Annotated in this window: 214 protein-coding genes, 1 tRNA gene and 2 riboswitches (2 of these 217 only partly in view); of the genes, 121 read left to right on the forward strand and 94 right to left on the reverse strand. The window is 71.1% G+C overall.

Annotated elements, in window-relative coordinates:
- From tmk to ACWENQ_RS08875, 5 genes are all read left to right on the forward strand, one after another.
- A protein-coding gene (tmk, locus tag ACWENQ_RS08855; RefSeq protein WP_452413435.1) for a dTMP kinase crosses the window boundary here: on the forward strand, positions 1-1,182 show its 3' portion. The gene continues 702 nt to the left of window position 1, outside the view; 1,182 of the gene's 1,884 nt are visible here — the last part of the coding sequence; its start codon lies beyond the left edge, outside the window; the stop codon is at positions 1,180-1,182.
- 10 nt (positions 1,183-1,192) lie between these two features.
- Positions 1,193-2,368: a DNA polymerase III subunit delta' gene (locus tag ACWENQ_RS08860; protein ID WP_452413437.1), complete on the forward strand. Its 1,176-nt coding sequence runs from the start codon at positions 1,193-1,195 to the stop codon at positions 2,366-2,368.
- A 114-nt stretch (positions 2,369-2,482) separates the two neighbouring features.
- A complete protein-coding gene (locus ACWENQ_RS08865) occupies positions 2,483-3,307 on the forward strand; it encodes a PSP1 domain-containing protein (RefSeq protein ID WP_354909524.1) in 825 nt (274 codons plus the stop codon).
- Positions 3,308-3,428: 121 nt separating this feature from the next.
- Positions 3,429-4,895, forward strand: a complete 1,467-nt coding sequence (locus ACWENQ_RS08870; protein WP_452413438.1) for an alpha/beta hydrolase — start codon at positions 3,429-3,431, stop codon at positions 4,893-4,895.
- A gap of 57 nt (positions 4,896-4,952) precedes the next feature.
- Positions 4,953-5,029 (forward strand) — tRNA-Thr (locus ACWENQ_RS08875).
- A gap of 411 nt (positions 5,030-5,440) precedes the next feature.
- On the opposite strand, the gene ACWENQ_RS08880 is transcribed toward ACWENQ_RS08875, so the two are convergent.
- From ACWENQ_RS08880 to ACWENQ_RS08890, 3 genes are all read right to left on the reverse strand, one after another.
- Positions 5,441-5,866 carry a hypothetical protein gene (locus ACWENQ_RS08880; protein ID WP_452413440.1) on the reverse strand — a complete coding sequence of 142 codons (426 nt, stop codon included), beginning with the start codon at positions 5,864-5,866 and terminating at the stop codon, positions 5,441-5,443.
- A 447-nt stretch (positions 5,867-6,313) separates the two neighbouring features.
- Positions 6,314-6,913: a dihydrofolate reductase family protein gene (locus tag ACWENQ_RS08885; RefSeq protein ID WP_452413442.1), complete on the reverse strand. Its 600-nt coding sequence runs from the start codon at positions 6,911-6,913 to the stop codon at positions 6,314-6,316.
- Entirely contained in the window at positions 6,910-7,785 is an 876-nt protein-coding gene (locus tag ACWENQ_RS08890; protein ID WP_452413444.1) for a metalloregulator ArsR/SmtB family transcription factor, read from the reverse strand. The genes ACWENQ_RS08885 and ACWENQ_RS08890 overlap by 4 nt, the downstream gene beginning before the upstream one ends.
- 594 nt (positions 7,786-8,379) lie before the next feature.
- Here ACWENQ_RS08890 and ACWENQ_RS08895 point away from each other — a divergent pair.
- From ACWENQ_RS08895 to ACWENQ_RS08915, 5 genes are all read left to right on the forward strand, one after another.
- On the forward strand, positions 8,380-9,831 hold the full coding sequence (locus ACWENQ_RS08895; protein WP_452413446.1) for a hypothetical protein: 1,452 nt from the start codon (positions 8,380-8,382) through the stop codon (positions 9,829-9,831).
- Between the two features lie 315 nt (positions 9,832-10,146).
- Positions 10,147-10,806: a hypothetical protein gene (locus ACWENQ_RS08900; protein ID WP_452413448.1), complete on the forward strand. Its 660-nt coding sequence runs from the start codon at positions 10,147-10,149 to the stop codon at positions 10,804-10,806.
- Positions 10,807-10,957: 151 nt separating this feature from the next.
- Positions 10,958-11,539 carry an SMI1/KNR4 family protein gene (locus tag ACWENQ_RS08905; protein ID WP_452413450.1) on the forward strand — a complete coding sequence of 194 codons (582 nt, stop codon included), beginning with the start codon at positions 10,958-10,960 and terminating at the stop codon, positions 11,537-11,539.
- Between the two features lie 214 nt (positions 11,540-11,753).
- Positions 11,754-12,029, forward strand: coding sequence for a hypothetical protein (locus ACWENQ_RS08910; RefSeq protein ID WP_452413452.1), 276 nt, complete (start codon positions 11,754-11,756; stop codon positions 12,027-12,029).
- 241 nt (positions 12,030-12,270) lie between these two features.
- A complete protein-coding gene (locus ACWENQ_RS08915) occupies positions 12,271-13,257 on the forward strand; it encodes a phosphotransferase (protein WP_452413454.1) in 987 nt (328 codons plus the stop codon).
- A gap of 57 nt (positions 13,258-13,314) precedes the next feature.
- Here ACWENQ_RS08915 and ACWENQ_RS08920 read toward each other — a convergent pair whose 3' ends face one another.
- Positions 13,315-14,160: an NAD(P)-dependent oxidoreductase gene (locus tag ACWENQ_RS08920; RefSeq protein WP_452413456.1), complete on the reverse strand. Its 846-nt coding sequence runs from the start codon at positions 14,158-14,160 to the stop codon at positions 13,315-13,317.
- Between the two features lie 155 nt (positions 14,161-14,315).
- Between ACWENQ_RS08920 and ACWENQ_RS08925 the strand changes: the two genes are divergently transcribed.
- Positions 14,316-15,137, forward strand: coding sequence for a helix-turn-helix transcriptional regulator (locus ACWENQ_RS08925; RefSeq protein WP_452413458.1), 822 nt, complete (start codon positions 14,316-14,318; stop codon positions 15,135-15,137).
- Between the two features lie 18 nt (positions 15,138-15,155).
- On the opposite strand, the gene ACWENQ_RS08930 is transcribed toward ACWENQ_RS08925, so the two are convergent.
- Both ACWENQ_RS08930 and ACWENQ_RS08935 read right to left on the reverse strand, forming a co-directional pair.
- Positions 15,156-15,935: a class I SAM-dependent methyltransferase gene (locus ACWENQ_RS08930; protein ID WP_452413460.1), complete on the reverse strand. Its 780-nt coding sequence runs from the start codon at positions 15,933-15,935 to the stop codon at positions 15,156-15,158.
- A 41-nt stretch (positions 15,936-15,976) separates the two neighbouring features.
- Positions 15,977-16,213 carry a hypothetical protein gene (locus tag ACWENQ_RS08935; RefSeq protein WP_452413462.1) on the reverse strand — a complete coding sequence of 79 codons (237 nt, stop codon included), beginning with the start codon at positions 16,211-16,213 and terminating at the stop codon, positions 15,977-15,979.
- A gap of 437 nt (positions 16,214-16,650) precedes the next feature.
- Between ACWENQ_RS08935 and ACWENQ_RS08940 the strand changes: the two genes are divergently transcribed.
- The 3 genes from ACWENQ_RS08940 to ACWENQ_RS08950 all read left to right on the forward strand — a co-directional run bounded on the left by ACWENQ_RS08940 (position 16,651) and on the right by ACWENQ_RS08950 (position 19,502).
- Complete coding sequence (locus ACWENQ_RS08940; RefSeq protein ID WP_452413464.1) at positions 16,651-17,637, forward strand: NAD(P)/FAD-dependent oxidoreductase; 987 nt, start codon at positions 16,651-16,653, stop codon at positions 17,635-17,637.
- A gap of 504 nt (positions 17,638-18,141) precedes the next feature.
- Positions 18,142-18,990: a lytic polysaccharide monooxygenase gene (locus tag ACWENQ_RS08945; RefSeq protein ID WP_449922055.1), complete on the forward strand. Its 849-nt coding sequence runs from the start codon at positions 18,142-18,144 to the stop codon at positions 18,988-18,990.
- A complete protein-coding gene (locus ACWENQ_RS08950; protein ID WP_449922054.1) occupies positions 18,975-19,502 on the forward strand; it encodes a DUF305 domain-containing protein in 528 nt (175 codons plus the stop codon). The genes ACWENQ_RS08945 and ACWENQ_RS08950 overlap by 16 nt, the downstream gene beginning before the upstream one ends.
- A gap of 24 nt (positions 19,503-19,526) precedes the next feature.
- Here the strand turns inward: ACWENQ_RS08950 and ACWENQ_RS08955 are convergent, their stop codons facing one another.
- Entirely contained in the window at positions 19,527-20,627 is a 1,101-nt protein-coding gene (locus tag ACWENQ_RS08955; RefSeq protein WP_452413466.1) for an alpha/beta hydrolase, read from the reverse strand.
- Positions 20,628-20,665: 38 nt separating this feature from the next.
- Between ACWENQ_RS08955 and ACWENQ_RS08960 the strand changes: the two genes are divergently transcribed.
- From ACWENQ_RS08960 to ACWENQ_RS08985, 6 genes are read left to right on the forward strand one after another with little or no spacing between them, the layout of a single operon-like run.
- On the forward strand, positions 20,666-21,343 hold the full coding sequence (locus ACWENQ_RS08960; RefSeq protein ID WP_452413468.1) for a FadR/GntR family transcriptional regulator: 678 nt from the start codon (positions 20,666-20,668) through the stop codon (positions 21,341-21,343).
- A gap of 15 nt (positions 21,344-21,358) precedes the next feature.
- Positions 21,359-22,588 carry an ABC transporter substrate-binding protein gene (locus ACWENQ_RS08965; protein WP_452413469.1) on the forward strand — a complete coding sequence of 410 codons (1,230 nt, stop codon included), beginning with the start codon at positions 21,359-21,361 and terminating at the stop codon, positions 22,586-22,588.
- The gene (locus ACWENQ_RS08970) at positions 22,585-23,430 is read left to right on the forward strand and encodes a carbohydrate ABC transporter permease (RefSeq protein ID WP_452413470.1); all 846 of its coding nucleotides are present in this window, start codon (positions 22,585-22,587) and stop codon (positions 23,428-23,430) included. The genes ACWENQ_RS08965 and ACWENQ_RS08970 overlap by 4 nt, the downstream gene beginning before the upstream one ends.
- The gene (locus tag ACWENQ_RS08975) at positions 23,427-24,239 is read left to right on the forward strand and encodes a carbohydrate ABC transporter permease (protein ID WP_452413471.1); all 813 of its coding nucleotides are present in this window, start codon (positions 23,427-23,429) and stop codon (positions 24,237-24,239) included. The genes ACWENQ_RS08970 and ACWENQ_RS08975 overlap by 4 nt, the downstream gene beginning before the upstream one ends.
- Positions 24,236-27,229 (forward strand): glycoside hydrolase family 38 N-terminal domain-containing protein, encoded by a 2,994-nt coding sequence (locus ACWENQ_RS08980; RefSeq protein WP_452413473.1) that lies wholly within the window; start codon positions 24,236-24,238, stop codon positions 27,227-27,229. Before ACWENQ_RS08975 ends, ACWENQ_RS08980 begins: the two co-directional genes overlap by 4 nt.
- Complete coding sequence (locus tag ACWENQ_RS08985) at positions 27,226-28,446, forward strand: enolase C-terminal domain-like protein (RefSeq protein WP_354909294.1); 1,221 nt, start codon at positions 27,226-27,228, stop codon at positions 28,444-28,446. The genes ACWENQ_RS08980 and ACWENQ_RS08985 overlap by 4 nt, the downstream gene beginning before the upstream one ends.
- A 45-nt stretch (positions 28,447-28,491) precedes the next feature.
- Here the strand turns inward: ACWENQ_RS08985 and ACWENQ_RS08990 are convergent, their stop codons facing one another.
- Positions 28,492-29,286 (reverse strand): alpha/beta fold hydrolase, encoded by a 795-nt coding sequence (locus tag ACWENQ_RS08990; RefSeq protein ID WP_452413474.1) that lies wholly within the window; start codon positions 29,284-29,286, stop codon positions 28,492-28,494.
- 56 nt (positions 29,287-29,342) lie between these two features.
- Here ACWENQ_RS08990 and ACWENQ_RS08995 point away from each other — a divergent pair, with 56 nt between their 5' ends.
- The gene (locus tag ACWENQ_RS08995) at positions 29,343-29,792 is read left to right on the forward strand and encodes a MarR family winged helix-turn-helix transcriptional regulator (protein ID WP_452413476.1); all 450 of its coding nucleotides are present in this window, start codon (positions 29,343-29,345) and stop codon (positions 29,790-29,792) included.
- A 30-nt stretch (positions 29,793-29,822) separates the two neighbouring features.
- Here ACWENQ_RS08995 and ACWENQ_RS09000 read toward each other — a convergent pair whose 3' ends face one another.
- From ACWENQ_RS09000 to ACWENQ_RS09015, 4 genes are all read right to left on the reverse strand, one after another.
- A complete protein-coding gene (locus ACWENQ_RS09000; protein ID WP_452413477.1) occupies positions 29,823-30,587 on the reverse strand; it encodes an SDR family NAD(P)-dependent oxidoreductase in 765 nt (254 codons plus the stop codon).
- On the reverse strand, positions 30,584-30,961 hold the full coding sequence (locus ACWENQ_RS09005) for a hypothetical protein (RefSeq protein ID WP_452413478.1): 378 nt from the start codon (positions 30,959-30,961) through the stop codon (positions 30,584-30,586). The genes ACWENQ_RS09000 and ACWENQ_RS09005 overlap by 4 nt, the downstream gene beginning before the upstream one ends.
- An 81-nt stretch (positions 30,962-31,042) precedes the next feature.
- The gene (locus tag ACWENQ_RS09010) at positions 31,043-32,146 is read right to left on the reverse strand and encodes a DUF4185 domain-containing protein (protein WP_449922152.1); all 1,104 of its coding nucleotides are present in this window, start codon (positions 32,144-32,146) and stop codon (positions 31,043-31,045) included.
- 141 nt (positions 32,147-32,287) lie between these two features.
- Positions 32,288-33,136, reverse strand: coding sequence for an NADPH-dependent F420 reductase (locus ACWENQ_RS09015; protein ID WP_452413479.1), 849 nt, complete (start codon positions 33,134-33,136; stop codon positions 32,288-32,290).
- On the opposite strand from ACWENQ_RS09015, the gene ACWENQ_RS09020 reads away from it, so the two are divergent.
- The 3 genes from ACWENQ_RS09020 to ACWENQ_RS09030 all read left to right on the forward strand — a co-directional run bounded on the left by ACWENQ_RS09020 (position 33,078) and on the right by ACWENQ_RS09030 (position 34,714).
- A complete protein-coding gene (locus ACWENQ_RS09020) occupies positions 33,078-33,479 on the forward strand; it encodes a winged helix-turn-helix transcriptional regulator (RefSeq protein ID WP_354909310.1) in 402 nt (133 codons plus the stop codon). The two genes, ACWENQ_RS09015 and ACWENQ_RS09020, sit on opposite strands and share 59 nt — an antisense overlap.
- Positions 33,480-34,169: 690 nt before the next feature.
- Positions 34,170-34,382 (forward strand): hypothetical protein, encoded by a 213-nt coding sequence (locus tag ACWENQ_RS09025; RefSeq protein ID WP_452413481.1) that lies wholly within the window; start codon positions 34,170-34,172, stop codon positions 34,380-34,382.
- 38 nt (positions 34,383-34,420) lie between these two features.
- On the forward strand, positions 34,421-34,714 hold the full coding sequence (locus tag ACWENQ_RS09030) for a hypothetical protein (RefSeq protein WP_452413483.1): 294 nt from the start codon (positions 34,421-34,423) through the stop codon (positions 34,712-34,714).
- Positions 34,715-35,104: 390 nt separating this feature from the next.
- Here the strand turns inward: ACWENQ_RS09030 and ACWENQ_RS09035 are convergent, their stop codons facing one another.
- Complete coding sequence (locus ACWENQ_RS09035; protein ID WP_452413484.1) at positions 35,105-35,764, reverse strand: response regulator; 660 nt, start codon at positions 35,762-35,764, stop codon at positions 35,105-35,107.
- Positions 35,667-36,986, reverse strand: a complete 1,320-nt coding sequence (locus ACWENQ_RS09040; RefSeq protein WP_452413485.1) for a sensor histidine kinase — start codon at positions 36,984-36,986, stop codon at positions 35,667-35,669. Before ACWENQ_RS09040 ends, ACWENQ_RS09035 begins: the two co-directional genes overlap by 98 nt.
- Before the next feature lie 158 nt (positions 36,987-37,144).
- On the opposite strand from ACWENQ_RS09040, the gene ACWENQ_RS09045 reads away from it, so the two are divergent.
- Positions 37,145-38,170 (forward strand): hypothetical protein, encoded by a 1,026-nt coding sequence (locus ACWENQ_RS09045; protein ID WP_449922023.1) that lies wholly within the window; start codon positions 37,145-37,147, stop codon positions 38,168-38,170.
- 367 nt (positions 38,171-38,537) lie between these two features.
- Here ACWENQ_RS09045 and ACWENQ_RS09050 read toward each other — a convergent pair whose 3' ends face one another.
- Positions 38,538-38,885 carry a hypothetical protein gene (locus tag ACWENQ_RS09050; RefSeq protein ID WP_452413487.1) on the reverse strand — a complete coding sequence of 116 codons (348 nt, stop codon included), beginning with the start codon at positions 38,883-38,885 and terminating at the stop codon, positions 38,538-38,540.
- 119 nt (positions 38,886-39,004) lie between these two features.
- On the opposite strand from ACWENQ_RS09050, the gene ACWENQ_RS09055 reads away from it, so the two are divergent.
- From ACWENQ_RS09055 to ACWENQ_RS09075, 5 genes are all read left to right on the forward strand, one after another.
- A complete protein-coding gene (locus tag ACWENQ_RS09055; protein ID WP_449922019.1) occupies positions 39,005-40,615 on the forward strand; it encodes an ABC-F family ATP-binding cassette domain-containing protein in 1,611 nt (536 codons plus the stop codon).
- Between the two features lie 74 nt (positions 40,616-40,689).
- Positions 40,690-41,487, forward strand: coding sequence for a hypothetical protein (locus ACWENQ_RS09060; protein WP_449922018.1), 798 nt, complete (start codon positions 40,690-40,692; stop codon positions 41,485-41,487).
- A 401-nt stretch (positions 41,488-41,888) separates the two neighbouring features.
- Positions 41,889-43,664, forward strand: a complete 1,776-nt coding sequence (locus ACWENQ_RS09065; RefSeq protein WP_449922016.1) for a hypothetical protein — start codon at positions 41,889-41,891, stop codon at positions 43,662-43,664.
- A 5-nt stretch (positions 43,665-43,669) separates the two neighbouring features.
- A complete protein-coding gene (locus tag ACWENQ_RS09070; RefSeq protein ID WP_449922015.1) occupies positions 43,670-44,311 on the forward strand; it encodes a hypothetical protein in 642 nt (213 codons plus the stop codon).
- A gap of 87 nt (positions 44,312-44,398) precedes the next feature.
- Complete coding sequence (locus ACWENQ_RS09075) at positions 44,399-45,565, forward strand: NlpC/P60 family protein (protein WP_449922013.1); 1,167 nt, start codon at positions 44,399-44,401, stop codon at positions 45,563-45,565.
- A gap of 338 nt (positions 45,566-45,903) precedes the next feature.
- On the opposite strand, the gene ACWENQ_RS09080 is transcribed toward ACWENQ_RS09075, so the two are convergent.
- The gene (locus ACWENQ_RS09080; protein ID WP_354909332.1) at positions 45,904-46,401 is read right to left on the reverse strand and encodes an inorganic diphosphatase; all 498 of its coding nucleotides are present in this window, start codon (positions 46,399-46,401) and stop codon (positions 45,904-45,906) included.
- A 308-nt stretch (positions 46,402-46,709) separates the two neighbouring features.
- Here ACWENQ_RS09080 and dacB point away from each other — a divergent pair, with 308 nt between their 5' ends.
- The 11 genes from dacB (at position 46,710) to ACWENQ_RS09135 (ending at position 56,365) form a co-directional block, all read left to right on the forward strand.
- Positions 46,710-47,873, forward strand: a complete 1,164-nt coding sequence (gene dacB, locus ACWENQ_RS09085; protein WP_449922011.1) for a D-alanyl-D-alanine carboxypeptidase/D-alanyl-D-alanine endopeptidase — start codon at positions 46,710-46,712, stop codon at positions 47,871-47,873.
- 100 nt (positions 47,874-47,973) lie between these two features.
- Positions 47,974-49,080: a zinc-dependent metalloprotease gene (locus ACWENQ_RS09090; protein ID WP_452413489.1), complete on the forward strand. Its 1,107-nt coding sequence runs from the start codon at positions 47,974-47,976 to the stop codon at positions 49,078-49,080.
- A gap of 132 nt (positions 49,081-49,212) precedes the next feature.
- Positions 49,213-50,211, forward strand: a complete 999-nt coding sequence (gene tilS, locus ACWENQ_RS09095; protein WP_354909340.1) for a tRNA lysidine(34) synthetase TilS — start codon at positions 49,213-49,215, stop codon at positions 50,209-50,211.
- Between the two features lie 10 nt (positions 50,212-50,221).
- Positions 50,222-50,776, forward strand: coding sequence for a hypoxanthine phosphoribosyltransferase (gene hpt, locus ACWENQ_RS09100; protein ID WP_354909343.1), 555 nt, complete (start codon positions 50,222-50,224; stop codon positions 50,774-50,776).
- Positions 50,777-51,008: 232 nt separating this feature from the next.
- Positions 51,009-53,000 carry an ATP-dependent zinc metalloprotease FtsH gene (gene ftsH, locus ACWENQ_RS09105; protein WP_449922007.1) on the forward strand — a complete coding sequence of 664 codons (1,992 nt, stop codon included), beginning with the start codon at positions 51,009-51,011 and terminating at the stop codon, positions 52,998-53,000.
- Positions 52,997-53,575 carry a GTP cyclohydrolase I FolE gene (gene folE, locus ACWENQ_RS09110; RefSeq protein WP_449922005.1) on the forward strand — a complete coding sequence of 193 codons (579 nt, stop codon included), beginning with the start codon at positions 52,997-52,999 and terminating at the stop codon, positions 53,573-53,575. The genes ftsH and folE overlap by 4 nt, the downstream gene beginning before the upstream one ends.
- Before the next feature lie 188 nt (positions 53,576-53,763).
- Positions 53,764-54,606 carry a dihydropteroate synthase gene (folP, locus tag ACWENQ_RS09115; RefSeq protein ID WP_449922003.1) on the forward strand — a complete coding sequence of 281 codons (843 nt, stop codon included), beginning with the start codon at positions 53,764-53,766 and terminating at the stop codon, positions 54,604-54,606.
- Positions 54,603-55,052, forward strand: a complete 450-nt coding sequence (locus ACWENQ_RS09120; RefSeq protein ID WP_452413491.1) for a nuclear transport factor 2 family protein — start codon at positions 54,603-54,605, stop codon at positions 55,050-55,052. Before folP ends, ACWENQ_RS09120 begins: the two co-directional genes overlap by 4 nt.
- A complete protein-coding gene (gene folB, locus ACWENQ_RS09125) occupies positions 55,042-55,407 on the forward strand; it encodes a dihydroneopterin aldolase (RefSeq protein ID WP_354909352.1) in 366 nt (121 codons plus the stop codon). The genes ACWENQ_RS09120 and folB overlap by 11 nt, the downstream gene beginning before the upstream one ends.
- On the forward strand, positions 55,404-55,907 hold the full coding sequence (gene folK / locus ACWENQ_RS09130) for a 2-amino-4-hydroxy-6-hydroxymethyldihydropteridine diphosphokinase (protein ID WP_354909355.1): 504 nt from the start codon (positions 55,404-55,406) through the stop codon (positions 55,905-55,907). Before folB ends, folK begins: the two co-directional genes overlap by 4 nt.
- Positions 55,904-56,365 (forward strand): DUF3180 domain-containing protein, encoded by a 462-nt coding sequence (locus ACWENQ_RS09135; protein WP_452413493.1) that lies wholly within the window; start codon positions 55,904-55,906, stop codon positions 56,363-56,365. Before folK ends, ACWENQ_RS09135 begins: the two co-directional genes overlap by 4 nt.
- A gap of 151 nt (positions 56,366-56,516) precedes the next feature.
- Here ACWENQ_RS09135 and ACWENQ_RS09140 read toward each other — a convergent pair whose 3' ends face one another.
- Together ACWENQ_RS09140 and ACWENQ_RS09145 are read right to left on the reverse strand one after the other, a co-directional pair.
- A complete protein-coding gene (locus ACWENQ_RS09140; RefSeq protein ID WP_452413495.1) occupies positions 56,517-57,599 on the reverse strand; it encodes an acyltransferase family protein in 1,083 nt (360 codons plus the stop codon).
- On the reverse strand, positions 57,596-58,741 hold the full coding sequence (locus tag ACWENQ_RS09145) for an NADH-quinone oxidoreductase subunit D (protein WP_449921997.1): 1,146 nt from the start codon (positions 58,739-58,741) through the stop codon (positions 57,596-57,598). The genes ACWENQ_RS09140 and ACWENQ_RS09145 overlap by 4 nt, the downstream gene beginning before the upstream one ends.
- A 91-nt stretch (positions 58,742-58,832) precedes the next feature.
- Here ACWENQ_RS09145 and ACWENQ_RS09150 point away from each other — a divergent pair, with 91 nt between their 5' ends.
- Positions 58,833-59,345 carry a DoxX family protein gene (locus tag ACWENQ_RS09150; RefSeq protein WP_452413497.1) on the forward strand — a complete coding sequence of 171 codons (513 nt, stop codon included), beginning with the start codon at positions 58,833-58,835 and terminating at the stop codon, positions 59,343-59,345.
- 46 nt (positions 59,346-59,391) lie between these two features.
- Here the strand turns inward: ACWENQ_RS09150 and ACWENQ_RS09155 are convergent, their stop codons facing one another.
- Positions 59,392-60,648, reverse strand: coding sequence for an aminotransferase class V-fold PLP-dependent enzyme (locus ACWENQ_RS09155; RefSeq protein ID WP_452413498.1), 1,257 nt, complete (start codon positions 60,646-60,648; stop codon positions 59,392-59,394).
- 47 nt (positions 60,649-60,695) lie between these two features.
- A riboswitch (SAM riboswitch) is annotated at positions 60,696-60,811 on the reverse strand.
- 115 nt (positions 60,812-60,926) lie between these two features.
- On the opposite strand from ACWENQ_RS09155, the gene ACWENQ_RS09160 reads away from it, so the two are divergent.
- Both ACWENQ_RS09160 and ACWENQ_RS09165 read left to right on the forward strand, forming a co-directional pair.
- Entirely contained in the window at positions 60,927-61,646 is a 720-nt protein-coding gene (locus ACWENQ_RS09160; RefSeq protein WP_452413500.1) for a TerC family protein, read from the forward strand.
- On the forward strand, positions 61,646-62,836 hold the full coding sequence (locus tag ACWENQ_RS09165; protein WP_452413501.1) for a cytochrome P450: 1,191 nt from the start codon (positions 61,646-61,648) through the stop codon (positions 62,834-62,836). Before ACWENQ_RS09160 ends, ACWENQ_RS09165 begins: the two co-directional genes overlap by 1 nt.
- Positions 62,837-62,915: 79 nt before the next feature.
- On the opposite strand, the gene ACWENQ_RS09170 is transcribed toward ACWENQ_RS09165, so the two are convergent.
- From ACWENQ_RS09170 to ACWENQ_RS09180, 3 genes are read right to left on the reverse strand one after another with little or no spacing between them, the layout of a single operon-like run.
- Positions 62,916-64,100 (reverse strand): cation:proton antiporter, encoded by a 1,185-nt coding sequence (locus ACWENQ_RS09170; protein WP_452413502.1) that lies wholly within the window; start codon positions 64,098-64,100, stop codon positions 62,916-62,918.
- A 37-nt stretch (positions 64,101-64,137) separates the two neighbouring features.
- Positions 64,138-64,620 carry a cation:proton antiporter regulatory subunit gene (locus tag ACWENQ_RS09175; protein ID WP_354909374.1) on the reverse strand — a complete coding sequence of 161 codons (483 nt, stop codon included), beginning with the start codon at positions 64,618-64,620 and terminating at the stop codon, positions 64,138-64,140.
- A gap of 4 nt (positions 64,621-64,624) precedes the next feature.
- Positions 64,625-65,587 carry an SAM-dependent methyltransferase gene (locus ACWENQ_RS09180; protein ID WP_449921988.1) on the reverse strand — a complete coding sequence of 321 codons (963 nt, stop codon included), beginning with the start codon at positions 65,585-65,587 and terminating at the stop codon, positions 64,625-64,627.
- 191 nt (positions 65,588-65,778) lie between these two features.
- On the opposite strand from ACWENQ_RS09180, the gene ACWENQ_RS09185 reads away from it, so the two are divergent.
- The 6 genes from ACWENQ_RS09185 to ACWENQ_RS09210 all read left to right on the forward strand — a co-directional run bounded on the left by ACWENQ_RS09185 (position 65,779) and on the right by ACWENQ_RS09210 (position 71,789).
- Positions 65,779-66,009 (forward strand): chaplin, encoded by a 231-nt coding sequence (locus ACWENQ_RS09185; RefSeq protein ID WP_354909378.1) that lies wholly within the window; start codon positions 65,779-65,781, stop codon positions 66,007-66,009.
- Between the two features lie 262 nt (positions 66,010-66,271).
- Entirely contained in the window at positions 66,272-67,162 is an 891-nt protein-coding gene (locus ACWENQ_RS09190) for a Rossmann-like and DUF2520 domain-containing protein (protein ID WP_449922150.1), read from the forward strand.
- Between the two features lie 47 nt (positions 67,163-67,209).
- The gene (gene panC, locus ACWENQ_RS09195) at positions 67,210-68,031 is read left to right on the forward strand and encodes a pantoate--beta-alanine ligase (protein ID WP_449921986.1); all 822 of its coding nucleotides are present in this window, start codon (positions 67,210-67,212) and stop codon (positions 68,029-68,031) included.
- A gap of 9 nt (positions 68,032-68,040) precedes the next feature.
- The gene (panD, locus tag ACWENQ_RS09200; RefSeq protein WP_452413504.1) at positions 68,041-68,451 is read left to right on the forward strand and encodes an aspartate 1-decarboxylase; all 411 of its coding nucleotides are present in this window, start codon (positions 68,041-68,043) and stop codon (positions 68,449-68,451) included.
- A gap of 74 nt (positions 68,452-68,525) precedes the next feature.
- Positions 68,526-71,006, forward strand: a complete 2,481-nt coding sequence (locus tag ACWENQ_RS09205; protein ID WP_449921982.1) for an L-aspartate oxidase — start codon at positions 68,526-68,528, stop codon at positions 71,004-71,006.
- Positions 71,007-71,789 (forward strand): type III pantothenate kinase, encoded by a 783-nt coding sequence (locus tag ACWENQ_RS09210; RefSeq protein WP_354909390.1) that lies wholly within the window; start codon positions 71,007-71,009, stop codon positions 71,787-71,789.
- A 39-nt stretch (positions 71,790-71,828) separates the two neighbouring features.
- Here ACWENQ_RS09210 and ACWENQ_RS09215 read toward each other — a convergent pair whose 3' ends face one another.
- Complete coding sequence (locus ACWENQ_RS09215) at positions 71,829-72,317, reverse strand: hypothetical protein (RefSeq protein WP_452413505.1); 489 nt, start codon at positions 72,315-72,317, stop codon at positions 71,829-71,831.
- A 143-nt stretch (positions 72,318-72,460) separates the two neighbouring features.
- On the opposite strand from ACWENQ_RS09215, the gene lysX reads away from it, so the two are divergent.
- Positions 72,461-73,942, forward strand: a complete 1,482-nt coding sequence (lysX, locus tag ACWENQ_RS09220) for a bifunctional lysylphosphatidylglycerol synthetase/lysine--tRNA ligase LysX (protein WP_452413507.1) — start codon at positions 72,461-72,463, stop codon at positions 73,940-73,942.
- 105 nt (positions 73,943-74,047) lie between these two features.
- Here lysX and ACWENQ_RS09225 read toward each other — a convergent pair whose 3' ends face one another.
- Positions 74,048-74,977 carry an NADP-dependent oxidoreductase gene (locus ACWENQ_RS09225; RefSeq protein WP_452413509.1) on the reverse strand — a complete coding sequence of 310 codons (930 nt, stop codon included), beginning with the start codon at positions 74,975-74,977 and terminating at the stop codon, positions 74,048-74,050.
- Between the two features lie 78 nt (positions 74,978-75,055).
- Here ACWENQ_RS09225 and ACWENQ_RS09230 point away from each other — a divergent pair, with 78 nt between their 5' ends.
- Positions 75,056-75,472 (forward strand): winged helix-turn-helix transcriptional regulator, encoded by a 417-nt coding sequence (locus ACWENQ_RS09230; RefSeq protein ID WP_452413510.1) that lies wholly within the window; start codon positions 75,056-75,058, stop codon positions 75,470-75,472.
- Between the two features lie 225 nt (positions 75,473-75,697).
- Entirely contained in the window at positions 75,698-75,913 is a 216-nt protein-coding gene (locus ACWENQ_RS09235; protein WP_354909400.1) for a LuxR C-terminal-related transcriptional regulator, read from the forward strand.
- Here the strand turns inward: ACWENQ_RS09235 and ACWENQ_RS09240 are convergent.
- Positions 75,910-76,953, reverse strand: a complete 1,044-nt coding sequence (locus ACWENQ_RS09240; RefSeq protein WP_449921974.1) for an NlpC/P60 family protein — start codon at positions 76,951-76,953, stop codon at positions 75,910-75,912. The two genes, ACWENQ_RS09235 and ACWENQ_RS09240, sit on opposite strands and share 4 nt — an antisense overlap.
- Before the next feature lie 5 nt (positions 76,954-76,958).
- Positions 76,959-77,109: riboswitch (cyclic di-AMP (ydaO/yuaA leader) on the reverse strand.
- 276 nt (positions 77,110-77,385) lie between these two features.
- On the opposite strand from ACWENQ_RS09240, the gene ACWENQ_RS09245 reads away from it, so the two are divergent.
- The 6 genes from ACWENQ_RS09245 to ACWENQ_RS09270 all read left to right on the forward strand — a co-directional run bounded on the left by ACWENQ_RS09245 (position 77,386) and on the right by ACWENQ_RS09270 (position 85,397).
- Positions 77,386-77,955 carry an amino-acid N-acetyltransferase gene (locus ACWENQ_RS09245; RefSeq protein ID WP_449921972.1) on the forward strand — a complete coding sequence of 190 codons (570 nt, stop codon included), beginning with the start codon at positions 77,386-77,388 and terminating at the stop codon, positions 77,953-77,955.
- Positions 77,956-78,041: 86 nt separating this feature from the next.
- Positions 78,042-79,466 carry an RDD family protein gene (locus ACWENQ_RS09250; protein ID WP_452413512.1) on the forward strand — a complete coding sequence of 475 codons (1,425 nt, stop codon included), beginning with the start codon at positions 78,042-78,044 and terminating at the stop codon, positions 79,464-79,466.
- 97 nt (positions 79,467-79,563) lie between these two features.
- The gene (locus ACWENQ_RS09255; RefSeq protein WP_452413514.1) at positions 79,564-80,061 is read left to right on the forward strand and encodes an RDD family protein; all 498 of its coding nucleotides are present in this window, start codon (positions 79,564-79,566) and stop codon (positions 80,059-80,061) included.
- Positions 80,062-80,447: 386 nt separating this feature from the next.
- Entirely contained in the window at positions 80,448-80,780 is a 333-nt protein-coding gene (locus ACWENQ_RS09260) for a histone-like nucleoid-structuring protein Lsr2 (RefSeq protein ID WP_354909410.1), read from the forward strand.
- Between the two features lie 300 nt (positions 80,781-81,080).
- The gene (locus ACWENQ_RS09265) at positions 81,081-83,582 is read left to right on the forward strand and encodes an ATP-dependent Clp protease ATP-binding subunit (protein WP_354909412.1); all 2,502 of its coding nucleotides are present in this window, start codon (positions 81,081-81,083) and stop codon (positions 83,580-83,582) included.
- A 921-nt stretch (positions 83,583-84,503) separates the two neighbouring features.
- On the forward strand, positions 84,504-85,397 hold the full coding sequence (locus ACWENQ_RS09270; RefSeq protein WP_449921967.1) for a TIM barrel protein: 894 nt from the start codon (positions 84,504-84,506) through the stop codon (positions 85,395-85,397).
- A 133-nt stretch (positions 85,398-85,530) separates the two neighbouring features.
- On the opposite strand, the gene ACWENQ_RS09275 is transcribed toward ACWENQ_RS09270, so the two are convergent.
- Entirely contained in the window at positions 85,531-86,397 is an 867-nt protein-coding gene (locus ACWENQ_RS09275) for an A/G-specific adenine glycosylase (RefSeq protein WP_452413516.1), read from the reverse strand.
- A 68-nt stretch (positions 86,398-86,465) separates the two neighbouring features.
- Here ACWENQ_RS09275 and ACWENQ_RS09280 point away from each other — a divergent pair, with 68 nt between their 5' ends.
- Entirely contained in the window at positions 86,466-87,149 is a 684-nt protein-coding gene (locus tag ACWENQ_RS09280) for a hypothetical protein (protein ID WP_452413518.1), read from the forward strand.
- A gap of 6 nt (positions 87,150-87,155) precedes the next feature.
- On the opposite strand, the gene disA is transcribed toward ACWENQ_RS09280, so the two are convergent.
- The 5 genes from disA to ACWENQ_RS09305 all read right to left on the reverse strand — a co-directional run bounded on the left by disA (position 87,156) and on the right by ACWENQ_RS09305 (position 91,679).
- Entirely contained in the window at positions 87,156-88,241 is a 1,086-nt protein-coding gene (gene disA, locus ACWENQ_RS09285) for a DNA integrity scanning diadenylate cyclase DisA (protein WP_452413519.1), read from the reverse strand.
- A 424-nt stretch (positions 88,242-88,665) separates the two neighbouring features.
- A complete protein-coding gene (radA, locus tag ACWENQ_RS09290; RefSeq protein ID WP_449921962.1) occupies positions 88,666-90,081 on the reverse strand; it encodes a DNA repair protein RadA in 1,416 nt (471 codons plus the stop codon).
- Positions 90,082-90,218: 137 nt separating this feature from the next.
- Entirely contained in the window at positions 90,219-90,524 is a 306-nt protein-coding gene (gene trxA / locus ACWENQ_RS09295) for a thioredoxin (RefSeq protein ID WP_449921960.1), read from the reverse strand.
- Positions 90,521-90,895, reverse strand: coding sequence for a MerR family transcriptional regulator (locus ACWENQ_RS09300; protein WP_452413520.1), 375 nt, complete (start codon positions 90,893-90,895; stop codon positions 90,521-90,523). The genes trxA and ACWENQ_RS09300 overlap by 4 nt, the downstream gene beginning before the upstream one ends.
- Positions 90,896-90,980: 85 nt before the next feature.
- On the reverse strand, positions 90,981-91,679 hold the full coding sequence (locus tag ACWENQ_RS09305) for a class I SAM-dependent methyltransferase (protein ID WP_452413522.1): 699 nt from the start codon (positions 91,677-91,679) through the stop codon (positions 90,981-90,983).
- 36 nt (positions 91,680-91,715) lie between these two features.
- Here ACWENQ_RS09305 and ACWENQ_RS09310 point away from each other — a divergent pair, with 36 nt between their 5' ends.
- The 7 genes from ACWENQ_RS09310 (at position 91,716) to ACWENQ_RS09340 (ending at position 98,569) form a co-directional block, all read left to right on the forward strand.
- Positions 91,716-92,525, forward strand: coding sequence for a sugar phosphate isomerase/epimerase family protein (locus tag ACWENQ_RS09310; RefSeq protein ID WP_449921955.1), 810 nt, complete (start codon positions 91,716-91,718; stop codon positions 92,523-92,525).
- Positions 92,526-92,550: 25 nt separating this feature from the next.
- Positions 92,551-93,477: a class I SAM-dependent methyltransferase gene (locus tag ACWENQ_RS09315; protein WP_452413524.1), complete on the forward strand. Its 927-nt coding sequence runs from the start codon at positions 92,551-92,553 to the stop codon at positions 93,475-93,477.
- A complete protein-coding gene (locus tag ACWENQ_RS09320) occupies positions 93,474-94,055 on the forward strand; it encodes a TetR/AcrR family transcriptional regulator (protein ID WP_452413525.1) in 582 nt (193 codons plus the stop codon). The genes ACWENQ_RS09315 and ACWENQ_RS09320 overlap by 4 nt, the downstream gene beginning before the upstream one ends.
- Positions 94,056-94,147: 92 nt before the next feature.
- The gene (locus ACWENQ_RS09325) at positions 94,148-96,241 is read left to right on the forward strand and encodes a (Fe-S)-binding protein (RefSeq protein ID WP_452413526.1); all 2,094 of its coding nucleotides are present in this window, start codon (positions 94,148-94,150) and stop codon (positions 96,239-96,241) included.
- A gap of 140 nt (positions 96,242-96,381) precedes the next feature.
- The gene (locus ACWENQ_RS09330) at positions 96,382-97,212 is read left to right on the forward strand and encodes a hypothetical protein (protein ID WP_449921949.1); all 831 of its coding nucleotides are present in this window, start codon (positions 96,382-96,384) and stop codon (positions 97,210-97,212) included.
- Entirely contained in the window at positions 97,209-98,270 is a 1,062-nt protein-coding gene (locus tag ACWENQ_RS09335; protein ID WP_354909444.1) for a glycosyltransferase, read from the forward strand. Before ACWENQ_RS09330 ends, ACWENQ_RS09335 begins: the two co-directional genes overlap by 4 nt.
- A 17-nt stretch (positions 98,271-98,287) precedes the next feature.
- Entirely contained in the window at positions 98,288-98,569 is a 282-nt protein-coding gene (locus ACWENQ_RS09340; RefSeq protein ID WP_183653791.1) for a metal-sensitive transcriptional regulator, read from the forward strand.
- An 86-nt stretch (positions 98,570-98,655) separates the two neighbouring features.
- Here the strand turns inward: ACWENQ_RS09340 and ACWENQ_RS09345 are convergent, their stop codons facing one another.
- Both ACWENQ_RS09345 and ACWENQ_RS09350 read right to left on the reverse strand, forming a co-directional pair.
- Complete coding sequence (locus ACWENQ_RS09345) at positions 98,656-98,817, reverse strand: hypothetical protein (protein ID WP_354909446.1); 162 nt, start codon at positions 98,815-98,817, stop codon at positions 98,656-98,658.
- A gap of 195 nt (positions 98,818-99,012) precedes the next feature.
- Positions 99,013-101,163 carry a hypothetical protein gene (locus tag ACWENQ_RS09350; protein WP_452413528.1) on the reverse strand — a complete coding sequence of 717 codons (2,151 nt, stop codon included), beginning with the start codon at positions 101,161-101,163 and terminating at the stop codon, positions 99,013-99,015.
- Between the two features lie 45 nt (positions 101,164-101,208).
- Here ACWENQ_RS09350 and ACWENQ_RS09355 point away from each other — a divergent pair, with 45 nt between their 5' ends.
- On the forward strand, positions 101,209-102,099 hold the full coding sequence (locus ACWENQ_RS09355; protein WP_449921943.1) for a hypothetical protein: 891 nt from the start codon (positions 101,209-101,211) through the stop codon (positions 102,097-102,099).
- Here ACWENQ_RS09355 and ACWENQ_RS09360 read toward each other — a convergent pair.
- Positions 102,071-102,592, reverse strand: coding sequence for a gamma carbonic anhydrase family protein (locus ACWENQ_RS09360; protein WP_452413530.1), 522 nt, complete (start codon positions 102,590-102,592; stop codon positions 102,071-102,073). The two genes, ACWENQ_RS09355 and ACWENQ_RS09360, sit on opposite strands and share 29 nt — an antisense overlap.
- 211 nt (positions 102,593-102,803) lie before the next feature.
- Between ACWENQ_RS09360 and ACWENQ_RS09365 the strand changes: the two genes are divergently transcribed.
- Positions 102,804-103,820, forward strand: coding sequence for a hypothetical protein (locus tag ACWENQ_RS09365; protein WP_452413531.1), 1,017 nt, complete (start codon positions 102,804-102,806; stop codon positions 103,818-103,820).
- 219 nt (positions 103,821-104,039) lie between these two features.
- On the opposite strand, the gene ACWENQ_RS09370 is transcribed toward ACWENQ_RS09365, so the two are convergent.
- The 4 genes from ACWENQ_RS09370 to ACWENQ_RS09385 all read right to left on the reverse strand — a co-directional run bounded on the left by ACWENQ_RS09370 (position 104,040) and on the right by ACWENQ_RS09385 (position 106,698).
- Positions 104,040-104,255, reverse strand: a complete 216-nt coding sequence (locus ACWENQ_RS09370; RefSeq protein ID WP_452413533.1) for a hypothetical protein — start codon at positions 104,253-104,255, stop codon at positions 104,040-104,042.
- A 117-nt stretch (positions 104,256-104,372) separates the two neighbouring features.
- A complete protein-coding gene (locus tag ACWENQ_RS09375) occupies positions 104,373-105,125 on the reverse strand; it encodes a GntR family transcriptional regulator (RefSeq protein ID WP_354909459.1) in 753 nt (250 codons plus the stop codon).
- Positions 105,126-105,298: 173 nt separating this feature from the next.
- Positions 105,299-105,817 carry a VanZ family protein gene (locus tag ACWENQ_RS09380; protein ID WP_452413535.1) on the reverse strand — a complete coding sequence of 173 codons (519 nt, stop codon included), beginning with the start codon at positions 105,815-105,817 and terminating at the stop codon, positions 105,299-105,301.
- A gap of 122 nt (positions 105,818-105,939) precedes the next feature.
- Complete coding sequence (locus ACWENQ_RS09385) at positions 105,940-106,698, reverse strand: IclR family transcriptional regulator (protein WP_449921939.1); 759 nt, start codon at positions 106,696-106,698, stop codon at positions 105,940-105,942.
- 48 nt (positions 106,699-106,746) lie between these two features.
- On the opposite strand from ACWENQ_RS09385, the gene ACWENQ_RS09390 reads away from it, so the two are divergent.
- The 10 genes from ACWENQ_RS09390 (at position 106,747) to ACWENQ_RS09435 (ending at position 115,413) form a co-directional block, all read left to right on the forward strand.
- Positions 106,747-108,150 carry an aldehyde dehydrogenase family protein gene (locus ACWENQ_RS09390; protein ID WP_452413805.1) on the forward strand — a complete coding sequence of 468 codons (1,404 nt, stop codon included), beginning with the start codon at positions 106,747-106,749 and terminating at the stop codon, positions 108,148-108,150.
- The gene (locus tag ACWENQ_RS09395) at positions 108,147-108,941 is read left to right on the forward strand and encodes a 2-keto-4-pentenoate hydratase (RefSeq protein ID WP_452413536.1); all 795 of its coding nucleotides are present in this window, start codon (positions 108,147-108,149) and stop codon (positions 108,939-108,941) included. The genes ACWENQ_RS09390 and ACWENQ_RS09395 overlap by 4 nt, the downstream gene beginning before the upstream one ends.
- Positions 108,938-109,909: an acetaldehyde dehydrogenase (acetylating) gene (locus ACWENQ_RS09400; RefSeq protein WP_449921934.1), complete on the forward strand. Its 972-nt coding sequence runs from the start codon at positions 108,938-108,940 to the stop codon at positions 109,907-109,909. The genes ACWENQ_RS09395 and ACWENQ_RS09400 overlap by 4 nt, the downstream gene beginning before the upstream one ends.
- Positions 109,906-110,910: a 4-hydroxy-2-oxovalerate aldolase gene (gene dmpG / locus ACWENQ_RS09405; RefSeq protein WP_449921932.1), complete on the forward strand. Its 1,005-nt coding sequence runs from the start codon at positions 109,906-109,908 to the stop codon at positions 110,908-110,910. The genes ACWENQ_RS09400 and dmpG overlap by 4 nt, the downstream gene beginning before the upstream one ends.
- The gene (locus ACWENQ_RS09410; RefSeq protein ID WP_452413538.1) at positions 110,907-111,617 is read left to right on the forward strand and encodes a 2-keto-4-pentenoate hydratase; all 711 of its coding nucleotides are present in this window, start codon (positions 110,907-110,909) and stop codon (positions 111,615-111,617) included. The genes dmpG and ACWENQ_RS09410 overlap by 4 nt, the downstream gene beginning before the upstream one ends.
- Positions 111,617-112,027, forward strand: coding sequence for a RidA family protein (locus tag ACWENQ_RS09415; protein WP_354909478.1), 411 nt, complete (start codon positions 111,617-111,619; stop codon positions 112,025-112,027). The genes ACWENQ_RS09410 and ACWENQ_RS09415 overlap by 1 nt, the downstream gene beginning before the upstream one ends.
- A complete protein-coding gene (locus ACWENQ_RS09420; RefSeq protein WP_452413539.1) occupies positions 112,024-112,536 on the forward strand; it encodes a 3-hydroxyanthranilate 3,4-dioxygenase in 513 nt (170 codons plus the stop codon). Before ACWENQ_RS09415 ends, ACWENQ_RS09420 begins: the two co-directional genes overlap by 4 nt.
- 4 nt (positions 112,537-112,540) lie before the next feature.
- A complete protein-coding gene (locus ACWENQ_RS09425; protein WP_452413541.1) occupies positions 112,541-113,509 on the forward strand; it encodes an amidohydrolase family protein in 969 nt (322 codons plus the stop codon).
- Positions 113,506-114,684 carry a kynureninase gene (locus ACWENQ_RS09430; RefSeq protein WP_449921924.1) on the forward strand — a complete coding sequence of 393 codons (1,179 nt, stop codon included), beginning with the start codon at positions 113,506-113,508 and terminating at the stop codon, positions 114,682-114,684. The genes ACWENQ_RS09425 and ACWENQ_RS09430 overlap by 4 nt, the downstream gene beginning before the upstream one ends.
- 159 nt (positions 114,685-114,843) lie before the next feature.
- Positions 114,844-115,413, forward strand: coding sequence for a LysE family translocator (locus tag ACWENQ_RS09435; RefSeq protein WP_354909486.1), 570 nt, complete (start codon positions 114,844-114,846; stop codon positions 115,411-115,413).
- On the opposite strand, the gene ACWENQ_RS09440 is transcribed toward ACWENQ_RS09435, so the two are convergent.
- Positions 115,375-115,767, reverse strand: coding sequence for an MmcQ/YjbR family DNA-binding protein (locus ACWENQ_RS09440; RefSeq protein ID WP_452413543.1), 393 nt, complete (start codon positions 115,765-115,767; stop codon positions 115,375-115,377). The two genes, ACWENQ_RS09435 and ACWENQ_RS09440, sit on opposite strands and share 39 nt — an antisense overlap.
- A complete protein-coding gene (locus ACWENQ_RS09445; protein WP_452413545.1) occupies positions 115,764-116,813 on the reverse strand; it encodes a DUF2293 domain-containing protein in 1,050 nt (349 codons plus the stop codon). The genes ACWENQ_RS09440 and ACWENQ_RS09445 overlap by 4 nt, the downstream gene beginning before the upstream one ends.
- 153 nt (positions 116,814-116,966) lie before the next feature.
- Between ACWENQ_RS09445 and ACWENQ_RS09450 the strand changes: the two genes are divergently transcribed.
- Positions 116,967-117,785, forward strand: a complete 819-nt coding sequence (locus tag ACWENQ_RS09450; protein ID WP_452413546.1) for an FKBP-type peptidyl-prolyl cis-trans isomerase — start codon at positions 116,967-116,969, stop codon at positions 117,783-117,785.
- Between the two features lie 49 nt (positions 117,786-117,834).
- On the opposite strand, the gene ACWENQ_RS09455 is transcribed toward ACWENQ_RS09450, so the two are convergent.
- Positions 117,835-118,749, reverse strand: coding sequence for a M23 family metallopeptidase (locus ACWENQ_RS09455; RefSeq protein WP_449921916.1), 915 nt, complete (start codon positions 118,747-118,749; stop codon positions 117,835-117,837).
- Between the two features lie 80 nt (positions 118,750-118,829).
- Between ACWENQ_RS09455 and ACWENQ_RS09460 the strand changes: the two genes are divergently transcribed.
- Positions 118,830-121,523: a BTAD domain-containing putative transcriptional regulator gene (locus tag ACWENQ_RS09460; RefSeq protein ID WP_452413548.1), complete on the forward strand. Its 2,694-nt coding sequence runs from the start codon at positions 118,830-118,832 to the stop codon at positions 121,521-121,523.
- On the opposite strand, the gene mads6 is transcribed toward ACWENQ_RS09460, so the two are convergent.
- Positions 121,492-122,814 (reverse strand): methylation-associated defense system protein kinase MAD6, encoded by a 1,323-nt coding sequence (gene mads6, locus ACWENQ_RS09465; protein ID WP_449921913.1) that lies wholly within the window; start codon positions 122,812-122,814, stop codon positions 121,492-121,494. The genes ACWENQ_RS09460 and mads6 overlap by 32 nt on opposite strands.
- A 60-nt stretch (positions 122,815-122,874) precedes the next feature.
- On the opposite strand from mads6, the gene ACWENQ_RS09470 reads away from it, so the two are divergent.
- On the forward strand, positions 122,875-123,465 hold the full coding sequence (locus ACWENQ_RS09470; protein ID WP_452413549.1) for a DJ-1/PfpI family protein: 591 nt from the start codon (positions 122,875-122,877) through the stop codon (positions 123,463-123,465).
- The gene (locus ACWENQ_RS09475) at positions 123,462-123,905 is read left to right on the forward strand and encodes a MarR family winged helix-turn-helix transcriptional regulator (protein ID WP_449921910.1); all 444 of its coding nucleotides are present in this window, start codon (positions 123,462-123,464) and stop codon (positions 123,903-123,905) included. The genes ACWENQ_RS09470 and ACWENQ_RS09475 overlap by 4 nt, the downstream gene beginning before the upstream one ends.
- Here ACWENQ_RS09475 and ACWENQ_RS09480 read toward each other — a convergent pair.
- Complete coding sequence (locus ACWENQ_RS09480) at positions 123,902-125,320, reverse strand: MDR family MFS transporter (RefSeq protein WP_452413550.1); 1,419 nt, start codon at positions 125,318-125,320, stop codon at positions 123,902-123,904. The two genes, ACWENQ_RS09475 and ACWENQ_RS09480, sit on opposite strands and share 4 nt — an antisense overlap.
- 56 nt (positions 125,321-125,376) lie before the next feature.
- Here ACWENQ_RS09480 and ACWENQ_RS09485 point away from each other — a divergent pair, with 56 nt between their 5' ends.
- Both ACWENQ_RS09485 and ACWENQ_RS09490 read left to right on the forward strand, forming a co-directional pair.
- Positions 125,377-125,892, forward strand: coding sequence for a PadR family transcriptional regulator (locus ACWENQ_RS09485; RefSeq protein ID WP_452413551.1), 516 nt, complete (start codon positions 125,377-125,379; stop codon positions 125,890-125,892).
- A gap of 10 nt (positions 125,893-125,902) precedes the next feature.
- A complete protein-coding gene (locus ACWENQ_RS09490; RefSeq protein WP_449921905.1) occupies positions 125,903-126,850 on the forward strand; it encodes an NAD(P)H-dependent flavin oxidoreductase in 948 nt (315 codons plus the stop codon).
- 91 nt (positions 126,851-126,941) lie between these two features.
- Here ACWENQ_RS09490 and ACWENQ_RS09495 read toward each other — a convergent pair whose 3' ends face one another.
- Positions 126,942-127,862: an acyl-CoA desaturase gene (locus ACWENQ_RS09495; protein ID WP_449921903.1), complete on the reverse strand. Its 921-nt coding sequence runs from the start codon at positions 127,860-127,862 to the stop codon at positions 126,942-126,944.
- Between the two features lie 121 nt (positions 127,863-127,983).
- On the opposite strand from ACWENQ_RS09495, the gene ACWENQ_RS09500 reads away from it, so the two are divergent.
- The 4 genes from ACWENQ_RS09500 to ACWENQ_RS09515 all read left to right on the forward strand — a co-directional run bounded on the left by ACWENQ_RS09500 (position 127,984) and on the right by ACWENQ_RS09515 (position 133,404).
- A complete protein-coding gene (locus tag ACWENQ_RS09500; RefSeq protein ID WP_452413552.1) occupies positions 127,984-129,174 on the forward strand; it encodes a cytochrome P450 in 1,191 nt (396 codons plus the stop codon).
- Positions 129,174-130,742 (forward strand): peroxidase family protein, encoded by a 1,569-nt coding sequence (locus ACWENQ_RS09505; RefSeq protein ID WP_452413554.1) that lies wholly within the window; start codon positions 129,174-129,176, stop codon positions 130,740-130,742. The genes ACWENQ_RS09500 and ACWENQ_RS09505 overlap by 1 nt, the downstream gene beginning before the upstream one ends.
- A 296-nt stretch (positions 130,743-131,038) precedes the next feature.
- Positions 131,039-133,126 carry a hypothetical protein gene (locus ACWENQ_RS09510; RefSeq protein WP_452413555.1) on the forward strand — a complete coding sequence of 696 codons (2,088 nt, stop codon included), beginning with the start codon at positions 131,039-131,041 and terminating at the stop codon, positions 133,124-133,126.
- 14 nt (positions 133,127-133,140) lie between these two features.
- Positions 133,141-133,404, forward strand: coding sequence for a hypothetical protein (locus ACWENQ_RS09515; protein ID WP_354915599.1), 264 nt, complete (start codon positions 133,141-133,143; stop codon positions 133,402-133,404).
- A 113-nt stretch (positions 133,405-133,517) separates the two neighbouring features.
- Here the strand turns inward: ACWENQ_RS09515 and ACWENQ_RS09520 are convergent, their stop codons facing one another.
- Positions 133,518-134,054, reverse strand: a complete 537-nt coding sequence (locus ACWENQ_RS09520) for an NUDIX hydrolase family protein (RefSeq protein ID WP_354915602.1) — start codon at positions 134,052-134,054, stop codon at positions 133,518-133,520.
- 145 nt (positions 134,055-134,199) lie between these two features.
- Between ACWENQ_RS09520 and ACWENQ_RS09525 the strand changes: the two genes are divergently transcribed.
- On the forward strand, positions 134,200-135,282 hold the full coding sequence (locus tag ACWENQ_RS09525) for an epoxide hydrolase family protein (RefSeq protein ID WP_452413557.1): 1,083 nt from the start codon (positions 134,200-134,202) through the stop codon (positions 135,280-135,282).
- An 84-nt stretch (positions 135,283-135,366) separates the two neighbouring features.
- Here the strand turns inward: ACWENQ_RS09525 and ACWENQ_RS09530 are convergent, their stop codons facing one another.
- The 3 genes from ACWENQ_RS09530 to ACWENQ_RS09540 are packed head-to-tail and all read right to left on the reverse strand — an operon-like array spanning position 135,367 to position 138,288.
- A complete protein-coding gene (locus ACWENQ_RS09530) occupies positions 135,367-136,170 on the reverse strand; it encodes an NAD(P)H-binding protein (RefSeq protein WP_452413559.1) in 804 nt (267 codons plus the stop codon).
- Positions 136,163-137,398 carry an MFS transporter gene (locus tag ACWENQ_RS09535; RefSeq protein ID WP_452413560.1) on the reverse strand — a complete coding sequence of 412 codons (1,236 nt, stop codon included), beginning with the start codon at positions 137,396-137,398 and terminating at the stop codon, positions 136,163-136,165. Before ACWENQ_RS09535 ends, ACWENQ_RS09530 begins: the two co-directional genes overlap by 8 nt.
- Positions 137,395-138,288 (reverse strand): EamA family transporter, encoded by an 894-nt coding sequence (locus tag ACWENQ_RS09540; protein ID WP_449921892.1) that lies wholly within the window; start codon positions 138,286-138,288, stop codon positions 137,395-137,397. Before ACWENQ_RS09540 ends, ACWENQ_RS09535 begins: the two co-directional genes overlap by 4 nt.
- Positions 138,289-138,387: 99 nt before the next feature.
- On the opposite strand from ACWENQ_RS09540, the gene ACWENQ_RS09545 reads away from it, so the two are divergent.
- Positions 138,388-138,888 carry a MarR family winged helix-turn-helix transcriptional regulator gene (locus ACWENQ_RS09545; RefSeq protein ID WP_354915617.1) on the forward strand — a complete coding sequence of 167 codons (501 nt, stop codon included), beginning with the start codon at positions 138,388-138,390 and terminating at the stop codon, positions 138,886-138,888.
- 1,023 nt (positions 138,889-139,911) lie between these two features.
- Here ACWENQ_RS09545 and ACWENQ_RS09550 read toward each other — a convergent pair.
- Positions 139,912-140,142, reverse strand: coding sequence for a hypothetical protein (locus ACWENQ_RS09550; protein WP_354915620.1), 231 nt, complete (start codon positions 140,140-140,142; stop codon positions 139,912-139,914).
- 1,043 nt (positions 140,143-141,185) lie between these two features.
- On the opposite strand from ACWENQ_RS09550, the gene ACWENQ_RS09555 reads away from it, so the two are divergent.
- Entirely contained in the window at positions 141,186-141,497 is a 312-nt protein-coding gene (locus ACWENQ_RS09555) for a hypothetical protein (protein ID WP_449921888.1), read from the forward strand.
- A gap of 146 nt (positions 141,498-141,643) precedes the next feature.
- Here the strand turns inward: ACWENQ_RS09555 and ACWENQ_RS09560 are convergent, their stop codons facing one another.
- Positions 141,644-142,468 carry a tryptophan 2,3-dioxygenase gene (locus tag ACWENQ_RS09560; RefSeq protein WP_449921887.1) on the reverse strand — a complete coding sequence of 275 codons (825 nt, stop codon included), beginning with the start codon at positions 142,466-142,468 and terminating at the stop codon, positions 141,644-141,646.
- 112 nt (positions 142,469-142,580) lie between these two features.
- On the opposite strand from ACWENQ_RS09560, the gene ACWENQ_RS09565 reads away from it, so the two are divergent.
- The gene (locus tag ACWENQ_RS09565; protein ID WP_354915941.1) at positions 142,581-143,012 is read left to right on the forward strand and encodes an Lrp/AsnC family transcriptional regulator; all 432 of its coding nucleotides are present in this window, start codon (positions 142,581-142,583) and stop codon (positions 143,010-143,012) included.
- A gap of 46 nt (positions 143,013-143,058) precedes the next feature.
- The gene (locus tag ACWENQ_RS09570) at positions 143,059-143,628 is read left to right on the forward strand and encodes an MFS transporter (RefSeq protein ID WP_452413561.1); all 570 of its coding nucleotides are present in this window, start codon (positions 143,059-143,061) and stop codon (positions 143,626-143,628) included.
- Here the strand turns inward: ACWENQ_RS09570 and ACWENQ_RS09575 are convergent.
- The gene (locus tag ACWENQ_RS09575) at positions 143,603-144,655 is read right to left on the reverse strand and encodes an aldo/keto reductase (protein WP_452413563.1); all 1,053 of its coding nucleotides are present in this window, start codon (positions 144,653-144,655) and stop codon (positions 143,603-143,605) included. The two genes, ACWENQ_RS09570 and ACWENQ_RS09575, sit on opposite strands and share 26 nt — an antisense overlap.
- 70 nt (positions 144,656-144,725) lie before the next feature.
- Here ACWENQ_RS09575 and ACWENQ_RS09580 point away from each other — a divergent pair, with 70 nt between their 5' ends.
- Complete coding sequence (locus tag ACWENQ_RS09580) at positions 144,726-145,562, forward strand: LLM class flavin-dependent oxidoreductase (protein ID WP_452413565.1); 837 nt, start codon at positions 144,726-144,728, stop codon at positions 145,560-145,562.
- Here the strand turns inward: ACWENQ_RS09580 and ACWENQ_RS09585 are convergent.
- From ACWENQ_RS09585 to ACWENQ_RS09615, 7 genes are all read right to left on the reverse strand, one after another.
- Positions 145,559-146,125 carry a hypothetical protein gene (locus tag ACWENQ_RS09585; protein ID WP_449921880.1) on the reverse strand — a complete coding sequence of 189 codons (567 nt, stop codon included), beginning with the start codon at positions 146,123-146,125 and terminating at the stop codon, positions 145,559-145,561. The two genes, ACWENQ_RS09580 and ACWENQ_RS09585, sit on opposite strands and share 4 nt — an antisense overlap.
- Positions 146,118-146,645: a hypothetical protein gene (locus tag ACWENQ_RS09590; protein ID WP_452413567.1), complete on the reverse strand. Its 528-nt coding sequence runs from the start codon at positions 146,643-146,645 to the stop codon at positions 146,118-146,120. The genes ACWENQ_RS09585 and ACWENQ_RS09590 overlap by 8 nt, the downstream gene beginning before the upstream one ends.
- A gap of 35 nt (positions 146,646-146,680) precedes the next feature.
- Positions 146,681-157,831 (reverse strand): WXG100-like domain-containing protein, encoded by an 11,151-nt coding sequence (locus ACWENQ_RS09595; protein WP_452413568.1) that lies wholly within the window; start codon positions 157,829-157,831, stop codon positions 146,681-146,683.
- 87 nt (positions 157,832-157,918) lie between these two features.
- Positions 157,919-158,266 carry a hypothetical protein gene (locus ACWENQ_RS09600; RefSeq protein ID WP_449921876.1) on the reverse strand — a complete coding sequence of 116 codons (348 nt, stop codon included), beginning with the start codon at positions 158,264-158,266 and terminating at the stop codon, positions 157,919-157,921.
- Positions 158,263-158,667, reverse strand: a complete 405-nt coding sequence (locus tag ACWENQ_RS09605) for a YbaB/EbfC family nucleoid-associated protein (protein ID WP_449921874.1) — start codon at positions 158,665-158,667, stop codon at positions 158,263-158,265. Before ACWENQ_RS09605 ends, ACWENQ_RS09600 begins: the two co-directional genes overlap by 4 nt.
- Before the next feature lie 115 nt (positions 158,668-158,782).
- Entirely contained in the window at positions 158,783-159,172 is a 390-nt protein-coding gene (locus ACWENQ_RS09610) for a hypothetical protein (RefSeq protein ID WP_452413570.1), read from the reverse strand.
- Positions 159,169-160,053, reverse strand: coding sequence for an SseB family protein (locus tag ACWENQ_RS09615; protein WP_452413807.1), 885 nt, complete (start codon positions 160,051-160,053; stop codon positions 159,169-159,171). The genes ACWENQ_RS09610 and ACWENQ_RS09615 overlap by 4 nt, the downstream gene beginning before the upstream one ends.
- A 93-nt stretch (positions 160,054-160,146) precedes the next feature.
- Between ACWENQ_RS09615 and ACWENQ_RS09620 the strand changes: the two genes are divergently transcribed.
- Both ACWENQ_RS09620 and ACWENQ_RS09625 read left to right on the forward strand, forming a co-directional pair.
- A complete protein-coding gene (locus ACWENQ_RS09620; RefSeq protein ID WP_354915655.1) occupies positions 160,147-160,554 on the forward strand; it encodes a DUF7144 family membrane protein in 408 nt (135 codons plus the stop codon).
- 162 nt (positions 160,555-160,716) lie between these two features.
- Positions 160,717-161,217, forward strand: a complete 501-nt coding sequence (locus tag ACWENQ_RS09625; protein ID WP_354915658.1) for a DUF1269 domain-containing protein — start codon at positions 160,717-160,719, stop codon at positions 161,215-161,217.
- Positions 161,218-161,633: 416 nt separating this feature from the next.
- Here ACWENQ_RS09625 and ACWENQ_RS09630 read toward each other — a convergent pair whose 3' ends face one another.
- Positions 161,634-162,188, reverse strand: a complete 555-nt coding sequence (locus ACWENQ_RS09630; RefSeq protein ID WP_452413572.1) for a CGNR zinc finger domain-containing protein — start codon at positions 162,186-162,188, stop codon at positions 161,634-161,636.
- 87 nt (positions 162,189-162,275) lie between these two features.
- Between ACWENQ_RS09630 and ACWENQ_RS09635 the strand changes: the two genes are divergently transcribed.
- Complete coding sequence (locus ACWENQ_RS09635; protein WP_449921868.1) at positions 162,276-162,749, forward strand: carboxymuconolactone decarboxylase family protein; 474 nt, start codon at positions 162,276-162,278, stop codon at positions 162,747-162,749.
- On the opposite strand, the gene ACWENQ_RS09640 is transcribed toward ACWENQ_RS09635, so the two are convergent.
- The gene (locus ACWENQ_RS09640) at positions 162,701-163,189 is read right to left on the reverse strand and encodes a hypothetical protein (protein ID WP_452413574.1); all 489 of its coding nucleotides are present in this window, start codon (positions 163,187-163,189) and stop codon (positions 162,701-162,703) included. The two genes, ACWENQ_RS09635 and ACWENQ_RS09640, sit on opposite strands and share 49 nt — an antisense overlap.
- Positions 163,190-163,297: 108 nt before the next feature.
- Here ACWENQ_RS09640 and ACWENQ_RS09645 point away from each other — a divergent pair, with 108 nt between their 5' ends.
- The 3 genes from ACWENQ_RS09645 to ACWENQ_RS09655 all read left to right on the forward strand — a co-directional run bounded on the left by ACWENQ_RS09645 (position 163,298) and on the right by ACWENQ_RS09655 (position 166,235).
- A complete protein-coding gene (locus ACWENQ_RS09645) occupies positions 163,298-163,717 on the forward strand; it encodes an HPP family protein (protein ID WP_452413576.1) in 420 nt (139 codons plus the stop codon).
- Between the two features lie 500 nt (positions 163,718-164,217).
- Complete coding sequence (locus tag ACWENQ_RS09650; RefSeq protein ID WP_452413578.1) at positions 164,218-165,528, forward strand: MFS transporter; 1,311 nt, start codon at positions 164,218-164,220, stop codon at positions 165,526-165,528.
- Positions 165,529-165,554: 26 nt separating this feature from the next.
- On the forward strand, positions 165,555-166,235 hold the full coding sequence (locus tag ACWENQ_RS09655; RefSeq protein WP_452413580.1) for a TetR/AcrR family transcriptional regulator: 681 nt from the start codon (positions 165,555-165,557) through the stop codon (positions 166,233-166,235).
- Positions 166,236-166,412: 177 nt separating this feature from the next.
- On the opposite strand, the gene ACWENQ_RS09660 is transcribed toward ACWENQ_RS09655, so the two are convergent.
- Positions 166,413-167,228, reverse strand: coding sequence for a MurR/RpiR family transcriptional regulator (locus ACWENQ_RS09660; RefSeq protein ID WP_452413582.1), 816 nt, complete (start codon positions 167,226-167,228; stop codon positions 166,413-166,415).
- Between the two features lie 65 nt (positions 167,229-167,293).
- On the opposite strand from ACWENQ_RS09660, the gene thrC reads away from it, so the two are divergent.
- A complete protein-coding gene (gene thrC / locus ACWENQ_RS09665; RefSeq protein ID WP_452413584.1) occupies positions 167,294-168,358 on the forward strand; it encodes a threonine synthase in 1,065 nt (354 codons plus the stop codon).
- Here the strand turns inward: thrC and ACWENQ_RS09670 are convergent.
- Positions 168,292-169,320 carry a GlxA family transcriptional regulator gene (locus ACWENQ_RS09670; RefSeq protein ID WP_449921858.1) on the reverse strand — a complete coding sequence of 343 codons (1,029 nt, stop codon included), beginning with the start codon at positions 169,318-169,320 and terminating at the stop codon, positions 168,292-168,294. The two genes, thrC and ACWENQ_RS09670, sit on opposite strands and share 67 nt — an antisense overlap.
- Before the next feature lie 71 nt (positions 169,321-169,391).
- Here ACWENQ_RS09670 and ACWENQ_RS09675 point away from each other — a divergent pair, with 71 nt between their 5' ends.
- Positions 169,392-170,843 (forward strand): pyridoxal phosphate-dependent decarboxylase family protein, encoded by a 1,452-nt coding sequence (locus ACWENQ_RS09675; RefSeq protein ID WP_449921856.1) that lies wholly within the window; start codon positions 169,392-169,394, stop codon positions 170,841-170,843.
- An 8-nt stretch (positions 170,844-170,851) separates the two neighbouring features.
- On the opposite strand, the gene ACWENQ_RS09680 is transcribed toward ACWENQ_RS09675, so the two are convergent.
- Positions 170,852-172,144 (reverse strand): DUF5994 family protein, encoded by a 1,293-nt coding sequence (locus ACWENQ_RS09680; RefSeq protein ID WP_452413585.1) that lies wholly within the window; start codon positions 172,142-172,144, stop codon positions 170,852-170,854.
- 400 nt (positions 172,145-172,544) lie between these two features.
- Here ACWENQ_RS09680 and ACWENQ_RS09685 point away from each other — a divergent pair, with 400 nt between their 5' ends.
- The 8 genes from ACWENQ_RS09685 to ACWENQ_RS09720 all read left to right on the forward strand — a co-directional run bounded on the left by ACWENQ_RS09685 (position 172,545) and on the right by ACWENQ_RS09720 (position 181,956).
- Positions 172,545-172,751, forward strand: coding sequence for a cold-shock protein (locus ACWENQ_RS09685; RefSeq protein ID WP_449921852.1), 207 nt, complete (start codon positions 172,545-172,547; stop codon positions 172,749-172,751).
- Positions 172,752-173,063: 312 nt separating this feature from the next.
- Positions 173,064-173,153, forward strand: coding sequence for a K(+)-transporting ATPase subunit F (kdpF, locus tag ACWENQ_RS09690; protein ID WP_354915691.1), 90 nt, complete (start codon positions 173,064-173,066; stop codon positions 173,151-173,153).
- Positions 173,153-174,799, forward strand: coding sequence for a potassium-transporting ATPase subunit KdpA (gene kdpA / locus ACWENQ_RS09695; protein WP_452413587.1), 1,647 nt, complete (start codon positions 173,153-173,155; stop codon positions 174,797-174,799). Before kdpF ends, kdpA begins: the two co-directional genes overlap by 1 nt.
- Positions 174,799-176,922 (forward strand): potassium-transporting ATPase subunit KdpB, encoded by a 2,124-nt coding sequence (kdpB, locus tag ACWENQ_RS09700; RefSeq protein ID WP_452413589.1) that lies wholly within the window; start codon positions 174,799-174,801, stop codon positions 176,920-176,922. Before kdpA ends, kdpB begins: the two co-directional genes overlap by 1 nt.
- On the forward strand, positions 176,922-177,797 hold the full coding sequence (locus tag ACWENQ_RS09705; RefSeq protein ID WP_452413591.1) for a potassium-transporting ATPase subunit C: 876 nt from the start codon (positions 176,922-176,924) through the stop codon (positions 177,795-177,797). The genes kdpB and ACWENQ_RS09705 overlap by 1 nt, the downstream gene beginning before the upstream one ends.
- Positions 177,798-177,801: 4 nt before the next feature.
- On the forward strand, positions 177,802-180,348 hold the full coding sequence (locus tag ACWENQ_RS09710; RefSeq protein ID WP_452413592.1) for a DUF4118 domain-containing protein: 2,547 nt from the start codon (positions 177,802-177,804) through the stop codon (positions 180,346-180,348).
- Positions 180,345-181,013: a response regulator gene (locus ACWENQ_RS09715; protein ID WP_449921844.1), complete on the forward strand. Its 669-nt coding sequence runs from the start codon at positions 180,345-180,347 to the stop codon at positions 181,011-181,013. Before ACWENQ_RS09710 ends, ACWENQ_RS09715 begins: the two co-directional genes overlap by 4 nt.
- A gap of 511 nt (positions 181,014-181,524) precedes the next feature.
- Positions 181,525-181,956: a hypothetical protein gene (locus ACWENQ_RS09720; RefSeq protein WP_452413594.1), complete on the forward strand. Its 432-nt coding sequence runs from the start codon at positions 181,525-181,527 to the stop codon at positions 181,954-181,956.
- 117 nt (positions 181,957-182,073) lie between these two features.
- Here ACWENQ_RS09720 and ACWENQ_RS09725 read toward each other — a convergent pair whose 3' ends face one another.
- On the reverse strand, positions 182,074-184,023 hold the full coding sequence (locus ACWENQ_RS09725; protein WP_452413596.1) for an amino acid transporter: 1,950 nt from the start codon (positions 184,021-184,023) through the stop codon (positions 182,074-182,076).
- Positions 184,024-184,127: 104 nt separating this feature from the next.
- Here ACWENQ_RS09725 and ACWENQ_RS09730 point away from each other — a divergent pair, with 104 nt between their 5' ends.
- The 3 genes from ACWENQ_RS09730 to ACWENQ_RS09740 all read left to right on the forward strand — a co-directional run bounded on the left by ACWENQ_RS09730 (position 184,128) and on the right by ACWENQ_RS09740 (position 186,147).
- Positions 184,128-185,297 carry an MFS transporter gene (locus ACWENQ_RS09730; RefSeq protein WP_452413598.1) on the forward strand — a complete coding sequence of 390 codons (1,170 nt, stop codon included), beginning with the start codon at positions 184,128-184,130 and terminating at the stop codon, positions 185,295-185,297.
- 11 nt (positions 185,298-185,308) lie between these two features.
- A complete protein-coding gene (locus ACWENQ_RS09735; RefSeq protein WP_452413600.1) occupies positions 185,309-185,704 on the forward strand; it encodes a RidA family protein in 396 nt (131 codons plus the stop codon).
- Between the two features lie 197 nt (positions 185,705-185,901).
- Positions 185,902-186,147 (forward strand): hypothetical protein, encoded by a 246-nt coding sequence (locus tag ACWENQ_RS09740; protein WP_452413602.1) that lies wholly within the window; start codon positions 185,902-185,904, stop codon positions 186,145-186,147.
- Positions 186,148-186,379: 232 nt separating this feature from the next.
- On the opposite strand, the gene ACWENQ_RS09745 is transcribed toward ACWENQ_RS09740, so the two are convergent.
- Positions 186,380-188,350: a glycosyl hydrolase family 18 protein gene (locus ACWENQ_RS09745; RefSeq protein ID WP_452413603.1), complete on the reverse strand. Its 1,971-nt coding sequence runs from the start codon at positions 188,348-188,350 to the stop codon at positions 186,380-186,382.
- Between the two features lie 193 nt (positions 188,351-188,543).
- Between ACWENQ_RS09745 and ACWENQ_RS09750 the strand changes: the two genes are divergently transcribed.
- Both ACWENQ_RS09750 and ACWENQ_RS09755 read left to right on the forward strand, forming a co-directional pair.
- Positions 188,544-189,263 (forward strand): DUF427 domain-containing protein, encoded by a 720-nt coding sequence (locus ACWENQ_RS09750; protein WP_452413605.1) that lies wholly within the window; start codon positions 188,544-188,546, stop codon positions 189,261-189,263.
- Between the two features lie 46 nt (positions 189,264-189,309).
- Positions 189,310-190,710 carry a hypothetical protein gene (locus tag ACWENQ_RS09755; RefSeq protein WP_452413607.1) on the forward strand — a complete coding sequence of 467 codons (1,401 nt, stop codon included), beginning with the start codon at positions 189,310-189,312 and terminating at the stop codon, positions 190,708-190,710.
- A gap of 2 nt (positions 190,711-190,712) precedes the next feature.
- Here ACWENQ_RS09755 and ACWENQ_RS09760 read toward each other — a convergent pair whose 3' ends face one another.
- The 7 genes from ACWENQ_RS09760 to ACWENQ_RS09790 form a co-directional block, all read right to left on the reverse strand.
- Positions 190,713-191,354 (reverse strand): response regulator, encoded by a 642-nt coding sequence (locus ACWENQ_RS09760; protein ID WP_449921828.1) that lies wholly within the window; start codon positions 191,352-191,354, stop codon positions 190,713-190,715.
- Positions 191,347-192,597 (reverse strand): sensor histidine kinase, encoded by a 1,251-nt coding sequence (locus ACWENQ_RS09765; protein WP_449921826.1) that lies wholly within the window; start codon positions 192,595-192,597, stop codon positions 191,347-191,349. The genes ACWENQ_RS09760 and ACWENQ_RS09765 overlap by 8 nt, the downstream gene beginning before the upstream one ends.
- Before the next feature lie 5 nt (positions 192,598-192,602).
- Positions 192,603-193,307, reverse strand: a complete 705-nt coding sequence (locus ACWENQ_RS09770) for an ABC transporter permease (protein ID WP_452413609.1) — start codon at positions 193,305-193,307, stop codon at positions 192,603-192,605.
- A 26-nt stretch (positions 193,308-193,333) separates the two neighbouring features.
- Positions 193,334-194,251 carry an ABC transporter ATP-binding protein gene (locus ACWENQ_RS09775; RefSeq protein ID WP_449921824.1) on the reverse strand — a complete coding sequence of 306 codons (918 nt, stop codon included), beginning with the start codon at positions 194,249-194,251 and terminating at the stop codon, positions 193,334-193,336.
- A 166-nt stretch (positions 194,252-194,417) separates the two neighbouring features.
- Complete coding sequence (locus tag ACWENQ_RS09780; RefSeq protein ID WP_452413611.1) at positions 194,418-197,915, reverse strand: S8 family serine peptidase; 3,498 nt, start codon at positions 197,913-197,915, stop codon at positions 194,418-194,420.
- Positions 197,916-198,034: 119 nt separating this feature from the next.
- Positions 198,035-198,757: a response regulator gene (locus ACWENQ_RS09785; protein ID WP_452413613.1), complete on the reverse strand. Its 723-nt coding sequence runs from the start codon at positions 198,755-198,757 to the stop codon at positions 198,035-198,037.
- Positions 198,754-199,974, reverse strand: a complete 1,221-nt coding sequence (locus ACWENQ_RS09790) for a sensor histidine kinase (RefSeq protein WP_449921819.1) — start codon at positions 199,972-199,974, stop codon at positions 198,754-198,756. The genes ACWENQ_RS09785 and ACWENQ_RS09790 overlap by 4 nt, the downstream gene beginning before the upstream one ends.
- Positions 199,975-200,435: 461 nt before the next feature.
- Here ACWENQ_RS09790 and ACWENQ_RS09795 point away from each other — a divergent pair, with 461 nt between their 5' ends.
- The gene (locus ACWENQ_RS09795; protein ID WP_452413615.1) at positions 200,436-201,596 is read left to right on the forward strand and encodes a serine hydrolase domain-containing protein; all 1,161 of its coding nucleotides are present in this window, start codon (positions 200,436-200,438) and stop codon (positions 201,594-201,596) included.
- A 501-nt stretch (positions 201,597-202,097) separates the two neighbouring features.
- Here the strand turns inward: ACWENQ_RS09795 and ACWENQ_RS09800 are convergent.
- The 8 genes from ACWENQ_RS09800 to ACWENQ_RS09835 all read right to left on the reverse strand — a co-directional run bounded on the left by ACWENQ_RS09800 (position 202,098) and on the right by ACWENQ_RS09835 (position 208,591).
- Positions 202,098-202,520, reverse strand: a complete 423-nt coding sequence (locus ACWENQ_RS09800) for a hypothetical protein (protein WP_449921815.1) — start codon at positions 202,518-202,520, stop codon at positions 202,098-202,100.
- 40 nt (positions 202,521-202,560) lie between these two features.
- The gene (locus tag ACWENQ_RS09805; RefSeq protein ID WP_452413616.1) at positions 202,561-203,085 is read right to left on the reverse strand and encodes a DoxX family protein; all 525 of its coding nucleotides are present in this window, start codon (positions 203,083-203,085) and stop codon (positions 202,561-202,563) included.
- A gap of 52 nt (positions 203,086-203,137) precedes the next feature.
- The gene (locus ACWENQ_RS09810; protein WP_452413618.1) at positions 203,138-204,292 is read right to left on the reverse strand and encodes a nitroreductase family deazaflavin-dependent oxidoreductase; all 1,155 of its coding nucleotides are present in this window, start codon (positions 204,290-204,292) and stop codon (positions 203,138-203,140) included.
- A gap of 95 nt (positions 204,293-204,387) precedes the next feature.
- On the reverse strand, positions 204,388-205,470 hold the full coding sequence (locus tag ACWENQ_RS09815; RefSeq protein ID WP_452413620.1) for a CU044_5270 family protein: 1,083 nt from the start codon (positions 205,468-205,470) through the stop codon (positions 204,388-204,390).
- Positions 205,467-206,039, reverse strand: a complete 573-nt coding sequence (locus tag ACWENQ_RS09820; RefSeq protein WP_452413621.1) for an RNA polymerase sigma factor — start codon at positions 206,037-206,039, stop codon at positions 205,467-205,469. The genes ACWENQ_RS09815 and ACWENQ_RS09820 overlap by 4 nt, the downstream gene beginning before the upstream one ends.
- Positions 206,040-206,160: 121 nt before the next feature.
- Positions 206,161-207,315 (reverse strand): serine hydrolase domain-containing protein, encoded by a 1,155-nt coding sequence (locus tag ACWENQ_RS09825; protein WP_452413623.1) that lies wholly within the window; start codon positions 207,313-207,315, stop codon positions 206,161-206,163.
- A 563-nt stretch (positions 207,316-207,878) separates the two neighbouring features.
- Complete coding sequence (locus ACWENQ_RS09830; protein WP_452413624.1) at positions 207,879-208,358, reverse strand: Clp protease N-terminal domain-containing protein; 480 nt, start codon at positions 208,356-208,358, stop codon at positions 207,879-207,881.
- A 2-nt stretch (positions 208,359-208,360) separates the two neighbouring features.
- Positions 208,361-208,591: a hypothetical protein gene (locus ACWENQ_RS09835; RefSeq protein ID WP_354915768.1), complete on the reverse strand. Its 231-nt coding sequence runs from the start codon at positions 208,589-208,591 to the stop codon at positions 208,361-208,363.
- Between the two features lie 180 nt (positions 208,592-208,771).
- On the opposite strand from ACWENQ_RS09835, the gene ACWENQ_RS09840 reads away from it, so the two are divergent.
- The gene (locus ACWENQ_RS09840) at positions 208,772-209,455 is read left to right on the forward strand and encodes a haloacid dehalogenase type II (RefSeq protein WP_452413625.1); all 684 of its coding nucleotides are present in this window, start codon (positions 208,772-208,774) and stop codon (positions 209,453-209,455) included.
- Here the strand turns inward: ACWENQ_RS09840 and ACWENQ_RS09845 are convergent.
- Complete coding sequence (locus ACWENQ_RS09845; RefSeq protein ID WP_452413627.1) at positions 209,421-210,077, reverse strand: TetR/AcrR family transcriptional regulator; 657 nt, start codon at positions 210,075-210,077, stop codon at positions 209,421-209,423. The genes ACWENQ_RS09840 and ACWENQ_RS09845 overlap by 35 nt on opposite strands.
- Before the next feature lie 71 nt (positions 210,078-210,148).
- Between ACWENQ_RS09845 and ACWENQ_RS09850 the strand changes: the two genes are divergently transcribed.
- The gene (locus ACWENQ_RS09850; protein WP_452413629.1) at positions 210,149-210,583 is read left to right on the forward strand and encodes a hypothetical protein; all 435 of its coding nucleotides are present in this window, start codon (positions 210,149-210,151) and stop codon (positions 210,581-210,583) included.
- Between the two features lie 9 nt (positions 210,584-210,592).
- Here the strand turns inward: ACWENQ_RS09850 and ACWENQ_RS09855 are convergent, their stop codons facing one another.
- Entirely contained in the window at positions 210,593-211,090 is a 498-nt protein-coding gene (locus ACWENQ_RS09855) for a hypothetical protein (protein WP_449921796.1), read from the reverse strand.
- An 89-nt stretch (positions 211,091-211,179) separates the two neighbouring features.
- The gene (locus tag ACWENQ_RS09860; RefSeq protein WP_449921794.1) at positions 211,180-211,665 is read right to left on the reverse strand and encodes a MarR family winged helix-turn-helix transcriptional regulator; all 486 of its coding nucleotides are present in this window, start codon (positions 211,663-211,665) and stop codon (positions 211,180-211,182) included.
- A gap of 91 nt (positions 211,666-211,756) precedes the next feature.
- Here ACWENQ_RS09860 and ACWENQ_RS09865 point away from each other — a divergent pair, with 91 nt between their 5' ends.
- Positions 211,757-212,602, forward strand: a complete 846-nt coding sequence (locus ACWENQ_RS09865; RefSeq protein WP_452413630.1) for a haloalkane dehalogenase — start codon at positions 211,757-211,759, stop codon at positions 212,600-212,602.
- A gap of 54 nt (positions 212,603-212,656) precedes the next feature.
- On the opposite strand, the gene ACWENQ_RS09870 is transcribed toward ACWENQ_RS09865, so the two are convergent.
- The 5 genes from ACWENQ_RS09870 to ACWENQ_RS09890 form a co-directional block, all read right to left on the reverse strand.
- Positions 212,657-213,988, reverse strand: a complete 1,332-nt coding sequence (locus ACWENQ_RS09870; RefSeq protein ID WP_452413631.1) for an MFS transporter — start codon at positions 213,986-213,988, stop codon at positions 212,657-212,659.
- Positions 213,985-215,658 carry an amidohydrolase gene (locus ACWENQ_RS09875; protein WP_452413632.1) on the reverse strand — a complete coding sequence of 558 codons (1,674 nt, stop codon included), beginning with the start codon at positions 215,656-215,658 and terminating at the stop codon, positions 213,985-213,987. Before ACWENQ_RS09875 ends, ACWENQ_RS09870 begins: the two co-directional genes overlap by 4 nt.
- Before the next feature lies 1 nt (position 215,659).
- A complete protein-coding gene (locus ACWENQ_RS09880) occupies positions 215,660-217,348 on the reverse strand; it encodes an urease subunit alpha (RefSeq protein WP_449921787.1) in 1,689 nt (562 codons plus the stop codon).
- The gene (locus tag ACWENQ_RS09885; RefSeq protein ID WP_449921786.1) at positions 217,345-217,923 is read right to left on the reverse strand and encodes an urease subunit beta; all 579 of its coding nucleotides are present in this window, start codon (positions 217,921-217,923) and stop codon (positions 217,345-217,347) included. The genes ACWENQ_RS09880 and ACWENQ_RS09885 overlap by 4 nt, the downstream gene beginning before the upstream one ends.
- A gap of 138 nt (positions 217,924-218,061) precedes the next feature.
- Entirely contained in the window at positions 218,062-219,249 is a 1,188-nt protein-coding gene (locus ACWENQ_RS09890) for a PucR family transcriptional regulator (RefSeq protein ID WP_452413634.1), read from the reverse strand.
- Between the two features lie 178 nt (positions 219,250-219,427).
- Between ACWENQ_RS09890 and ACWENQ_RS09895 the strand changes: the two genes are divergently transcribed.
- Positions 219,428-220,318 (forward strand): LLM class flavin-dependent oxidoreductase, encoded by an 891-nt coding sequence (locus ACWENQ_RS09895; protein ID WP_452413635.1) that lies wholly within the window; start codon positions 219,428-219,430, stop codon positions 220,316-220,318.
- Positions 220,319-220,375: 57 nt separating this feature from the next.
- Here ACWENQ_RS09895 and ACWENQ_RS09900 read toward each other — a convergent pair whose 3' ends face one another.
- The 6 genes from ACWENQ_RS09900 to lxmK all read right to left on the reverse strand — a co-directional run.
- Positions 220,376-221,278: a hypothetical protein gene (locus tag ACWENQ_RS09900; RefSeq protein WP_452413637.1), complete on the reverse strand. Its 903-nt coding sequence runs from the start codon at positions 221,276-221,278 to the stop codon at positions 220,376-220,378.
- A complete protein-coding gene (locus tag ACWENQ_RS09905; RefSeq protein WP_452413638.1) occupies positions 221,275-221,856 on the reverse strand; it encodes a flavoprotein in 582 nt (193 codons plus the stop codon). The genes ACWENQ_RS09900 and ACWENQ_RS09905 overlap by 4 nt, the downstream gene beginning before the upstream one ends.
- Positions 221,849-222,814, reverse strand: a complete 966-nt coding sequence (locus tag ACWENQ_RS09910; RefSeq protein ID WP_452413640.1) for an LLM class flavin-dependent oxidoreductase — start codon at positions 222,812-222,814, stop codon at positions 221,849-221,851. Before ACWENQ_RS09910 ends, ACWENQ_RS09905 begins: the two co-directional genes overlap by 8 nt.
- A gap of 74 nt (positions 222,815-222,888) precedes the next feature.
- On the reverse strand, positions 222,889-223,026 hold the full coding sequence (locus ACWENQ_RS09915) for a hypothetical protein (protein WP_449921775.1): 138 nt from the start codon (positions 223,024-223,026) through the stop codon (positions 222,889-222,891).
- 5 nt (positions 223,027-223,031) lie between these two features.
- Positions 223,032-223,997, reverse strand: coding sequence for a T3SS effector HopA1 family protein (locus tag ACWENQ_RS09920; RefSeq protein WP_452413641.1), 966 nt, complete (start codon positions 223,995-223,997; stop codon positions 223,032-223,034).
- Positions 223,994-224,755, reverse strand: the 3' portion of a protein-coding gene (lxmK, locus tag ACWENQ_RS09925; protein ID WP_452413643.1) for a class V lanthionine synthetase subunit LxmK. It continues 327 nt past the right edge of the window; the window shows 762 of its 1,089 coding nt (coding positions 328-1,089); its start codon lies off the right edge, out of view — the gene reads right to left on this strand; it ends in the stop codon at positions 223,994-223,996. Before lxmK ends, ACWENQ_RS09920 begins: the two co-directional genes overlap by 4 nt.

Consider the following 224,755-nt stretch of genomic DNA (forward strand, 5'->3'; position numbering starts at 1 on the left):
GCGCTCGTCGGTGTCAGCGTGCTGGCCGGCGCGGTGGCCTACGGGGTGGTGGTCGGGGCGCTCGGCGTGGGCGTCGCGATCGGATTGTTCTTCGGTTCTCGGGTTCTGACACAGCTGTCGCGGCTGCGCCTGCTGGGGGTCTCGGTCGTCGCGGTGGGTGCGGCGCTGGGGGTGATCGCGCTCGTCGGTGACCGGTCCGTGGTGGTCATGCTCACGGTGGCGCTCGGCCTGTGCGCGGGCGTCGCCTGGCGGGTCGGCATGGACGTCCTGCGGGGCGCCTTCATGGAGCCGGTCGCCAGGGTGACGCTGCTGCTGGTGGCGGCCGTGGTCGCGCCCGCGGCGGGCCTCACCGGAGGTGCCGTGCTGGCGCTGCTCGCCGTGGGCGGCCTGGTGATGGTCGGCGGCGCCCTGGCGTTGCGGCGGGTGGACGACAGGAAGGGTGTGTCACTCTCGGAGGACCTGCTCGCCGCGCTGCGTGGCGAGCGCTACACACCGGGGGATGTGGAAGAAGTGCCGGGGGTGTTCATCGCCTTCGAGGGCGGAGAGGGTTCGGGCAAGACCACGCAGTCGCGACTGCTGGCGATCTGGCTGCGCGACCAGGGGTACGACGTGGTGCAGACCAGAGAGCCCGGCTCGACCAAGATAGGTATGCGGTTGCGCGCGATCCTGCTGGACGCGGCGGAGAAGGGCCTGTCGCCCAGGGCGGAGGCGCTGCTCTACGCCGCCGACCGCGCCGAACACGTGGAGAAGGTCATCGGTCCCGCGCTGGAGCGAGGCGCGTTGGTGATCACCGACCGTTACGTCGACTCCTCGCTCGCCTACCAGGGGGCGGGCCGGTCGCTCGACCCCGCCGACGTGGCCGACGTCAACGCCTGGGCGACCAAGGGGCTGGTGCCGCGCCTGACGGTGCTGATCGACACCCCGCCGTCGATCGGGCTGACCCGGCTGGGCGGCGCGGCCGACCGCATCGAGTCGGAGCCGCTGGACTTCCACGAGCGGGTGCGCAAGGAGTTCCGCAAGCTCGCCGCGGCGGCGCCCGAACGCTACCTCGTGGTCGACGGCACGCTGCCGCTCGACGAGATCAGCAGGACCGTCCAGGACCGGGTGCGCGACATCCTGCCCGACCCGGTGCCGAGCGAGTCCGAAGACATCACCGGCACGATGCCCGCCATCCGCGACTAACCTTGTCCCGGTGAGTGTCTTCGACGACCTGGTGGGCCAGGAGCAGGCTGCTGCCGTTCTCTCGCGGGCCGCTCTCGCCGCCGCCGAGGTGGTGGGGGGCGGGCGCGGCGCGGGCATGACGCACGCCTGGCTCTTCACCGGGCCGTCCGGGTCCGGCCGCGAAGACGCGGCGCGCGCCTTCGCCGCCGCGCTGCTGTGCCCGTCGGGTGGGTGCGGCCACTGCGAGCAGTGCCATCAGGTGATGATCGGCTCCCACCCCGACCTGGAGGCGGTCAAGCCCGAGGGCCTGTCCTACAGCGTCAAGCAGACCCGCGAGCTCATCCTGCGGGCCGCCGGCGCCCCGACCCAGGGCCGCTGGCGCGTGATCCTCTTCGAGAACGCCGACAGGGTCACCGAGTCGGCGGCCAACGCGCTGCTCAAGGCCATCGAGGAGCCGCCGCCGCGGACGGTGTGGCTGCTGTGCTCGCCCGCCCCCGACGACATGATCATCACGATCAGGTCCAGGTGCAGGGTCGTCGGCCTGGTCACCCCCTCGGGCGAGGCCGTGGCCCACGTGCTGGCCACCCGCGAGAACGTGCCGTGGGAGATGGCCGCCTTCGCCGCGCGGGCCGCGCAGGGCGACCTGTCCCGTGCGCGGGCGCTCGCTCTCGACGATGGGGTACGGCAGCGCCGCGAGGCCGTGCTGGCGATCCCACGCTCGCTCAGCGGGGTCGGCGACTGCATCACGGCCGCCGAGCGCCTGGTGAAGACCGCCGAGGAGGAGGCGGCCGCGGCGACCACCGCGCTCAACGAGAGCGAGACCGCCGAGCTCAGGAAGCTCTACGGTGAGGGGTCCTCGGGCAAGGGCCTCAACAGGGGGCTGGTGCGGGGCGGCGCCGGGGCGCTGAAGGAGCTGGAGGACCGGCAGAAGTCGCGGGCCACCAGGGTGAAACGCGACTCCCTGGACGTGGCGCTGCTCGAGCTCGTGTCGTACTACCGTGACGTGCTGGCCGTACAGCTGGGCGCTCCGGTACAGCTGGCCAACGAGGACCACCGCTTCCACCTCGACGCGCTGGCCAGAGCGTCGACGCCGGAGGAGAGCCTGCGGCGGATCGACGCGATCATGCAGTGCAGGGAACGGCTGGCCGCGAACGTCAACCCGCAGATCGCGGTCGAGGCGATGATGCTGGGGCTGCGCCGCCCCTGACCGCCGACTTCGATGCTTGCCGCGCCCCCTGAGCGGTGCTGCCTCTCGTAGGGTGGGAATGAAGGCCGGTATGGATGTCCGAGGCCGTCAGGAGGCGAGCGCGAGCCCATGGGAATGATCATGGCCGTGAGCTTCACCCGCTACGGGAGGCTCTACTACCTCGATCCGGGTGGGCACAGCCCCAAGGTGGGAGACAAGGTGCTGGTTCCCACCGACGCGGGGCCGGAGGTCGCCGAATGCGTGTGGGCGCCGCAGTACTCCAGCGAGGACATCGACGGCCTGCCGGTGTGCCAGGGTCTGGCGGGCGAGGAGCACCTGACGCGCGACGAGACCAACAAACGGCGGCGCGCGGAGGCCCGCAGCGTCTCCAAGCGGCTCATCAAACGCCACGCGCTGCCGATGAAGGTGGTGGGTGTCGACTACCTCGACAAGGAGAACGTCTACACGGTCTACTTCTCGGCCCCGCATCGGGTCGACTTCCGGGCGCTGGTGCGCGACCTGGCCCGCAATCTCCGGGCCAGGGTCGAGCTGCGGCAGATCGGGCCGCGTGACGAGGCGAGGCTGCAGGGCGGGATCGGCCCCTGCGGGCGCGACCTGTGCTGCGCGACGTTCCTGAAGGACTTCGAGCCCGTGTCGGTGCGGATGGCCAAGGACCAGGACCTGCCGGTCAACCCGCTCCGCATCGCCGGGGCGTGCGGCCGGTTGATGTGCTGCCTGAAGTACGAGCATCCCTTGTACCAGGAGTTCCGGGCGTCCACGCCGCGGGTCGGGGCCGCTGTGGACACCCCCGAGGGGCCGGGGACCGTGGTGGGGCACAACGTGCCGTCCGACTCGGTGGTGGTGCGGCTGAACGACGGCGGGCGGCGGTGCTCGTGCTCGAAGGCCAGCGTGTGCGGTCCGCGCAAGGCGTACGACTCGACGTACGGCGAGGGCGACTGACGGTTGCCGGCGCGGGCTCTGGAGCGGCCGGAGGCGGCGTGGGTTGAGGGCGCGGGCTCGTTCCTGGAGGGCGGCCTCGGGCGGCGTTCGTGCCGGAGTCGGATCGCGGAGGTGACGTGGGGTGGGGCGGCGCGGGTTCGTCATCGGTCTCGGGGTGAGCCTGCTGGTCGCCGCGTGCGGCGCGCCCACCACACCGTCTCCCGACCTCTACCGGCAGAAGCTTGCCTGGAGCGACTGCGGCGACGGGTTCCAGTGCGCCGAGCTCGCCGTACCGCTCGACTACGCCCGCCCGGGCGCCGACCGGCTGTCCATCAGCGTGATCAGGCTGCCCGCCACCGGCGACCGCCTCGGCTCCCTCGTCATCAACCCCGGCGGCCCGGGAGGCTCGGGCATCGAGTACGGCAGAGCCGCCCGGCTGGTCGTCAGCCCCGAGGTGCGGGCCAGGTTCGACGTGGTCGGCTTCGACCCGCGCGGCGTCGGCGAATCGTCGCCGGTCGACTGCCTGAGCGACGAACGGCTGGACGCCTTCCTCGCCCTCGACGCCACCCCCGACACCACCGCCGAGGTGGCCGCGCTCGAGAAGGGCTCCCGGGAGTTCGCCCGCGGTTGCCAGGCCGCCTCGGCCCGCCTGCTCCCGCACCTCGGCACCACGAACGCCGCCCGCGACCTCGACATCCTGCGCGCCGCGCTCGGCGACGACCGGCTGACCTATCTCGGCAAGTCGTACGGGACGTCCTTAGGGGCCCACTACGCCGACCTGTTCCCCCGTCGCGTGCGGGCGCTCGTGCTCGACGGAGGCATCGACCCCGCCCTCACCCGGGTGCGGCTGAACGAAGGGCAGGCCAAGGGCTTCTCCGACGCCTTCAGGGCCTACGCCGAAGACTGCGTCGCCGCTCCCGACTGCCTTCTGCGGAGCCGTACGGTCGACGGTGCCGTCGCCGAGCTCGCGGAGGTGCTTCGCCGTACGGACCGCAGGCCCCTGCGAGGTGGCGGGCGCCAGGTCACCGAGGCGCTGGCCACGCTCGGCGCGCTGACCCCGCTGTATGACCGGCGGTCGTGGCCGCTGCTGTCCGACGCACTCCACGCGGCGGCCAACGGCGACGGCGACCTGCTGCTGCGGAGCGCCGACCGACTCGTCGGACGCGCGGAGGACGGCACGTACACCAACCAGACCGAGGCCAACATGGCCGTCAACTGCGTCGACAGCCCCTACCCCCGCACGACCGCCGGGTTCGCGAAGGCGGCGGAGGAGGCGGAGCGGAAGGTGCCAGGCTTCGGGGCGTTCATCATGTGGAGCTCGCTGCCCTGCGCCTTCTGGCTGGCTCCGCCGACCACGCCGGCCCGGCCGCTGCGGGCGTCGGGCGCGCCGCCGATCCTCGTGGTGGGCACCACCCGCGACCCCGCCACGCCGTACGGCTGGGCCAGGGCGTTGGCCGGGCAGCTCGAGTCCGGCGTGCTCGTGAGCTTCGACGGCGACGGGCACACCGCCTACCTGAACGGGTCGACGTGCGTGGACGGGCTGGTCGACGCCTACCTGCTGACCGGCCGGGCGCCGCGCGAGGACACGAGATGCCCCGCGATCGAGTGAAAAGGAAGGCGCGAGGACTCCGCGGGCTCCTGTAGACTTCATGACGTTGTATGGCACGCCGCCTTAGCTCAGTCGGCCAGAGCACTTCACTCGTAATGAAGGGGTCTCGGGTTCGAATCCCGAAGGCGGCTCCAGCTCAGAAGCCCTCCGCGGGATCGCGGAGGGCTTCTGCGTGTCTAAGTGAGTGACTACGAGTTCCGGTCGGGGACTGAACCCCCTCCGTCTTCGGGGTCGGTCATGGGACATCGTTTCCCTCCATGACGACACGTTCGTTTCGGATACGGCGAGCTAATCCTGACGATGCCGTGATCTTGGCGCAGTTGAATCGCTTCGTGCATGATCGCCATGTCGATGCAAGACCGGATATTTCCATCTGGCCTCGCGGGCATCGTTGCCCTGGCCCCATGTAGGGGCTCTCACGAGCGCCATAGGTCGGAGAGATCATCACCGAACGACATGTGCTCGGTGACGATGCCAAAGACGTACAGCAGCGAGCGCAGGGCATCATCGGCAAAGGTGCGGGGAGTAGAGATGACCTTGCAGACTTACTCTGGTGACACAACGTGGCCTGTAGCAGCCTCGATCCAGACGCTTATCTGCTGGTGAAGATCAGCGTCCTGGGCATAGGCGACTTCGGGTGGTGCAACGTCGTATGCCTCGGCATGGTGCTCATTGAGATACAGCTCCCAGCAAGTCTCACCATCGGCAGCCCCCATCACGTGCGCCAAATCGCTGTCCAATACGAAAGCCAACAGCGCGCGCCCGTTCGTCTGCGCCAAGACAGCTTCATGATCCTCGGCCGCCAGAATCTCGGTCTCAGCGACCGACCATCCCGGGGCAACCACTTCCTCCCATGGATCCGGACCCCAGGTATTACCAGCAGGGAGGATCTTCGCGGCGTCGCTCGGTGCCTGACATGCGAGGTAAGCGGCCCATGTGCCCACAGAAACCCCCAGGTCGAAGGTGTGCATGGAGTAGCGAGCAGGAAGTGCGCGGAGTCGACGCGGGGCTTCCCTTCGAAGCGGGTTGAGGCCGTGACGATCGCCGACTTCGGCTCCCGCGTCTCGGGCTGGGCGATCGCTCATTGAGAGATCCTGGGTAGACAGCCCTCGTAAGGGTTGTCACCTCTCGGCCCGGCGGGTGCATGGCCTGCGATCGGATCGCCGCTTGACGGCTCGCGTGCAGTGGCGTCGGCCCCGCTGGGACGGGGGCGTCGAGATCGGCATCAGGAAATAGCCCTGCATCGAGGGCCGCGGTGATGAGCCTGTGAATCCCCTCAAACCCGTGGCGACGGTCCTATGCCACAGCGGCCCTCAGCAGGGCCGATGACGCTTGCCTCTTCTCGATCATCTGACGCTCGACACCGGGCGCCGCCGAGGAGTAGGAGCTGCCACCAGTGCACTTCAAGCTGTGCCCGTTCAGCGGACTCGGTCGTAGACCATGGCCATCTCGCCCAGCTCGCCGGTCTCCTGGTGGGTGAGCGTCCACTTGGTGGCCGGCAGGCCGTCGTCGAACAGTCGCTGCCCACCTCCGGCGATCTCGGGGAAGATCATGAGGTAGAGCCGGTCGAGCAGGTCCGCCGACAGCAGCGGCTTGATGATGCTCGCGCTGCTGTTGACGAGAATGTCGCCCTCGCCGGTGGCCTTGAGGTCGGCGACGACGTCGGCGGCGGGTGCGTTCACCACGCGGGTGCGGTCCCACGGTGCTTGGGCCAGGGTGGTCGACAAGACCACCTTTTCGGTGTCGACCAGCCATGTGGCGTATCCGCGATCACGCGGGTCGGCGTTGTCGTCGTCGGCGACCGACGGCCAGTAACCCATGAATCCCTCGGCGTTGAGTCGGCCGAGCAGCGCCGTCGTGGCGTTCTCCCAGATGCGGGTCATGTGGTCGCGCGCGACGTCGGTGGTCACATACGGGGCGAACGGCCCGAAGTCGTTGGGCCCGCCGGGGCCGTTGTAACGACCGTCAAGGGTGAGGCTCAGGTTCGCGGTTACCTTGCGGCCAGTCGAGCTGGTCATTTCGGGCTCCTCATGGTGATGTCATTTCCGGCGTCGCCGGTGGTGTCGGTGCTGCTGGAGTCCGCGGCGAGGGTCGCCATGAGCTTGTCGAGGCTCTGGCCGAAGCCGATCTCGATGCCTGCGATGAAGTCCGCGGACTCGACGGTGCTGTCGGTGATGCTGAAGCGGACGTCGAGGTCCGTACCGGTGCCGGTGGGTCGGAGGTCGAGGTCGAGGTGGGCGGTGAAGGCCGGGCTGCCGTCGGGAAGCAGCGGGGAGAGCCGGTAGGCGAGGTGCTCCCCGGGGCGTACGTCCTCGACGACTCCGTGTGCGCGTCCGGCGACCAGGTCGGAGCCGTCGGCGTCGTCGGCGTCGCGGTACTCATGGATGATCCGCCCGCCCGGTCGCGCCTCGAAGACGAGTTCGGAGACGCGCAGGTCGTCCGGTGTCCACCAGTGGGCGAGCAGGGAGGCCTCGGTCAGGTGGCGCCAGACCTCCTGCGGGCGCCCGTCCAGCGGCCGGTGGAAGGTGAACGAGCGGCCGTCGGCCCACCCCGGTTCTTTGGCGGCGAGCCGCTCTGTGTGGAGGCCGAGACCGTAGCGGTCGTATGTCTCGCGCGGGCCGCCGGCCTGGTCCGCGGCGTTGGCCAGTCGGGTGAGCGTAGCCGCCAGCTCCCGTAGGGGCTCGGTTCGGAGCGCGTAGATGCGGCGCTGACCGGAGCGCTGGGAGGTGACGACGCCGACACGCTCCAGAGCCTGCAGGTGCTTGGTCGTCTGCGGCTGGCGTGCCTCTGCGAGCTGGGCGAGGACTCCGACCGGCCGGGGCCGCTCGGCCAGCAGGCTCACGAGCCGCCAGCGGGCTGGGTCGGCCAGAGCGGCGAGGAGTGCGTCCATGCCGAGAAGTATTCTCCATGGAGAATATTCGTGTCAAGGAATATTTCGGGGGTGGGCTCGGAAGCGTAGGTGAAGGGCAGGTCTGCGTCGAAGGCGAGTGCTCTCACGGACCTGCTCAGGGGCGCGCACGATTCGCTGGCGGCCGGCTCGTGGCCCCATCGGCACGCGGATCCACAGCGGGGTCGAGGCCTTCCGCTCGGCGGGCCGCTTTGCGCGCCCCTCTGGGTGTGCTGCACGCGCGGGAGACCGTTTGCAACGCCTCGGGCGCAGTGTCCGCATGCAGCACGTTTGCCCCGGACAGTCTGCAACGAGGCACGGTTTGCTACTTCGCGTGGCGCAGTGACGCATGGTCCGAATGCGTGTCAAGGCGCTGAAGATGTTGCTGACTAGTCCTGTTATGGCGTCCTTGAGTGCTCTTGTCGCGCTCCAATGCCGGCGTTTGGATCTAAGGGTGGTCTTCTGCGGTGCGTCACAAGCGCCGGATTTCGGATGTATCACCCGTATCGCTGCCCGACCTGTCCAGCCCGGTCCTATCTCGGCGCGCCGGTCATCAGGCTGCGCCGTCCTCCCAGAGAAGGAGTCGCGACCTTGACCATGCTGACCTACACCGTGCTCACCGACCCGGCGCCCCTGGCGGCGTCAGAGGCCGGGCGGCAGTCCAAGTCCACGGGGACGGTGTACCTGCTCGTCACGAACACCGGGCAGACGGCGTACTCCAAGATCACGCTGACGGTTCCCGTCGGCACTGGCGCCGGCGACCTCACACTTGCCCAGGACTTCGCCACGATCACGCACAAAGCCGAGTACACCGACATCAAGTCAGGTAGCCCCCGTTCGGTGACCGTCCAGACGCAAGGCTCCGCATTCCAGGTCACCGACAAGGGCGGTAAAGCAATCAACTTCGGCCCCGGTGACTACATGGTGCTGACGCTGGAGAACATCACCGTCGCCCCCACACCCGGGCTGGCCGTGCTGACAGTGACCGAGAACGCCAGCAGAAGCAAGGGCGGGAGCCCGCGCAACAGTTACACGGCGGTGGCGCTGGTGAAGACCGCGCCACAGGAGATACCGGCGCCGCACGGCTTCCTCGCGGACAACGCCGTCGTGGACGCCGGAACAAAGGTCACGCTGAACTGGGAGGGGTCCGACGACTTCACCTACGAGATCCTGTTCCCGGGGGGCCGGAAGCCCGTTCCCAAGGTCAAGCACGCCGGGTCGCATGGCCCGTACTCCTTGGTGCTGGACGCCGCCGACGCCCCGAAGCGCGACACCACCTACACCCTCGTCGCCGAATTCGGCACCCAGCGGCACATCTCCACCACGACCGTTCAGGTACGCAATCCCATCCTGGAAGCCCTCACCGCCGTCAATGGCGTCACCACCCCGTGGGTACAGGGGTCGACCAAGGGCGACGGAACCTTCACCTTCTCCAAGGGCGCGATGCACGTGTGGCGCGAATTCGGCTCCAACGACTCGGGCGCCTTGTACGCCGGCGAGGCCACCGTCAGCGGCGTCGCCACCGAGTATGTGAAGGGTCTTAAGAGCGGCGACGGAGACATCACATTCCTCCCCGGTGGGGTGAAAGTCTGGCGCAGACGCGAATCCAACGACCCGGGCACCCTGTACGCCGGCGAGAGCGTGTTCGACGGCGTCGCCACCGAGTACGTGAAGGGTCTTAAGGACGGTGACGGAGACATCACATTCCTCCCGGGTGGGGTGAAAGTCTGGCGCACGCGCGGCTCCAACGACTCGGGTGCCCTGTACGCCGGCGAGAGCGTGTTCGACGGCGTCGCCACCGAGTACGTGAAGGGTCTTAAGGACGGTGACGGAGACATCACCTTCCCCCAAGGCGGGGTAGCGGTCTGGCGCACACGCGGCTCCAACTACCCGGGCACCCTGTACGCCGACTCCATACGCGCGAAAGATGCCCCCTACGGGCAGGGTGGCGGGTGGATCAACCTCCACGACGAAGGGATAACCGTTTATCTGTCAAAGGACGGGAGTAATGGGCTTGGGAGCGTGACGGCTCGCTCCTACAACCGCTGACTTCACCACCGTTCAAGGAACAATCCCTGCACACGAAATGGGCCCGGAGGATGCTCCGGGCCCGTTTCGTGTGCTGTGCTCGGGGAGCAGTAGGAGAGAAAATGGCAGTGATCGCGGCCCGTGCTGACCAGGCCGGGCTGGACGAGGCCCCGCGCGCACGTTCATCGGTTCGACGCCGGGTGGACCTGACCGCCACCGGCCAGCCTGCTCAATGCTCAGACTGAGGTCTCGGCGGCCGTCCGGGCATTGCTGATCTTGGACGTGCTGTGCCTGTGCACGCCGGGGTGCTGACGGTGGCGATTCCGCCTCTCTGAGATGGCCCGCGAGATCACCGGAGCCCTCGACCCAGCTGACCCCGCCGGTGTCGTGTCAGCGGCCGCGTCAGGACGGCAACAGCCCGGTATCAGAGCGGTCGGCGATGGTGAATGCCATGAACGGTTCAGCGAGTGCGGCCGCAAGGCCGGGCGAGATCTTCTCGGGCGACCCGGCCTGAGCAATCTCGACACCCCCGGCACCAACAGGCCCGCATTCCATCAATTGAATTTCGTAACAGATTTGAAGGAGCACACCACCATGTCCATCACCCTTAACGACCAGGACACGTTCACCCTGCGGACCGCCGCGTGGGGCGCCGTCTCGCTGATGGCCGCCGCTGGTGCCGCCGGCTCGCCTCACAGGATCGCCACCGAAGGCTCCATCGCCCTGACCTCGGCGACCGGCCTGGTCGGGCACGTGCTCACCAAGGCGCCCAAGGGCCTGAACAGCAAGTCCACGGCCGCACTCGCGGACCACGTGCTGCCGGCCCTGACGGCGGCCATGAGCCTGCTCAAGAAGCAGGCTCCGGCGGAGGCCGACAACTTCCGCCGCACCGTCATCGTCGCCATCGAAGCTTCCGCCCGGCCCGGGAAGGGCGAGCCCAGCCCCGCCATGGCCGAGATGGCTCGCAAGATCACCGAGGCTCTCGACGCCGCTTGACGGATGTCGGCCTGCGCGGCTACCGCTCGTCACGGGGTCCTGTCCGGACCCCTGTGACGCGGCGGCGTGGCAGGTCAGGGAAGGCCGGGCCCCCACGATGCCCGGCCGGCTGCCCCCGCCGCGTGTCGGAGCGTCCCCGTATCTTCCGCCCATGAGCACCCCCTCCTATGCATGGCTTGATCTTCTGCGCACCGGTAGCGAGAAGATCCTTGAGTGGAACTATCGCGATCACGCCGAGCAGCGTAAGTACGAGACTCGGGATCCCCAACGGCTGGGCTCGACCGGTGCCAGCGAGGAAGAGATCGCCCGCGCTGAGGAACGTCTGGGGATCACCCTTCCACCCAGCTACCGGCAATATCTCCAGGCCGCCAACGGCTGGGACATCGTCGGCTATGGCGAGGGTCACCTTGCGTCGGCCACGGAAATCGGCTGGCTCCGAGACGTAGATCCAGACATCGCGCTCGGGTGGTCTGACGAGGACCTTCCTCCTGTATCTGACGAGGAGTACTTCACCTACGACGAGGGGCAGGACTGCTGCCTGCACTTTCGGACCGAGTACATCCCGGACACCCTCTGGATCGGCGAGCACGACGAAGGGGCCTTCCTGCTCAACCCACACATCATGACCCCCGATGGTGAGTGGGAAGCCTGGTTCATGGCCTCATGGCTGCCCGGAGCCACGCGCTTCCGATCGTTCTGGGACCTGATGCGGGACCAGTACAGCGGCTATTGACCGCCCCCGCTCCTGGCCGGCGCACCTTCCACATCGTTGTGAGGGAGATGGGCCACCTTAGGCCGTCGCGAATACATCATCGTCAGCGCCTTCACGGCCTCTCCTGCCTTGGCTTTCTCCGCAGCCCAAGGCGACCTTTCGCCGGTTGGCGCGGACCCTGATCGTAATCTGCGGGTAAGCCACCCATGGTCATCATCGTGACATTCTGGGTCCCATGGATGAGCCTTCCACTGCGCCCTTTGAGAAGATTCGCGACCCGGCGGGACGAAAATCAGCCATCCAGGCCCTGGGAGCCATCGCTCCGACCCCGAGAACTCGCAATAACGCCTATGTGGTTCGTGGAATCAGCAGCGCCCTGATCTTCATGGCTGGAGTCGTGGGGTTCCTTTCCGTGCTGAACGGAAACGAGAGCCTCGCACCTCTGGCCATCGTGTTCGCGATCGTGGGGATCGGCGGCCGGATCGAAGCGGCAGTGCGGCTACGGCCATAGGAGTGGCACCGCCTCGCTCCCGGTGCTCAATGGCGCGGGTCCGCTTGCCATTCGGGCATGGGGGCGGGCGCCTGTACCTGGTTGCTGTACAGCAGTCCTTGATCGAGTTGTTGGTGGTCACCGAGGCTGCGATGTCGCCGACCGAGGTGTCCAGGTCATAGCCGGTGGGCGGACGCTCCCGCTTCCTCGTCGACGGCCCCGCGCGGTTACAGTTCTGATCATGGGGCTTGCGGGTGGTCGGGTGTTTCTGGAGCGTGGGGACGTCAGTGACCTGGCGCGGAGCGTCTTCGGGGCGAGCCGTCGGGTGGCCGGCGTGGAGCGGCTCAGAGGGGGCAGCAAGAAGGGCGTCTACCGGCTCCTGTTCGACGACGGGTTCGCCGCGATCCTGTACCTCTGGTCCGACGACGAGAACTACTGGCCTGCCGCGGTGGACGACGAGGGGCCCTTTTCACACGCCTCGGGTCTGCGCCTCTTCTCGGCCGCCCACGGGCTGCTGGAGGAGGTGGGCGTCCGGGTGCCGCGGCTGTACGTCGCCGACGATTCCCAGTCGCGCTTTCCCGCCGATCTCGCTCTCGTCGAGGACGTGCGCGGCGGGACGCTGGAGAGGCGGCTGGACGACGACCCGCAGGGCGGAACGGCGATCCTCGGGAAGCTCGCCCGGTCCTTGGAGCGGATGCGGCAGCGCACGAGCCCGCGCATCGGGAAGATCGCTGAGGTGGCCGACGGTTCGGTCGCGCAGCCGGACTCCTGCGTGGCGGCGGTGCTCGACCGCGCGCTCCGGGATCTGGACGAGGCCGCCGCCCGTGTCGGGAGGATCGCGGAGGCGAGGGCGGAGTGCGTCGCCGTTCTCGAGGAACTGGCCGCCGCCATCGAGCCTCGGTCGAGGCACGGACTGATCCACGGCGAGCTGGGCCCGGACCACGTCCTGATCGACGACCAGGACGAGCCGGTGCTCGTCGACATCGAGGGGACGATGTTCTTCGACGTCGAGTGGGAGCACGTCTTCCTGCGGATCCGGTTCCACGAGCACTACGCGCACCTGCGCGTCGACGGGCTGGACGAGCGCCGGATGGAGCTCTATCGGCTCGCGCAGCACCTGTCGCTGGTCGCCGGCCCGCTGCGGCTGCTGGAGGGCGACTTTCCCGACCGGGACTTCATGGAGGGGCTCGTGAGGCATCACACCGCCGCGACGCTTGCGCTTGTCCCGGCGGAACGGCCCCGCCCCTGACGGCCGGAGCGCGGTCGGTCAGGTTCGGGATGGTGGTGGAGTGCGTCGGTCACCCGTTCAGGATCGTGGCCGGTTGACGACGCTCCAGTCCTCCCCGCCGTGGCCCTCGGTCACGGCCTGGGTGAAGACCGCCAGGGTGGCGTCAAGGAGGGGGTAGTCGGTCGGCCCGGCCAGGCGGGAGGCGTAGTCCAGGTCCTTGCGTGCCCATTCGGCGGAGAAGTTGATCGGCTGGGGCGGGGTGACCAGGTTGTCGTGCGCCATCGTGGTGATGACCCCGCCCGGCCGCTCCAGCAGCGCCGCCCCCACCTGGCCGAGGTCCAGGCCCGCCACCCCGGCGAGCCGCATCGCCTCGCCGAACGCGGCCATGTGGACGGCTTGGAGCGCGTTGAGCACCAGCTTGAAGCGAGTGCCGGCGCCGACGGGGCCGAAGTGCCGGACCTCCCGGGAGACGGCGGTCAGCACCGGGTCGAGTTCGGCCAGCCGTGCCGGATCGCCGCCGACCAGCATGGTGAGGTTGCCGGTCCTGGCACCCGCCGCGCCGCCGGTCAGCGGCATGTCGTAGAAGGTGAGGTTCCGCTCCGCGCAGACGGCCGCGAGCCGGGTGATCCAGTCGACCGACAGGGTGGCCGAGGAGATCAGAATCGTGCTGGGGCGGGCGCCGGCCAGGATGCCTTCGGGGCCCAGCCAGACCGTGCGCGAGGACTCGTCGTTGGCGGTCACTTCGAAGACCACGTCGGCCTGGCGAGCCGCCTCGGCCGGGGTGGGGGCGACCAGCGCGGTGTCCGAGATCGACTGGTGCAGCGGGCTGCGGTTCCACAGGACCACGTCGTGCCCGTGGCGAGCGAGGTTGGCGGCCATGCCCTGGCCCATGATGCCCACTCCGACGATTGCCACAACGGCCATCGTTCTTCTCCTTGGTCAGCGGTTGGTTCGGCGTGCGGAACCAGCGTGCCTGCCTCGGGGCGCGGTGCGGCAGGCCCGCCCAAGGGGTGCCCTGGCAGGGCCCCCTTGGGGTATCGACGGAGCGACATACTGTGGGAATGCCAGCGAAGAGTGATTTGGGAGAGTTTCTCCGGGCTCGGCGGTCCAGGATCCCGCCCCAGGAGGTGGGGCTGCCCGCCACCACCGGGCGCCGCCGTACGCCCGGGTTGCGCCGCGAAGAGGTGGCGATGCTGGCCGGGGTGAGCATCGAGTACTACACCCGCCTGGAGCAGGGCAAGCAGGGCAATCCCAGCCCTCCGGTGCTGGAGGCGATCGCCGGGGTGCTGCGGCTGACTGATGACGAGCGAGGGCACCTGTTCGAGCTGGCCAACGCTCCCGGGGCCAGGCCGACCGCGGTCCGGCCGCCCCAGCAGGTCAGGGCCGAGGTGCGGCGGTTGCTGGAGATCGTCCGTCCTTGCCCGGCTTACGTGGTGAGCCGGGCCAACGACCTGCTGGCCGCCAACGAGGCGGGGATGAGGCTGCTGCCGGGGATCGAGGAGTGGCCGGCCGCGTTGCGGAACACCGCCCGCTACACCTTCCTGCACCCGCAGGGCAAACGTGTCTACGGCAACTGGGACGAGGTGGCCGCGGCCACGGTGGCTCACCTGCGTGCCGTCGCCGGGACCTATCCCAACGCGCCCGACGTGGTCGGCCTGGTGGGAGAACTGGTCGTCAAGAGCCAGGAGTTCGCGGCCCTGTGGGACAGGTACGACGTGCGCAGGCGCACCAACGGCCGCAAGTGCTTCCGGCATCCCGCCGTCGGCCCCATGGCGTTGAGCTACGAGGTGCTGACCGTCGCACGCAGCGAAGGGCATCGGCTGGTGGTCTACCAGGCGGAACCCGGGACGCCCGACCACGACGCGATGCTGCTCCTCGAAATGGCGCAGGTGAGTGGCTGAGCCGGTGGTCGTGTCCGCTCACCGGTGAGGGCGAGGCGCCTGGGCGATCACGACGTACCTCTCGTCGCTGATCGGACGGCCCCACAGCGCCGGGTCGGTGAGGTGCTCGGTGTGGAGGATGCGGGCGTGCGGCTCCAGCGCCGCGATCAGCCGTACGGCGGGGACCCCGCCCAGCCACGGCAGGGGAGGAGATCCCGGGGCGTAGGAACCGCCTGCGTCGGAGCTGCTTCCTACGGAATCGTCGTCTCCGTCGGAACGGTCTCCGTCGGAACCGCCTGCGTGGGAGCCGTCTCCGTCGGCGCCGCTTCCTTCGGAACCGCCTGCGTCGGAACCGCCCCATCGCCCTTCGACGAGGATGAGGCGACCGTCCGGCCTGAGCAGGTCGAGCCAGCGACGGAGCGCCTCCTCAGGGGCGGGGAGGGTCCAGACGAGGTGGCGGACGACGATCGCGTCGAACGCGTGGCGGCCCACTCCGGGCGGGTCGCCGGCATCGCCGACGATCAGCGGTACGGCGAAGCCCGCCTCGGACAGCTTGCGCTCCGCCTGGGCGATCATGCGGGGCGACAGGTCGATCGCAGTGGGGTGGTGTCCGAGCTGGGCGAGGAGCAGGGTCAGCGACCCCGTCCCGCACCCGAGGTCGAGGACGTCGGCTGACGGCCCGGGCAGCCATCCGGCCAGCCGCCGGGCCCAGGCGGCGCGGACATGCGGGTCACGGAGGCCGTGGTCGGGCTCGTCGTCGAAGGTGTCCGCCGAGGAGTCCCAGAAGGCGGCGATGGGGGTGAGACCTGAGGTCGGCATGGCCCGACTCTCGCAGGCGGCACCGACAAACCCGGCGCTCGTCACTCGGTCCGGCCCCACTTCCTCGGGCGCGTCTCCGAATAGCAGCCCGACTCGTACTTCAGGATGAGATACGCCTGCTCGTCATAGGCGTCCCGGATGTCCAGGTAGAACACGTGGCTGCGGCCGTCCGCCGTCGTCACCTCGAGGTGCCCTCCGGAGTATCCCCGCTGCAGGTGGGCGTCGGTGATGTCGTCGAGGTCGAACTCGACACCGCGGATCGAGAACTTCTTTCCCATCGGGACCACTCCGTGTCGGTCGGGTGCGCCTTCACCGAAGCAGCATGGCGTGCCCGCCCCCGCGGATCAACGCCCGCGACGGGGCCTGGAGCGTCCCGGGCCGGCGGGTGGGCGTGAGCACGAGCGGCTGGTGCCCCGGGGTTCGGCGGGTGGGTGGGGCCACGAGCAGATGGTGCCCTGGGCCGATTGGTGGGTGGGGCCACGAGCGGCCGGCGCCCTGGGACGGCGGGTGGGTGGGACCAGGAGCGGCCGTCGTCCCGGGCCGACTGGTCGGTGGGGCCACGAGCGGCCGGTGCCCCGGGTCGGCGGGTGGGTGGGGCCAGGAACGGCCGGTGTCCGGGCGTGGCGTGTGGCGCAGGCGAAGGTGTCCCGGAAACGGCAACAGACTTTGCGGCTTCGGCGCCCGCGGTCGCACTCTGGGTACGGAGGTGATCGCCATGATCCACATGACGAACGAGGCCGAGTACGACGTGATCGTGATCGGCGCCGGCGCGGCAGGGCTGAACGCCGCGCTGGTGCTGTCCAGGGCCCGTCGGCGGGTGGCCGTGGTGGACGCGGGGGAGCCCCGCAACGCCCCGGCCGCGCACATGCAGGGCTTCCTGTCCAGGGACGGCATGTCCCCCGCGGCCCTGCTCGCGGTGGGCAGGGACGAGGTGACCGGGTACGGCGCGCGGTGGGTCGAGGGCCGCGTCGATCAGGTCAATCAGCTCGACCAGGTCGACCAGGTCGACCAGGTCGAGCCGGGCTTCGCCGTCCAGCTGGCCGGCGGGGCGACGCTGACGGCCCGCAGGGTGCTGGTGGCCACCGGGTTGCGCGACGAGCTGCCGGACATCCCCGGGGTGCGCGAGCGGTGGGGCAAGGACCTGCTGCACTGCCCGTACTGCCATGGGTACGAGGTGCGTGACGAGCCGATCGGTGTTCTCGGCACGAACCCGGGCGCGCTGCACCATGCGCTGCTGCTGCGCCAGTGGTCGGGCGATGTCGTGCTCTTCTCGCACACGCTCGAGCTGACCGACGAGGATCGGGTACGGCTGGCCGCCCGCGGGGTGCCCGTCGTCGAGGGCGTGATCAAGCGGTTGGTGGTGGACGGTGACCGGCTGCGCGGGGTCGAGCTGGCCGACGGGCGGGTCGTGCCGAGGAGCGCGGCGTTCGTCTCCCCGCGCATGACGCCGCACGACGCGCTGCTGGCCGGCCTGGGCTGCGAGAAGGACGCGCACGGCTGGCTGGTCACCGACGGCTCGGGCCGTACCAGCGTGCCCGGTGTCTGGGCGGTCGGGAACGTCGCCGACCGGCGGGCGCAGGTGATCACGGCGGCGGGCATGGGCTCGGCGGCGGCCATCGCCATCAACACCGACCTGGTGGAGGAGGAGGTCGACCGGGCCGTCGAGGACCACCGGGCGGCGGAGGCAGCCGTGGCGCGGTAGCTCGCGACACGGAAGGCCAGCACACGCCGTCCCGCCCGCGGGGCCGCCCGCCGTCCCGCTCACGGTTCCGCCCGCAGTCCTGCCCGCAGTCGCGCCCGTGGTCGCGTCCGTGGTCCCGCCTGCCCGTAGTCCCGCTCATGGTCTGCCCGTGGTCCCGCGCGTGGTCGCGTCCGCGATCCCGCCCGCTGTCTGCCCGCCCACGGTCCCGCTCGGAGTCCCGCCCGCCCACGGTCCCATGCGCCCGCAGTCCCGTCCGGCCGGGTCGCGGTCGCGGTCCCGCTCGTGGCGCGGCCGGCGTGGGGTGGGCGCCCTGGGCGAGGGCGCGGGGATCCGTCTGCCCCGTGCCGTTCGCGACGGCGGCGCGGCCCGTCGAACTCTGGAACGCTCGAAGTGACGACGGGACCGCCAGAACGGAAAAGTTGCTGACAGGGGCCCTTGCGCGGGGGGTCGTTCAAAGTTAATCCTTAGGAAGGTTTCCTGTTAGTTAACCCCCCGGGAGCTCCCGTGAACAAGAGAACCGCCGCCTTAGCCGCAGGAACAGCCGCTCTCGTCCTCCTCCCCGCCGGCGCCGCCAACGCACATGGCACGATGTCCAACCCGCCGAGCCGCGTCTACGTCTGTAAGAACGAAGGGCCGGAGGCGCCCAGGTCGGACGCCTGCAAGGCCGCCGTCGCCGCCGGGGGGACCCAGGCGTTCTACGACTGGAACGAGGTCTCCCTCCTCGAAGCGGGCGGACGGCATCGCGAGCTCATCCCCGACGGGAAGCTCTGCAGCGCGGGACGCGAGAAGTACCGGGGCCTCGACCTGCAGCGCGCCGACTGGCCCGCCACGTCGGTGCGACCTGGCAGCTTCACGCTCACCTACCACGCCACCGCACCCCACTCCAACAGCAACTTCGAGTTCTACATCACCCGTGACGGGTGGAACCCGACCATGCCCCTGAAGTGGTCGGACCTCGTGCACATCCGCACGTTCACCAACCAGAACCCCACGACGTTCACGAACTGGACGATCAACCTGCCGCAGCGCAGCGGCCGCCACATCCTCTACTCGATCTGGCAGCGCGTCGTCGGCAGCAACGAGGCCTTCTACACCTGCTCCGACGTCGACTTCGGCGGAGGCGGCGGCACGCCGACCCCGACGCCCACTCCGACCCCCACCCCGACACCGACGCCCACGCCTACGCCCACGCCGACCTCGACAGTGCCCGCGGGGACGTGGCAGGCTGGCAAGGCCTACAAGGGGGGTGACCGCGTGACGTACGCCGGTCTGTCCTACGAGTGCCTGCAGGCCCACACGGCCATCGCCGGATGGGAGCCGCCCAACGTGCCGGCGCTGTGGAAGCGCGTCTGATCGCCGCCCTCGCCGCGGCCCTGCTCCTCGGGGCGGGCTGCGGCGAGCAGCCGCAGGAGCAGGTCAACGCCGACGACGTGATGTTCCTGCAGATGATGATCCCGCACCACAAGCAGGGCATCGAGATCGTACGGCTGGCGGGCGGCAAGGCCACCACCCTCGGGATGAAGACGCTGGCCGCGGCGATCGAGCGCACCCAGGCGGCCGAGGTCACCACGATGACCAGGTGGTTGTCGGCATGGGACCAGCCGCTGACCGCCCCGTCCGACGCCCATGCCGGGCACGGCGGGCTCCCGGAGACCGACCGGGCGCGGATAGCCGCGGTGAAGAACGAGCGGGACCTGATCAACCTGCTGATCGCCCACCAGGACGACGCGATCCAGATGGCGCGGGTCGAGGTCTACAACGGGGCGAACCCGCGGGTGAAGGAGTGGGCCGGGCAGGTGGAGCGGTCGCGGCAGGCGCAGATCGAGCAGATGCTGACCTTCCTCGACCAGGACGCCAGGCCCTGACGAGAGCGCGAGAGCGAGTGCCCCTCAGGGGAGCGGGGTGACGAAGTCGGTCAGGGCCTTCTCGTAGGCGGTGGGGGAGACGTTCCAGGAGCCCGTGTGCCCAGCGCCCGATGTCCTGAAAAGTCGAACAATATCCGGGCGGAGGCGGGCGAACTCCACCGCGGGCCCCACCGGCACCGTCTGGTCGTCGTCGTCCACGAACAGCAGCACCGGCACCGAGAAGTCCGCCGCGTGCGCCACCTGGTCCAGTTCGGCGAACGACAACCCGGTCCGCCACTCGACCACGGACATCCCCACCGAGGCCAGCCACAGCGGCACCCCCCGCTGCCTGGCTCCCAGCTCGATCGGCGACCGCCAGTCCATGACGGGGCTGTCGAGGATGAGCCCCTTGATCGGCGCGTCCGGCAGCATGCGCGCCGCCATCGGCACGATCGCGCCGCCCATCGACCAGCCGTACAGGTAGACGCCGGTGGCGCCGGACGCGCGCGCGTAGGCGATCGCGGCGGCCACCTCCTTCCACTCGGAGGCGCCGAGGTGGTGCTTGCCGTCGGGGCCGGCGGGCGCTCCCTCGTCGTTGCGGTAGGTGATGCTCAGCACCGGCATCCCCAGCCTGTGGAAAACCGGGATGACGCGGGACGCCTCGGCCGGGTTCGCGTTGCGCCCGTGGACGGCGATCACCCACGTCGTGCCGTTTCCCTCGGTCCGCCAGGCGGGGAAGTCGCCCAGCTCGGACCTGATCCGCACCTCCTGGTACGGCACGCTCACCGCCGAGCGCGGGTCCTCGTGGCCCCACATCCACCTGTCCAGGTAGGCCCGGACGCCGGGTCGGAGCGTGCCCCGCCGTACCGTGTCGACCTTGCGGGTGACGGTGCCGGGGCCGCGCGCCACCACGTCGCCGAGGATCGCGTTGCCGGCGGCCCAGGTCAGGCCGAACGAGCCGGGGGCGTCGGTGTCGGCGCCCCCGCGCAGGGTCACCCGGGTGCCGTCGTAGGAGACGACCTCCAGCGGATACGAATCGCCGTGGGACGGGTCGATGACCAGGCCGGAGTAGTACCAGCCGGCACCGGCGACCCCGAGGAGGGCGAGCAGCGCCAGAACGCCCGCTACCCCGGCGACTCTCTTCATGAGGTGAAAATACAGGAGATAAGTGATCTAATCATTAGATGATGGTTGCCCGGCCTTCCCTCTCCGGCGTCCTCACCGAGCAGGTTCTCGGTCTGATCACTGAGAGCGGGCTGCAGCCGGGCGACCGGCTGCCCACCACGCGCGAGCTGGCGCAGCGGTTCGCCGTGACCACGCCCACGCTGCGCGAGGCGCTGCGCCGTCTGGAGGCGACCGGCGCGATCGAGATGCGGCACGGTTCCGGCCTCTATGTCGGCGCGGACATCGAGCGGGTCGTGCTGCCCAACCCCAACATGCGCGCGATGCCGGGCGGGCAACTGCTCGACCTGCTCGACGCGCGCATCCTCATCGAGCCGCCGCTGGCAGGGCTGGCGGCGGGCCGTCCTGGCGCGCAGGAGCTGCGGGAGGTGCTCGGCCAGGCGGCCATGCACCTGCGCGGCGACGACGCCGAGCTGCACGAGGCCAACATGACCTTCCACCGGGTGGCGGCCAGGCTGGCGGGCAACAGCGTGCTCGGCGAGGTCGTCGACTCCCTGCTGCGCGTGCACGCCTCCGAGCAGCGGGAGATCCTGCGGCTGTTCGACGACCGGCGTCGTGACCACGACGAGCACCTGGCGATCCTCGAGGCGATCGAGGCAGGCGACGCCGCGGCCGCGGAGGAGCTCATGCGTTCCCACCTGATTGACGTGAAAACGGTGATCGAGCACAGGCTCATGTAGAACAGGAGGCCGGTCATGATCCGGCGAACCCCCATCCTGATGACCGCTTTCCTCCTCCTGGCCGCGTGCGGGAGCACCCCCGCCCGCCAGGCCAAGACGGAGCTGACCCTCTACAACGACAAGGGCGCGTGGAGTCCCTACTTCACCGAGATGGGCGCCCTGTCCAAGCAGCAGATCGGCCTGGCGATGAAACCGGTCGGCTACACCGACGAGCCGACCTACCAGGCCTTCATCAAGGCCGCGTTCCGCACCGACGCCAAGCCCGACCTGTTCACCTGGCAGACCGGGGGGCTGCTGAAGGAGATCGTCGGGCAGAAGCAGGTGGCCGACACCACCGCCGTCTGGCAGGAAGCGATCAGGAACGGCGACCTGTCGCAGGACCTCGCCACCTACTACACCGTCGACGGCAGGCAGTACTGCGTGCCGCTGAACGTCGCCTACTGGGGGATGTTCTACAACAAGAAGATCTTCGACGCGCACGGCCTGAAACCGCCCACCACCTGGGACGAGCTCATCACGGTGGCCGAGACGCTCAAGAAGGCCGACATCAAGGCCATCTACCACACCTCCGTCCTGTTCTCCTTCGTCTGGTTCGAGCAACTCCTGGCCGGGACCGATCCCGACCTCTACGACCGCCTCTCGACGGGGAAGGCGAAGTACACCGACCCCGGCGTGGTCCAGGTGATGGAGAAGTGGAAGTCGCTCATCGACGCCGGGTACTTCAGCCACCCGGGTGACAAGACCGACCCCGCCGACGCGCTGAAGAACGAGAAGGTGGCGATGGTGTCGTTCGGCACCTGGTTCAACACCAGCATGACCCAGCGCAACCTGGACGCCGGGTTCTTCGTCATCCCGAACGTCAATCCGGCCCTGCCCAAGACCTCGATGATCTTCGAGAGCGGGCCGCTCTGCTCGCTCGCCAAGGCGCCGGATCCCGAGGCGAGCATGAAGTACCTCAAGTGGTGGACCACCGCGCAGGCGCAGGAGAAGTGGGCCACCGCCCGCGGAGACGTCAGCGCAAACCCGAGGGTGACCATCAAGAGCGAGGCGTTGGGGCAGGTCACCAAGGACGCGGGCAGCGGCGGGTACCGCCTGGTCAACCGCTACTTCGAGGCCACGCCGCCGCCGATCCTGGCCGCGGCGCTCGACGGTTTCGGGCTGTTCGTGGCCAAGCCGGAGACCTACCGGCAGGTGCTGGAGGACATCCAGAAGAAGGCCGACGAGTACTGGAGCACGCACCAGTGACAGGGAGGACGGCCCCGCTGCTCGGCAGGTTCCGCGCGGGATACGTCTCCCCGGCGGTCCTGCTGGTGGCGGGCCTGCTGTACGCGCCCTTCGTCTGGACGGCCTACCTGAGCCTCACGCGCTACGACGGGCTGGCCCCGCCGGAGTTCGTGGGGTCGGCGAACTTCGTCAAGCTGTTCGACGATCCCGCGCTGCTCACCGCGACCCGCAACACGCTGATCTGGGTCGTGGGCACGATGGTGCTGCCGGTCGGCCTCGGACTGCTGGTGGCGGTGCTGTCGTACGACATCAGGGGCGGCGCGTGGTTCCGCGTGCCGTTCATGCTGCCCTACGCGCTGAGCGGGGCGGGGCTCGGCCTGGTGTGGAGCCCGATCCTGTCGCACGACGGCATCGCCAACCGGCTGCTCGGCGTCGACACCGCCTTCCTGCAGGACGCGCCGCTGAACACGATCGCCATGCTGCTGGTCTGGACGTGGCAGCAGCTCGGCGTCAACACGCTGCTGTTCGCGGTCGGGCTGCAGTCGATACCCAAGGAGCCGATCGAGGCCGCCCGGCTCGACGGGGCCTCGGGGTGGCGGCTGTTCCGGCACGTCATCTGGCCGCTGCTGGCGCCGCTGACCGCCGTGGTCGTCGGGCTCGCGCTGGTGGCCAGCCTGAAGAGCTTCGACATCGTGTGGGTCATGACACAGGGCGGTCCTGGGCGCAACTCCGAGACGCTCGCCGTCACGATGTACCGCGACACGTTCGTGGCCGGCGAATACGGGTACGGCTCTGCGGTCGCCGTCCTGCTGACGGTGGTCACGGGCCTCGCCTCGTACCTGTATCTGCGGAGGCGCGCATGATCAGGAGGTTCGTCCTCGTCGTGCTGGGGCTGATCTGGCTCGGCCCCACCTACCTGCTGGTCGTCAACGCCGCGCGGCCCTCCGACACCTACGACCCCTCGCGGGCGTGGATCCCCTCGCCCGACGTCGCCCTGATCCAGAACTTCCTCCAGGCGTGGAACCGGGCGGACCTCGGCCAGAGCCTGGCAAGTACCGCCCTCTACAGCGTCGTCTCCCCCGCGCTCGGGGTGCTGATCGGCGCGATGGCGGGGTACACGATCGTCGTGCTGCGGCTGCGCCACGGCTTCCTCTGGTTCATGGTCATCTTCGGCGGCACGATCTTCCCGTCGCAGATGCTGCTCGTCCCGCTCTTCGTCGGCTACAGCGACGCGGGGCTCTACGACACCCGGCTCGGGATGATCATCGTCTACACGGCGATCAGCGTGCCGCTGTCGGCCTTCGTGCTGCGCAACTTCTTCTCCGGCGTGGCCTTCTCGATCTTCGAGGCGGCCAGGATGGACGGCGCGTCCACCCTGCGTGTCTTCTTCCGCGTCTACCTGCCGCTGGCCGCCGGCGCGCTCGCCGCGGTGTTCATCCTCAACTTCACCTTCATCTGGAACGACCTGCTGTTCGGGCTGACGCTGTCGCAGACCGCCGAGGTGCGGCCGGTGATGACCGCGCTGGCAGGCCTGCTGACCGACGTCTACGCGGGCACGCCGGTGCCCGTCGGCCTGGCGGCGGGGCTGGTCGTGTCACTGCCCACGGTGGTGCTGTTCGTGGTCACCCAGCGGATGTTCGCCCGTGGACTCGCCCTAGGAGGTCTGTCATGACGAGCCGGCTGCTGCAGCCGAGCCTTGGTTCCCCCGACTATGACGGCATACGGCAGGCGTTGCGCGAGGACACCTCGACACCGGTGATCTCCGTGCGGGGCCTGGAGGCACGGGTCTCGGTGCTGCCGCTGATCACCCACGACGGCCGCCAGGCGGTCAGGGTGTCGGTGACCGGCCTGGTGCCCGCCCACCTGGAACACGTCCTGGCCGACCCGGACAGCGCGGAGGACCGCACGGGGGACGGGGCGGCGGACGGCGTGGTGGACAGGGCCGAGGGCGCCGACGTGACGCTGCTCGTGCCCGAGGTGACCCGGCCGCGCGACCTCACCCTGGAGCTGCGCGACGGCGAGGGCGTGATCGGCCAGGCGCTGATCACCGTCACGCCGCAGCGCCACTGGGACGTCTTCGTCGTCCACCACTCGCATCTCGACATCGGCTACACCGATCCGCAGGGCACCGTGCTGCGCCACCACCTCGACTATCTGGACGCGGCGCTGCGGCTGACCGAGGAGAGCGCGGACTGGCCCGACGACGCGAGGTTCCGATGGACGGTGGAGTCGTCGATGCCCGCGCTGCGCTGGCTCGCCGCCCGCCCCCGCGACCTGGTCGCGGCCTTCAAGGAGCGGATGCGTGACGGGCTGATCGAGGTGACCGCCCTGCCGTTCCAGCTGCACACCGAGGCGTGCTCGACCGAGGAGCTGTACCGGCAGCTGCGCTTCACCGAGGAGCTGCCCGCCCGCTCGGCGATGCACACCGACGTGCCGGGCGCGGTCGTCGGGCTGATCGACGCGCTGAACTCGGTGGGCGTGCGCTACCTGGCGGCCGCCCACAACTGGGCCGGGCGGTCGGTGCCGTACCTGCACGGCGGCGACAAGCTGACGCGGCCGTTCCGGTGGCGGGCGCCCAGCGGCAACGAGCTGCTGGTCTGGTTCACCGACACGCCGCACGGCATGGCCTACATGGAGGGCAACACGGTCGGCCTCGCCGACTCCTTCGAGCTGGCCGACGACCTGCTGCCGCGCTACCTGTGCGCGCTGGCCGGGCGGGGCTACCCGTACGGCCCCGGCACGTTCGGCTGGCAGGGGCCGGACGCGGAGCGGGAGCCGTACGCGCTGGACGCCCTGCACCTGAGGGTGCAGGGGGCGCACGCGGACAACGCGGGCCCCTCGATCGTGCCCGCCTCGATCGTGCGCGAGTGGAACACCAGATGGGCCTACCCCCACCTGCGCTCGGCCGTCAACAGCGACTTCTTCGCACACGTCGAGGAGCGCTATCACGACCGGCTGGCCGTCCACGAGGGCGACTGGACCGACTGGTGGGCCGACGGGCTGGGTTCGGGCGCGCGCCCGCTCGGCTACGTGCGACGGGCGCAGAGCGCGCTGCGCGCCGCCGAGACGCTGCACACCCTGGCAGGCGCGGACGCGACCGAGCAGGCCGATCTGGCCTACGACAAGGTGGCGCTGTTCAACGAGCACACCTGGGGCGCGGCCAACCCGTGGGAGGACGCCGAGGAGGCGGGCGACTCGGGCGGGCTGCAGTGGACGCGCAAGTCCGCCGGCGCCTACGACGCGCAGGACGACTCCGCCGACCTGCTGCAGGCGGGCATGCGCAGGTTCGGCAGGACCTTCGGCGGCAGGGGCTTCGTCGTCGTGAACCCCGGCACGCAGCGCCGCACGGACGTGGTGCGGGCCTTCCTGCCGCGCGACGTGGTGCCGCTGGACGAGCCGATCGCGCTGGTGGACGAGCGGACCGGCGAGCGGGTCCCGCACCACGAGGAGGTCGTCCACCCCGTCGACTGGCCGACCAGGCCGATCGGCCGGCACGTCAGCGCGGTCGTCGGCGACCTTCCCGGGTACGGCTACGCGTTCCTGTCGATCAGGCCGGGCGAGGCCGTCACGACCAGGGAGACCGGCGAGACGATCGAGAACGAGTTCTACCGCGTCGGCTACGACATCAAGGAAGCGTACATCCGCTCGATCTTCGACAAGCGGGCCGGCAGGGACCTGGTCAACGCCGACGCCGCCGCCGGGTTCGGGCAGTACGTCTACGACCGCTACGCCACCGCCCCCCACTTCAACCACATGTCCGGGCATGTCGGCGCGCACGACAGGACACTGCTCGGCGACCGGGCGATCGGCCGTCACGCCGCCGTCGTCAAGGCCGAGCGCACCGCGATCGGCGAGAAGCTGGTCGTCGAGCTGCAGGCCAAGGGCGTCGACTGGGTGCGCACGACGATCGAGCTCTACGACGGGGTGCCGCGGGTCGATCTGACCTACCGGCTGGCCAAGCAGGGCACTCCGGCTAAGGAGGCGGTCTTCCTGGCCTTCCCGTTCGCCTGCGCCGGACCGCCCGCGGCCTGGGAGCTGACCGGGGGTGTCGGCGGCGGTCCGAGCGTGCCGGGCTCGGCCGCCTACATGCTGCCGATCAGGCACTGGATGGCCTTCGACGACCCGGAGCTGTCGGTGGCGTGGGCGACGCTCGAGGCGCCGCTGGTGCAGCTCGGCACCATCCACATGCCCTACGCGCCCTTCCCCGCCACGCTCGCCGAGGAGCCGGGCACGATCTACTCCTGGGCGCTCAACAACATCTGGGACACGAACTTCCCCACCCAGCAGCAGGGGGAGACGACCTTCCGTTACGCGGTCACCTCCTCCTCGACCATGACGAGCAGGGTGCTCGGCCCGCTGGCCGCCGCCGGGCTCACCGACCCGTTCCTCGGCATCCTCGCCACGGGGACGGCGCGGCCCGGCGCGGAGGGCGTCTTCGCGACCGTGGACCATCCGGAGGTCCACATCACCTCGCTCGGCCGTACCGCCGAGGGGGTCGTCATGCGGCTCCAGTCGCTGGCCGCGACCGAGGTCGAGGCCACCGTGGGGCTGCGCGGCCTGCGCGCGGCCACGGTCGGCGGGACGCCGCTGCAGGTCCACGACGAGCAGGTCAAGGTACGGCTGCCCGCCTGCGGGGTGGCCGCCGTTCGGGGGATGCTGTGAAGATCGTTGACATCAGGGCCACCACGGTGGCCGTCCCGCTCGAAGCGCCGCTGCGGCACAGCAACGGCGCCCACTGGGGCAGGTTCGTCAGGACCATCGTCGAGGTCGAGGCCGACAACGGGCTGATCGGCCTGGGCGAGATGGGCGGCGGGGGAGAGGGCGCCGCCGCCGCCTTCCGCGGCCTGCTCGACTACCTGTCCGGCCACGACCCCTTCCAGCTCGAGGCGCTCCGCTTCAAGATCGCCAACCCGACGGCCTCGCTCTACAACAACCGCACCCAGCTGCTGGCCGCGCTGGAGTTCGCCTGCCTCGACCTGATCGGCCAGCAGCTCGGCGTGCCCGTCCACGACCTGCTCGGCGGGAGGCTCAGGGAGTCGGTGCCGTTCGCCTCCTACCTGTTCTTCCGCTACCAGGGCGACGCGGCGCCCGAGGTGCGCACGCCCGACCAGCTCGTCGAGCACGCCAGGGCGCTGAAGCGGGCGCACGGCTTCACCGTCCACAAGCTCAAGGGCGGGGTGTTCCCGCCCGACTACGAGCTGGAGTGCTACCGGGCGCTGGCCGCCGCCTTCCCCGGCGACCGGCTGCGCTACGACCCGAACGCGGTGCTGTCCATGGCGGAGGGGCTGCGCTTCGGCAGGGCGATCGAGGACCTTGACAACGACTACCTGGAGGACCCGGTCCTCGGGCTGGAAGGGTTGCGGCTGATCCGCGAGCGGGTCTCCGTGCCCCTCGCGACGAACACCGTCGTGGTGAACTTCGAGCAGTTGGCCGCCAACGTGCTGCGGCGGGGCGCCGACGTCGTGCTGCTCGACACCACCTTCTGGGGCGGCGTCAGGCCGTGCGTGAAGGCGGCGGCGGTGTGCGAGACGTTCCAGCTCGGCGTGGCCGTGCACTCCTCGGGCGAGCTGGGCATCCAGCTGGCGACGATGCTGCATCTGGGCGCCGTGCTGCCCAACCTCACCTACGCGGCCGACGCGCACTACCACCACCTCGTCGACGACGTCATCGCCGGAGGGAAGCTGGCCTACCGGGACGGGCGCATCGCCGTACCGGACGGGCCAGGGCTGGGGGTGCGGCTGGACAGGGAACGGCTGGCCCGCTACGCCGAGCTCTATGCCGAGCTGGGCGGCTACCCCTACGACCGCGACCCCGGCAGGCCCGGGTGGTACGCCCAGGTGCCGAACGAGCGCTTCGCCGACCCGGCGGCGGGGCCGTGACCTCAGCGACCTGAGCGACCTGAGCGACCTGAGCGACCTCAGCCCTCAGCCGAGCAGCCGCCTGATCCCGTCCGCGTACGCGCGCGGATGGGTCAGGTTGCCGTTGTGGCCGCCGGGCAGCACCTCCAGCTCGGCGCCCACGAGCGCGGCCAGTTCCTCGGCGCACCGGTAGTCGAACACCCCCCGCGGCGTCGTACGGCCGGCGACGGGGACGATCCGCACGGGTGAGCGGCGCAGCGCCTCGGGGTCGAGCCGGTCCTCCCTGATCGCGGTGAGGTCGTGGCGCAGGAAGTGCGTGAAGTTGGCGACCCGCTGCGGCGTCATGGGGAACGGCGTGAGGTCCGGCTCCTTGTCGTCGCTGTCGGGGTCGATGCCGAGCACCTCGGCCACCAGCTTGACGGCGGGCACGAGCCCCTCGCGCTCGAAGACCTCCTGGACCTCGGCCAGCTCCCGCACGTGACGTTCCATGAGGTCGCCGGGCAGCAGCCACGGCGCGACGGGCTCGTGCGCGATGAGGGTGTGGATCTGCTCGGGATGCCTGGCGGCCAGGTGGAGCCCGAGCGCGGCGCCGAAGCTGCAGCCGAGCATGGCCGCCGGCTGGTCGGTCACCTCCGCGAGGATCCGGTGGACGTCCTCGGCGTGCTCGGCCATGGAGATCGTGACGGCGGGGTCGTCGAGCGCGCTGCGCGAGAGCCCCCTGCGGTCGTAGGTGACGACGGTGAAGTCGCCGACCAGCCGGTCGACCAGGTCCTTGCCCCTGTCGGCGTCGCCCTCGCCGCTCTGCGACAGCAGCAGCACCGGGCCGTCGCCCCTGACCTCGACGTGGATGTGGTTCGTCATGGCTCTCACCATAAAGCATCAAATTTGATGCATCAAGTCTGATGTAGTCTGGGGACATGAACGGAGTGGAGCTGTTCCTGCTGGGCCGTACGCTGATGAAGATCGGCGAGGAGTCCATGCCGACCGAGGGGATCGGTCCGCGGACCACGAGCGTGCGCACGGTGCTGATCGTGGTCAGCGACCTGCGCGCGCACCCCGAGACCACGGTCGGGGAGGTCGCCGCTCGCACCGGGCTGCCGCAGAGCGCGGTGTCGGCCGCCGTCGCCCGGCTGAAGGAGGCGGGCGCCGTCGTCACCGCGCCCGACCCGGCCGACCGCAGGCGTCAGGTGATCACACCCGCGCCGGCCCTGTCGGACAGGGTGACGCAGGTGCGGTCCACGCCGATCGACGGCCCGCTCGCCGCGGCACTCGGCACCACGGACCCCGGCGAGATCGGCGAGGTGATCGCGCTGCTCGAGCAGCTCGCCGGTCGGCTGACGCCCGGCGCGGTGACCAGGCTGCGGTGAGTCGAACCCCGGCGGGCACGGTCGTCGCTGTCAGTCGGGCAGCGCGGCTGGATTGCGGGCGAGCAGGCCGCCGTCGACCCGGTGCTCGGCGCCGGTGATGAACGACGAGCGCGGCCCGGCGAGGAAGGCGACCAGTTCGGCCACCTCCTCCGGCCGCGCCACCCTGCCCAGCGGATGGGCCCGGCCCCACGCCGCGACCTGCTCGTCCTGCGACAGCGGCCCGCGCCACAGGTCGGCCGCCCAGCGCAGCATCGGGGTGTCGACCGAGCCGGGGCACACGACGTTCACCCTGATCCCGTCGGCGGCGTGATCGAGGGCCATCGCCCTGGTCAGGCCGTTCAGCGCGGCCTTGCTCGCGGTGTAGGCGGCCACGTGCGCCTGGGAGGCGAAGGCCTGCACCGACGACATGACGACGATCGACCCGCCGCCCCGCCTGCGCAGCGCCGGAACGGCCGCCTTGCAGGTCAGGAAGACACCCTTGAGGTTGATGTCGAGCACCTCGTCCCAGACCTCGACCGGCGTGTCCTCCACGGTGCCGTACCGCTGCACGCCCGCGCAGGTCGCCACGACGTCCAGCCCGCCGTACCTGGACTCGGCCAGCTCGACCAGCTCGCGCATCCGCTCCCCGTCGCGCACGTCCGCGACGACCCCGGTGACCCGCTCGCCCCCGAACGGCGCCTCCGTCCCGCAGTAGACGACCGCCGCGCCCGCCCCTGCCAGCCGCTCGACGACCGCCTTCCCGATGCCCGCCGACCCGCCCGTGACCAGGGCCACCTTGCCGTCGAACTCACTCACGTCATCACCTCCGCGCGCACCCATGAGGTCCTGGACTCGCCGGGCCCGAGGAGCATCGCGGTCCCGTTGTCCACAGCCGTGGCCAGGCCGTCCGTCGGCATGCCGGAGAACGGCTCCAGCCCCACCACGTACGCCCTGCCCCACCACGGCCAGTCCTTCGTGGCACCGGCCTCCTGCCACAGCCACAGGTACGGCATGGCGCCCGCGTCCCACTCCACCCGCAGGCCGACCCCGGCCAGCACCTCGTACCATCCCGTGTCGAAGCCTGTCAGATAGACGATCTCGCTGGGCGCCCCCTCCGGCGGCGCCACGAACAACTCCGCCGCCCGCCGTCCGAGCGGATCGATCGACGAGGGGTGCGGGATCACCGTCACCCCCTCGGGCACCCTGATCCAGGACGAGCGCGCGCATGCCCTCGACCGTGATCTCCCGCAGCCGGGCGGCCCAGTTGCGCGTCACTCGAACGCCAGGTCCAGGAAGCGAGGGCGGTAGATCGTCACGTCGCGATAGTGATCGGTGTTGACGAAGCTGTTGACGTTGTAGGAGACCACGAGCCCGGGTCCGGCGATCTCCGGGTGCGCGTGGGCGTTGTAGGTGAAGATGTTCCCGCCGGTCTCGGGCGTGGTGTAGACGGTGGTCTTGTTCCCGAACGGCCCGTACGGCGTGCAGCCGGTGTAGGCGACGATCCTGGAGCTCAGCACCTCCGTGGTGTCGTGCGTGATCAGCACGTAGCCGTCGCCGACCCGGCTGACGGAGTACTCGTTGGCCACGCCCTCCATCAGGCGGGCCGAGTCGGCCTGGTTCCTCGACCAGGTGCCGTCCGCCTTCAGGTACTCCCACGTGCCGAGCAGGCTGGCGCCCCTCACCCTGGCCAGGTGCATGTACTTGGGCGAGCCCAGGTCCTCCACGCCGTAGACGTAGGTGTGGCGGCCGTCCCTGTGGACGGCGGACGCCCACGCCACCTTGCGCCCCGACGGCAGGTCGTGCACGCTGATCGGCCGGTCGAGGCGCCCGGGGGCGAAGCGGGCGACCACGTTGCGGTGCCAGCGCCAGTCCCACGGGCCGGTGCCGAACCGCTCGTACTCCTGGTAGGTGACCTCCAGGACGCCGCCGGCGAGCGTGGCGTCGCCGGCCCAGTACCAGTGGTCCTTGTCGCGGGGCGGCATCACGGCCTTGGGGTCCTCGGCGGTGCCTCCGTAGATCGTGGACAGCCGGCCGTCGCGCTCCACCGCGAAGGAGTTGTTGAGGAAGACGGTCGTGCCGCCCTCCTCCCTGACCGGCGGGCGGGAGCCGTCCGGGTTGACCTGGCCGAGGAAGGTGTCGGAGAACACCCACAGCTCCTTGCCGTCGGGAAGCCTGACGGAGTAGGTGCCGTCGGCGCCCGTCCAGTCGTCCAGGCGGCTGTTGTCGTTGCCGTACGCGGTGAACAGGGAGGTCAGCCTGGCGTCGGTGCCAGCGCCGCGGAAGGTGGGCAGGTCGCAGGCGGCGGCCAGGGCGGCCGCGGGGGCGCCGGCGATCGTGGTGAGGACGAGAACGAGAGACAGCAGGAGTCGCCGCATCACGGGCCCCTATCAGATGGGGGATGTCCTCGTAGTTCTAGTCATTAGATGACTTATTGTCTAGTAGTTCTTGCCGTCCTGCTGTACTACTCGCCCTGAGCGCCCCCACGCCGCGGCGTCGACGCCGTCGAACGGCAGGCTCTAGGAGTTCGGCGAGGCCTGTGCCGGTGTCGGGAAGGCGAACCGCGGCTCCGTTCCTGACCACCACGCCCCGATGGCGAACGCCGCCGTCGCCTCGATGTAGACCGCGCGGGCCAGCCCCCCGCAGGGCATGGGCGTGCAGCCCATCGACGTGATCAGTGCGGTGACCTGGTCGAGGCTGCCCGGATCGTCCCCGCAGAACGGCACGGCCAGCGGGGCGCCCTCGAAAGCCGGGCGCGGCAGCGTCCAGATGCTCTCGTGGCACAGGTTGAACGCCTTGACCACGTGGGCCCCCGGCGCGGCCTCCGCCATCCGCCGGGCGACCGACGTCGTGCCGCCTGTCGTCAGCATCAGCCCGCCGTCGGCCGGCGCGACGGGGTTCGTGCAGTCGACGACCGTCCGCCCGCTGAGGGTGCCGGCGAGCCCCTCGACCACCTTCGGCGCCACGTCCGCGGGGACCGCCACGAGGACGAGGTCGCCGTGGGCCGCCCCGTCCGTGAGAGTCCCGTACCCCGCGGCGCCGATACGGGCCGCCGTCGCGGCGGCCGCGGCCCGGTCGCGTCCGCCGACCAGCACGTCGTGCCCCGCGCGGACCCACGCGCCGCCCAGTGTCGTGGCCATCATGCCCGTGCCGAGGATGCCGATACGCATGGTGTGACTCCTGACTCCTGACTCCGGATCGTCGGCGACCCGGCAGTGCCGAGGTGACATCGCAGGTGATGCCGGTCCCCGACGGTAGGTGGCCCGATGCGCACCACGTGGTGTCCGTCGGAGCGGGCAGGATGGGGGCGTGGAGAATCTCCCCGACCTGCCGGAGCTCGCGTACACCTCCGACTGCCGGGCGCGCATGGCGTTCGAGGTGCTCGCGAACCGCTGGGACAGCGTCGTCGTGTACACGCTCGGCCAGAGCGGTCCGATGCGGCCACGTGAACTGGTCGCCCGGATCGGCGGGATCCGCCCCAAGGTCCTCACCGAGGCACTGCGGCGCCTGGAGTACAACGGCCTGGTCGACCGCCGGGCGTACGCGGAGGCGCCACCGCGCGTGGACTACGCGCTGACAGAGGCCGGTGTCGCGCTGCTCGGCCCCATGCGTGCGATGGGCGTGTGGGCCGCACGGTACGGCGACGCCGTCCTGGACGCGCAGGACCGGTTCGAGGAGCGGAACCAGGCGCACCGCCGTACCGGCAGCTAGCCCCCGCCCACCAGGTTGACGCCGAGAGGCTCATCTGCCACGCGGTCGAGGGAGTCGTGAAGACCGAACTGTTGCGCGGTGTGGCCGACGCACGCGCTGAAAATCGGATGCCCGCCTGCGAAACCGCCATGCAGCCTGCGCGAGCCACCGATGGAGGAATCGCCGTGGGTCACGGGGAGTTCGGATGCGTCACGTGCAAGCCATGACCCCTGTCTAGTGTCAGCGACCCCTGCGCTTGTCGGTCTGTTTGGGGTGTCCGGTGCCCGCCCTCGTGATCCGTAGTGTGCGGTTGTCGTCATCGATGGCGTACCAGATGCGGCCACTCGAAGTCGCCTCGTACTGCCACTGCTCCAGGAATTCTCCGCCTACCTTCACCGCGCCCAGCGCGCCTTTGAGAGGGTGCTGGCGGTTGTCCACGTGACACCCGCGCCCGGTCCAGGTTTTCCCGGGCCTGGGAGAGCAGGTGGTTCCACCCTTCAGCGGCACGACGGCTTCTCCGCGGTGTGGCCGGCCGTGCGCGCTGAAAACAGGATGCCCGCCCGCGAAACGCCCATGTAGCCTGCGCGAGGACCTCTGAAAGGGAACCGCCATGGGACACGGTGGGGCACTTCACGTGCGAGCCATGACGCCTATGGTCGCGCTAACGGCGAGGCCCTGCCGTCGATCATGCCTGAATCGTAGACTCCGTATATGAGCGCGATGCGTGACGAGCTCCACTCGCTGGTCGACCAGTTGCCCGAGGACCAGGTGCAGCCGGTGCTGGCACTCGTCCGTGAGAACATCGCAGCGACACGCCGCCGTGAGGGAGCAGCGCTGACCCTGGAACGGATCCGGGAGCGGATGCGTGGAGTAACGGGCGTGGACGAAGAGCTCCATCGCCTTCGGGACGAGTCGCGTGGCTGACGCCTACGTCGTCGATACGGGCGTGTTCCTGAGGTGGTTTGTCGATCAACCTGGCTTCGAGCATGCTCGCGAAATTCAGGGCCTTCCTGCACGATCAGGTCGGGCTGGAGACAGCCGATTTCGCGCGCATCGAAGTCGCGGGAGTCTTGCGGAAGAAGGGGCTTCTCGCCGGTCGCCTGACGGCTGAAGAGCGCATGTATGACGCGATCTTCGCCCAACTGGCGCTCGACAGAGCTATTCCGTTGCTCACAACTGATGCCAAGCTCTGCCACGCGGTCGAGGGAGTCGTGAAGACCGAACTTCTCCGGGGTGTGGCCGGCCGTGCGCGCTGAAAAGAGGATGCCCGCCCGCGAAACGCCCATGTAGCCTGCGCGAGGACCTCTGAAAGGGAATCGCCATGGGACACGTCGAGGTGGGACACCTCACGTGCAACCCGTGACCCCCATGCCGCGCCGCGAGATTGCCGTCTTCTTCTGGCCTGATTACTGGCCCCGCATTCCTTGATACACGTACACGCACGTACTCCCGGACATCGAACGAGCGACCGTCGAGGCGGTCGCCAAGAAGCTGTTCGGGTGATCAGAGAACGCACGAGCGGCCGGATTCCTGGCGAGGTCAGGCCTCTTGGCTGTCAAAATGGCCGTCGTCGCCCTTCTGGGCAAGATCGATGACCGCCGTTTTGGCTGGTAGGGCGCCTGGGACTCGAACCCGGGATCTGTCGATCAAGAAGCGCGGACAAGGCGGTTCTCGTAGGCGAAGATCACGGCCTGGATTCTGTCACGGAGCTTGAGCTTGGCCAGGATGCGGCCCACATGGGTCTTCACTGTGCCCTCGGACAGGAGCAGCCGACCGGCGATCTCGGCGTTGGACCGGCCGAGCGCGATCTGTTGGAGGATCTCGCGTTCCCGTGGGGTCAGCGCGGCCAGTGGGTCAGGACCGTCATCGGGCACCGGGAGGTCGGCGGCGATGTGGTCGATGAGCCGACGGGTGGTGGACGGTGCGATGACCGCGTCGCCACGGTGCACGGTGCGGATCGCGGCCAACAGGTCCTCCGGCGGCGCGTCCTTGACCAGGAAACCGCTGGCTCCGGCCCGCAGCGCGGCGAAGGCGTACTTGTCGAGGTCGAACGTGGTGAGCACGACCACCCGGGGCGTAGGTCCGGGACGAGCGAGCAGGCGGTGGGTCGCCTCAACCCCGCCCATACGTGGCATCCGGACGTCCATCAGGACCACGTCGGCGGTCGTGACGGCCAGTTTCTCCAGCGCTTCGGCGCCGTCGCCGGCCTCACCGGCGACCATCATGTCGGGCTGAGCCTCGACCACCATCACGAAGCCGGCCCGGACCATCACCTGGTCGTCGACGAAGAACACTCTGATCGTCACGTCTGCCCCTTCGCTCCGGTCCGCCGGGGTACGGCAGGCGGGCGGACACGTGGAACCCACCGGCCGTTGCCGGTCCGGCGGTAACCGTACCGCCGAAGGCAAGGAATCGCTCGCGCATGCCGACCAGGCCGAGCCTTGCGCCGTCGCCGGGCCCGCCGGGATCCCCGGGGCCGTCGTCCTGGACCCGCACCGCAAGCTCGGCCGTCTCCCAGCTCAGCACCACCAGGGCCCGGCGGCCGGCGCCCGCGTGCTTGAGCGTGTTCGTCAGCGACTCCTGGACCAGCCGGTAGACCGCCAGTTCGGCGGCGGGGCTGAGCCGCCGCTCGGTGCCGTCCTGCCGGAACGTCACCTCCAGCCCGGCGGCCCTGGTCCCCTCCAGCAGCCGGGGCAGCTCGGCCAGCGTCGGCGCGGAGTCTCCGGACTCGGGCTCCAGCGGCGTGTCGGCGCGCAGCACGCCCAGCAGGCCGCGCATGTCCGCCAGCGCGTGGCGTCCGGCGTCGGCGATCGTGGCGAGGATTTCCGCAGCCCGGCCAGGATCGGCGCCTACCGCATAGGTGCCGCCCTGCGCCTGGCTGATCACCACTGACAGCGAGTGCGAGACCACGTCGTGGATCTCTCTGGCGATCCGGGCTCGCTCGTCGCTTACGGCCCGTCGAGCGCGTTCCTCCCGATCGGCTTCCGCTCTGCGCGCCCGATCCTCCAGCGAGGCCAGGTACGCCCGCTGCGTCCGGCGCCACATGCCGAGGCTCCACGCCACCATGGTGACGGCGAGCAGGAAGAGGAAGACGTACGCCGGGGGCAGGCCGGCCGCCTGGCGCGGGTTGAGCCAGAACCGTGCGCCGACGGCTGCGGATCCGAGCACGGCCGCGGCCGGCCCCCAGCCCAGAGCACGCCGCGATCCGTAGGCGCACACCGAGTAGAGCGACCACGGAAACACCAGCATCGACGGTGGCAGCAGCAGGACCCCGGTGCCGGCCAGCATCGCCGCGCATCCCACCGAGACCGCGCCGAAGGACGCCAACGGCATTGTGCGCCGCAAGCCCATCGCGGTGTGCGCCAGTAGAGCACCCGCGAACGCGAGCGGCGCGGGGCCGGGAGTCGCGGTCAGCACGAGCCAGGTCCAGCCCAGCAGCGGCAGGCCCACCAGCGTGGCCAGGACGGCGTCGGCGAGCGGCGGCCGTGCCCTGGCCTGCGAGAGCAGCCGTCCGATCGCCTGTGACATGGCCCTGAGTCTACGAACGGGCAAGGGCGCGCCGCGTCTGCCCAGGGGCGGAGCCGCGTATGCCTGAGGTCGTATCTTTCCTGGCCGCCGGGCAGACGCGGGAGCGGCGTCCGCGGAGGGAGTGTGGGATCACCGAACGAACATCGGACGGAGACCTCATGAGACAACGATCACCTGTTGCGGGTTATCTCGCCGCCGGCTGGGCGGCGGCGTACGCGGGATTGCGCGCCTACTGGACGATGGGCGGTGAGTGGCTCGCCGTGCGCTGCAGCGCCACCGAGGCCGCCACGGCCACCGCCGCGGATCCGTGCGCCAGCCGGCCGCTGCCCGAGTTGGACGGCCTGGCCGGGTGGGGGAGCGTGCTCGCGCTGGCCGCGATGGCCGTGCTGGCGCTGGCCACGGTGCGGCCCTTCGGGCGGCGGATCCCGCGCACGGGCCTGCTTGCGGCGACCTGGATCGGCGCGCTGGCGCTGCTGTGCTTCGGCGGCCAGATCCTGCTGCTCAACCTGCTGCGGGTGCTCTTGTGGGTCACCGGGTTGCCCGGCTGGGCGGCCGAGCCGTACTGGACGCTGTTCGTCGACCAGCTCATCGTGCTCGCCGGCGTCGGGGCGCTCGCCGTCGCCGCCTGGTCCTACCAGCGTCGCACGCGCCCCGAGTCGGTGGACGTGCGAGCTGTCGGCCGCCGGCTGCGCCGGTTCGGCTGGGCCGCGACGCTGGCGCCGCTGCCCTACGCGACGCTCAAGGCGGTGTGGGCCCTGGGGTACCCGGTGGGCGGCTACCGTGAATCGGGGCTGGTGGGTGCGCACCACTGGTACAGCCCGTTGGCCGATTTCAGCGTCACCATTCCGGTGTTCGGCGCGCTGTGCGCGCTCGCGCTGATCCAGGGCTGGGCCCGGTGGGTGCCCCGCCGGCTGGTGCTGGGCGCCGGCTGGATCGGTGGCGTCGGCCTGCTGTCCATGGGGCTGCCGGCGGCGGTGACCACGATCGGTGAGTTCGTCGGCCTCGCCGAGTTCCCGACCGCGCCCGGCAGCGCGAACCTGTGGGTGATCGGCCTGACCTACGGCGGGTTCCTGTTCTGGGGCACGGCCCTGGTCGGTCTGATCACCTGCTATCAGGCGCTCACCCAGCATCCAGCCCCCGCCCGATTCCTCGGTCCGGCCGTACAGGAAGCAAGCATTCGATGAGGAAGGTTCTGACGTGCGCTTTGTGACCCTTGCGCTCGTCGGTCTGTTCGGGGTGTACGGTGCCTGCCCTCGGTGATCCACAGCGTGCGGTTGTCGTCATCGATGGCATACCAGATGCGGCCACCGGAAGTCGCTTCGTACTGCCACTGCTCCAGAGGCTCTCCGCCTACCTTCACCGCGCCCAGCGCGCCTTTGAGAGGGTGCTGGCGGTTGTCCACGTGACGCGGATCGTCGGTGATCGCAACCCACGCCCGGTCCAGGTTCTCCCGGGCCTGGGAGAGCAGGTGGTTTCACCCTTCAGCGGCACGACGATCGGCGAACCGCACACCCCAGGGGTTGGGGCGGGGGACCTCCTCCTCGCGGCCGGTCATGACGACTCGTCATGTGGCTTGGGGACCTCAGGCCTGTCGCCGGGAAAGGGCCCCTGGAGCTCGCGGGCGAGCTGCGGATCGCTCCACACCACCGCGGTGGACCGCCAAGACGTCAGGGCGCGGCCGAACGGCAGGAGTTCGCCGGTATCCGCTCCGGCGGTCAGATGCCCGAGAAGCTCGCGGACGCAAGCCTGACGTTCGGTCTCGGGCAGCCACGTCACCCAGGGCAATTCCTCGGTGAGTACCTCCTCGGCCAGGCTGCCGTTGCGTCGCTCCACGATGGCCAGGGCGCGAGCAGCGATGCGCAGGCTGGCCGTACTGGCCTCGAATCGCTCGGCCCGCATCAGAACCAGATTCTCCTCATCCCGACGCTCAAGGATCAGATAAGCGGCTAGCCGGTGAGAAATGGGATGCCGGACACGGGGGAGGACGGATAGCCTGCACGGGATCTGAAGGGGGCGCTATGGGACACGTCGAGGTGGGGCACCTCACCTACGTCCTGCCTGACGGGCGGCCGCTGCTCAACGACGTGTCCTTCCGCATCGGCGAGGGCGTCAAGGCCGCGCTCGTCGGGCCGAACGGGGCCGGCAAGACCACGCTGATGCGCCTGGTCGCCGGCGACATCCAGCCGGTCGAGGGCAGCGTGGCCAGCTCGGGCGGGCTGGGCGTCATGCGCCAGTTCATCGGCAGCATCCGCGACGGCAGCACGGCGCACGACCTGCTGCTCAGCGTCGCCCCACCCGCGGTACGGCAGGCGGCGCACCGCCTCGACCAGGCCGAGCTGGCGATGATGGAGCGCGACGACGAGAAGACCCAGATGCGCTACGCCCAGGCGATCACCGACTACACCGACGCGGGCGGCTACGACATCGAGGTGCTCTGGGACACCTGCACGATCGCGGCGCTCGGCGTGCCGTACGACAGGGTGAAGTACCGCGAGACGTCCACGCTGTCGGGCGGGGAGCAGAAGCGCCTGGTCCTGGAGGCGCTGCTGCGCGGGCCCGACCAGACGCTGCTGCTCGACGAGCCGGACAACTACCTCGACGTGCCCGGCAAGATCTGGCTGGAGCAGCAGCTCAACGAGACTCCGAAGACCGTCATGCTGGTCAGTCACGACCGGCGGCTGCTGGCCAACGCCGCCGACCGCATCGTCACGGTCGAGTCGGGCGGCGTCTGGATCCACGGTGGGGGGTTCGGCACCTACGCCGAGGCCCGCAAGGCCAGGAACGAGCGCCTCGACGAGCTGCGCAGGCGGTGGGACGAGGAGCACGCCAAGCTCAAGGCCCTGGTCAACATGCTCAAGAACAAGGCCAGGTACAACGACGGCATGGCGGCCGCCTACCACGCGTCCCAGACGCGGCTGCGCCGGTTCGAGGAGGCGGGGCCGCCGGAGGTGGCGCCGAGCGACCAGAAGATCAGCATGCGGCTGCGCGGCGGCCGTACGGGCAAGCGCGCGGTGATCAGCGAGAGCCTGGAGCTGACGGGCCTGATGAAGCCGTTCGACCTGGAGATCTGGTACGGCGAGCGCGTCGCCGTCCTCGGCTCGAACGGGTCGGGCAAGTCCCACTTCCTGCGCCTGCTGGCCGGGGAGCCGGTCGCGCACACGGGAGTGGCCAGGCTGGGCGCGCGCGTCGTGCCGGGACACTTCGCCCAGACGCACGCCCGCCCCGAGCTCCACGGCCGCACACCGTGCGAGATCGTCATGACCGAGCACGCCAAGCTCAAGAACGAGGCGATGAAGGTCCTGGCCCGTTACGAGCTCGCCGGGCTCATCGCCGACCAGCGCTTCGAGACGCTGTCGGGAGGGCAGCAGGCGCGGCTGCAGATCCTGCTGCTCGAACTGTCGGGCGCGACCCTGCTGCTGCTCGACGAGCCGACCGACAACCTCGACCTGGCAAGCGCCGAGGCGCTGCAGGAGGGGCTGAACGCCTTCGACGGCACGGTGGTCGCGGTCACGCACGACCGCTGGTTCGCCGATGACTTCGACAGGTTTCTGGTGTTCGGGGCGGATGGAAATGTGTACGAATCCGCCGAACCGGTGTGGGACGAAACACGCGTGGCCCGCCAACGCTGAACATTGACTAAAGAGTTGGTACGGCAGGCGCGTGTTCATGCCTGCCGTACCCGGAAACCGGTTATCACGGCAACGTGATTCCGCGTATCCGTACCATCGCCGCCTTCGCCCTCGTCCTCGTGGCGGGTTGTGCCGCGGCGGAGAAGCCACCTGTCCAGATGAAGCCGCTCGTGCTCAAAGAGCAGGCTTCGTCGGTCGCCAAGAGCGCCGACGGGTACGTCGTGAACTGGGCGGGCGTGCTGGTCAACAGCAACCCCTGGCACTTCGGCGAGCACGTCGTCGCCACGATCGTGGGGCGCGACGCCAAGGGCGCCGAGGTGGCCCGCATGGACCAGCCGCTCGACGCTGTCCCGCCGGGGGGCGACCTGCCCTTCACCGGGCAGATGCCGGCTTCAGGAAAGCCGGCGAAGGTGACGATCGAGTACCGCTCGACGCAGTGGCGGCAGGCGGCGCGCGTCCCGTCGTCGCTGCTGCCGTTCCCGATCACCAGGTCGCAGACCGTCAAGCAGAAGAACGGCAGCTACCTGGTCACCGGCGAGGTCGACAACCCCTACGTGCTGCCAGCCGGCAGCCTGGTCGTGACCGCGCTGCTGCGTGACCAGGCGGGCAAGCTGGTGGCCGGCGCCAGCACGTTCGTCGACGACGTGCGGGCGGGGAAGCCCCCGCGGTTCATCCTGACGGTCGAAGGGCTGCCCGCGACGGCGAAGGTGGCCATGACGGACGTGGTGGCCAGGACTTGGGGCTCGACCGGACGTCCTTACGAGGAGCTGGCGCTGGGCGGGGCGCAACCGGTGCACACGGTCAAGCCGACTACCGCGCCGTTCGCGTACGACAAGGGACGGCAGATGCCGCCGGGCGAGAGCAAGCCCTGACGGCATCCTGATCCACGCCCCTGACGACCCGACGAGGGCCCGCGCTTTCCCGCGGGCCCTCTTTGTGCGCTGTCATTCGTGACATTTCCGGACGGGCTTTCTTTGGCGATCCGCTCGTCAATAAGACGATAAATCGGTCAGGGCTACGGGTTTTTCTTGGCGGACCCCAATGAACCGGTAGAACGGCAAGTTACCGATCCATTACCTTCGGTCACGTCGGCGCAGCGGCGGCGAGGCCGCGGCTCGCCTTCTCGGTCCCATCTGGCTGAAGGGAGGCCGGTCAGCGTGCCCGCAGTCCGCGTCAGGTGCTCGGCCGGCCCGCCCGGACATCACCCCTGCCGCAAGAGCGTGGAAAGGAGGGTGGCGCTGCTCCGAGCCATGGGTTCCGCGCCACACAACAGATGAACGACCGCGTCCTGGTCGAGGCTCTCCGCGCCCGCGACCCTGGTGCCCTCGCGGCGCTCTACGACACGCACGCCGAGGGCATCTACCACTACTGCTGGACCCTCCTCAGCAATCCCGACAGCGCCCAGGTCGCCCTGCGCGACACCCTCATCGCCGCCGAGGCCCACATCGGCGCCCTGGCCGAGCCCGACAGGTTGCGCGGCTGGCTCTACGCGCTGGCCAGGCAGGAGTGCCTGCGCCGGCGCACCGGCGGTGGCGGCGACGAGACCGAGGCGATGGTCGCGCTCCCTGCCCTGGCCGATCCCGCCGACGCCGACCTGCGCGTCATGGCGTGGAACGCCGTCCGCAGCCTGACGGCGGCCGACGCCGAGCTGCTCGAGCTGACCACCAGGCACGGCCTGTCCACGTTCGATGTCGCGGCGGTTCTCGGGGTCACGCCGCGCCAGATCGAGATCACCCACGAGGCGGCCGCTGAACGGCTCGGCGACGCGATCACCGCCGAGGTCCTCGCCCGGAAGGGTCCCTACGACTGCCCGCAGCGGGCCGCCATCCTCACCGGCTTCTCCGGCGAGCTGACCGCCGAGATGCGCGGGGAGGTGGTCGCCCACCTGGACAGGTGCGAGACCTGCGCGCCGCACCGGGCAGGGCAGGTGTCGATCGCGAAGGTCTTCGAGCTGATGCCCGCCGCGGCGCTGCCGGAGACGCTCAGGGTCAGGGTGATGAGCTGCTTCGCCGACCCCGAGCTGCTGCCGTACCGGAGGTATGTGGCGCGGCGGTCGGCCGCGCTGGACGCGGCCGGGTTTCCCCACGCGGGAGACGGGAGGGCGCGGCGCTGGTCGCAGGCGCTGGCGGGCGCGTTGGCGGCGGTCGCCGCCCTCGCGGCCATCGGCATGATCTTCACCTACTTCGGCAAGGAGGGTGACGGGATCACGGGCATCGCCTCGGGGGCGTTTCCCGCGACCGGGGAGCCGCCGGGGATCAGGTTGCCCTGGCTGCCGAACCCTCACGACACGCCGATCACGGTGGAGCCCATCCTCAACAGCTCGGCGACCTATCCCGTCGGGGCGCACCGGTCGACGGCGCCGGTGACCGCGACGACGCCGGACCCCGTGCCGGCGCCGCCGCGTGTCCCGTGGGTGCCCCAGCCGACCCGCACCGGCCCGGCACCGACGCCGCCGACGCTGACGCCGGGGGAGCCGCCGGGGACGAACCCGCCCCGTGACCACCACGGCAGTCCGACGAAGACGCCGTGCCCCACGAGGACGCCCACCCCCCGGCCCACCCTTACGGCGACGCCCACCGCCACCTCGCCCCCCACCCCGACCCCCAGCCCGACCCCCACGGCCACGCAGCCGGCGACGTCCCCGCCGCCCACTCCGGAGCCGACGGCCACGCGGCTGCCGACGGAGCCGCCCAAGCCGGATCCCACCCCCACTCCCGCGCCGACCGTCCCGCCGACGAAGGATCCGCAGCAGGGTTCAGGCGGTTCCGGCGGCCGGGGGTCCCCAGGTTCCGGATCCTCAGGTTCCGGGTCCACGGGTTCCGGATCCTCAGGTTCCGGATCCTCAGGTTCCGGGTCCACGGGTTCCGGATCCTCAGGTTCAGGGTCCACGGGTGCCGAAGGGTCGGGTGCCGGAGGGTCGAGGGCCGGGGGCGCGGCGTCCGGGGGCGGCGCGCCTGAGCGGGCAAGCGGCGGGACACCGGCGGTCACGGCCGCCGAGGAGTCCCCACAGGTCCTGACCGAGGCGCCGGCCAGGCAGGAGAACGCGTAAGCCCGGTGGAGCGCTTCACCGTCAAGGGGCACCGGGTCTGCCCGCTCCCCGTTCCTGGGGAACTGGCCGACCTGGTGCCCCGCGTCCATGAGATCGACTGGCCGACCTGGCTCGACCCCGGCCCCCGCATGCTCAGGGACGTGCTCGACCTGTCCCGCCTGCTCACCGCGCGCTCCCTCGCCACGCTCTCGTGGCTGGCCCGCGGCGACCCTCCCGCCGACCTCGACTGGTTGTGGACGAGGTGCAGGCTCGCCGGACCCCGCCAGGAGCGCATGTACGGCGCGGCCGCCGCCGTGCCCGACCCCGTGCTGGCCCTCGTCGTCGCCGACTGGACCTGGGTACTCGGCACCGCCTACGGCGGCAGGGTCACCGCCCCCTACCTGGCGGGCGCCGCCTATCCCCGCGTCGGGCACCAGGCCGCCCACGCCACCATGACCCTTTACCAGACCTTCGAACGCCATCCCGAGGCGCGCCCGGCCATCGCCGCCGCGTGGGCCGCCGCCCGCGTCACCGCCGACTGGTGCAAGGCCGCCGAACTTCACGCTGCGTATGGGAGCGAGACGCCGGTCTTCGCCTACCCGAAGGGGGCGATACCGCCCTCGACGGGACTCCGGCCGTGGATAGAACGCCTACTCCGCCTGCGGTGATTACGTTACGTAAGTTTCATGTGTGCGCTGTGTGACTAATGGGAATCGTGTGCATAGAGTGACGACGCATGCGCAGGGGGGAATCGTATGCATACCGTCAGAACACGCCTGTTCGTCGCCTGTTGCATGGTGGCGACGTTGTGCCCACCGGCCGCCGCCGAGCCCGCGCCATCCGCGGGTGAGGTCGCCAGGGCGCGCGCCACCGTGAAGCAGCGGGCCAAGGCGCTCGGGGTGGCAAGCGTACGGCTGGCCGCGGCCAACACGCGGCTGGACGAGCTGGCCGTCAACGCCGGGCGGATGGTCGAGGCGTACAACGGCCAGATCGTCCGGCTGGACGGGGCGCGGGAGCGGCACTCCATGGCCATGGAGCGGCTGAAAGCGGCCGAGGACAGAGTGGCGGCGACGAAGGCCGCCGTCTCGATGCTGGCCACGCAGTCGTACGCGGGCATGGATCTCAGCAATCCCATGGTCAGCCTGTTCAGCGACGGCGGCGGGCTCGAGGGCTACCTGCACCGGACGAGCACGCTCGAATCCATCGGCCAGGAGCAGACCGAGAAGCTGAAACAGGTGCGCGACACCCAACAGGTGGCGACCGTGCTCCGCGCGCAGGCCGAGGACGCCTACACCGAGCAACAACGGGCCGCCGCGCAGGCCGAAGAGGCCAAGGCGGCGGCCGAGGCGGCGGTCGACACGCAGCAACGCGAGACCGAGGCCATCGAGGCGGAGAAGGTCACGCTGGAGAAACGCGTGGACGCGGCGCGCACCGAGGCCGAACAGCTGGCCAGGCAGCGGGCCACCGCGATGGAACAGGCCCGGCTGGAGCGACAACAGCGGCTGGCGAAGGCCAGCGGGGCCGGATCGGCCGCCAGATGGATGACACCAGGCCAGACGACGGGTGACGTCGTGGCCAACTGGGCGCTGACGCAGCTCGGCAAGCCGTACGTGTGGGCGGCCGCCGGCCCGTCGGGCTTTGACTGCTCCGGGCTCTCCATGCGGGCCTGGGAGAAGGTCGGGGTGCGGCTCGACCACTGGACGGGCACGCAGTGGAACGCGGGCCCGCACGTCCCTCTGAATCAGTTGCAGAGGGGTGACCTGCTGTTCTTCGGCAAGGTCACGAACAATCCCGGAGACATCCACCACGTGGGGATCTTCGTCGGGCGCGGCATGATGGTGCACGCGCCGCAGACGGGAGACGTGGTCCGCATCGCCTCCATGTGGCGCAGGGACCTGGTCGGCGCGACCCGTCCCCGCTAGGCCGCCCGGTTCGGCCGTACGCCGAGGGAATCCTCCAGCGACATCGCTTCCGCGAGACGTGAGCGTCCGGAAGCGCCGAGATCCGGCGGTGCGCACTATCCACCGCACGCCGGAGGACAACGGTCGCCGAGCGAGCGTCCACAAGACGCGAGGTTCCGCAAGGCGCGAGGTGCCACAAGCCGCGAGGTGCCACCAGGCGCGACGTGCCACGAAGCGCGACGTTCCACAGGGCACGAGATTCGACGAGTCGCGGGTCCGCTGAGACGGACACACCCGCGAGACGGGAGGTCCCGTGAGACGTGAGCCACCACGAAACCCCGCGCCCCGCGGGGAAACCGTCAGTGGGCGGTGTAGCCCTGCTCCTTCGCGCGCTGGAACGAGCGCTCGATCTCGGCCTCGGCCTCGACGCGGCCCACCCAGTTGGCGCCCTCGACCGACTTGCCGGGCTCCAGGTCCTTGTACACCTCGAAGAAGTGCTGGATCTCCAGCCGGTCGAACTCCGCCACGTGGTGGATGTCGCGGATGTGCTCCATCCGCGGGTCGGTGGCGGGCACGCACAGGACCTTGTCGTCGCCGCCCTTCTCGTCGGTCATGCGGAACATGCCGACCGCGCGGCAGGTGATGTAGCAGCCGGGGAAGGTCGGCTCCTGCAGCAGCACGAGGGCGTCGAGCGGGTCGCCGTCCTCGCCGAGGGTGTGCTCGATGAAGCCGTAGTCGGCGGGGTACTGCGTGGAGGTGAACAGGAGCCGGTCAAGCCTGATCTTGCCGGTCTCGTGGTCCACTTCGTACTTGTTCCGTTGCCCCTTCGGAATTTCAACGACAACGTCGAACTCCACCGCGGTTCCTCCGCTCGAGCCCCCCGGGCACCCCCGGTTGGGCGTTAATGTCTCGTAGGCGAACTGAGAGAGAGGTCGGCGACGTGGTGCGGCGCGAGCGGTGGGTGGCGTTGACCACACTCGCCATGCTCCAGGCGGTGACGATCGTCGCCGGCGCGTACGCGCTGACGAACGATCTCAGCCTGGGCGCGCTGACGAGGCCTGAACCACTGCCGACCGAGCGTGCTGAGCCTTCGCCCGTCCCTGTGGTCACCGCGGGGCCGGTGCTGGCCTCGGGTGGAGACGGACCTCTCCCCCCTAAGGGTACTTTGACCGCACAGCTCGCCGACGCCCTGGGTGACGAAGCGCTCGGTGACAGGGTGGGCGCCGTCGTCATCGACGCAGGGACGGGGGAGCAGATCTTCGCCGCCGGCGCCGCCACCGGGATCACCCCGGCCTCCACCACCAAGGTGGTGACCTGCGCCGCCGCGCTCGCCTCCCTCGGTCCCGACGCCCGCCTGAAGACCTCCGTCGTCCAGGGCCCGAACCGCAACTCGATCGTGCTGGTCGGCGGCGGCGACCCGACGCTGGCCGGGCCGTCGGCCAAGCCGGGCGCCTATCCCAAGCAGGCGTCGATGGTCCAGCTCGCCTCCCGCACCGCGGCCGCGCTCAAGTCGTCGGGCGTCACCAAGGTCACGCTCTCCTACGACGCCTCCCTCTTCACCGGCAGTGGGTCCGCGCCCGGCTGGAAGCCCAACTACATCCCGGACGGCGAGGCCGCTCCCGTCCACGCGCTGGCGATCGACGAGGGCCGCCAGAACCCGGCCTCCTCGACGCCGCGCGTCGCCGACCCGGCCGCCTACGCGGCCACCGCGTTCGCCAAGACCCTCGGCAAGTACGGCATCAGCGTCGGCGCGTCGATCCGCCCGGCCAAGGCGGCCCGCGGGGCGGCCACGCTCGCCGCGGTGGAGTCCGCGCCCGTCTACGCGCTCGTCGAACGCACGCTCACGAAGAGCGACAACGATCTGGCCGAGGCGCTGGCCAGGCACGTGGCCATCAAGGAGGGCAGGCCCGCCTCCTTCGAGGGCGGCTCCCAGGCGGTGCTGGCGGTGCTCAAGCGGCTGGGCATCGACAAGGGCGTGACGGTCTCCGACGGGTCGGGGCTGTCCATCAGGAACCGGATCAGCGCGGAGGGCCTGGCCCGTGTGCTGGCCGTGGCGGCCAAGGACCCCGCGCTGCGTCCGCTGCTCGCCGGCATGCCGATCGCGGGGTTCACCGGGACGCTCGGCCACCGCTTCACCGGCGGGGACAGCAAGGGGCAGGTCGGCCTGGTCCGCGCCAAGACCGGCACGCTCAACCACGTCAACACGCTGGCCGGGTTCGCCACCACGCGCTCGGGGCGGCTGGTCACCTTCGCCTTCCTGGCCGACAAGGTCCCCTACACCGCCGAGTCGGTCCTCGACCGTCTGGCCGCCATCGTCGCCCGCTCCTGACCGGCCCGGGCACGCGGCAGCCGGGCGGCGGCGCCGGGCCCGCGCAGGAGGGCGGGCCAGTTCTTCGCAGTGGGCGAGCCGACCACGTACGGTGGACGGTATGCAGGTGATCGACTGGGATCTGGCCGTCTCGACCGGAACGCGCCTGGTGCGCCCCGGACCACAGGTGAGCCGTGAGGAGGCCCGCCACGCCGTCACCGAACTGCGCACCCTCTCCCGTGAAGCGGAGGGGCACGTCCGCGAGTTCGCCAAGATAGAGGCGGCCACCCCGCCGCAGCCCGCCACCATCGTCGACCGGCCGGGATGGATCCGGGCGAACGTCGAAGGCTTCCGCGTCGTGCTCGAACCGCTGACCGAGCGGATGGCCAACCGCGACAACCCGCCGCCCGCCATCGTCAGCGCCGTCGGGTCGCGGATCACCGGCGTCGAGGTGGGCGCCGTGCTGGCCTTCCTCGCCTCGCGGGTGCTGGGCCAGTACGAGCTGTTCCTGCCGCCCGACCCGACGGGACGCGAGCCCATCGGCCGCCTCACCCTCGTCGCGCCGAACATCGTCAACGCCGAGCGCGAGATGGGCGTCCACCCGCGCGACTTCCGCCTGTGGGTGTGCCTGCACGAGGAGACGCACCGGGTGCAGTTCACGGGGGTGCCGTGGCTGCGCGAGTACGTCAGGTCGCAGATGACCGACTTCCTGCTCGCCTCCGACCTCGACGTGGCCACCCTGCTCGAACGGCTGCGCGCCGCCGCCGACACCGTGGCGGACGTGGTGCGCGGCACCGGCGACGGCAACCTCATCGACGTGATCCAGACGCCGGAGCAGAAGGAGATCCTCGACCGGATCACCGCGGTGATGACGCTCCTGGAGGGGCATGGCGACTACGTGATGGACGCGGTCGGCCCGAGCGTGGTGCCGTCGGTGGCCGACATCAGGGCGAAGTTCAGCCAGCGCCGCGAGGGGATGTCGCGCCTCGACCGCACGGTGCGCAAGCTGCTGGGCCTCGAGATGAAGATGAAGCAGTACGCCGAGGGCTCGGCCTTCGTCCGGCACGTGGTCGGCAAGGTGGGGATGGACGGGTTCAACCGCGTGTGGACCTCGCCGGAGACGCTGCCGATGTCGGACGAGATCGCCGATCCTGACCGGTGGATCGCGCGCGTCGTCCCGCAGAGCCCGCCCGCCCTCCCGGCCCAGCCGGCCGACCCGGAGGCCTGACCGGCGCGGGCGTCGCGGGGACGATCCCGGCGGTCTGGCCGGACGCGGGAACGATCCCCGAGGTCTGGCCAGGCGCGGGCGTCGCGGGGACCGTCCGGCTGAGCGGGGCCCGAGGGGCGGGAGAATGGCGCCATGGGCCCACATCCGGCCGTCGCCGACGTACGGCGAGCCGTCCGCGAGGCGCTGGCCGACCTCGTCCCCGGCGACCTGGTGCTGGCCGCCTGCAGCGGCGGCGCCGACTCGCTCGCGCTGGCCGCCGCCCTGGCCTTCGTTGCGCCCAGGGCGAACATCCGCGCCGGTCTCCTGACCGTCGACCACCAGCTCCAGGACGGCTCGGCCGACCGGGCGGTGAAGGTCGCCGAGACGGCGAGGGGGTGGGGCCTGGACCCGGTCGAGGTCCTCACCGTCAGCGTCGGTACGGCGGGCGGCCCCGAGGCGGCCGCCCGCGACGCCCGCTACCAGGCGCTCGCCGCGGCGGCCGACCGGCTGGGAGCCGTGACGGTCCTGCTCGCCCACACCCGTGACGACCAGGCGGAGACCGTCCTGCTCGGCCTGGCCAGGGGCAGCGGACCACGGTCGCTGTCGGGGATGGCGGAGCGGGCGGGCCGCTACCGCAGGCCGTTCCTCCGGCTCGGCAGGGACACCACCGAGGCCGCCTGCGCGGCGCTGGGTCTCGACGTGTGGGACGACCCGCACAACACCGACACCCGCTACACCCGGGTGAAGGTGCGCACCAGGGTGCTGCCGGTGCTGGAGGGGGAGCTGGGGCCGGGCGTCGCCCAGGCGCTCGCGCGGACCGCCGATCTGGCGAGGGACGACGCCGACGCCCTCGACGAATGGGCCGCGAGGGCCTTCGACGATTGCGCTCTAAGCGATATCGGGGGGGTTGTGACGCTTGCCGTACCGGGGCTCGACGGTCTTCCGGCCGCCGTGCGGCGGCGCGTGCTGCGGCGCGCGGCGATCGCCGCGGGCTCGCCCTCGGGAGCGCTGTCGGCGGGCCACGTGATGGCCGTGGAACGGCTGATCACGGCATGGCGAGGGCAGGGAAGGGCCGACCTACCCGGGGGAGTTGGTGTGGTTCGGCGGTATGGCACCCTTGTGTTCGCCCCCGCGCAAGAGAACCAAGCGTAAGGACACCCAGGTGGACGCAGCCGACATGGGCAAGGACCTCGAGAGGGTCCTCATCTCCGAAGACGAGCTCCAGGCCAAGATCGGCGAACTGGCGGCTCGGATCGACGCAGACTACTCAGGCAAGGACCTGCTGCTCGTCGGCGTGCTGAAGGGCGCGGTGATGGTGGTCGCCGACCTGGCCAGGGCCCTGCACCTGCCGGTCCAGACCGACTGGATGGCGGTGTCCTCCTACGGCGCCGGCACCAAGTCGTCGGGCGTGGTGCGGATCCTGAAGGACCTCGACACCGACATCACCAACCGCCACGTGCTGATCGTCGAGGACATCATCGACTCCGGCCTCACGCTGAGCTGGCTGCTCGACAACCTGAAGTCGCGCAACCCCGCCTCGCTGGAGATCTGCGCGGCGCTGCGCAAGCCCGACGCGGTCAAGGTGCCGATCGAGGTCAAGTACATCGGCTTCGACATCCCGAACGAGTTCGTCATCGGCTACGGGCTCGACTACGCGGAGCGTTACCGCAACCTCCCCTTCATCGGGACGCTCGCGCCGCACGTCTACAACAGCTGACAGCCGACGAATGGCGGGGAACATCGAGCGGCCTGACGTACGTTGGTAGGGCAAGGCCGGTGGAGCGGGCAGTGACCCTGCGCCTCCCCCGGTGTACCTTCTGACACCGAGGGGGTGACCCCGTGTCGCCCTCGGGTAGTCAGTAGGAGCGGTGTCGGATGCCGCAGCCCCGGATCGTCGGGGTTCAAGGCCTTGGTCAGGAAGGGACGGGCCCGCAGGGGTTCCGCATCGGATGGATCTCAAGCGATTTACACGTGGGCCACTGCTGTGGATCCTGGGCATCGTCGTGCTGCTCCTGCTTGTCACCACGATGTGGAGCGGTGACGGCAACTTCAAGACAGCCGACACGTCCACGGTGCTCAAGCAGATCCGCGACGGCAACGTTTCCAACGCGAAGGTCGTCGACAAGGACCAGCGTATCGAGCTGACGCTCAACACCCCGGTCAAGATCGGCGACGTCTCCACCAACCGCATCCAGTCGAGCTGGGTGGCGGGGCAGGGTGTGCAGCTCGTCGACGAGCTCGAGAAGCAGGACCAGGCCGGCAAGCTCAAGAACGGCTTCAACGTCGAGGTGCCGCAGGAGAACTTCCTGATCGGCCTGCTCGTCAGCTTCCTGCCGATCGTCATCATCGTCCTCATCTTCCTGTTCATCATGAACCAGATGCAGGGCGGCGGCAGCCGGGTGATGAACTTCGGCAAGTCGAAGGCGAAGCTGATCACCAAGGACACCCCCAAGACGACGTTCGCCGATGTCGCCGGCGCGGACGAGGCCATCGAGGAACTGCAGGAGATCAAGGAGTTCCTGCAGGCCCCGGCCAAGTTCCAGGCCATCGGCGCCAAGATTCCCAAGGGCGTGCTGCTGTACGGCCCGCCCGGCACCGGCAAGACCCTGCTCGCCCGCGCGGTCGCGGGTGAGGCGGGCGTGCCGTTCTACTCCATCTCCGGCTCCGACTTCGTCGAGATGTTCGTGGGTGTCGGCGCCAGCCGCGTGCGTGACCTGTTCGAGCAGGCCAAGGCCAACGCGCCGGCGATCATCTTCATCGACGAGATCGACGCCGTCGGCCGCCACCGCGGCGCCGGCCTCGGCGGCGGTCACGACGAGCGCGAGCAGACGCTGAACCAGCTGCTCGTCGAGATGGACGGCTTCGACGTCAAGGGCGGCGTGATCCTCATCGCCGCGACCAACCGGCCCGACATCCTCGACCCGGCGCTGCTGCGTCCCGGCCGGTTCGACCGGCAGGTCACCGTCGACCGTCCCGACCTGGAGGGCCGCAAGGGCATCCTCAAGGTTCACGGCCGCGGCAAGCCGTTCGCGCCCGAGGTCGACCTCGACGTCATCGCCCGCCGTACGCCCGGCTTCACCGGTGCCGACCTGGCCAACGTGATCAACGAGGCGGCGCTGCTCACCGCGCGCGCCGACCAGAAGCTGATCACCATGGACACCCTCGAGGAGTCCATCGACCGCGTCATGGCCGGCCCCGAGCGCAAGACGCGGGTGATGTCGGACAAGGAGAAGAAGATGATCGCCTACCACGAGGGCGGTCACGCGCTCGTGGCGCACGCGTTGCCCAACAGCGACCCCGTGCACAAGATCACGATCCTCTCCCGTGGCCGCGCGCTCGGCTACACCATGACCCTGCCGATGGAGGACAAGTTCCTCGCCACGCGGTCGGAGATGATGGACCAGCTCGCGATGCTGCTCGGCGGTCGCGCGGCGGAGGAGCTCGTCTTCCACGAGCCCACCACCGGCGCCTCCAACGACATCGAGAAGGCCACCGCCGTCGCCCGCCGCATGGTCACCGAGTACGGCATGAGCGAGCAGCTCGGCGCCCGCAAGTTCGGCACCGGCCAGGCCGAGGTCTTCCTGGGCCGCGAGATGGGCCACGAGCGCGACTACTCCGAGAAGATCGCCTCCACGATCGACGAGGAGGTGCGCCGGATGATCGAGACGGCGCACGACCAGGCGTGGGACATCCTCGTGGAGTACCGCGACGTCCTCGACAACCTGGTGCTGGAGCTCATGGAGAAGGAGACCCTCTCCCGCGAGCAGGTGCTCCAGATCTTCTCGCCCGTCGTCGTCAAGGAGCACCGCCCGTCCTACGCGGGCTACGGCAAGCGGCTCCCCTCGGACCGCCCGCCGGTGCTGACGCCGAAGGAGCAGTCCGGAAACGGCGCACTGACCGCGCGCGCCGACAACGCCCTCCCCTCTGGTGAGGGTGCGTGAAGCCGCGCGAGGTCGATCACGCCCGGATCGAGAAGGCCGTCCGGGAGATCCTGTACGCCATCGGCGAGGATCCGGACCGTGACGGCCTGCTCGACACCCCCGCCAGGGTGGCCCGCGCGTACGCCGAACAGTTCTCGGGGCTGCACCAGCGCCCCGAGGACGTGCTGAACAAGGTGTTCGACGTCGACCACGACGAGATGGTGCTGGTGCGCGACATCGAGGTGTACTCCACGTGCGAGCACCACCTCGTCCCCTTCTACGGGCTGGCGCACGTCGGCTACATCCCCAACGACAAGGGGCAGGTCACCGGGCTGTCGAAGCTGGCCCGGCTGGTCGACGTCTTCGCCAGGCGCCCGCAGGTTCAGGAGCGCATGACCTCGCAGATCGCCGACGCGCTCATGCGGGTGCTGGAGCCGCGCGGCGTGATCGTGGTGATGGAGTGCGAGCACCTGTGCATGACCATGCGCGGGGTCCGCAAGCCGGGCGCGAAGACCATGACCTCCGCGGTCAGGGGCGACTTCCGCACCAGCGAGAAGACCCGCGCCGAGGCGATGGCCCTCATCCTGGGTCGCTGACCCTTCCTCCGGTACGGCACGCCCGGACAGGCGCCACCCTTCGCGGTCGGCGCCTGTCCATCCAGGACCCGCGGTCGTCACGGGAGTATGTCACGCCATAGCCGTACACGGGGGTGAGACAGATCGTTATCCACAAAGGGGAGACCCGGCGGGGAGACGACACGAGTGATGCACCTAGGCTTGGTGACATGAAGATGGGGCTGCCAGTCGAGGAGCGCTGCCTCGTCATGGGTGTGGTCAACGTGACGCCCGACTCCTTCTCCGACGGCGGCCAGTGGTTCGACGAGCACGCCGCCGTCCGCCACGGCCTCGAGCTGGTCGAGGAGGGCGCCGACCTGGTCGACGTCGGTGGCGAGTCCACCCGGCCCGGTGCGGCGCGGGTGTCGCAGGAGGAGGAGCTGGCCAGGGTCGTCCCCGTGATCCGCGCTCTGACGGCCGAGGGCGTCACGGTGAGTGTCGACACGATGCGGGCCGAGGTGGCGAGGGCGGCGGTCGAGGCCGGTGCCGCGCTCGTCAACGACGTCAGCGGCGGTCTGGCCGACCCCGACATGCCGCGGGTGGTGGCCGCGACGGGCGTGCCGTACGTGGTGATGCACTGGCGGGGCCACAGCCACGACATGGACAGCAGGGCGGTCTACTCCGACGTGGTCGCCGAGGTGCGCGAGGAACTGGAAAAGCGGGTCGCGCTGGTGCTGGCGGAGGGTGTCTCCGAGAGTCAGATCGTGCTGGATCCCGGGCTGGGGTTCGCGAAGACCGCCGAGCACAACTGGGCGCTGCTGGCCGGCATCGGCGAGCTGGCCGAGCTGGGTTTCCCGCTGCTGATCGGGGCGTCGCGCAAGAGGTTCCTCGGCAGGCTGCTGGCCGATCCCGACGGCACTCCCCGCCCGTTCGAGCGCTCCGACGCCGCCACGACCGCGGTCACGGCGCTGGCCGCGCAGGCGGGCGCCTGGTGCGTACGGGTGCACGACGTGGCACCGAACGCCGACGCCGTCCGCGTGGCGGCCGCCTGGACCCGAGGGAGCGGCCGATGAGCGTCGACATCGCCGCGATCGAGACGGTCAACCAGGCCTTCTACACCGCCATCGAGGACGCCGACCTCGACAAGATGACCGAGATCTGGGCCGAGGACACCGCCGACGGCCAGGTGTCGTGCGTGCATCCAGGCTGGTCGATGCTGTCGGGCCGGCCCGAGGTGCTGCGGTCGTGGGCGCTCATCATGGCCAACACGACCTACATCCAGTTCGTGCTCACCGACGTGCAGACGACCGTGCTCGGCGACGTGGCGATCCTGACCTGCGTGGAGAACATCCTGACGGCGGGCGAGGAGGGCGAGGCCAGCTTCGCCGCCGGCAAGGTGGTGGCCAGCAACGTCTACGTCAGGTCGGGCAGGGGCTGGCGGCTGTGGATGCACCACGGCTCGCCGGTGCTGCAGAGCGACGAGGAGGACGAGGAGGAGGAAGCCGAACGTGACCGCTGACCGGATCACCCTCAGAGGGCTGCGCGCGCGGGGCCGCCACGGGGTGTTGCCCGCCGAACGCGAGCTCGGGCAGGAGTTCGTGATCGACGCCACGCTGTTCCTCGACACCGGGCCCGCCGCCGACACCGACGACGTCACGCGCACCGTCCACTACGGCGAGCTGGCCCAGGCGCTGACGAAGATCGTCGAGGGGGAGCCGGTCAACCTGATCGAGACGCTCGCCGCCCGGCTGGCCGAGCACTGCCTGGCCGACGACACCGTGCAGGCGGCCGAGATCACCGTGCACAAGCCTGCGGCCCCGATCCCGCTGCCCTTCGACGACGTGGCCGTCACGATCCTGCGGAGCCGTGCATGAAAGTGGTCCTCGCCCTGGGAAGCAACCTGGGGAGCCGGTTCCAGACGCTTCAGGGCGCGATCGACTCGCTGTTCGACGCGCCGGGGCTGCGCTTCGTCGCGGTCTCACCGGTCTACGAGACCGATCCCGTCGGCGGCCCCGACGACCAGAAGCCCTACCTCAACGCCGTCGTCATCGCCGAATCCAAGCTCACCCCCGAGACGCTGCTGGACCGGGCGCAGAGCATCGAGAACGCCTTCGGCAGGGTCAGGGCCGAACGCTGGGGCCCGCGCACGCTCGACGTCGACATCATCGCCGCGGGCGACGTGGTCTCCGACGACCCCGAGCTGACGCTGCCGCACCCGCGCGCCCACGAGCGGGCCTTCGTCCTGGTGCCGTGGGTGGAGGCCGACCCCTCGGCGGTGATGCCGGGCCGCGGCCCGGTCGCCGACCTGCTGAAGGGGCTCGACCAGTCAGGCGTGCGGCTGCGCCAGGACCTCAAGCTGCAGGGGCCGGATTGAAGCCCACTCGCCCCGCCGTCCTGGTAGGCGTGCTGGTCGTCGTCACCCTGCTGTCGTGGCTGTTCGTCAGGCAGTTCTACGCCGATCTGCCGCTGGTGCCGTGGACGGCGATCCCGACCGTCCTGCTGCTGGCTGTCGGCGAGTTCTACAGCGGCTGGATGACGCGTGCGCGCATCGCCCGCAAGCCCGACACCAAACCGGTCGAGCCGCTGGCGGTGGCCCGGCTGGCGGCGCTGGGGAAGGCCTCGGCGTACGCGGGCGCGGTCTTCGCGGGCGTCTTCGCCGGGTTCTCGCTGACGACGGTCCAGCTGCTGACCAGGGAGACCCCGCGGGTGGAGTTCTTCGTCGCCACGGGGTCGTTCCTGGCGTTCGTGGTGCTCATCGTCGCGGGCCTCTACCTGGAGAACTCCTGCCGCGTCCCGAAGGATCCGCAGGACGAGCTTCAAAGGCCGAGATAGCGCGCGACGGCGTCCTCGACCTCGGCCATCTCGTCGCGGCCGAAGTAATGGACGGGTGCACCGGGGATGAAGGTGATGTCCACGCTCCGGATCCGGTCGACGAGGAGGCAGGTCATCGTGCCGCAGAGCTCGATCCGCGGACGTTGCGCGCTCACGAGGGGGCCGGGGTGCGGTCCGCTCGGCCGCGGCGGGAGAAGAGGTAGATGACCGGGAGCGTGCACAGCAGCGGGCCGATGATGGCGAACGGCCGCTCCAGCCACCACATGAGGTTGGGCCGCGGATCGGCCGACGGGAAGCCGAACAGCGCCCACCACGCCCCCAGCGCGATGGCCATCCCCGTGGTGTGGAACAGGAACAGCGGCAGCGCGAACCTGTTGATGGTGTCGTTGACCCGCTTCCAGGCGGGCCGCTCCAGCACCCGCTCCATCGTCGGCCGCAGCACCTCGACCAGACCGATCTGGAAGATGAGCAGCGCCACGATGACGAAGGTCGGCGGGGCCATGTTCGACAGCTTGTCGCCCGGCACGCCGACCATGCTGCCGGGGTACAGGCCCGAGTAGACCAGGCCGAACAGGCCGAACAGGCCGGTCCACAGGACGGCGACGTCGTAGCGGCGGGGCAGGGCGACGATCCTGTCGTAGAAGAAGCCCGCCTGGTGGGCCAGGCCCCACACCAGGATCATGTTGAGCCAGCCGACCCACTCGACCTGGTAGCGCAGCCGTACGACGTCGACGACCAGGGCGGCGCCGCCCAGCCAGATGAGGGTGAGCACGTCGTAGCGGCGGTGCAGCCACAGCGCGACGGGCAGCAGCGCGATCAGCATCAGGTAGACGATGAGGAACCACAGCGGGCTGAGCACCAGCAGCACCACCCGCCACATCCACGGCACGTCGAACAGCGCCGTCACGACCGCGCCGACGGCGATCCAGACGCCGGACAGGGTCAGCGCGGGGATGGCCAGGGCCTTGATGCGCCGCCAGACGAAGGCGCCGATGCCCGTTCCGTGCTCGCAGGCCCGGCGCCACGACAGCAGGTGGACGTGGCCGCCGACGTAGAAGAACAGCGGCAGCACCTGGAACAGCCAGGTCAGGATCCACAGCCCCGAGGTGAAGCCGAGCGGGCTGGTGGGTGACGGCCCCTCGGGTGTCCAGACGAGGATGGTGAAGGCCCAGTGCCAGACGACAACGGTGATCAGACTGACCGCGCGGAGCCAGTCGACGTATCTGTCCCTCACTTGTCGATGTCACCCACCACGAAGAACATCGAGCCGAGGATCGCGACCATGTCGGCGACCAGGTGGCCCGGCAGCATCTCGCGCAGCACCTGGATGTTGTTGAAGGAGGCCGAGCGCAGCTTCATCCGCCACGGCGTCTTGTCTCCCTTGGAGACCAGGTAGTAGCCGTTGACGCCGAGCGGGTTCTCCGTCCAGGCGTAGGTGTGGCCCTCCGGCACCTTCAGCACCTTGGGCAGGCGCTGGTTGATCGGTCCGGGCGGCAGCGAGCGCAGCCGCTCGACGCAGGCGTCGGCCAGGTCGAGCGAGACCTTGAGCTGGTCGATGAGGACCTCGAAGCGGGCGTGGCAGTCGCCGGCCGTACGGGTGACGACCTTGACGGGCAGTTCGTCGTAGGCGAGGTACGGCTGGTCGCGCCGCAGGTCGACGTCGACCCCGGAGGCCCTGGCGATGGGGCCGGTCACGCCGTACTGCATGATCGTGTCGCGGTCGAGGACGCCGACGCCCTTGGTGCGGGCCAGGAAGATCTCGTTGCCGAGGATGAGGTTCTCGATGTCGGGCACCTTGGCGCGGGTGGCGGCGACGACCGAGGTGACGCGGTCGAGCCAGCCCGCGGGCAGTTCCTCCTTGAGGCCGCCGACGCGGTTGAACATGTAGTGCATCCGGCCGCCGGAGATCTCCTCCATGACGCCCTGGATGCGCTCACGCTCGGTGAAGGCGTAGAAGATCGGGGTGATCGCGCCGAGTTCGAGCGGATAGGAGCCGAGGAACATCAGGTGCGACAGGACCCTGTTCAGCTCGGCCAGCAGCGTGCGCGCCCACACGGCGCGGACCGGGACCTCCATGCCGAGCATGCGTTCGGCGGCGATCACCACGCCGAGCTCGTTGGCGAAGCCCGACAGCCAGTCGTGCCGGTTGGCCAGCATGATGATCTGCCGGTAGTCGCGGACCTCGAACAGCTTCTCCGCGCCTCTGTGCATGTAGCCGATGATGGGTTCGGCCGTGGCGATGCGCTCGCCGTCGAGGGTGAGGCGGAGCCGGAGAACACCGTGCGTCGAGGGGTGCTGGGGGCCGATGTTGAGGATCATGTCCTCCGTGGCCAGCTCCTTGGCGCCCGCTCCGATCCCGACCACGCGTTCTTCCATACAGTCATGCTGCCACTGGCGGTGGTGGTGATCCAGTCAAGGTATGGTCTGTTCGCGCATTTTGCCAGGTGATATGGGGACAAAAGGGCCCATGAAAGGAGTGGGTTTCGACCTGGCCGCGCTGGTCGCCCGCGTGGCGATCGGCGTGATCTTCATCGCCCACGGATGGCAGAAGTGGCAGGGCGGGCTCGACGCCGTCACGCGGATGTTCGCCCAGCAGGGCGTCCCGCTGCCGACGGCCGCCGCCACCTTCGCCACCGTCGCCGAACTGGTCGGCGGCGCCTGCCTCGTCCTCGGCCTGATGGTGCGCGTGGCGGCGCTCGCCCTGGTCGCCGACATGGCAGGCGCCCTGGTGTTCGTGCACGCCGGCGGGGGCGTCTTCGTGTCGGCGGGCGGATGGGAGCTGGTCGCCGCCCTCAGCTCGGTCTGCCTCCTGCTGGTGGCGCTCGGCGGGGGGCGCGTCGGGATCGACGCCCTGTTCGCCCGCGGCGCTCGGCGCAGAGCCGCGGGTCGCGCCGCCGAGCGCGAGGTCGAGCGCCCCATGGACATCTTCGACGAGCCGGAGAGCGACGACGTGCCACCCGACGCGCCCAACCGCTCCTAGGCGAGCCGGAGAGCGGCGACGTGCCACCCGGCACGCCCAACCGGTTCTAGCGGCGGGACACCAGGTCGTGCAGGGCGGCGACCAGGCGGTCGACGTGTTCCTCGGTCGTGCCGATGCCGATCGAGGCCCGTACGGCCGAGGCGGTGTCGTCCTCGCAACCCCCGTCGGTCGCATCCAGCAGGTGCCGCACGAACGGGTGGGCGCAGAACTTCCCGTCACGCACGCCGATGCCGTACTCGGTGGACAGCGCCTCGGCGACCTCCCTGGCCGTGTAGCCGTCGACGACGAACGACACGATGCCGACCCGCGGGTGGTCCGGCCCCCACAGCGACAGCTCGCGCACACCCTCGACCGCGGCCAGGCCCGCACGCAGCCGGGCGATCAGCCGCTCCTCCTCGCGCACCAGCGGCGTCCAGCCCGTCGCGGTGAGGGCGTCGCACGCCGCGGCCAGCGCGATCGCGCCCAGCACGTTCGGCGTGCCCGCCTCGTGCCTCGGCTCGGCGTCCTCGTGCCACTCGGCGCTCCCCTCGTCGAGGGCGCTCACGGACTTCACCGCGCCGCCCCCCTTGAGGTACGGCTCGGCGTCCGACAGCCAGTCGCGCCGCCCGACCAGCACGCCCGCCCCGAACGGCGCGTAGAGCTTGTGCCCGGAGAAGGCGACGTAGTCGAGGTCGAGCGCGGTCAGGTTGAGCTTGCGGTGGGGGACGAGCTGGGCGGCGTCGACCAGGACGCGGGCGCCGTGCCGGTGGGCGACGTGCGCGAGGGCGGCGATCGGCCACAGCTCGCCCGTCACGTTGGAGGCGGCGGTCACCACCAGCAGCTTGGGGCCGTCGATCGCGGCGAGCGCGTCGTCGGCCTGCCGTACGGCCTCGCCGGGGAAGGCGGGCGGCGCGAGGCGGACGACCCGCTGCCACGGCAGGAGGGAGGCGTGGTGCTCGGTGTCGAAGACCACGACGGTGGTGCCCTCGGGCAGGCACCTGGCCAGCAGGTTGGTGGCGTCGGTGGTGTTGCGGGTGAAGACCACGGCGTCGTCGGTGCGGGCGCCGACGAAGGCGCGCACGGTGTGGCGCGCCTGCTCGTAGCGGGCGGTGGTGAGCTGGGAGGCGTAGCCCGCGCCGCGGTGGACGCTGGAGTAGGCCGGGAGCGCGGCGGTCACCGCCGCGCTGACCGGCTCCAGACACGGCGCGCTGGCGGCGTAGTCCAGGTTGGCGTAGGAGACCAGGCGGCCACCCTTGACGGGCACCTGGAGGTCCTCGCCCAGCACCTTCACCTGAACGGGGTCGACGATCGTCGCGACGGACACGGCACAGCCCTCCTGGGGTCATCGGACCCCTGGCCGTGGCGTGTCGGAGCCCGCGCTTGCCCGCCACACCTCGTGACGGACCAGGTCTTCACCCGGGGCACCCCGCCGCGGACGCGAGGGTTGCCGGCCAGCGAGCCGGGGCTTGGCGCTGGCACTCATGACCTACGCCGGAACTATAACCGACACGGACCCGCATTTCGCAAGCCGCGAACTATTGGGGCGACCGGCTCGTTGGGGATGAGAACAGCGAACCAAGGAGGTATGAGATGTTGGACTGGGTGGCAGACCCACAGATCTGGATCGGGTTCTTCACCCTGGTCGCCCTGGAGATAGTCCTGGGCATCGACAACATCATCTTCATCTCGATCCTGGCCGGGAAGCTGCCGCCCGAGCAGCGCGACAGGGCCAGGGTCCTCGGCCTGGCCGCCGCGCTCGTCTCGCGTCTGCTGCTGCTGCTCGGTCTGTCCTGGGTGGTGCGACTGACCGAGCCGCTCTTCAGCGTGCTGGGGCAGGAGATCTCGGGAAGGGATCTGATCCTCATCCTCGGCGGTCTGTTCCTGCTGGCCAAGAGCGCGCTGGAGATCGGCCACAGCATGGAGCCGCAGGAGCAGGGCGGCAAGGAGCGGAAGGTCACCTCCTTCACCTCGGTCATCCTGCAGATCATGGTGCTCGACATCGTGTTCTCGCTGGACTCGGTCATCACCGCGGTCGGCATGGTGGACGAGCTGGCCGTCATGGTCGCTGCGGTGATCGTCTCGGTGCTGGTGATGCTGTTCGCCTCCGGGCCCATCAGCAGGTTCGTGGACAAGCACCCGAGCATCAAGATGCTGGCGCTGGCGTTCCTGGTGCTGATCGGCGTCGTGCTTCTCGCCGAGGGCTTCGACCAGCACATCCCGAAGGGTTACATCTACTTCGCGATGGCCTTCTCGGTGATCGTCGAGATGCTCAACATCAGGATGCGGAGCAGGCACGCGAAAGCCGAATCTAATATGCAATAGTGCGATTTGATCCTTGGAATCCGGATTTTGTAGCTTCGCCGTACGCGGCCTACGAGGAGCTGCGGCGGGACGCGCCGGTCAGCTTCTTCGAGCCCACGGGACAGTGGCTGATCGCCAGGCACGCGGACGTCAACGCGCTGCTCAGGGATCGCCGCCTCGGCCGGTCCTACCTGCACCTGGCCACCCACGAGGAGTTCGGCCGCGAGCCCGAACCGGAGTTCCAGGAACCGTTCTGGCGGGTGGTCAGGGCGGGCATGCTCGACGTCGAGCCGCCCGTCCACACCCGCCTGCGCCGCCTGGTCTCCAAGGCGTTCACCCCTCGCATGGTGGAGTCGATGCGGCCCAGGGTCCGTGCGATCGTCGACGGTCTGGTCGACGACTTCGTCGAGAAGGGCGGCGGCGACCTGATCGCCGAGGTGGCCGAGCCGCTGCCGGTCACCGTCATCGCCGAGATGCTCGGCGTCCCCGAGGGCGACCGGCACCTGCTGCGTCCCTGGTCGGCCGACATCTGCGGCATGTACGAGCTGAACCCGTCGGCGGAGGCCCAGCACACGGCGGTCAGGGCGGCGGCGGAGTTCTCCGACTACCTCAAGGACCTGGCCCGCGTCCGCACGGCCGACCCGGGCGATGACCTGGTCAGCGCGCTCGCCCAGATCGAGGAGCTGACCGAGGACGAGCTGGTCGGCACCTGCGTGCTGCTGCTCAACGCGGGCCACGAGGCGACCGTGAACGTCACGGGCAACGGCTGGTGGTCGCTGTTCCGCAACCCGGCCGAGCTGGCCCGGCTGCGCGACGACCTCTCGCTGGTGCCCACGGCGATCGAGGAGTTGATGCGCTACGACACCCCGCTGCAGATGTTCGAGCGCTGGGTGCTGGAGGACATCGAGGTCGGCGGCGTGGCCATCCCGAAGGGCGTCGAGGTGGCCCTGCTGTTCGGCTCGGCCAACCGCGACCCGGAGGTCTTCGCCGACCCCGACCGGCTCGACGTCGGCAGGGTGGACAACCCGCACATCTCCTTCGGCGCCGGCATCCACTTCTGCCTGGGCGCGCCGCTGGCCAGGATCGAGCTGGTGGAGTCCTTCGGCGCCCTCCTGAAGAGGGCGCCGAAGATGGAGCTGACGAGCGAGCCCGTCTGGAACCCCGGCTACATCATCCGAGGGCTCCGCTCCGTGGACGTTTCCTGCGGGTGAGCGAGGCGGGACCTCTCATGGCCCCTGACGAATCGTGGCCGCGACGAATCCTGGCCCCACGAATCGTGGCTCCGGCGAATCATGGCCCCGATGAGGGCGGCCGGGTGAGAAGCGGCTCGGCCAGCCTGGCGGCCAGCGGGCCGAAGGCCGCGAGGATCAGCACGTAGGTGGCGGCGAGAGGGCCGAGATCGGGATGGACCCCCGCCGCCACCGCCAGGCCCGCGATGACGATGTTGAACTCGCCGTGCGGCACCAGCGCGATGCCCGCGCGCATCCGGCCCGCCCTGGCGATGCCCGCCCGGCGCGCGGCGTAGGCGCCGGTCAGCAGTTTGGTGACGATGCTGACCGCGGCGAGCAGCAGGGCCAGCAGCGCCACCGGCGGAATCTTGGTGGGGTCGGTCTGCAGGCCGAAGAAGACGAAGAACACGGCGGCGAACAGGTCGCGCAGCGGCATCAGCAGCGCTCTGGCCTCGTGCGCCAGCTCGCCCGACAGGGCGATGCCGACGAGGAAGGCGCCGACGGCCGCCGACACCTGCAGCTGCTGGGCGACGCCGGCCACCAGCAGGGCCAGGCCGAGCACCTTCAGCAGCAGCACCTCGTTGTTGGGGCTGGAGACGAACGCCTCGATGAACCTGCCGTAGCGCAGCGCGATCAACAGGACGACGGAGACCGTGGTCAGCGCGATGCCCAGGGAGATCGTCCCCGTCAGCAGCGAGACGCCTGCCAGCATCGCGGTGAGCAGCGGCAGGTAGACGGCCATCGCCAGGTCCTCGAAGACCAGCAGCGACAGCACGACGGGCGTCTCGCGGTTACCGATCCACCCCAGATCGGACAGCACCTTCGCGGTGATGCCCGAGGAGGTGGCGTAGGTGACGCCCGCCATGGCGACCGCGGCCACGGGCCCCCACCCCAGCAGCAGCGCGGCTATCGCGCCGGGGGCGGCGTTGAGGACCATGTCGACCAGGCCCGCTCTGGCGTTGCCGCGCAGGCTGGAGACCAGCTCGCTCGCGTTGTACTCCAGTCCGAGCGTGAGCAGCAGAAGCACGACGCCGATCTCGGCGCCGATGGCGATGAACTCCTCGCTGGTGGCCAGCGGCAGGATGCCGCCCTGCCCGAAGGCGAGTCCGGCGAGGAGGTAAAGGGGAATGGCGGAGATGCCGGCCCGCAGCGCCAGGGCGCCGAGGACGCCGAGGGCCAGGATGATCCCACCGAGTTCGAGGAAGACTATGCCGGTGTCGTGCACGTCGACGGCGAGTACCTGCATCAGGGCGTTACCGCCGCGGGGGTGAGGGGCAGGCGCATCAGCCGTCCGTGAGGATGTCGGCGGCGGTGGCGGTCGTCTCGGCGTCGCCGACGATGACCACCACGTCTCCGGCGGTGAACCTGAAGTCGGGGGTGGGGCTCGCGAAGACCTGCGCCCCGCGCACCACGGCCACGACGGAGGCGCCGGTGCGGGTGCGGATGCGAGCGTCGCCCAGTGTCCTGCCGTCGTACGGCGAGCCGGCCACGACCGGCACCTGGAGGCTCATCAGGCCCTCGATCTCGCGATGGAGGGCGTTGAGTCGCTGGACGATGCGCGGCGCGCCGAGCAGCTCGGCGAGCGCGTCGGCCTCCTCGTCGTTGAGCTGGATGGCCTCGCACGCCCGGTCGGGGTCCGACCGGTCGTAGATGATCAGGTCGCGCCGCCCCGTCCGGTGTGAGACGACGGCGACGCGGCGGCCCGAATGGGTGCCGAACTCGTGTTTGAGCCCGATGCCTGGAAGCGCGGTCTGTTCGATCTCCACATAGCTAACGTATCTGGCTCAGCCAGCCGAAACCGCCCAAGCCTGCTGGGTCGATCAGCTCGGCCTCCTGGGAGGCGCGGGCCAGCGCCCTCAGGTAGCCCGACGGGTCGGTCCGCGCGAGGTCGAGTGCGGGACGGGTGCCGGTGACTCCCAGAGTGCGCAGAATGTCGCGCTGTGTGGACAAGGTTGTGGATATCGCGCCGGCTTGCCGGCCCGCCTCCGCGCACGCGTCGAGTGCGACATGTGCGGTGATGTCGCAGGTCCCGTCGGGTATGGGCGCCACGACCGAACCGTCCCTGTATCCGGTGAGCGTGCCGCGGGGCGGCCGGTTATCCACAGGGTGTGCATAATCGACGGCGATCGCCTGGCCGCCCGCCAGCCGGGCGATCACGGCCGCCCACGCCGCGCACCGCGACCTGCCGACCTCGGCCCGCTGGCCCACCCGCCGCAGCGGCCACCACTGCTCGAGCCAGGCCAGATCGTCCTCGCCGGGCGGGTCGCCGAGCCGTTCCTCGCCCGTCCCGGTGTGGACCAGCACCAGGCGCGGGCCGGCGGCGGTCTGCTCCACGACGTCGAAGGGGACGTTGTCCAGCCACTCGTTGGCGATCGCCATGCCGGTGATGCCCTGCGGGATCGTGTGGCTCCACCTGATCGCCTCGGGCAGCCCGGCGGGCCGGGAGGACAGGTCGACGGCCGTGACCCTCAGCCTGGCCCGCAGCTCCGGCGGGGCCGCCGCGAGCACGTGCGCCGACAGCGCGCCGTCGCCGGCGCCGATGTCGACGAGATCGAGCGGGTCGGGACGGCCCAGCGCGCCGTCGAGGCGCAGCAGCATCGTCAGCACGGCCCCGGCGAAGACCGGTGAGGCGCCGACCGAGGTGCGGAAGTGCCCGGACGGGCGTTCGCGCAGGTAGAAGCCGCTCTCCCCGTACAGTGCCCGCTCCATCGCCGCTCGCCAGGTGAGCCACATGCCACGGACTATCTCATGACCTTCGACCGACACGCCTGGTGATGTGATGACTACTCCTTGTCGCCGCTTTGCGCTACGGTAACCCGGTGTCATCGAGCGATCACCCGGGCGCTCCCCCCGGTGACCCCGGTTCGATCGCCGATGCGGAGACCGACCGCGGCCCCGTGCCGCGCAATGAGAGGACATCCCCCATGTTCAAGAAGTCTGCCGTCGTCGCGGGTGTGCTGGCCATGATGGCGCTCGGCGCGCCCGCCGCCCACGCCGACAACATCACCAGCGGCAACAACGGCGTGCTGTCCGGCAACCAGATCTTCGCGCCGATCTCCATTCCGGTGAACGTGTGCGGCAACGCCGTGGGCATCTTCGGCTGGGCCGTGGCCGGGTGCAAGGGTGGCGCCTCGGTCGACGTCCACCAGCACTGATAGGCGCGCGCCCGCCGTGCGATGGAGCACGGCGGGCGCGTCTCACACCAGGGGCCGGCCCGTCGGCGGTGGGTCGGCCCTCCTTGTGGGGAGCGGGCGCCGGTCACCGTGCCCGGCGTCCACTCCGGCAGGGGTGTCCACTATGTATGCCCTTGCTGGGTTTTGTCCCCTCCCAACATGCGGCAAAAGAGCCATGACCGTGGCCGGTGACGACCGGCGGTTACCCTGGTCAGCAGTGTCGGATGACAGGGAGCGCGACGTCATGGACGCAGGGGATCGCCCGGGGCGGTTGGCCGTCGGCGTGCTGGGCGCGGGCAAGGTGGGCTCGGTGCTCGGCGCGGCGCTGGCCCAGGCCGGTCACAGGGTCGTGGCGGCGAGCGGCGTCTCCGACGCCTCGCAGCGCTGGGCGGGCGAACGGCTCGGCGTGCGCACGGTCAACCCCGAAGAGGTCGTCAGCAAGGCCGAACTGATCCTGCTCACCGTCCCCGACGACGCGCTGCCCGGCCTGGTCGCCGGACTCGCGGCCACCGGGGCCGACGTTCGCGGCAAGCTGCTCGTCCACACCAGCGGCGCCTACGGCCTGGCCGTCCTCGACCCCGCCCGCCAGGCGGGCGCGCTGCCGCTGGCCCTGCATCCCGTGATGACCTTCACCGGCAGGGACGACGACCTCAACAGGATCACCGGCATCTCCTTCGGCGTCACCTCACCCGAGCCGCTGCGCCCGATCGCCGAGGCGCTGGTCATCGAGATGGGCGGCGAGCCGGTCTGGATCGCCGACAGCGACCGCGCCCTCTACCACGCGGCGCTCGCGGGAGCGGCCAACCACATGGTCACACTGATCGCCGAGTCGCAGGAGCTGCTGGCGAAGATCGGGGTCGAGCACCCGGGCAGGATGCTCGGCCCGCTGCTCGGGGCCGCGCTCGACAACGTGCTCAGGCTGGGCATCACGGGGCTGACGGGGCCGGTGGTGCGCGGCGACGCCGGCACCGTGCGCAAGCACGTCGACGCGCTGATACTGGCGGCGCCCGAAGCGGCCGACGCATACGTGGCACTCGCTAGGCTCACGGCGGACCGGGCGCTCGCCGCCGGGTTGCTGAAGCCCGAGGCGGCCGAGCGGCTGCTCGACGCGCTCGGGGGAAACATGTGGACCTGATCGGGCCGGGACGTTCCGCCTGGACCTGATCAGTCTAGGAGGACACGATGGAACTGATCGTCGCGCACGACCGCGCCGGCCTCGAGAAAGCCCGCTCCTCGGGCCGCGTGGCGCTCGTCCCGACCATGGGCGCCCTGCACGAGGGTCACCGCTCGCTGATGCGCGTGGCCCGTACGCTGGCCGACCAGGTCGTGGTCAGCATCTTCGTCAACCCGCTCCAGTTCGGCCCCGCCGAGGACTTCTCCCGTTACCCCCGCACCTTCGACTCCGACCTCGACATCTGCGCGGCCGAGGGGGTGGACGTGGTCTTCGCCCCCTCGGCCGACGACATGTACCGCCCCGACCGTCAGGTGAGCCTCTCCGCGGGCCGGATGGGCGCGATCGTCGAGGGCGCGGTGCGCCCCGGGCACTTCGACGGCGTGCTCACCGTGGTGCTGAAGCTGTTCAACCTGGTCGGGCCCCAGGTCGCGGTCTTCGGCCAGAAGGACGCCCAGCAGCTCGCGCTCATCAGGCGCATGGTCGCCGACCTCGACCTGCCCGTGGAGGTCGTGGGCGCGCCGACCGTGCGCGAGCCCGACGGGCTGGCCCTCTCCAGCCGTAACCGGTACCTCACGCCCGACGACCGGCAGCGCGCGCTGGCGCTCTCGCGCGCCCTGCACGCGGGGGCCGCGCGGCTCTCGCCCGCCGCCGTCCGCGCCGCCGCCGAGGGGGAGCTGGCCGCGTCCGGACTCGTGGCCGACTACGTTGTCCTCGTCGACCCCGCGACGTTCGCCGAGATTCCCGACGACTTCCGGGGCGAGGCGGTGTTGGCTGTCGCGGCCAAGGTCGGCACCACCCGCCTGATCGACAACGTCCTTATCGCTTTCTGAAGGAGCGTCGTGCTCAGGACCATGTTGACGTCCAAGATCCATCGAGCCACGGTCACGCAGGCCGACCTGCACTACGTGGGGTCGTTGACCATCGACGAGGAGCTGATGGAGGCGGCCGGGTTGTTACCGGGCGAGCAGGTGCACGTGGTCGACATCGACAACGGCGCCCGCCTGGTGACCTACGTCATCACCGGCCCGCGCGGGTCGGGGATCATCGGTATCAACGGCGCCGCGGCCCGGCTGGTCTCACCGGGCGACCTGGTGATCATCATCGCGTACGGCCAGCTCGACGACGCCGAGGCGCGGGCCTTCACTCCCCGGGTGGTCCACGTCGACCGGGACAACAGGATCGTGGAGCTGGGCGCCGACCCCGCGGCCGCGGTCGAGGGCGCCATGCGCGGCGACGAGCTCCACGTCTAAGGGGAGGGGGCGGGGAAGGAGCACGGATCGCGGGGCGTTATCGTCATAGTGACGAAATCCGAGGAGGCTCCCCCATGAGTGCACCCGCGATCCCCATGAAGCTCACCGCCCCCGCCCCCGGCTGGACGGTCGAGGCGGACGTGATCGTGGTGGGTTCGGGCGTCGCCGGGCTGACCGTGGCCCTGCACCACGCCGAGCTCGACCCCACCGCGAAGGTCCTGGTCGTCACCAAGGACGTGCTGTCGTCCGGCTCCACGAGGTGGGCGCAGGGCGGCATCGCGGCCGTCCTCGACCCCGCCGACTCGCCCGGCGAGCACCTCGACGACACGCTGGTCGCCGGGGTCGGCCTGTGCGACGAGCAGGCCGTCAGGACGCTGGTGACGGAGGGGCCGGGAGCGCTGCGCAACCTGATCGCCAGGGGCGCCAGGTTCGACACCGACGAGAACGGCGAGCTCCAGCTCACCCGCGAAGGCGGGCACCACCGCAACCGCATCGTGCACGCGGGCGGCGACGCGACCGGCGCCGAGGTGCAGCGGGCGCTCATCCAGGCGGTCCTCGCCCACCCCGCGATCGAGGTGATCGAGCACGCCCTCGTGCTCGACCTGGTCAAGGACGCGGGGGGCCGGGCGCGCGGCGTCACCCTGCACGTCATGGGCGAGGGCGCGCGCGACGGTGTGGGAGAGGCGCGGGCCAGGGCCGTGGTGCTGGCCACCGGCGGCATGGGCCAGATCTACGCCGCCACCACCAACCCCGTCGTCTCGACGGGCGACGGCGTCGCGCTGGCGCTGCGCGCGGGCGCCGTCGTCAGGGACCTGGAGTTCGTGCAGTTCCACCCGACCGTGCTGTGGCTGGGGGAGGAGTCCACCGGCCAGCAGCCGCTGATCTCCGAGGCGGTACGCGGCGAGGGCGCCTACCTCGTCGACGCCGGCGGCGAGAGGTTCACCGACGAGCTCGCGCCCCGTGACGTGGTGGCCAAGGCGATCACGCGACAGCCGGGCCAGGTCTACCTCGACGGCCGCCACTTCGGGCTCGACAAGTGGAAGACCCGCTTCCCGACCATCTACGGCATCTGCCTCGAGCACGGGATCGATCCCGCCACGGACCTGATCCCCGTCATGCCCGCCGCCCACTACGCCAGCGGCGGCGTCCGGACCGACCTGCGCGGCCGTACCTCGATCGAGGGGCTCTACGCCTGCGGCGAGGTCGCCTGCACGGGCGTGCACGGCGCGAACCGGCTGGCCTCCAACTCGCTGCTGGAAGGACTGGTCTTCGCCGAGCGCATCGCCGAGGACATCCACCGGCTACGGCCCGCCCCCGGCGAACCCGCCGCGGCCACCGCGGAGGAGGGCCTGGTCGACCCACGGGCCCGCACGCGCATCCAGGCCCACATGAGCAGCGGCGCGGGCGTGCTGCGCAGCCGGTCCTCGGTCACGCAGACGGGCGTCGCGCTCAGGGACGCCCGCTGGACCCCCGTGGCGGTCCAGCCCTGCGTGGAGTCGTGGGAGACCACGAACCTGCTCACCGTGGCCTCGGTCCTCGTGGCCGCCGCCTACGCCCGCCTGGAGACCAGGGGCTCGCACTGGCGGGAGGACTTCCCCGACCGCGACGACGAGAACTGGCTGGGACATCTGGACATCACGCTGACTCACGAGGGGCTGACCATGACCTACACGCCGCACGAGACGGCCCCGCGCCTGGCGCGGGAGCTGGAGGCCGCGGGGCTCGACCCGGCGACCGTGGACGAGGTCGTCTCGCGCGCGCTCGCCGAGGACCTGCAGGAGGCCGGCGACGTCACCTCCCTGGCCACGATCCCCGCGGGGCAGCGCGCCACCGCCGACGTGGTCGCACGGGCCGACGGGGTGGTCGCGGGGCTCGCCGTCGCCGAGGCCGTCTTCCGCAGGCTGGGTGCCACCACCGTCGAGCGCAGGGCCAAGGACGGCGAGCGCGTACGGCACGGCGACGTGCTCATGACCGTCGAGGGCGAGACGCGCGCCCTGCTGACGGCCGAGCGCACCGCGCTCAACCTCCTCACCCACCTGTCGGGCATCGCGACGCTCACCGCGCGCTGGGTCGACGCGGTCGAGGGGACCGGAACCCGGGTGCGCGACAGCCGCAAGACGCTGCCGGGCCTGCGGGCGCTGGAGAAGTACGCGGTCAGGGCCGGCGGCGGGGTCAACCACCGCATGTCGCTGTCGGACGCGGCGCTCATCAAGGACAACCACGTGGTGGCCGCCGGCGGAGTCGCCGAGGCTTTCCGCAAGGTGAGAGACCTGTATCCCGAGCTGCCGATCGAGGTGGAGGTGGACCGCATCGACCAGATCGCCCCCGTCCTGGCCGAAGGCGCCGAGGAGATCCTTCTGGACAACTTCACCGTGGCGGAGCTGGCCAGGGCGGTGCGACTCGTCGACGGCCGGGCCAGGCTCGAGGCAAGTGGCGGGCTGACCTTGGAATCGGCCCGTGATGTAGCCGAAACTGGCGTGGACTACGTTGCTGTGGGAGCGCTCACGCACTCGGCACCTGCGCTTGACATAGCCCTGGATCTACGGGGGAACTAGATGCTGCTCGCGATCGACGTCGGCAACACCCACACGGTGCTCGGCCTCTTCGAAGGCGAGGAGGTCATCGAGCACTGGCGGATCGCCACCGATGCCCGCCGTACCGCTGACGAGATCGCGGTCGTCCTGCAGGGGCTGCTCGCCCAGTCGCCCCTGCTCAAGGACGCGGACGTGAGCGGCATCGCGATCTGCTCGACCGTGCCCTCGGTGCTGAACGAGATGCGCGAGATGTGCCGCCGCTACTACGGCGACGTCACCGCCGTCATCGTGGAGCCCGGCATCCGCACCGGAGTGCCGGTCAGGATGGACAACCCCAAGGAGGTCGGCAGCGACCGGATCGTCAACTCGCTGGCCGCCATCGACCAGTACGGCGGGCCCTGCATCATCGTCGACTTCGGCACCGCCACCTCCTTCGACGCGGTGTCGGCCAAGGGAGAGTACGTCGGCGCGGTCACCGCTCCGGGCATCGAGATCTCCGTCGACGCCCTCGCCGCCGCCGGGGCCCAGCTGCACAAGGTGGAGCTGATCAGGCCGCGCTCCGTGATCGCCAAGAACACCGTCGAGGCGCTGCAGTCGGGCATCATCTACGGCTTCGCCGGCCAGGTCGACGGCATCGTCGAGCGGATGGCGGCCGAGCTCGCCGACGACCCCGACGACGTCACGGTCGTGGCGACCGGCGGTCTCGCCTCGCTGGTGGTCAGGGAGGCGCGCTCGATCGACGTGCACGAGCCGTGGCTCACGCTCATCGGGCTCAGGCTCATCTACAACCGCAACGCGACATGACGAAGGGCCCCCGCGGGAGGGGCCCTTCGATCCGGTTTCTCACACCTCTTCGGCGTCGTAGAGGTCCCACCACTTGCCGCACTTGCTGACGCGGTGGGTGGACGGGTCGTACTGGCAGACCTTGACGCGCACCGCGTAGACGTCGTCCTCGTGGAACTGGAAGGACTTGTAGCCCGGGTAGCCGCAGTAGTAGCGCGAGTAGACCTGGTACCAGTCGTACTCGTCGTCGGCCGCCTGGAACTTCACGTACGCGCACTTGCCGCCCTGGTTGTAGGTCCTGTTGTCGAGGTCGTAGAGCCGTCCCTTGACGTGAACGGAGTTGCCGTCCTCGTAGTCGCCCTCGACGCCGATCCAGCCGCTGGCCTTGGCCAGGCCGTACTTGGCGTAGTAGGAGCCCCAGTAGTCGTCGTAGTCGGAGGCGCCGGTGGTGGAGGAGGTGGTCGAGGCGTTGGCGGTGGCGGGGAGCGACAGGGCGAGTGTGCCGGTGGCGGCCACTGCGAGGAAGCCTGTCGCGAGCTTCTTCATCATGATCTCTCCTTGAGCCCCGCGGTTCCGGCTCCCTGCCGGATCCCCCTGGGCTCCTGGGTCATTGGTAACCCCGCCTCCTTGCACTCCCTTTGCAAAGAGCTGACGAACTCTTGCATTGCGCCATATCGGTACCCTTTGGTGTTGTGAGCGACGAACTTCCCGAGCAGATGCGCATCCGGAGGGAGAAGCTCGACCGCCTTCGTGACGAGGGCGTCGATCCTTATCCGGTGACCTTCCCCCGTACGGCGACCAACGCCGAGATCAGGGAGAAGTACCAGGGTCTCGACCCTGACACCGCGACCGGCGACAAAGTCGGCGTCGCGGGGCGCGTCATGCTCAACCGCATCGGCGGGAAGCTCTGCTTCGCCACGCTGCGTGACGGCGGCGGTGACCTGCAGGTCATGATCTCCCTCGACAAGGTGGGAGAGGAGTCGCTGGCGGCGTGGAAGCGCGACGTCGACCTCGGCGACCACGTCGGCATCGAGGGAGAGGTCATCACCTCCCGGCGCGGTGAGCTGTCCATCCTCGCCGACCGCTGGCAGATCACCTCCAAGTGCCTGCGCCCGCTGCCGGAGAAGCACGTCGGCCTCACCGACCCCGAGGCCCGGGTACGGCAGCGCTACGTCGACCTCATCGTCAACGACGAGGCGCGCTCGATGGCCCGCGTCCGCAGCGCCACGGTCCGCGCGGTGCGCGACTTCTGGCACGAGGAGGGCTACCTCGAGGTCGAGACGCCCATGCTGCAGCCGATCCACGGCGGCGCGGCGGCACGGCCGTTCAAGACCCACATCAACGCCTACGACATGGAGCTCTACCTCCGCATCGCGATCGAGCTCTACCTGAAGCGGCTCGTGGTCGGCGGCATCGAGAAGGTCTTCGAGATCAACCGCAACTTCCGCAACGAGGGCGCGGACTCCACGCACAACCCCGAGTTCACGATGCTCGAGGCGTACGGCACCTACCTCGACTACAACGACATGGCCGAGCTCACGCAGCGGATGTACCAGCGGGCGGTCGTGGCCGCGCTGGACACCACCGTGGTCGTGCACGACGGCGTCGAGATCGACCTCGGCCTCGCGCGCTGGCCGAGGGTCAGGCTGTACGACGCGGTCTCAGCGGCGCTGGGCGAGGAGATCACCACCGACACCCCGCTCGAGCAGGTCAGGAAGTACGCCGACGAGCGTCACGTCCACTGGGACGCGAAGTGGGGCCAGGGCAAGCTCGTCCAGGAGCTCTTCGAGGAGCTGGTCGAGCACACGCTGGTCCAGCCGACGTTCGTCATGGACTACCCGCTGGAGACCTCGCCCCTCACCCGGCAGCACCGCGACAACCCGCTGCTCACCGAGAAGTGGGACCTGATCGGGTTCGGCACCGAGCTCGGCACCGCCTACTCCGAGCTGGTCGACCCGATCGAGCAGCGCCGCAGGCTGACCGAGCAGTCGCTGCTGGCGGCCGGCGGCGATCCCGAGGCGATGCAGCTCGACGAGGACTTCCTGCAGGCGCTGGAATACGCGATGCCGCCGACGGGTGGCGTCGGGGTGGGGATCGACCGGATGATCATGGCCTTCACCGGCAAGAACATCCGCGAGACGATCCTGTTCCCGCTGGTGAAGCCCGCCGGTTGACCCGCGTCCACGCCGGTCGTCACCGCCGGGCGGGCTCGCCGGTGACGATCGGGGCGGTCGCATCCTGAGGCGGCCTGGCGGGCCGTACCCGGACGGGTGGCGGTGTCAGAGGGTGAGGACCAGGCGACCGCGCAGGCCGCCCTTGGCGAGGCGGGCGTAAGCGTCGCCGGCCTGCTCCAGGGGGTAGGTCCCGGCGACCCTCGCGGTCAGCCGGCCGAGCCCGGCCAGCCGGGCGATCTCGGCGAGCTGGAACGGCTCCTCGCTGAAGAACACGGTGGCCACGTCCGTCCCCCGCAGCGCGACCGGTGCCACGCCGGCCGTCAGGGTGACGAACGTCCCCCCGTCGCGGAGGGCGTTCAGTCCCGCCAGGCCGGTCACGGCGGCGTCGATCACGGCGTCCACCCCGCCTGGCACCCGCTTCCTGACCGCCTCGCCCAGATCCTCCCCGCGCGGGACGAACCACTCGGCGCCGAACTCCCGGACCAGTTCCTCGTCGTCGCCTCCCGCCGCGGCCACCACCCGCAGGCCGCGGGCCGCCGCCAGTTCCACCGCGAACCCGCCGACGGCGCCCGCGGCCCCCGTGACCAGGACGGTCTGGCCCTGGCTCAGGTTCGCCCGGTCGAGCGACTGCCACGCGGTCAGCGTGTTGAGCGGCAGGGTGGCGGCCTCGACCAAGGACAACCCCGCCGGAGCGGGCGCGACCGCCGCCGCGTCGACCACCACGTGGTCCGCCTGGGCCTTGGTCGGCAGTTCGAGCCGGCTGACCAAGGCGATCACCTCTTGCCCGGGGGCGATGGCGACGCCTTCACCCACCTGGTCGACCACGCCCGCGGCGTCGAAGCCGAGGCCGTAGGAGTCGAGCTCGCGGGCGACGCCGTAGTCGCTGAGCGAACCTGAGGCGACCGCGAGGTCGAACGGGTTCAGGCCGGCGGCGGCGACCTTGATCCGGACCTGGCCCCGGCCCGCCTGGGGAGCCGGGGCCTCGATGAGCTCGGGAGAGCCGGAACCGCCGATGAGCGCACGCATGGTTGTCATACGGACGACCCTAGGGAGAGAAGCTCTCTTCTGGTAAGAAGGCACCTGGAAGTGCGTAAGCCACCCGGAGGAGCTCGCATGGCGACCACGACGGCGGCCGCGCGCCGTGCCGCGGCCAAGCAGGAGTACGACGCGTACGTCGCGCAGTGCCCCTCGAGGAAGCTGCTGGACACCCTCAGCGACAAATGGGTCAGCCTGATACTCACCGCCCTGGCCGGCGGCTCGATGCGATACAGCGATCTGGCCAGGACGGTCGCGGGCGTGAGCCAGAAGATGCTGACGCAGACGCTTCGCGGGCTGGAAAGGGACGGGCTGGTCTTCAGAACGGTGACCGCCTCGGTGCCGGTGCGCGTGGATTATGAGCTCACGCCACTCGGAACGAGTCTGCTCCCGCTCATGGCCGCGATCAAGGAATGGGCGGAGAGTCACATCGAGGATGTCGAGCTTGCCCGCGAACGCTATGACGCCGGGCAGGCCGCTGAAAAAACGGCGTGAAATTCAGGATAAGAGCGCATTGCGGTCGGCCGGTTGTGGCCTGATCTTCGTGCCGTATGCCGCGCGAGTTCTTCATATAGAAACGATCAAGTCAATAGTCGCCGTCAAGCGCTTCGTGGAATCAACCTTGACGACCTTTCGAGTATGCGTTTACCGTCTGCGGGACGAGCAGCGGTGCTCGAGCCGAGACGTCGCCGAGTTGTGCTGTTGGGGGGAGGGCTCCCGATGGATGTGCTCACCGACGACGGAGTCGTGTTGAGCCAGGACGACCTGGATCTGCTCGCGGAGTTGGCCAAGGGCGTCACGGTCGACCGCGTGGGCAGAACGCTGGAGATCAGCGGCCGCACGGTCCGCCGCCGCCTGCGCGTCATCTGCGACAGGATCGGCGTCGCCACGGCCATCGAGGCCGTGGCCTGGGCCGCGCGCCGGCGACTGATCTAGTCGGCGATCCGTACGGCTCCCGCGAACGGCCTGTTGGCGATCGCGGCGACCCGGACGACGTCACCCGTGCGGGGCGCGTGCACCATCATCCCGCCGCCGATGTAGATGCCCACATGGTGCAGGTCGTTGTAGAAGAAGACCAGGTCGCCGGGGCGTAGCTGCTCGCGCGAGATGTGGGTGCCGGCCGTCCACTGGTCGCCGGTGTAGTGCGGCAGGCTGATGCCCACCTGCTGGTAGGCGGCCATGACCAGGCCCGAGCAGTCGAAGGAACTCGGCCCCTCGGCGCCCCACACGTACGGCTTGAGCTGCTGGGTCAGCGCCCAGCGGGCGGCCTGCGCGGCCTTGCCGCTGCCGATGATGGGCAGGTTGACCCTGCTGGCGCGGGTGCCCGGCCGTCCCGCCTCGCCCAGGGCGCGCCGGAACAGGCTGCTCTCGGTCTTGGCGACCATCGAGGTGATCTTGTCGCGCTTGCTGCCGAGGTCGTTGACGAGTTTCTGGACCTCGGCCAGGCGTGTCTTGGCGGTCGACCTCGCCTTCTCGGCGGCGGCGATGGACTCGGCGAGTTCCTTGACCTCCTGGCCCTGCTGCTGGCCGAGGGCGTAGGAGGTGGCGGCGGCGTCGAGGAAGGAGTCGGGGTCGGCCGCCGAGGTGAAGGCCAGGCCGTCGGCGAGGCCGCCGTACATGTAGGTGCTCTCGGCCACGAGCGTGGCTCGGGCGCGCTTGGCGGCCAGATCGGCCTCGCTGGTGGCCAGGACCTTCTTGGCGGTCTCGGCGGACTTCTTGACGCCCTTGAGCTTCTCGCGCTGCCCGTTGTACTGCTCGGTGAGCGTCTCGATGTCGTTGTGCATCTTCTCGACGCGCTCGGCGAGCTCCTTGAGCGTCGGCTTGGGGTCGGCGGCGGCCGGGCTCAGCGGCATGGCGAGGGCGAGGACGGCCATCGCGGCGCTCACGACGGCGAACCGCTTCCTGGGGGAGCCCGGTTCGTGGGGGCGGGCGTGCTTGCCCGCGGACTTCCCCTCGTGAGTGCGCCTGCGCTTCACCAACCAGCTCCTCTCGTAGCCGCCGACCGGGTTAGCTGACGGGTTCGGGCCGGAGCAGCCCTACCGAGCACGGACTCGGACTCACCCCTGTGGCGGTCGGTGGTCCGCCGGCGGGTCCCCGGCTCCCCGTGGTGGGGGATTAGGCGCGTCACCCACGCCTGGCTGCGTGGGTGACATCGTCGCTGGACACTAGTGCAAGCCAGGTTCGTGCTCAACCAGAACTACGGATCCAGTAGAGGATGCGCAAACAAAGGATCACGGGCGGGTCACGCGAAAGCCTGATCAACCAGGGCATTGCGTGCCCTTTGCCCGGATTGGCAGAGATTTGTCGGGCATGTCGTGCGTCGATGCGGAGCGTGCTCGCCTCGCTACGTGAGGTCATGTGATGGTAGTTAGGGATGGGCCGAAACAAGCTCGGTACGCTGAAGGGCCATGGAGCAGGCCGTCGAGCGCCCAATGCAGGACACCGAGATCGTCGTACGGCGCGCCCGCACGCCGGACGTCAGGTCGATCAAGCGCCTGGTCGACATCTATGCGGGGGCGGGCCGCAAGCTTCTCGAAAAAGCCACGGTCACGCTGTACGAGGACGTCCAGGAGTTCTGGGTCGCCGAGCGCGGCGGCCAGGTGGTCGGCTGTGGCGCGCTCCATGTGCTGTGGGAGGACCTCGCCGAAATTCGCACGGTAGCCGTCGATCCCGCGGCCAAAGGTTCAGGCGTCGGTCACCGTATTGTTACCGCGCTCGTGAGAACAGCTCGCGACCTGGGCCTTCGCCGGGTCTTCTGCCTGACGTTCGAGGTCGACTTCTTCGCCCGACACGGCTTCGTGCCCATCCAGGGAACACCGGTATCACCCGAGGTCTACGCCGAGCTGCTGGCCTCCTACGACGAGGGTGTGGCCGAGTTTCTGGACCTCGAGCACGTCAAGCCCAACACCCTTGGCAACACCAGGATGCTGCTTCATCTGGACGCAGTTGACTACGGCGTTGACCAAGAGGAAAGGTGATTGTTGATACTCATGTCGATACGTTGGGCAACAGCAAGCATGTGTCCTGACATGTGCCACATGCGCCATCGAAGCGAGGTGACACGGTGAGCACCGGACAGCCGCCGTACCCGGACCAACCTGACGACAATTCCGGATACGGTCAGCAGAACGCAGGACGCCCTGGCGAGCAGCCGGATCCTGACGTGACGATCGTCGGCTATCGCCATGAGGGCGGCGGCTACGGTCAGCCGTCACAGGGCCAGCCCGACCAAGGCTACGGCCAGCAGGGCTACGGCCAGCAGCCCGGTTACGGCCAGCAGGGTTACGGCCAGCAGCAGCAGCCCGGCTACGGCCAGCCTTCCTCGGGCCAGCAGGGCTACGGCCAGCAGCAGCCCGGCTATGGACAGCAGGGCTACGGCCAGCCCGCGTCAGGCCAGCAGCCCGGCTACGGCCAGCCCTCCTCGGGCCAGCAGGGCTACGGCCAGCAGCCCCCCGCTTCCGGCCAGCAGCCTTACGGTCAGCAGGGCTACGGCCAGCAGTACGGCCAGCCCGGCTACGGCCAGCCCGGCTACGGCCAGCAGGCCGCCTCGGGCCAGCAGCCCGAGTACGGCCAGCAGGGCTACGGTCAGCAGCAGGCCTCCTCCGGCCAGCAGCCCGAGTACGGGCAGCAGGGCTACGGCCAGCAGCAGGGCTCCTCGGGCCAGCAGCCCGAGTACGGCCAGCAGCCGGAGTACGGCCAGCCCGGCTACGGCCAGCAGCAGCCCGGGTACGGCCAGCCGGCGTCCGGCCAGCAGCCCGGTTACGGCCAGCCCTCGGGTCAGCAGCCCGGTTACGGCCAGCAGCCCGGCTACGGTCAGCAGGGCTACGGCCAGCAGGGCCAGTCGCAGCCCGGCTACGGTCAGTCCTCGCCCTACGGCCAGCAGCAGCCCTACCAGCCCGGTTACGGCCAGCAGCAGCCGCCCGCCTACGGCCAGCCCGGCTACGGCCAGCCGTACGGCGCTCCGGCCGGCCTGCAGCCGCCCGGCGCACCCGCCCCGCTCGCCGAGTGGTGGCAGCGCCTGGTCGCCCGCATCGTCGACGGCGTGATCTTCGCGGTCTTCTGGATCATCGTGAGCACGGTCCTGTTCATGGTCGCGGGTCCGAGCTACGACCTCGCCACCGGCACGTTCACCGGCATGAACCCGCTCGTCCTCGCGGCGATCCTCGCCGTCCTCGCGGCGCTGTTCTACGTGGGCTACGAGTTCCTGCTGACCAAGTCCAAGGGGCAGACGGTCGGCAAGATGATCATGGGTATCAAGATCGTCCCGGTCGGCGGCTCGCTGCCCCCCGGCGGTCTGGAGAGCGACTCCGCCATCAAGCGGGCCGGCATCACGTGGGGCGGCGTGATCCTCAACGCCATCCCGATCCTCGGTGGCCTGCTGGCCTTCGCCGCGATCGGCGTCAACGGCGCCTCCCACCTCTGGGACAAGCCGCTGCAGCAGACCTTCGCCGACAAGTTCGCCGGCACCGTGGTCGTGAAGATCAAGTAAGCGGATACCGAAAAAACGGGGACCGGCGTCGCGCCGGCCCCCGTTTTCGCGTCCCCGGCCCTGTAATCGCGGCCGGCCGGCGTACAGAATGGGGCTTATGGTCGCGCCGCCGCCAGGAGTGCCGGCCGTACCGGCCGATTGGTGGGAACGGCTCGTCGCGCGAAGCATTGAGGCTCTCGTCGTCGGGGTTCTCTATTACATTCTGTTCATCACGGCCTGGGGTTTGTTGCGGACTGTCGGCCTGCTTGAGGTGTATGGCGACCGGTTGCCGAGGTTGTTGGCCTGGCTGGCCGTGGGGCTGGGTTATGCGGGCTATGACTGCCTGGTCCATTACCGGCGGCGCCGTACCTTCGGGAAGGCGATCATGAAGATAAGGCTGGCCGCCGCCCCGGGGCGGCGGCTGGGGCCGGAGGATCTGGCGAAACGCGCGCTGCTCTATCCCGGGCCGATCGCGCTCGCGGGGATTCCTGGCGCCAATGTCGTTGTCGGAATCCTGGTGTTCGCCGTCGGACTGTCTATCTTGATCGACAAGCCCCTCCAGCAGGGGTTGCACGACCGGTGGGCGGGTTCGTTGGTGATCAAAGACCCTCGCTGAAGTGTGCATCTGCCCCCAGACGCCGATTTTTCAGGATTTTCCGGGCGATCGGGTAAGAACTCTGGAGAGACTGGCATTAGGCTAGGTGGCACACACCCCGCCAGGTGGCGCTCCCTTTGGCGCTATCGTCGGGGCGGAGAGTCGACAACAGCTGTCCCGTCCGTCGCAGGGCGGCACGTGCATAAAGGGCGCGTCTCCCACAAACCCCATGAGGCGGCGTGGGGCGGAATGCAGCCGCCGGGCGCCGTCCAAACAGGACGGGTCCGTCCGGGGACCGAACTGACCCGGGAGTCAGGGAATCCGCGAAGCGCTGAATTGTCTCGTCGCCTTTCCGGGTATATGTTTGGCACGCGAATGAAACAATGCGCCGGGAAAGGATTCCGTAGATGGCCAAGCAGATCCAGGAGATTCTCATCGATGACCTCGATGGGGGCGAGGCCAATGAGACGGTCAGCTTCGCCATTGACGGCGCGTCGTATGAGATTGACCTCAGCGACGTTAACGCCAAGAAGCTGCGGGACGCGCTGTCGCCTTTCGTGACGTCCGCCCGCAAGTCGGGTGCCGTTGCGGCCCGTCGCCGGGTGCGCGGCGGAGCACGTTCCATGAGCCGTGAGAAGAGCTCCGAGATTCGGCAGTGGGCCAAGGCCCACGGCCTCCAGGTCAGCGAGCGCGGCCGCATCTCCTCCGCGATCGTGGAGAAGTACGAACAAGCCCACTGACATCATGCGCTTATGCCGATCGCCTAGAACCCCGGAGATCGCCATAAGCGCATGATCGTGTTTGCCGGTGAAAACCGGGCATGTCGTGCGGCCGGTGGCTCATGCTCTAAACGTCGTTCGCTTGCGGCGTATCGGGAACACAGCACCCCCTGTAGGTAGTTGGATGGAGGGTGAACGCCCTGCTCTCGGGGAACGTCTCTGCTATAGAGCGTGTCAGCGGTTCGCCGAGCCAGGGCTAGCATGCGGGAGGACGGGACCGGATTTACCGGCCTGACTGACCGCTCTGTGAGGAGCGACGAGATGTTCGAGAGGTTCACCGACCGAGCGAGGCGGGTTGTCGTCTTGGCCCAAGAAGAGGCCAGGATGCTCAACCACAACTACATCGGCACTGAGCACATTCTTCTTGGCTTGATCCATGAAGGTGAGGGCGTAGCCGCCAAGGCTCTGGAGAGCCTCGGCATCAGCCTTGAGGGTGTGCGCCAGCAGGTCGAGGAGATCATCGGCCAGGGCCAATCGGCTCCGTCGGGGCACATTCCGTTCACCCCGCGGGCCAAGAAGGTTCTTGAGCTGTCGCTCCGTGAGGCTTTGCAGCTGGGCCACAACTACATCGGCACCGAGCACATCCTGCTCGGGCTCATCCGCGAGGGTGAGGGTGTGGCTGCCCAGGTGCTGGTCAAGCTTGGAGCCGATCTCAACCGTGTGCGGCAGCAGGTCATCCAGCTGCTCCACGGCTACCAGGGCAAGGAGCCGGCCGCCGCGGGTGGCCCGCAGGAGTCCGCGCCGTCCACGTCCCTGGTGCTCGACCAGTTCGGCCGCAACCTGACCCAGGCGGCCCGCGAGGGCAAGCTGGATCCGGTCATCGGCCGTGAGAAGGAGATCGAGCGGGTCATGCAGGTCCTCTCCAGGAGGACCAAGAACAACCCCGTTCTCATCGGCGAGCCCGGCGTCGGCAAGACCGCCGTCGTCGAGGGCCTGTCACAGAAGATCGTCAAGGGTGAGGTGCCCGAGACGCTGAAGGACAAGCAGCTCTACACGCTTGACCTGGGCGCGCTCGTGGCCGGCTCCCGCTACCGCGGTGACTTCGAAGAGCGCCTGAAGAAGGTGCTCAAGGAGATCCGCACCCGAGGCGACATCATCCTGTTCATCGACGAGCTGCACACGCTCGTGGGCGCGGGCGCCGCCGAGGGCGCGATCGACGCCGCCAGCATCCTCAAGCCGATGCTGGCCCGCGGCGAGCTGCAGACCATCGGCGCCACCACGCTCGACGAGTACCGCAAGTACCTCGAGAAGGACGCCGCGCTGGAGCGCCGCTTCCAGCCGATCCAGGTGGCCGAGCCGTCGCTCAGCCACACGATCGAGATCCTGAAGGGTCTGCGCGACCGCTACGAGGCGCACCACCGCGTGTCGATCACCGACGACGCGCTGGTCGCCGCCGCGCAGCTGGCCGACCGCTACATCAGCGACCGCTACCTTCCCGACAAGGCGATCGACCTCATCGACGAGGCCGGTTCCCGGATGCGCATCCGTAGGATGACCGCTCCGCCGGACCTGCGCGAGTACGACGAGAAGATCGCCAACGTCCGCCGCGACAAGGAGTCCGCGATCGACGCGCAGGACTTCGAGAAGGCGGCTGCCCTCCGCGACCAGGAGAAGCAGCTCCAGCTCAAGCGCGAGCGCCGGGAGAAGGAGTGGAAGGCCGGCGACATGGATGTCGTGGCCGAGGTCACCCAGGAGCTCATCGCCGAGGTCCTGGCCACCGCCACCGGCATCCCGGTCTTCAAGCTGACCGAGGAGGAGTCCCAGCGCCTGCTCCGCATGGAGGACGAACTCCACAAGCGGATCATCGGCCAGGACGACGCCATCAAGGGCCTGTCGCGGTCCATCCGGCGTACCCGCGCCGGTCTGAAGGACCCGCGCCGTCCCGGCGGCTCGTTCATCTTCGCCGGCCCCTCGGGCGTCGGTAAGACCGAGCTGTCCAAGGCTCTGGCGGAGTTCCTCTTCGGCGACGAAGACGCTCTGATCATGCTGGACATGTCGGAGTTCATGGAGAAGCACACCGTCTCCAGGCTGTTCGGCTCCCCGCCCGGCTACGTCGGGTACGAAGAGGGCGGCCAGCTGACCGAGAAGGTGCGGCGCAAGCCGTTCTCCGTGGTCCTGTTCGACGAGATCGAGAAGGCCCACCCCGACATCTTCAACTCGCTGCTGCAGATCCTGGAAGACGGTCGCCTGACCGACGCCCAGGGCCGGGTGGTCGACTTCAAGAACACGGTCATCATCATGACCACCAACCTCGGCACCCGCGACATCTCCAAGGGCATCGGGGTCGGGTTCGCGAAGTCCAACGACGCCGAGTCCAACTACGACCGGATGAAGTCGAAGGTCCAGGAGGAGCTCAAGCAGCACTTCCGGCCCGAGTTCCTCAACCGTGTCGACGACATCGTGGTCTTCCACCAGCTCACGCCGAAGGAGATCATCCAGATCGTCGATCTGATGCTCGCCCAGGTGAGCGAGCGGCTGAAGGACCGCGACATGGGGCTCGAGGTCTCGCCTGCCGCCAAGCAGCTGCTGGCCGACCGCGGGTACGACCCGGTGATGGGCGCCCGTCCGCTCCGTCGTACGATCCAGCGCGAGCTGGAGGACTCCCTGTCGGAGAAGATCCTGTACGGCGAGCTGCGTCCCGGCCAGGTGATCAAGGTCGACATCGAGGGCGAGGGCGACAACGCCAAGTTCGTCTTCGTCGGCGAGACCGCCTCGCGCGTTCCCGACTCGGCGGCCGCGATCGCGGAGCCGATCCAGAACTAAGCGCTGGGTTTGCCAGGGCCCGCGTGGGATCCCCACGCGGGCCCTGCTGCGTGTTCAGCCACCGTCGCCCCGGCCGGTCTCTCGGGCGGCGGTCCCCCGGTCGGCGGTCCCTCGGGGCGGTCTCTCGGGCGGCGGGTTCTTGGGCGGCGGTCTCTCGGTCGGCGGTTTCTTGGGCGGGTTCTCGGGGCGGTCTCTCAGTCGGCGACCTCTCGAGGGCGGTCTCTCGGGCGGCGGTCTTTGGGGGCGCCATTCCTCCCGCCTTGCGGACGTTTCTCCCCGAGGTTCTCCGTCTTGCCGACCTTTCGGTTCGCAGGTGCTCACCCAGCGCCGGTCCGACGCCTGCGCCCAGCGATGGAGTGCCCGAGCCTGGGGTGTGTGGGTTATCACTCCCGTCCGTTGGGGAGGGGAGCGAAGTCCTGCTGGGCGGCGCGCCTGCGACGGGCGGGACCCCGTGACCACGGGGGCGCCAGACCGGCTTGCCGTACAGGGAGGGAGAGGCCGCGGGGCGGCGGACCGGCTTGCCGTATCGGGAAGAGGGCGGAGAGTGTGCGGGGGGCCGGCTTGTCGAACGGGGGCGGAGAGGGCGGGCCGGGCGGGCGGGGATGGGTCGCGTTACTGGGGTGGGCATCGGTTTGATGTCAGATTGGTGACTCCAGGTTGGGTTCGGCTATACCGCCACGAGAAGTAGTACTACAATCCGTAGAGCAAAGCACGCCAAGTCCCGCACAAGTGACCCACAAGAAGGCGTCCCTAGGTTGGGGCTCATCCCTGAGGCGTAGTCGGAAGTCAACTCAGGGCGGACGCGGAGGCCCCGGTCCGGCGGGCAAGCTCGGCACACGTCCGAGCGACGGACACAACACCCAGTGCAAGCCGTGGAGGAAGCCGATGCGCCTGCGTCACGATGACGGAACGCTCGTTCACTTGGCGTACAACGCCGGCGTGCACCCCGCGGAGGACCTCGAGAACCTCATCGCCCACCTGACCCGCTACGCCGTCCCGGTGCGCAAGCGCCTGGGCGTCGACCGGATGGGCGTCGGGCTGTGGCTGTCGCCCACCGTGGCCGACCATCTGATCGCCGACCGCATCGAGCTGGTACGGCTGCGCCGCTCCCTCGAGGAACGCGGTCTCGAAGTGGTCAGCCTGAACGGCACCGGCGGCCGCAACCAGGACGTGCCGGGTCCCGACTGGGCCAAGCCCGAGCGCTACCGCTACACGATGGCGCTCGCCAAGATCCTCGCCTTCCTCCTGCCGGAGGACGTGCGGTTCGGCAGCATCTCCACCATCCCGATCGGCTGGCGCCGCGACTGGCCTGCCGACCTGCACGCCATCGCGACGCGCCGGCTGGAGCGGCTGGCCCGCGAGCTGCGCGGCATCCACAGCGTCACGGGCAAGACGATCCGCGTGGGGTTCGAGCCGTGGCCGGGATGCGTCCTCGAGACGACCGAGCAGGCCGTCGAGCGGGTGGGCGGCATCGACTCCGAGCATCTCGGCGTCTGCCTCGACGCCTGCCACCTGGCCTGCGGCGGCGGCGAGGAGCCCGGCGCCGCGCTGCGCGGGCTCGCCGAGGTCGGGGCGCCGGTGGTCAAGCTGGGGCACGTGCACAACCACACCGACACGGGCGCGGTTCTGCACGACACGTTGACGGCGATCCTGTCGGGCGCGGTCAACGGCACGGCGCACATCGAGGTCGAGACGCACAACCTGGCGGTGCCGGGACGTGCTAAGGGGCCGGGGGCGCTGGTGTCGATGCTGGCCGAGGAGCTCGACTGGGCCCGCACGAACCTCACCTCGCTGGGCCTCCAGCTCGCCGCCTGACCTCTCCTCTCCACCGCGCCCTGGAAACGCCGGCCCCGGGACGGCGGGCGGCCCAGGAATGCCGACCCCAGGACAGCGGGTCCAGGCGTGAACCGTGCCCTGGGCCCGAGGCGGGGGCGTACCCCTGGGCGGGTCAGGTGGGCAGGCGGTAGGTTCCGTCGTCCAGGACCTCGGCCAGGCCGTCGGTGATCAGCCCGTCGAGCGCCCGCTCCCGCTGGACCGGCTCGTCCCACACCGCGTCGAGCGCCGTCTTGGGCACCGGCCCGTGCGCCGCGCGCAGCACCGCGAGGAGACGGCCCCGGCACTGCCGGTCGGTGCCGTCGTAGGTCTGCCCCTTGCGTGCCTGGCCGGGCGGCTTCCCGGCGAGCCGCCAGGCGCACTGCGTGATGATCGGGCAGCGCTCGCACTGGGGGCCGCGGGCCGTACAGACCAGGGCTCCGAGCTCCATGACCGCCACGCCCCAGACGGGCGCGCCCACGGCGGGGAGGAGGTCCTGGGCGAGGCGGCGTTCGGCGGCGGTGGTGGCGGCCGGTGGGTACTCCTCCGCGCGGACGGCCCTGCCCAGCACGCGGCGGACGTTGGTGTCGAGTACCGGATGGCTGCCGCCGAAGGCGAAGCTCGCCACGGCGGCGGCGGTGTACTCGCCGATGCCGGGCAGCGAGAGCAGCGTCGCGTGGTCGGACGGCACCGATCCGCCGTGCTCCGTGGTGATCGCCCTGGCGCAGGCGTGCAGGCGCAGCGCCCGGCGCGGGTAGCCGAGGCGGCCCCAGTGGCGTATGGCCTCGCCGGGGGGTTCCGCCGCGAGGTCGGCGGGGGTGGGCCAGCGCTCCATCCACTGCTGCCACACCGGCAGGACGCGCACGACGGGCGTCTGCTGGAGCATGATCTCGCTGACCAGGATGCCCCAGGGGGTGGCGTCCTGGCGGCGCCAGGGGAGATCGCGGGCATTGTCGGCGTACCAGTCGAGAATCGGCTCTCGTAGGAGGTTCGGGTCGGCCACCCGCTCAGACTAGTGGGTTACGGCGTGTCGTCACCCTGCGTGCACGGGGGCTTCAGCATCCTGGGGGTATGGAACCGGATACCCTGCGCGGCGTCCCTGGGGATGTCTACTGGCGGCGGCGTATGACCGTACTTGTCGGGGTGCTGGTCGTGGTGGCCTTCGTGGCGTGGGCGTGTTCGGCCACGGGTGGGCCCGAGCACGCGTCGAACGCCGGGAAGCCCTCGCAGCCCGGGGTGGAGCAGGTTCTGGCGGGGTTGCCCTCCGTGACGGCGACGCCGACGCCGCAGCCGTCGAAGACGCGTGTGACGCCCTCCGCCGCACCCTCGCCCAAGCCCACCCCGGCACCGCCGGTGCGCAGGGCGGGCCTGCCGTGCGAGGAGAAGGACCTGGTCCTCAACCTGGAGCAGCGGCAGGAGGTCTATGCGGCGCAGGCTCGTCCCACCTTCATGCTCACCCTGGTGAACACCGGCCCGGTCATGTGCACCGCGGACGTGGGGCCGCGGGCGATGGAGATCCGCATCACGTCGGGCGACGACCGGGTGTGGTCGACGGCCGACTGCGTGAGCGGCGAAGGCGTCGAGGTCCGCAAGCTGGAGCGCGGCATCCCGTACGTCCACAGCCTCGAATGGGACCGGCGCCGCTCGGGCGTCGACTGCTCGGGCACGCGGGCCGGCGCGTTGCCCGGCACGTATGTCGCGGTGGTGCGCAAGGGTGGCCTGCGCAGCCCGAAGGCGGTCTTCCACCTCCGCTAGGGCGGGTCAGACGTAGCGTTCGAGGATGCTGGACTCGGCCAGCCGCGACAGGCCCTCGCGCACGCTCCTGGCCCGCGACTCGCCCACGCCGCCGACCGCCTGCAGGTCGTCGACGCTGGCCGCCAGCAGCTTCTGCAGCCCGCCGAAATGGTCGACCAGCCGGTCGACGACCGTCGCGGGCAGCCGCGGAACCTTCGCCAGCAGCCGGAACCCGCGCGGGCTTACCGGGCTGTCGAGCGTCTCGTTCGCCCCGCGCCCCAGCACCCGCGCCACCGCGGACAGGTCGAGCAGCTCGCTCGCCGACAGCGCGTCGAAACCGTTGAGGACGTCGGCGACCTTGCGCTTGGTCCGCGTCACCGACGCGGGAAGGTAGTCGCGCACGATCAGCTCGCGGTCGGAGTCGACCCCGGCGACCAGCTCGTCCAGCTGGAGGGACAGCAGGCGGCCGTCGGTGCCGAGCTCGACGACGTAGCCCTGGATCTCCTCGGAGATCCGGCGCACCATCTCCAGGCGCTGGGCGACGGAGGCCACGTCGCGGACCGTGACCAGATCCTCGATCTCCAGCGCCGACAGCGTGCCGGACACCTCGTCGAGGCGGTGCTTGTAGCGTTCGAGGGTGGCCAGGGCCTGGTTGGCCTTGGACAGGATGGCCGCCGACTCCTCCAGGACGTAGCGGATGCCGTCGAGGTAGAGGGCGATGATCCGCATCGACTTGCTGATCGCGATGATGGGGAAGCCGGTCTGCCGGGCGACGCGCTGCGCCGTACGGTGCCTGGTGCCTGACTCGTCGGTGGGGATGGCGGGGTCGGGCACGAGGTGCACCGCGGCCCGCACGATCTTGTGATCGTCGCTGCGTAGCACGATCGCGCCGTCCATCTTGGCCAGCTCGCGCAGCCGCGTCGCGGAGAACTCCACGTCGAGCTCGAACCCGCCGCTGCACAGCTCCTCGACCACGCTGTCGTAGCCCAGGACGATGAGCCCGCCCGTCTGGCCGCGCAGAATGCGCTCCAGACCGTCTCTCAGTGGAGTGCCCGGGGCAACCGAGGCGAGGGCTGTGCGACGACGGTCGTCAAGACTCCTGTCGTTTGCCACCTGACCCCCGTGTCCTAGTCAAAATCCAGCTTACCGGCCAACCTGTGTGCCGTACCCGTAGTCTCATGAACCCCATCCTCATCCGGACGTCGTCTCGGATGGACAGGTCGTTCCCGCAGGACGACCCGCCTTCGTCGCCCTGCCGCCGCCGGTCAGGGGGGTCCCGCTCCGGGGCCGTCCCGCTCCTGCCCGTACGGCACGCCGGCGACAGGCCACCGTGGTCCGCCGGTCCCGCGCCGTCCATCACGCTACTGCGGGCCCACGGGGCTGGGCGCCGTCACGTCGGATCGTGCGGCCGCCCTTCTCCTGCCCGTGTCGCGCGCTTTCATTTCCCTTACCGACGTCGCGGCACATGACGGTGGCCCCCCGACCGCGTAGTCGTTATGCAACCGTTGCGGGACCGGCGGCCGGCTGGGCGGGGTGATCAGGTGACGTGGGTGAGGGCGTCCCAGACGTTCTCCGCCTCCATCACCTCGAACCCTGGAGCGAACGCGACCGGCCCCACCGGGACCAGCGCGCGCTGCTCACCCGGCCGGCGACGGCTGCCGCCCTCCTCCAGCGAGCCCCGGGGCACCAGCGCCCGCTTGAACCCCAGCCGCGCGGCCTCCGACAGCCGGCGGCGGACGTCGCGCACCGGCCTGAGCTCGCCCGCCAGCCCCACCTCGCCCAGCGCGACGAGCCCTTGCGGTAGCGGCTTGTCGCCCGCCGCGCTGGCCACGGCGAGCATGACCGACAGGTCGACGGCGGGGTCGGCGAGCTTGATGCCGCCGACGGTGGCGGTGAAGACGTCGCAGCCGCCCAGCCTGGCGTTGAGCCTGCGCTCGAGGACGGCCAGGATCATCTGCACCCGGTAGGGGTCGAGGCCGGAGGAGGTGCGGCGCGGCTGCTGCGCCTCGGTGCGCGCGACCAGCGCCTGGACCTCGGCGGGCAGCGGTCTGGTGCCCTCGACGGTGACGGTGACGCAGGTGCCGGGCACCGGCTCGCTGCGGCGCGAGACGAACAGGCCGCTGGGGTCGGTGATGCCCTCGATGCCGCGGTCGTGGAGGTCGAAGCAGCCGACCTCGTCCGTCGGGCCGAACCTGTTCTTGATCGCGCGGACCATGCGCAGCCTGGAGTGGCGGTCGCCCTCGAAGCTGAGCACCACGTCGACCAGGTGCTCGAGGGTGCGGGGGCCGGCGATCGAGCCCTCCTTGGTGACGTGGCCGACCAGGACGGTGGCCATGTTGCGCTCCTTGGCCAGCCGTACGAGATTGGCGGCCACCTCCCGCACCTGCGTCACGCCGCCAGGGACGCCCGTGGCCTGCGCGGAGCCGACCGTCTGCACCGAGTCGACGATCAGGAGCTGCGGCTGGACCTTCTCCACATGAGTCATGAGCGCCGACAGCTCGGTCTCGGCGGCGAGGTAGAGCTTGTCGCGGATCGCCCCGATGCGGTCGGCGCGCAGCCGGACCTGGGCGGCCGACTCCTCGCCCGTGAGATAGAGGACGGTGGTCCACTCGGCGATGCGGGCGGCGGCCTCCAGCAGGAGCGTGGACTTGCCGATGCCCGGCTCGCCCGCCAGCAGCAGGACCGCGCCCGGCACCAGCCCGCCGCCGAGGACGCGGTCGAGCTCGCTCACGCCGGTCGGGCGGGCGGTGGCGATCTCCGCCTTGACGTCACCGATGGGTACGGCGGGGCCGCTGGTGGCGCCGGGCTGCACCACGTGGACCCCCGCTCGGGCGCCCTCCTCGTCGACCGTGCCCCACGCCTGGCACTCGCCGCACCTGCCGACCCACTTGGTGGTGCGCCAGCCGCACTCGGCGCAGCGGTAACCGGGCTTCTGTGCGGTCTTCGGTGCCATGCGGAGCAGGCTAGCCTGCGTGGCCGACAATCGGCCGCAGCCGGGATGCGGCGGTCTCGGGCGCTGTCACGGTGACCAGGCGTTCCGGACGTCCTGCGGAGCCGTGTCCGAGGCTCGTCGTGGAGAGGCGGCCGGGGTCAGGAGAGGCCGAGCTCGGCTTCCAGCATGCGCTTGGGCTTCGCGCCGACGACCTGCTTCACCGGCTCGCCGTTCTCGAAGAGCAGCAGGGTGGGCAGGCCCATCACGCCGTACCTGGTCATGATCTCGGGGTTCTCGTCGGTGTTGAGCTTGCCGATGGCCAGCCCGTGCTCCGCCTCGATCTGGTCCAGGACGGGCGCCACCATCCGGCAGGGTCCGCACCACTCCGCCCAGAAGTCCACCAGGACCGGCTCGGAGCTCTTGAGCACGAGCTCCTCGAAGTTCTCAGTCGTCAGCTTGATCATGCCTTCTCCTTCGCGAAACATCCGGTGCAGGCCTGGGTGAGCTGTCCGGCCACCTCCGCACGCCTGGCCAGCAGGAGGCCGATCTCCTCGTCGATCTGGGCCAGCTTGCGCCGGTAGACGGCGACGGACTCCGCGCACGCGCTGCCCGAGGCGTGACCCGCACGGAGGCAGTCGACGAACGGGCGGGCGTCCTCGAGCGTGAACCCCACCGTGAGCAGCTGGCGGATCTCGCTGACCAGCTTCACGTCCGAGAGGGAGTACTCGCGGTAGCCGTTCGCTCCCCTGCGGGCGCTGAGGAGCCCGTGCTTCTCGTAGTAGCGCAGGGAACGAGCGCTCACACCTGTCCGTTCGGCCAGCTCTCCGATCCGCATGCCACAACGGTAAACGTTGACGTCAGTGTCAAGGTCAAGCGGCCCGAAACGCCGCCATCGGACGACCGGTCGCCCGCCGCGCCGGTCAGAAGTAGCGCCAGCGCAGGACGTTCGGGTAGGCCAGCTCCACTCCGGTCGTCTCCCGGATCGCCTCCTCGGCCACCTCGGGCGCGAACTCGATGCGCAGCACCGCCTCGAGGTCGGCCCGGCGCTCGAAGACCATCCGCAGGTCCAGCTCGTCGCGCTGCCATCCCTGCCGGGACCAGAAGTCCTCCACGGCGCCGGGCGAGTACGCCGGCACCGTGCGCTGGAACCACCTGCCGAAGGCGCCGCGCGTGGCGTCGAGGTCGATCACGAACGCCGCGCCGCCCCGCCGTACGACGCGGGACAGCTCGCGCAGCCCCGGTTCGCAGCCGGGGCCGAAGAAGTAGGCCCACCGGGCGACGGCCACGTCGACGCCGGCGTCGGGCACCGGCAGCGCCTGCGCGGTGGCCGCGTGGACGGACACGTTGGCGAGCCCGTCGCAGCGGCGGCGGGCCAGGCCGACGAGGTCGCCGTGGGGTTCGACGCCGATCACCCTGGCCGCTGTGGCGGCGAAGGACGGCAGGTGGTAGCCGCTGCCGCAGCCGATGTCGAGCACGGTCGCGCCGTCCCAGGGGCGGATCGCCCGCATCGCCGCGTCGGCCGCGCCGTCGGGGTCGACCGCGCGGTTCTCCAGCTCGTAGATCGCGGGGGTGTTCCAGATGTTCGGGCTGGGGATGGCTCCGGTGGCGACGCGCGGCATGCCCCCACGGTACGGCCTCGCGCGTAGGCTGGCAGCGTGGCAGATGTCATCCGCGTGCCCAATGCGAAGATCGCATTGTCCACTGCTTCGGTATATCCGGAACGTACCCCCGACGCCTTCGAGCTGGCCGCCCGCCTCGGCTACGACGGTGTGGAGATCATGGTGGGGGCCGACCCCGTCAGCCAGGACATCGACGTCATCGAGCGGTTGTCGGACCACTACGAGATCCCCGTCCTCGCGATCCACGCGCCCTGCCTGCTGGTAACCCAGCGCGTGTGGGGCCGCGACCCGTGGGCCAAGCTGCTGAAGGCGCAGAAGGCCGCCGAGCGGCTCGGCGCGCGCACGGTCGTGGTCCACCCGCCGTTCCGCTGGCAGCGTGACTACGCCCGCGACTTCGAGAACGGCCTGGCGAGGATGCGCGACGAGACCGACGTGGTCTTCGCGGTGGAGAACATGTTCCCCCTCAAGGCGCGAGGCAACGACGTCGTGCCGTACTCCCCCGACTGGAATCCGATCGACTACGCCTTCCCCCAGGTCACCCTCGACCTGTCGCACACGGCGGTCTCGGGCTCCGACGCGATGGAGATGGCGGTGAAGCTCGGCGACCGGCTCGCGCACCTGCACCTGGCCGACGGCGTCGGCGTGCCGAACAAGGACGAGCACCTGGTCCCCGGCAGGGGCAACCAGCCGTGCGCGCAGGTCCTCGAACGGCTGGCCAACACCGGCTTCGACGGGCTGGTGGTGCTGGAGATCAACACGCGCAAGGCGTCCAGCCGTACGGAACGGATCGACGATCTGGCGGAGGCCCTGGCCTTCGCCAGGCTGCACCTCGCGGCGTCTAGATGAGCGGGCCGCGGGGGAAAGTCCTCTCATGAGTGTCACTGGCCCCTCCCGCGCGCTTGGCAGGGTGTTCGACCGGGTCGCCGACGCCTACGATGCGGGCCGTCCCGGCTATCCGGGTGAGCTGTTCGACGCGCTCACGGAGCTGTCCGGCGTCGCGCTGGCGGGTGCGACGGTGGTCGACGTCGGCGCGGGCACCGGCATCTCGGCGCGTGCCCTGCGGGATCGCGGTGCCCGCGTGGTGGCCGTCGACCCCGGCCGCGAGATGCTGGCGCGGCTGATGGCGCGCAACCACACGGACAGGCAACACGCGGACGGGCAACACACGGACGGGCAACACACGGCCGGGCACCACGCGGACGGGCACCACGCGGACGGGAATCACACGGACGGGAACCACGCGGACGGGCACCACGCGGACGGTGTCCATGCGGATGGTGACGGCGGGCAGGTGGCGCGGGGTGTCGTGGTGGCCGTGCAGGGGGACGGCAACGCCTTGCCCCTCAGGGACGGCGGCGCCGACCTGGTGACCTACGCCCAGTCGTGGCACTGGCTCGACCCCGACGTCTCGATCGCGGAGGCGCGGCGCGTGCTGCGCCCCGGCGGGAGGGTCGCCGCCTGGTGGAACACCACCGACGCCGCCAGTGCCGACTGGCTGGCCGCCTATGAGGTCCGCCTGGCGGAGGCGTGCGCCGCCTACTGGGGTCCGGCGCGACCCGAGTGGAACATGCCGAAGATCGCGGAGGCGCTGCCGGTCGAGGAGCGCTGGCTGCGCTGGACGCGCCGGGTCGCCGTCGACGCCTTCCTGCTCGACCTGCGCTCCCACTCCTACATGGCGACGATGCCCGCCGAGGCCGCCGACGAGCTGGTCGCCCTGCAGCGCGCCGAGCTGCTGCGGGTCTTCCCCGACGGCGTGCTCACCGTCCCGATGCGCGTCTACCTGGCGGTCGGCGGATGACGGTCAAGCGCCGGACGGGACGCAGGCCGGGCGCCTCGGACACGCGTGGCGACATCCTCACCGCGGCCAGGCAGGTGTTCGCCGAGAAGGGGTTCGACAAGGCGACCGTCCGCGGCATCGCCCGCGAAGCCGCGGTCGACCCCGCCCTCGTGCACCACTACTTCGCGACCAAGGAGGGCTTGTTCGTCGAGGCCATGCGGCTGCCCATCGATCCCGACGACGTGCTGGGCCGGTTGCTGGACGGCCCGCGCGAGGAGGTGGGCGAGCGGCTGGTCCGGCTGATCCTCACGGTCACGGCCGACGCGCAGGCCAGGGAGCCCGTGCTCGCGCTCATGCGGTCGGCCATGACCAACGAGCAGGTGGCGCTCATGATGCGGGAGTTCATCACCAACGCGCTGCTGTACCGGGTGGCCGATGGTCTGGGCATCTCGCACCTGCGGATGGAGGCCGCGTTCGCCCAGCTCATCGGGGTGGTGCTGGCGCGTCACGTGCTCAGGCTCGAGCCGGTGGCCTCGGCTGATCTCGAGGAGCTGGTGGAGCTGGTCGGTCCTGCCGTACAGCGCTATCTGGCCTCGTAGAGCATCGTTCTACTATGGTCGCGGTGCCGTACCGACCAAAAGTTACCCGTCGGTAGGATAGTGGGCAGCCAACGCAGTCTGTGGGAGGACACGTGCTCTGGGTCGCCATCATCGGGCTCGCGATGACCGTGGCAGCGGTCGCCGTCGCGGGCCGCCGGACACTGTTCCTGTTCAAGCTCGCCACGGTGGGCCCACCCGCGCCCGAGCGCGTCCAGTACGCCAAGGACAACGTGGGCACCGAGGTCAAGGCGCAGCTCGTCGAGGTCTTCGGGCAGAAGAAGCTGCTGAAGTGGACGCCTTCGGGTGTCGCGCACTTCTTCGTCATGTGGGCCTTCTTCATCCTGCTGACCGTCTACATCGAGGCCTACGGCGCGATCATCCAGGGCGCGATCACCGGCCGGCCTGACTTCCACATCCCGCTCATCGGGCAGTGGTCGGTGCTGGGCTTCCTGCAGGACTTCATCGCGGTGGCCTGCGTGCTCGGCCTGATCGCGTTCGCGGCGATCCGGATCAAGAACTCCCCGAAGACGCTGGGCCGCAAGTCGCGCTTCTCCGGCTCGCACCTCGGTGGCGCGTGGCTCGTGCTGTTCATGATCTTCAACATCATCTGGACGCTGTTCCTCGCCCGCGGCGCGGCGGCGGCCAACGGCAACCTCCCCTACGACGGTGGCGCGTTCGTGTCGCTGGCCCTGGGCGAGGTGCTGCCGGCCAGCTCCCTGCTCGAAGAGATCGCGCTGCTGCTGCACATCGGCTTCATGCTGGTGTTCCTCGTCATCGTGGTGAACTCCAAGCACCTCCACATCTTCACCGCGCCGCTGAACGTGCTGTTCTCGCGCCGGCCCGACGGGCTCGGCGGCGCGCCGGAGCTGCGCGTCGACGGCAAGCCCGTCGACTTCGAGGACGAGGACCTCGACCCCGAACGGCTGGGCCGCGGCAAGATCGGCGACACCACCTGGAAGGGCTTCCTCGACTTCTACTCCTGCACCGAGTGCGGCCGCTGCCAGTCGCAGTGTCCCGCGTGGAACACCGACAAGCCGCTGTCGCCGAAGATGCTCATCCTCGACCAGCGTGACCACGCCTTCAAGGTCGCGCCGTACCTGCTGCAGGGCGACACCAGCCACGCCGACACCGACGTGCTCGCGCTGCTGGAGAAGCCGCTGGTCGGCGAGGAAGGCGTCATCCACCCGGACGTGCTGTGGTCGTGCACCAACTGCGGCGCCTGCGTCGAGCAGTGCCCGGTCGACATCGAGCACATCGACCACATCCTCGACATGCGCCGCTACCAGGTGATGGTCGAGTCGTCGTTCCCGTCCGAGGCGGGCGTGATGGTGAAGAACCTGGAGAACAAGGGCAACCCGTGGGGCATGTCCGAGATGAAGCGGGCCGACTGGATCGCGGAGCTCGACTTCGAGGTCACGCTCATCGACGAGAAGATGCCCGAGGACACCGAGTACCTGTTCTGGGTCGGCTGCGCGGGCGCCCTGGAGGACCGGGCGAAGAAGACCACGAAGGCCGTCGCCGAGCTGCTCCACATCGCGGGCGTGAAGTTCGCGGTGCTCGGCCCCGCCGAGGCGTGCACCGGTGACCCGGCCCGCCGCCTGGGCATGGAGTTCCTGTTCAACATGCTCGCCCAGCAGAACATCGAGACGCTGAACGAGGCGGGCGTCAAGAAGATCGTCGCGACCTGCCCCCACTGCTTCAACACCCTCGCCAACGAGTACCCGCAGCTCGGCGGCACCTACGAGGTCGTGCATCACACCCAGCTGCTGGCCAAGCTCGTGGACGAGGGCAAGCTCACCCCGATCACCCCGATCGAGGAGAAGATCACCTACCACGACCCGTGCTTCCTCGGCCGCCACAACAAGGTCTACAGCCAGCCGCGCGACATCATGTCGAAGGTCCCCGGCGTGCAGACCCAGGAGATGCACCGGCACAAGGACAGGGGCTTCTGCTGCGGAGCCGGTGGCGCCCGCATGTGGATGGAAGAGCGCATCGGCAAGCGCATCAACACCGAGCGGGTGGACGAGGCGCTGACCACGAACCCGGACACCGTCTCCACCGCCTGCCCGTTCTGCATGGTGATGCTCGGCGACGCGATCAACGAGAAGAAGAACAACGGCGAGGCCAAGGAGACGCTCGAAGTCGTGGACGTGGCCCAGTTGCTGATCAAGTCAGTCAAGGGCTGAGTCGGAAGTCCGCAACACCCTGTGTTGCGGACTTTCCCATGTCAGACGCGCGACGAAGCCGAAAACCTTTCTCCACATAACGGGAAAATCACGGTAACCTCAACGTCGCATGGCTTCATTCGACGGGGAGGGGGCTGCTGATGCGCGTCGTCGTGACGGACGCGGAAGTCACCCTGGCTGACGTGCTCTCCCTGCGACTCGCCATCGAAGGGCCGCTGGACCCGGGCACCAAGCTGGTGCTGCGCCACCGCGCGACAGGCGTGGAACGGGAGGTCGCGCTCGCCACGACGGCGGTGCGGGCGCGTGACGCCACGCTCGCGGTCTCCCTCGCGCCGCTGACCCTGGGGGCCGGCCGCTGGGACACCTACCTGCGGCAGGAGGACGGCAGGAGCCGCATCAGGAGCGTCGACCCCGGCTTCTCCCTCGACCATCTCGACACCTACGCGCTGTCGAAGCGGACCGTCGCCTACCGGGCCTACCGCACCAGGAACGGCTACCTCGCGCTCAGGGTCTCCGACGCCGAGCCGGCCGCGGAGGTGCGGGCGGTCTGGTTCAGGGAGGGCCGGTTCGAGGTGACGGGCCTGCTGGCCTACACGGGGCTCGACGACGACGACTCCAGGCACGAGGCCAGGATCGCCCTGCGCCGCAGGCAGCCCGCCCCGGTCAAGGACCCTCCCGGGGACGGGAAGGACGCCGCGACCGTGGCCGCCGCCGCGACCGTGCAGGGGGTGCGCTTCCACGCCGCCGTCTCGCTGGTCGACGTGGTCGCCGCCGACCCCGAGGGCGTGGGGACGTGGGAACCGTCGCTGGAGGTGGAAGGCGTTCCCCGCCCGCTGCGGCTGGCCTCCCGGCTCGACGACGTGGACGGCAAGCGCGGCCGCCTCCACTACCCGGCGATGCGCGTGGACGGCGTGCCCGTCCGGCCCTGCTACACCGCCGACGACGAGCTGCGGATCGAGGTGGGCGTGTGAAGGTCAGCTTCGTGCTCCCCTCCGCGTACGGCATGCGCGGCGACGTCCGCTCCACCCTCAACCTGGCCTCCGACCTGGCCGAGCGGCACGAGGTCGAGGTGATCAGCGTCAGGCGGCAGAAGGAGAAGCCGTTCTTCGCCGTCAGCGGCAAGGTGCGGATGCGCACGCTCGTCGACGCCAGGCCGGGTGCCAGGCATCTGCTGCCGCGCGGTCAGATGCGCACGGAGGTGGCGCTGTGGCGGTTGCTTCGCACGCTCAAGAGTGACGTTCTGGTCACCACCCGGCCACCGATCAGTGTCCAGGCGGCCAGATACGCGCCGAAGGAGACGCTCAAGATCGCGCGGGAGTGGGGGCGGCCTGCCGTACCGGGGCCGGTGCAGCGGTTCTACCCGCGGCTCGACGCGGTGGTGACGGCCACGGACAGCGGGCGGGCGGACTGGGAGCGGCTGCTGGGCGCCGCCCCCGCCGTCCTCACGGTGCCCGACGCGCTGCCCGGCGGGCTGTGGCCGCGGTCCAGGATGGACAACAGGATCGTGGCCACCGGCGGGCGCTGGGTCGCCACCCGCGCCTACGACCGGCTGATCAGGGCGTTCGCGATCGTGGCCGACAAGCGGCCCGACTGGCGGCTGCGGCTGTACGGCGGCGGCCCGGAGGAACGCCGGCTGCGTGACCTGGTGCGCGACCTCGACCTGCACAACCACGTCTACTTCATGGGGACGACGCCCGACCTGGCGGGGGAGTTCGCCAAGGCGTCCATCGTGGCCACCACCTCGCGGGCCGAGACGCTCGGGATGGCGGTCCTGGAGGCGATGGGCTGCGGCGTGCCGGTCGTCGGCTTCGACGGCGCCCGCGGCCCGGCCGAGTACATCATCACCGGCTACAACGGCGTCCTCGTGCCCGACGGCGAGATCGAGATGTACGCAGCGGCGCTGCTCACGCTGATCGACGACGACCGCAGGCGCAGGTCGCTCGCCGCGGGAGCGCTCGACACCGCCTCCCGGCACTCGGCGGACGCGGTCGCGACGCTCTGGGAAGAGCTGATCGCCGAACTGCGCTGACTGGGTACCTTTGATGCATGCATGGGTACAGCGGAGACAAGCAGGCCTATCTGACCCGCCTGCGGCGTATCGAGGGTCAGATCCGGGGCCTGCAGCGCATGGTGGAGGACGACGCCTACTGCATCGACATCCTCACCCAGGTCTCGGCGGCCACGCGGGCGCTTCAGGCGGTGGCGCTCGGGCTGCTGGAGGAGCACATCTCCCATTGCGTGACCGACGCGATCAACACCGGCGGGCCGGAGGCGGAGGCGAAGGTCAAGGAGGCGTCCGCGGCGATCGCGCGGCTCGTTCGTTCGTGACTAGTCATTCCGGGCTTCGGTGAACCATCCGAAAAACCGTGTCCCGGACCCCGCGGGAGTCCGGGACTAGGTCAATGTGATGGTCTTCAGCGGCTCGCCGAAGTCCGCAATCCGAGCGCGTCGTCGAGCTCATCCAAGGTGAGCCGCCGTTCACTGATGGCTACGGCGGACAGAACCTCGGCGTAGAGCGCAATCTCGTCCAACGCGACACGGTCGTGAACCCGAGAGTCCAGGTCGTCGTGCCCCACCGCGTCGTCCTTCCTTCCGCAGCCCACACCCTCTTCGAGGTTACGGCGGAGGCTCTTCTGGCGACATGGCCCATCGGGGTCATTCCTTGCGGCGCCATCCTGCCCCCACAAGGATCATTTCCCGAAACCGAGATCACAATTCGGCGAATACCGTTCCAAGAGTGATATTTACCGAGTAAGGGTGAAATAGCGAGATTAGTGGTTTAGATGGGGATCGTCGCGCTCATGGATCAACCTGTGCACGATCGCGGCGGCCCCGGGGAAACCGCGCTCGGGCACCGGCGTACGGGTCAGCCGGCACCACGCCAGCCCCGCCGCGTAGGCGGCGCCCAGCACCGCGGCCGCGCCGTCCCTGGTCGGCGGTACGGCGTCGAGCCAGCGGGGGCCCACCTCGAACCCGTCGGGCTCGGTCTGCTCGCCGCGCGGCGCGGCCAACTGGACGCGGAGCGCGTGGCGCAGGCGATGATCCAGCCAGGCGACCACGGTCGGCAGGCCCTCGGGGGCGTCGGCGTGGTCGGCGGCGAGCAGGGCGGCGGCCGTCCGGTGCGGATCTGACGAGAAGGCCACGGCCTCCAGGAGGTCGCCGACCGTGTGGCGGAAGTGCTCGCCCGGGTCGGTCTCGGCCAGGACGGCACGCGCCAGGTGCTCGGGCACCCTGGACAGCCAGGCCCGCCGCAGGGCCTTGTCGGCGGCGGCCCCGTTCCGGGTCGCCGCCTCGGCTGCGGCCCCGCCCACGCCGCCCTGAGCGCCGCCCACGCCGCCCTGAGAGGCCCCGCTCGGTGTCCGGGAGCCGGCTGTGGCGCTGGCTTCCCGCCAGGGGCCGGTTTCTCGCCAGGGGCCGGTCGCGGCGCCGGCTCCACTCCAGGAGCCGGTGGTGGGGCCGGATCCATGGTCTGCGCCGCCCGTCCCGCCGTGGGAGCCGGTTTCGCGCGAGGGGCCGGTTTCGCGCGAGGGGCCGGTCATGGCGCCCGTTTCGATCCACGCGCCTGTCGCGGGGCCGGTTCCGTGCGCTGGGCCGGTCGTCCCGCTCTGGGAGCCGGCTGTGGGTCCGGCTGTGGGGCCAGCTGTGGGGCCGGCGTCCCGCCAGGGGCCCGTTGTGACGCCCGTTTCGATCCAGGGACCGGTCGTGGTGTCCGGGTCGCGCCAGGAGCCTGTCCGGCCGCTCGGATCGCCCCAGGAGCCAGGTGCGGCCCCTTCCGTGGTCGTGGGCGGCGGCTGGTGGAGGCCGGAGGGCACGGCGCCCTGGTAGCCGGGCGCGCTCCCGCCCGCGGTGGAGCGCCAGGCGGCCGGGGGCGGGCCGCCCGTGCCATGGCCCGCGGCGTGCGGGAAGCCGCCGGTGGTCCCGACGGGAGGCGGTGGTGGGAAGGCGCCGGTGGTCCCGACGGGAGGCGGTGGAGGGAACGACCCGGTGGCGGGCCCGTACGGCGCGGCGGCCCCGTGCGACCCGCCTGGCCCGTGAGATGCGCCTGGCCCGTAGGGCGCGGCGGCCCCGTGAGGCTCGCCTGGCCCGTGAGGCCCGCCTGGCCCGTACGGCGGGGCGGGGGTCGGGCGGGGCAGGGGGCCCGTGGCCGTCTGGTGGTCCAGGGAGGGGTTGCGCAGCGCCGGCTCCAGCATCGCGATGAGCGCCTCGGCCCGGGGACGGAAGCGCGCGTCGGCGCGCAGGATCCCCGCCGTGTCGGCCATGAGGGCGGCCAGGCGCAACGCCGATCGGGGCGCGCCGGCGCGGACGCGCTCGCCGTACAGGGTGACGAGGGACTTCAGTGGCGGGGACGGCAGCCAGCGCACCCACTCGTCGCCCGGCAGCGGGCGGCCCAGGTACTCGCCGAACACCGAGAGGAGCTGCTCGTTGCCGTCGAAGGCGGGCGCGTAGGCGCACCACATGATCGCCGCCCAGATCGCCGCCACGGTGCTCGGCACGTCGCTCGCGAAGACGTCGCGGAAGGAGGTCAGCGGGTAGTCGTCGACCGAGCGCCTGCCGTTCGCCCTGACCAGCGCGCGGATCTCCGCGGTGAGCGCCGGCGGCACGTCGGGGCCGACGAAGGCCTGGCTGGACCAGCGTCCGGCGGCGAAGTCGGGGCCGGTGGGCACCAGGTGCGGCAGCAGGACGCCGGTGTGGCGATCGAGGCGGGCGGGGCTGTTGCGCGGCGGCGCCGACAGGTGCCAGCGGCCGTCGCCTGGGTCCTGGAGGTACCAGCGGGCGTGCGCGCCGAAGATCCACCTGCCGCCGTCGGGTGTGGCCAGGGCTCGGGATGCGATGGCGTTGGCCCTGGTCGGGAGGGGGAGTGTCGCCCAGCGCGCGTCTGAGACCATGGCGCGGACGTCCGCCTCGATGGCCGTGAACCGCATGGCGGCATCGTAGCCCGACGCCGCGACGCGCAAGAATGTCCCATTATGAGAGCCAAGATCGCGGTGTCCCTGCTTGCCGCCTGTGCCCTGGCCGGGTGCGGCACGGCGGCGTCGAGCCGGCCTCCCGCGCCGAAGGCGCTCACCGCGGCCGACGTGCGCGCCCCGGACCCAGGCGGCGAGGTGGGCTCGGCCTCCAGCGAGTTCTCCAGCGCCGCCGAGCTCGCCGTCTGGAGCCAGCTGAGCGACACCCAGGGCGACCCGGACCGGCTCGCCAAGCTCGACGTGGACGGCACCGCGAAGGGTGCCCTCTACCTGGAGCCCACGACCTCCACCTGGTTCGACGCCTTCCGCGGCCCGTTCGTCTACCAGGAGCTGGCCGGCGACATCGTCCTGCACACCAGGCTCAAGGTCGAGGGCAGGAAGGGCGGCACGCCCCGGCGCAAGTTCTCCCTCGGCGGCGCGATGCTGCGCGTGCCGCGGTCCAACGACAAGCCGAACTGGATCTCGGTCACCACCGGCACGGGGGACAAGGCCGAAGGGGTGGAGTTGAAGGAGACCGTGGACGGCGCCTCCAAGCCGAAGGAGGTGCGGGTCGGCGCCGGCTGGACGGAGCTGATCCTCGCCAGGACGGGCGCCGTCGTGTCCGCGCTGTACAAGGAGGACGGCGGCACGTGGAAGGTCGGACAGCGATGGCTGCGGCCCGACCTGCCGAAGGTGCTGGAGTGGGGCGTGACCGGCTACACCGACTGGGACGGCTACGGCGCGCTGAAGAAGGACGCCGCCAAGGCCAACGCCACCAGGACGATCAAGGGCAGGCCTGACCTCAGGATGACCGTCGACTACGTGCGCTTCCTGCGGCCCGCCACGCCGGAGGCGGACCTGATGAAGGCCCCTGACGACGTGCTGATCAAACTGCTGAAGCCCGCCGGTGCCTGAGCGCCTTGGCCATGTACCGGTCGGGGGTCTGCGCGAAGCTCGCCCTGTCGTCGTCGGTGAGCTCGCGGACCACCCTGCCGGGCACGCCCGCCACGAGCACGCCTGAGGGGATCTTCTTGCCGGGGCCGACCAGCGCGCCGGCCGCGACCAGGCTGCCCGCCCCGATCCGGGCGCCGCCGAGCACGATCGCGCCGATGCCGATCAGCGCGCCGGTCTCGACGTGGGCGCCGTGGACCATGGCCTTGTGGCCGAGGCTCACGCGTGGTTCGAGTACGGCGGGCTCGCCGGGGTCGGCGTGCAGGCAGCACAGGTCCTGAACGTTGCACTCCTCGCCGACCTCGATGCGCTCGTCGTCGCCGCGCAGGATCGAGCCGTACCAGATGTTGGCTCCACGGCTTACTGTGACATTCCCGACGACGACCACGCCCGGCGCGATATATGCGTCTGGGTGAATGTCAGGAATTGCACCGTCATCCAGGGCTGCGATGTACATCTTGACCATCGTAGTGGCCGCGTCCTGAGAGGATCGTGCCTGGCCGGCTCGGCGGCATCTGAGCAGGCGCACAGCGCGCGTTTCCCATCAGGATTCTCCGGGCAGGTATGGCGTTCGGGTTGCGGACTTGGGCAGATGGCAGGAAAGTCGTCTCCTGACACGTCGTTGTCGGACCCTCACAAACCGCAAGCTCCCCACCTAGGTACTCCTCATGACAAACCAGCACGAGAGCTTTCCCGACCTGATGCAGGAAGACGTCTTCGAAACCGTCATGCGCGGCTACAGCCGCCGTCAGGTGAACGACTATGTGATCCGCTCCCGCAACCAGATCAGGGATCTGGAGGAGCGGCTGGCACGAGCGATCGACCAGGCGGAGCAGGGCCGTGCCGAGCTCGCCGAGGCCAGACGCCGGATGGTCGAGGCGCCGCAGAGCTACGACGACCTCAGCCCGCGGCTCGCCCAGATCCTCAAGCTGGGCGAGGAGGAGGCGGCCGCCAAGCGGGAGGACGCCGAGTCCGAGGCCAGAAGGGTGCGCGAGACGGCCACCATGGAAGCCGAGCGGATGGTCTCCTCGGCGCGTGAGACCGCCGACAACATCCTGACCAGCGCGCAGGCCGAGGCCGAGCGCCGGGTGGGCGAGGCGACCGGTGCGGCCGAGCGCATGCTGGCCCAGGCGGGCGCGGACGCGGAGGAGACGTTGACCACCTCGCGGGCCGAGGCGGAAGAGGCGGTGCGCGTGGCCCACGCCGAGGCCGACAGGATGCTCACGGCGGCCAGGGCGGAGGCGGAGCAGACCGTCGAGGGCGCGCGGCAGGAGGCCGAGTCCACGGTGACGGCGGCGCGGGCCGAGGCCGAGGCGACGCTGGCCGCCGCCCAGGGTCAGGCGCAGGCCGCGCTCTCCGCCGCCGAGCAGCGCGTCAACGCGCTCGACGAGCACGCGGGACGGCGGGTCACCTACCTCACCGACACCCACGGCGAGGTGGTCAGGCGCCTCAACGAGATCACCTCGGTGCTCGGCGACCTGATGCGCAGGGAGAACGCGGCGGGGCCGCTGATCCCGATGCTGGAGCCCGCCGTCGAGCCGGTGGTCGAGCCCGCGGCCGAGGAGGTCGACGAGGTGCGGGTGATCGTCGAGGACGAGCCGGCCGACGCGGTGGAGGAACAGCCCCAGGTCGCTCCGGTCTCCGAGGACACCGACGTCAACCTGGGCACGCTGGCGCACAAGTAGCGGCGCGCGCCGGCTCACGTCCCGCTGGGCGGGCGGGGCCGGGAGAGAAAGCCGGGGCGGAAGCCCCCGCCCCCGATAGGGTCGGAGACTTCCGCGCCTGGGGGCCCGGTGCCGGAGCCGCCGAGACGCTGAACCCGGCACCGGGCTGCTCGTGGCCTCGGGACGAGGCCGGGGCGCGTGCCGTGGATCCCCCGCCTAGAACGATCCACAGCACGCGCGCTAAGGGGCGGGCCCTGCCCGCCTCTCCTGATCCCTCAACTGTTCGCGGAGGCCCTCAGGGTCGTCGGCGTCGATGGTCATGGCACATCCCGCATCGCGCTGCTCCGCGCTCAGCGGGTGGTGCCGGGTGGCCCACCAGCGGCCCGCGTCGCTCCGCCAGATGGTCCAGTGGGGGTACTCCAGGGCGATCTCGGCGAGATCCCGGTCAAAGGACATCTGGTCACCCTTTCCGGGTCCCCACTTCCGCTTCCTCTTAGAAGGTGCGCCACATCTCTAGAGAAATCAATGATCGCAGGGGACAGGTCAACCTATCGCTTGACAAATCAGCTTGACCTACGCGTCGAAGTCGTACTGGAGTACGTAGGACGCGGAGTCAAGGACCATCTCGTTGTATTCGACGGGCAGACCACCCGCGGTGTAGGCGGTCCTGGAGATCACGATCACCGGAGTGCCCGCGGGCAGTTCCAGCAGGCCCGCCTCCCCGGGCTGCGGCATGCGGGCGCGCACCTCCTCGGTGAAGTGCGCGGGTGGCAGGCCGAGGTCGCGCAGCCGGGCGTAGACGCCGCCGGGCCCGGTGTCCGGCAACGTGATGGCGCTGCCCTCCACCAGGTCGGCCGGAAAGTAGGACGTGGCCAGTTGGACGGGCCGGGCGTCGACCGAGTACCGGCGGCGCCTGATCCACACCTCGGTGCTGTCGAGGACGCCGGCGGTCGCCTCGTCGGCGCGCCCGCGGGCCACCTCCACCGCGTCCACGGTGAAGGGGCGGCCGCGGGTGTCGGCGTCCCAGATGGCCCGTCCCTGACCCCACTGCTCGCGGGACAGGCGTCGTGATCCGTGCCTGCGGATCGGCTTGAACTGTCGGACGTAGACCCCAGAACCTCGCTTCGGCACTGCCAGCCCTTCATTGATCAGCACGGCCAGCGCCTGGCGGGCGGTGGCGCGAGCGATTCCGTGTTCTGCCATGAGCGCGTTCTCGCCCGGTAGTCGCTCCCCGTCACGCAGTTCGCCGGACAGGATCCTGGCGCGCAGGCCGTCGGCGATCCGTCGATAGATCGGGGGCTCCTGAGGTACCGGGGATTCAGACACGTTTGATCACCCTCTGTCACCAACCAGGTTTGGCGTCTCCAGAGAACTTGCCCCGCCTTGTCCACGATCGCACAGATACGCAGGATGGTCCCGAGCTTCTTTTGAGTGGATCGTGCCCGTGTGGTGACCGTCGCGAGTTTTCGCGGGCCGTTACTGTGGAACGGTCCTGGCCACTATCTGGACCCCCACCAGCGGCGAGTAATCAGCGCGGCAAGAATCGCCCCCACCGTGTTGATCAAGACGTCGTCGATCGAGGAGTAGCGGCCGAGGCGCAGGCCGTACTGCAGCAGTTCGACGGTCGTGGAGGCGGCCGCCGCCACGGCGGCCACGCGGGCCAGGCTCGCGAAGCGGGTCGACCGGACCGGAAGCAGCGCACCCAGGCAGGCGAAGACCAGCAGGTTGCCGCCGACCTGCACGAACACGGTCGCGGGAGGCGCGGAGGCGATCCAGGTCAGGTCGGCGAACGGCACGAGATTGACGCCGCTCCGACCGCCTGCCGGGGTGAGGATCATCCAGATCCAGGGGGCCGTGCCCGCGACGATGCCGACGTCGGCGACGGCGGTGCGGGCCGGAGCGGGGTGCCCGCGCCTGCGGCGCGCCCGGGTGAGCGCCAGCGCCGCCAGGACGGCCAGCGGAACCCCCAACAGCCCCGCGATGATGACATGTCCCCACAAATCCCAGGTTTGGCCCACGGGGCAATAATGCAGGTACGGAAAAGTGTCCGAAAGGGCAGCCAAATATCGGCGGGTGTGGGACAAGTTCCGGGCCCGCCGGCGCCGGAACGCCGGCCACGGTCGGTGACCGGACGCGCCGGCTAGATCGCCCGGGTGAGCGCCCTGGACACACCCAGTGCGGCCGTCTTGACCGCTGGCGCCAGCCGGGTGGGATGGAAACGGGCCAGCGGCACCGACACCGACAGCGCCGCCACCGCGGCGCCCGCGCGGAAGACCGGCGCCGCGATGCAGGCGCCGCCGAGCTGCGCCTCCTCCCGCTCGTAGGCCAGGCCCGCCGCCTGGATCTGCCCGAGGGCCTCCTCCAGCCGCTTGGGGTCCACGATCGAGTGCGGGGTGAGCCTGCGCAGCGGTCGCCCGAGGACCTCCTCGATGAACGCGGGGCCCGAGTAGGCCAGCAGCGCCTTGCCGACCCCGGTGCAGGTGAGCGGCAGCCGTCCGCCCACCCGCGAGGGCAGCGAGAACGACTCGTGGCCGCGGATCTTCTCGACGTAGACCACGTCGAAGCCGTCGCGCACGCCCAGGTGGATCGTCTCGCGGGTGGCCTCGTAGAGGTCGTGCATGAACGGCAGGGCGGCGTGGCGCAGGTCGCGTTCGAGAGGGACGATGCTACCGAGCTCGAACAACCGGCGGCCGAGGTAGTACCCGTCCTCCCTGCGTGCGACGGCGCCGATCTCGGTCAGCTCGGTGAGCAGCCGGAAGGCGGTGGTCTTGGGGAGGTGGCAGTGCTGGGCGACGTCCATCAGCCGGAGCGGGCCGCCGCTCGGCCGGAACGCGTCCAGGACGAGCCATGACTTCTCCAGCATCGACAGCCGGTCGGAGTTCCGTGTCACGGAACGCATTCTTGTCCGAAACCGCCGGGAAGTTCTATACCCCTTGGTGGAGGGATGATGTCATTTGAGCAGGTAGCCCACTTCATCGGCGGATCCTGGGTGGCGGAGGGCGAGCCGTTCCCATCCTACGATCCCATGACCGGACAGGTGGTTCGTCAGGTCCATGAGGCGGACCAGGCGGTGGTCGACCGGGCCGTGCGCGCCGCCCGCGCGGCCGCGCCGGACTGGGCCGCGCTGCCGATGGCCGAGCGGGCCGCGTGGATGCGCCGCCTGGCCGACGGGATCGAGGCGCGGTTCGACGACCTGGTGGCCGCCGAGATCGCCGACACGGGCAAGCCGCTGGAGCAGACCCGCACGCTCGACATCCCGCGCGGCGCGGCCAACTTCCGCGCCTTCGCCGAGATCGCCGCGCAGCGCCCGGCCGAGGCCTTCCACCTGCCCGACGTCCTCAGCTACACCGTGCGCCGGCCGCTGGGCGTGGTCGCGGTCGTGGTGCCGTGGAACCTGCCGTTCCTGCTGATGACCTGGAAGCTGGGCCCGGCGCTGGTCGCGGGCAACACCGTCGTGGTCAAGCCGTCGGAGAACACCCCCGGCTCGGCCGCCCTCTTCGCCGAGATCTGCGCCTCCGTGGGACTGCCGCCCGGTGTGGTCAACGTGATCCACGGGTACGGCGAGTCGGGCCGGCTCCTCGTCTCGCACGAAGGGGTCGACGGGGTGACCTTCACCGGCTCCACCCGCACCGGAACCGCGATCATGAAGTCGGTCGCCGACCGGGTGAAGCCGATCTCCTTCGAGCTCGGCGGCAAGAACGCCGGCCTGGTCTTCGCCGACGCCGACCTCGGCAAGGCGGTCGAGGGCAGCGTGCGGTCGGTGTTCACCAACGGCGGCCAGGTGTGCCTGTGCACCGAGCGCCTCTACGTCGAGCGGCCCGTCTTCGAGGAGTTCTGCGCCCTGCTGGCCGAGCGGGCCGCCACCGTCACCCCGCAGCCGATGATCTCGGCGCAGCACCGGGAGAAGGTGCTGTCGTACTACGCGCTGGCCCGCGACGAGGGGGCCAAGTTCCTGACCGGTGGCGGCGCCCCCGAAGGCCCCGGGTACTTCGTCGAGCCCACGGTGGTCACCGGACTGCCCGAGTCCTCCCGCTTCAACAGGGAAGAGATCTTCGGGCCGGTCTGCCACGTGGCGCCGTTCGACACCGAGGACGAGGCCGTCGCGCTGGCCAACGACTCCGACTACGGCCTGGCCGCCACCGTGTGGACGACCGGCCTCGACCGGGCGCACCGGGTCGCGCGCCGGCTGGAGGCGGGGCTCGTCTGGGTCAACACGTGGTACCTGCGCGACCTGCGCACCCCGTTCGGCGGCGTCAAGCTGTCGGGCATCGGCCGGGAGGGCGGCACCCAGTCGCTGGACTTCTACTCCGAACCGACCACGATCACGATCAAGCTGGAAGGTGGCGCATGAACGACGAGTGGGCCGAGGCCGTGGACGTTCGCACCCAGGCGGCCGACCGGCTGCTCGAAGCCCAGCGCTCGGGCAAACCGTGCGCTCCGGTCAGGGACCTGGTGAGCACGGCGGAGGAGGCCTACGCCGTCCAAGAGATCAACACGCGCCGGGCGCTCGACGAGGGACGCAGGCTGGTCGGGCGCAAGATCGGGCTGACCAACCTCGCCGTGCAGAAGCAGCTCGGGGTGGACCAGCCCGACTTCGGCGTGCTGTTCGCCGACATGGCCTACCTCGACGGGCTGCCGGTGCCGTACGAGAGGTTCCTGCAGCCGCGGGCGGAGGCGGAGGTCGCCCTGGTCCTGGCACACGACCTGGTGGGCGGGCCCTTCACGGTGGCCGAGGTGATCAGGGCGGTGGACTTCGCGCTGCCCGCCATCGAGATCGTCGACTCGCGCGTCGCCGACTGGGACATCACCCTGGCCGACACCATCGCCGACAACGCCTCCAGCGGCGCCTTCGTGCTCGGCAACACGCCGGTGGGCCTGCGCGGGCTCGACCTGCGCCTGGCGGGGATGACGATGACCAGGCGCGGTCAGGAGGTGTCGACCGGGGCGGGCGCGGCGTGCATGGGCCACCCGCTGAACGCGGCGGTCTGGCTCGCCGACACGCTCGGCGGCACCGACTACCCGCTGCGCGCGGGAGACGTCGTGCTGACCGGCGCGCTCGGCCCCGTCGTGCCGGTCGAGGAGGGCGACGTGTTCGAGGCGGTCATCGACGGTCTCGGCTCGGTGCGGGCGGTGTTCGCATGAGGCTGGCGATCATCGGCTCGGGGAACATCGGGACCGACCTGATGTTCAAGGCCCTGCTCTCGAAGAAGGTCGAGGTCGTGGCCATGGCGGGCATCGACCCCGCCTCGGACGGCCTGGCCAGGGCGCGGCGCAGGGGCCTGGAGACGACCTCAGCCGGGGTCGAGGGGCTGGTGTCGCTGCCGTCCTTCGAGTCGGTCGACCTGGTGCTCGACGCCACCTCGGCGGGCGCCCACGCGCACAACGCCGCCGTCGTCCAGTCGTACGGCAAGCGCGTCATCGACCTCACGCCCGCCGCGCTCGGCCCCTACGTGGTGCCCTCGGTCAACCTCGACGCCCACCTGTCGGCGCCCAACCTGAACATGGTGACGTGCGGCGGCCAGGCCACGATCCCGATCGTGGCCGCGGTGTCGAGGGTGGCCGGGGTCGCCTACGCGGAGATCGTGGCCTCGATCGCCTCGAAGTCGGCGGGGCCGGGCACCCGGGCCAACATCGACGAGTTCACGGTGACGACGGCCAGGGCGCTGGAGCAGGTGGGCGGTGCGCGGCGGGGCAAGGCGATCATCGTGCTGAACCCGGCGGAGCCGCCGCTGATCATGCGGGACACCGTCTACTGCCTCGTGGACTCCTGCGAGGAGGACGAGGTGGCAGCCTCGGTGGCCGCCATGGTGGCCTCGGTGCAGGAGTACGTGCCCGGGTACCGGCTGAAGCAGGAGGTGCAGTTCACGCCCGTGTCGGCCGACGAGCCGGTGTGGACGCTGGCCAACGGGGCGCGGGGCGGGGTGAAGGTGAGCGTCTTCCTGGAGGTGGAGGGGGCGGCCCACTACCTGCCCGCCTACGCGGGGAACCTCGACATCATGACCGCGGCCGCCCTGCGCACCGCCGAACGGCTCGCGGAGACCGCCGCGGCCGTACCGGTCGCCGCGCCGGCCGGTCACGCGGGGTCGAGCGACGAGGAGGGCTGGGCATGAGCCCGCGCATCTACCTGCAGGACGTGACGTTGCGGGACGGCATGCACGCCATCCGCCACCGCTACACGCTCGACCAGGCCACCGCCGTCGCCGCCGCGCTCGACGCGGCCGGCGTGGCGGCGATCGAGGTCGCGCACGGCGACGGCCTGGCGGGCGGCAGCTTCAACTACGGCCCCGGCGCGCACACCGACGAGGAGTGGATCGAGGCCGTCGCGGGTGCCGTCACGAACGCCAGGCTCACCACGCTGCTGCTACCGGGCATCGGCACCATCGAGGACCTCAGGAAGGCTCACGCGCTGGGCGTCACCTCGGTCAGGATCGCCACGCACTGCACCGAGGCCGACATCTCCGCCCAGCACATCGCCACCGCCCGCGAGCTCGGCATGGACGTCGCGGGGTTCCTGATGATGTCGCACATGGCCCCGCCCGAGGTCCTCGCCGCGCAGGCCAAGCTCATGGAGTCGTACGGCGCGCACTGCGTCTACGTCACCGACTCCGGCGGCGGCCTCACCATGGACGGCGCGAGGGAGCGGATCAGGGCCTACCGTGACGCGCTCAGGCCCGAGACGGAGATCGGCATCCACGCCCACCACAACCTCAGCCTGGGCGTGGCCAACTCGGTGGTCGCGGTGGAGAACGGCTGCACCCGCGTGGACGCCTCCCTGGCCGGGATGGGGGCGGGCGCGGGGAACGCGCCGCTCGAGGTGTTCGTCGCCGTGGCCGACCTCATGGGCTGGCAGCACGGCTGCGACCTCTACGCGCTCATGGACGCCGCCGACGACCTGGTGCGGCCCTTGCAGGACCGCCCCGTACGGGTCGACAGGGAGACGCTGACGCTCGGCTACGCGGGCGTCTACTCCAGCTTCCTGCGGCACGCGGAGGCGGCCTCGCAGCGGTACGGCGTCGACACCCGCGAGATCCTGGCCGAGGCCGGCCGCCGCGGGATGGTCGGCGGCCAGGAGGACATGATCGTCGACATCGCATTGGACCTGACGAAATGAAGCTGGCGCAGGCGCTGCACGAGGCCGCGCGCACCAGGATGCCCATTCCCCAGCCCGGGGACGGGCTCGACGTCGCCACCGCCTACGAGATCCAGGCCGAGGTCGTCGCCCTGCGCGGCGAGCCGCTGTCGGGCGTCAAGCTGGGTTTCACCAGCGAGGCCAAGCGCCGCCAGATGGAGGTCGACGACCTCATCCTGGGCCGGTTGACGCCGTCGATGGCCGAGATCGACCACGGCGCCTACATCCATCCGAGGGTCGAGCCCGAGGTGGTCTACCTGGTCGGGCGCAGGATCGAGAGCGTCGAGGACGCCCGGCGGCCCGGCGCCGTGGCCGCGGTCGCGGCGGGCATCGAGGTGATCGACTCCCGCTACGAGAACTTCAGGTTCTCGCTGGAGAGCGTCATCGCCGACAACACCTCGGCGGCGGGCTACGCGATCGGGCCGTGGCGGCCCTACGACGTCGACGACTGGAACCTCGGTGTGATCTTCGAGATCGACGGGCGGCCGGTGCACGTCGGGTCGACGGCGGCGATCCTCGGCGACCCGCGCAGGGCGATCGTCGAGGCGGCCCGGCTGGCCGCCCGGGTGGGGCTGGTGATCGAGGAGGGCGCCATCCTCCTGGCGGGCGCCGCCACGCCCGCCGAGCCGCTGCGGGCCGGCGCGCACGTGCGGGTGGAGATCCAGCGACTTGGGCAGGTGACGCTGTGATGCTGGTCGAGGGAAAGGCCACGCCGAGGGGGAGGTTCCCGCACGTCAGGCGGGCGGGCGACTTCCTCTACGTGTCGGGGACCAGCTCCAGGCGGCCCGACAACACCTTCGCCGGTGTGGAGGTCGACGAGCTGGGCACCACGGACCTCGACATCCGCGCGCAGACCAGAGCGGTGATCGAGAACATCGGCGACATCCTGCGCGCGGCTGGAGCCGACCTCGCCGACCTGGTACAGATCACCACGTACTTGGTCAACATGAACGACTTCAAGGGCTACAACGAGGTCTACGCCGAGTTCTTCGACGAGACCGGGCCCACGCGCACCACGGTGGCCGTCCATCAACTGCCGCACCCGCACCTGCTCATCGAGATGCAGGCCGTCGCCTACTCACCCAAGGAGCGCGCATGATCCCGCCCATCGACTTCACCAAGTGGATCGACGAGCACGCCCACCTGCTCAAGCCGCCTGTGGGCAACAAGGTGGTCTTCGAGCAGGCGGACGACTTCATCGTCATGGTCGTCGGCGGCCCCAACCAGCGCACCGACTTCCACGTCGACCCGTACGAGGAGCTGTTCTTCCAGATCAAGGGGAACATGCACCTCAACGTCATGACTCCGGAAGGACCCGACACCGTCCACATCCGCGAAGGCCAGATGTGGCTGCTGCCGGGCAACCTGCCGCACTCCCCGCAGCGCGAGGCCGACTCCGTCGGCCTGGTGATCGAGCGCATCAGGCCGGAGGGCACGCTGGAGAAGTTCAGGTGGTACTGCCAGCAGTGCGCCGCCATGGTCCACGAGGTCGAGCTCCAGGTCCGCGACATCGTCAAGGACCTGCCGCCGGTCTTCGAGGCGTTCTACTCCGACGAGAAGGCGCGCACCTGCGACAACTGCGGCGCCCAGCACCCCGGCAAGGGCTGACCGCGTGATCGTCGACGTCCACACGCACTACGTCGCCAAGGGCTGGCCCGACCTGGGCTGGCCCGGCGCGCCCCGGTTGCGGATCGACTCCGAGCGCGAGGCGATGATCGTCGTCAACGACCGCGACTTCCGCAGGATCCAGGACGACTGCTGGGATCCCGAGGTGCGTCTGGCGACGATGGGCGTGGACCGGCAGGTCGTCTCCCCGACGCCGGTGTTCTTCGCCTACGACCGCCCGGCAAAGCAGGCCGCGAACGTCGCGCGGATCTTCAACGACCTGGCGCTGGAGATCTGCGACGGCGATCGGCTGATCCCGTTCTGCCAGGTGCCGTTGCAGGATCCCGACCTGGCCTGCGAGGAGCTCGACCGGTGTCTGGCGGCCGGTCACCGGGGCGTCGAGATCGGCAACCACGTCGGCGACAGGGACCTCGACGACGAGGGGGTCGTGCAGTTCCTTCAGCACTGCGCGGCCAGGAACGTGCCCGTCTTCGTCCACCCGTGGGACATGCCCACGGGGCCGAGGCTCGACAGGTGGATGGCGCAGTGGCTGGTCGGCATGCCGGCCGAGACCCACCTGTCGATCCTGGCGATGATCCTCGGTGGCGTCTTCGACCGCGTGCCGGAGACGCTGCGGATCTGCTTCGCCCACGGAGGCGGCTCGTTCGCCTTCTGGCTGGGCCGCTTCGAGAACGCGTGGCACCGCAGGAGCGATGTCATCGGCACCTCGGAGCATCCCCCTTCGCACTACCTCGACCGCTTCAGCGTCGACTCCGTCGTCTTCGACGAGCGGGCGCTGCGGCTGCTGGTCGACACGCTGGGGGAGGACCGTGTGATGCTCGGCTCCGACTACCCGTATCCGCTCGGCGAGTCCCCCGTGGGGCGGCTGGTCAGCGGCGCGGGCTTCCTCTCCGACCAGGCGCGCGCCAGGATCCTGGGAGGCAATGCCGAGGCTTTTCTTGGAGAAACACCGTGAATCGTGAAGAATGTCGGGCTCTTGACGCGGCCGACCCGCTGCGGGAGTTCAGGGACGAGTTCGTGCTGCCCGAGGGCGTGATCTACCTCGTGGGCAACTCTCTCGGCGCGCTGCCCCGCCGTGCGTCCGAGCGGGTCCGCAGGGCGGTCGAGGAGGAGTGGGGCCGCGAGCTGGTCGGCGGATGGAACAGCGCCGGCTGGTACGCCCAGCCGCTCACCACCGGTGACCGGCTGGCCCCGCTGATCGGCGCGGGCCCTGGAACGGTGGTGGTGGGCAACACCACGTCGATCGCGGTGCACCAGGCGGTGGCCGCCGCGATGCGGCTGCGGCCTTCACGGCCCGTGGTGGTGGCCGACGTGACCAACTTCCCGACCGACAACTACATCCTCGAGGGGCTCGGCTGCCAGGTGCGCGACTTCTCCGAGGGAGTCGGCGACGACGTGGCCGCCGTGCTGCTGTCGGAGGTGAACTACCGCACGGGCGAGCGGTACGACGTGGCCGAGGTGACCGCGCGCGTCCAGGCGGCGGGCGCGCTGATGATCTGGGACGTCTGCCACAGCGTGGGCGCGCTGCGCGTCGACGTCTCGCAGGCCGACTTCGCGCTCGGCTGCACCTACAAGTACCTCAACGGGGGTCCCGGCGCTCCCGCCTTCCTCTACGTCAACCCGCGCCACCACGAGGCCGCCGAGAACGTGCTGTCCGGCTGGTATAGCCACGCCGAGCCGTTCGCCTTCGAGCCGCGCTTCCGCCCCGCCGACGGCATCAGGCGCTTCACCGTCAGCACGCCGCACGTGCTGTCGTTCGCCGCGCTCGAGGCCGCGCTCGACGTGTGGGAGCGCGTCGACATGGACCTGGTCAGGGCCAAGAGCGTGCAGCTGACCTCGCTGTTCATGGACCTGGTCGGCGACGCGCTGGAGCCCGCCTCCCCGCGCGACCCGCGACACAGGGGAAGCCAGGTCAGCTTCTATCACCCCGACGGCTACCCGGTGATGCGGGCGCTGATCGACAGGGGCGTGCACGGCGACTTCCGGGCGCCCGACATCCTCCGCTTCGGCTTCGCGCCGCTCTACATCCGGCACGTGGACGTCTACGACGCGGCCCAGACGCTGCTGGAGGTGCTGGACAAGGAGCTGTGGCGGGACGAGAAGTACGCCCAGCGGCTCGCCGTCACCTGAGCGACCCATCGGCTTGGCAGGCCCGCCGCGCCGTACCGGAATTCGGACAAGTAACATCAAGGGCGCCCACAAGGCGCCTCAATGTACGTCCGCGGTTCTGTGCGGCCTGCACACCCGCGGGTCTCCCGGAGCGCGCCCAGCTTCCGGGAGACCCCCGCCATGCTGCTGACCTTCGCGGTCACCGCCCTTGTCATGATCATGATCCCCGGCCCGGACGCCGCGCTGATCATGCGCAGCTCCCTCACCCACGGCCGCGTCGCGGGACTGCTCACCATGGCGGGGGGCCTGCTCGGCCTCACCGTCCACGCCACCGCGGCCTCTCTCGGCCTGTCGGCGCTGCTGGCCGCCTCACCGGCCGCCTTCACCGCGCTCAGGTGGCTCGGTATCGCCTACCTGCTCTGGCTGGGCGTGCAGTCGTTCCGCGCCAAGCCGCAGGAGGCGCGGGCCGCAGGGCAGCGCCACGTCCGCAACGGCTTCTTCTCCAACCTGCTCAACCCGAAGGTCCTGCTGTTCCAGGTGACGTTCCTGCCGCAGTTCATGACCGGACCCGACGACGCGCTGCTGCTGTCGGCGGTCTTCGCCGGGCTCTACTTCCTGTGGTTCCTCGTCTACGTGCTCGTGATCGACCGGCTGGGCGCGGTGCTGCGCACCCCCCGGGTACGGCGGCGCGTCGAACGGATCACCGGAGTGCTACTGGTCGGCTTCGCCCTGCGCCTGGCCGTCCAGTAGCTTGACCGCCCGCTTGGGAGCGATCGCCCGGTAGCTCTCCTCCACCCAGTCGAGCAGCACCTCGGTCTCGGGCAGGTCGCTCTCGAACGGGACCGTCACCCAGCCCGCCTTGCCCAGCCCGTAGCCGCTGGGCTCGGCGCCCTCGACGGTCAGCGCGTGGCCGTGCGACTCCGAGCGCAGCTTCACGCCGAACGCCGGGTTCCACTTCTCCGTGGGCTCGTCGATGCCGAGGAAGACGAACACCTTCTTGTTGACCTTGATGACGCTCTCGCCCCAGGGGAATGCCTCGTGGGTCTCCGGCAGGCTCAGCGCGAAGTCACGGATGGCCTCTCGGACGGCATGCCAGTCGCTCATCCCTGAGTTCTACCCTTGAACTCCGACAGTTTGGCCTCGATCACCGGCCGGATGCGCTCGCGCGCCTCCATGCGCGGGACACCCTCCATCAGCATCCGGTCGTAGCCGGTGTCCAGGTGGCGGATCGAGGCCACGACGGCGAGCGTGATCGCGTTCTCGTCCATGGCCTTGGCGGCGGCCGTACGGCCGACCCGGCCGCTGCCGCGCTGGGCGGCGTGAGCGGCGATGGACTCGGCCCGCTCGGCCGGGCAGGACGGGAAGAGCCGCACGATCGCGGCGGCCATCCTGGCCTGGTGGTCGAGGTCCTGCTCGGCCCTGCGCTCGCGGTCGCGCGCCCGGCGCGCCTCGCGGGCCTCCTCGTCGCCCAGGCACTGCTCCTCCGCCCTGGCCAGCGCCGCCTCCTCCACCAGCACGCCCTGGCGCTGGTAGACCTTGCGCCGCCGGTTGTACTGCACGACCACCGCCGACAGCACGCTCTCCTTCTTGGCCCTGCGGCTCAGCGCGGCGTTGCCCGACGGGAGGAAGACGAGGTGGTCGAGGTCGGCGCAGGTCAGGCAGTGCGGCCGGTCGTCCTCCATGATCAGGTAGGGGCCGGTGTCGCCGCACGAGGCGCAGGTCCACGGCTGCTGCGGCGAGACCACGACGAGGTCGGGCGCCTTGCTCTGCCGTTCGGTGAGCTGTTTGACGCGGGCGTCGCTGAGATCGGGGGACAGCCAGTGCACGCGGAAGCAGTCCTGCTCGCCCGCGGTGGTGAAGCGCAGCTCGCGCCGGTCCCTGCCGCCCGACAGGTACGGCGTCTCCATCGGGCGCAGGCCCTTCGACCGCGCCCACTCGCGCAGCGCCACGGCGGCGTCGAGCAGGCGGGCGTCGTCGACGGCGGCCAGTTCGGCGAGCGTGGCGGCCCTGCCCTGGCGCCAGGTGTCGACATGGCGGCTGTGCAGCCAGCGCAGGCCGGTGACGACGTCGAGGAAGGTGACGTACTTGCGGGTGGTGAGCGCGATCTCGGCCGCGTCCGCGACCCTGCGCGCCAGGTTCGGTCGGCTCACAGCACACCAGTGTGCCGCCCCTCAGGCGCGTCGGCTCCCCTCCCGCGGGTGGTGGCCGGGCTCCCCCCGGGGTACGGCCCGCTGTGCGGGGGTTTGCGGGGAGATGGCGGGTGGTCAGGCGTCGCTTGGCACGATCCCGGCTAGGTCATCATCGTGCGTGCGCTCGCCCTTCTCTGCCTGGTGGTGTTCGCCGGCGCCTGCGCCGCCACCACCCCCACGGTGACCGGCGCGTTCGGCGAGCGGCCCGTCATCGAGCTGCCCTCGCGCCGCCCCGCGGACACCCCGGTCGTCAGCGTGCTGTCGGAGGGGTCCGGCCCGTTCACGAAGCGGGGTGACGTGGTGCTGACCGAGGTCGAGATCCGCCGGTGGGACGGCGCCAAGCCGTACGTGACGACCTACGACACCAAGCAGCCCCTCACGGTCGTCCTGGACGGCAGGCACGTCTCGCCGGCGTGGGAGCGGGCGCTGCTCGGCCGTCCGGCCGGCAGCAGGGTCATGCTGGTCGGCCCCGCCCACCTCGGGTACGGCCCGCCCGAGGCACTGGGCAGCGCCGCGCCGGGCGAGACGCTGGTGCTGGTCTTCGACATCCTCGCCGGATACCCGCCGGACGCGAGGCTGGTCGGAAAGCGGCTGCCGGACCTGCCCGACCCCCTGCGCGAGGGGGTCCTGATCGACGGTTCGGGCCCGCCGGTGACGCGCGGATCCCGGGTGGTCGTGCAGTACGTCGGTGCCCGCTGGCCCAGCGGGAAGGTCTTCGACTCCTCGTCGGCCGGCGGCGGCCCGCGCGTCGTCGTGCTGGAGGACGGCGCGGTGCCGCCCGGCTGGGTGGAGGGCCTGGACGGCAGGCGGGTGGGCAGCAGGGTCGCCATCACCACGCCCGCCGTGCCGGAGAAGGGCGTGACGACGGGCGGGATGACGGTCCCCGCGGGGAGCCGGCTTGTCTACGTGGTCGACGTCATCGGCCTGGTGTGACGCGCGACAGAGGCCTCCACCGCGCTGTGGAGGCCCTGGCCGGGGCTGGTCAGCCGCAGTGTTCCAAGGGGCTGTCGTAGGTGGCGGTGCCTGCCTTGCCGCCCCACCTGACGCACTTGCCGGCGGCAGCGGCGCGGACCGGTCCCGCGTAGTACGAGAAGTTGCCCGAGTCGGTGATCCGGGCGCTGCCTTGCACTTCCAGGTAGGCGGTCGTGGCCGTGGCGGTGCCGAGGGAGGTGCTCTTCATCGTGGCGACGCAGTTGTAGCCGTTGCCGCTGTTGTAGAGCAGGTAGACCGTGCCGGAGGAGCCGAGGGCGGCTGAGTCGATCACGCTGTAGCCGGCGCCGCACACTTCCTGCGGGGTGTAGGGGTTGGTGGTGTTGCCGCAGTTCCTCGAGGTCAGCGTCTGGATCGGGTAGCCGAAGGTGACGCCGTTGAAGACGGCCTTCTGGATGTTGGACGGGTAGCTGGTGCCGAGCCGCACCTCGTAGTGGAGGTGGGGCGAGATGTAGTTGCCCGGCTTGCTGGTGTTGCCGACGGTGCCGATCTTCTGGCCCTGCGAGACGGTCTGGCCGGCGCTGACGGAGCGGACGTTCAGGTGCGCGTAGTAGGTGGCCCATCCGCCACCGTGGTCGATCTTGACCAGGTTGCCGTACCCGTTGGTGGAGCCCTGGTGGGCGGAGATGACCACGGTTCCGGCGGCGGCGGCGACCACGGGGTCGCCGAGGTCGGCGTCCGGGGTGCTGCCTCTGTTGAAGTCGATCTCCCATGACTGGTGGGCGTCGCTGGCGCTGCTGTTGCCGTTCCACGACTGCCCGCACGGGAAGGGCAGCTGGAAGTTGGTGGCCATGACGCTCACGTCGGCCGTCACCTCGTTGGGTGGGTCGCCGCCGTCGCCCGGGTCGGCGGCGGCGACGCTCAGGAACAGGGCTAAGCCCGCGATGGCGACTGCTCGGAGTTTCACTGGGACCCCTTCCGCACCGATATGTCTTGCCAGGGCCCAGGGTGGGGATAATCCGCACAAAAAACGTACAGAGGGCTGCCATGGTGTCCTTCCATGTGCTCGGTCCGCTGGAGGCGCGGGCCGGAGGGCGGCCACTGCGCATCTCCGGCAGGAAACCGCGCATGCTGCTGGCCACACTGCTTCTCGACGCCAACCATCTCGTCGGTGCGGACCTGCTGGTCGACGTGCTGTGGGACCGCCCGCCCCGCTCGGCCCAGGCGAACCTGCGCACCTACACCAGCTCCCTGCGCTCTTCCCTCGGCGCGCGCATCCGGGCTGAAGGGTCCGGTTACCTGATCGAGGTCGCCCCCCAGGACCTCGATCTGCTGCAGTTCGAGCACCTCGTGGCCCGCCGCGACCCCGGCTCGCTGGCCGCCGCGCTCGCGTTGTGGCGCGGCGCCCCGCTGGTGGACCTGCCCGACCACCCGCTGTGGACGCGCAGGCTCGCCGCCCTCCCCGAGGTACGGCTGGCCGCCGCCCGCGAGCTCATCGCCGCCCTCCTCGCGCAGGGCGAGTACGGCGAGGCGGTCGCCCTGCTGCGTCCCCTGTGCGCGGAGCACCCGTTCCGCGAGGACCTGTGGGGGCAGCTCATGCTGGCCCTGCACGGGAGCGGGCGCCAGGCGGAGGCGCTGTCCAGCTACGCCGCGATCAGGCGGCAGCTGGTCGCCGAACTCGGCGTGGAGCCGGGACCGGGGCTGCGCGAGGTGCAGGCCAGGGTGCTGGCGGGGGAGCTGCCGAGAGGCTCCTCGGTCTCCGTGCCGCGCCAGCTCCCACCGGACGTGCCCGACTTCGTGGGCCGGGCGCGCGAGTCGGCGGCCCTCGCCGGCGCCTTCTCCCTCGCGGTGATCTCGGGGCCTCCAGGGTCGGGCAAGAGCGCGCTGGCCGTCCGCGCCGCGCACGCGCTCGCCGAGAGGTTCCCCGCCGGGCAGCTGTTCCTCAGCCTCGCCGCCGCGGACCCGGCCGACCTGCTGGCCCAGGCGCTCAGGGCGATGGGGGCCACCTCGATCCCCGACTCGGTGGCCGAACGCTCGGCCCTCTACCGCACGATCCTGGCCGACCGCCCGATGCTCGTGGTTCTGGACGACGCGCCGGACGTCACGCAGGTGCGGCCGCTTCTGCCCGGCCCGGGGTCGGCGGTGATCGTGACCGCCAGGACGAAGCTCACCTCGCTGCCGGGGGCGCTCCAGATCCACCTGGAGTCGCTCGCGCGCGCCGAGGCCGAGGAACTGCTGGGCTGCATCGTGGGCGAGGAGAGAACGGCGCGGGAGCCGGAGGCGGCCACGGCGATCGTGCGGGCCTGCGGGTACGTGCCGCTGGCCGTACGGATCGCCGGGGCCCGGCTGGCCGCGCGCCCCGGCTGGTCGCTCGCGGTGTTCCAGAGCCGGCTCATGGACGAGAACCGCAGGATAGGAGAGCTGCGCATCGGCGACCTCGACGTGCGCACAGGGCTGGACCACAGCTACCGCGGCCTGCCGGGGGAGGCCGCCAGGACCCTGCACACCCTCGGCAGGCTCGGCGGCGCCGCGATCCCCGCCTGGGTGGTCGACGCCGTGCTCGACCGGCACCGGGCGGACGACGTCACGGACGCCCTGGTGGACGCCGACCTGCTCACCCTGGTCGGTACCGACCGGCTCGGCCAGCCCCGCTACCAGCTTCCCGACCTGGTCAGGTGCCACGCGCTGGAGCAGCGGGGCGATCCGGCCGCGCTCGCCAGGGTGGTGGCGGGGTGGACCGCGACCGCCGAGGTGGCCACGGCCAAGCTGCCCACGACCGTCTTCACGCTCAGCTCGGCCACCGCGGCGCGCTGGTGGCTGCCGCGAGGCACCCTCGACATGCTCACCGCCGACCCGCTGGCCTGGTTCGAGGTGGAGCAGGGGGCGCTGGAGGACGCCGTGGGCCTGGCCGTGGCGGCGGGCCTGGCCGAGCAGGCGTGGGGGCTGGCCGCCGCGCTGGTCCCCTACCTCGACCTGCGCTGCCACTTCGACGCCTGGCAGCGCACCCACCGCACCGCGCTGGCCGCCGCCCGCGTCGCCGGCGACAGGTACGGCGAAGCCGCCATGCTCCGCGGCCTCGCCCAGGTCTGCCTCTACCAGGACCGCTACGCCGAGTCGGAGGAGATGTTCGCCCGCGCCCGCCGGATCTTCCGCGAGCTCGGCGACGTCAGGGCGGAGGCCACCTCCGTCTCCGGGCTCGGCGCCGTCGCGCAGTTCCGCGGCAGGCACGTCACCGCGCTGTCCCACTTCCGCAGCGCCCTGGCGATGTTCGGCGCGATCGGCGACCTCAACGGCGAGGCCTACACCCGCCAGGCCATCGGCAGGGTCTGGCTGAAGTCCGGCGACGCGGCCCAGGCTGAGCAGTGGCTGGGGCAGGCGCTGCGCCTGGCCCAGGAGCTCGGGGACGTCCACCGCGAGGGCTGCGTGTCGGTCCAGCTCGGCGGACACCACGTCGAGCGGGCGCTCGAGATCTTCGAAAGCCTCGGCGACCTGCACTGCGGCGCCTACGCCCTGCAGCGGCTGGCGGGGCTCCAGGCCGCCCGCGGCGATCTGGTCCCCGCCTCGACGGGGCTCGAACGCTCGCTGGCGGTCTTCCGGCGGCTCGGCGACCGCAGCGGCCAGGCGTCCTCGGCCGAGCTCCTCGGCGAGCTGTACCGCTCGGCCGGCCGGGACGAGCTGGCCCGCGACTACCTGAGCGAGGCCGTGGCGCTCAGGGGATCACTCGCCGCAGAAGCCGTCTGATCCGGCCCTCCGTGACCGCGACGGCCGTGCCGTCGAGGGCGGCGAGCGCCTCGGCCGCGCTCGGCCGCTTGCCGGCGTCGGGGTGCAGCATCTCCTGGACCAGTCCGCCGGCGCCGTCGGGCAGGAGCTGGTGGGCGATCACGCCGGCCGCGTAGACGTCGGACGCGGGGGTCATCAGGTCGGGCCGGTCGTGACACTCCGGGGCGACGTACTGGGCGTCGAGCACGTTGCTCAGCTCGTTGGCCACGGTGTACGCCCTGGGCGCGCCCTTGGCGTAGTCGAACCCGGTGAGCATCGCCTGGCCATCCTCGGTGACCAGCACGGAGGCGGGCGTCAGCGCCCGGTGGACCACCCCGTGGGCGTGCACGTGCGCCAGGCCGGAGAGCATGCCCCGCAGCGCCCCCTTGACCAGGTCGGTCCTGCGCTCCTGGAGCTGGAGGTGGAGCGCCCTGCCGTGCACGTCGTCCAGGACGAGCACGAACCTGCTCTCGTCGTCGATGGCGAAGAAGTCGCGCGACCTGACGACGGCGGGGTGGGCGGGGATCCGCGTCAGCGACTGGTAGGCGTTGGCGATGCGCTGCCGTTCGGCGGCCCGCTGCTCCTGGTCGGCCAGCGGGTCGGCCTGGTAGACGCGCAGCAGGACGGTCTCGCTGCCCGGCACGGTGGCGTTGAAGGCGCGGTACTCGGTCACCCTGCTGTCGCCGCCGAGCCGTTCGGCGACCTCCCAGTTGCCGAACCTGGGCGGGGCGGTGCTGCGCCGTACGGTGGCGTTGAGCGCGTCGAGGATCTGCGGCAGGTACGGCTTGGCGTCGCGGGTGCCGCCGCGCCGTACCCTGCCGGGGTCGGCGAGCGCGGCGACGAGGTCGGGCAGGGACGTGACGTTGCCGGCCTCGCGCCCTCCGCGGTCGACCAGCTCGGCGTCGGGTGAGGAGAGCACGACCAGGCTGTCGACGTAGACGCGTTCGAGCTCGCGGTGCTTGTCGACGAGCAGGCCCTTCAGCGCCCTCGCCGTGCCGCGCAGCTTGGCCACGGGCGAGCCGAACGCCTCCCTGCGGGGCGGGAACCAGCGCTGTCCCGCGACCTCGATGCGGCCCCTGGTGCCCTTGACGTCGATGACCACGAGGGAGTGGCCGGTCAGCACGATGAGGTCGACCTCGAACAGGTCGCCCCTGCGCGGGATCTCGACGTTGTGCAGCAGCAGCCAGTCGTGGGGCGCGTGGTCGCGCAGATGGGCGATCACCCGCCGTTCGGCGTCGTTGACCGGACGTCCGCCCCCGACGATCTCTGCCATAGGGCACATCCTTGCAGATTTTCGATTGACAACACGTTGTCGTAATGACAGGATGTTGTCATGAAGCGCATCGTTCACCTCGCCGTTTACGACACCCTCGCCGACTGGGAGACCGGATACGCCACCGCGCACCTGCGCGGCGAGCAGTACGACATCGTCACCGTGGCCGAGAGCGCCGAGCCGATCGTCACGATGGGCGGCTCGCGCATCCTGCCCGACATCACGATCGACCAGCTCTCTCCGGCGGACAGCGCGATGCTGATCCTGCCCGGCGCGGAGCTCTGGGACGAGGGCGGCAACGTCGCGTTCGCGCGGAAGGCGCGCGAGTTCCTCGACGCGGGCGTGCCCGTCGCGGCGATCTGCGGCGCGGTCGCCGGCCTGGCCGGGGAGGGGCTGCTCGACGACCGCGACCACACCAGCGCGTTCCCCGGCTATGTGCAGCGCGACGGCTACAACGGCGCCGAGCACTACGTCGACGCCGACGCGGTGACCGACCGCGGCCTCGTCACGGCGGGGCCGACCGAGCCGGTGGCCTTCGGCAGGGAGGTCCTGGCCGCGCTCGACGTCTACAAGCCGGAGAAGCTCGACGCGTGGTTCAGGCTGTTCAAGCACAGCGACGCGACGGCGGTCGAGGTGCTGATGGCGCCATGAGCGAGTCCGGAGCGCTGTTGTCCGCGAGCGCGCTGACGGCGTTCCGGCTCAACGGGCAGTTCATGGAGGTGGCGGAGAGGCTGGCCAGGCCGGCCGGCCTCACCGCCGCCTGGTGGCAGGTGCTGGGCGCGGTGCTGAAGGAACCGCTGCCGGTGGCGGGCATCGCCAGGGTGATGGGGATGACCCGCCAGGGCGTGCAGCGCATCGCCGACCTGCTGGTGGAGAAGGGGCTGGCGGAGTACCTGCCCAACCCCGCCCACCGCAGGGCCAAGCTCCTGCGGCCGACTCCCGAGGGACTGGCGGCCGTCAGGAAGATCGATCCGGGGCACCAGGAACTGGCCGAGCGGATGTTGGCCGAGCTGGGCGAGGCCGAGTGGAGCGCCGCGGTCGAGGCGCTGCGGCGGCTGTCGGCCGCGCTCGAGGCGATCGAGACCTCCTAGGCGGCGGCCAGCGCCTCGGCGCCGGGGCGCGGGCCGTTCCTTCGCACGATGCCACGGCTGGGCAGGGCGAGCAGTGCGACCAGGGCGATGAGCGCGCCCGACACGCCCAGCCACGGGATCACGGTGGCGTTCGCCGCGGCGTGCGCGGCCCGCAGGCCGTGCAGAGGCGCCTCCGACGTGATGACCGACCCGTAGGCGGTGCCAGCGATCGCCAGCGCCACCGATCCGCCGATCTGCCGGAAGAAGGAGAGGTTGGCCGAGGCGGTGCCGATGTGCTGGGGCGCCACCGTGGACTGCACGGCGACGGTGAGGCCCGAGAGCATCGGGCCCATGCCGAGGCCGAGGAGCACCATCCACGCCGCCAGCGCGAGGCTCGAGGTCCCCAGACCGAGGTTCACGCACAGCAGCGACCCGGCGACCAGCAGGAACGGCGCGGCGACGAGGTACGGCTTGTACCTGCCGGTCCTGGACATCAGCGTGCCCATGACGGCGCTGCCGGCCACCATCGCGAGCATCAGCGGGTAGATCCGCAGGCCCGAGTCCGTGGCGCTGGCACCGAGCGCCTGCTGGAAGTAGCGCGGCAGGAAGACCACGCCCGCGTACATGCAGAAGGCCGTGAAGAACGACGTGACCATGACCAGCGTGTAGGTGCGGTCGGCGAACAGGTGCAGCGGCATGATCGGACTCGCGACCCGCCGCTCCACCAGCACGAACGCCACCAGCGCCAGCAGCGCGCCGCCGATCGGCCCCGCGACGGCGGGATCGGTCCAGGTGTTGCCGTCGATGCCCTTCTCCGTCAGGCCGACCAGCAGGGCGCTGATCGCGACGGTGAAGACCGCGATGCCGAGATAGTCGGGCCGCCCCCCGCCCGTGCCCTTCAAGTACGGCAGGCGCCACGCGATGATCGCGACCAGCGCGATGCCGATCGGCAGGTTCACGTAGAACGCCCACCGCCAGCTCGCGTGGTCGGTGAACAACCCGCCGAGGAACGGCCCCGCCAGGTAGCTCAACGCCATCACGCCGCCCACCGCGCCCTGCACGCGGGCACTTCGCTCGGGCGGGAACAGATCGATGATCAACGCGAGCGACAACGGCAGCAACGCGCCGGCGCCCAGGCCCTGCAGTGCCCGGAACGCGATCAGCTGCGGCATGTCCTGCGCCAGGCCGCACAGCGCGGAGCCGGCCAGGAAGACCACCACGCCGATCAGCAGCAGGGGCTTGCGGCCGTGCTGGTCGGACAGCCTGCCGTACAGGGGGACGGTCACGGTGGAGGTCAGGAGGTAGGCGGTCACCACCCAGGTGTAGAGGTCGGTGCCGCCGAGCTCGGCGGTGATCTCGGGAAGCGCGGTGCCCACGATCGTCTGGTCGAGCATCGCCAGGAACATGCCGCCAAGAACGGCCAGGATCAGCAACATGCGTCGAGATTGACATGTAAGGACTTACATGTCAAAGCTGAGGTATCATCGTGGTCATGTCCCTACGGATCGCGCTGCTCGGCCTGCTGACGGCATCGGGCCCGTCCAGCGGCTACGACCTGGCCAAATCGTTCGAGGCCTCGCTCAACTACGTCTGGCAGGCCAGCCACAGCCAGATCTATCCGGAGCTGGCGAAGATGGCGGCCGACGAGCTCGTCACCGTCGACGCGGAGGGGGCCAGAGGCCGCAAGACCTACACGATCACCCCCAAGGGCGCCGAGCACCTGCGCGCGTGGGTCGTGGAGCAGACGCCGAGCCTGACCGTCAGGAGCGAAGGCGCGCTGCAGGCCTTCCTGCTGCCGGTGATAGATCCGGAGGAGGCGGTGGCCGCGCTCGAACGGCTGCGGGAGCGGTACGTCGAGAAGCTGCGCCTGCTGGAGGCGTTGCACGCCAGACCCGGGGCGGAGCGGGGTTACGGACGTTACGCGCTCGACCACGGGCTGCGGCACATCCGGACGACGATCGCGTGGGCCGACGACACCATCGCGGATCTCCGCACGTCAACGGGGTAAGACTGCCGGCATGACACGTACCTGGCTCACTGACCGTTTCGGTCTCTCCGTTCCTCTGGTCGGCGCCCCCATGGCGGGCGTGGGCGCGGGCCGCCTCGCCGCGGCGATCTCGGCCGCGGGCGCGCTCGGCATGATCGGCGTGCCGGCCACCGCGTCGGCCCAGTGGATCGCCGACGAGGCCGCCGTCGCGGCGGAGAGCGGCCGGCCGTACGGCATCGGCCTCATGGCATGGACGCTGCCCGGCAACCCCGGCCAGATCGACGCCGTCCTGGCCGCCAGGCCCGCGCTGGTGTCGGTCAGCTTCGGGCCCTACGCCGGCTACGTCGAGCCGTTCAGGCAGGCCGGCATCACCGTGGTCACGCAGGCGGGCACGACCCGGGAGGCGAGGGAGGCCGAGGCGGCCGGAGTCGACGCCGTCGTGGCCCGCGGCGGGGAGGGCGGCGGCCACGGCCGCAACGACGTCGCCACGCTGCCCCTCCTGCAGGGCGTCCTCGACGCGGTCGGCATCCCCGTGCTGGCCGCCGGTGGCATCGCCGGCGCGCGCGGGCTGGCGGCCGTGCTCGCCGCGGGGGCCGAGGGGGCCTGGGTCGGCACCGCGTTCCTGGCCTGCAGCGAGACCATGGTCTCGGCGCCCGCGCTGCGCAGGATCCTCGCCGCGGCGGAGACCGACACCGTCTACGGGCGGGTCTTCGACGTGGCCCAGCGGCTCGGCTGGCCCCCCGAGTACGGCGGGCGCGGGCTGCGCAACGCCTTCTTCGACCAGTGGGAGGGCAAGGAGGAGGCGCTGGCGGCCGACGAGGAGGCCCACGCCGCTGTGGCGGCCGCCCGTGCCGCCGGCGACTACGACGTCGCCGTCGTCTACGCGAGCGAGGCGGTGGGCCTCGTGCGGGAGCGGCGCCCCGCCGCCGACGTCGTCGCCGACTTCGCGACCGCCGCGGCGCTGCTGCGGAGGTTCTAGGGGGCGCGGAAGGCGCCGCGCCGACCGGGCGGAATCGGAGGTTCTAGGGGGGCGCGGAAGGCGCTGCGGCAGCCGGGCGGGATCGGAGGTTCTAGGGGGCGCGGGAGGCGCGCGCCAGCCGGGCGGGGTCGGGCCAGTGCACGCCGTGGGCCCAGCCCGCCAGCTCGAACCAGCGGATCAGCCGGGCGCTCGGGTCGAGCTGGCCGGGGAGCACTCCGTGCCTGGCGCACGTCGGCTCCATGTGGTGCCAGTTGTGCCAGCCCTCGCCGAGGGTCAGCCACGCCACCCACGGCACGTTCGACGAGCGGTCCCGTGTCGCGAACGGGCGGGAGCCGAAGGTGTGGGCGATCGAGTTGACCGACCAGGTCACGTGGTGGACGACCGCGTAGCGCACCAGCCCGCCCCAGAACAGCGCCGTCCACGCGCCCGTCCACGACATCGACCACAGCCCGCCCACCACCGCCGGCAGCGCGAACGACAGCACGGCCACCGCGGGATACCAGGCGTCGAACCGCCGCACGTCGGGGTCGGCCAGCAGGTCGGGCACCCAGTGCCGGCGGTTCGAGCGGCGCCGGGCGGTGTAGAACCAGCCGACGTGCGCGTGCGCCATGCCGCGCAGCAGGGCCAGGCCGCTGTCGCCGTAGCGCCAGGGGGAGTGCGGGTCGCCCTCCCTGTCGGCGTACTTGTGGTGGCGCCGGTGCTCGGCCGACCACAGCGTGACAGGACCCTCGACGGCCATCCCCCCGGCCAGCATGAGCGCGATCCGCAACGGCCTGGCGCACCGGAACGCCCGGTGGGTGAAGAGCCGGTGGTAGCCGATCGCGATCCCGAAGATGCTGACCAGGTACATCGCCACCGCGATGACCACGTCGCGCGGCCCGATGCCCCAGCCCCACGCCGCCGGCACGGCGAGCGCCACGAGCGACAGGGGAAGGATCACGAGGACGACCAGATAGGCGGTGCGGCGGCCGCTGCCGACCGCGACGGTCTCCGGATTCACGCCCTCATTCATAGGATCGGGCCCGAAGGTCACGGCAGTTGCCTTTGAGTGACGGATCAGTTACCCAGGAGAGCCAAAACACTCCACAGGGTAGCCATCGGGATCGGCCGTCACGATGTGGCTACATAGCGTCATGGGCCATCTGGACAGGTACGACGACGTGCTGGCTCGCGATCCGATGGCCGCGTTCGGCCTGGTCCGTGAGTGGATGCGAACCGAGTGGCGGGAGCTGTACGCCGAGCTGAGGAGCCGGCGCCCGGTCTTCGTGACCCCCGTCTTCACGGTCGTGACCCGCTTCGCCGACGTCACCGAGGTGCTCTCCGACGAGGAGGTGTTCAGCGTCCGCTCGTTCGGGCCGCGGCTCGACGCCGCCCTCGGCGGCGCGTTCATGCTCGCCAGGGACGCCACGGCGATGAACTGGCGGGACAAGGGGCTGATGCGGTACGTGCTCGACCCCGACGACGTCGTCGAGGTGCGGGCGCTGGCGGGCCGCCTGGCCGACGAGGCGCTCGACGCGGCGGCGCCGTACGGGAAGATCGACGTGGTGCACGACCTGTTCAGGCCGGTCGCGCTCGGCGTGTGCGCGGAGTACTTCGGGTTCCCCGGCCCCGACCCGCAGACCCTGTCGCGGTGGTCGCGGACCATCATCACCGACTGCTTCGCCAACTACCTCGGCGATCCCGCCGTCCAGGCCGCCTCCGTCGAGGCGGGCAGGCAGATGATGGCCTACCTGCGCGAGCGACTCGCCGTGCGGCGGTCGGGGGCGGGGCCGTCCGGCGACGTGTTCGGCAGGCTCGCGGCCACCGATTTCGACGACGAACGGCTCGTGATCAACATGGCGGGGCTGGCGCTCGGGTTCCTGGAGAGCGCTCCCGGCGCGATGGTCGAGGCGACGGAGCAGTTGCTGCTGCGCCCCGACGTGCTGGCCGCGGCCGCGTGCGACGACGACTTCGACCGCTACGTGTGGGAGGCGTTGCGGTTCAACCCCTTCTTCAAGCTGCTTCCCAGGATCTGCGAGCGCGACCACGAACTTTCCGGGACACCGATCCCGGCCGGCACCTTCGTGCTGGCCGCCGTCGCCTCCGCGATGTTCGACGGCGACGTGCTGGCCGAGCCCGAGTCCTTCCGGCTCGACCGGCCGGGCCGGCACCAGCTCTTCTTCGGCCACGGGCACCACGCGTGCCTGGGCGTGCATCCGGCCAGGGTGGTCATCTGCGAGGCCGTACGGCGGCTGCTGCGGCGGCCCGGCGTGCAGGTGATCGAGGGCGTCTCCCGCTCGAACGGGATCTTCCCCGACCGGTTCGTCCTCGCCCTGGAGTCCTGATGACCGCCCGGACCATCGCCACCGACGGAGCCGTCAACCGGCTCAGGTTCCTCGCCCTGACCAGCGCGCGGCCGCTCTGGGACATCGTGCAGGCCGTCCAGCCCGTACGGCGGCGCGTCAACGCCACGCTGATCGACCACGCCGTCCGCGAGATGCCGCCGCGGCCCGAACCGCTCAGCACCATGGCCGACTACACCTCGTGGGCCTCGCTGACCGACCGCTCCTACAGCGGCCGGCACCTGCCCCCCGTCGAGGGGGCCGAGGGCAGGCCCACCCCCGAACGCGCGGCCGACCTGTTCGCCAGGGGCGCCGAGATGATCCCCTGCCCCCGCTCGACGGTGCTGTTCGCCTACTTCGCCCAGTGGTTCACCGACGGCTTCCTGCGCGGCGACACCGCCACGCCCCGCGACCCCCGCAAGAACACCTCCAACCACCACATCGACCTCAACCAGCTCTACGGCCTGCACGAGGCGGCGACGGCCGCCCTGCGCACGTTCACCGGCGGCCGGCTGAAGAGCCGGCTCATCGACGGCGGCGAGTTCCCGCCCCATCTCTGCGAGAACGGCAAGGTCAAGCCGGAGTTCGCGCCGCTCAGCGTGATCCGCTTCGACGAGCTCACCGACGCCCAGCGCGACACCCTGTTCGCCACCGGCAGCGACCGCGGCAACATCCAGCTCGGCTTCACCATGCTCACCGTGCTGTTCCTGCGCGAGCACAACCGGGTGGCCGCCCTGCTGGCCGAGCACTACCCGCGATGGGACGACGAGAGGCTGTTCCAGACCACGCGCAACATCCTCATCGTGATGCTGATCAAGCTGGTGGTCGAGGAGTACATCAACCACATCACGCCCTACCACTTCCGGTTCACCCTCGACCCGCGGCTGTCGGCCCGTCTCGCCCGCGTCCCGTGGCACCGCGAGAACTGGGCCTCGGTGGAGTTCAACCTGGTCTACCGCTGGCACAGCCTGATCCCGTCCACGCTGTCGGTGGGCGGGCGCGAGCTGCCGATGGCCGAGACCCTGCTCGGCGGACCGCTGATCCCCCAGATGGGGCTCGGCAGGCTCTTCGAGGACGCCTCCCGGCAGCGGGCGGGCCGGATCAGCCTGTTCAACACCGACCCGCTCCTGCGGGAGGTGGACATCGCCAGCATCGCCGACTCGCGCTCGCTCGGCCTGGCGCCGTACAACAGCTACCGGGAGCACTGCCGCTTCCCCCGGGTGCGGCGCTTCGAGCAGGTGACGGGCGACCCGAAGGTCGCCGACGCGCTGCGGTCGCTGTACGGGGGGGTCGACGACCTCGACCTGTACGTCGGGCTGTTCGCCGAGGAGCCGGGCTCGCCCGAGGCGATACTGCCGCCGTTGCTGACGAAGATCATCGCGATCGACGCCTTCTCCCAGGCGCTGACGAACCCGCTGCTGGCGCCCCGGGTGTTCACCCCGGCGACGTTCTCGCCCCAGGGCATGCGGATCATCGCGGGCACCCGGTGCCTGGCGGACGTGGTCCGCAGGAACACCCCGGAGGACCCGCGGCCCCGCTACGTCAGCATGACCCGCCTGGACCGCCCATGACCGGCTCCACCCCGCCTCCCGGCGACCGGCCCGCCCCGGACCCGCTCCACCGCCCGCCCCGCCCCCGCCACCCGGCCCCGGGGGAGCTCCAAGGGCCGCGGCGCGCCCCGGAAGACAGACCCGTTCCGGCACGGGGCTCTCTCCCCGGCGGGGAGACCCCCGCTCCCGCACCGGGGGTAGGCCGAGGGCCGGAGGGGGAGACGCCCGCTCCCGCATCGGGAGAAGGCCGAGGGTCGGAGGGGGAGACCCTCGCTCGCGCGCCGGGCGACGGCCGAGGGGCGGAGGGCGCCCTCTCCGTGGAGGAGCTGCCTGCCGGTGCGCTCAGGGATGCCGCGTGCGGCCTCGTCGACCTGGGAATCCTCATCCGCGAGGCGGCGGCCCACGCCACCGCCGCGCTCACCGACCGCAGCATCCTCGCCGCGATCCCCCGCGCCCCCGTCGTGGGCTGCCTGACCCAGCGCGCCCTCCTCAGAACGGTCACCAACCCCGCGGGGCTCGGCTGCGCCGTCACCGGAGGCCCGCTGGCCACCCTCGCCGCGAAGGCCGGAGCGATGGCGGGCGGCGAGAGCCTCGCCGTCCGGGTGCTGGCCACCTCCCTGCGCCTGCGGATCGCCGCCGTCGCTCTCGACCATCCCGAGCTGACCACCGACCCCATGCTCGGCAGGCTCATCGCCGCCGCGGCGGACGACCGCGACCTGGAGGCGGTCCGCGCGCTGCGTGCCCTGCTCAAGGACAGGGGAGCCGCCCGCACGCTCAGCGCGCTGGCCCCCGCCTTCGGCGAGGTGCTCGCGCTGCGCGCCCTCCTCGACGAGAACCCGCTCAACGACGCCGCCGCATGGCTGATCGCGACCGGCAGGGGCTATGCCACCGCCGACCCGATCACCGGTATGAGCAACCGGGCGGTCGCCGTGCTCGACACGGGGGAGGGCGCCGCCCGCCGCGTCGAGGCCGGCGTGCCGCTGCACGACCACGGATCGCTGCTCGCCTTCCTCGGCAACATCAGCGCGCTGGGCACGAAGGGCAAGGCGCTGATCCAGAGCGTCGAGGGCCCCGACGGAGTGACGCGCCACGTGATCCTCGCGCCGGGCATGCGGGCGGGCGTCCCCGACAACGACTCGCCCCAGGACCTTCTCGGCGCCTTCAGCAGCGCGGTGCTGGACAGCAGCCCCTACAGCCGTGCCCTGGCCAAGGCCGTCGCCGACTACGGCCTGCCCGAGGGCGCGCAGGTGGCGCTGATCGGCCACAGCGCCGGCGGCGCCGCGATCATGAACCTCGCCCAGAACTCCGGCTTCTGCGCCCGCCACACCGTCACCCACGCCATCGCGGTCGGTGCGCCCGTCGACTTCAAACGTCCGGCCGACCCGCGTACCTGGGTGGCCAGCGTCACCAACCAGCACGACATCATCCCGACCCTCGACGGCCAGGGCGCGGGCACCTGCTTCGACCTGCATCCCGGCTGGTACGTGGTCGACTACGCCGACCCCACCCACCTGTTCCCGCAGTGCCACAGCATCGAGCGCTACATCGCCAACCTCGCCGATGACCTGCCCGAGGCCAGGAAGGTGATCGACGAGCGGCTCACGCCGTACCGGGGAAGGGTGGTGCGCTCGCAGGCCTACCAGTTGTTCGACCGCGAGCCGTACCCCGAGGGCTTTCCGTTCCTGACCGTGCCGACCCGCGGTGAGGGTACGGCCGAGCTGCCCGTCAGGTGCCTGGAGGGCAGCGCGTGCACCGCGTACTTCGCCGCCGACGCGGTGGCGGCGGCGGAGCTGTTGCGGGGGAGCGGGCTCGGCCCGGCGGCGGGGTTCGGCGGGCGGGCGCTCGTCGCGCTGCACGTCGCGTGGAACCGGCGGACCAGCGTGGGCGCCTACCGTGAGCTCCATCTCGGGATCGTGGTGCCCGACCCGTGGCGGCACGGCTGGCACGACCTGCTGCGCGCCGCGGACCGCAGGCGTTCGGGGTGGTTCACGGTGGCCTCGGCGGTCGACCGCGCGGACGTCTCCGACGTGGCCACCCGGGTGTGGGGCCGCCGGCCGTACGAGCTGCCGCTGGCGTTCTGGCTGACGGGCAGGGCCGTGAGCGTCTCGGCGGGCGGGCTGCTCTCCCTGCGCGGAGCGCTCGGCCCCTGGCTGCCGCTCGGCGATCGCGACCTGGTCGGTTACGCGCGCGATGGCGGCACCGTGCTGCGCTCCTGCGCGCGCACCCGAGGCAGGGGCAGGGCGCATCCCGTGCCCCGGCTGCGGCTGGCCGTCGCGCCGCGGGCGCATCCGCTGGCCGACGCGCTCCGCAGGCTCGGTCTCGACGGCGCCCGTCCCCTGCTGTGCCTGACGTCCGCCGACCGCCAGACGATCGTGGACGCGGCCGTCCCCGTTCTGACCAGCTGATCTTGAGGAGCTCGATGCCGGCGGCAACCGAAGTGATCGCGGCACACGCGATGGTCCTGCAGACCGACGCCCGTGCGCTCGCCGAGTGCGCCGAACGGTTGCGGGAGATCGAGGCGAAACTGGAGGAGGCGGGAGCCGCGCCACCGTGGCTGCGCCACTCGGTGGCCGCTCACCTCGCCGCCTGCGTCGCGGCCTCCGCCGACCTGGCGGAGGCCGCGGCCTGGTTGCGCCGCTACGCGGCCGTCACGCGGCCTCGCGCACCGCACGTGCCGCGCTGAGCCCCGCCTCCGGCGCCCCGTGATCCGGGCGTGCCAGACCGGGCGGTGTCGTTGCCCGCCCGCGAAGTGGGCCCTGCCCTACCGATCGCCTCGTGCGGGCTCGACCACTGCGGTCAGGGCAGGCGGCCGACGAACGCGAGCGCCTGCCTCAGCAGCACGCCGTGCCCGCCGATCATCTCCTGCTGGACCATCGGCGAGGCCGCCTCCTCGGGAGTGAACCACACCAGGTCGAGCGCGTCCTGCCGGGGCCTGCAGTCCCCGACGACGGGGACGATGTAGGCCAGCGACACCGCGTGCTGGCGCGGGTCGTGGTACGGCGTGACGCCCGGCGTCGGGAAATACTCGGCCACCGTGAACGGCTGCGGCGACGGCGGGAGCTGCGGCAGCGCCACGGGCCCGAGGTCTTTTTCCAGGTGGCGCAGCAGCGCGTCGCGGATCCGCTCGTGGTGCAGCACCCGCCCGGAGACCAGCGCCCTGGTGACCTCGCCGTCGGCGGTGATGCGCAGCAGCAGGCCCACGTGGGTGACCACGCCGGTGTCGTCGACGCGTACCGGGACGGCGTCGACGTAGAGGATCGGCATCCGTCCCCGCATCAGCTCGAGCTCGTCCGGAGCAAGCCAGCCAGGCACGGTTTCGGTATTTTCGATCATTCGCTGATGGTACTTCCCCCTGGTGGTCCCGGTGGGCAGGGACCCGGAGTGTCAGTTCTCCCCGATGAGAGAAAATGTGGAACGGAAGACTTCATTCTGCTATTGTTGGAACAGAACAAGCCGTTCCGTTCTGGAGGAGAGTGCCATGACCGAGATCCGCCCCTTCCGCGTCGAGGTTCCGCAGGCCGACCTGGACGATCTCCACGCGCGGCTCGCCCTGACCCGCTTCGCCGACCAGATCCCCGGATCCGGCTCGGAGTACGGCGTGAGCGTCGAGTGGGTCAGGGACATGGTCGACTACTGGCGCAGCGGCTACGACTGGCGTGCCTGGGAGGCGCGGCTGAACTCCCACCCGCAGTTCACCACCGAGATCGACGGCCAGAACATCCACTTCGTCCACGTCCGCTCGGCCAAGCAGGACGCGCTCCCGCTGATCCTCACGCACGGCTGGCCCGGCACGGTCGTCGAGTACCTCGACGTGATCGAGGACCTCTCGCGTGACTTCCACCTGGTCATCCCGTCGCTGCCGGGTTTCGGCCTCTCGGGGCCGACCGCCGAGAAGGGCTGGAACAGGTACCGGACCGCCAAGGCGTGGGTCGAGCTGATGGCCAGGCTGGGCTACGAGCGCTACGGCGTGGTCGGCAACGACGGCGGCTCGCTCGTCTCGCCCGAGGTGGGCAGGCTCGCCCCCGACCGCGTGGTCGCCGTCCACGTCACGCAGATCTTCTCCTTCCCCAGCGGCGACCCCGCCGAGCTGCAGGACCTGACCGACGACGAGCAGGCGGCGCTCCAGCACCTGCAGTGGTTCTGGGAGAACATGGGCGCCTTCAACCAGCTCCAGTCGCAGTCGCCGCAGACCCTCGCGCACGCGATCGCCGACTCGCCCGCCGGTCTGCTCGGCTGGATGGGCCAGCTGATCGGCGGTCACCTGGACCGCGACTTCACGCTGACGAACATCGCGATCCACTGGTTCTACGGCACCGCGAGCTCGTCCATCCGCTTCTACTACGAGGACGCCAAGGCCGAGCACCCCACGGAGCCGACCACGGTCCCGATCGGCCTGGCGGGGTTCGCCAACGACTTCCAGTCGATCCGCCGCTTCGCCGAGCGCGACCACAAGACCATCGAGCAGTGGAACACCTACGACGTGGGCGGCCACTACGCCGCGCACGAGGTGCCCGAGGTGCTGGCGGCTGACGTCCGGGCCTTCTTCGCCGGGCGCGGCTGATCCAGCGAGGGGAAGAGGGGCCGTGGGACGCCACGGGCCCCCTTCGCCGTCTCCGGCGAACAAGGCGAACGGCTCAGGCCGGGATCAGTTCCACGACGCCCTGGCGGCGAAGCTCTCGAAGGACGTCGGCGGGCGGCCCGTGACGCGCTCGACCACGTCGGTCGGCACCTGGTCGCCGAGCGCGCACAGCCCGGCGAACGCCTCGATCTCCGCCTCGACCCGCTCGCGCGGCAGGCCGGCCGCCGTCATGACCGCCAGGTACCCCTCGGCCGTGCCGACGTACCCGATCCGCCGTCCGGCGGCCGACCCGATGATCCGCAACGCCTCGGGGAACGACAGCGCACGCGGCCCCGTCACCTCGTAGGCCCGCCCGGCGTGGCCGTCCTCGACCAGGGCGGCGGTCGCGACGGCCGCGATGTCGCCGGCGTCGACGAAGGCCTGCCGCAGGTCGCCCAGCGGCAGCGCCAGCTCGCCCGCGAGCACCGCCTCCCGCATGACGCCCTCGTCGAAGTTCTGGTCGAACCACGAGGGCCGCAGGATCGTCCACTCGGCGCCGGAGCCGCGTACGGTCCGCTCGGCGGCCATGAGCCGCTCGTCGCCCATCGCCTCGATGCCGCCGCTGGACAGCAGCACGATCCGGCCGACGCCCGCCTCGACGGCCGTCGCCACGAAAGCGGGGTCGACCGGCAGCTCGTGCGGCGCCATGAGGTACATCGCCGTGGCGCCGGCCACGGCGGGCCGCCACGTACGTTCGTCGGACCAGTCGAAGCGAACCTCGCCGTGCCGGGAGGCCGCCCGCACGGGGTGGCCCGCGTCGCGGAGCAGCGCCGCGACCCTGCGTCCGGTGGAACCCGTCGCCCCCAGCACCACGATCTCTCGGTCAGCCATTCCTTCGCCCTTCCCCGCTCCCGGTCCGCCACACCGCCAATGACGTGAGGAGCATGAGGAGCGCGCCGAACCACAGGACGCCGGTGACGGCGACCGCGTCCACGACCACGCCGCCGAGCAGCGCGCCCAGCGCGATGGCCAGGTTGAACACCGAGGTGTTCAGCGCGGTGGCCGCCTCCGCGGCGTCGGGCGCGCCCTTGAAGATCCACGTCTGGACGGCCACGGGCACCCCGCCGTAGACGAGGCCCCACAGGATGAGCAGGGCCGACCCGCTCAGCGGGCTGCTCCCGAGGAGGGGGAAGAGCGCCAGGATCGCCGCGAGCGCGGCGCCGAGCGCGATGACGGTCTTCCTGACGTCGCGGGTGGCGCCGGCGCCCACGACGAACGTGCCGAGCACCCCGGCCACGCCGAAGGCGAGCAGCAGCGGGCTGACCAGGCTCTCACTGACGCCTGCGATGTCGCGCAGGATGGGGCTCACGAAGGTGAAGGCGGCGAAGTGCCCGCTCACCAGGAGGAAGGTCGAGACGACCGCGGTCCTGACCACGGGGTTGCGGAACTGCTGGGGGAGCGCGCGCAGCCGTACGGGCTCGGTGGCGGGCAGCCGGGGCACGAGCAGCCAGAGGCCCGTCACCACGACCAGCCCCAGCGCGCCCACGGCCGCGAACGCCACGCGCCAGTCGGTGAGGCCGCCGATCAGGGTGCCGGCGGGCACGCCGAGCACGTTGGCGGCCGTCGCCCCGCCGAAGGCGAGCGAGGTCGCGCGCGGCACGAAGCGGTCGGGCACCAGGCGTACGGCGATGCCGGCGGCCAGCGCCCAGAAGCCGCCGATGCTGATCCCGACGAGGAAGCGCGAGGCGAGCAGGACGGCGAAGTTCGGGGCCAGCGCGGACAGCGCGTTGGCCAGGACCATGAGGCCGAGCAGGCCGATGAGCACCACGCGGCGGTCGAGCCGGCGGATCGCCACCGGGAGAAGGGGCGCGGTGGCCGAGGCGACCAGGCCGGGCACGGTGACCATGAGGCCGGCCGTTCCCTCGGAGACGCCGAGGTCGCCGCCGATGGAGGTGAGCAGGCCCACCGGGAGCTGCTCGATGGTGACGACGGAGAAGGTCCCCAGCGCGACGGCCGCGACGGCGAGCCAGGTCTTCAGCGATACGCGGTCGGCGGAGGGACCGGTGACGATCACGGGGCTTTCGGCTTCGGGGGCCACCCCGTCACGGGTCGCGGTCATGACGCCTTCCTGTTCAAGGTCTGGCCGGCCACGAGCGCGCCGAGCGCGATGCCGAAGCCGGCGATCTGCCAGCCGGTGAGGGTCTGCCCGAGCACCAGCAGGCCCGCGAGCGTGGCGACCAGCGGGTTGGTGAGACCGAGCAGGGAGACGGACGTGGGCGCGAGGCGGTCGATGCCGCGGAACCACAGGGCGTAGGCGACGGCGGTGCCGATGATGCCCAGGTAGGCGAAGCCGAGCAGGTTCTGGCCGGTGATGGCAGGGGGCAGGCCCTCGGTCACCAACGTCAGGGGGGCCAGGACCAGCCCGCCGATGCTGAGCTGCCAGCCGCTCATGACCAGAGGCGACTCCGGCTGACCCCACTTCTTGGTCAGGACGATGGCGGCACCCATGAGGGAGGTGGCCACCAGCATCGCGCCGATGCCGAGCGGGTCGAGGCGGGCCTCGGCGGTCAGGGTCAGCAGGGCCACGCCGCCGGTGCCCGCCAGAGCGGCGTACAGCACGGCGCGGGCCGGCCGCGCCCGCAGGATCACCACCGACAACAGCGCCACGACCAGCGGCTGGACCGAGCCGATCGTGGCCGCCACCCCGCCCGGCAGCCGGTAGGCGGCGAAGAACAACAGCGGGAAGAACGCGCCGAAGTTGAGCATGCCGAGCACCGCGGCCTTCCACCACCACGATCCGCTCGGCAGGCGGCGGGTGGCGGCCAGCAGGACCAGCCCCGCGGGCAGCGCCCGCAGCGTCGCGGCGAGCATCGGCCGGTCAGGCGGCAGCAGCGTCGCGGTGACGACGTACGTGGTGCCCCAGCTCACCGGGGCCAGGGCGGCCAGCGCCAGATCGCTCGACAACCCCCGCCGTGCGATCGGGACTGCTTGGATCGTGGACACGTCCATCACCTCTCATTGATAATCTCAACGTTGAGATAACATCAGCTGCGTGTGTGAACGTCAAGTCTATGAACGTTGAGATTATTTCCGTTGAGAGGACAGGGCATGAGTGACGCAGTGGACGCGGTGATCGCGCAGTGGGGCAGGGAACGGCCTGACCTCGACGTTTGGCCCATGGGCGTCGTCGGAAGGATCTCGCGGCTGTCCAGGCTCCTCGGTCACGGGCTCAAGGAGTTCTTCGCCGAGCACGGGCTCGAGAACTTCGAGTTCGACGTGCTGGCCACACTGCGGCGCTCCGGCCCGCCGTACGAGCTGACGGCGGGAGCGCTGCTCAAGGCGGCGATGGTCACCTCGGGAGCGATCACCAACAGGATCGACAAGATGGAGGCCAAGGGGCTCGTCGAGCGCATCCGCGACAGCGACGACCGCAGGTCGGTGCGGATCAGGCTGACCCCTCGCGGGTACGCGCTCGTCGACGAGCTGATCGGGCTGCACGTCGCCAACGAGGCCCGGATGCTGGCCGCCCTCGCCCCCGAGCAGCGCGAGCAACTGTGCGGGCTGCTGCGCGTGGTGCTCGAGTCGATGGGCGACACCTCGATCGACTGACCGCGGGGAGGGTCAAGGACCGGGACGCCGGGGGGAGAGCGGTCCGCCGGACGGTCGTGGAGCGGACAGAGCCTTGCCCGTTGAGAACCGAACGGGCAAGGCTGCCGTCCCTTCGGTGGACAAGAAAAAAATAACCTATCTCACTGCTCGATTCCACGGTCATTCGTGGCGCGCCACAAGTATCTCTGAAAGAGTCAACCATTCGCTTTCCCGTGCCCAGCGGAAGATCGAGCACGCCTCCCGGAAGCGTCAAGACGGCACAGGAACCCGCATTCTTTCGACAATTCTCCACCGGCCGGCGACAAAAGCACCGAGTGTCGCGTGGATGGTTGGGGAGAGCAATCGTCGCGAGGTGGATCGAATGGTCAGGACCTGGGTGGCGGCGCGGGCCTGCTGCTTTCCGGCTGCCTGGGCTGCGGATACGGCGAGCGGGAAGCCGGTGAGCGGGAAGCCGGCGACCGGGCGACGAATGCGGTGCCGCTCATGCCGGGCATGCCGTATTCGCGGGGCGGTGGCGGAACGGACGGGCCCGGATCGGGAAAAGGCGCGGCGACATGCGGATTCCGGCCACGCGCACGCGGGCATCGCCGTCGACGGGGAGAGGATCGTGCTTGCGCTGGCGACCGGGCGGGGTTCGTGACCTACGCGCCGCTGGTCAGGCGGGGAAACATGGGAGCGGTCCGCCCCGCAGAGGGGTCTCCGGCGACGTCTGAGGTCGCGACCAGATAACCGGAGAACCCACGCGGGACGGACTCGCTGACAACCTTTTCAGGTGATGGCGAATCGCTGCGGAGCGTTGTCCACCATTCCTGGACTTCCTGGACTGCCTGGGGCCCGCCCAGGAGTGTGCCGTCGGGAAACGGCGGAACCAGCCTCGTGCCCTGCTGGGCGCGATGGGCGGCCCGCTCCGAGAAGCGGACCGCACAGCTGACACTCGAAAGAACTGCGTCATAAGGGGGGAGTGCAATTCGTTTCAATGGGACGGATAGTGTCAGAACAATCTCGCGTCCAACGAGCGCCGGACTAGTCCTCGCAGTTCTCCTGCTCGGCGATCGCGAGGATGGCGACCTGGGTGTTGTTCAGGTTCAGGACGTTGCCCAGGATGCCGCCGATGAGACCGCCGGTGGCGTTGTTGACCTGCGAGCACTCAAGCTCCTTGTCCTTCTCCGGCTTGGTGTAGTCGGCGTGCGCGACGCTCGAGCCGGCGAAGACGGTGCTGGCGATCGCGGCACCAATGAGAATGCGACGAAGCATGTTTGTGTCCTCCGTTGAGATGGCCTGCGGATTACCGCTGCCGTCAGTTGTTTCTGGCAGAGCACCAAAGCGCTCGGCAATCATAATGGGCTATTCGATGCTGGCTTTCAAGCAGAGTCTCGTCCTCCGCGGGCCAAGGGTCAGTATTCTTTCGGTAGCCTCAGGGGCACTTGGCTGGAACATTCCTTGCCTTCTTTCGAGAAAAGGCAGTTGTTTGTTTGGCCTCTCTTGGGCAGCGGAAAGCGGGTCACAGAGGAGAGCGTCGCCGGCCTGCTGACCTCCTTCTGGTGTCGCGTTGACTGCGCGAGTCTCGCAAAAACCCTGTGCGCGCAGGGAATCGGCGGAATCCTGCCGGGAACCGGGCGATAGTCGCCAGGACGGACACTCCGCCATCTCCCTTGGCAAAGGAGTCGTTCGAGTGGATAGAACTCCGCCTCCCCAGGGGCTCCCGCGCGAATCCTCCACGCGAAACCCCCGAAGTACCCCAAGCCGTCGCAGGGATAAGTCCAGAAAGTGAGACTGCGGGACTAATAGCGTGTTTTCGGGGGTATGTCGGTCTTTCTTTTTGAGTATCGAGTCTTGGACGTCATATGGGGAGCGGGCACGCCTGAGCCGTCCATGTGCCGGGTAGATCGCCGCTACTCAGGTCTGTCACGAAGTTCGCTGCTTCGCAGGCCCTGGATGACACGAAACGGACAAAAATGACGATACAGACCGGCCTTCCGCAATGGCGCGGAAGTGTTCGCAAGCTGACGCTGGCCACCCTCACCATGGGTGCCCTCCTCCTGCCCTCCGCTCAGGCGTGGGGTGCGTCGAGCGCTGTTCTCGCCGGAACCCAGACCGCAGCCGTGCAGGCGACCGTCTCCTGGGAGACGTTCGGGCGTTGCTGCTCCCGTCACCGCGGTCATCGCCACTGCAAATGCCCTGCCGGGGCCCGCGGTCCGCAGGGCCCCAGGGGTCCGAAGGGCGACAGGGGGCCACAGGGCCTCAGGGGCCCGAAGGGCGACAAGGGCGACAGGGGTCCTGCCGGGCCAGGCAGCAGCGTGGCTGCCGCCTTCGTCAAGCGCGCCAAGTTCGTCGCGACGGTGACCCCGGACGGCAGGACACTCGTCCGCGACCCGCGCACCACGCCCACCTGGCACGACCTGTCAACGGTGGAGAACTACCCCGGCAACGTCGTCGGCGTCTCCCTGGCGAACACCGGTCCCGACCTCGACGTCGTCGTGCGGAACGCCGACGGCAGGATCGCGCACGCCGTCTGCACGGTGTGGCCCGAGCCCGGTGACGATGACGACGACACCCCGGCGTGGCCGGACAACTGCGAGGCGTTCTGGGACCTGACGCCGCCGAACTAACCGTCACGCTCTCGCCCGGCCAGGGCACATGAGAGCCGGCCACCGCATGATCACCCGAGATCATGCGGTGGCCGTCCCCTTGCGCGGAGACCTGCGCCGCCAGATCCGGAGGCGGGCCGCCAGGCGTGCGGCGTGCGTCTGGATGCCTAGATGAAGGTGCGGGCGGTCCAGAGCTCGGGGAAGACCGTGCGCGCCATGCTCCGCTCCAGCCAGACCAGTCCGGCCGACCCGCCGCTTCCCGCCTTGGCCCCCATCGAGCGCCGTACGGCCTGCAGATGCTGGTACCGCCAGTCGCCGAAGCCCTCGGCCACGTCCGCCAGCGCCTCGCCGAGCATGCGCAGGTGGTTGCCCGGCGTGGTGTCGCCGTAGATCGACACCCAGGCGTCGACCACGCCCTCGCCGCCGGTGACCAGGCCGCGGCGCTCCAGCAGCGCGGTCACCTCGTCCCACAGCGACGGCGCTTCCAGGCTTTCCACCAGCTCGGCGTGGACCTCGGGCTGGCGCCGGAACGGCCGGATCACCGACTCGGTCTTGAGCCCCAGCGTGAACTCCAGGTGCCGGTACATCGCCGACTGGAAACCCGACCCCTCGCCCAGCAGGTCGCGGAACTGGTTGAACTCCGAGGGGGTCATCCAGCGCAGCCCTCGCCACGCCGCGTTGAGCCCGTCGAGGTGCAGCGCGGCCCTGCGCAGCGGCGCGAGCGCGTTCCACACGTCGTCGTCGCGCAGCAGGCGTTGCGCGTCGCGCAGCTCGTAGCGGATCAGCCCGAAGTAGAGCTCCATGATCTGGCTGATCATCAGGAAGGACATCTCGCCCGGGTCGTCGCTCAGCGTCCGCTGCAGCGTGTGCAGCGTGCTGGCGCGGACATACCGGTCGTACGGCACGCCACGGTCGAACTCGAGTGTGGGAGCGCCGCCGTTGGCCTCGGCTCTCTCGTCCCGTTGGACAGCGGTCATCGGCATGACTTCCATGCGGCTCATCCTGCCCGGCCGACCGTGAGGTTGGAATGCCGATCGAACGGTCCTTAGGCTGTTTGCCCACACATCCATGGCGGATTCGCCGTTCTCACCTTCGGAAGTGAAAGTGGACGACCTGGACTGGTTGTTGCTGCGTGAACTGCAGGCCGACGCGCGGCTGTCCTTCAGCGAGCTGTCCCGCCGCGTGCACCTGTCGCCGCCCGCGGTCGCCGAGCGCGTGCGCAAGCTGGAGGAGTCGGGCGTCATCGGTGGCTACCGCGCCTACGTCGACCCCCGGCGGACGGGGCGCAGCGTGGTCGCGCTGGTCACCATGTCCTGCTACGGGCCCGGCTGCGTGCTGCGCCACCCGGAGGCGCTCGACTCGGCCGACATCTTCGAGGTGCACCGGGTGACCGGCGGGGCGTGCTGCGTGCTGAGGGTGGCGGTGCCCACGATGGAGGACTTCGAGTCGCTGATCGACCGGCTCGCCGCCTACGGCACGCCGTCCAGCTCGATGGTGCTGTCCAGCCCCGTGCCATGGCGGGCCACGGCGCCTTGACCAGGGATGCAAGTGATCGTCAAGCTACCTTTTCTACCGTCTGTCCATGATCAGACGTTGGTTAACGCTTGCTGCCTTCACGCTCTCCGTGCTCCTTTTCGCGGTGAACGCGACCGTCATGGACGCGATCGATGAACCGATCGCCTCCGCTTACGGCATCACCCCGTCCGCCGCCGGGTGGGCGGCGGATGCCTATCTCTTCGCTCTCGTGGGGGTGCTGATCCCGCTGAAGGCGCGCAGGAGCGTGTTCCTCTCCGCGGTCGCGGTGTTCGGCGTGGCCTCGATCGTGGCGTCCTTCGCGACCGAGGCCACCGCGCTGGTGGGCGGGCGAGCCGTCCAGGGGCTGGCCGCCGCGGTGGCGATCAGGGCCGGGTTCGTGCTCCTGGTCGCCGCCTTCCAGGGGGCCAGGGTGTGGCCCCTGGTCGTGGCCGTGTCGGCGGCGATCATCGTGGGCTACGTCGGCGGGCCCGTGTGGGGCGGCTACGTCGCCGAGATGTTCTCGTGCAGGTGGGTCTTCCTGGCTGACGTCCTGCCGGCCGTGGTGGTCGCGGCGTTGTTCGTCGGAGCGCCGAAGGCGGACACGGCCGGCGCTACTCGGCCGCGGCACGCTCCCTGAGCGGCCGGCGGCGCCGTGCGGCGTCGGCCAGGGAGATCGGCCGCCAGGCGCCGTCGGGCTGGTAGAGGTTGGTGCCCGGCGGCACGATCTCGTCGATCCGGTCCAGGGTCTCGTCGTCGAGGACGAGCGAGGCCCCCTTCAGCAGCTCGTCCAGATGGCGGACGGTCCGCGGCCCGATGATCACCGAGGTGACGGCGGGGTGCGCCACCGTGAACGCCACGGCGAGCTCGGGAAGCGAGCAGCCGACGCTCGACGCGACCTCGATCAGCCGCTCCACCGCCTCGTACTTGGCGGCGTTCTGCGGCAGGGAGGGGTCGAAGCGGGCGGGCGTGAGCGCGGGACGCCCGGTGGTCAGGTCGACGCTCCTGCCCTTGCGGTAGGCGCCCGACAGGAAACCGGAGGCGAGCGGGCTCCAGGTGAGGACGCCCATGCCGTACCGCAGGCAGACGGGCAGCACCGACGCCTCGATCCCGCGGGCGAGCAGCGAGTACGGCGGCTGCTCGGTCCTGAAGCGGTGCAGGGCGCGGCGCTCGGAGACGTGATGCGCCTCGACGATCTCCTCGGCGGGGAACGTCGAGCAGCCGAACGCGCGGATCTTGCCCTGGCGGACGAGGTCGGTCAGCGCGGACAGCGTCTCCTCGACGTCGGTGGTGTGGTCGGGCCGGTGGACCTGGTAGAGGTCGATCCAGTCGGTCCGCAGGCGGCGCAGGCTCTCCTCGACCTCCTTGACGATCCAGCGCCGGGAGTTGCCGCCCCTGTTGGGGCCCGCGCCCATCGGGAAGTGCACCTTGGTGGCGAGCACCACGTCGTCGCGCCGGCCCTTCAGGGCCTTGCCCACGATCACCTCGGACTCGCCCGCGGAGTACATGTCCGCGGTGTCGACGAAGTTCACGCCCTGGTCGAGCGCGGCGTGGACGATGCGGGCGCAGTCGTCGTGGTCGGGATTGCCGACGGCGCCGAACATCATGGTCCCGAGGCAGTGGACGCTCACCTGCATGCCAGTGCCGCCCAGGGTTCGGTAACGCACGCTTACTATCCTTCGTTCGGTGGAAACCCGATGATCCGGACGACGACACCCTAAGAGATGGAGTGGGCCCATGCGTTTCGGTCTCAAGGTCAACCCGGGCACCTGGCAAGAAGCCGGCCTATGGGCGCGGATCGCCGAGGAGTCGGGCTTCCACAGCCTGTGGACGGGCGACAACCTGCTCAACTCGCGCGACGCCGCCACACCCGTCCACGACGGGCCTACGATCATCGCCGCGTGGGCGGCCACCACGACGCGGATCAGGGTCGGCCTGCTGATCGCCAATATGGCCTACCGGCGGCCGACCGTGCTGGCCAAGCAGGCGGTGAGCATCGACCACGTGGCGGCCGGGCGCTTCGAGCTCGGCATCGGCTCCGGCCTGTGGCCCGCCGACCACGCCATGGCCGGGGTGCCGTTCTGGAACCCGGGGGAGCGGGCCGAGCGCCTGCGGGAGTTCGTCGGCGTGGTCGACCGGCTGCTGTCGGGCGACACCCGCGACCACGAGGGCCCGCACTACCCCTACTCCGGCGCGGCGATGTCGCCCGCGCCGGTCCAGCCGCGCATCCCGCTCATCGTCGCCGCCAACGGCCCGAAGGGGCTCGCCGTGGTGGCCGACCACGCCGACGCGTGGGTGACCTTCACCGGAGCCTCCGCCGAGGAGGAGTTCCATGAGGCGTCGGTCAAGCGGTCCCGCACCCTTGACCGGCTCTGCGGCGAGCGCGGCCGGCAGCCGGGGGAGGTGCGCAGGATCCTGCTCGCGTACGGCTCGCTCACGCCGTGGGCCTCCGCCGACACCTTCGCCAGGATGGTGGAGCGCTACCAGGCGATCGGCTTCGACGAGATCGTCTGCTACGCGCCCAAGCCCGAGGAGCGCGCGGTGTTCGACAAGGTCGTCAGCCGCTTCGCCTAGAACGCGGCGTCATCGTCCGGCCGGTGGAGCTGCCAGAAGTCCTCCAGGTTCTGCCGGTAGAAGAGCAGGTCGCTCTCCAGCTGCTGCCTGGTGAACCGCTCGGGGTTCGCCTCGTGCAGCGCCCTGCCCATGGGGGTCCAGCACGCCTCGGCGGGTACGGCGTCGGCCCCGGGCGGCAGGAACTTCAGCGCCTCGGCGATCGCGTCGGCCGCGAACTGCCAACCGGCGGCGACGTTCTCGAACTGCTCGTCGTCGTCGGGGTTCGCGGTGAACGACAGACTCTCGCTGAGGGTACGGCGCGCGTAGGTGCCGGCGACGAACACCCACTGACCCGGGTCGATCAGCTCGGAGCGCCCTTCGCCGAAGGTCAGCTCGTCGAGCCTGGCCGTGGCCTCACCTTGGTACGGCACCTCCACCTCGACGCCGTCGAGCCGTAGGGTCCAGCTCTCCTCGCCCTCGGTCAGCGTCGCCCGCTCCGCCGCGTTCCCTCCGACCTCCCGGGCCGCCAGATCGAGGTAGAGGTAGCCCTCCACCAGCGAGCGGGCCAGGCCGAGCTCAGGCATAGTCGTTCACCAGGTCTCTGTAGGTGTCTCTGACGACCTGCAACCTGTCGACGGTGAACCTGCCGGGCTCGGCCGCGCGCACCTTCAGGCCGCGTTCGGACCAGAACGCCGAGTCGGGCACCTCCTCGGCCCCCGGCTCGACGAACTTCAGCACCTCGGCGACGGACGCGGCGGCGATCGACAGGGTCCTGCGCGCCTCGGCCCGGTCGTCCACGGGCACGTTGCCGGCCGTCAGATCGGCCACCCACATCCACTCGCCGGCGTCGAGGAGCTGCGAGGGCTCGGGGCCGCCGAAGGTGGGATAGCCCTCGGGCATCACGGGCTGTGGCGGCAGGCCGAACAGGAACTCCCGTTCGGCGCCGCACTCCTCGCAGGTGCCCGTGTAGCGGCTGGCCAGCTCACCCTCGACGGTCACCACGCTGGTGGCCCACGTCGTCTCGACCGAACCGCACTTTTGGCACGGGTGCAGGTCGAGGTAGAGATGCGCCTCGTCTCTCGTGCGCGCTACCGCGAATGGCATGGCCGTCCTTTCCTTCGTCCCATCATGCACCGCCGTCATGGACCTCCTACCTTCTCCGGCATGACGAGCTCCATACCCTCTTTCAGCGCGCCGGGATCGGGCCCGATCAGATCGCGGTTGCGCTTCCAGATCTCCGGCCAGTAGCGCTCGTCACCGTAGACGTCCTCGGAGATGTCCGCGAGCGAGTCGCCGCTGCCGACGACCCGCCGCACGGGCGTCGGCGTGGGTGTCGGCGTCGGGGTCGGCGTGGGAGCCGGGGCCGGGGTGGCTGAAGGGGTGGCTGCCGGGGTGGGAGCCGAGGCCGGCGTCGCCGACGGTGCGGGCGCAGGCCCGCCTCCCGAGCCGTCGCGACGCCGCCCGCAGACACAGGCCTCGTCCGGCGGGCAGAGGCATTCCTCCTCGTCCTCCGGCGGGTACCAGCCGGTGGTGTTGCTGCGCCTGCGGGCCTGCTCCATCCGCTCCTCCCGCTGGGCCTGCCGCGTCGCCAGACGGTTGTCCACCCTCGTGACGAGGGAGTCGACCAGGGACGGCGGCAGCAGAGACCGGTTGGGGCCGTCCTGTCCGACGCCCATCGAGTCGGCCATGGCGATCAGGACCAGCAGCCTGCTGCGCCGCTGTTGCGGCGTCGCGGCCTCGACCTGCCGGACGGCTTCCCGCAGCCTGGCGATGTTCTGGTGATCCGCCGTGGTCAGTACGGCCTGCCCGCCGGTCACCGGCTCCCGCGTCAGGAGGGCGGGACCGGACGGCAGGTTCAGTCGCGCGGCGATGGCGCCGACCGCCGCCGCGGCGGCTTCCCGCTCGATGGCGCCGATCGAGCCGAACGTCGCCACCTGGAACGTCGCGACGTGCTCCTCGACGGTCGCCCTGAACGGCTCCGAACGCAGCCCCCGGTGGGCCGTCAGCTCCACCGCGACGGGGGAGTGTCCCGGGATGACGATGTCGAGCAGGCCGTTGCCGTACCTCCTCACACTGGCCCCGGCCCGCCGCGCGGCGCGCTCGACGGCCGCCACGGCCGCGTTCACCGCCGCGGTCGGCTGGTGGCCGACGAGAGAGAGGATGGCGTCGACCTGGGCAGGGCTGAGCTGGCCCGCCCGGGCCGCCGCGATCAGCCGCGTCCTGGCGCCGGGAGTGCCGGGCTCCAGGCCCGCCCGCGCCGCCTGCGCGCGCAAGGCGTCCTCGCGCTGGCGGCGGGCGAGCCGCGGGGCGTCGGCCAGGTCCTCGATCCTCGCTCTGAGCCTGGCCAGCACCGCCAGGTCCTCGCGGCCGAGAACGGGTGCGCTCTCCTCCAGGCGAGGGTCGGCGGCGCCGCGAGCCATCGTCCTGCCCGGCGGCAGCCCCTCCAGCTCGGCGATCCGCTCGGCGATCCGCGCCGCGACACCGGTGGTGACGGTCCTGCCGCCGCTCTGCGACACCTCGATCACGAGCTCGCCAGGCCGGCCGAGCTGCGGGTAGGAGCGCACCTCGCCGGGCGCGAGGTCGGCCTCGGACACCACCAGCGTGAACTGGCCGCCCGGCCACTTCACCTCGAAGCGGCCAGGACCGGTGGCCGTGACGGAGTCGACGTTGGCGATCCTGCTGAGGGCGTCCGCGGCCGTCGGCGTCGTGTCGAACGCGCCGATCGTGGCGGCCGAGCCCAGCACGGGACCGGCCCCCGTGTTGAGGAGAGCGGCGATCGAGCCCCTGGCCGGCGTCGAGGTCACCGGCGGGCCCGAGCCCCACGGCGGTTCGGGGGCCAGGTGCCCGCGAGCGACGATGTCGGCGGCGACCGCGTCGATCGCCTGGGCTATCCGCAGCTGGACCGCAGGGTCGCTCGCCTGCCGCCAGTCGCTGGACAGGACCGCGTGCTCCCTGAGCCGCGGCTCCAGGCAGTGGTCACGCCCCTCCTGCTGCTCGGCGGAGGGCAGGGAGCCTCTGACCACGCCCTGGCCCGCGCCGTTCTGCTCGGCCGCCGCCCACTGGAGCAGGTGGACGATCTCGTGGGCCACCGTCGCCTTGACGATGACGGGGTCGGCGTGCTCGTTGATCACCGTGGTGGCCGGGTCGTCGGGCGCGGTCCCCCTGGACGTGACGGCGTTGTCGCCGGAGACGACCTCGCCGACGTTCAGCTGGGTGTAGAGGATCCCGTGCTTCGCGGTGGCCACCTCCAACGTCCGGCCGTCGGCCATCAGGCGCACCGCGACGAAGCCGTCGCCCAGCTCTTCGGCCGTGGGTATCCGCTGCCTGAGGTCGTCCATGGTGAGGGGGGCGCTCCCGGCGCGAGCCGAGGGATCGTACGGCGTGCCGGGGATGGCAGGGGAAGTGGCGGAGACCGCGGACTGGACGCTGACGCCGCCCTGGCCCACGTCGCTGCCTGCCATCGCCGGATCCACGGCGGGCGTCTCCTCCGCCGGCTGCGCGGGGAAGGCCGGTGTGGGTTCCGCGTACGGCACGCCGCGGTCCTCCAGCTCCGCCCGCACCTTGTCGGACAGGGTGCCCTCCACCGTCGAGGCGAAGAAGATCTGACGCAGCGGGAGATTGTGTTCGATGGCGAGGTCGAGCAGCGGCTGCGGCAGCGTGCCGAACGCCTCGGCGAAGCCGTTGTCCGCCGCGACGAGCAGGGCCTCGGGATCGTTCGGATCCGTCGGCAGGCTGTGCACCCCGTTGTCGTCGAGCAGGTACCTGCGCAGGGTGCCGTCCGGCTCCACCTGGTCGAGGACGACGGGCCTGCCGCGCGAGGCGACCGTGCGCGCCTCGTTCAGCAGGCGCCACGGCGCCTCCTCCGTGACCTGCCCCTGCCACACGATCGGGTCGTTCTCGAAGGTGGGCACGGCGAACACCCATCCCGCGCCGAGAGGCACGCCCGCCTCGATGGCCGCGTTGATGGCGTTGAACTGGCCCTCGAACATCTCGACGACCACGGTGGCGGTCCCCGCCTCGGGGAGGAACTCGGAAGGGCCGCGAACCCGGCGGCCGGTCACCGTTCGCCCGACTTCCGTCAGCGTGGCGTCGAACGCCACCTCGAACGCGACCTTGAGCCGCCTGCCCCGCGTGTACGTGGTGTGCTCGACGCGGCTTCCCCTGCCCACCGTGTAGCGGTCGGTGGCCTGCTCACCGCTGGAGACGCCCGCCGACACGCTTGAGGGGCCGTGGCTGCCGCCTGCGCCCCTGCCGAGCGGGAGCATCGTGCCCGTGCTCACCGTCGTCGACCACTCGTGCTGGAACCGCTGGACGTCTCCGCCTTCCCTGTCCTCGAGGACGCCGACCACGACACCCTTCTTGAACGTCCTGGCCTGGAGGGTGACCTCCTGGCCCAGGCCGCTCGCGCTGCGCGGGTTCACCTCGCCGATCAGCAGCCCTTCCCCGGCGGTCATCCGCTTCAGCAGCGCGATCAGCGTCAGGTCGTCGGTCATCGTCTGCAGCTGGTCCTCGACCTCGCGCGCGGCGGCCTCTCCATGACGGAACGCCACGGCGGCCCGCAGGCTGTCGTACAGGGAGCCGTCCTGCTCGATCGTCTCGGTCTTGGTCGCGTTCGGCAGCGGGAACGAGCGCGGATCCCGGGCGCCGTCCAGCTCGGGCACCGCGCCCTCCTCGTAGGGGCGGATCTCGGTGCTCTCGACCAGGCGGACCATCTCGAGGTCGACGGTGAACTCGGTTTCCGTGGCGCGTTCGGGATGCAGCACCGCGTCGGCCGCCCTGCGCCCCGCGCGCCTGAGGCCGAACCAGCGGAACCGCGAGGGCAAGCGCTCCATCGTGACGGTCAGCTGACCGCTCTGCAGGAGCCTGTGCATGTCGGCCGGGCCGCCGAAACGCTCGACCGTGGTCTGCTGCATGTGGGAGGAACTCGACGTGGACCGGTTCTTGTCGGTCGACACCGAGCCGTTCCCGCCACCGACCGCGTTCGCGCCGCCGCCGTCGACCGATCCCCCGCGGTTGCGGCCGCTGGAGAGCGTGTACCCCTTCTGCTTGTAGGAGTAGTCCTGTCCGAGGGGCACCTTCGTCTTGGTGCGGCCGAGATCCTGGACGGAGTCGGGGTCGAGATTCAGATGCATCCGCACCCTGAACCGCTCGGTCCTGCCCAAGCGGCCCGTCCTCATGGTGAACGCGGTGTGGTAACCGAACCGGCCGGTCATGTTGTCGACCTTGCCGCGCCAGCGCCTGCCGTTCAGCGAGCCGTACAGCTTGTCGGGAGCGGGGGCGTCGGCATCGAGGACACCGGGCGCCAGCCGCGCCAGGTGGGCCATGGTCTGCTCGAGGAGGTTGACGCGCTTGCCGCCGCGGGAGAACACGACGTTCTCGATCAGAGAGTCGCCGATCTTCGTGGCGAGATGGTTGACCAACCTGACACGTCGGGATTTGGCGGCCAGTGCCGCCGCCGCGGACAGGCGGTGCCCGTCCGGCGCCGCCATCATGTCCGCGAGACCGGGCAGGGTGGAGAGCTTGTTCTCCAGTGCCTCGCGCGTGTGCCTGTCGGCCAGCTCGGGCCGCTGGTCGGCCGGGAGCGTCCGCAGCTCCATGAGGTAGCGCTGCACGAGCGGAACCGCGACCGTCCGGTCCAGCTCCAGATTGTCGTCGAGCCAGCGCTCCACCGAGTCGGCCGTCATCCATGGCGGCAGTTGCAGCTTGCCCTCGGCGTACAGGCGCAGGCTCACCTCTTCGGGGACGGAGAAGATGGCCGAGCCGTCCACGGTCTCACCGACGGGGGTGACCGAGCCGGGAGGGAACGCGTTCATCGAGAACTGCCCGTCGGCCTGGAAGTAGTGCTGGACGCCGATGTCGATGGCCAGCCGCTCCCTGCCCCAGATCAGCAGCTGGTACATCGAGCGCGCGATCGACCCGGCTTTGCCCCAGCCGGCGTTGGCGCTGCCGTTCGCGCCCTTTCCGTTCTGGTAGCCGACGCCGGCCCCGACGTTGACCGACCCGTTGGCGGAAGCGGAGAAGGTGGTGTTCAGGCTCTCCAACTGAAGGAAGATGTCCGCGATGACGCCCTCGTGGGCCCCCAGGGCGCGGACCTTTCCCGGCTTCCAGTCGAGGCTGAGCCGAGCCCGGGACGGGCCGGGCAGGCGGAACCAGCGCCGCCCCTGGTTGAAGCTGCGCGAGTTCACGGCGAAGCCCGTGGTGTACGGCGAGCCGCCCTTCACGGCGTGAGACAGGACGTTGTGGTGGCCGAGGAAGTTCGCCACGTGATGCAGCGCGCTCGTGCCCCAGCGCAGGAACCGCGAGAACAGTCTCCTTGCCGCCGGGAGGAGGCCGGTCGTGTCGACGTGGTGCATCGTCGCGTTGTCGATCAGCTCGGCGGGGGCGGCCTGCCACTGTCCGGGAGGTCTGCTGGGGTCGGCCAGCATGGCGGTCGGGACCGCCATGCTGACCGTCGTCTCGTGCTCGGACAGCACCACCGGCTCGCTGTCGCCGCTGCGGAGGGTGGCGGTGACCGTGCCCTCCGTCTCCGTCTTCCCGTCGGTCAGCAGCTCGTGGAGCAACACGTCGTTGCCGGTGTCGCCCTTGGCGGACCCGGAGCTCGTGCCGCCGCCGAGGGCGGCGCCGAGGCGGGCCTTGAAACTGAACCCGGCCGAGTTCTCGCCGGGCTCGTGCGCGGCGCTCACCTCGCCGCTCAGACCCCCTGAATGCCCGTGCCCGGCCGACACGACGTTGGTGTCGGACCCGATGTACAGCAGCGCCATGGCCTGGTTGAAATCCTGCGCGACCAGGGTGGTCGTCGTGACGTCCAGGCCGATCTTCAGCTCGAGGGTGAAGATCTGGGTGCTCTCCCCAGCGTGGTTGCGCACGAGCGGGATGAGGATGCCCTGGTGGATGGCCTGGTTGAGCCGGGTCTTGACGTTCAGGTCGCGGACCTGCTGCTCCATTTCCATCTGGTTGGTGTGCTGGGCGGCCGCCTCGTACTCGTCCTCGGAGTAGATCAGCTCGCCGTCAACGGGGGTGGGCAGGAGGCCGAGGCTGCGCAGCGCGGTGATCGCGTCCGACAGGGTCCGGTCGAGGTTGGTGACCCCCTTGACGAGCGCGAAGCCCGCGTCGGCGAACTGGTGCTCCTGGTCGCCCTGCCAGATCGGCCGGGCCTCCTGGCCGGTCTTCGGCCCGATCTGTTGCGGGTCGTCGCGCAGGACGATCTCTCCGTCGGCGTTCCTGAGCGGCTGCTTGTCGTCGCCCAGCACCACCGCGGCGGGGTCGAACGGCATGCCCGCGCGGGCCGCCTCCGACTCGGTGGCCACGATCTGCATCTCGCCCGTCGTCTCGACCGGATCGAGGCGGTCGTCGCCCTCGATCATCGTGATCACCAGCACGGTCTTGTGCTTGAGCACGACGTCCTGGTGGTGGGCCATGCTGCGGTCGACGACCGGCTTGTAGGCCGTTCCTCCGGCGCTCACGCTCTCGGACCGCGACCGGCCGTAGTTGGCGTTGACGCCCCACGAGGACTTGGCCTTCGGGTTCAGCTTCTGCAGCAGGCCGGCCAGCCACCCGAACGCGCGGCCGATGCCGACCGAGCCGCCGCTGGAGAACCCGGACGACTGGCCACCGTTCGAGTTGGTGACCGCGACACCAAGGTCCTCCTTCCAGCGCTCGTTACTGGGGACTCCCGCCAACCGCGCCGACTCGTAGTCGGGCTCGGTCCGCAGTTCGACCCGTGCGACCTCGCGCCCGTTGTGCGAGAGCTTGCCCTGGATGCCGGTGTTGACGGCGTCGGCCATCTCGCTGGGCCACTGCTCGGACACGAAGTTGCGGAGCTGCCGCAGGGTGTCCGAGCCGGCGTTCTTGCCCAGCCTCTCCATCGCGCCGTCGATGAGCTCCTCCGCCCCGGTCGCGTTGAGAGTGACGCTCGGGGGGAACGTGCGCGTGTCCCCGGTCTGCCCGGCGGGCGCGCCGTTGGCCTTCGCCGGCGCCGGGTGCCGGGCCTCGAGTTCGGCCAGCGTGACAGGCTTGCGTACCGGGCGGTCGGTGTGCGAGGCCCCGATCCACACGTGCAGCTCGGACAGATCGTTACTCGTGCCGCTGTCGACCGGGTCGAGCGTGACCCAGCCCTCCTGAGGCGAGGTACGGATGCGCACCGTGTACGTGCCACGCCCCTTGAACGGGGTCGCCTCGCCTCTGTTGTCCTCGACGGCGCCGCCGACCACGTTGTCGAGGGCGTTCCCGCTCGTCGAGCGGCTCCGGCCGTAGTTCAGCTCCCCACCGGGGCTGAAGAGCTTCACGAGGGAGCCCACACCCGGTATCACCTTCACCAGGCCCGCGAGCTTGCCGCCGATCTTGTAGGTCACCGTGCGGACCATCTCCGCCGCGATCGCCAGACCGCCCTGGGGGAGGCGGCCGAACATCATCTGGCCGGATCTGGCCCAGTGGCCTATCACCTCGATCAGCTCGGCGACTGTCAGCTTGACGTTCACCTCACCCTGCGAGAGCACGCCGACCCGCAGGACCACGCCCTCCTTCGAGATCAGCTGCTTCCACTGCCCGAGCAGTGCCCGGTGCAGATCATCCACGGTGAACTGCTCGTCGATCCCCTGAGCCAGCATGCCCGCGTTGATCCGCTGGGTCAGTCTGGTCATGTGCGGCAGCTGCTCGGCCATCGAGTTCGCGACGGCGTCGGGAGCGGGCAGAGCCGCCAGCAGGGCCTCCTTGTAGGCCTCGACGCGCCTCTTCGCGTCCTCGGCCGCCTGGGCCAGCTCGCTCTTGGCGGCCGTCACCGCGGCCGGGTCGGCGCCGGTCAGCTGGTGCAGGCTCTCCGCGAGCCGCGCGTAGTCGCCCTGGACGGTCCGGGCCGCTGTCAGCGCCTTCTTGTAGGCCCTGATGATCCGCTCGTGGCGACGCTGGATCTCCTGCTGCTTGTCCGCCTCGGCGCGAGCCTTGCGGGCGCGTTCCTTCGCGAACTGGTCCCGCTGCCCGTCCGCCTTCTTCGCGTCGTCGAGAGCTTTCTTCTTCGCCTCCTTCGCCTTCTTCGCCGTTTCCGCGTGCGCCTTGATCCGGGCCTCGAGGCCCGCCACCGCGCGTGACAGCGAGTCGGCCTGTCCGCGCGCCAGCCTGGTCGCCTCGGCGAGCGGTGTCTCCGCCACGGGGGCAGCCGGGGGGAGCACACCCTGCTCTCCGGCGATCCACGGTGGCGTGGGTGCCGTCTCGCCGCGCTGGGCCAGGTCGGCGGCCACCGCGTCCATCAGCCTCTTCAGCGCCTCCTGCTCGCTCTGGCTCGACGCGTTCAGCCAACGCCTGGCGAGGTGGCGGTGCTCGTTGTACCGGGCTTCCACGTACGCGGCCTGGCTGGTCTCGGCGTCGCCCCGGCGGGTCAGCCGGTTCAGCACACCCCTGATGGGGCCCTGGCTGGGCTCCACGGCGACGGCGTCGAGCTCCTGCGCCGCATGCGTGAGGTACTGCACCAGCGTGACGGAGACCAGCTCGGAGCCGAGCCGTCCCGACAGCCGCAGGACGTGAGGGTCGCTCTCGGTGCCCGAGTTCAGCACGACGGCGGGATGACCGCCCGAGGCCGACGACGGGTACACGAGCCGGAAGTGCATCGTGGGCCGGCCGTCCATCTCGACGCGCAGCTGGGGACCGCCGGCCGACCAGACGATGGAGCGCACGCCCCTGCCGAGGTCGGACGGTTTCACCGCCTCACCGTCGACGAGGGCCTTGACCTCGGCGTCGTTCAGGTCGGCCTGCGAGGGCGGCCGGGTATCGGCCGTCAACGTCGTGTCGACGACGGTCCTGGACGTCCTGGGGCCCGGACGGGTGGTGGGCGCGGCGGGAGGGGCCTGAGGCGCGTTGGCCGTCTCCGGATCGAGCGCCCGCACCTTCGTGGCCACGTCGGCCGCGGAGTCGTCGTGGAAGCCGGGCCGCATGAAGCCGTCCCCGGCCCCCGGATCATCGGCGATCAGCGCGCTCAGCCGTGCGTCGGGATTGCCGGCGAGCACATCCGAGATCGCCTTCGTCGCGGCGGCGCGGCTGGGCTCGGACAGCTCGGCGAGCTGTTCGAGCGCGTCGACCGCGCCGTTCGACCGCGACCGGCCGGCGAGCCCGGCGATCTCGGCGCCCAGCCAGGCCGCCGCGTTCACGCGCAGCACCTCCTCGGGCATGCCGTCCTTGGCGTTGGCCCGGAGCCCCCTCCTGGCGCTGTTGATCTTTTCTGCGGAGATCGTGACGGTTCGGCCGGTGACATCGGTGAGGCGCACGTCGCCGTTCTGGAGCCACAGGGCGTCCGGGGCGACGTGGAACAGCGCCTCGTCGATCGCCTTCCGGGCGGCGGCGGGCGCGGCGGCCTCGCGCGCGGCGGCCGCGGCCGCCAGCTGCTGCGCCGTGGGAGCGGACGGCGTGGCGGCGGTCGTGGTGGTGCCGGACTCCGACGTCTGGGCTTGGCCGGTGCCGGCCTGCTCGCCGGTCGCCGCGGTGGGCTGGACGGCGGGGTCCTGGCCGGTGTCCGGGTTCTGGGCCGCGTCGGGGTTCTGGGACGTGCCGGAGTTCTCGCCGGTCTCGCCGGTCTCGCCGGTGTCCGGGTTCTGCGCCGTGGTGGGGTTCTGGCCCGTGTCGGGGTTCTGGGTGCTGGACGGGGTCTGGCCGGGGTCGGGGTTCTGGGCCGTGGGGTTCTGGGCGGTGTCCGGGTCTCCCTGGGTGAGCGGCTCGGACGCCTGGTTCTGCTCGCCCGTGGAGGGCTGCTGGGACCGGCCCTGGGGGTCAGGCTGCTGCGCCGAGGGGCGCGTCGCCTGCGTGGTCGGGTCACCGGCCGGCTGCGTCTGCTCCTCTTCCTCCTCCGGGGTGACCACGACCTGGTTGTCGGGGTCGGTCGAGGTCGTGCTCGACCCCCTCCGAGTGCCCTCCCCGCCGGCCACGGTGGACGACGACCCGCCCTGCTGCGTGCCCGCCTGGCCGGTCCTGCCCGCCGTACCGCCCGAGCCGGTCGTGGAGGTCCCGCCCGATCCCGTCATGTTCGGCCCGCCCGTCGACGGGTCGCCGGACGGGTCGGGGCCGTTCCCCGTCGGACCGTTCCCCGTCGGACCGTTGCCCGTCGGACCGTTGCCCGTCGGGCCGTTGCCCGCGGGGCCGGAGGGGTTCTGGCCGGAGCGGGCCAGGTCGGCGGCGGCGGCCAGGTCGCTCGCGCTGGCGAGGGTCGACAGCGGGTGCAGCACCGCTGTGTAGACGTCGGGGTTGAAAGGGCTGATGGTGGTGTCGGTGAGGAACGGCACTCCCGCACGTCCGGCGCCGCCCATGAAGCCGCCCACCATGGCGTCGAGGGTGAACGGGTTCTCCGGCGGCCACTGCCGGTAGACGAGGGTGTTGGCGATCATGCTGCCGAACGGCGAGGCGATGGCGTTGGTGAGACCGGTGTTCAGCGCGCGCCCCGCGAAGCCCGGCACGTGGTCGGTGATGTGGGACATCGGACCGGCCAGCCTCGTGCCGATCACGGCGCCGCCGCCCGCGCCCACGACCGCGGCACCCGACTTCTGCCAGTCCCACTCGGTCCGCGTGCCCATCTGCATCTGTTCCCACTGGGCGTAGGCGTCGATGAAGAACTCCTCGCCGATCTCCTCGACCAGCTCCTTGCCGATGGGGGAGGCGAGGAATCTGAGCACGGCGGCACGGCCGGTGGGTCCGCTCAGCGCGGCCAGCATGGCCACGCCTCTGGGGCCGATCGCGCGGCTCGCGATCGCCGTGAGCCTGACGAGGATGCGGGTGATCGCCGCTCGTGCCGCCGCCGCGTACGGGCCGACGAACGGGGCGGTCGAGCCCGCGGTGAAGAAGGCGACGAGAAGGGCGATGGCGATCGCCACGACGGTGACCCAGAAGGCCACGTTGATGGACAGCTTGGAGTACTGCGTCTCGACGGCGAAGTTGCTGGCCTCGGCCGCGCGGCTCATCGACTCGTTCGTCACGGCCGTCGTGCCTGCCGGGTTGCCGCACAGCTCGCGCGCCCTGCCGACGAACTCCGCTGTGGACGGCGCGGAACAACCGGCCACGATGGCCCTGGCGGCGCGGCCCGCCGCTTCGGGATACCGGCTCGTTCCCGTGGCGAGGTTGTAGTAGGCCTGGGACAGCTTCGACAATCCGGTCTCGCTGGCCTCAGGCCATTTCTGGCCCGCCGACAGCATGGGGATCAGCCAGTAGTTGACCCAGTCGGGCAGCGACTCCGTCTCCCAGGCCGGGCGGACGTCCCTGTCGATGACGACGACCACGTCCTGCTTGGTGGCCCGACCCCCTGGGCCCTGAACCTCCACGCCGCCGCTTGCCACACCGTCCCCCGTCAGCCGTCCGACTGTTCGTCACCGCGCGTCAGGCCCCTCGCCGTCGCGCTCTTTCTCGTCTCAGACCTCCCGGACCCGTTCGCCCGTCCCGATGTCATAGGCGATCGTCGCGTCCGTGGTGAACAGGTTCTCGACGCCCTCGCGCACCCGGTCGCCGGCGTCGGCGAACTGCTGGGGGAAGTTCGAGCACCGATCCAACAGCTTGGTCGGCCCGTCACCCTGGTAGTGGTTGGCGTAGAAGGCCTTGCCCTCGGCGCCGGACCCCCATGGCTCGGTGGCCAGGGCCTGCCGCAGCTCGTCCACCAGGCGCGGCAGGTCCTTCTCCATCTCGCCGGCCATGTCGGACCACTGCGTGATCCCCTCGTAGGTGATGGGCCTGACGAGGTCCACGCCGTACGGGTAGCTCATCGTCTCCCGCCCATCTGGTCGGCCAGCTGGGCCAGCACGGTCTCGAGGTCGCCCTCGAGATGCGCCTCCATCTGATCGGCCGGGATCAGCGGGGAGAACACCTCGATGATCTGCTCGCGCGCCTTGGCGGCCGCCTGGTGCACCGTCTCGGTGATCGTGTCGGCCAGCCCTCTGGCGTCGGGATGCCGGTAGATGCGCGGGTCGATGTCGAGCCGGATCAGCTCGCCCCGCGAGCCGACCGTGACCGACACCAGACCGTCGCGTGACTTCGCGCTCACCTGGACGGCTTTGGCCTTGGCGTGCAGCTCCGCGCCGTCCTCCTGGAGCCGCATGAAGGTCGCGCGCAGTTCGTCCGCGTAGGCCTGCAGGCCCGCGGGGTCTCGTTCGCCGAAGGACTCCATGTCACCCCCCTCGCCCCACCACGCGCGCCAGCAGCGTACGTGTTACACGCTAGTTTCCGGCACATGAACATCATCCGACAAGATGTCCCGCAAATTGCTCATGTGTCACACGGCCTCACAGCTGGAGGGGGACCGCACGCTCCTGGAGTTCTCCCACGTCATCACGGGTGACCCAGCGCCGGTAGACCCCGCGCTCGACCCGCTCCATGCCGAGCGCCACCGCCTCCGGCGCCGAGCCGCCCAGGTACTCCAGCAGCACCTCGCCGTCACGCTCGGCGAGCATCATGAACTCCGTGCCGCGCCACGTGCAGACCGTGGTGACGAACCAGACGGCCTCGCACTCGGCGGCGGGAACCGTCATGACATGGCAGCCCTGCTCGACCTCGGTGAAGCCTTCGGCCGGATCCTCGCGGCGCAGCCGTAGCCAGACCTCCAGGGCGGACGCCTCCGGGCTGGCCGGGTAGTCGGCGCCCCGCCATCTGGCGCGGTAGGGGGACGGCGTCATGCGCGCCGCCCGACCAGGAACCAGCGCCGCAGGTCGCCGTGGTAGACGGCGCGCCTGCGCTCGATCCCGTCGTGCTTCAGCTCCCAGATCTCCGCGCCGTGGGTGAGGCCGACGCCGTACACCTTGTACTCGCGGATGACCTGGTCGGGGTTGGGCACCAGGCCGAGCCCCACGAAGGGCGGTTCCTCCACCACCCATCCGGCGACCGCGTCGCGGCGCTCCTCGTCGACCCCGCCGTACGGCGTGCGGTAGAGGTCGAGCCCCACGGGACGCCAGCGCAGCAGGTTGAGCACGCCCTCGGGGGTGACGAGGTCGGGCTGCCCGAGCGCCTCGGCGAGCACGGCGGGCGTGGCGATGTGCGAGACGTCGAGCGCGTGGTGGCAGTACCCGGAGACCCTCGGCTCGCCGCCGGACAGCAGGTCGTGGATGTCGGAGGGGCGCAACAGCTTCTGCATCACCGGCACGCCCGACCGGGGGGCGAGCGCGAGGTCCTGGACAAGGGTGGGGACGGCGAGCCTGGCGACCGTACCCGACTCCAGGAGGAAACTCACGGGCAGGCCGGGATTGACGGCCAGGCCCCAGCGGGAGTCGGGCCAGCCCGCCGCCAGCTCGAGCATCGAGACGACCCGGTGATGCTCGGTGAAGGTGGCACTGGCGGCGACCATCGCCTCGACCGAGGTGTAGGCCAGCATCCAGGTACGGTCACCGTCGCGGGCGGTCGGCCAGGCGACCGGTTCGGTTCCCTCGAAGGCGGCCACGGAGATGGGCAGCGCCAGGTCGGCGTCCTTCAGCAGGCTCAGGCACAGGGCCGTCGCACCCGCCTCGAACGCGGCCCACAGCGCTTCCTCGAAAGGACTGGACGGGTTCCGCACGACGATCACCCTAGCCAAGGCGTGCTCCCAACTCGCATGCCCCAGGCCTTACCTGGGAACACACGCCAATAGGGGCTCGAAACGTCGGGGGAGGTTCGACCAATGGCCATCCATACGGAACGGGTAACCGGTTGGGTCGGCTGGATCTGGTTCGGCGGCATGCTGATGATCATGTCGGGGATCTTCAACATCGTCAGCGGCCTGTCCGCCATCATCAACGACCAGGTCTACGTCCAGACCTTCACCAAACTCCTGCTGTTCGACCTGACCGGGTGGGGCTGGCTCCACCTGATCTGGGGTGTTCTGCTCACCGTCACCGGCGTCGCGGTGAGCTTCGGCAAGGGCTGGGCCCGCATCGCGGCGGTCGTTCTGCTGATGATCAACGCGATCACGCAGCTTACCTGGATCGCGGTCAACCCCTGGTGGTCGCTGGCGGTCATCGCCATCGACGTGCTGGTGCTGTACGCGCTCATCGTGCACGGCCGGGAGGCCAAGACGCTCGCGGAGTGAGGCTCCGCATCTGTCGGATACATGCGCTTTTGGGGGTTTTGCGGACTTCGTTATAACCCGCATCGGGAAAGAACGCATATGGCCGACCTCGCGAGGGCCGGGCGCGGTCGCTCGTGCCGGGAAGAAGGCCGTCCCACAACGCGACAGGAAGCAGGACCATCCATGAGCAACCTCATCGTCATCTCCTACCCGGACGTCAACACCGCCGCCATGGTCCGCGACCGGCTGTTCGAGATGCAGAAGCAGAACCTCATCACGCTGGCCGACGTGGCCGTCGTGGAGCGCCGGCTGGACGGGAAGATCAAGCTGCACCAGTCCACCAGCATGACCGGGCTGGGCGCCACCAGCGGCGCCCTGTGGGGCGGCCTGATCGGGCTGCTGTTCTTCATGCCGCTGTTCGGCATGGCGATCGGCGCGGCGGCCGGCGCGGCCGGCGGGGCGCTCACCGACGTAGGCGTCAACGACAAGTTCATGAAGGACCTCGGCGCCAAGATGGAACCGGGCAAGGCCGCGCTGTTCGTCCTGGTCGTGAAGAGCACGCCGGACAAGGTCATCCCGGAGATCGCCCAGTACGGCGGCGACATCCTGCAGACCTCGCTCAGCCAGGACCAGGAGGACCATCTGCGCGAGGCAGTCAAGGCGGCACAGGGCGTCAACGCCTGACCAACCAACCCCGGGCGGCCAGGCGTCCGTCGCCGCCTGGCCGGCCCCGGGCCGCCGGGCGTCCCCCTGGCCTGTCCCGGATCGCCACACGCCCGACCCGGCCCCAGGTTCGTCGGGCGTCCATACCTGACCTGCCCCGGGGTCATCGGGCGTCAACGCCTGACCAGCCAACCCCGGGCTGCCAGGCGTCCCCCTGACCTGTCCCCGATCGCCACACGCCCGACCCGGCCCCAGGTTCGCCGGGCGTCCACGCCTGACCTGCCCTGGGTCGCCGGGCGTTCATGACTGACCGGCCCTGGATCGCGAGGCGTCCACGCCTGACCGGCCCCTGGGTCGCCGGGCGCCCACGAGCCGGGGCGGCGCGCGACCATCACTCGATTCCTGATCGCCTACGAGCCGCCATCGGAACCACCCGTCTAACGGTCGCGGTGGTAGTGGCGTGCGGCGCGGCCGCGGTTGCCGCACGCGACCGAGCACCACTCCTGGCGGGGATGGCGCTTGACGAAATACAGCACGCACCTCGGGGCGGGACACACCTTGACCCGCGAAAGATCGGGGCCGGCGAAGAAGTCGATCGCGGCGTTGGCCAGGGCCGACGACAGGTGGTCGCCGTGCACCTCGAGATGCTCCTCCGGCGCGTGCGACCACTCGAGGCGGCGGCGCGTGGGGGCGGCGGCGCTGTTGACCAGCGCGAGCGCCTCGGGGAGCGGGGGCAGGGCTCCGGCATCCGCCGGGCTGGGCGGGTGAGGGGAGACGGCCTTGGCGAAGAGGGCGCGTACGGCCTGGCGGAGAGCGACCGTGCCGACCCTGATCCGCTCGTCGGCAGTGAAGGCCGCGGTGTCGAGGTAGGGGGACAGGTCCTGGTCGCGCACCCAGGCGGTCAGGCCGTCGACGGTCGCGAAGGCGTCGGTGAGGCCGCTGCGGCGGGCTCGGATGGTGCCGGCCAGCCGGAGTGCCAACGGGTCGTCCATACCCTTCATTCTAACGGGAATTCCTCTCAAAGTCCGTGATAACGTAACGGGCTTGTCGGGGTTATCCCGTTAGAAGGAGTGCTGAAGATGATCAAGCCGGTGCAGGGGGATCCCAAGCTGGACAAGGTGCCGAACATGGTGCGCGTCATGGCGAACTCGCCTGCCGTACTGGAGGGCTACCAGGGGCTGGCGCGGGCGCTGAAGAAGAGCACGCTGCCGCAGACCGCCTTCGAGCGCATCGCGCTGACCGTGGGCGCGGCCAACGCCTGCTCGTACTGCGTCGCCGCGCACACCTACAGCGGCAAGACGGCTGCCGGGCTCAGTGACGCCGACGTCGAGCTGGCCAAGCAGGGCACCGCTGAGGACGCCAAGGAGGCCGCGGCCGTCGAGTTCGCCCGGGCGCTGACGGAGACGCGCGGCAACGCCGACCCGTCCCAGGCGCGCGCCGCGGGGTGGAACGACGAGCAGATCCTGGAGATCATCGCGCTGGTGGCCCTGCAGACGATGACGAACTACGTCAACAAGGTGGCGGAGACCGAGAACGACTGGCCGACGGCATGACGATCGCGCGCCTGGGCGCCGGCCGTGCCGAGGGTCCCGGTCGGGCCGAGGGCGCCACTCCGGCCGGGGGTGCTGGTCGGGCCGGGGGCGCCCGTCGCGCAGAGGCTGCTGGTCACACCAGGGGCGGCGGTCGTGTGGAGAGTCCCGGTCAGGCTGAAGGCGCCGGTCGGGCCGAGGGTGCGCCTCCGGCCGGGGGTGCTGGTCAGGCTGAGGGCGCCGGTCGGGCCGAAGGCGCCGGTCGTGTGGAGGGTCCCGGTCGGGCCGGGGGCGCCGATCGGGCAGAGGCTGCTGGTCATGTCAGGGGTGCCGGTCGCGTGGAGGGTCTCGGCCGGGCCGGGGGCCCCGGTCGGGCAGAGGCTGCTGGTCATGTCAGGGGTGCCGGTCGCGTGGAGGGTCTCGGCCGGGCCGGGGGCCCCGGTCGGGCAGAGGCTGCTGGTCACGCCAGGGGTGCCGACCGGGAAGGGGGCGCCGGCCCGGCGGAGGGCGCCGGTCCGGTGGAGGGTGCCGGTCGGGGGGAGGGCGCCGGGTGGGCGGCCAGGGTCGGGCGGATGCGGCCTGTGGCGGTAACGCTGGTGCTGCTCGCGCCGCTGGCGGTGGTGCAGGCGGTGGCCGAGGAGCCCACGCTCGCACCTCCGCTCGCCGCCTCGGCCGCGCTCATCGCCGTCGCCCCCGGCACCCCGGCGGCCCGCCCGCTCACCGTGCTGCTCGCCCACCTCATGGCGGCGGCGGCAGGGCTCGGCGCGGCGTTCGTCGCCGGGCCCGGCACAACGGCCGCGATGCTGGCGGTGGGGGCGGGGGTCGTGGCGATGCTGGTCACCGGCACCTTCCACGCCCCCGCCGCGGCGTCGGCCGCGCTGCTGGGCGTGGCCGGTCAGCCGGTCCCCGCCCTCGCCCTGGTGGCCGGTGCGGCCATCCTCGCCATCCTGGCCGCCGCCCCGCGCGTGGCCCGTTTCCGCCGTTCACATTGACCTCCGCACCGCTGTTCTGGCCGTCGTGCCGCGCGTGGCCCGTTTCCGCCGTAGGGGTTGACTTCCGTCCGCTCCGCGCGTGGCCCGTTTCCGCGGTTCACGTTGACCTCCGCACCGCTGTTCTGGCCGTCGTGCCGCGCGTGGCCCGCTTCCGCCGTAGGGGTTGACTTCCGTCCGCTCCGCGCGTGGCCCGTTTCCGCGGTTCACGTTGACCTCCGTACCGCTGTCCTGGCCGTCGTGCCGCGTGGCCCCCTTCCGCCGTACGGGTTGACTCCCGCGCGATCGAATGGAGCCTGTGCCGCACAGGGGCGATGGCGCTCCCGTTGAGAGTTTCCGATCGGTGACGCGGACCGTGGCTCGGCCGGGATGGCGAGCAGTCGACCTCTTCCCACGAAAGGACGCCCGCGTGTCGCGGGCGTCCTTTCGTGCTGCCGTCTTGACCCCGTTGGGTGACAGTCACATACTCTGGTTATAACTTGTAACCAAAGAGAGAGGCTGTCATGTCGACGTCGACCGGGACCAGGGGTGCCGTCCTGGCGCTGCTGGCCGCCTCCCAATTCCTCGTGGTGCTCAACACCTCGATCGTCAACGTCGCCCTCCCCGTGATCGGCGACGACCTGGGGCTGACGCCCGCGGGCCTGTCGTGGGTCGTCAACGCCTACCTGATCGCCTTCGGCGCCCTCCTCCTGGTGGGCGGCAGGCTGGCCGACCTGTACGGCAGGCGGCGCGTCCTCCTCGCCGGTCTCGCGCTGTTCACCGCGGGCTCGCTCGCCGCCGCCGTACCCGCCGGGGCGGGGTGGCTGATCGCGGCGCGCGCGGTCCAGGGCGTCGGCGCCGCCGTCCTGTCGCCGGCCGCGCTGGCCGTCCTGCTGGCTCTCTACGCGCCGGGCACGGAACGGGCCAGGGCGCTCGGGGTCTGGGGATCGGTGTCGGCGGCGGGCGGCGCGGCGGGCGTGCTGCTGAGCGGTCTGCTGACCGACGCGTTCGGCTGGTGGTCGATCTTCGCGGTGAGCGTCCCCGTCGGCCTGTTCGCGCTGACCGCCGTGGCGCGGCTGGTCGCGGGCGACGCGCGGACGGCCGGCGGCCGGCTCGACCTCGCCGGCGCGGTCACGGTGACCGCGGGCCTGACCGGTGTCGTCCACGGGCTGGGCGGCGGCGGTGCGGTGACGGTCGGGGTCGGGGTGCTGCTGCTGGCGGGGTTCGTGCTGGTCGAACGGCGGGCGGCCGATCCGCTGGTCCCGGCGGGGCTGCTGCGTACCGCCTCCGTCGGGGTCGGCAACCTGGTCATGCTCCTGCTGGGCATGGTGTGGGTCGGCACGTTCTTCTTCCTGCCGCTCTACCAGCAGCGCGTGCTCGGCTACTCGCCGCTGGCGGCCGGCCTCACCCAGGTGCCGCTCGCGCTGGCGCTCATGCTGGCGCCGCTGGCGGCCGGCCGGTTGCGCGCCCCTCTCGTGCCGGGGCTGGTGACGTTGGCGGCGGGGCTGGCCTGGCTGGCGAGGGCGCCGGAGAACGGCACCTTCCTGGCGGACCTGCTCGGCCCGTCCCTGCTGGTCGGCGCCGGGCTGGGGCTCGCGTTCGTGCCGCTGACCGCGCTCGGCGTGGCCGGGGTGCCCGGCGAGCGGTCCGGGGTGGCGGGCGGCCTGATCAACACCACCCGGCAGGTCGGCGGCGCGCTCGGTCTTGCCGTGCTCGCCTCGGTCGCGGGTCTCGCGCCCAGTGAGCTGTCCGGCTATCACCGCGCCTTCGCGGCGGCGGCGGCCATCTCCCTGCTGGCGGCGGTCATCGCCTTCACGAAGCGGCGGACGTCGTGATGAGACGCGCTCACTACGATGAGAGGGTGTCATCGCCGCGACAGCGCTACCGGGACCAGGTCCGTGCCGAGATCAAGGAGGCCGCGCTGGCCCAGATCGGCCAGGGTGGGGCCGCGGCGCTGAGCCTGAACGCCGTGGCCAAGCAACTCGGTGTCACGGGGCCGGCGATCTACAAGTACTTCGGCAGTCGCGACGACCTGCTGACCGAGCTCATCCTTGACGGTTTCGACCAGGTCGCGGCGGCCGTACGGGCCGCGGTCGGCGAGGGGACGCCGCGGGCGCGCCTGCACGCGCTGGCCGGGGCCTTCCACGGGTGGGCGCTGGCGCACCCGCACGTCTACCAGCTGCTGGCAGGCACGCCGTCACCCGGCTACCAGGCTCCGCCGGAGAGCGTCCAGCGGGCCCGCGAGGTGCTCGGGCCTTTCCTGCCGGTGTTCGCGGGGGGCCGGTGCGGTCCGGCCGCCGAGACGCTGCGCGAGGAGATGCGGCGATGGGTCGAGGAGGTGCCCGCGGTGGCCGAATGGGTCAGGGCCTTCGCGCCCGACGGCGATCCCGCCACCGCCCTCACCGGGACGATCATGGTCTGGTCGCGGCTGCACGGGCTGACGAGCCTGGAGGTGCAGGGCCAGTTCGCCGGGATGGGGCACCGCTCGGCCACGCTGCTGACCGTCGAGATGGAGACGCTGGCCGACACCATGGGGTTGTGAGGTCACCGCGACCCCTGTGGTGCTGCTCGTCGGGTGCCGGGGCGGCCGTGCGGGCCGGTCGAGGGCGACGACGGAGCGGGATGGCCGTGCGGGCCGGTCGAGGGCGACGACGGAGCGGGATGGCCGTGCGGGCTGGTCGAAGCCGGAGATGGGGCGGGATGGCCGGGCTCGTCGTGGTCACTGCAGCGACTGGGTGAGCTCGTCGAGTTCGGCCAGCCGTACGGCGGGGGCGAGGCGGGAGGCGGTGGCCACCAGCACGAGCTCGGTGACGGCGATCTCGTGGGTCAGCGGCGCGATCGGCCCGGCCGCCTCGCGTGGCAGCCGGATCAGGATCTCGGCGTGCGGCCCCAGCGGTGACTCCCACGCGTCGGTGACGAGCACCAGGCGGGCCTGCCGGGACCGGGCGGCCCGCACGAACGCCGCGGTGTCGGGGGAGTAGCGGCGGAAGTCGTAGGCCACGACGACGTCGGAGGGCCCGAGGTCGAGCAGGACGCGCGCTCTGGCGGCGGGGGAGCCGGGCACGCGGTGCGCTCCCGGGCGCAGGCCGGCGAGCTGGCGGACGAGGTATTCGGCGGCCAGCTCGCTCAGCGGCCCGCCGACGGCCCACACGCCGCCCGCCTCGGTGAGGAGGGCGGCGACGGCGGCGAGCTGGGATTCGCTCACGGCGGCGAGGGTGCCGTCGAGGCCGGCGCGAAGGTCTTCGGCGGCCCCGCGGGTGCCGGGCGAGCGGGCCACGAACTCCTGCAGGCGCGACCTGTCGTGCTCGCGGGCGCCGGCCCTGACGGCGGACTGGAAGGCGGCGAAGCCGGCGTAGCCGAGCCGGTCGAACAGGCGCGAGGCCGTCGGCGGGCTGACGCCGGCGCGGTCGGCCAGCGCGCGCAGCGATCCGAGCGCGGCGAAGGGGTAGTCGTCGAGCAGCACCCTGACGATCGCCCGCTCGCCGCGCGGCAGCTCGGAGTAGACCTCGCTCAGCCGGGTCACGATGGGATCCACACTGACGAATGTTACATCAATCCCGCCTGCAGCATCAGAATGAAACGGATGTTACGGTGGGCGCCATGAGTACCTGGCATGGCCTGCTGGACAGCGGCTACCGGCGCTGGCTGCCCGTCACCGGCGGCACCCCGTCCGTCACCCTGAACGAGGGCAACACCCCGCTGCTGCGCTCGGCGCACCTGTCGGCCGTCACGGGCTGCGACGTCTGGCTGAAGGTCGAGGGCGCCAACCCCACGGGCTCGTTCAAGGACCGCGGCATGACCGTGGCGATCAGCAGGGCCGCCGAAGCCGGCGCCGAGCTGGTCATCTGCGCCTCCACCGGCAACACCAGCGCCTCCGCGGCCGCCTACGCCGCTCGCGCGGGGATGGCGGCGGCCGTGCTGGTGCCCCGCGGGCGGATCGCGCTCGGCAAGCTCGGCCAGGCCGTACGGCACGGCGCGCGGATCGTCGAGATCGCCGGCGGGTTCGACGACTGCCTGCGCGTCGCCCGCGAGCTGGCCGCCGACCACCCGGTCGCGCTGGTCAACTCCGTGGGCAACGAGTGGCGCCTGGCGGGGCAGCGGACCGTCGCCTACGAGATCGTCGACGCCCTGGGTGACGCGCCCGACATCCACTGCCTGCCGGTGGGCAACGGCGGCAACATCACCGCCACCTGGGGCGGCTACCGGACCTACCGGGACGCGGGCCTGGCCACCCGGCTGCCGCGCATGTGGGGTTTCCAGGCGGCGGGGGCCGCGCCGCTCGTGAGCGGCACGCCCGTCGCGGAGCCCGTGACCGAGGCGAGCGCCATCCGCGTCGGCAGCCCGGCGACCTGGGACGGTGCCGTCACCGCCCGCGACGAGTCCGGCGGTCTGATCGCCGCCGTGACCGACGAGCAGATCTTCGCGGCCTACCGGGAGGTGGCCCGCCGCGACGGCGTCTTCGCCGAGCCCGCCTCGGCGGCGGGGATCGCCGGCCTGCTCGACCAGCACGCCAGGGGCAGGCTCGACCCGGGCCAGCGGATCGTGATCACGCTCAGCGGCAACGGCCTCAAGGACCTGGACGCCTCCCTGCGCGGCGGCTACACCTCGATCGAGACCTCCTCGTCGGCGGCCGAGGTGGCTCGCGCCCTCCTGCCGGCCGCCTGAGCGCCGCCCGCCCCCTGGAAGGTGCGCCGGTAGGCGGAGGGCGTGGTGCCGAGCAGCTTGGTGAAGTGCTGGCGCAGGCCGTTGCCGGTGCTGAAGCCGGAGCGCTCGGCCACCACGTCGACGGGCAGCCGCGTGGTCTCCAGCAGTTCCCTGGCCCTGACGACGCGCTGCTGGGTGAGCCACCTGATCGGGGTGAGGCCGGTCTCCTGGTGGAAGCGGCGGATGAAGGTCCTGGTGCTCATCGCGCCCCGCTCGGCCATGCGCGGGACGGTGAGCGGCTCGTGCAGCCGTTCCAGCGCCCACGTCAGCACCGGCGCCAGGCCCTTGTCGGGAGCGGGGACGGGCACGGCCGGCGAGACGTACTGCGTCTGGTCGCCCTCCCGCTGGGGCGCGATCACCATGCGGCGCCCCACCTCCGCCGCCACGGCGGCGCCGAAGTCGCGCCTGACGATGTGCAGGCACAGGTCGATGCCCGCCGCGGTGCCGGCGCTGGTGAGGATGTCGCCGTCGTCGAGGTAGAGGGCGCGCTCGTTGACGCGCACCCGTGGATGGCGGCGCCGCAGGTCCGCGGCGTGCATCCAGTGGGTGGCGGCCTCGCGGCCGTCGAGCAGGCCCGCCGCGGCGAGCACGAACGCCCCCGAGCACAGCGCGGCGACCCGCGCGCCTCTCTCGTGCGCCGCGACGAGCGCTTCGAGCAGCGTGTCCGGCGGCCGGTAGGAGCCGTCGGCGCAGGCGGGCACCACGACGAGGTCGGCCGTGCGCATCGCCTCCAGCCCGTGCGGGGCGCGCAGCCACAGGCCGCTGAGCGACTCCTGCTCGCCGTCCGCGGTCCGGCACAGGCGCAGGTCGTACCAGTCGGGGCTGAGGTCGAGCCGGTCCCTGCCGAAGACCTCGCAGGGGACGGCGAGCTCGAAGAGCGGGCAGTTGTCCAGCACCGGGACGACGACTCTGATCCGGCCCATGGCGCAAATATAGTGGAACACGACATCTTTGCCACTAGTGACCGGATACGGCCCTCGCGACAGTGGTGTCCATGGACGAAAAGGGACCGCTGGACATCGGTGAGGACGAAGGCGCCCGGCTGCTGACCGCCGCCGTGGACCTGGTCGTACGGCACGCGAAGGACGTGGCAGGCGGCCCCGTCGCGCCACCGGAGACAGGCACCGCGTGGCTGCGCGACTGGCTGGCCGGCCAGGACTTCGAGACGGCGGGGCGGCCCGAGCACACGCTGCGGGAGGTGATGGCGGCCCTGCGCCGCTGGGGCGTGCACACGACGCACCCCCGCTACTTCGGGCTGTTCAACCCCACCCCCACCTGGTGGGGCGTGGCCGGCGAGCTGCTCGCGGCAGGGGTCAACCCGCAGCTGGCCGCCTACAGCCACGCCCCCGCGGCCGTCGAGATGGAACGGCACGTGCTGCGCTTCATGGCGGCCCGCCTCGGCCTGCCCGCCACCACGGAGGGCAGTTTCACGGTGGGCGGCGCCGAGGCCAACCTGACCGCGGTGATCGTCGCCCTGACCCGCCGGTTCCCCTCCTACCCCGGCACCGGCACGTACGGCCTGCCGCGGCGGCCGGTGTTCTACGCCTCAGCCGAGAGCCACCTGGCGTGGCTCAAGATCGCCCACATGACGGGCATCGGGCGCGAGGCCGTCCGCCTGGTGCCGGTCGACGCGGCGCACCGCATGGACACCGGCAGGCTGCGCGAGATGGTCGAGGCCGACCGTGCCGCGGACCGCGACCCGTTCCTGCTGGCCGCGACCGCCGGCACGACGGCGGGAGGCGCGGTGGACCCGCTGCCGGAGCTGGCCGGCCTGGCCGCGGAGTGGGGGCTGCACTTCCACGTCGACGCCGCGTGGGCGGGCGCGATCGCGCTGTCCGACTCCCTGCGCCCGCTGCTGGCCGGGGTGGAGCGGGCCGACAGCGTCACGGTGGACGCGCACAAGTGGATGTCGGCGCCCATGGGCGCGGGCATGCTGCTCACCCCGCACGGGACCGTGCTGGCCGAGAGCTTCCGCGCGACCACCTCCTACATGCCGGCGGAGACCGACGGCGCCCCCGACCCCTACGCCACCAGCGTGCAGTGGTCGCGCCGTTTCGCGGGTTTGAAGGTGTTCCTCGCGCTGGCGATGGCGGGCAGGCCCGCCTACGCCGCCCAGATCGAGCGGGACGTGCGGCTCGGCGAGCTGCTCGCGCGCCGCCTGCGGGAGGAGGGGTGGCGGCGGGTCAACGACACGGTGCTGCCCGTCGTCTGCGTGGCCGCCCCCGAGGCGGAGGCGGGCGGTGCCGAGAGCAGCGCGGCGTGGCACGACGCGGTCGCCGACGAGGTGGTCCGCGGCGGGCAGGCGTGGATCAGCACCGTTCGCCTGGCCGGACGGCCCGCCATCCGGCTGTGCCTGACCAGCCACCGCACCCGGGTGGAGGACGTCGAGGCCGTGGTGAGCGCGCTGGGCGACGCCCGCAAGAGGAACCCCGTCGGGGGCGCGTGACCCACTCGTCAGGTGCCGCGAGGGGCGCCGCCCCGCCTGGTGTACGAGACGAGACGGTCGATCTCCGTGAACCCCGCGTCGGTGAACACCGACCATGTGGGGTGTCCGTCGGTCTGCTTGTCGTCGGCGTACAGGATCGTCTCGGACGCGCCGTGCCGATGGAGGAGCGTGACGGCCTCCCACAGCATCGCCCGCTCGAACGATCCGTCCGCGTGGAGGGCGTCCGCGCCGAACCACCAGAGGATTCCCACGTCGTCAACGGGCACCTGGGCCACGGCTTCGGCGGCGAGGTCGTCGTCGCGGCTTCGCAGCCACCAGCCGAGCGGGGCATTGCTGAGGATCACCTCGACGGGCGGGCCGGCCGCCTCAGGACGGTGGTCCCCTGTTGTGGCGCGATGCAGATATCGCCACGAGTTCCGGCCGGCGAACCCGGCGTGCTCCAGCACCTTGCGCGTGACCGGCCGGCGCCCCGAAGGAAGTGCCGAGGGGCAGAGGCCCAGCGTGGCGACGAAGGCGTGCACGGTTCCGCTGCTCTTCAGCTCATGCAGGGCGTGTGCGACGAGCGCCTCGACGACGAGCAGGATCTCGCGGCCGTGCAGCCACAGGACCACTCCCTCACCGTTGTCGCGGCGTACCGCGTAGGAGACCGCACCCAGCACCTTGCCGTCACCGTCCACGATCACCTCGGTGCTGGGCCGGTGCAGCCGGGCCCAGGGCGCGGGATCGCGACGGCATGTCCCGTCGATGGCCTCGGCGAGCCTCTCCGCCGAGCACACGGGCTGGCCAGGCAGGTGGTCGGCCTCGACCAGCGCGAGGACGGCTGCCTGATCGGACGGCTGGTAGGGACGTATTGCCTGGTCGAACGCCGGTCTCGACTCGCATGGGCGGCAATGGGCGAGGATCTCCTCCGCCGACAGGCTGTTGCCGCTACGCGCGGCGGTCCTCATCGCGGCCGCGGCCGTCGACGATGCGGTGTCCGGTGGGATCACCAGCAGGTGGAACCCGTCCTGGTCGCCCCGGATCAGACTGACCGTGTCGGGTGTTCCCGGCCAGCCGCTGACCCTGAGGAAACGGCCGTCGATCACGAGATGGGCGGGAACGTCGTCCCAGGCGCCCGGGTCGAGCCTGACCCGCACGATGGGACCGAGTAGCGCATCCAGCGCGTTGAGGAGGGAGGGGAGCTCGCTGTGCAGGTCGGTCGAGCGTGGCCACCACGCGCCGTCGAGGCTTCCCTCGCGGGTGAGGGTCGGCTCCAGACGGATCCGGGCGCTCGGCTGGGGGAGGGGCTGGACGAGATGCATGTCGTGGTTCGGCATCAGATGTGCCGCCTGTCTCCGGCCCGCCAGAGCCGATGTCATCTCTGAGGCGACGCCGACGCGGCTGTCGACATGCGAAATGTCCCAGATAGCCGACTATACACTCATATGTGAGGATCATTTTGGTATGGATATACCTGTGGAGGGCTGGATCGGTCCTGGTGGCAGCGAGAACCAAGCCGCCCGTACGGGTCACAGCGGCCGCGACGCGTGCTAGCTTTGAGGGTGTTGCAGTTCTGGTACCCATGAACGTTGTGTGCGCCTGACGGGATGTAACCCCCCAGGCGCATTTTGTTTTTGCCGGTCATGTCCGGATGGGTCATTGCGGCGACATGGGCCACGCAAGGTGCGTGTCCCATTACTGCGCCTATCGAAGGAGATCGACATGGCGACTGGCATTGTCAAGTGGTTCAACGCGGAGAAGGGCTTCGGCTTCATCGCCCAGGACGGCGGCGGCGCGGACGTCTTCGCCCACTACTCCAACATCGCCACCCAGGGCTACCGTGAGCTTCACGAGGGCCAGAAGGTGAGCTTCGACGTCACGCAGGGTCAGAAGGGCCCGCAGGCGGAGAACATCGTTCCCGTCATCTGACGGATACTCACGCCAGGAGCCGGGACCCGGTCATCATGACCGGGCCCCGGCTTCTGCGTCTGTGAAGGACGGGCGATCGACGGCGTCGCCCCCCGGGTGGCGGCGCGCATGACGTACGGATCGCGTCAATAGTCCGCCTTGAGCCGTAGGGAACCCGTCAAGAACGGCAAAGCTCCCTGAATCTCCAAGTTTGCTGGTCATGAAAGCTATGTCCGAAAACTGAGGAGTGGGGATGGCCGACGTCATCTTCGTCGCCCTGACGATCGCGATCTTCGTGATCTTCGGGCTTGTCGTCAAGGCGGTGGAGCGCCTGTGAGCGCCGTCAACGCCGCCGGGCTCGTCGTGGCCATCGGCCTGGTGATCTTCATGGTCGCGGCCCTGCTCTTCCCGGAGCGGTTCTGATGGGCTGGATCTTCCTCGCCTCCCTGGTCATCGCGCTGGCCGTGGTGCACAAGCCGTTCGGCGACTACATGTACCGGGTCTACAGCGGCACCAAGGACACCGCCGTCGAGCGGATCGTCTACCACCTGCTCGGCGTCCGCGCCGACGCGGAGCAGCGCTGGCCCGTCTACGCGCGCAGCCTGCTGGCCTTCTCGATCATCTCCATCCTGGTCGTGTACGGCATGCAGCGCCTGCAGGACAAGCTGTGGCTCTCGCTCGGCTTCCCGCCCGTCACCGACCACGTCGCGTGGAACACCGCGATCAGCTTCGTCACCAACACCAACTGGCAGGCCTACTCCGGTGAGAGCACCATGGGCCACCTGGTCCAGATGGCCGCGCTCGCCGTGCAGAACTTCGTGTCGGCCGCCGTCGGCATGGCCGTGGCGATCGCGCTGGTGCGCGGCTTCGCCCGCAAGAACGCCGACACCATCGGCAACTTCTGGGTGGACCTGGTGCGCGGCACGCTCCGCATCCTGCTGCCGATCGCCTTCGTCGGCGCGCTCGTCCTGGTGGCGGGCGGCCTGGTGCAGAACTTCGTCGGCCCGCACGAGATCACCACCCTCGCCGGCAACACGCAGAACATGACCGGCGGCCCCGTGGCCAGCCAGGAGGTCATCAAGGAGCTCGGCACCAACGGCGGCGGCTTCTACAACGCCAACTCGGCACATCCGTTCGAGAACGCCGCCTCCTGGACGAACTGGTTCGAGATCTTCCTGATCCTCGTCATCCCCTTCAGCCTGACCCGCACCTTCGGCCGGATGGTCGGCCAGGTCCGCCAGGGCTACGCGATCCTCGCCGTGATGGCCACGATCGCCGTCGTCAGCGTCGTGCTCACCAACGTCTTCGAGCTGTCGGGCGACGCCACCGTCCCGCAGGCGGTCGGCGCGGCCATGGAGGGCAAGGAGGTGCGGTTCGGCGTCGCCAACTCCGCGACGTTCGCCGCCGCCACCACGCTCACCAGCACCGGTGCCGTGAACTCCTTCCACGACTCCTACACCCCGTTCGGCGGCATGATGACGCTGTTCAACATGATGCTGGGCGAGGTCGCCCCCGGCGGTGTCGGCGCCGGCCTGTACGGCATGCTCGTCCTGGCCGTGATCACCGTGTTCGTCGCGGGGCTCATGGTCGGCAGGACGCCCGAGTACCTCGGCAAGAAGATCGGCTCCCGCGAGATCAAGCTGGCCTCGCTCTACTTCCTGGTCACCCCGGTCCTGGTGCTGGTCGGCACGGCCGTGGCCATGGGCAACAAGGCGGGCCTGGCGGCCATGCTGAACAGCGGCCCGCACGGCTTCTCCGAGATCCTCTACGCCTTCACCAGCGCGTCGAACAACAACGGCTCGGCCTTCGCCGGCGTCACCGTGAACACCCCCTGGTACGACGTGGCGCTCGGCCTGTGCATGGTCTTCGGCCGGTTCCTGCCGATCATCTTCGTGCTCGCCCTGGCGGGCTCCCTGGCCAGGCAGACGCCGGTGCCCGAATCCGCGGGCACGCTGCCGACCCACCGGCCGCAGTTCGTCGGCATGGTCGTCGGCGTGACGATCGTCCTGGTCGCGCTGACCTTCCTCCCCGCCCTGGCGCTCGGCCCGCTCGCAGAAGGACTCATGTGATGACGACCCACCTGGTCGAGGCGCCGGGGAAGGAACCGGCGCCCAAGAAGAACGGCAGGATCGGCGGCGGCCTGCTCGACCCGAAACAGCTCGTCAGGTCGCTGCCCGACGCGCTCGTCAAGCTGAACCCCGTCACGCTCTGGCGCAACCCCGTGATGCTGATCGTGGAGATCGGCGCGGTGTTCACCACGGTCCTGGCCGTCCTCGACCCGTCGTTCTTCGCCTGGGCGATCGTGGTCTGGCTCTGGCTGACGGTCATCTTCGCCAACCTGGCGGAGGCGGTCGCGGAGGGCAGGGGCAAGGCGCAGGCGGCCACGCTGCGCGCGACCAAGCGCGACACCATGGCCCGCAGGCTCAGGAGCCGCACCTCCACGGAGTGGGACACCGTGGGCGCTGCCGAGCTCAGGCAGGGCGACTTCGTGGTCGTCGAGGCCGGAGAGATCATCCCCGGCGACGGCGACGTGATCGAGGGCATCGCGAGCGTCGACGAGTCCGCGATCACCGGCGAGTCCGCGCCGGTCATCCGGGAGTCCGGCGGTGACAGGTCCGCGGTGACGGGCGGCACCAAGGTGCTGTCCGACAAGATCATCGTGCAGATCACCCAGAAGCCGGGCGAGAGCTTCATCGACCGGATGATCTCCCTGGTCGAGGGCGCCGACCGGCAGAAGACCCCCAACGAGATCGCCCTCAACATCCTGCTCGCCGCGCTGACCGTCATCTTCCTGGTCGCCACCGTGACCATGCAGCCGCTGGCCATCTACGCCAAGGACACCAACCCTGGCATCCCCGACTCGCTCGCCCTGACAGGCGACGGCGTCACGGGCATCGTGCTCGTCTCGCTCCTGGTCTGCCTCATCCCGACGACGATCGGCGCGCTCCTGTCGGCCATCGGCATCGCCGGCATGGACCGGCTCGTGCAGCGCAACGTCCTGGCCATGTCGGGCCGCGCGGTCGAGGCCGCCGGCGACGTCAGCACGCTGCTGCTGGACAAGACCGGCACCATCACGCTGGGCAACCGCCAGGCGTCCGAGTTCGTGCCGGTGGCCGGCGTGCCCGAGATGGAGCTGGCGCGGGCGGCGCAGCTGTCCAGCCTCGCCGACGAGACGCCCGAGGGCCGCTCGATCGTGGTGTACGCCAAGACCGCGTACGGCCTGCGCGAGCGGGAGCCCGGCGAGCTGGCCCACGCCGAGTGGGTGCAGTTCACCGCGCAGACCCGCATGTCGGGCGTGAACCTGGACGGCAAGGAGGTCCGCAAGGGCGCGGCGACGGCCGTCATGAAGTGGGTCAGGGATCACGGCGGTCACCCGACCGACGAGGTCGGCCACATCGTGGACGGGATCTCCGGCACCGGCGGCACCCCGCTGGTCGTGGCCGAGAAGGGCCGCGTGCTCGGCGTCATCCACCTGAAGGACGTCGTCAAGCAGGGCATGCGCGAGCGGTTCGACGAGATGCGCCGCATGGGCATCCGCACCGTCATGATCACCGGTGACAACCCGCTGACCGCCAGGGCCATCGCCGACGAGGCCGGCGTGGACGACTTCCTCGCCGAGGCCACCCCCGAGGACAAGCTCGCCCTCATCAAGAAGGAGCAGGAAGGCGGCCGACTGGTCGCCATGACCGGTGACGGCACCAACGACGCCCCCGCGCTCGCGCAGTCGGACGTCGGCGTGGCGATGAACACCGGCACCAGCGCCGCCAAAGAGGCGGGCAACATGGTGGACCTCGACTCCAACCCGACCAAGCTCATCGAGATCGTCGAGATCGGCAAGCAGCTGCTGATCACGCGCGGCGCCCTGACCACGTTCTCGATCGCCAACGACATCGCCAAGTACTTCGCGATCATCCCGGCGATGTTCGCGGCGGTCTACCCGGGCCTGGACGCGCTCAACATCATGCGCCTGGCCAGCCCGCAGTCGGCGATCCTGTCCGCGGTCGTCTTCAACGCGATCATCATCGTCGCGCTCATCCCGCTCGCCCTCCGCGGCGTGCGCTACCGGCCGTCCAGCGCCTCCAAGCTGCTCAACCGGAACCTGTCCGTCTACGGTCTGGGCGGCATCGTCGCGCCCTTCGTCGGCATCAAGCTGATCGATCTTCTCATCCAGTTCCTTCCGGGGATGTCGTAATGGAACGCCTGCCCAGCTGGATCCGCCAGCACCTCGCCGCCGTCCGCGCGGTCATCGTCCTGACCCTGATCCTCGGCGGGATCTACCCGCTGGCGGTCACCGGCATTGCCCAGGCCGCCTTCCACAACAAGGCCAACGGCTCCCCGGTCGAGCGCGACGGCAAGACCGTCGGCAGCGCCGTCGTGGGCCAGCTCTTCACCGACAAGGACGGCGACCCCATCAGGAAGTACTTCCAGAGCCGGCCGTCGGCCGCCGGTGACGGGTACGACATGCTGTCCACCGCGGCCGGCAACCTCGGCCCCGAGGACGTCGTCGACACCCTGCCCGTGCCGGGCGCCAAGGACGACGAGGGCAACCCCGACGAGGGCAGGCAGTCGCTGCTCACCCAGGTCTGCGCCCGCTCCAAGGCGGTCGGCGAGCTGGAGGGCGTCAGCGGCGCCCGGCCGTACTGCACGCCGGACGGCGTGGGCGCGGTGCTGAAGGTGTTCCCCGCCGTCGGCACCCCGACCAGGGCGGTCAGCGTCAACCAGGCCTGCCCCGCCCAGCCGTTCGTCGCCACCTACGAGGGCGTCAAGGTCGAGTGCGGCAAGCCCGGCGAGGACTACGCGGCCGGCCGTACCGTGCCGGTGCGCGGGACCGTCACCGACGTGAAGGTCCCCGCGGACGCGGTCACCGCCAGCGGCTCGGGCCTGGACCCGCACATCTCGGTCGCCTACGCCGAGCTGCAGGCGCCCCGCGTCGCCAAGGAGCGGGGCCTGCCCCTGGAGAGGGTGGCCGCGCTCGTCAAGGAGCACACCACCGGCAGGGCGCTCGGGTTCATGGGCGAGCCCGCGGTCAACGTGCTCGAGCTCAACCTGGCACTCGACAAGGGATAGGGCGATGCCACGCGGTCGGCTGAGGGTCTACCTGGGCGCGGCGCCCGGGGTGGGCAAGACCTTCGCGATGCTCGGCGAGGGCCGCAGGGGGATGGAGCGGGGCAGGGACGTCGTCGTGGGTTTCGTCGAGACCCACGGGCGTCCCCGCACCGCCGCCCTCCTCGAGGGCATGGAGATCATCCCGCGCAGGCAGCTCCGCTACCGCGGGTCGACCTTCACCGAGCTCGACGTGGACGCCGTCATCGAGCGCGCGCCGAAGATCGCGCTGATCGACGAGCTGGCCCACACGAACGTGCCCGGGTCGAGGAACGTCAAGCGCTGGCAGGACATCGAGGAGATCCTCGACGCCGGCGTCGACGTCATCTCGACGGTCAACATCCAGCACCTGGAGTCGCTCAACGACGTCGTCCAGCAGATCACCGGCATCCCCCAGCGGGAGACCGTGCCGGACGAGGTGGTGCGCAGGGCCGACCAGATCGAGCTGGTCGACATGTCGCCCGAGGCGCTGCGGCGGCGGATGGCGCACGGCAACGTCTACGCTCCGGAGAAGGTGGACGCCGCCTTGTCCAACTACTTCAGGGTCGGCAACCTGACCGCGCTGCGCGAGCTCGCCCTCCTGTGGGTCGCGGGCAAGGTCGACGAGCAGCTCGACCGCTACCGCGCCGACCACGGCATCGAAGGCACCTGGGAGACGCGCGAGCGCGTCGTCGTGGCCCTCACCGGCGGACCCGAAGGCGACACCCTGGTACGGCGGGCCGCCCGCGTCGCGGCCAGGACCAAGGGCGCCGACCTGCTGGCCGTCCACGTCACCAGCGCCGACGGCCTGGCCGGCGGCGACCCCGCCAACCTGGCCAGGCAGCGTACGCTGGTGGAGAGCCTCGGCGGCACCTACCACCAGGTGGTCGGTGACGACATCCCCCGTGCCCTGCTCGACTTCGCCCGCGGCGTCAACGCCACCCAGCTGGTGCTCGGCGCCTCCCGGCGCGGCAGGTTCGCGCAGATCTTCTCCCGCGGCGTCGGCGTGGAGACCACCGCGCTGTCCGGCAGCATCGACGTGCACATGATCACGCACGACGAGGCGAAGAAGGGCCGCCGGCGCCCCGAACACAGCCGCGCGGCGCTGACCAGGAAGCGGCGGCTGGCCGGATGGGCGGTCGCCCTCGCGGGCATGCTCGCGCTGACGGCGGCGCTGATCCCGTTCAGGGACGACCTGTCGCTGCCGACCGAGATCCTCTTCTACCTGGTGACGGTGGTGGGCGTCGCGCTGATCGGCGGCATGTGGCCGGCCATCACCGCGGCCGTCGTGGGCTCGCTGCTGCTGAACTACTTCTTCACCCCGCCGGTCGGCGAGTTCACGATCGCCGATCCCGAGAACCTGTTCGCGCTCATCGTGTTCGTCGTGGTCGCCGCCATGGTGAGCACGATCGTCGACGTCGCGGCCCGCCGTACCAGGGAGGCCGCCAGAGCCGGCGCGGACGCCGAGATCCTCGCCACCCTGGCGGGGCACGTGCTGCGCGGCGAGGCGGCGGTGCCCTCGCTGCTCTCGCGGCTGCGGGAGACGTTCGGGCTGACCTCGGTCACGCTGCTGGAGCGGCGGCCCGACACCGGCAGCCTGCCGGACGACCAGACGGATCCGGACGCCTGGCGGATCATCGCCACCACCGGCGGCACGCCGTGCACGTCCCCGTCGGCCGCCGACACCGACGTGGTCATCGACGAGAACCTGGTCCTCACCGCCCGCGGACGGCTCCTCGACGCCGCCGACCGCAGGGTGCTCGAGGCGTTCGCCGCCGAGTCGGCCGTGGCGCTGCGCCAGCAGCGCCTCGAGGAGGCGGCGGACCAGGCCAAGCCGCTGGCCGAGGCCGACAGGATGCGCACAGCGCTGCTGGCCGCCGTCAGCCACGACCTGCGCACCCCGCTCGCCTCCGCCAAGGCCGCCGTGGAGAGCCTGAGCAACACCGCGATCGCCTGGACCGAGGAGGACCGCCAGGAGCTGCTGGCCACGGCCGACGAGTCGCTGGCCAAGCTGGACCGCCTGGTCGCGAACCTGCTCGACATGAGCCGCCTGCAGGCGGGCGTCCTGGGGGTCGACCACCAGCCGGTGGCTCTGGAGGAGGTCGTGCCCCGCGCGATCTACGACCTGGGCCCGGTGCGGGACAGGGTGGAGGGCGACATCTCCGTCGAGCTGCCCGAGATCGTCGCCGACCCGACGCTGCTCGAACGGGTGCTGGTCAACCTGATGACCAACGCGGTGCGCTACAGCCCGCAGGACGCCAAGGTGCTCATCACCGCGAGCGGGCACGGCGCCCACGTCGAGATCCGGGTGATCGACAGGGGGCCGGGCGTCCCCGCCGACGCCCACGACCGCATCTTCCTGCCGTTCCAGCGCCTCGGCGACCGTGACAACGACACGGGCGTCGGCCTCGGCCTCGCGCTCTCGCGCGGGCTGACCGAGGCGATGGGCGGCACGCTGGTCCCTGACGAGACACCAGGGGGAGGTCTCACGATGATCCTCACGTTTCCCATCTCCTCGCGGGCGGTGGTCGCATGACCCGCGTCCTCGTCGTCGACGACGAACCGCAGCTCCTGCGGGCGCTGCGCATCAACCTGGTCGCGCGCCACTACGAGGTCACGGTGGCCGCCGACGGGGGGTCGGCGCTCAGGGAGGCCGCCGAACGGCAGCCCGACCTCGTCCTGCTCGATCTCGGGCTGCCCGACCTCGACGGGGTCGACGTCATCCACGGCCTGCGCGGGTGGACGTCGGTGCCGATCCTCGTGCTGTCCGGCAGGACCGGCAACCAGGACAAGATCGAGGCGCTGGACGCGGGCGCGGACGACTACGTCACCAAGCCGTTCAACATCGAGGAGCTGCTGGCCCGCATGCGGGCCGTCACCCGCAGGACCGGCCTGCAGGAGGCGGAGCTGGCCCGCATCCAGATCGGGGACCGGGTGATCGACCTGACCGACAAGACGGTCTCCGACGGTGTACGGCTGACGCCCACCGAGTGGCACATCCTCGAGATCCTGCTGCGCAACCCGGGCAAGCTGGTCAGCCAGCGGTACCTGCTGAGCGAGGTGTGGGGGGAGAAGTACCTGAAGGAGTCGCACTACCTGCGCCAGTACATGGCCCAGCTGCGCCGCAAGCTGGAACGCGACCCCGCACGACCCGTCCACCTGATCACCGAGCCGGGCATGGGCTACCGCTTCACCCCCTGAGCTCCTGCCCGCCACGACGCACCCGCTCATGGGGCCCGCTCGGCGAACGTTCGTCGCTGACCCGCCTCGCCGCTCACGACGAAGCCGGGCCGGCGTGATCCGTCACGCCGGCCCGGCCCCGTGCCGGACGCCGGTCAGGGGAGCAGCTCGATCGCCAGCGTGACCACGGCCACGACGGCGATGAGCACGAGCAGCCCGAAGGCTTCCGGCCGTATTTTCGGGGCTTTCATCGTGCTCCTTCCGATACGGGTGGGCAGGAAGGGCGGGCCACCTGAGTGCATCACATTCCTCCTCGGTACGCACCGCAGAAATTTATAGAAAATGATGCTATGGCCGGATATTCGGTCCGGGCGTATTCCAGAGGGGATCCGAACGGCGACCGCCGAAACCCTGACGCCCGCTTGACGTCGGCCTCCCGGGCGGCTCGACCGGCATCAATAACGCGTCATGAACGCGAAGGAATGGCGTATGGACACTCCCCGCGCGGCTGGAAATGCGATGTGATGAATTCATGACATTCAGTCGGGAAAGGTCGCCGCTGGAGTTCATGATCAGCGGAGGATTCGTGGTCAGCGTCGCCGCGTGCGCCGCCGTCGCGGCACTGCTCCCTCCGGGCACGCCACGTGTCGCCGCCATGGCGCTCGCGGTGGGAGCGTACGCGGCATGGTCGCGGAGCCTGCTCGCGGCGTCGGCCACGGCGCTCATGGGGTGGCTCTTCACGACCGGCTTCCTGGTGAACGGCCTGGGCGAGCTGAGCCTCACCCCGCCGGACCTGCTCAGGCTCGGGATGTTCGGCGGCGTGGCGCTCGCCGGGTACGGCGTGGCGTTGGCCGGGTACGGCGTGGCCGCCGTGGCCGGGCTGGCGCGCGGCGACATCGGGGCGTCGCTCGGGCACGGGCTCGCCATCCGCGTCCGCGAATACCGCGCGGTTCCGCGAACCTGACCGATCGGCTGATCGGCCGGGCATCCGCGGCTCGACATGACCGGTTGCGGCTGGTCGGCCGGGCGGGCACCGGCGGTTCGGCCTGATCAGCCGACGTGCATCTGCGGCTCGAGGTGATCAGCCGACGTGCACCTGCGGTCGCTTGGCCGGGTCGGGCTCGGCCTGGCGGAGCACCTCGCGCGTCAGCGGCGGCACGTCACCGCCGCCGAACAGCAGGTAGCGCAGCATCGCCTTGACCGGATCGCCCTCCATCCAGTGGAAGTAGACGTGCGGCTTCTTGCCCGTGACGTCCCGCAGGTGGAGCAGGATCGCCGCGATCGTGTTGGGCACGTTGGAACCGCACACCCGCAGAACGCGGTAGCCGTGACGCTCCTCGCCGACCACCTTCAGGTCCGACGAGAACTCGGACGCGTCACCGACGGTCACCTCGAGGAAGAGCACCGGCTCGTCCGGCGGCAGGTGGTGGTGCTCCCTGGCCTCCCGCTCCTTCTCGGCGTACTCCAGAGGGTCGCGCTCGTCGGGTTCGTTGGCGATCACGCGCAGCGGGCCGTCGATCTCCCGGACCAGGCGCAGCGCGGTGGGGTCGAACTCGATATGGCCGACCCGCAGCTCGGTCGAGCGGGTGGCGCGGGAGATGATCGAGGTGACGACGATGGCCAGGACGAACAGCAGTGCGATCTTCAGGCCGTCGGGGCGTTCGACGATGTTGACCACGGTCGCGTAGCCGAGGACGAGGGCGATCACCCCGAACCCGTAGGCGGCCGCGCGCCTGCCTTGGCGGTAGCGGGAGATCGTGACGGCCACGGCCGCCGACAGGATCAGCGCCAGGACGCCCGTGGCGTACGCGCCGCCCTGGGACTCGACCTCGGCGTCGAACGCGATGGTGATCACGACGGCGATCGCGGTGAACACCAGCACCAGCGGCCTGATGGCGCGGGCCCAGTCCGGCGCCATGCCGTACCTGGGCAGGTAGCGGGGGACGATGTTGAGCAGGCCGGTCATGGCGGAGGCGCCCGCGAACCACAGGATGGCGATGGTGCTGAGGTCGTAGACCGTGCCGAACCAGTCGCCGAGGTACTCGTGGGCGAGGAAGGCCAGCGCCCGCCCGCTCGCCTTGCCGCCCTCCTCGAACTCCTCGTGCGGGATGAGGATGGCAGTGGCGAAGCTGCTGGCGATCAGGAACCCGCTCATGATCAGCGCGGCGGTGGTGAGCAGCCGGCGGGCGCCTCTGATGCGCTCCTCCAGGTCGCCCCGGATCTGCGGCATCACGGCGACGCCCGTCTCGAAGCCCGACAGGCCCAGGGCGAGCCTGGGCAGGACGAGGAGGGAGACGCCGATCATCGCGAGCGGGCTCGAATAGCCCGTCGTCAGCGCCTCCTGCCAGCCGTCCACCAGGGCCGGGTGCTCGATCACCTGGAGCAGGCCCATGCCCACGACCACGAGGTTGAGCGACAGGTAGACGGCCACGAGGACCACCGCGAGGCCGATCGCCTCGCTGAAGCCGCGCAGGAAGATCGCGCCCAGCGCGAGGATCAGCAGGATCGTGACGAGGACCTCCTGGCCGTGCAGGGCGGCGGGGAAGAACGGGTTCTCCACGACGTGCGCGGTCGCGTCGGAGGCGGACAGTGTGATCGTGAAGATGAACGCCGTCGCCACGAAGCCCAGCAGGACCAGCACCAGGAGCTTGCCCCACCAGCTGGGCAGCAGGTTCTCCAGCATCGCGATCGAGCCGAGGCCCCTGGGGCTCTCCGCCGCCACCGCCCGATAAGTGGGCAGCGCGCCGAACAGCGTCAGGAGCACCAGGAACGAGGTCGCGACGGGGGAGAGGGCCCCGGCCGCCAGGGCCGCGATGCCCGGCTGGTAGCCCAGCGTGGAGAAGTAGTCCACGCCGGTCAGGCACATCGTCTGCCACCACGGGTATTGCTTGTCGGGATGTTCCTCGTGCATCCCGGTCGAGTGGCGGTCCTCCGGTCTCAGGCCGTCCAGCAGCCAGGCCGTGACCGGGTTCCTGCCGGCGGCGTGCGGTGCGGCGGGTGTGTCCTCGTCCAGCGATCCGTGGCGAACCATGTCCTCCGCCCTACCCGCTCAGAGTTGCGGTGAGTATTCTAGACATCTAATATCCAGAAATATCCGCACCCCTTCTCCCGGGTCGTCGTGGAAGGTTATTCTGGATGTCTGATGTCTTGAATGAGGCGCCGAGCCGATCGGCGACCAGAGGATGGCTCGCCGTCGCCGCCGTGGCGTTGGGGATCTTCTCCCTGATGACCTCCGAGCTGCTGCCGGTCGGCCTGCTCACCCCCATCAGTGCCGACCTGCGCGTCTCCGAAGGCGCGGCGGGCCTGATGGTGACCGTCCCCGGCCTGGTGGCCGCGATCGCCGCGCCGCTGCTCACCGTCGCGGCCGGGCGGATCGACCGACGCGTCATGCTGGTCACGCTCATCGGACTCATGGGCCTGGCCAACCTCGCCGGCGCCGTGGCACCGGACTTCGCCGTCGTGCTCGCCGCCCGGCTGGCCGTCGGCGTGAGCGTCGGCGGGTTCTGGGCCGTCGCGGGCGGGCTCGCCCTCCGGCTGGTACCCGAGCGGCACGTCGCCCGCGCCACCGCGGTGATCTTCGGTGGGGTGTCCACCGCCTCCGTCGCCGGCGTCCCCGCGGGAACGCTCGCCGGGGAGCTCGGCGGCTGGCGCCTCGCCTTCGGCGCGGTGGGGATCCTGGGGCTGGTCGCGCTGGCGTGCCTGGTCCTGCTGGTGCCCGCGCTGCCCGCCACCCGGACGATCACCTTCGGCGAGCTGCCCCGGCTGCTGCGCGTGCGTGCCGTACGGGTCGGCGTGGCCCTGACACTCCTGCTGATCACCGGCCACTTCGCCGCCTACACCTTCGTCCGCCCGGTCCTACAGGAGATCTCCGGGATCGACCCCGACCTCATCAGCCTGCTGCTCCTCGGCTACGGCGTGGCGGGCATCGCCGGCAACTTCCTCGCCGGCGCCCGCGCCGCCCGCCGTCCCCGGGGCACGCTCCTGGCGATCACGCTCGCGTTGACCGCCACCACGGCCCTGCTGGCCGCGTACGGCGGGACGCCCGCCGCCGGCATCGCCCTGCTGGTCGTCTGGGGCCTGGCCTACGGAGGCGTGTCGGTGAGCCTGCAGAGTTGGATGCTGAAGGCCGCGCCCCAGGCGACCGAGGCGGCCTCGTCGCTCCTCGTCGCCACCTTCAACCTGTCGATCGCCCTCGGCGCGCTGCTCGGCGGCCTGGCCGTCGACCGGCTCGGCACGGTCGCCGCCCTGTGGCTCGCCGCCGCCGTCCTGCTGTCCGCCTTCGCCGTCACCACCCGCGACAAGTAAAGGAACCCCGCATGTCCGTCACCATCGTCAACCCGGCCACCCTGCACGACCCGGTCTCCTTCGGCTACAGCCACGTCGCCCAGGTCACCGGCGAGCTCGTCATCATCGCCGGGCAGTACGCCTCCGACCACGAAGGGCACGTCACCTCTCCCGACTTCGCCGAGCAGGTCGCGCAGTCACTCGACAACCTGCGCGCGGCGCTGGCGGCGGCCGGACTGTCCGTCCAGGACGTGGCGCAGATCCGCACGTTCGTCGTGGACCACGACCTCGACAAGCTGGCCGTGATCGCCGCGGCGATCGGCGAGATCTGGGGCGACCGGCCGCCCGCCCAGACGTTGATCGGGGTGGCGGCGCTCGCGCTGCCCGGCATGCTCTTCGAGATCGACGCCGTCGCGGCCCGCCCCTGACGGCCCGCCCTGCTGATGGCTCGCTCCTGACGGCCAGCCCCTGCTGACGGCCCGCCCCTGCTGACGGCCCGCCCCTGCTGGCGGCCCGCCCCCGATGGCCCGGCGCTTCGGGCCTGCCTGCCGCTTCGGGTGTGCCTGGGGCATCCCGGCCTGCCGGGGTCGCTCCGGCCTGGTGTCTGTCCCTCCGGAAGTGGCCTGTGGCCGCCGCGACCCGGCCGGGCGGGCGGGTGCTGGTCCTCGAGACGGTCGCCGAGCACCGGGCGGGAGCGGCGGAGGCCGCCTTCACCGCCGGCTTCGGCCTCAACCTGTGGCACACCCAGGGCGGCGGCGTGCCCAGCACGCGCACCGTGGCCGGCTGGCTGGCCGATGCCGGGCTCGGCCAGGTCGAACGGCACGACCTGAGCCGCTCGGCCACCCACACGCTGTTCGTCGCCTCCCGCTGAACGCGTTCCACTCCTGCGCCCGCCTGGGCGGTCCCGGCGACCCCGTGGCGTCCGGAGAGCCAGGCCCCATGGCGTCCGGAGAGACAGGCCCGTGGCGTCCGGAGATAGGCCCTGTGGTGTTCGGAGAGACAGGCCCCCTGGTGTCTGGCGAGACAGGCCCCGTGGTGTCCGGCGGGACTGAGGGAGGGCCGGTCCCCTGAGCGGAGACCGGCCCTGACGGGTCAGCCCGAGGTCACCCCAGGCCGTTCTTCATCGCGGTGATCAGCTCGCCGTTGGTGGTGTCACCGCTGAGCTCCCAGAAGAACGCGCCGCCCAGGCCCTGGTCCTTCGAGTAGCTCATCTTGCCGCCGATCGTGCTCGGCGTGTCGTAGCTCCACCACTGGTTGCCGCAGTAGGCGTAGGCCGTGCCCGCGACCGTCCCGGTGGCGGGGCAGCGGGTCTTGAGGACCTTGTAGTCCTCGATGCCCTGCTCGTAGGTGCCGGGCGCGGGGCCCGTCGCCGTGCCGCCGGGCGCGGCCTGGGTGACGCCGGTCCAGCCGCGGCCGTAGAAGCCGATGCCGAGCAGGAGCTTGCCAGCCGGGACGCCCTTGCTCTTCAGCTTCTGGATGGCGTTGTCGGAGTGGAAGCCCGCGATCGGGATGCCGTTGTAGCTGGTGAGCGGCGAGTGCGGGGCGGTCGGGCCCTGGGCCGCCCACGCGCCGAAGAAGTCGTAGGTCATGACGTTGTACCAGTCGACGTACTGCGCGGCGCCGCCGTAGTCGGCCGCGTCGATCTTGCCGCCGCTGGTGCCGTCGGCGGTGATGGCCGCGGTGACCAGGTTGCCCGAGCCGAAGCGGGTGCGCAGGGCGGACATCAGGTTCCTGAACGCGGCGGGCCCGCTGGTGTCGCAGGTGAGGCCGCAGGCGTTCGGGTACTCCCAGTCGATGTCGATGCCGTCGAAGACGTCGGCCCAGCGCGGGTCCTCCACCAGGCGGTAGCAGGACTCGGCGAAGGCGGTGGGGTTCTGCGCGGCCTGGCCGAAGCCGCCGGACCAGGTCCAGCCGCCGAAGGAGAACAGCACCTTGAGGTTCGGGTACTTCTTCTTGAGCTTGCGCAACTGGTTGAAGTTGCCGCGCAGGGCGCCGGCGTCCCACGTGTCGGCGACGCCGTCCACGCTCTCGCCCGCCTGGTAGAAGCGGTCGTAGTCGGCGTAGCTGTCGCCGATCGTGCACTGGCCGTTCTGGACGTTGCCGAAGGCGTAGTTGATGTGGGTCAGCTTCGCCGCCGAGCCGCTGGTGTCGATGTTCTTGACGTGGTAGGCGCGCTGGTAGACGCCCCACTGGACGAAGTAGCCGAGGACCTTGTTGCCGCCGCCTCCGCCGCCGCCTGTGGTGGTGGCGGTGACGGCGGTGCTGTGGGCGGACTGGTTGCCGGCGGCGTCGCGGGCGCGGACGGTGTAGGTGTAGGCGGTGTTGGCGGTCAGGCCGGTGTCGGTGTGCGTGGTGCCGGTGACGGTGGTGACGAGGGTGCCGCCGCGGTAGATCTCGTAGCCGGTGACGCCGACGTTGTCGGTGGAGGCGTTCCAGGCCAGGGAGACGCTGTTGGAGGTGACGCCGGTGGAGCGCACGTTGCCGGGGACGGACGGCGCGGTGGTGTCGCCTCCGCCGCCGCCTGTGGTGGTGGCGGTGACGGCGGTGCTGTGGGCGGACTGGTTGCCGGCGGCGTCGCGGGCGCGGACGGTGTAGGTGTAGGCGGTGTTGGCGGTCAGGCCGGTGTCGGTGTGCGTGGTGCCGGTGACGGTGGTGACGAGGGTGCCGCCGCGGTAGATCTCGTAGCCGGTGACGCCGACGTTGTCGGTGGAGGCGTTCCAGGCCAGGGAGACGCTGTTGGAGGTGACGCCGGTGGAGCGCACGTTGCCGGGGACGGACGGCGCGGTGGTGTCGCCTCCGCCGCCGCCCGCGACCTTCCACAGGGCGGGGACGTTGGGCGGCTCCCAGCCGGGCTGGGAGGTGTGGCTCTGCAGGCACTCGTACTCGACGCCGTTGTAGGTGACGCGGGTGCCGGCCGTGTAGGCGGTCCACGGTGCCCAGGCGGCGAAGGCGGCCGCCGAGCTGGTGGAGGTGGCGGCGCCGTACGCGCTGGCGGGGGCGACGGCGGCCGCGGTGAGCGGCATGAGTAACGCCGCCGCGCCTGCGAGGACCTTGCTGAGGACGGTGTGTCTCATCGATGCTCCGACATCCTGTTGGGGGGTGAACGGGGTGTGGGATGGGAGGCCTGATCGGAAACTATTAGTAAGGTTTCCTTTTAATTTTGAGATGACGTTAACCTCTACCTGCGGCAGCGTCAATACACTCGCGCACACTCGCCTGAGGAATAGGCCGGGCGCCGGCGGGGTTGGCGAAGGAATGAAGAGCCGATTGAAGGTCGAGCCGACGGCGAAGCGCGTGCGCACCTATCTCGGCGGACGCAAGATCGTCGACACGACGCGGGCGCTCCTGGTCTGGGAGAGCCCCCACTACCCGACCTACTACCTGCCCCTCGCCGACCTCGAGCGGGCGGAGCTCAAGCCGACCGGCGCCACCACCCACTCGCCCAGCCGCGGCGAGGGCGTCGTCCACACCGTCGTCGTGGACGGCAAGGAAGCGGCCGGCGCGGCCCTCACCCACCCCGACTCCCCGATCGAGGAGCTACGGGAGTACGTCCGGCTGGAGTGGTCGGCGATGGACGCCTGGTTCGAGGAGGACGAGGAGGTCTACGTCCACCCTCGCGACCCCTACACGCGCGTCGACATCCTGCCCAGCTCCCGCCGGGTCAGGGTCGAGGTCGACGGCGTGACCGTGGCCGACTCGACACGCCCGGTGATCCTGTTCGAGACGGGGCTGCCGCCGCGGTACTACCTGCCGAAGACGGACGTCCGCTTCGACCTGCTGGAGCCGACCGACACCGCCACCCAGTGCCCGTACAAGGGGACGGCGGAGTACTGGACGGTCAACGGCCGCAGGGATCTGGCCTGGTCGTACCGCACGCCGCTGCCCGAGAGCCAGCGGATCGGCGGGCTGATCGCCTTCTACAACGAGAAGGTGGACATCTACGTCGACGAGCAGCCGCAGGACCGCCCGAAGACCCCGTTCAGCTAGGTCGTTTCCGGCGGCCTGTCGGAGCCGGGCGGTAGGGTGGCGGCCCATGTTACGGCGATCATCAATCGTCCTGTGGGCGGTCGCCCTGGTGCTGATCGTGGTGCGCGAAGGGGCCGCCTTCCTCGCGGAGCCCGGTCTCGCGATCATCGCGGGGCAGCCGTGTCCGGGCTTCGATCTCCACGGCGAGGTCGGCATGGCGCTCCTGCCGCTGGCCGTGGTGCCGCAACCGGTGATCGTCCTGACCGGGTTCGGCCTCTGGCTGCTCCTGATGCGCAGGAGGTCGCCGCGCTGGGGCCGCGCCGTGGGCTGGCTGACCGGGTTCGGGCTGACGTGGGGTTCCCTCATGACGCTCGGGTTCGCGGCGGTCGATCTGGCGGTAGACGCGGAGTGCGCGCGGTCATGGGCGCCGTTCTTCGCCCTGGACGGGTTCGCCCTCTGGAACGCGTGCGACGTGCTCGCCGGCGTGCTGATCCTCGTCGCGGTGCGGGTGCCCCGAACGCGCCCGCGAGGCCGGATCGCGCGTGCGGCGGTCGCCGCCGCCTCCGGCCTGCTGCTGCTGGCCCTGCACAACGGCGACGGGGTCGTGGGGAAGGTGACGCAGGCCGACGCGGAGGGCTGCGGGCGCTGGCGCCTGAGCTACGGCGATCAGCCGGTCAGCCGGGCCGACAGGGAACGGGCCTTCGTCTGCGTGGCGCGGCGGGAGGAGTACGTCGTGCCGCGGACGTTCGCCGAGCGGCCCGACGCCGAACTGGTCGCCTTCGGCAGGAGCCTGTGCCGGGCGAGCATGCGCGCCGACCCCGGAGAGATCGAGCGGCTCCGCGCCCGGACCGGCGTGGACGTCGCCGGCTTCGGCACCACGCAGGCACTGGCGCTGCTCTGCCCCGAGGTGGACGCCAGGGAACAGGCCGAGCGGCAACGGCAGGACGCGGAGAACGACGCGTTCAACGCGACCGCGAAGGAACGCTGCGCGACCGGCCCGCCGCACCGGCCGCGGATCAGGCCGGCGGTGCGGGGCACGGCGCCGGTGTGGTCGGACTTCGGCGCGGTGACCGCCGTCGAGAACGAGGACTGGAACGGCGCGTCGCTCGACAAGGCGTTCGGCAACGACCTCGTGGGAGCCGTCGACGGCGAGGTCTCCGTCCTCACCGCGGACGAGGCGATGCACGTCTGCGTCACGGTCGAGGGGTACGGCAGGCGTCCCCCGGTCGAGCGCGCCGGCTGGGAGAAGGTCGTCGAGATCGGCTACACCAGCCCCACGGGCGAGCTGTCCACCTGGGAGGACGAGACCTTCCCCGACCCGCTCGTGAAGGGGCCGGGCCGCTACCGGATCCGCGTGCACGTGCGCGGCAGCGCGGCCGCGCTGGAGGAGGACGGCGACGCTCGCCAGCGGTTCCTCGTCATGGTCTATCCGGGTGAGTCCCGCAGGACGGTGGTGCTGAAGAAGTAGCGTCAGCCGTCGTCGAGGGTGAGCAGCCCGCGCTGGTAGGCGACCGCGACGGCCGCCGCGCGGTCGTTGACGCCGAGCTTGGTGTAGATGTGCAGCACGTGGGTCTTGACCGTGGCCTCGCTGATGAACAGGCGCGCGGCCGCCTCGCGGTTGGTGGTGCCCTGGGCGATCAGCCGCAGGATCTCCAGCTCCCTGGCGCTCAGCGGGTCGACGGGCGCGCGCACCCGGCCGAGCAGGCGGGTGGCGACCGAGGGGGACAGGACGGCCTCGCCGCGGGCCGCCGCGTGGACGGCCCGCATGAGCTCGTCGCGCGGCGCGTCCTTGAGGAGGTAGCCGGTGGCTCCTGCCTCGATGGCGGGCAGCACGTCGCTGTCGGTGTCGTAGGTGGTGAGCACGAGGACGCGGGCCGTGCTGCCGATCTCGGCGAGCTTCTTGATGGCCGTCACGCCGTCCATCCTCGGCATCCGCAGGTCCATGAGGACGACGTCGGGGCGCAGTGCGCGGGCGAGCTCGACGGCCTGTGCGCCGTCGCCCGCCTCGCCGACCACCTCGAAGCGCGGGTCCGCGGTGAACATCCCGCGGATGCCGTCGCGGACGATGGGGTGGTCGTCGGCGATCAGCAGCCTGACGGGGGTCTCAGACATGCGGGGCCTCCCTCGTGACGGCGGGGACACTCGCGGAGACCGCGGTGCCGCCGCCGGGCTCTGACTCGATCTCCAGGGTGCCCGCCAGGCGGCTCACCCGCCGGCGCATGGACGTCAGGCCGAAACCGCCGCCGTCCGCGACGCGCTCGGGGTCGAAGCCCGCGCCGTCGTCGCGCACGTCCAGGGTGACCAGGTCCTCCATGTACGACAGGGTGATCCCGACGCGGGTGGCGCGTGCGTGCTTGGCCACGTTCGCGAGGGCTTCCTGGGCTGTCCGCAGCAGGGTCGTCTCCAGTTCGGGATGCAGGGGGCGGGCCGTACCGGTCGTGGTGACGTCGGCGCGCACGCCGTTGAGCTCCGACCAGGCGCCGGCCACCTCGGCCAGCGCGTCGGGGAGCGGCGCCGACTCCAGCTGGCCGGGCCCGACGGCGTGGACGGACCGGCGCGCCTCGGCGAGGCTCTCGCGGGCCAGGCGGGTGGCGTTGTCGACGTGGCGCCGCCACTCGGCGTGGTCCTCGCCCGACTCCTTGGCGTGCGCCGCGGCCTGGAGCTGGGTGATGATGCCGGTCAGCCCCTGGGCGATCGTGTCGTGGATCTCGCCCGCCATGCGCTGCCGTTCGTCGAGCACGCCTGCCTCCCGCGCCTGGATCAGCAGCTGGGTGTGCAGCCCCGCGTTCTCCCGCATCGTCTCCTCGAGCTGGGCCACCATCCGCTTCCGTTCGGCGCTGCGCTCGGCCGTGACCTCGCCGACGAAGCTGAACAGGCTCACGACGGCCACGATCGCGGCGATGAAGAAGAGATGGGTCAGGACGGCGGACGGGGTGGGCGCGGGCAGCCCACCGGTGTAGGCGGTGATGCAGATCGCCGCGGTGGCGGTCACTCCCGCGAACCTCCACTTCCCCTGGAGGTAGTGCCAGGAGTGGAGGTAGCCGGTGAAGGCGAAGAAGCCGGCGAACCACACCCCGCGGGTGCTCAGCACCGCGATCAGGACCACCAGGCCGGTGATGTAGACGGCCCCCGCGGTGCCGTTCGACCGCCACGAGGGGCGGCGGGCGGTCATCACCCGGATCCAGGCGGCGGCGAGGGCGGCCAGGCCGAGGGTGACCAGGCGGTGGTCCCACGCGGAGTCACCGGTGAGCCAGGCGAGCGTCGTGGAGATCGCCAGGAGGAGGTAGGGCGTGGCGGACATGAAGCCGTCCAGGCGCCTCTCCCACCGGTCGAGGCGCTCACCCGCCACCGACATCGTGATCACTCCCAGCGGAAGAACGTGGCCGCGGCCAGGCTGACGATCACCGCGTACGCGGCCATGACGCCCAGCAGCAGGAGGCTCGGCGTACCGCCCGCCCAGACGTCCTGCAGCGCCTGCCTGAAGGCGCCCAGGGGAGTGTACGCGCCGACGCGGGCCAGGAAAACCGGCATCTGGGTCGTCGGCTGGATAAGTCCGGCGAGGTAGGCCATCGGGAAGTACAGCAGGACACCCACACCGTTGGCGGCGCGGCCGTTGGCGGCCACGGCCGCGATGAGCAGGCCGATCGCGAACATCGCGGCCGTGCCCAGCGCGAAGGCGGCGGCCAGCGGCAGGACGCGGTCAGGCAGGTTGGCACCGAGGATCGTCCCCGCGACGGCGACCAGCAGGCCGCAGGCGACCACCACGAGGACCAGCTGCAGGATCAGCTGGACCGCCAGCATGCTCCCCGGCCGGACCGGAGTGGTGGAGAGCCTGCGCAGGATGCCGCGCTCCCGGTAGGTGGCCAGGGTGGTGGGCAGCATGTACAGGGCCACGAGCCCCACGGCGATCGCCAGCGACATGGGCAGCAGCACGGTGTCGCCCGGCGTGATCGAGCTGCCGAAGATCACCAGGATGAAGAGGGGGATGAGGACGGTGAACATCGAGCCGGGCTCGCGGACGAGCAGCTTCAGCTCGACGGTGGTGAGCTTGGTGATCGCGGTCATGGCGGGTCTCCCTGGGAAATGGGTGGTCAGCGGTGGAAGGAGCGGCCGGTCAGGGCCACGAACGCGTCGTCGAGGGTGCGCTTGTCGATGCGCAGGTCGGCGACCAGGACGTGGTTGCGGGCCAGGGTGGCGGTGACGGCCGTGGCGAAGTCGCCCCGTCCGCTGACGACCACCTGACCGCCGTTCCTGGACACGCCCGAGACGCCGGGCAGGCCGCCCAGCAGGACCGCCGGGTCGGTGGCCTCGCCCGCCATGAGCGTGAAGCGCATCTGGTGCTCGGCGTCGGTCGCGTCGATCAGGCCGGCGGGGGTGTCGAGCGCGACGACGGAGCCGCGGTCGACGACCGCCACCCTGTCGCACAGCTCCTCCACCTCGTCCATGAAGTGGCTGACCAGCACCACGGTCACGCCCGACGCCCTGACCTGCTTGATCAGCTCCCAGGTGGCGCGGCGGGCCTGCGGGTCGAGCCCCGTGGTGAGCTCGTCGAGGAAGGCCACCCGGGGGTTGCCCACCAGCGCCAGCGCGATGAACAGCCGCTGCTTCTGGCCGCCCGACAGCTTCCCGAAGCGGGTGTCGCGCTTGTCGGCCAGGCCCCACTCCTCCAGCAGCCGCCGCCAGTCGCGGGGCTCGGCGTAGAAGGCGGCGTAGAGGTCGAGCGCCTCCCACACCTTGATGTTCTCCGGCAGCTGGGTGTGCTGCAGCTGGACGCCGATGCGCTCCCGCAGCCGGCGGCCGTCCTTGACCGGGTCGAGCCCGAGCACCCTGATCGACCCGCCGTCGGGCCGCCGCAGGCCCTCCACGCACTCCACCGTCGTGGTCTTGCCGGCTCCGTTGGGGCCGAGGATGCCGAAGATCTCGCCCTCCTCCACGGAGAACGACATCCTGTCCAGGACCGTCAGGTCCGCGTACTTCTTGGTCAGGTCGTTGACCTCGATGACTGCCATGTAAGAAGCATGATCCGCCGCGCCCGGCGGCGAATCGGCCGCGCGGCCACGATCACCGGCCGATCCTGCTGATCCCCGAATCCACCGAACGGTGGATGGCGGACCGCGCGACCGGCCCGGTAAACGGCCCCGGCCCCCTCCGGGCGGAGGGGGCCGCGGCGTCATGTCACGGCTTGTCGGGCCGCTCCGAGATGCGGACGAAGCTGACGATCGGCGCCCCCTTGCGTGCCGCGAAGCGCACGTTGAGCTGGCCGTCGGTCACCTTCACCGTGTGCTGCCTGGTCACCGCGGTGTACGTGCCGGCCTCCAGCGCCAGGTCGAGCGCCGGGATGGCCAGCTGGCCCTCGACGATCACGTCGAAGACGCGCTTGCCCATCGCCATCGACCTGGTCTCCGCGAAGCCCAGCTCCACGGTGTACGTGCCGGACGGGACGTTGTCGAAGCGGTACTCCAGCATGTTCTCCCTGACCCGGCGGAACAGCTCCTGCTCGGTCGTGCCCTGGATGGTCCTGGTCGTGGAGTGCGTCGAGGAGGAGGTGGCGACGTAGCCGTGGGCGCCCTGGGCGTACTTCCGGTCGGCCGTCCAGGCGTCGCCCTCGCCGTCCACCAGCGCCTTGGTGCCGCCCGCGTCCACGGCCACCTGGAGCTTCGGCACCGCGACCGTCACCTTGATCTCGATGACCGGCTGCCGGCCGCTGGCCGAGCGGACGGTCAGCGTGCCGGTCCTGACGCTGCCCGGCTGGAGCCCGGCGCCGGAGGCGGTGATCTTCAGGGCCGCCGACTGCCCCTTGGCCAGCTCGCCCGCGGCCGGGGTGACGGAGAGCCATGCCCCGTCGGCCGTCGTGGCCGTGTAGGCGGTGGGCGAGCCCAGGTTGGTCAGCTCCACCGTGCGGGTCCTGCTCGCCCCCGCGGGCATCACCACGGTCACCTCGGCCACCGAGGCGCTCACCCGTCCGGTGACCAGCGCGGTGTCGATCCTGGTGAGCGTGCCGGGCGCGATGGTGACCTGCTTGGAGAAGGTGCCGTAGTGCTCCCTGGAGACCTCCACCGTGTAGTCGCCGGCAGGGACCTGCCCGTAGAAGGTGCCGTCCGCGCCGGTGGTGAAGGTCGCCACGTCGCCGATCCTCACCTGCGCCCCGGCGAGCGGGTCGCCGTCGTTGGCGTCGGTGACGGTGCCGATCGCCAGGCCGTGCCTGCTCGGCGTCACCGTGAGGCTCTGCCCGTTGGCGAGCGCCGCGGCGTTGTAGGAGTACAGCAGGGCGTCGGTGCCGCCCGCGTTCTCGATGCCGACGGTGGCGCTCGACCCCTGCTCCCGCTCGCTGTCCACGTCCTTGTAGCGGTAGCCGATCGAGCCGTCCTCGCCCAGCACGACGGAGAACGACATCCGCTGGGTGGTGTCGGAGTAGAAGGTGACGTTCCGCCACTCGATGACGAAGCTCCTGCGGGGAGCGGTGCCGCTCGTCGCGGTGTGGACGCCCGCCTGGGCGTCCACCACCAGGTCGTCCCAGAACGGGTAGACCGCCAGGTTGGGCGCCGTGGTCGTCGGGAGGGTGCCGTTGCTGCCCGAGGTGGCCCGGTCGGTGGCGAAGGTGGCGAAGCCGTTGGTGGTCACCCACGCGCGCGACTGGCCCGTGCCGTAGTAGGGGACGGTGAACGGCAGCGTCACCTGCGTCGCCTCGTCGTCGCCGGTGAGCGCGAGCTTCTCGGTGCCGGCCACGTAGGCGTCGGAGCCGCTCCTGCAGGTGTAGCCGAAGTTGTCGCCACGCAGCGGCAGCTCGATGTCCTTGGTCACGTCGCCCGCGACGGTGACCTCGGCGGTGGCGCCGCTGGAGCAGCGGGAGGCGGGAGTGATGGTGAGCTCGTAGCTGCCGTGCGGCAGCGTCAGCCGGTACCTGCCCGACGCGTCGGTGACCGCGCTGACCGGCGTGCCCCGGGCGGCGACCGCGGCGCCCGGCTCGGGCGTGCCGGCGGTGGTGACCGTACCGGAGACGACGGCCGAGGCGGTCGGCGTCAGCGTCACGTCCGTGGTCGTGCTCTGCTCGGCGACGACCGTGGCGGTCGCGGTGGCCTCGCCGTAGCCGAACTTGGTCACCGTGATCCGGTACTCGCCGGGCACCAGGCGCGGCAGGGTGTAGGCGCCGTCCTGCCCGGTGGTGACCGTACGGCTCAGCGGCCCCGTGACGGCGACCGTGGCGCCCGCGACCGGCGCGCCCTCCGCGGTGATCGTGCCCTTGAGCCCGCCGAGCCCTTCGCGTGGCGCGGCGCTGACCGCGGCGAAGGCGTCGAGCCGGCCCTCGCCCCACACGTTGTTGTCGGCCGCGGTGCCGCCGCAGGTGGTGTCGTTGACGTCGATCGCGGTGCTGTCCAGCAGCGGCCGTGTCGCCGCGATGTCGCCCTGCAGGCGCGGCGAGGCCGACCAGATCAGCGCGACCGTGGCCGCCACGTGCGGCGAGGCCATCGAGGTGCCGGTGAAGCTGCTGTAGCCGCCGCCGGGCACCGACGAGCGGACGTTCACGGCGGGCGCCGAGATGTTCGGCTTGATCTCGCCGTTCTCGCCCTCGCCCCGGCTGGAGCGGTTGTAGACGACGTTGTTCACGTCGAAGCCGCCGGTGCTGTAACCGGCCACGTACTGGCCGGGCGAGCCACTGGTACGGCAGGCGGGCCCCTCGTTGCCGTTGGCGAACATCGGGAAGATCCCGGCCGCGATCCACGCGTCGACCGTCGCCTTGTACCAGGGGTCGAAGCCGGGCCCGCCCCAGGAGTTGTTGACGATGTCCGGGGCCAGGTCGGGGCGCGGGTTGGCGCCGGTCAGGTCCGTCGGCGCGAGCACCCACTGGCCGGCCGCCAGCAGCGAGGCGTCCGTGCAGGTCTGGCCCTCGCAGCCCTTGGCCGCGATCCACGTGGCGCCGGGCGCGACGCCGATGCCCGAGGCGCCCACCATGGTGCCCATCACGTGGGTGCCGTGGCCGTTGTTGTCACACGGGGCCGGGCTGGGGCAGACCCGCGCGGGGTCGAACCAGTTGTAGTCGTGGTCGTAGCCGCCGCCCGGGATCCTGCCCCGGTACTGCGCGGCGATCTCCGGGTGGTCGAACTGGGCGCCGGTGTCGATGTGCGCGACGACGACGCCCTCGCCCCTGGTGCCCAGCTCGTTCCAGACGCGGGGGGCGTTGACGCGGTCGACGTTCCACTCGACGGCGTTGACCTTCGCCTCCGCCGTACCGGGGACGGGCTTGGGCAGGGAGAGCGTCCTGACCGGCTCGATGGCCGTGACCTCGGGCAGCTCGGCGATCTCGGCGGCGAGCTTGGCGTCGGCGGTGACGACGACCGCGTTGACGATCCAGAAGGGGGTGAACTCGGCGTCGCGGGCCTCGAGCAGCTTGCGGAGGTTCGCCTGGGAGGCACTGGCGTGCTGCGTCTTGGCGGCGAAGACCTGCCTGGCCTTGTCGACCTTGGTGGTGGCCCGGTGCGCGGCGCTGAGGCCGGCCTCGCCCTTCAACCGCACCCAGAACCTGGCCTTGTCATCCTGGGACAGGTCGGCGCGGACGGCTTCGCTGATCTTCTGTGGTTCCGGTGCGGCGTGCGCGACGCCGAAGGGGAGAAGGAGGGCGAGCATCGCGAGGATCCCTAACAGGATCGCTCGCCGGTGCCGGGGGGACTGGGTCACGGGCGCTCCTAGGCGATCTTTACCTCCATGTGCACGAAGCGTGACCCCCGTCAGTCAGCTTTTCAAGAGGTCAGTGCGGCATATGTGGGAAATGTGACCTATCGGATGTGAGGGTCCGCTCAGCCGCCGTCGAGGAGGCCGCACTCGTGCGCCAGGATGGCCGCCTGGACGCGGTTGTCCAGGCCGAGCCGGGTGAGGATGCGGTTGACCCTGCTCTTCACCCCGGCCTCCGACAGCTTGAGGCTCTCGGCGATCCGGGCGTTGGACAGGCCCCTGGCGACCAGCACGAGCACCTCCAGCTCCCGCCGGGTGAGGCTGTCCAGCCGTCCCGCGCCCTCGGCCGGCGCCGGCCCGGCCAGCAGGGCGGGCGGGATCGCGGCGAAGGCGCCGATCAGCCGCTGGGTGACGGCGGGCGCCAGCATGGCCTCCCCGGCGGCCACCACCCTGATGGCGTGGGCGAGCTGGTCGGGCGAGGAGTTCTTCAGCAGGAAGCCGCTGGCCCCGGCGCGCAGCGCGGCGTGGACGTACTCGTCGAGGTCGAAGGTGGTCAGCACCAGGACCCTCGGGGCCGGACCCGGGTACGGCCAGGCGCCCACGATGCGTCCCGTGGCCTCGATGCCCGTCATGCCGGGCATGCGCACGTCCATGAGCACCACGTCAGGCCGCAGCTCGACGGCGGCGGCCACCACCTGCTCGCCGTCGGCCACGTCGCCGACCACCTCCAGACCCGGCCGCCGGTCCAGCATGGCGCGCAGGGCCGCCCGGACCAGATCCTGGTCGTCGGCGATCAGCACCCGGACCGTCGTCACACCGCCCGCGGCCGCGTCTCCCGCGGTCGTCACGCCGCCCCCTCCCATCGGAAGGTCGCCAGGATCTGCCAGCCGCCGTCCGGGCGAGGACCGGCGCCGAGCGTGCCGCCGAACAGCGCGACGCGCTCCCGCATGCCGATCAGTCCCAGCCCCGAGCCCGTCATGGGCACGTGCCCCGGCGGACCGGGGGCGTTGGCGACCATCACGACGAGCTCCTCTCCCACCTGCCGCACCTCGACGCGGGCCGAGGTGGGGCCCGCGTGCTTGAGGACGTTCGTCAGCGCCTCCTGCACCACCCGGCAGGCCGACACCTGGACGGCGGGCGGCACCCCGCCCTCCCCGTCGGGACCGATCTCGACGCTCACCTCGACCTCGCCGCCGGCCGCCCGCGCCGCCGACGCGAGCCGGTGGAGGTGCCGCAGCGACGGCTCCGGGCTGAGCGGCCCCGCCGCTCCCGCCTCGTCGTCCGCCAGGAGCTTGAGCATTCTGCGCATCTCCAGCAGCGCCGTGTCGGCGGCCGTCCCGATCCCCGCCATGCCGCGGCCCGCCAGCTCGGGATCGTCGGTCAGCACCTCGGCCGTGACCCGCGCCTGCATGGCGATGGCGCTGACGTGGTGGGCCACCAGGTCGTGCAGGTCCCTGGCGATGCGGGAGCGCTCGGCGGTCACCGCCCGCGCGGCGCTCACCTCCTGCTCGGCGCGCAACCGCGCGGTCAGCTCCAGCAGCGTGGCCGCGTCGGCGCGGATGTGGCGCTGGGAGCTGCCCAGCAGCCACACCCCCCACAGCAGCCCGATGACCAGCAGACCCTCCACGAACCCGGGGCGCAGGTCGGGCGGCAGCGGCATGCCCGCCAGCGGTCTGAGCACCACATCGGGCGCGAGCACCACGACCACCCCCGCGCCGACCGCCGCCAGGCTCGCCGGCGGGGACGTGTAGCGGGCGACGGCGTAGACGGCGAACCCCACGGACAGGCCGTCGCGGAACCCGATCATGGGATCGGCCATTTCGAACGCCATGTAGGCGACACTCACCACGGCCATCACGAGCCACGCCCGCGACCTGCGCCACAGCAGCGGGACAGCCTGCGCGAGCAGCAACGCCCCTACCACGGCCGTCCTGCCGGGATCGTCGGGAATCCCGACGCTCACTCTGACCAGCAGCACCTCCGTGGTCAGCGCGGCGGCGAGCATGACGTCGGCCACGCGCGGGTGCTCGGCGAACCACCGCCGCGCGGCCGGGATCCTCCCCATCACCACGCCACCTTAGAGCGGGGGAGGGCGTGTTCCCGCCATACGCATCCAAAGTTGCCCGTACGGCCCGCAGATCCTCCCTCCGGTCGACGCCGGAACCCCGCTCACGGCCGATCACCTGGCCGTTTCCCTCTTCTAGGGTCGTATCGCGAACCCCCGACGGAGGGCCTTCCCCGGCTCTCCCCGGCGTCCAGCGCCTTCACGGCACCGGCCGTCCCGGGCCTCCACGCGATCCCGGGGCTGCCGCGGGCAGTCCCCGGCTTCCGCGGACGGTCCCGGGGCCTCCTCGGGTTGTCCCCGGACTTCCGCGGATCGTCCCGGGGCTTCCGTGGGCGATCCCTGGACTTCCGTGGATCGTCCCGGGGCTTCCGTGGGCGGTCCCGGGCTTCCTCGGGTCGTCCCGGGGGCCTCGCCGGGGCTTCGCGGAAGTGAACCACAGATCCGAACACCCAGGAGAACACATGCGTCACACACCCCGCGCCGCGCTGCTGACCGCCGTGGCCGCGGCCGTGCTCGCCACCGCCCTCCCCGCCGGCGCCACCGCCACGCCACGGTACGGCCAGGCCGACCTCCAACGCGACGTCGACGCGCTCAAGAAGATCGGCACCATCGGCGTGCAGGCCCGGGTGGTCACCCCGACCGGCGCGAACCTGGTGGCCACCAGCGGCACCGCCGTCCACGGGACCCGGCGCCCCGTCCCCGCCAACGGCTACCTGAGGATCGCCAGCACCACCAAGACGTTCGTGGCCGCCGTGGTCCTGCAGCTCGCGGCCGAGGGCAAGCTCTCCCTCGACGACACGGTGGAGGAACTGCTGCCCGGAGTCGTCCAGGGCAACGGCAACGACGGCAGCAAGATCACCGTCCGCCAGCTCCTCCAGCACACCAGCGGCATCTACGACGCCTACCCCGCCTACGCCTCGGTCGAGGAGCTCCTGGAGCACCGGTACGACCGGTTCACCGAGGAGGAGATCGTCGCCAAGGCCGTGAAGCACAAGCCGGACTTCGCGCCCGGCACCGCCTGGCGCTACTCCAACACCGGCTACCTGCTGATCAGCATGATCATCAAGAAGGTCACCGGGCGGGCGTGGCACCAGGAAGTCGCCGACCGGATCAGCCGGCCGCTCGGGCTGCGCCGTACCGTGTGGTCGGGCACCTCGAGCGACGTCCCGCACCCGCACGCCAGGGGCTACCTGATCGTTCCGCCGGCCGCCCCGCTGGACGTCACCAAGCACTTCGACGGCGACGCCGCCGGCGGCCTCATCTCCACCACCGCCGACACCAACCGGTTCCTGCGCGCCCTGCTGGGCGGCACGCTGGTGCCCGCCGAGCAGCTCGCCGAGATGAAGAAGACCGTCAGGGCCCCCGCTCACGAGGCGGTCTGGCCCGGAGCCCGCTACGGCCTGGGGCTCAGCTCGCGGCCGCTGTCGTGCGGGGGCGTCTACTGGCACCATGGGGGCGACGACTACGGGTACAAGACGCGGACCGGGGTCACGGCGGACGGCCGCCGCAGCGTCGTGGTGTCCATGAGCACGCAGCTGGGCGACCAGCGGTCCATGGCGCAGGAGAAGGCCGCGGGCGACCTGATCGACCGGGCCCTCTGCGACCGCTCGACGGCCTCCTGAGCCCCACCCACCCTTCGCCCGGCCCCTGCACCCGACCTCCACCGGAGGCCACCGGCCCTCCCGGGGGTCGCCGGCCCTTCAGCGGGGGTCGCCGGTCCTCCGCGGGAGGTCGCCGGCTCCCCACAGGAGGTTGCTCGATCTGCGCGGTAGTTCACCGGTCCTCCCCGGGGGTCGCCGGTCCTCTCAACCGGTGCTCGCCGGCTCCCCGCGGGAGGGCTGGTCCTCCACGGGAGGTCGCTCGCGCAGGACGCCGAGATCGCCGACGTGTCTGTCCGCTGGGCGCCCAGCGATCCGGACGGCCGGCGCGCCCACGACGGCTTCACCCGGCGGGACGGCCGGATCGTCAGGGTGGAGCTCCAATACATCCCTGACCTGCCGTCCAGCGAAGAACCTGCCGTCCAGCGAAGAACCTGCCGTCCAGCGGAGAACCTGCCGTCCAGCGGAGAACCTGCCGTCCAGCGGAGAAGCTGCGCGCAGGCGGGGCGGCCGGAGGGCCGTGCCTCAGTCCGGCGCCCAGTACCTCTCGAGGAGCTGCTCCAGGTTCCGCACGACCGGGCTCCAGCTGGTGGTCAGTGTGTAGCGGCTGGCGCGGTGACCCTTGTAGCTGATCGTGTACTTGATGAAGTCGGCCCCCTGCGGCTGCGCCTCGGAGCGGCCCAGGCGCAGGCGCTTCAGGTGGCCGCGAAGTGCGGCGACCTCCTTCTTGGTCAGGCACTTGTCGACGGTCGGCCCGGTCCTGCGGCTCAGCCGTACGCACCCGTTGGTGTAGACGGTCACCCGGTCGTCGAAGCCCGCGAAACCGCCCTGCTTGCGGAGTGCGACGAGCACCTTCGTCTCGACGTCCGCCGCCTGGGCGGGCTGCGCGGAGGAGAGTCCCAGGGACAGCAGGAGCGCCGGGAGAAGCGCGATTCGCCAGATCCTCATGACCGTTTGACGTATGAGATCGGCGAACGGCTCACCCGATCTACGGATTCTCCGCCTCGCCGGCCTGGTTCTGCCGGCGCAACGAGAGGACGACCGCCGCGCTGCTGACGCCGAGAACCAGCGCCACCATCCCCCAGGTGAGCCCCTTGCGCTCGACGCCGAGTATCGCGTCGACCGACAGGCTGCCAGGGCCGTGCACCGCCAGCGCCGTCGCGGCCGTGCCGAGCACGAGCGGGTACTCGAACCCGCCGTGCTGCGCCCACAGCCCCTGCGGCAGGTGGGCGGCGACGATCGCGTTGGTCATCGTGGCGATGAGTCCGGCGGCCGACACCGGTGTGGCCGCGCCCAGGGCGATCCCCGCGCCGGAGCCGAGCTCGCCGAGCCCCGCGACCGTGCCGACGAGCTTGCCATGCGGGTATCCGAGCGCGGTCATCACCTCGCCGGTCTTGTCGGGGCCGCCGCCGTCGAACCAGCCGAACAGCTTCTGCGCGCCGTGCCCCATGAGCAGCAGTCCGGCGGGCACGCGCAGCAGCAGCACTCCAATGTCCTCGGCCTTCACCTTCATACGACGTTCTTACCCGGCTGGAGCAGGCATTATGAGTGGACCGAATTCTGGATCAGCTCTTCTTGCCGTCAAGGCGCTCGAGGATCACCAGCGGGATGTCGCGAGCGGATTTCTCCTGGTAGCTGTCATAGAGCGGAAAGATCTCCGCCATCCGCTCCCACAGCGGCCCCTTCTCCTCGGCGGTGGCGAGACGGGCGCGGGCGGTGAACTTCTCCGCGGCGACCTGGACGTCGACCTCGGGATCCGCGATCAGGTTGAGATACCAGGCGGGGTGCTGGGCCGACCCGGCGTTCGAGGCCACCAGCAGGTAGCGGTCGCCGTCCTGGCCGTAGATCAGCGCGGTACGGCGCCGCTTGCCCGACCGGCGGCCCCGGGTGGTGAGCAGCAGCGTCGGCCAGCCCTGGTACAGGTGGCCACGGGCGCCGTCGGACTCGACGTAGGCCTGGATGTGCGCGGCGACCCAGCCGGTCGGGTTGTCGACGACCTCGTCCTGCGCCCTGACCTCGTCCCGGGTTCCCGTCTCGTCCCGGGTCCCCGGTGCGGGCGTGGACAGGCTGCGCAGCAGGCGGTAGCGGGTGAAGCCGCCGCTCGTCACCCCCGGGAACTCCCTGACCAGCCGCCACCCGGGCGACGACCCCACCGTGCCCTGACCGGAGCCCTCGACGGCGTCGCGGTGCGCCTGCTCGTCGGTCCACTCCGCGTAGGCGAGCGCGCGGGTGCCGTCGGTGCTGACGTGGAAGTAGCCCGAGATCCCGCCCGGCGCGGGTGCCGTCTCGCCGTCCAGCGCGGCCAGCACGGTGTCGACCCAGCGCCGCTGCCGTTCCGGGTCAGGGCCGTCGAACCCGACACCGGCCGCCACGAGAATCCCGGGGGACGGCGGGCCGTCCTGCGGGGGAGAGGGCACGCCGTTCTTCGGGACGGCGCGGTAGAGCCGGTACTCGACCGGCTCGGCACCGGTGGCGCCGGCCGTGAACTCCCGGTCGGCGCCGCCGTCCGCCCACTGGGTGTAGGTGAGCACCTTCTCCCCGTCGGTGCTCGCGAAGGCGCTGAACGAGAGGAGCCCCTCCGGCCAGGGCCCGCGCTCCAGGCCGGCTACGGCCTGCTCCACCGTGGCGCGGTGCTGGGCGGGCGACTCCGTCACCAGGACGGTGCCGGCGTCGGGGCGGGCGATGTCGGGCCACTGGTCGGCGGTCGGCTGTTCCGGCATGGCGATTCCTCCGCGAGTCAGGTTCAGTACGGCGTCGCGAGCAGCGACGGCCACGCCGGAAGTCTGAAACCTGAAGCGGGGTTCAAGTCAAGCGGTCACGAGCGGTTCGCGGGAAGCTCGGGCGACTCGTCCGTCCAGCCGGTCTCCAGGACGGCGCTCCACCCGGCGGGCCGGAGGTCCGAGCAGCCCTGCGAGCCGGCCGACCTGTTCACCGACAGCAGGCGGCCGGCGTCCTTGTCGAACAGGAGCTGCAGGTCGGTGCCGTAGCCGGGCTCGCAGGTCCGCAGGGCGACCCCGTCCGCGGCGCGGCCGAGCGGGTCCCGCACGCCGCCGAGCGAACGCACTCCCGGAAGATCGGCCATCATCCGGAACAGCCCCGCCCTGACACCGGCGGGTGCGGGCAGCTCGAGCAGCAGTTCGGCCGCCTGCTCGACGAGAAGCTGGGTGCGTCGCGGCTCGCTGACCCCGTCGCCCTGCCACTGGATCAGCACCCGCTTCAGTTCCTCCGGATCGGTGGGCAGGCGCTCGATCTCGGCGACGCTCACCGCCTTGCCGTTGATGTTCGGCCAGCTCGACCCCGGCTCGGCGAAGGAGTTGAGCCGGCTGGCGTAGGGGGTCTCGCCCATCGGGTCGGACAGCTCGCGGTTGCCGCGGGCACAGGCGAAGTGCTCCTGCGCCGAGCTCCACACGCCGTCCTGGGGCGGCGGGGCCCCGTCGACGGCCGCCACGCGGGTCCAGGAGTGGACGATCCACCAGCTCGGGTCCTCGGGAGACCGCGCCACCCACGTCTCGTCGCGGCAGACCCCCTGCGTCCGCCTTTCAGAGAAGCGGGCACCGGAGTTCACCCCGCGGGTGTGCCAGTACCGTCCCGCGGTCTGGGGCGTCTTCATGGTCTGCTCCGCCGCGGTGAGCAACATCCCCCGCACGGCGGGATCCACGCCCTGGTCGCCGGCCGTTCCAGGGGTCAGGACCACGACCGCCGTGAGGCCCGCGGCCAGCGCCCCGGCTGTCAGCCCCCACCCCATCGTGGTACGGCGCCGCCTGGGCGCGGCCACCTTCGCGGGCGGCCGTACGGCCGCGGCGGCGATGATCCGCTCGAGACGCGCGGGGTCGTCCGGCGGCGTGAGAGCGGCGGGACGGGCCTTCGAGAGCCCCTTCATCACATCGGTCCTGCTCATCGGGTTGCCTCCTTCGTGACTGCGAGCGGCTCGGGGGAGAGGGGGAGGGCGGTGCCGGCGGTCGAGCCGGACCTCGGGGCGAGCGCGCGCTCCAGGCGGCGCCGGGCCCGGTGCAGCCGGACGAAGAACGTGGCGGTGGAGCAGCCGACGACCTTCGCCGCGTCCGCGGCCCGCAGGCCGTGCCAGGCGACCAGGGTGAGCACTTCGCGGTCGTCGTCGGAGAGCGCCGCCAGCCCCCGCAGGTGTGCTGCCCTCTCGGTCACCGACTCCGCGACGTCGCCCGCCGTCAGCTCCTCGGCCGAGACCCACGCCGACAGCTCGGCCTCGAGCGACTGGCGGCGCGCCTCCGCCCGGTACGACTCGCGCAGGACGTTGCGGGCGACGCCGAGCAGCCAGGGGAGCGCCTGGGCCGGCACGTCGTCGATTCGCTGCCACGCGACGCAGAACGTCTCGCTCGCCACCTCCTCGGCGAGCTGCCGCCCCGCACGACTGACCGCGTACGCGTACACGCTCGCGTAGCAGGAGTCGTACAGGGAGGTGAACCGATCCCGAGGATCAGGTTCGGTCATGTGTCGTTCCTTCCCTTCGGTGGGCCGTCACTAGGGAAGTGGTCGAAACCCGCTCCTTCTTACAGCCCCGCACCGAGCAGAACGGCGGGACCGGGTCGCGTCCCCGGTCCCGCCGCGGTGCCTACGACCGCCGGGAGGCGCCGCCGGGGCAGAACTCCGCCTCCAGCACGTCGGTGAAGATGCCGAGCGGGTCCTTCCACGGGCCGCGGGCCCAGTCGCCGTTGACGTTGGTCGCGAGCACGCGGCTGCCGTCGCGGGTGCCGTACGTGTACGACCACGAGCCGAAGATGGCGCCGCCCATGCCCCAGACAGTCGTGCCGCACGGCAGTTTCATCGAGGAGACGCCGAGGCCGTAGGCGGTGCCGGGGATCCAGTCCTTGGTCGGGACCGTGGTGAACATCTCGCGCTGCTGGGCCGGCGGCAGGAGCCGGCCGCCCAGCAGCGCGCGGAAGAACCGGTTGAGGTCTCCGGCCGTGGAGATCATGCCGCCGGCCGCCCAGAACGGGGAGGTGTTCAACTCGGTCACGTCGTAGATCTTGGCGTCGGGTTCGGGCGAGTTGAGCCTGGTGTAGTGCAGGGAGTGCGGCCCGCGGATCCTCAGGTCGTCGGCGCGCGGCAGGTACGTCCCTGACAGTCCGAGCGGGCCGGTGATCCGCTGGGCGATCTCGTCGGCCAGCGTCCTGCCGGTCGCCCGCTCGACGACCATGCCGGCGAGCACGTAGTTGGTCTGGGAGTACCCCCAGCTCGTGCCGGGCCGGAAGACGGGCGGGTGGGTCATCGCGATGCGGACGAGCTGCTCAGGGGTGGGGTACTCGTGCTGGTTCACCGCCGCCTGATCCTGCAGGTAGTCGTGGATCCCGCTGGTGTTGCCGAGCAACTGCCTGAGGGTGACCGCCGCGCCGTCGTGGCCGTTGCCGCGGACCAGGCCGGGCAGCCACTTCTCCACGGTGTCGTCGAGATCGAGCCTGCCCTCGGCGGCGAGCCGAAGGACCACGGTGGCCACGAACGCCTTGGTGGTGCTGCCGATGCGGAAGCGGTCCTGCGGACGGCGCTCCCTGCCGGTCGCGGTGTCGGCCACGCCCGCCGTGCCGTACCAGCGCTGCCGGCCGTCGCGGATCTCGGCGAGGATGCCGGGAACGCCGCCCTCGGTCACGGCGCGGTCGAGCACGCGCTGGACTCCGGCGTGGCCGGGCTCGGCGGACGCGGCGTGGGGCATGGCACCTGCGGCGACCATGGCCCCGGTGATGAGCAGCAGGCCGGTGGTGCGTGTGAGCATGAGGGTGTCCTTCGGGGTCGCGCGGGCCGTGCCAGGGCGGCACGGACCCGCTCGTGGATGAGTGTTTTCGAGATGCCGCGCCACGGAACGCGCGGCGGCACTACTCCGGGGGTACGGCCCGGCGTACGGCCTTGCGCACCGGCCGATGGGCGCGGGGGAGCGAGGCCCGGCGTAGGGCCTCGCGCGCTGGGCGATGGGCGCGGAGGAGTGCGGTGGCCCGGTGTCCGGGTGGGCCGCCCGCGAGGTGGGCGTGCCGGGACCGATCGGGAACACCGGCGATGCCGAGGTTCCCGAGTCCCGAGGTTCCGAGGTTTCGGGCGACGCGGATGGCCGGGATGCCGGATGCCGGGTGTTGCGCGCGTGCGGGATGCCGGATGCGGCGTGATGCGCGCGTGCGGGATACCAGGGATGCGGTTGCGGAGATGCGGTTGCCGGGATGCAGGGGATGCCGAGAATGCGAAAGCGCCGAGGGTGTGTGGGGGCCGGTTCGGCCCGTGGCGCGTCAGGCGGTGTGGCGGAAGGGCCCGCCGGAGCGGCCGTTCGGCCTCAGCCGCGCCTGCCGGTCAGGTGGTCTCGGTGGTGAGCGTCTGCAGGACGCGGTCTTGCAGGCCGGCGCGGTCGACGCCGGCCATGGCCAGCGCCCTCGGCACGATGCCGACCTCGGCCCGCAGGATCGCGAGCAGCAGGTGCGCCGGTCGCAGGTCCTTCTTGCGGTGCGAGCGGGCGATCCGCTCGAGCGCGAGCTTGGCCGAGGCCCCCAGCTGCGTCGGGCGTTTGGCGGCGGGGCTCGGCCGGGGAAGGTCGAACGACGCCAGGGACACTCCCGCCCCGCCCAGGCTGTGCTCGAACTCCCGGTCGAGCGCGTCGCGGATGGCCTGCCGGTCGAGGCCGGCCTCGGTCAGCGCCTGCCGGGTGGCGCTCTCCGGCTCGCCGGCGATGGCCAGCAGGAGGTGGTGGGCCTCGATGGTGGCCGACCTGTCGGCGTGGGCTTCGACCGCGCCGTTCTCGATGATGGTTTGAAGGTACTTGTCGAAGGTGGACATCGTCAGCGTCTCCTGAGCGTGACGCCCGCGGCGATGAGCCGCTTGGCGTGCTTCTTGTGGACGGCCTGGCGTGTGACGCCGAGCGCCTCGGCGACCTGCGGCCAGCTCCAGCCGGCGCGCATGGCCTGCTCGACGGCGGCGTCCTCGATCTGGTCGGCCAGGCGCCGCAACGCCGCCACGGCCGCCAGCGCGTCGGCGGGGTCCTGGGATGAGGGAATCTCGGCACCGGACATGTAAGCAACTCTAGTTGACAAAGATGGGCTAGTCAACGCGAGTTGCTTATCTCGGGTGGGGCCCCGCCCGCCGCTTCGTGACGCCGCGCGCCGTACCGGGAATGGACTGACGTGGGCCTGCGCTCGCCCGCGCGCCGCCGCGAGGGCGGCGGCCCGCTCGCTTCGCCCGGAGGAGGAGCCATGACCGACGGACCGCGGACGAGACCGCATGTCGTGATCTTCGACGTGAACGAGACGCTCACCGACATGGACCCGCTGCGCGCCCGCTTCGAGGACGTCGGGCTGCCGGGGCACGTCGTGGCCACCTGGTTCGCGAGCGTGCTGCGCGACGGGTTCGCGCTCACCGCGGCCGGCGGGTACGCCGAGTTCGCCGCGATCGCCGCCGACGTGCTCAGGGGCCTGCTCGCCGGCCGGGACATCGACGCCGACGCGGCGATCGAGCGGATCCTTCGCGCCTTCACCGAGTTGCGGCTGCATCCGGACGTCCCCGACGGCATGCGGATGCTGCGGGACGGCGGCATCCGGCTGCTCACCATGACCAACGGCGCCGCCGCGACGACCGAGGGGATCCTGGCTCGCGAGGGGGTGCTGGACCTGGTGGAGGCCAGGCTGGACGTGAGCGGCCCCCGGGTCTGGAAGCCGGCGCGCGCCGCCTACGAGTACGCGGTCGGCCGGGCGGGGGTGCGGCCCGAACAGGCGGCCCTGGTCGCGGTGCATCCCTGGGACGTCGACGGCGCCATGCGGGCCGGCCTGGCCGGGGCCTGGCTGGACCGGCGCGGCACGCCGTACCCGAGCGTGATGACCGCCCCCAGCGTGTCGGCCCGCGACCTCATGGCGCTGGCGGCGATGTGGACGGGCGGGTGACCGTTCCGGTCTCCGGCCTGGCGGTGCGGGCGCCGTTCAGCAGATGCCGGATCGCCCGCGAGTACTCGTCCCTGACGCGAGGCTTGTCCGCCTCGGAGGCCTCGGCCAGGGCCATCCCCGCGGCGCCGAGAATGTGGAAGCTGATGCGGGTCATCGGCTCCAGCGGCAGCGGCGGGACCTCGCCGCTGTCCATGAGGCCCCGGATGAGCTGCCCGATCAGCCCGTAGGCGTACTTCTCCTCGTACTCCTTCCACCGCTGCAGTCCCAGCGCGCGGGGCGCCTCCTGCCAGACCATGCGCCCGTAGTCGGGGTCGCAGCAGTGGTCGAGGAACGCCTCAACGGCCGCCATCGCCGCCTGCCAGGGGTCGTCGGCCCGCGCGCTCGACTCGATCACGCGGTGGATCATCTCGGTCTCCAGCCTGTCGAGCACCGCCTCGAACAGCGCCGTCTTGTTCGCGAAGTGGTGATAGACCGCGCCGCGGGTGGCCTGGATGTCGGCCGCGACGTCCTCAAGTGCCGTCCCGGCGAAGCCCTGCTCGGCGAAGCGGCGCCGGGCCGCTTCGAGAAGAGCGGACCGGGTCTCCTGCGCGTACTGCTCCCGCCGGCCCTTGACAGATGACATGCGCCGAGCATACGACATACACTGTGTATGTCACCGACACAGAGTAGGTCGAGGCCATGTCATGGGATCGGGTGCGCCGTCGTCAACAGCTGGTCCATGCCGTACTGGCCGAGGTCGCGGCGACGGGGCAGCCGGTCGTGCCCGCCGCGCTGGCGGCGGAGGTGACCGCCGAGTTCGGTGAGATCGAGGAGTTCCTGCGCGAGGTGCAGCGCCGCTGGTACCGGGCCTTCGACGCCCGCCTCGACGCCGTGCTGGAGGAGTGGCCGCGCGACATGCGCGCCGCTCTGTTACAGCTCTGGCGCGAGATCGCCGCCGCCATGCCGGAGGCGAGATTCCTGCTGGACGCGCACGCGGGGCATCCGGCGCTCGCCGTCCTGGACGCCCAGCACCGTCGCCGGCTGCGCACCGCGACCGGCGTCGACCTGGACCTGGCCCTGGACCTAGCCCGGCCCGCACCGCCAGCCCGGCGGTGCGCGCGGTGGTCCCCCTTCGCCGCCAGCCGGTGAGCCCCGTTTCTAGAGGCACCACCAGCAGTAGATGAGCTGCCCGTCCGCCTGCGCTCGCCGGGCGAGCTCCCGCAGCTCCCCGATCAGCGTGACCAGGTAACCGGTGTCGGGCGGCGTGAAGAACTCCTCGATCCGCCCCCACCGCTCGGCGAGGTCCGCCAGGCGGGCGTCGGGAACGCCGGCCAGCGTGTCACGCACGTCGGCGGCAAGCTCCTCGATGCCAGGCCCCTCCATGTACGGCGAGTCCTCCGGCAGCGCTTCCCACTCCTCAAGACTCTGGGGCCCGGCCTCCGGCGGCGGATGGAGGGTGGTCGTCCGTACGAGATCCACGCTGAACGGGACGTCCCTGATGAGCGCGACGAGCTGTCCGAGGACGGTCGCCGGCTCGATCCCCTTGGCCTCGACCGCGTCGAAGGCGGGGCTCCCGGCCATGGCGCGGCCCCTGTCCGGGTCGGCCACGGCGGCCTGCCTGCCGGCCGCCCGGTAGTAGTCGTACAAGATCCCCAAGCGATCCTCCGGCTGCTGTCGCCTCGCCTTCTCTGGCAGGCGGCAGCCTAGTGGATTCGCTCATGTGTGCGAAAGTCGCTCCGTTGGGATCAGGTGTCGTCGGTGGTCCGGGAGTGGTGGGCGATCAGGCGGGTGAGGAGGTCGGCCAGTTGCTCGCGCTCGGCGGCGTCCAGGGGGGCGAGCAGGTCGTCCTGGAGGGTGGCGAGCAGGGTGTCGAGGTGGTTCAGCTGGTCGCGGCCCTTGTCGGTCAGGGTGATGACGTTGCGGCGCCGGTCGTTCGCGTCGGGGGCGCGGTCGACCTGGCCCCGCTCGGCGAGTTCGTTGATGACGGCGACCAGGTCGCTGCGGTAGATGCCGGTGCGGCGGCTCAGCGTGGCCTGGCTGGCCGGGCCTGACTCCTGGAGGGCGGCCAGGACGGCGTAGTGCCACTTGCGGGCGTCCGCGGTGGCCAGCCCGGCGCCCACCAGCCGGTCGGCGTGCGCAGCCGCGAGTGACAGCAGCCGGCTCGGTGTCCGCCGCAGCCGGGCGGGGGTGGCCGGGTCGTCGCCGTGATGCCGCATGTCGCTGGTGGTCATGCCGACGATCGTAGCCCCTTGCGTTAGTCGCCCTAACGATATAAATTCGTTCGTGTCATAAACGTTTGCCACACTAACGATTGGTGCGATCATGCCTTCCATCGACGTCCTGGACTCGACCATCCACTACGAGGACACCGGCAGCGGCCCAGTAATCGTCTTCCTGCACGGCAACCCGTCCTCGTCCCACTCCTGGCGCAACGTCCTGCCGGCGATCGGCGGGCCCGCCCGCCTGCTGGCCCCCGACCTGATCGGCATGGGCCGGTCCGGCAAGCCCGACATCGCCTACACCTTCGACGACCACGCGCGGTACCTGGACGCCTGGTTCGACGCCCTCGACCTGCCGGACGTCGTGCTCGTCGGACACGACTGGGGCGGCGCCCTGGCCTTCGACCACGCCACACGCCATCCCGAGCGCGTGCGCGGCGTCGCCTTCTTCGAGACCATCGTCCGCCCCATGTCCTGGAGCGAACTGGCCGACGGCCCCCGCGACCGCGCCGAGGCCATGCGCTCACCCAAGGGCGAGGACCTGGTCCTCGACCGCAACTTCTTCATCGAGACCGCCTACACCGGCGGCGTCCTCACCCCGCTGAGCCCGGAGGAGCTGGCCCCCTACCTGGCCCCCTACCCCACCCGCGAGAGCCGCCGGCCGGTGCTGCGGTGGGCCCGCTCGCTCCCGCTCGACGGCGAACCCGCCGACGTGGCGGAGCGCGTCACCGCCTACGACGCCTGGCTGGCCGCCAGCCCCGAGGTGCCCAAGCTGCTGCTCACCTTCGACTCCTCGCCCACCCTTCTCATCACCCCGGAGGTGGCCGCCTGGTGCGAGGACAACATCGCCGGCCTGGAGATCGAGCACATCGGGCCGTCCGGCCACCACGCCACAGAGGACCAGCCCGAGGCGATCGCGGCCGCGATCACCCGTTGGGCGCTCCGCTAGGCGAGGCCGGGCGGACTCCCGATCAGGGGAAGTCCGCCCATACGGCACGCGGGATCAGCCGGTGACCACGTTGTCCTTCACACGCAGCCGCTCGCCCAGGAACCCGCCGAGCGCCGTGATCAGGGACAGGCCCGCCAGCAGCAGGGCCACCGGCCACGAGGCGCCGCCGCTGGTCTTCAGCAGCGCGGTCGCGATGAAGGGCAGGAAGCCGGTCAGCGCGCCCGCCAGGTTGTAGGCCAGGGCCACCCCGCTGTAGCGCAGGCGGGCCGGGAACAGCTCGGTGAGCAGCGCGCCGGAGACCGCGTAGGCGATGGAGACCACGCCGATGCCGGCCGCCACCGCCAGCACGATCACCACCGGGTTCCTGGTGTCGATCAGCCAGAAGAGCGGGAAGGCGCACACGGCCCCGAGCAGACCGCCCCACAGCGTCACCCGGCCGGGGCCGATACGCTCGGCGACCCGCCCCATGACGAGGATGACCACGATCTCGACGACGGCCGCCGCCAGGGTGGCGTCGACCATGAGGCCGGGGGACATGCCCAGCTGGCTGGTGCCGTAGCTGATCACGAAGGTGGTCAGGATGTAGAAGCCGCCGATGCCCAGGAGCGCCGAGGCGATCGCCACCAGCAGCCGCCGCCACCCCGTGCGGAGGACCTCCAGCGCCGGGATCTTGGCCCGCTCGTCCTGCTTGAGAAGCTGGTCGAACAGCGGCGACTCCTCGACCTTGCGGCGGATGTAGAAGGCGATCGCCAGCAGCGGGAAGGCCGCGAGGAACGGCAGGCGCCAGCCCCAGGAGTCGAACTGCTGCTCCGGCACGAGCAGCGCCAGAGCGAACGCGCCGGACGAGAGCAGGGTGCCGACGGGCGAGCCGATCTGCGGCATGGCGGCGTAGCGGCCGCGCTTCTCCGGCGGCGCGTGCTCCACGGCCAGGGTGACGGCGCCGCCCCACTCACCGCCGACCGCGATGCCCTGGAGCAGCCGGAGCAGGACCAGCAGCGCGGGCGCCCAGACGCCGACGGCCGCGAAGGTGGGCAGCAGGCCGATGCAGCCGGTCGCCACGCCGATCATCACCACGGTGATCAGCAGGGCGGGGCGCCGTCCGATGCGGTCGCCCAGCCAGCCGAAGATGAGGGCGCCGAACGGCCTGGCCACGAAGCCGACGCCGAAGGTCGCGAACGCGGCCATGGTGGCGGCCGTCGGGTCGAGCGTGGTGAAGTACAGCCGGTTGAAGACGATGGCCGCGGCGGTGCCGAAGAGGAAGTAGTCGTACCACTCCAGGGCCGTGCCGACGAAGGCGGCGAAGGCGACGCGGGCCGCGTCCTTGCCGGTCACGACGACAGAGGTGCCCGGCGGAGGTCCGGCGGCGGCATGGCGGGGTGTGTTCATGGGTGACTCCTTGCGGGCGGGAGTGTCGTTGTCGTGCCGGCCGCGATGGCGTCGGCACCGTGGACGCAGGCACCGTCCACGAAGGTCGCGATGACCTCGATGGCGCCGATCCGGTCGCTGTCCACCTCGACGGGGTCGTCGGACAGCAGCACGAAGTCCGCGCACTTGCCTGGGCTGATGCTGCCGCGCCTGGCCTCGTCGTGGCTGGCCCACGCGGCGTCGAGGGTGTAGGCGCGCAACGCCTGCTCCGCGGTCACCCGTTCGTCGGGGGCGAGCACGACGCCGGTGTTGCTGAGACGCTCGACCATGGACTGCATGCCGAGCAGGGGCGCTCCCGGCGCGACCGGCCGGTCGGAGCTGCCCGGGACTCGGATGCCCCGCTCGAGGAAGGAGCGGTGCCGGTACATCCACGGGGTGCGGTCGGGGCCGAGCGCCTGGGCCATGGTGTCGCCGACGGCGTACAGGAAGCGGGCCTGCGGGACGGGGACCACGCCGAGTTCGGCGTAGCGGTCGAGCTGGTCGGGCCGGACGACGCCGGAGTGCTCGATGCGGTGCCGTACGTCGGCGCGCGGCGCCGCGCGCTGGGCCTCGGCGAACGCGTCGAGAGCGAGGTCGACGGCGCTGTCGCCGATCGCGTGGGCGGCGACCCGCCAGCCGGCCCGATGCGCCGCGACGATCAGCCGGCGCATGTCGTCGGGGCTGTCCTGGTAGACGCCTGCGGCGTGGTCGTGGCCGCAGAAGGGTTCGGACACGGCGGCGGTCCTGCCGATGAGCGAGCCGTCCAGCCAGATCTTCATCGGGCCGAGCCGCAGCCGGTCGTCGCCGAAGCCCGTGCGCAGACCGAGGTCGAGCCCGGTGGTGATGGCGTCGTCGGCGTGCGCGCGCAGCGCGTGCATGTTGTCGGCGGCCACCATGAGCTCCACCCGCGTGCGCAGGCCGCCGCGTTCGCGGGCGATCTGGTAGGCGACGGCCTCGACCGGGCTGCGGCCGATGAGGCCGAGGCCGATCCCCGCCTCCACGACGTGGGTGAGGCCCTCGGCGGCGTAGACGGCGCTCGCCCGGGAGATCGCCTCCGCGAGCTCGGCCACGGGGTACGGCATGACGAGGGCGGACACCAGGCTCTGGGCGCGTTCCTGCAGCAGCCCCGTCGGCGCGCCGCCGGGATCGCGGACCACCACGCCGCCGTCGGGCTCCCGCGCGGTGCCGTCGAGCACGCCGGCCATCCGCAGCACCTCGCTGCTGACCGCACACATGTGGCCGGAGCGGTGCTTCAGCCATACCGGCCGCCCACCGGCCGCCCGGTCCAGCCCGTGGCGGTGGGGGTGGGCGCCCATGACCGTGTCGTCGTAGCCGGAGCCGACGATCCAGGCGCCGGCGGGCAGTCCCGCCGCGCGGCGGGCGACGGCGTCGTACACCTGGTCGAGCGTGGCCGCGCCGGCGAGGTCGAGCTCGCCGAGGGACTGGCCGAACCAGGCCATGTGGTTGTGGGCGTCACCGAACCCGGGGACGACGACGGCTCCCGAGCAGTCGAGCGTGGTGCGGGCGGGAAGGTCCTCCACCGCGTCGTCGAGGCCGACGACACGTCCCGCGAACACCCCGAGGGTACGGGCGCGTGGCCGCAGGTCGTCGACGGTACGGATGCGGGCGTTGCGCAGCTTGAGATCGAGCATGTCAGGCCAGGTTCTGCAGGCGGGTCAGCGGCAGGTCGGCGGCGTGGTGGATGTCCACCGGGCGGCCGTCCACCAGCACGGGGTCGGGTGTCGTCGGGACGCGCACGTCGGGCACGGCGCTGTTGGCGACCATGTCGTCGCAGGTGAGTCCCCGGCTGTCGCGCAGGGCGGTGTAGCGGATGCCGGAGGGCAGGGCCGCGCGGGCGGCGCGGTCGTCGAGGCAGGCCCCGGAGACGAAGACGGTCGACAGCCGGCGCGGGGCCGCGCCGAGCCCGCCGAAGTACGGCTTCATCACGCGGGGCTGGGTGAGTCGTGTGGAGCCCGAGCCGGAGCCGGACAGCCCCCAGGCCACGAAGCCCGACTTGAGCACCAGCTCCGGCTGGGCGCCGAACGTGACGGGCCGCCACAGCACGATGTCGGCGATGCTCCCGGGCCGCAGCGACCCCACGTCGGGGGTCATGCCGTGGGCGATGGCCGGATTGAGCGTGATCTTGGCCAGGTACCGCAGCACCCGGGCGTTGTTGACGACGCCGGGGCCGGTCTGTCCGGCCAGCGTGGCCTGCACGTGGGCCACCTGCCAGGTACGGCGCGCCGTCTCGGCGATCCGGCCCATGCCCATCGAGTCGGAGTTGACGATGCTGATCGCGCCGAGGTCGTGCAGGGCGTTCTCGGCGGCGATGGCGTGCTCGCGCACCCGGCCGGCCGCGATGGACAGATCGCTGTCCACGCCGTGGTGGCCGCGGTGGACCGTGAGCGTCATGGGCAGCAGCTCGGCGACGGTCGCGGCGGTCAGGGGCAGCGTGGGCGTGGTGGAGGAGGTCAGGACGTGCGGCTGGGAGACGATCTCCAGGAGATCGGGGTGCCCGCCGCCGCCCTCGACGTGGTAGGCGTGGACGGTCCGCCCCCGCGTGGCGTCGAGGGTGTCGGCGAGGTTGCCCGACTCGTTGAGCGTGTCGGTGTGCAGCGCGACGGGCAGGTCCGCCGCCTCCGCGACGCCCAGGCAGGTGTCGACGATCCGGGGGGTGGCCCCCCAGTCCTCGTGGATCTTGAATCCGCCGGCTCCGGCGAGCACCGCCCGTTCCAGCAGGTCCTGCGAGGACGACGAGCCGCGGGCCAGGAACGCGACGTTGACCGGCGTGTCACGCCAGGCCTCGATGAGGGTGTGCAGGTTGTAGGCGGGGTTGGCGCCCACGTCCCACACGCCGCCGATCCCCATGCCCACCAGGGAGGTGACGCCGGCCGACAGCGCGGCGGGCACGACCTCGGGGCTGGACAGGTGCACGTGGGAGTCGACCATGCCGGGCGTGGCGATGAGCCCCTCGCCGGTGATCATCGCGGTGTGCGAGTCGACGACCAGCTCCACACCGTCGGTGGCCTCCGGGTTTCCCGCGCGTCCGATGCCGACGATCCGGCCGTCCTTGATGCCGATGTTGGTCTTGCGGACGCCGATCAGCGGGTCCATGACCACGACGCCGAGGATGACCATGTCCAGGGCGCTGTCGCGGGGCGCGCGGCCGGTGACGAGCAGCCCGTCCCTGGCGGTCTTGCCGCAGCCGCCCAGGAGCTCCTCGCCCGGCTCGGTGTCGTCGGCCTCGACCTCCACCCACAGGCCGGTGTCGGCGAGCCGGATCCGGTCGCCGGTGGTCGGGCCGTACAGGGACGCGTACGCGCGCCGGGACATCCGGGTCATCGGGTCCCTCCCCGGGCCACGACGGTGACGGTACGGCTCTCGCCGGGCGCGAAGCGCTCGGCGGTTCCCGCGGGAATGTCCAGCCGGTGGCCGCGGGCGGCGTCGCGGTCGAAGGCGAGCGCGGCGTTCGCCTCCTCCAGCGGGAAGTGCGAGGAGACCCAGATCGGCCGGTCGCCGGTGTTGGCGATCTCCAGGGCGGCGCGCGGGCGGCCGGGAGCCAGCTCGACGTGGTCCCCGGCGGCCAGCACCGCGCCGGGCCCCGTGGGGTCCGCGGGGCCGAACGGCTCGGCGACGTGCACCAGGCTGGAGCCGTGCGGGAAGAGCGCTTCCACCTGGAGGCTCGGGACGGCCTCGGCCACGCCCGGCAGCAGCCGGTCGGGCGGGATGATGCCCGGCACGCGCTTGAGGATGGTCTCCAGCGGCGTGCCGTCCCAGGCCATTTCCAGGATCTCGTCGCACACCAGGGCGATGGACTCGGTCGCGCCGAGGAGCGCGCCGCGAGCCAGCCGCCGTCGGGCGAGCTCGGCGGCCGCGAAGAGCGTCAGCCTTTCCTGCTCGCGTGGAGTGAGATGCATGGATGGTCCCCCGAAATCGTGGCCGGCGGAGCGGCCGGCTTAGGGCATGCACAACACAATGCGCGATGAACCATGCACGAACAATGACGAAACGCTCCGTCATGCGGCGCCGCAGGTGTGCATCTGCACAACCGGGGGTCAGGGGGCGCGATGGCGCGCGCAGTGCAGGGCGAACAGCACGGTCGCCGCGTCGACCGGGCTGGTCGGCTGGTAGCCGGTCAGCTCGGCGAACCGGTTCAGCCGGTTCAGCACGGTGTTGCGATGGCAGTACAGCTCGCGTGTGGTCGCCGCGATCGAGCCCGACCGGCAGTACGTGGTCACCGTCTCCAGCAGCCGGTCACGCTCGTACGGCGGCAGCGGGTCCAGGCCGGACAGCACCGACTCGGCCAGCAGCCCGGCGATCGGGCCCAGCCGGGCCGCCGCGACCGGCATCCACGCGTCGCCCAGCGCGACGGCGCCGGTCGCCCCGCCGTCCATCGTGGCGGCGATCGCCTCGGCCACCCGCACCATGTCCGGCACGCCGGACAGCCCGGCCGCCACCGGCGCGAGCGCGCACGGCACGTCGTGCAGCCATCGGGACGGCACCGCGCGAGCCGCGCGCGGCAGCTCGGCGATCAGGACGAGGAAGCCGTTGTGGTCCTGCAGGTGGGTGACGCCGGCGGTGAGCCGCGACGCCACGGCGCCGCGCAGGTCCTGCTGGAATTCCTGCGGCGCCACCGCGACCGCGAACCCCGACGTCGCGCGGACCTGGAGCAGGGTCGCCACCTGTGCCACGAGCTGCGGATCGCGGCCGTCGGACGACAGCAGCCTGCCGACGAGCGCGGTGCGCTCGCGCTCCTGGCGGCGGGCGAGTACGGCGACCTCGTCGAGGTAGGCGGCGTGCACGTTCACGGTGTGGAACTCCACGGCGTTCCAGACCCGTACGGCCGAGCGGGTCAGCTCGGGCAGGTCCGCTGGTGAGATGCGCTCCAGGAAAGCGGTCCACAGCACCCGGAAGTCCATGCGCACCGCCTGCAACAGCCGCTCGAGCGGCACGCCCTGGTGGGCGCGGTGGCGGCCGAGCCGGGCCGGCACCTCGCGCAGGTCGTCGCTCACCGGAAGGCCGCCGATCAGCCGCAGCAACAGCTCGAAACAGGCGCGGGCGGTGTCCCGCAGTTCCTCGGCCGAGACCGTCCCCTCGTAGCCGTCGAGCGTGGCGACGTTCGGGATGTAGCGGCTGACCAGCTCGTCCACGTCGTCCAGGCAGTCGCGGACGAGCGCGCGCAGCTCCTCGGAGGCCGGTGCGCCGGTGTCGTCCCGCCCGTCGACGTTCGGGGGGTTGTGCATGCGCCCATTATCAGCACCGCCATATGGCGTTTTGTCCTAATTTGTCATGCAATGCGGCAAACATCAGGCGGGGTGCCGGGATTCGGACCGGAGGTGAGCTTTGTTGTAGCCGACCGGAAACTAGAATTCCCGAGATCATCGGTGTCGCTCCCCGGAGCGCCGCAGAAAGGTGGCTGACGTGACGCCCCGGTTCGGTATCCAGCTCGCGCCCGACGCCGCGAGCATCAACGCCATCCGTGACCTGGCCCGGCTCGCCGACCAGGAAGGACTCGACCTGCTCGGCGTCCAGGACCACCCGTACGCCGCCGCGCACGCCGACGCCTTCGCGCTGATGGCCACCGTCCTGGCCGAGACCGAGCGGCTGCGGGTCTTCCCCGACGTGGCCAGCCTGCCCCTGCGCGGTCCCGCGATGCTCGGCAAGACCGCCGCGACCCTCGACCTGCTGAGCGGCGGCCGGTTCGAACTCGGGCTGGGTTCGGGCGCCTTCTGGCCCGCGATCACCGCCATGGGCGGGCCGTCCCGTACCTCTCCCGAGGCGTTGCGGGCCCTGGAGGAGAGCATCGAGATCATCCGCGCCATGTGGCGGCCGGGCGAGAACGTGCGGGTGAAGGGCGAGTACTACACCGTCGACGGCGTGCACGCGGGCCCCGCCCCCGCGCACCAGGTCGGCATCTGGGTGGGCAGCGTCGGGCCGCGCGCCCACGCCCTGACCGGACGGCTGGCCGACGGCTGGGCCGCGCCGATCCCGCACTACCTGCCCTACGAGAAGTGGCGCCCCTCCCAGGACCTCATCGACAACGCCGCCCGCGACGCCGGGCGCGACCCGGCGTCGATCACGCGGATGGCGCAGTTGGTCGGCGACATCACCGAGACCCGGGGCGCCGCCGTACGGCTGGAGGGCGAGACCCCGATCCGCGCCACCGCGAAGGAATGGGCACAGGTGCTCGCCGACCTGGCCACCGAGACCGGTTTCGACACCTTCGTCTACTGGCCGGAGAACCCCGACGCCACCCAGCTCCTGCGGTGGGCTCGGGAGGTCGTCCCCGCCACGCGCGCTCTGCTCGCCTGAAACGCGTCCCTTCGGCACTCCGCCGCGTCCCGGGCAGCAGGACGATCACGTCGGCCGTCAGCTCGGGACCAGCCGCCCGGCCTCCGCCGCGTCGATCACGTCGGCGACCATCCTGAGGTAGTCCACGAGGATGTCGTGCCATTGGAGGTAGGCGGCGAAGTCGTGCGCGTGGCTCAGGAAGCGCACCGTCGCGCTCCTGCCCACGGCGGCCAGGTCCAGGGGGGCGGCGTACCCGTCCAGCACGCGGCGGATGAGGGCGTCGTGGTCCAGCGCGCCGTTGCCGAACCGGTCGGTCAGCTCGCGGAACTCCACCAGTTCCCCGACGAGCCAGCCGACGTCGGACTCCGGCGCGCCGGCGCTCAGGTTCTCCCCTGTCAGCAGGGCGCCGTCGTGGTCCGGCGTCAGCGGCAGGAGAACGCCGAGGCTGGGGGCGCCGTGCAGCAGCGCGCGCGGCCGTTCCGGCGCGCACCACCCCGCGACCGTGGCGGTCCGGGTCGGGCCGAGGATCTCGGCCGCGTGCCGGCGCAGCTCCGGCGCGGCGCGGGGCCCTTCCCCGTTCCGCAACCAGGACAGCAAACGCCGCGGGCCCTCAGGGGGCCGCAGGTCGGCCGGTGGCAGGGGTGTCGCGTGCAGCCGGGCGAGGGTCGCGCCGGTCTCCGCGAGGGTGTCGGCGGCGATCCGCGCCACGTCCGGGTGTCCCTTGCGGAAGACACCCGCGAGGGTGGTGGCCTGATCGGTCCGGTAGGCCATCCCGGCGCCGTCGCCGCGCACGGGGAGAGTGAGTCTGACCCGTCCTGGCGGCACCCCCCGGACGGCCGCCAGCACGGCGGGATCGGGCATCCGCATCGCGTCACGCCGATCGGGTCCTGGCCGCCGGGTCCACACGTAGCCGTCCTCGCCGTTCCTGACGATCGTGGTGCGAAGGAAGCCCGAGCCGAAGGACTCGACCGTCTCGCTCATGAACCCTTCTCCTCGCGTAGCCGTTCCACCTGCTCGATCAGGGTGGAGAGCGGGGCGGCGCCCAGGCCGTCCCGGTTCCTGGTGTGGGTGCTCAGCGTCGGGACGGGGTCGGCGACCACGACGTTGGGCCGGGCCTCGAGCGCCGCGAGGTTCTGCCGGTAGGCGTACGAGCCGGTGGCGCCGGGCGGCAGGGCCGGCGCGATCCCGATCAGCGCGGAGGTGCACTGGAGCGCCAGCAGCACGGGCGTGTCGCCGAGGCCGTTGGCGAACCGGCTCAGGAAGTGGTAGGTCGCCGGGTGGACCAGCACGGTGTCCGGCCAGGTCGCGTACTCCACGTGCGGCGAGCCCGGCTCCGCGGTGTCCGGCCAGACGTCGAGCGGCACCTCCTTGCCGGTGATGGCGGCGACCGCCTGCCGGGTCACGAAGCGCTCCGCGCTTCGGGTCAGCACCACCCGGACGTCCAACTGCTGGTAGCCGTGCCTCAGCCAGTTCAGCCAGTACGGCAGGAAGGCGGCGCCGAGCGACCCGGTGGCGAGCACGAGCAGGCGTTCGGCGCGGAAGGGCGGCACGCTACTCATCGGCGTCCACCATCGCGCCGAGGATCTGATCGGCGTCGGCCAGCGCGGCCTGGTACCCCTCGGTCCGCATGACGCCCGCCGGGTTGAGCACGATCTCGTCGACGCCCGCCTCGCGGTAGTCCCGCAGGCGCTCGGCGACCTCCTCCGGCGTGCCGTACACGTAGACCCCCGACTCCACCAGGGCCGCGGCGCCGGCGTCCGGGTCGGCGGGGTCGGCGGGCACCCCGGCCCGCCTCAGCATGTCGGTGTAGTGGGGGGCCCGCAGGTGGGGCCCCGCGCCCGCCAGCGCGAGCCTGCGCGGGTCGCGGCCGGCGTCGGCCAGCGCCACGTGCACGACGGCCGCGACGCGGGGCACCGAGCCGCGCCCCGCCGCGCCCTCCGACAGGGCGGGGATCAGCGTGTCCCGCACGTAGGCGGGCGGCGTCATCCAGGTGATGGCGACGTCCGCGACGGCGCCGGCCTTGCGCGCCATGCCGGGGCGCAGCACGCCCAGACCCACCTCGACGGGCGCGTGCTTCATCGGGGGAAGCGCCCCGCCGGCCACGCACGCCTCGCAGGCGTGCCGGGAGACCCCGCCGTCGAGGACGCCGCGCATCGCCTCGGCGTACCCGGCCGCGGCCGTCGCGGGCCTCTCGTACGGCGCGCCGCGCAGCGCCTTGACCAGCTCGGGGGTGGCGGCGCCGTACCCGGCGACCACCGGCCGGCCGGTGAGCACCGCGAGGCTGCGCGCCTGCGCCGCCGCCTCCATCGGGTGGCGCAACGGCATCAGCGTCACGCTCAGCCCGGACGCCACCTTGATCCCCCGGCCCGCCAGGTAGGCGATCGTCTGGTGGGACTCGGCCATCACGGACTGTCCCATCCAGAGCCGGCTCGCCAGGCCGCCGGCCACCAGCTCCCCGAAGGGCACGACCACGTCGGGATGCGCGGGCTGGAACGGGAACAGCAGCGCGGGAGCCATGAAACCTCCTCGGTGAATGTCACTCCCGATCCGAGGCGGTGTCGCGGGCCCACGACACCGCCACGGCGATCACGTCAGCAACCACCGTCGAGGGTCAGCGTGCACAAACTGGTGATGATGATGTCTATGTAGTCGCCACCATCCGAGGCCTTCGCGACCTCGGACAGCGAGGTGTAGGCGTCGGCACCCCTCATGAGGGTCTCGATCGACATGTCGTTCACCTCCTTTCCTGGATCGCGTGGGATCCGGGCCCGGGTTCGGGCCCGGAGGTCTCGAAGGGGAGCACCGGCGAGCCGAGGTTGCGGTGGACCGCGCCGGGCACGACCCCCGCGTCCCGCAGCGCCTCGATCACCGCGTGCTCCCGGTCGCCGCCCCGCTCGGCGTGGGCCAGCAGCCCGGCGGCGACGGCGTGGGAGCGGTGCTCGCCGAAGCTCAGCCCGCGCATCCCCGGCCGGGGATCGCGCGGCTCCCATGCCCAGCCGACGCCGGGGCCGAGCTCGGCGACGTAGACGGACAGGTCGCGGCGCAGCCCTCCGGCCGCGGCCGCGGCCCGCGCGACGTCCGGTACGGCATGCCACGAACGCCGCCCCAGGTAGACGACGATGCTGTCGCGGCGCGGGTAGTGGGCCCGGGCGGAGAGCACCTTGGCCCGGTAGGGCAGCCGGAGCTCCTCCAGCCGGGCGAGCATCGCGCCCCACAGCCCGGGTGCCGCGTCGGGCGAGTCGGCTCCGGCGTACACCCGCACGCACACGCCCTCCTCCATGCCGTGCCCCAGCGATCCGTTGACCAGCAGGAAGCCGGGCGACAGCGCCGGCATGACGGCCGGCAGGGTGACCCAGCGCGACAGCCCGCCGTCGGCCGAGGCGTCGAACCGCGCCTCCGGGACCAGCACGCGCACGCCGTTCAGGCGGACCACCCCGGGTGATCCGGGCTCCACGGGGGCCAGGACGCGGGTGCCGCTGTGCGGGACCATCGCGCGGAGCGCGTGCTCGAAGCCGGGGTCGCGGGACAGCCGGCGCGGCCGGCCCTCCCTGGGCGCGCCTCCGGTGTGGAAGGCCTCGTACAGCGCGTCGGCCAGGGCCGCGCGCAGCGCCTTGGGGCTGCCGGCGGTGATCTCGCGGTCGTCCACGGTGGCCGAGGTCAGGTCCGCGCCGACGCGCACCCGGTCGAGTGCCCGCATCATCGCCCGCCTCCCAGGCCCAGGGTGGTGACGAACCCGGCGGGGTCGAGCAGGAGCCCGCGCCCGACCCCGGCCGCAGCGCGCTCCAGCGGCGACAGCCGTCCGCGCTGGTGGCCGGCGGCGATGACGCGGTCGATCAGGTGCCAGCCGGCGAAGCCCGCCGCCCTGGCCGCCAGCTCGTGGTCGGCCCGCGCCTCCGGCCTGGCCTGGAGGTAGCCCGACCAGAAGGACTCGACGGACGGCCGCAGCGCCTCGAAGCGGCGGGCGCCGTTGGCGACGACCTCGCGGTCGCTCACGAAGTCGTCACTGCCGGCCATGCCGAGCACGCCCCGGTAGAGCCACTCGCCGGCGAAGGCGCCCACGTCGCGCGCGGCGTCGGCCAGCCTGGTCTCCTCCCAGTCGGTCAGGTGAAGGGTGCCGTCGTGGTGGAGGAACTGGTCGAGCCGGATGTCGCAGTGCATCAGGACGCGGGGGGCGCGCTTCTCCCACCGGGACAGCTCGTTGATCGCGTCGACGACCGCGGGGTCGTTGTGCAGGATCGCCCACGCCTCCAGCTCCGCCCCGCTCGCGGCCGCGTAGACGCTCAGCGGGAGCGCCGACAGGCGGCCGAGCGGCGGCAGCGGCGGCTCCGAGGTGTCCTCGGCCACCGCCGGCGGGGCCTGGAGGGTGTGGAGCGTTCCGATCTGGACGCCGGCCGCGCGGGCGAGCTCCCAGGTGAAGGCGTCCTCGGCGGCGAGGTCGGCTCCGCTGCGGGCGTCCTC

The organism is Nonomuraea sp. NPDC004354 (genome assembly GCF_053602555.1).

Coding starts and splice junctions, on each gene's coding strand:
- ACWENQ_RS08865 (WP_354909524.1), top strand. CDS start 2,483: ATGATCATGGCCGTGAGCTTCACCCGCTACGGGAGGCTCTACTACCTC.
- ACWENQ_RS08880 (WP_452413440.1), bottom strand. CDS start 5,866: ATGCACACCTTCGACCTGGGGGTTTCTGTGGGCACATGGGCCGCTTAC.
- ACWENQ_RS08885 (WP_452413442.1), bottom strand. CDS start 6,913: ATGACCAGCTCGACTGGCCGCAAGGTAACCGCGAACCTGAGCCTCACC.
- ACWENQ_RS08890 (WP_452413444.1), bottom strand. CDS start 7,785: ATGGACGCACTCCTCGCCGCTCTGGCCGACCCAGCCCGCTGGCGGCTC.
- ACWENQ_RS08895 (WP_452413446.1), top strand. CDS start 8,380: ATGCTGACCTACACCGTGCTCACCGACCCGGCGCCCCTGGCGGCGTCA.
- ACWENQ_RS08900 (WP_452413448.1), top strand. CDS start 10,147: ATGGCCCGCGAGATCACCGGAGCCCTCGACCCAGCTGACCCCGCCGGT.
- ACWENQ_RS08905 (WP_452413450.1), top strand. CDS start 10,958: ATGAGCACCCCCTCCTATGCATGGCTTGATCTTCTGCGCACCGGTAGC.
- ACWENQ_RS08910 (WP_452413452.1), top strand. CDS start 11,754: ATGGATGAGCCTTCCACTGCGCCCTTTGAGAAGATTCGCGACCCGGCG.
- ACWENQ_RS08920 (WP_452413456.1), bottom strand. CDS start 14,160: ATGGCCGTTGTGGCAATCGTCGGAGTGGGCATCATGGGCCAGGGCATG.
- ACWENQ_RS08930 (WP_452413460.1), bottom strand. CDS start 15,935: ATGCCGACCTCAGGTCTCACCCCCATCGCCGCCTTCTGGGACTCCTCG.
- ACWENQ_RS08935 (WP_452413462.1), bottom strand. CDS start 16,213: ATGGGAAAGAAGTTCTCGATCCGCGGTGTCGAGTTCGACCTCGACGAC.
- ACWENQ_RS08940 (WP_452413464.1), top strand. CDS start 16,651: ATGATCCACATGACGAACGAGGCCGAGTACGACGTGATCGTGATCGGC.
- ACWENQ_RS08955 (WP_452413466.1), bottom strand. CDS start 20,627: ATGAAGAGAGTCGCCGGGGTAGCGGGCGTTCTGGCGCTGCTCGCCCTC.
- ACWENQ_RS08960 (WP_452413468.1), top strand. CDS start 20,666: ATGATGGTTGCCCGGCCTTCCCTCTCCGGCGTCCTCACCGAGCAGGTT.
- ACWENQ_RS08965 (WP_452413469.1), top strand. CDS start 21,359: ATGATCCGGCGAACCCCCATCCTGATGACCGCTTTCCTCCTCCTGGCC.
- ACWENQ_RS08975 (WP_452413471.1), top strand. CDS start 23,427: ATGATCAGGAGGTTCGTCCTCGTCGTGCTGGGGCTGATCTGGCTCGGC.
- ACWENQ_RS08980 (WP_452413473.1), top strand. CDS start 24,236: ATGACGAGCCGGCTGCTGCAGCCGAGCCTTGGTTCCCCCGACTATGAC.
- ACWENQ_RS08990 (WP_452413474.1), bottom strand. CDS start 29,286: ATGACGAACCACATCCACGTCGAGGTCAGGGGCGACGGCCCGGTGCTG.
- ACWENQ_RS08995 (WP_452413476.1), top strand. CDS start 29,343: ATGAACGGAGTGGAGCTGTTCCTGCTGGGCCGTACGCTGATGAAGATC.
- ACWENQ_RS09010 (WP_449922152.1), bottom strand. CDS start 32,146: ATGCGGCGACTCCTGCTGTCTCTCGTTCTCGTCCTCACCACGATCGCC.
- ACWENQ_RS09015 (WP_452413479.1), bottom strand. CDS start 33,136: ATGCGCGCCCGGCAGTCGGAGGTGTACGCGAGCTCCGGCAGGTCGGGG.
- ACWENQ_RS09025 (WP_452413481.1), top strand. CDS start 34,170: ATGAGCGCGATGCGTGACGAGCTCCACTCGCTGGTCGACCAGTTGCCC.
- ACWENQ_RS09040 (WP_452413485.1), bottom strand. CDS start 36,986: ATGTCACAGGCGATCGGACGGCTGCTCTCGCAGGCCAGGGCACGGCCG.
- ACWENQ_RS09045 (WP_449922023.1), top strand. CDS start 37,145: ATGAGACAACGATCACCTGTTGCGGGTTATCTCGCCGCCGGCTGGGCG.
- ACWENQ_RS09050 (WP_452413487.1), bottom strand. CDS start 38,885: ATGCGGGCCGAGCGATTCGAGGCCAGTACGGCCAGCCTGCGCATCGCT.
- ACWENQ_RS09055 (WP_449922019.1), top strand. CDS start 39,005: ATGGGACACGTCGAGGTGGGGCACCTCACCTACGTCCTGCCTGACGGG.
- ACWENQ_RS09065 (WP_449922016.1), top strand. CDS start 41,889: ATGAACGACCGCGTCCTGGTCGAGGCTCTCCGCGCCCGCGACCCTGGT.
- ACWENQ_RS09075 (WP_449922013.1), top strand. CDS start 44,399: ATGCATACCGTCAGAACACGCCTGTTCGTCGCCTGTTGCATGGTGGCG.
- ACWENQ_RS09090 (WP_452413489.1), top strand. CDS start 47,974: ATGCAGGTGATCGACTGGGATCTGGCCGTCTCGACCGGAACGCGCCTG.
- tilS (WP_354909340.1), top strand. CDS start 49,213: ATGGGCCCACATCCGGCCGTCGCCGACGTACGGCGAGCCGTCCGCGAG.
- ftsH (WP_449922007.1), top strand. CDS start 51,009: ATGGATCTCAAGCGATTTACACGTGGGCCACTGCTGTGGATCCTGGGC.
- folP (WP_449922003.1), top strand. CDS start 53,764: ATGAAGATGGGGCTGCCAGTCGAGGAGCGCTGCCTCGTCATGGGTGTG.
- ACWENQ_RS09120 (WP_452413491.1), top strand. CDS start 54,603: ATGAGCGTCGACATCGCCGCGATCGAGACGGTCAACCAGGCCTTCTAC.
- folK (WP_354909355.1), top strand. CDS start 55,404: ATGAAAGTGGTCCTCGCCCTGGGAAGCAACCTGGGGAGCCGGTTCCAG.
- ACWENQ_RS09145 (WP_449921997.1), bottom strand. CDS start 58,741: ATGGAAGAACGCGTGGTCGGGATCGGAGCGGGCGCCAAGGAGCTGGCC.
- ACWENQ_RS09150 (WP_452413497.1), top strand. CDS start 58,833: ATGAAAGGAGTGGGTTTCGACCTGGCCGCGCTGGTCGCCCGCGTGGCG.
- ACWENQ_RS09170 (WP_452413502.1), bottom strand. CDS start 64,100: ATGCAGGTACTCGCCGTCGACGTGCACGACACCGGCATAGTCTTCCTC.
- ACWENQ_RS09180 (WP_449921988.1), bottom strand. CDS start 65,587: ATGTGGCTCACCTGGCGAGCGGCGATGGAGCGGGCACTGTACGGGGAG.
- ACWENQ_RS09185 (WP_354909378.1), top strand. CDS start 65,779: ATGTTCAAGAAGTCTGCCGTCGTCGCGGGTGTGCTGGCCATGATGGCG.
- ACWENQ_RS09190 (WP_449922150.1), top strand. CDS start 66,272: ATGGACGCAGGGGATCGCCCGGGGCGGTTGGCCGTCGGCGTGCTGGGC.
- panC (WP_449921986.1), top strand. CDS start 67,210: ATGGAACTGATCGTCGCGCACGACCGCGCCGGCCTCGAGAAAGCCCGC.
- ACWENQ_RS09205 (WP_449921982.1), top strand. CDS start 68,526: ATGAGTGCACCCGCGATCCCCATGAAGCTCACCGCCCCCGCCCCCGGC.
- ACWENQ_RS09210 (WP_354909390.1), top strand. CDS start 71,007: ATGCTGCTCGCGATCGACGTCGGCAACACCCACACGGTGCTCGGCCTC.
- ACWENQ_RS09215 (WP_452413505.1), bottom strand. CDS start 72,317: ATGATGAAGAAGCTCGCGACAGGCTTCCTCGCAGTGGCCGCCACCGGC.
- ACWENQ_RS09225 (WP_452413509.1), bottom strand. CDS start 74,977: ATGACAACCATGCGTGCGCTCATCGGCGGTTCCGGCTCTCCCGAGCTC.
- ACWENQ_RS09230 (WP_452413510.1), top strand. CDS start 75,056: ATGGCGACCACGACGGCGGCCGCGCGCCGTGCCGCGGCCAAGCAGGAG.
- ACWENQ_RS09235 (WP_354909400.1), top strand. CDS start 75,698: ATGGATGTGCTCACCGACGACGGAGTCGTGTTGAGCCAGGACGACCTG.
- ACWENQ_RS09245 (WP_449921972.1), top strand. CDS start 77,386: ATGGAGCAGGCCGTCGAGCGCCCAATGCAGGACACCGAGATCGTCGTA.
- ACWENQ_RS09255 (WP_452413514.1), top strand. CDS start 79,564: ATGGTCGCGCCGCCGCCAGGAGTGCCGGCCGTACCGGCCGATTGGTGG.
- ACWENQ_RS09260 (WP_354909410.1), top strand. CDS start 80,448: ATGGCCAAGCAGATCCAGGAGATTCTCATCGATGACCTCGATGGGGGC.
- ACWENQ_RS09265 (WP_354909412.1), top strand. CDS start 81,081: ATGTTCGAGAGGTTCACCGACCGAGCGAGGCGGGTTGTCGTCTTGGCC.
- ACWENQ_RS09280 (WP_452413518.1), top strand. CDS start 86,466: ATGGAACCGGATACCCTGCGCGGCGTCCCTGGGGATGTCTACTGGCGG.
- radA (WP_449921962.1), bottom strand. CDS start 90,081: ATGGCACCGAAGACCGCACAGAAGCCCGGTTACCGCTGCGCCGAGTGC.
- trxA (WP_449921960.1), bottom strand. CDS start 90,524: ATGATCAAGCTGACGACTGAGAACTTCGAGGAGCTCGTGCTCAAGAGC.
- ACWENQ_RS09300 (WP_452413520.1), bottom strand. CDS start 90,895: ATGCGGATCGGAGAGCTGGCCGAACGGACAGGTGTGAGCGCTCGTTCC.
- ACWENQ_RS09305 (WP_452413522.1), bottom strand. CDS start 91,679: ATGCCGCGCGTCGCCACCGGAGCCATCCCCAGCCCGAACATCTGGAAC.
- ACWENQ_RS09315 (WP_452413524.1), top strand. CDS start 92,551: ATGAGTGTCACTGGCCCCTCCCGCGCGCTTGGCAGGGTGTTCGACCGG.
- ACWENQ_RS09320 (WP_452413525.1), top strand. CDS start 93,474: ATGACGGTCAAGCGCCGGACGGGACGCAGGCCGGGCGCCTCGGACACG.
- ACWENQ_RS09330 (WP_449921949.1), top strand. CDS start 96,382: ATGCGCGTCGTCGTGACGGACGCGGAAGTCACCCTGGCTGACGTGCTC.
- ACWENQ_RS09340 (WP_183653791.1), top strand. CDS start 98,288: ATGCATGGGTACAGCGGAGACAAGCAGGCCTATCTGACCCGCCTGCGG.
- ACWENQ_RS09350 (WP_452413528.1), bottom strand. CDS start 101,163: ATGCGGTTCACGGCCATCGAGGCGGACGTCCGCGCCATGGTCTCAGAC.
- ACWENQ_RS09355 (WP_449921943.1), top strand. CDS start 101,209: ATGAGAGCCAAGATCGCGGTGTCCCTGCTTGCCGCCTGTGCCCTGGCC.
- ACWENQ_RS09360 (WP_452413530.1), bottom strand. CDS start 102,592: ATGTACATCGCAGCCCTGGATGACGGTGCAATTCCTGACATTCACCCA.
- ACWENQ_RS09365 (WP_452413531.1), top strand. CDS start 102,804: ATGACAAACCAGCACGAGAGCTTTCCCGACCTGATGCAGGAAGACGTC.
- ACWENQ_RS09370 (WP_452413533.1), bottom strand. CDS start 104,255: ATGTCCTTTGACCGGGATCTCGCCGAGATCGCCCTGGAGTACCCCCAC.
- ACWENQ_RS09385 (WP_449921939.1), bottom strand. CDS start 106,698: ATGCGTTCCGTGACACGGAACTCCGACCGGCTGTCGATGCTGGAGAAG.
- ACWENQ_RS09390 (WP_452413805.1), top strand. CDS start 106,747: ATGTCATTTGAGCAGGTAGCCCACTTCATCGGCGGATCCTGGGTGGCG.
- ACWENQ_RS09395 (WP_452413536.1), top strand. CDS start 108,147: ATGAACGACGAGTGGGCCGAGGCCGTGGACGTTCGCACCCAGGCGGCC.
- ACWENQ_RS09400 (WP_449921934.1), top strand. CDS start 108,938: ATGAGGCTGGCGATCATCGGCTCGGGGAACATCGGGACCGACCTGATG.
- dmpG (WP_449921932.1), top strand. CDS start 109,906: ATGAGCCCGCGCATCTACCTGCAGGACGTGACGTTGCGGGACGGCATG.
- ACWENQ_RS09410 (WP_452413538.1), top strand. CDS start 110,907: ATGAAGCTGGCGCAGGCGCTGCACGAGGCCGCGCGCACCAGGATGCCC.
- ACWENQ_RS09415 (WP_354909478.1), top strand. CDS start 111,617: ATGCTGGTCGAGGGAAAGGCCACGCCGAGGGGGAGGTTCCCGCACGTC.
- ACWENQ_RS09420 (WP_452413539.1), top strand. CDS start 112,024: ATGATCCCGCCCATCGACTTCACCAAGTGGATCGACGAGCACGCCCAC.
- ACWENQ_RS09435 (WP_354909486.1), top strand. CDS start 114,844: ATGCTGCTGACCTTCGCGGTCACCGCCCTTGTCATGATCATGATCCCC.
- ACWENQ_RS09440 (WP_452413543.1), bottom strand. CDS start 115,767: ATGAGCGACTGGCATGCCGTCCGAGAGGCCATCCGTGACTTCGCGCTG.
- ACWENQ_RS09460 (WP_452413548.1), top strand. CDS start 118,830: ATGGTGTCCTTCCATGTGCTCGGTCCGCTGGAGGCGCGGGCCGGAGGG.
- mads6 (WP_449921913.1), bottom strand. CDS start 122,814: ATGGCAGAGATCGTCGGGGGCGGACGTCCGGTCAACGACGCCGAACGG.
- ACWENQ_RS09470 (WP_452413549.1), top strand. CDS start 122,875: ATGAAGCGCATCGTTCACCTCGCCGTTTACGACACCCTCGCCGACTGG.
- ACWENQ_RS09475 (WP_449921910.1), top strand. CDS start 123,462: ATGAGCGAGTCCGGAGCGCTGTTGTCCGCGAGCGCGCTGACGGCGTTC.
- ACWENQ_RS09480 (WP_452413550.1), bottom strand. CDS start 125,320: ATGTTGCTGATCCTGGCCGTTCTTGGCGGCATGTTCCTGGCGATGCTC.
- ACWENQ_RS09485 (WP_452413551.1), top strand. CDS start 125,377: ATGTCCCTACGGATCGCGCTGCTCGGCCTGCTGACGGCATCGGGCCCG.
- ACWENQ_RS09490 (WP_449921905.1), top strand. CDS start 125,903: ATGACACGTACCTGGCTCACTGACCGTTTCGGTCTCTCCGTTCCTCTG.
- ACWENQ_RS09495 (WP_449921903.1), bottom strand. CDS start 127,862: ATGAATGAGGGCGTGAATCCGGAGACCGTCGCGGTCGGCAGCGGCCGC.
- ACWENQ_RS09500 (WP_452413552.1), top strand. CDS start 127,984: ATGGGCCATCTGGACAGGTACGACGACGTGCTGGCTCGCGATCCGATG.
- ACWENQ_RS09505 (WP_452413554.1), top strand. CDS start 129,174: ATGACCGCCCGGACCATCGCCACCGACGGAGCCGTCAACCGGCTCAGG.
- ACWENQ_RS09515 (WP_354915599.1), top strand. CDS start 133,141: ATGCCGGCGGCAACCGAAGTGATCGCGGCACACGCGATGGTCCTGCAG.
- ACWENQ_RS09520 (WP_354915602.1), bottom strand. CDS start 134,054: ATGATCGAAAATACCGAAACCGTGCCTGGCTGGCTTGCTCCGGACGAG.
- ACWENQ_RS09525 (WP_452413557.1), top strand. CDS start 134,200: ATGACCGAGATCCGCCCCTTCCGCGTCGAGGTTCCGCAGGCCGACCTG.
- ACWENQ_RS09530 (WP_452413559.1), bottom strand. CDS start 136,170: ATGGCTGACCGAGAGATCGTGGTGCTGGGGGCGACGGGTTCCACCGGA.
- ACWENQ_RS09535 (WP_452413560.1), bottom strand. CDS start 137,398: ATGACCGCGACCCGTGACGGGGTGGCCCCCGAAGCCGAAAGCCCCGTG.
- ACWENQ_RS09540 (WP_449921892.1), bottom strand. CDS start 138,288: ATGGACGTGTCCACGATCCAAGCAGTCCCGATCGCACGGCGGGGGTTG.
- ACWENQ_RS09545 (WP_354915617.1), top strand. CDS start 138,388: ATGAGTGACGCAGTGGACGCGGTGATCGCGCAGTGGGGCAGGGAACGG.
- ACWENQ_RS09550 (WP_354915620.1), bottom strand. CDS start 140,142: ATGCTTCGTCGCATTCTCATTGGTGCCGCGATCGCCAGCACCGTCTTC.
- ACWENQ_RS09560 (WP_449921887.1), bottom strand. CDS start 142,468: ATGGAAGTCATGCCGATGACCGCTGTCCAACGGGACGAGAGAGCCGAG.
- ACWENQ_RS09570 (WP_452413561.1), top strand. CDS start 143,059: ATGATCAGACGTTGGTTAACGCTTGCTGCCTTCACGCTCTCCGTGCTC.
- ACWENQ_RS09580 (WP_452413565.1), top strand. CDS start 144,726: ATGCGTTTCGGTCTCAAGGTCAACCCGGGCACCTGGCAAGAAGCCGGC.
- ACWENQ_RS09585 (WP_449921880.1), bottom strand. CDS start 146,125: ATGCCTGAGCTCGGCCTGGCCCGCTCGCTGGTGGAGGGCTACCTCTAC.
- ACWENQ_RS09590 (WP_452413567.1), bottom strand. CDS start 146,645: ATGCCATTCGCGGTAGCGCGCACGAGAGACGAGGCGCATCTCTACCTC.
- ACWENQ_RS09600 (WP_449921876.1), bottom strand. CDS start 158,266: ATGAGCTACCCGTACGGCGTGGACCTCGTCAGGCCCATCACCTACGAG.
- ACWENQ_RS09605 (WP_449921874.1), bottom strand. CDS start 158,667: ATGGAGTCCTTCGGCGAACGAGACCCCGCGGGCCTGCAGGCCTACGCG.
- ACWENQ_RS09610 (WP_452413570.1), bottom strand. CDS start 159,172: ATGACGCCGTCCCCCTACCGCGCCAGATGGCGGGGCGCCGACTACCCG.
- ACWENQ_RS09620 (WP_354915655.1), top strand. CDS start 160,147: ATGGCCATCCATACGGAACGGGTAACCGGTTGGGTCGGCTGGATCTGG.
- ACWENQ_RS09625 (WP_354915658.1), top strand. CDS start 160,717: ATGAGCAACCTCATCGTCATCTCCTACCCGGACGTCAACACCGCCGCC.
- ACWENQ_RS09630 (WP_452413572.1), bottom strand. CDS start 162,188: ATGGACGACCCGTTGGCACTCCGGCTGGCCGGCACCATCCGAGCCCGC.
- ACWENQ_RS09635 (WP_449921868.1), top strand. CDS start 162,276: ATGATCAAGCCGGTGCAGGGGGATCCCAAGCTGGACAAGGTGCCGAAC.
- ACWENQ_RS09645 (WP_452413576.1), top strand. CDS start 163,298: ATGCGGCCTGTGGCGGTAACGCTGGTGCTGCTCGCGCCGCTGGCGGTG.
- ACWENQ_RS09650 (WP_452413578.1), top strand. CDS start 164,218: ATGTCGACGTCGACCGGGACCAGGGGTGCCGTCCTGGCGCTGCTGGCC.
- thrC (WP_452413584.1), top strand. CDS start 167,294: ATGAGTACCTGGCATGGCCTGCTGGACAGCGGCTACCGGCGCTGGCTG.
- ACWENQ_RS09670 (WP_449921858.1), bottom strand. CDS start 169,320: ATGGGCCGGATCAGAGTCGTCGTCCCGGTGCTGGACAACTGCCCGCTC.
- ACWENQ_RS09675 (WP_449921856.1), top strand. CDS start 169,392: ATGGACGAAAAGGGACCGCTGGACATCGGTGAGGACGAAGGCGCCCGG.
- ACWENQ_RS09680 (WP_452413585.1), bottom strand. CDS start 172,144: ATGCATCTCGTCCAGCCCCTCCCCCAGCCGAGCGCCCGGATCCGTCTG.
- ACWENQ_RS09685 (WP_449921852.1), top strand. CDS start 172,545: ATGGCGACTGGCATTGTCAAGTGGTTCAACGCGGAGAAGGGCTTCGGC.
- kdpA (WP_452413587.1), top strand. CDS start 173,153: ATGGGCTGGATCTTCCTCGCCTCCCTGGTCATCGCGCTGGCCGTGGTG.
- kdpB (WP_452413589.1), top strand. CDS start 174,799: ATGACGACCCACCTGGTCGAGGCGCCGGGGAAGGAACCGGCGCCCAAG.
- ACWENQ_RS09705 (WP_452413591.1), top strand. CDS start 176,922: ATGGAACGCCTGCCCAGCTGGATCCGCCAGCACCTCGCCGCCGTCCGC.
- ACWENQ_RS09710 (WP_452413592.1), top strand. CDS start 177,802: ATGCCACGCGGTCGGCTGAGGGTCTACCTGGGCGCGGCGCCCGGGGTG.
- ACWENQ_RS09715 (WP_449921844.1), top strand. CDS start 180,345: ATGACCCGCGTCCTCGTCGTCGACGACGAACCGCAGCTCCTGCGGGCG.
- ACWENQ_RS09720 (WP_452413594.1), top strand. CDS start 181,525: ATGACATTCAGTCGGGAAAGGTCGCCGCTGGAGTTCATGATCAGCGGA.
- ACWENQ_RS09725 (WP_452413596.1), bottom strand. CDS start 184,023: ATGGTTCGCCACGGATCGCTGGACGAGGACACACCCGCCGCACCGCAC.
- ACWENQ_RS09730 (WP_452413598.1), top strand. CDS start 184,128: ATGTCTGATGTCTTGAATGAGGCGCCGAGCCGATCGGCGACCAGAGGA.
- ACWENQ_RS09735 (WP_452413600.1), top strand. CDS start 185,309: ATGTCCGTCACCATCGTCAACCCGGCCACCCTGCACGACCCGGTCTCC.
- ACWENQ_RS09745 (WP_452413603.1), bottom strand. CDS start 188,350: ATGAGACACACCGTCCTCAGCAAGGTCCTCGCAGGCGCGGCGGCGTTA.
- ACWENQ_RS09755 (WP_452413607.1), top strand. CDS start 189,310: ATGTTACGGCGATCATCAATCGTCCTGTGGGCGGTCGCCCTGGTGCTG.
- ACWENQ_RS09760 (WP_449921828.1), bottom strand. CDS start 191,354: ATGTCTGAGACCCCCGTCAGGCTGCTGATCGCCGACGACCACCCCATC.
- ACWENQ_RS09765 (WP_449921826.1), bottom strand. CDS start 192,597: ATGTCGGTGGCGGGTGAGCGCCTCGACCGGTGGGAGAGGCGCCTGGAC.
- ACWENQ_RS09770 (WP_452413609.1), bottom strand. CDS start 193,307: ATGACCGCGATCACCAAGCTCACCACCGTCGAGCTGAAGCTGCTCGTC.
- ACWENQ_RS09775 (WP_449921824.1), bottom strand. CDS start 194,251: ATGGCAGTCATCGAGGTCAACGACCTGACCAAGAAGTACGCGGACCTG.
- ACWENQ_RS09790 (WP_449921819.1), bottom strand. CDS start 199,974: ATGGGGAGGATCCCGGCCGCGCGGCGGTGGTTCGCCGAGCACCCGCGC.
- ACWENQ_RS09795 (WP_452413615.1), top strand. CDS start 200,436: ATGCGTCACACACCCCGCGCCGCGCTGCTGACCGCCGTGGCCGCGGCC.
- ACWENQ_RS09800 (WP_449921815.1), bottom strand. CDS start 202,520: ATGAGGATCTGGCGAATCGCGCTTCTCCCGGCGCTCCTGCTGTCCCTG.
- ACWENQ_RS09805 (WP_452413616.1), bottom strand. CDS start 203,085: ATGAAGGTGAAGGCCGAGGACATTGGAGTGCTGCTGCTGCGCGTGCCC.
- ACWENQ_RS09810 (WP_452413618.1), bottom strand. CDS start 204,292: ATGCCGGAACAGCCGACCGCCGACCAGTGGCCCGACATCGCCCGCCCC.
- ACWENQ_RS09815 (WP_452413620.1), bottom strand. CDS start 205,470: ATGAGCAGGACCGATGTGATGAAGGGGCTCTCGAAGGCCCGTCCCGCC.
- ACWENQ_RS09820 (WP_452413621.1), bottom strand. CDS start 206,039: ATGACCGAACCTGATCCTCGGGATCGGTTCACCTCCCTGTACGACTCC.
- ACWENQ_RS09825 (WP_452413623.1), bottom strand. CDS start 207,315: ATGCTCACACGCACCACCGGCCTGCTGCTCATCACCGGGGCCATGGTC.
- ACWENQ_RS09830 (WP_452413624.1), bottom strand. CDS start 208,358: ATGTCCACCTTCGACAAGTACCTTCAAACCATCATCGAGAACGGCGCG.
- ACWENQ_RS09835 (WP_354915768.1), bottom strand. CDS start 208,591: ATGTCCGGTGCCGAGATTCCCTCATCCCAGGACCCCGCCGACGCGCTG.
- ACWENQ_RS09840 (WP_452413625.1), top strand. CDS start 208,772: ATGACCGACGGACCGCGGACGAGACCGCATGTCGTGATCTTCGACGTG.
- ACWENQ_RS09845 (WP_452413627.1), bottom strand. CDS start 210,077: ATGTCATCTGTCAAGGGCCGGCGGGAGCAGTACGCGCAGGAGACCCGG.
- ACWENQ_RS09860 (WP_449921794.1), bottom strand. CDS start 211,665: ATGACCACCAGCGACATGCGGCATCACGGCGACGACCCGGCCACCCCC.
- ACWENQ_RS09865 (WP_452413630.1), top strand. CDS start 211,757: ATGCCTTCCATCGACGTCCTGGACTCGACCATCCACTACGAGGACACC.
- ACWENQ_RS09870 (WP_452413631.1), bottom strand. CDS start 213,988: ATGAACACACCCCGCCATGCCGCCGCCGGACCTCCGCCGGGCACCTCT.
- ACWENQ_RS09875 (WP_452413632.1), bottom strand. CDS start 215,658: ATGCTCGATCTCAAGCTGCGCAACGCCCGCATCCGTACCGTCGACGAC.
- ACWENQ_RS09880 (WP_449921787.1), bottom strand. CDS start 217,348: ATGACCCGGATGTCCCGGCGCGCGTACGCGTCCCTGTACGGCCCGACC.
- ACWENQ_RS09885 (WP_449921786.1), bottom strand. CDS start 217,923: ATGCATCTCACTCCACGCGAGCAGGAAAGGCTGACGCTCTTCGCGGCC.
- ACWENQ_RS09890 (WP_452413634.1), bottom strand. CDS start 219,249: ATGCACAACCCCCCGAACGTCGACGGGCGGGACGACACCGGCGCACCG.
- ACWENQ_RS09900 (WP_452413637.1), bottom strand. CDS start 221,278: ATGAGCGAGACGGTCGAGTCCTTCGGCTCGGGCTTCCTTCGCACCACG.
- ACWENQ_RS09905 (WP_452413638.1), bottom strand. CDS start 221,856: ATGAGTAGCGTGCCGCCCTTCCGCGCCGAACGCCTGCTCGTGCTCGCC.
- ACWENQ_RS09910 (WP_452413640.1), bottom strand. CDS start 222,814: ATGGCTCCCGCGCTGCTGTTCCCGTTCCAGCCCGCGCATCCCGACGTG.
- ACWENQ_RS09915 (WP_449921775.1), bottom strand. CDS start 223,026: ATGTCGATCGAGACCCTCATGAGGGGTGCCGACGCCTACACCTCGCTG.
- ACWENQ_RS09920 (WP_452413641.1), bottom strand. CDS start 223,997: ATGATGCGGGCACTCGACCGGGTGCGCGTCGGCGCGGACCTGACCTCG.